The organism is Alcanivorax sp. (genome assembly GCF_002733835.1).
GTDB lineage: Bacteria > Pseudomonadota > Gammaproteobacteria > Pseudomonadales > Alcanivoracaceae > Alcanivorax.
Genome location: NZ_NVWY01000001.1, coordinates 1 through 230,686 on the forward strand (window position 1 = coordinate 1; position 230,686 = coordinate 230,686).

The window sequence follows — 230,686 nt, forward strand, 5'->3', positions numbered from 1 at the left end:
ATCCGCGATCCCCGGGAAATGGTGACCCGTCACCTGCTCGATTCCCTGGCCGTTTTGCCCTACCTGGGGGAGGGCGACACCCTGGACGTGGGCACCGGCGCCGGTATTCCCGGCATTATTCTCGCGGTGGCTCGCCCCCGGCAGGCATTCGTGCTGCTGGATTCCAACGGCAAGAAAACCCGTTTTGTGCGCCAGGCCCGCCGGGAGCTGGGGCTGGATAACGTGGAGGTTGTGCACGGTCGCGTGGAACAGTACCGTAAAGCCCCATCGCAGATTATTTGTCGCGCTTTTGCTTCCTTGTCGGACATGCTGGCGTTGATGACGCCGATAATGACTGACAATACCCGTTTGCTGGCCATGAAAGCAGCCAGCACGGAAGAAGAACTGGCCACCCTGCCGACGCAGTGGCAAGGGCGCCATCACACCCTGACTGTGCCGGGACTGGATGAGCCCCGCACCCTGGTGGTAGTGAACAAGGCCTGATGTGGAGCGGGGTGCTGCGTCAAGCATCCGGTCTCAGGCGTCAGGCGTAAAATCAAGGAGAACGCAGTGACCACCGTATTTGCCGTAGCCAATCAGAAAGGCGGCGTGGGCAAGACCACCAGCAGTGTGAACCTGGCGGCGTCGCTGGCGGCCACCCGCAAGAAGGTCATGCTTGTGGATATTGACCCGCAGGGCAATGCCACCACCGGGTCCGGGGTGGACAAGTTTGACACCGACTACACCATTTACGATGTGCTGTGCGATGACGTGGCCATTGAACATGCGGTGACCGGCACCCCGGAAGATTCCGGTTTTGACCTGATCGCCGCCAACGGGGATCTGACCGCCGCCGAAGTCCAGCTATTGGACATGAGCGCCAAGGAATTCCGCCTGCGCAATGCGCTGGCGCGTATCCGTGACCAATACGATTACATCCTCATCGATTGCCCGCCATCGCTGAACATGCTCACGGTCAATGCGTTGACGGCGGCGGATTCCGTGATTGTGCCGATCCAGTGTGAGTATTACGCGCTGGAAGGTCTCACCGCGCTGATGAACACCATCGAGAAGATCCGCACGGTATTGAACCCGAAGCTGCACATCGGCGGCCTGCTGCGCACCATGTATGATCCACGCAACAGCCTGTCCAACGATGTCTCCAACCAGCTGATCAGCCACTTCGGCGACAAGGTTTACCGCACCATCATCCCGCGCAACGTGCGGCTGGCGGAAGCGCCCAGCCATGGCGCGCCGGTGATTACCTACGATCCGAAATCCCGGGGCGCGGTCAGTTACCTGGCGTTGGCCGGCGAGATCCTGCGCCGCGAGCAGGCGCTCAAGGCCCAGCCTGCAGCGGCATCGTGATCGCCGCAGCCGGTACCGTATTATTCAGCGGGCAGCCTTTGCCCGCAGCGTCCGACGTCCGACGTCCGACCCTCGACGTTTTTAAGGATTAACCATGGCGGCAAAGCGTAAACGCGGTCTCAGCAAGGGCCTTGATGCCCTGCTTAGCAGCAACGAATCCTATCAGCGGCACCAGGAAGAAGTGAGCCTGCAGAGCGAGGGGGAAGCGACGGGTGAGCCCGACCAGCGCCCCCGCGATGGCGAATTGCGTCATCTGCCGGTGGAGTGTATGGAGCGGGGCCGCTACCAGCCGCGCCGTGACATGTCCCCGGATGCTCTGGAAGAGCTGGCCGAGTCCATTCGCGCCCAGGGCGTCATGCAGCCCATCGTGGTGCGCCCGCTCGGCGACAAGCGCTACGAAATCATCGCCGGTGAGCGCCGCTGGCGCGCCGCCCAGATGGCCGAGCTGGACACCATTCCAGCGGTAATCCGCGAAGTGCCCGACGAAGCCGCCATTGCCATGGCGCTGATCGAGAATATCCAGCGGGAAAACCTCAATCCCATGGAAGAAGCCATCGCGCTGGGCCGCCTGAAAGAAGAGTTCGGGCTCACTCACCAGCAGGTTGCCGATGCAGTGGGTAAATCCCGCGCCATGGTCACCAACCTGCTGCGCCTGATGAGCCTGGAAGCCGACGTCAAGAAGCTGCTTGAACACGGCGACCTGGAAATGGGCCATGCCCGCGCCCTGTTGGCGCTGACCGGCAACAAGCAGGTGGAAGCCGCCCGCACCGTGGTGGCCAAGGGCCTGTCGGTGCGCCAGACCGAAGAACTGGTCCGCGACTTCGAGAAGGCGAAACCGGCCAAGCCGGCGGCGCCCAAGGAAGATCCCAATGTGAAGGCATTGATCAGCGACCTGTCGGACCGGCTCGGTGCACCGGTGCAGATCCAGCAGCAGGGCAAGAAGGGCAAGTTGGTGATCAGTTACAACAACCTGGATGAACTGGACGGCATTCTGGCGCACATCAAGTAATCAGGCGGCGCGGCCTGCCGAAGAAATATTGCAACAAGCTGTTTCCCCGGCGGGCAGGTTCGCCATCACCACGAAGCTGTCTGGCAGCCGGTGAGCTTTATGGCGTTGTTCTTTTGCGGCGGCCTGAAGACCCGGGGCCATGGCGCCATTTCGCGGGTATACAAAAAACATCCGTTTGAGCATTATTTTTACTGAATCAGGTTCATTCCTGTTTTGTGCGCATCCCGTTGCGAAAAGTCGTTGTTGATGCGCGAAGTTTGACCAACAATCCGCGCACGGCTGTTGCCACTTGAGTGCCAACTCCATATACTTCGCCGCGCTAAAGATCAGGGGTGCCCGAGACCTTAGTGCCTGATGTGGCATCACTTTGCATCAGCCAAGAGGCTCATGGTGACCAGCAACGAATTTCAGCCCGACAGAGTTTTGTTCTGGGGTTTAATGCGCGCTCAGCTGACCACAATTGTGGCGTTTGGGCTGCTGGTAACCGGGTTGGCTGGCGTATTCGCCGGCTTGGTGGCTGCCTGGGGCGGCACTATCAGCCTGATCGCTTATGCCTGGGGCGGTTTCCAGATATGGATGCACCCGGGCAACCGTGCGCCAAAACGCATGGCCACCGCAGCGATGCGGGCCGAGATGGGCAAGATCGCAATCATGTTGTTGCTGTTCTGGCTCACCTTCTCCAAGGTCCCTGAAGCGCGGGAAATGAAAAGTGCAATGGTTCTGCTGTTAGGCTTCCTGATCGCCCAGGTCGTGGGCTGGATTCAGGTGGCGCGTCTCGACGGACGCACAGCAGGGCAAGACGGGCAAAACGACTGAGACTGTAGGCATTCTATGGCTGGTAGTAACGCGCAAGACTACATCAAGCACCACTTGGGTAATCTGACCTATGGCGAACTGCCGGCCGGCTACGTCCGTGAATGTGACGGCCGCGATACGCAAACCCTGACCGAAAGCACCTGGACCTTTGCCTGTAGCGGTAACGAAGCCAAAGACATGGGCTTCGCGGCATTCCACGTGGATTCTCTTGCCTGGTCTGGCGGCCTCGGCATCATCATGTGCCTGTTGTTCTGGCTGGGTGCCCGCAAGGCCACCGCCGGCGTTCCTTCCGGGTTCCTGAACTTCGTCGAAACCATTATTGAATTTATTGATACTCAGGTTCGTGACTCCTTCCACGGCAAGAGCAAGCTGGTGGCGCCGCTGTCACTGGTGATCTTCTGCTGGGTGTTCCTGATGAACCTGATGGATCTGATCCCGGTTGATTTCATTCCGGGCACCTTTAGCTGGATCATGACCTCCTTCTTCGGCTGGACCGCTCAGGAAGCCTATTTCAAGATCGTGCCCAGCACCGACCCCAACATTACCCTGTCCATGTCCTTCTCTGTGATGCTGCTGGTGATCTTCTTCACCATCAAGGCAAAAGGTGTGGGCGGTTTCGTGGGTACCCTGACACTGCATCCGTTCGAGGCCAGCAATCCGGTCCTGAAGGTTTTGCTGATGCCTGTGAACCTGCTGCTGGAGACTATCGGTCTGCTGGCCAAGCCTGTTTCACTGGGCCTGCGACTGTTCGGCAACATGTATGCCGGTGAGTTCGTATTCATTATGCTGGCTGCCATGATGGGCGCCTGGCAGTTTATTGGTGCCTGGCCCTGGGCGGTATTCCACATTCTGGTTATCACCCTGCAGGCATTTATCTTCATGGTACTCACAATCGTGTACCTGAGCATGGCGGTCGAAGACCACTAAGATTTTTTAAACCGGTTTTTAATTAAACCAACCAAGCACTTAACGGGAGTGTAAAGATGGAAGGCATTCAATTTCTTGCTGCTGCTATCGTAGCTGGCCTCGCGGCCATCGGCGCAGGTCTGGGCTTCGGCATGATGGGTGGTCGTTTCCTCGAGTCTGTGGCTCGTCAACCGGAGCTGGCTCCGATGCTGCAAACCCGCATGTTCATCATCGCTGGTCTGCTGGATGCTGTGCCGATTATCTGTATCGCTATCGCGTTCCTGCTGATTTTCCAGTAAATCGCGCTTTAACGTTTAAGCCCCGATTTAGGGAAATCTAAAGCAACGCGGATTGAGGTGTTGGCATGAATATTAATGCGACACTAATTGGCCAGGCCATTTGGTTTGCCCTGTTTGTGTTCTTCTGCATGAAGTTCGTTTGGCCCCCGATTTCACGGGCGCTGGATGAGCGTAAGCAGAAGATTGCCGAAGGCCTGAGTGCCGCGGATCGGGCAGAGCGTGATCTGGAGCTGGCGCAGGAAAAGGCGACCGCCAATCTCAAAGAATCTAAAGAGAAGGCGGCCGAAATTATTGATCAGGCCAATCGCCGGGCTAATCAGATTGTGGAAGAGGCTAAAGATGCAGCGCGCACCGAAGGTGAGCGCCTGATTGCCAAAGCCCAGTCTGAGATTGACCAACAGGTTAATCAGGCTCGCGAGCAATTGCGTAAAGACGTGGCTGTACTGGCGTTGAACGGTGCCGAAAAGGTACTGGGTAACGAAGTAAACCAGGACGCACACACGCAGTTGCTTGAGCAGCTGGCGGCTGAACTCTGAGAATACGGGTAACCCATGGCTGAACTGACCACCATCGCACGCCCCTACGCCAAAGCCGCATTTGTGTTCGCAAAAGAGCACGATGCCCTGGAGCAGTGGGAGAAGATGCTGGGCCTGGCAGCAGCAGTGGCAGGTGATGCCTCCATGCGTGCCTACCTTGACCAGCCGGAACTGGATGACGCCACCAAGGTTTCTGCTTTTGCAGAAGTCTGTGGTGATGAGCTGGACGAAAGCGCTCGCAACTTTGTTGCACAACTGACGCAGAACAAGCGTCTGCCGCTTTTGCCGATCATCCTGCAACTGTTCCACGAGCTTCTGGCCGAACAGCAGCAGTTCACCGATGTGGAGATGATCTCTGCATTCGAGTTGGACGATGCCGCTACCGACAAGCTGGTAGCAGCGCTTAAGAAACGCCTTGGTACGGAAGTGAATGTCACAACTTCCGTCGACCAATCCCTGATTGGGGGCGTGCTGGTGCGAGCCGGCGATACCGTAATTGATGGCAGTGTGCGCGGCCGACTTAACCGTCTGGCAGAGCAACTGAACTCTTGAGTTTGAGGGATTAGAGATGCAGCAACTCAACCCGTCCGAAATCAGCGAGATTATCAAGTCGCGCATCGCGAAACTTGATACCTCCACCGAAGCACGCAACGAAGGTACGGTGGTTTCCGTATCTGATGGTATTGTGCGCATTCATGGTCTGGCCGACGTGATGTTCGGCGAGATGATCGAGTTTGAGGGCGGCATCTACGGCATGGCCCTTAACCTGGAGCAAGACTCTGTCGGCGCCGTGGTACTGGGTGATTACCTGGGCCTGGCCGAAGGTCAAAAAGTCCGTTGTACCGGTCGTATTCTGGAAGTCCCCACTGGCCCCGAAATGCTGGGCCGTGTGGTTGACGCTCTGGGTAACCCGATCGATGGTAAAGGCCCGGTCGATGCCAAGCAGACCGATGCGGTTGAAAAGGTAGCGCCTGGCGTTATCTGGCGTCGTGAAGTTAACGAGCCAGTGCAAACCGGTTACAAGTCTATCGATGCCATGGTGCCAATCGGCCGTGGTCAGCGTGAGCTGATCATTGGTGACCGCCAGATCGGTAAGACTGCCGTTGCCGTTGATGCGATCATCAACCAGAAAGACTCCGGCATTAAGTGTGTCTACGTTGCCATCGGCCAGAAGCAGTCCACCATTGCCAACGTGGTGCGCAAACTGGAAGAGCACGGTGCGATGGAAAACACCATCATCGTTGCCGCTTCCGCTTCTGATCCGGCTTCCATGCAGTTCCTGGCACCGTTTGCCGGCTGCACCATGGGCGAATATTTCCGTGACCGCGGTGAAGATGCACTGATCGTTTATGATGATCTGACCAAGCAAGCGTGGGCCTATCGCCAGATCTCCCTGCTGCTGCGTCGCCCGCCGGGCCGTGAAGCTTACCCTGGTGACGTGTTCTACCTGCACTCCCGTCTGCTGGAGCGCGCTGCCAAGGTAAACGAAGATTATGTTGAGCAGTTCACCAATGGTGAAGTGAAAGGCAAAACCGGTTCTTTGACCGCGCTGCCTATCATTGAAACCCAGGGTGGTGACGTGTCTGCCTTCGTACCGACCAACGTGATCTCCATTACCGATGGTCAGATCTTCCTGGAAACCGACCTGTTCAACTCCGGCATTCGTCCGGCGATGAACGCCGGTGTGTCTGTATCCCGTGTAGGTGGTTCAGCCCAGACCAAGATCGTCAAGAAGCTGGGTGGTGGTATTCGTCTGGCTCTGGCTCAGTACCGTGAACTGGCCGCATTCGCCCAGTTCGCTTCCGACCTGGACGATTCTACTCGCGAGCAGCTGGAGCATGGTCAGGCCGTTACCGAGCTGATGAAGCAGAAGCAGTACAGCCCGATGAGCGTTGCGGAAATGGGTGTTGTGCTGTACGCAGCGAACGAAGGTTACCTGAAAGGTATTGCTGTCGAGAAAATCGGCCCCTTCGAAGCGGCACTGCTGGACTACATGAACAGCGAAAAGAAAGCGTTGATGGATAAAATCAACGAGAAGGGTGACTACAACGGCGAGATCGAAGCTGAGATCAAAGAATCTCTCGATCAGTTCAAAGCCACCCAGACCTGGTAATTCGCTGATAAAGGAACGTTCCTATGGCCAGCGGTAAAGAGATCAAAGGCAAGATTGCCAGCGTCCAGAGCACGAAGAAAATTACCCGTGCAATGGAAATGGTAGCAGCCTCCAAGATGCGTAAGGCGCAAGAGCGTATGTCGGCAAGCAAGCCGTACGCCAGCCGTATGCGTCAGGTGGTTGCTCACCTGGCTAACGCCGATCTGGAATACCGGCACGTTTACCTGCAAGAGCGGGAAGTCAAGAACGTTGGCTACATCGTAGTGAGCTCCGATCGGGGCCTCTGCGGTGGCCTCAACGTGAACCTGCTCAAGAACGTCGTCAAAAGCGCGAAGGAATGGGAAGGAAAAGGTGTCAAGGCCAGCTACTGCGTAGTGGGCTCCAAGGGCATGTCTTTCTTCAAGAGCGTCGGCGGCAACGTGGAAGCGAATGTCACAGGCCTGGGGGATACCCCACACCTGAATGACCTGATCGGTTCCATCAAGGTGATGCTGGATGCCTACGAAAGCGGTGCGATCGACCGTTTGTACATCGTGTACAACGAATTCGTGAACACCATGACCCAGTCGCCCAAGAATATTCAGTTGCTGCCGCTGGAAGCGGGCAGCGATGAAGAGCTGAAGCGTCACTGGGACTACATTTATGAGCCGGCCCCGAAAGAGCTCCTCGACGAACTGCTGGTGCGGTTCATTGAGTCTCAGGTGTATCAGGGTGTGGTTGAAAACAATGCCTGTGAGCAGGCAGCACGTATGATCGCCATGAAGGCCGCCAGCGATAATGCCGGTGACATCATTCGTGATCTGCAATTGGTGTACAACAAAGCACGCCAGGCTGCTATTACGCAGGAAATCTCCGAAATCGTTGGTGGTGCTGCTGCGGTTTAATCGTCAAGCAGATTAACGCGGCAAAAACGCAAGTTAAGAGGATGCAAGCATGAGTAGCGGTCGTATTGTTCAGATCATCGGTGCTGTGATCGACGTGGAATTCCCACGCGAAGCCGTACCGAAGGTATATGACGCCCTCTCCGTGGACGGTACTGAAACTACCCTGGAAGTTCAGCAGCAGCTGGGCGACGGCGTAGTGCGTACCATCGCCATGGGCTCCACCGAAGGTCTCAAGCGCGGCCTTGGCGTGACTGATAACGGTGAACCGATTCAGGTTCCTGTGGGCACCAAGACTCTGGGCCGTATCATGGACGTGCTGGGTCGCCCGATTGATGAGGCTGGCCCTATCGGTGAAGACGAGCGTATGCCGATTCACCGCGCTGCGCCTACTTATGCGGATCAGGCAGCCACCAACGAACTGCTGGAAACCGGCATCAAGGTAATCGACCTGGTTTGTCCTTTCGCCAAAGGCGGTAAGGTTGGTCTGTTCGGTGGTGCGGGTGTAGGTAAAACCGTAAACATGATGGAGCTGATCCGGAACATCGCGATCGAGCACTCCGGTTTCTCCGTGTTTGCCGGTGTGGGTGAGCGTACTCGTGAGGGTAACGACTTCTACCACGAAATGAAGGACTCCAACGTACTGGATAAAGTATCGCTGGTTTACGGTCAGATGAACGAGCCGCCGGGTAACCGTCTGCGTGTAGCGCTGACCGGTCTGACCATGGCCGAGAAGTTCCGTGACGAAGGTCGCGACGTACTGTTCTTCGTGGATAACATCTACCGTTACACACTGGCCGGTACCGAAGTATCTGCACTGCTGGGCCGTATGCCTTCAGCGGTAGGTTACCAGCCGACCCTGGCGGAAGAGATGGGCGTTCTGCAAGAGCGTATTACTTCCACCAAGACCGGTTCCATTACCTCCGTACAGGCGGTATACGTACCTGCGGATGACTTGACTGACCCGTCTCCGGCCACCACCTTCGCGCACCTGGATTCCACTGTATCCCTGAGCCGTGACATCGCCTCCAAGGGTATCTACCCGGCGATCGACCCGCTGGATTCCACCTCGCGTCAGCTGGATCCGCTGGTTATCGGTCAAGAACACTACGACATCGCTCGTGGCGTTCAAACCGTACTGCAGCGCTTCAAAGAGCTGAAGGACATCATCGCGATCCTGGGTATGGACGAGCTGTCAGAAGACGATAAACTGACCGTATCTCGTGCCCGTAAGATCGAGCGTTACCTGTCCCAGCCGTTCTTCGTGGCCGAAGTATTTACTGGCTCCCCGGGCAAGTATGTTTCCCTGAAAGACACCCTCGCGGGCTTCAAGGGCATTCTTGGCGGTGATTACGATCACATCCCGGAGCAGGACTTCTACATGAAGGGCTCTATCGACGAAGTGATCGAAGCCTACAACAAGCGTAGCAAGTAACCTGCACCCGGGAGACAAGCAAATGGCGATGACCGTGCATTGCGACATTGTAAGTGCAGAACGCCAGCTGTTCTCCGGCCTGGTTGAAATCGTGGTAGCGTCCGGTGTGGAAGGCGACCTCGGTATCATGCCCGGCCACGCCCCGCTGCTGACCCGGCTCAAGCCGGGCCCGGTACGGGTGAAGAAGCAGAATGGTGAGGAAGAAGTGTTCTACGTATCCGGCGGCTTCCTGGAAGTGCAGCCGAAGCTGGTTACCGTACTGGCGGATACCGCGGAGCGCGCTGAAAACATGGACGCCGCTGAAGCCGAGCGTGCCAAGGCCCGCGCCAAAGAGGCGCTGGAAGGCAAGAGTTCCGAAATGGATTATTCCCGTGCCGCCGCCACACTGGCAGAAGCCGTTGCACAGCTGCGTGCTATCGAACAGTTGAAGAAAAAGACGCGGTAAGCATCTTTTGCAAATCTTCAACACAGAAGGGGGTAGCCAGGTGCTACCCTTTTTTGTTTCTGTCAGTCTGGGCGCAATCAGGTACTCAGGGGCCCAGTGCAGAAACTGAAACGATGCGCTGGTATAAAAGCATCGACAGGCAAAAAGACAAGGATAGGGTATGAGTCTAGCAGTAGTGATTCTGGCAGCGGGCAAGGGAACGCGCATGAAAAGCGCCCTGCCCAAGGTGCTCCACTCAGTGGCAGGTAAGCCCATGGTGCAGCACGTGGTTGATGCGGCGTCGTCGCTGGACCCGGCTAACATCGTTATCGTCTATGGCCATGGTGGCGAGCAGGTAAAAGCCACCGTCACCGGTGAACTGGCCTGGGCAGAGCAGGCCGAGCAGCTCGGCACTGGCCATGCAGTCGCGCAGGCCATGCCCCATGTAAAAGAAGACATGGTGTTGGTGCTATACGGTGATGTGCCGCTGATCCGTCCGGAAACCCTGAAAGACTTTGTCGCCTCCGTGGACGACAACACTCTGGCGTTGATGACCCTGACCCTGAACGACCCGAATGGCTATGGCCGTATTGTTCGCGATGGGCAGAATAACGTGCAGCGCATCGTTGAACAGAAAGATGCCAGCGAAGCCGAGTTGGGTATTCAGGAAATCAATACGGGTATTCTGGCCTGCTCTCGCCGTTTTCTGGAAGAAAGCCTGCCAAAACTCTCCAGCAATAATGCCCAGGGCGAATATTATCTCACCGACCTGATTGCCATGGCGTCGCAGTCCGGCCTGAACGTGGAAACCCTGCAGCCCAACGAAGGTTGGGAAGTGGATGGCGTGAATGACCGGGTGCAATTGGCCCGCCTTGAACGCATTTATCAACAGGCCCAGGCAGAAACCCTGATGCGCGATGGCGTCACCCTGCTGGATCCGTCCCGCCTGGATATCCGTGGCAGCGTGCAGATCGCCAGTGATGTCATCATCGACGTCAATGTGATTCTGGAAGGCGACGTGACCATCGACGAAGGCGTGGTCATCGGCCCCAACTGTATTCTGCGCGACGCCAACATTGGCGCCGGCACGGTGATTGAAGCCAACACCCTGATCGACGGTGCCATCGTGGGGGAAAACTGCCAGCTGGGCCCTTATGCTCGTTTGCGTCCGGGTACGGAACTGGCCGACAAAGCCAAGGTTGGCAACTTTGTTGAAACCAAGAAGTCCTATATTGGCGAAGGCTCGAAAGTGAACCACCTGACCTATATTGGCGATAGCCAGATTGGTAAAGGGGTGAACGTGGGCGCGGGGACCATTACCTGTAACTACGATGGCGCCAACAAATTCCAGACAGTGATGAAAGACGGCGCCTTTATTGGTTCCAACTCGTCACTGGTCGCCCCCGTGACAATTGGCGAAAACGCCACCGTCGGGGCGGGCAGCACCATCACCAAGGATGTGGACGACAACGGTCTTGCGGTTGCCCGAGGGCAGCAACGCAACGTGGCCAACTGGCAGCGCCCGAAGAAAGGGTAAGGGAAGGAATAGCGTTTATGTGTGGAATTGTCGGGGCCATTGCCCAGCGTAACGTGACAAATATTTTGATCACCGGGCTCAAGCGGCTTGAGTACCGGGGTTATGACAGTGCCGGTGTGGCACTGTTGAATAACAGCGGCATTAGCCGTGTGCGCCGTCAGGGCAAGGTTGCCGGTTTGGAAGCGGCCGCCACGCAAGAGCATACCGAAGGTTTCACCGGCATTGCCCATACCCGCTGGGCCACCCATGGCAAGCCGTCGGAAGCCAATGCCCATCCGCACATGTCCGGGGGCGATCTGGCGCTGGTGCACAACGGCATTATCGAAAATTTTCAGGAACTGAAAGACGAACTGGAAGCCAGCGGCTACCACTTCGAATCCCAGACCGATACAGAAGTCATCGTCCATCTGGTGCACCAGGCGCTGGACAGTGGCCTGAACCTGTTTGACGCCGTGCAGGCGGTCACCAAAAAGCTGGATGGCGCTTACGCACTGGGCGTCATTCATGCCTCAGAACCTCACAAGCTGGTCACCGTTCGTTCCGGCAGCCCGCTGGTCATTGGCTTGGGCATTGACGAAAACTACATCGCGTCGGACCAGCTGGCCCTGCTGCCGGTGACCAACCGCTTTATCTTCCTGGAAGAAGGCGATCAGGCAGAAATCACCACCGACAGCGTGCGCATCGTCGATGCAGCCGGCAACCCGGCAACCCGTGAAGCCCACGAGTTCGACGGCACCCATGAAGATGCGGAAAAGGGTGAATACCGCCACTACATGCAGAAGGAAATCTTCGAGCAGCCGGCGGCCATCCAGAAAACCCTGGAAGGTCGCATCGACAACCCGGCAAGCCTGATCGAATCCTTTGGCGAAAAAGCCCCAGCGATTTTCGACAAGGTTAAGACCGTGCAGATCGTCGCCTGCGGCACCAGCTACCACGCCGGCATGGTGGCCCGCTATTGGCTGGAAGATATCGCTGGCATTCCCTGCCAGGTGGAAGTGGCCAGCGAGTTCCGCTACCGCAAGCACGTGGTGCCGGAAGGCACCCTGTTCGTCACCATTTCCCAGAGCGGCGAAACCGCCGATACCCTGGCGGCCCTGCGTGACACCCAGTCACCCAACTACGTGGGTCGTCTGGCGGTGTGCAACGTGGACAGCTCCTCCCTGGTGCGCGAATCGGAGCTGGTGTTCCTCACCAAGGCCGGCCCGGAAATCGGTGTGGCGTCCACCAAGGCATTTACTACCCAATTGGTTGGGTTGCTGATGCTGGTGCTGGCACTGGGCCGGCAAAAAGGCCTGGCGGATAACGAGATTGAAAAAGTCCTGGAAGAGTTGCGCCAGCTGCCCAACCTGATTGAACAGGCTGCCGCGCTGGACAAGCCCATCGAAAAACTCTCCGAAGCGTTCGTGGAAAAACACCATGCCCTGTTCCTGGGCCGTGGCGTGCAGTTCCCGGTGGCGCTGGAAGGGGCGCTCAAGCTCAAGGAGATTTCCTACATCCACGCCGAAGCCTATGCCGCCGGCGAGCTGAAGCACGGCCCGCTTGCGCTGGTGGACAGTGAAATGCCTGTGGTCTCCGTGGCCCCCAACGACGAACTGCTGGAAAAGCTCAAATCCAACCTGCAGGAAGTCCGCGCCCGTGGCGGCGAGCTGTACGTGTTCGCCGACAAGAACGCCCACGTAAAAGAAGGCGAAGGTATCCACGTGCTGAACATGCCGGCGATACCGGAAACCATTGCCCCCATTGTCTACACCGTGCCCTTGCAGTTGCTCAGCTATCACGTGGCGGTGTTGCGGGGGACCGATGTGGATCAGCCGCGGAATCTGGCGAAGTCGGTGACGGTTGAATAAAAGCAGTGAATAATTAATAGTGAATAGTTAATAACGAGCCCGGCTATGCCGGGCTTTTTTGTGGGGGCCTGGCGGACATTCTTGTCGGTTATTGCCCTCGGTGATTGTAGGAGGCAGTATGGTTAGACTAAAAAACCAAGGGAAGGGCATAACTACGAAGAAAGTAATCGCTGTAATTGCGCTTGTCATGATGGTTTCTGGTGTTGCCATGATCCACTCAGGTGGCAGGGGGATAGACTAAGAGCTGCCCTAGTTTTTATTTTAATTTTAGCACTTAATAAAATTATTCGGTTTTTTTATGAATGAAAAAGAAATAGTCAACAAGTTTTCAAAATCACAAGATAGCTTGGTTGTTCAGCAGTCCGATTTTTCGCTGGCAACAATCTCAAATATGGTTGTGAACGACTCTATTGATGTTGCTCCGCACTATCAAAGAAGGGATCGGTGGAGTGATGCGAAGCAGTCAGCTTTGATAGAATCATTTCTTCTTAATGTTCCAGTCCCTCCCGTTTATTTATCAGAAGATGATTATGGCAGTTATAGCGTTATTGACGGAAAACAAAGAATCACAGCCATAAATGATTTTTTAACTGGAGGCCTAAGGCTTAAAGAACTTAAAGAGTTTCCTCAGCTAAATGGAAAGACTTTTCAAGATCTCCCTAAGCAGCTTAAAAATGTTCTTTCAGTTCGCCCTTTTATACGGGTTATTACATTGCTTAAGCAGTCAGATCCTGAATTGAAATATGAAGTTTTTTTGAGGCTAAATACTGGTGGTGAGTCTCTTAAGAGGCAAGAGATAAGAAATGTTGCCTATGCGGGCCCTCTAAATGATTTGCTGCTAAGGCTTTCTGAGAATGCAAGATTGCGAGAAAAATTAAAAGTCTATTCAGAAAAATCAACAGCATTTCGAAATATGGATGATGTCGAGCATGTGTTGAGGTTCTTTACCATCAAGAATGGTTGGCAAGGAATGGGTGGGGTTCTTGCTGATGAAATGGATAAGTTTATGTCTGAACATCAGTATGACCACGTTGATGATCTTAGAATAGAATTTGATGTGGCCATAGAGCGCTGTTTTCAGTTTTGGGGTGAAAATGCCTTCTATAAGCCGGTCAATGACAACTAATCGGGGACACCCATGAATTGGGGAATGTCTTACGGGGTTTGTGGTTGTTTTCTGATGTAGTTGGGTTTGAGTAGTCAGTAGTGTTGGGTGATGGATAAGCAAGGAGGCTTGTCATGACCCGAGCGCGTTATAGCCAGGTTTCGCTGGATTCCACGTCTTACTATCACTGTATCTGCCGCTGTGTGCGGCGGGCCTTTCTGTGTGGCCAGGATCATTACTCTGGCCAGGACTATGAGCATCGCCGCCAATGGGTGGTGGACCGCCTTGCTGTGTTGGGTGGGGTGTTTGCCATTGATCTTTGTGCCTATGCGGTGATGTCCAATCACTACCATGTTGTTCTGCGTATTAACCAGAAGAAAGCCTTGAGCTGGTCTGATCAGGAAGTGGCAGACCGGTGGATGCAGTTATTCAGAGGGCCATTGATCGTCACACGTTGGCTCAAGGGAGAGACTGAGTCCGCGGAAACGCTTAAGGCATTGGAGATCGTGCAAACCTGGCGTGAGCGCCTGTATGACCTTGGCTGGTTCATGAAGTGTCTAAATGAGTATCTGGCCCGTAAGGCCAATGAGGAAGATTGTTGTAAGGGCCGGTTCTGGGAAAGCCGCTACAAATGCCAAGCCTTGCTGGATGAGAAGGCGGTGCTGCAGTGTATGGCCTATGTGGATCTCAACCCGGTGCGCGCGGCTATGGCAGAAACACCTGAGGAGTCCGATTACACTTCGATTCAGCAACGCTCAGAAGCCGTTATGTCAGAGTCTGAAGACAACCTAAAGCCCACACTTCTGCCGATGGTTGCTGCAAATACAGCGGAAGCAGAGGATGACGATACGGTATGCCGTTTTCGATTAATGGACTATCTGGAGCTTGTCGATAGCACAGGCCGGGCTGTCCGCGATGACAAGCGTGGCGCAATCTCAGCACATGCGGCAGGTGTGCTGGATCGTCTGGGAATAGATGAGAAGGCGTGGTTAGCCCATATGAAGCCGAAACAGCAGCGGAAGCCCATTGCATTGGGTGCGTTGGATAAGCTGAAAGAGTACGCACAGATGACGGGACGCAAATGGATTGCGGGGCAAAGCCTGGCGGGATGGTAAATTGCTATTTTTGCTGATTAAATTTATGCGTGTCCCGTGTTTCCTCGTGTTTCCGTGTTTCCTTCCCGATTGATCGCACCGCCAATCACAGCGGTGTTGCTCAGCAGCGTGCCCACCCCGTTGACCGGTACCGCCAGCGGGGTGTTCAACACCAGTCGTCAGGTGGGCGGTGCGCTGGCGGTGGCGGTGTTCGGGGCACTGCTGGCTCAGTCGTCCAACTTTATGGTGGGGCTGCGATTTAGCCTGGTGTTGGCCGCTGGCGTTGCGTTACTGACGGCCATGTTCAGCTTGCGTCTGCAGGCGCCGGGAGTGACGCATGAGTAAGTGGCTTTCCTGAAATGCCTTGCGCGTGCAGGCGGGCAGGTTTCGTATCGGGGGTTGCTACCGTCACTGCCATGAAATCTCTACACTGGGCTGATCATTCAATGATCGGGGCGACTCATGAGCGAAGCCAAGACCCAGAACGCCGTCATTCCCCGCGCCTGGCCCCTTCTTCCCTTGCTGTTCTTTCTGGCCGTGTTTCTCGGCAGTGGCTTGTATTACACCTCCCTGGGGAAAGATTTCGCCTTCTACCAGATCAAGGCACCGGTGGTGGCCATGGCAGCTATCGTGTTGTCCATGCTGATGGCGCGGGTGGCCGGTCAGCGGGTCAACGCCAGCGTGGATCGACTGCTGGCGGGGATCGGTCATCCCAACCTGCTGCTTATGTGCCTGGTGTTCCTGCTCGCCGGGGCGTTTGCCAGCGTCAGTGAGAGCATTGGCAGTGTGGAGGCCACCGTGCAGCTGGGGCTGACCATCATTCCTGCCCAGTGGGTATTGCCCGCCCTGTTCCTGATTTCTGCCTTTATCGCCACCGCCATGGGGACCTCCATGGGCACTATTGCGGCCACGGCGCCCATTGCCGTTGGCTTTGCCGGGGCCACGGAACTGTCCGTCCCGCTGGCCTTGGGTGCGGTGGTGGGTGGTGCCATGTTTGGCGACAACCTGTCGATGATTTCCGATACCACCATTGCGTCGACTCGCAGCCAGGGCGTGTCGTTGAAGGACAAGTTCCGGGTCAATATCTGGATTGCCGTGCCGGCGGCAGTGCTGACGGTGCTGTTGTTGATTGTGCTGGGTGGCGGTGAGCACCAGGTAGAAGCCGAGCCCTTCCGGTTTGCGCTGGTGGTGCCCTACCTGCTGGTATTCGGGTTGGCGCTCAGTGGGCTGAACGTGCTGGCGGTACTGATCGTGGGTATTGTCACTGCCGGGATCACCGGCATGGTGATGATGCCGGACTATACGCTCGCCACCATGAACGGGGCTATCTACAAGGGCTTTGAAGGCATGTTCGAAATCATGCTGCTGTCCATGTTGATTGGTGGTCTCTCACAATTGATGACGGATCAGGGCGGCACCCGCTGGGTGATCGAGCGGATTCACGGGCTGACAAGATTGCTGAAGTTGCCACTGCAAAAAGCAGGCGAAGTAGGCATTGCCCTGCTGGTGGTATTCGCCAATATCTTTGTGGCCAACAACACCGTGGCCATCGTGCTCACCGGCGAAATGGCCCGCGACATTGCCAACGATCACGGCGTGGACCTGCGCCGTTCTGCCAGCCTGCTGGATATTTTTTCCTGCGTGGTGCAGGGCCTGATTCCCTACGGTGCCCAGGTACTGCTGGCCTGCTCCATCGCTGAGCTGTCTCCCCTGGCGCTAATCAGTTCCATTCATTATTGCTGGGCCCTGGCCATTGCCGGTATCGCCGCGATCGCCATTAACCGGCCGCGCTTGCCGCTGCCTGATAAAGAGAGTGTGGAGGCGTGATAGGCTTGTCGATACGATTTTTCGGATTGATCCCATTGTTTAAGGATAAATGACGTGGCAGGAACCAGTTTGTTGACGTTGCTGGATGATATTGCAACGGTGCTTGATGACGTGTCAGTGATGACCAAGGTGGCGGCAAAAAAAACCGCAGGGGTGCTGGGGGATGACCTGGCATTGAATGCGGAGCAAACCTCCGGCGTTCGTGCGGAACGTGAGCTGCCGGTGGTGTGGGCGGTGGCGAAAGGCTCCATGCGCAACAAGTTCATTCTGGTGCCTTCGGCGCTGTTGATCAGCGCTTTTCTTCCCTGGTTGATTACGCCGCTATTGATGCTGGGAGGGGCGTACCTGTGTTACGAAGGGGTAGAAAAACTGGCGCATAAATTTCTTCATGGCAAAGAGGATGCTCAGCACCATGAAGAAAAACTTAAAGCCATGGCAGACCCGGATATGGATCTGGTCGCTTTTGAGAAAAATAAAATCAAAGGTGCGGTGCGCACCGATTTTATTCTTTCCGCAGAAATTATCGTGATCGCTCTGGGCACAGTGCAAGACGCGCCTTTCGTTCAGCAGGCGATGGTAGTGAGTGTCATCGCAATCGCCATGACGATTGGCGTTTACGGTCTGGTGGCCGGCATCGTCAAGCTGGATGATGCGGGCTTGCATTTGATTGAGACGGCTAAGCAAAAAGGCGGAAAAGCCCGTGAGGCTTTGGGGAAAATGTTGCTGGGCTTTGCCCCGCGTTTAATGAAGTTTCTTTCTATTGCGGGTACGGCGGCCATGTTTCTGGTAGGTGGTGGAATTTTGCTTCATGGCCTGCCGGGCAGCCACGATGCGCTGCATCATCTGGACGACGCCATGGCGCCATTGCCGTTGTCGGGTTTCCTTAGTGCTGTGGCGCCCATGCTGGCGAATCTGGTGTTGGGTATTATTGCCGGAAGTGTCTTATTGCTGTTGGTCAACGGTGCAGGGAAATTGAAAAAACAGTAAGAGAGAACGAAAAATTGACATGAAAAAAGCGCGAACAGTAAAAACTGCTCGCGCTTTTTTTTGCAAAAGAATTATTCAAATAACGAGAGGTGCTTCTCGTAACCCTGTTCTGCCATTTGATCGACGGGAACAAACCGTAACGCGGCGGAGTTCATGCACCAGCGTTTCCCGGTGGGCGCAGGGCCGTCTCCGAAAACGTGGCCAAGATGAGAGTCCGCATAGCGGCTGCGTACTTCCGTGCGGGTGGTGAACAGGGTGTTGTCCTCGTGCACGGTGATAAAGGATTGATCAATGGGTTGGGTAAAGCTGGGCCAGCCGGTGCCAGACTTGTATTTGTCTTTCGACGAAAAAAGCGGTTCGCCACTGATCACATCCACATAAATACCTTCGGCCTTGTTGTCCCAGTAACGGTTCTGGAAGGCGCGCTCGGTGGCATCTTCGCGGGTGACCTTGTAGACCAGTTCCGGCAGGGATTTTTTCAGTTCCTCGTCGCTGGGGCGCTCAAAATTATCCGGCCCCTGCCATGACTGGGTGACCTTTTTTTCAAGCCAGGGCCGGTGGCTCGGGTCGTCCCAGTGCTCTTCCAGGAACTGGTCCCTGCCGGAGCGATAGCGGTAGTACTTGTACTTGATGGAGTGCGTTTTGTAGTAGTTCTGGTGGTAGTCTTCGGCCGGATAGAAGGTATCCAGTTTAGTGACATCGGTAACGATGGGCTTGTCGAAACGGCCGCTTTTTTCCAGGGCTGCCCGTGACGCTTCGGCGATTTTCTTCTCGTCAGCCGTCTGATAAAAAATTTCGCTACGGTACTGTTTGCCACGGTCCACAAATTGCCCGTTGGCATCGGTAGGATCAATGTGTTGCCATAACCAGGTCACCAGATTGGCATAGCTGACGACCTCGGGGTCGTAGATCACCTTGACCGCTTCGGTGTGCCCGGTTCTGCCGGATGCCACCTGCTCATAGCTGGGGTTCGCCTCGTCACCGCCGGCATAGCCACTAATGGCTTCGCTCACGCCGTCCAGTTGCTCAAAATCGGACTCGGTACACCAGAAGCAGCCACCGGCAAAATAGGCTTCCGCAGCCAGGCTCGGTGTGCTGATCACCAGCAGTCCCATTAGTGTAATAACTCGCATAATTGCTTACCTCCTGCCTGTTGGATGCAGCCGATGGCGATTTGTTGCAAACCGTTATGGCTTACATCACCGGTATGCGCAAACGGACAGGGCGCACGGCCGGAATCTGTCATGGTGCCAGCCTGACATAAACCGGGGAGGATACCGTGAAGAGCAGACAAAGGCTGGCCATTATTGGCCTGTGGTTAATGGCCGGGTGGTGCCTGGCCCAGGGCCCGGCACTGCAGCTGGCGCAGAGCTATGAGAAAGGGATGGCGCTGCAGGGGTATTGGGTCAGCGAAAAGCTGGACGGGGTGCGGGCCTACTGGAATGGGGAGCAGTTGATTAGCAAGGGCGGGCACGTGATCAAGGCGCCGGCCTGGTTTGTGCGCGGCTACCCGGATACGCCCATGGATGGAGAGCTGTGGATGGGGCGCGGGCGATTTGCACAGGTGTCCGCTGCGGTACGCCGGTTGCAGCCCGATGCAAAGGAGTGGCGACAGATTCGATATCAGGTGTTTGATCTGCCCGCCAGTGAGGCGCCTTTCTCGCAGCGTATTCAACAAATGAAGGCGCTGGCGTCAGCCAGTAATGCCTATACGTTTTCCGTAATAGAGCAGCAGCCCGCGTCCAGTCACGCGGCACTGTTGCAGCGGCTGGACAAGGTCATGGCGGCGGGAGGTGAAGGCCTGATGCTGCATCACGGGGACAGCCTGTACCAGGCGGGCCGCAGTGATGCGATTCTGAAAGTGAAGACCTACCAGGATGCGGAAGCCGTGGTGGTTGGCCACACGGAAGGGAAAGGCAAGTACCGGGGCATGCTGGGGGCGTTGGTGGTGCAGCGGGACGATGGCCGGCAGTTCCGCTTGGGCACCGGCTTTACCGATAAACAGCGCAAAACGCCGCCACCATTGGGCACCACCGTGACCTACAAGTATTTCGGCAAAACCGCCACGGGGCTGCCACGCTTTGCCAGTTTTCTGCGGATCAGAAACGACGAACCGTTGGCAGAGCCGTAACGGCAGTTTTGTGGTTTCGGGTGTAGCGATGTCACCCGGCCCACCCTGTGATGGCAGGCCGGGATGAATGCCTCAGGGCTGCAGGTTCAGCTCGTAGATGGCTTCGTTGCCGCTGTCATCCAGCAGGGAGGCCATAAAGCTGCCACCGGCTCCGGCCACCGCGTCGGCCACGAAGTTTTTGGCGCGGTCGGTGTTGGGTACCCGGAAGACGATTTGCAGATCGCTGCTGTAGCCCAGGATCGGTGCGAAGGCCCAGTTGTTATCGGCGGTAGGGGTTACCGGGCTGTTGGCCTGAATGTAGTTGCCGACCACCTGGCGGTTTTCATCGGGCGATTCGATCACCACATGGTCGCCACCGGTGCCGGCGAAGTGGCCGCCGGTGGCACGGTAGTTGTTGCTGGCGATAAGAAATTCCTGGGCCGGGTCGATGGCGGCACCTTCGAACTGCAGATTGACGATACGGCTGCCGTCGCTGATCTTGGCACAGTCCCGGTCGTAGCGGGCCGGTTCGGTCACATCGATCTGGTAGCTGACGCCGTCGATGACATCGAAGTTGTAGGTGGGGAAGCCACTGAAATCCACCAATTCCTGGCGGTCGGCGGTGTCGGTGATCTGGAAGAACTGTGAAGCAGAACATTCCAGCCATTGTTCCAGTTCGGCTCCGGTTACCTTCACTGCCATCAGGGTGTTCGGGTAGAGGTAAAGGTCGGCGATGTTCTTCACTTGCAGCTCGCCAGCGGGGACCACAGTAAAGCTGCTTTCCTCGGCGCAGACCCCGTCACGGTCACAGGCCTTGAACGGGGCGGCGGCGGACAATACAGGTAAGCCATCCAGCTCGGTGCCGACAATGGCGTCTTCCACATAGGCTTTCTGGGCATCGCTGACGATCTGGATGGAAGGATCATCCTTCACCACCGCCAGGAAGCTGAAGATGTCATCGGTGGATTCGCCGATCACCTGGCCCATGTATTCCAGGGTGGCATCGTGGTCGGGTTTGACCAGTGCTGTCAGGGCCGCATCGGCCTCGCCTTCCGGGTCGAGGGCCCGGGCTTCCACCTTGCTGTCCACCACGGTCCAGCTTTCGCCGTCCTCATTGAGTGCCAGGCTCAGGTCGATGATGCCCAGATGGCTGCCCCAGTAGCCGGGCATTACCGATGGCACGCCCTTGATGGTGCCTTTTTGCAGATCTACGTTGGCGGTGTTGGCAAAGCTGTCCGAGGGGAAGGTTAGGTGGCTGTGGCCGAACATGATGGCGTCGATGCCCTCCACGTCCGCCAGGTACCAGCTGCTGTTTTCTGCCTTGGCCTCTTCCGAGTAGGCGGTGGTGTTGATGCCGGAATGGGGAATGGCGACGATGATGTCCGCCCCTTCCGCTTTCATCTGTGGCACCAGTAACTCCGCGGTGGCCTTGATGTCTTTGGCGGTGACCTTGCCCTCCAGGTTCTTCTTGTCCCACTGCATGATTTGCGGTGGCAGGAAGCCGATAAAGCCCAGGGTTATGTCGTGGGGGTTGCCGTTCCGGTCGTAGACCGTCTTGGTGATGAGCTTGTACTGATCGAAGTAGGGGGTGCTGCCGTCGGCGCTGAACACATTGGCGCTGATGTAGGGAAAGGCGGCGTCGTCCACGCTTTCGGCGAGGAAATCCAGGCCATAGTTGAATTCGTGGTTGCCGTAGTTGCCCACGTCGTAGGCCATTTCATTCATCACCTTGTAGACCGGGTGCACTTCGCCGCTGGTGAGCCCTTGCGCCTGGCGCCAGTCGCCCATGGGGCTGCCCTGGATCAGGTCGCCGTTATCGACTAACGCAGAGTTTTCCGGGTGGGTGATTTCGGCACGGGCCTGCTTGACCAGCATGGCGGTACGTACCAGGCCATGGCCGCTGTCTACGCTGTCGCTGTAGTAGTTGTAATCCATCACGTTGGCGTGGATGTCGGTGGTTTCCATCAGACGCAGGTCCACCCGTGTGGTGGTGTCTTGTTGGGCGGGGGTGTTGTCGTCATCGCCGCCGCAGCCGCTGAGCAGGGCGCCGCCGGCCAGGGACAGGGCCAGCAGGGATCGCAGTGAAGCCTTCATGGTGTTTCCTGTGTTTGGGTTCAAGGAAGGGCGGCGCGAACGCCGCCGGGGAATTTTTTAAAACGAATCAGGGGCAGTTGCTGATCACGGTGAGAGCGCTCACCGATTCCAGGCTGGGGTGGTTCATGTAGAGGTCGCGCACGCCGTCCACTTCCAGGGTCTGGCCGATCATGGCCGGGTTGTTGGCGGGGCTGTATTCGGCACGCTGGTCGGATTCCAGCTTCACGTAAACGGTGGTGCTGCTGTTCAGGTCGCCCAGCTCCAGGGCGTAGGGGTCGTTGACGCCGCCGATCACTTCGCCGATCACGGTGAGCGGGGTGCCCTGGCTGCTGGCGTAGGCGTCGCTCACCGACACCGCGCCGCTGCTGCCACAACTGCCGCCGCCGGTACTGCCATCCACCAGCTGCATGTCGGTGACGTACTCGATGCTGGGCTCGCCCATGTAGACGTCACGCTCGCCGCTTACCTGCAGGGTTTCGCCGATCACTGCCGGGTTGTTCTGGGGGCTGAAGTCGTTGCGGTACTGGCTGTCCAGTTTCACGTAGAGGGTGGCGCTGCCGGCGCTGTCCTCAATTTCCAGGGCGTACTCGCCGTTGATGGCCTGGGTGATCACGCCTTCCACGGTGACGGTGGTGCCAGTGGGCTCGGCCAGAGCCTCGCTGACGGACAGCACCTCGTCGCCGCCAGAGCTGCCACCGGGGCCGTTCGGGGCACCGTAGGCGCCATAGTCGAAGGTGCTGGCATCCCAGGGGTTATAGCCGCCGGAGGGGGTGTTCCAGGGCTGGCCGTTATCCGGGTCGTCCAGTTCTTCACTGGCCATGGGCGTTGGTGTGGCGGTGCCGGCCGGGTGGGCGCTGCTGTTGAACTGGGTGTAGCTTTCCGGGGTGGCCAGCCAGTCGATCAGGTTAATGCTGAGCTGGGCGGCGTTACCCGCATCGGTCCAGCCCGGGTAGGTGTTTTTGGTGTTGCCGTTGTCCTGGCGCTTGTACTTGGGTGAGGCATCTTCAATGGGGCTGGAGTCACCGATAAAGGCGGCCTTGCCGGGGCCGGACTTGGCGATGGCCACGTAGGGGCCTTCAGCGGTGCCGCCGAAGTAGAGCCCGGAATCCACCGCATGGCTCCAGCGGCTGGGGCTGTCGCTGGTGGAGAAGTACACCAGGCCCTTGGCCTTGTTCGGGTCGGTGATCGCCAGGGTGGCGCCACCGGCCATCAGCACCGGGCCCACGCCGGTGGTCAGGCCTTCCACTTGGCTGGCGGGTTGGATACCGCTGGCGCCGCTGTGCCAGTCGATGGCATTGAAGCGGAAGCGGATGCCGAACTCCTGGGCCAGCCAGCCGCTGGCGGTACCGGGATTGCGCAGGTCACCGTAGCTGCCGCCCACATTGAACTGGGACAGGGTGGAGCGGTTATAGCCGTTGAACACTTCGGTGCTGTCCCAGGTGTTCAGGTTGCGGTCGGCATTGTAGTGATCGGCCACAAAGAAGATGCCCTTGCCGGCGGCCACAAAATCTTCCAGGGCCTGCAATTCCGCCTGGGTGAAGGGCCGGTTGCTTTCCGCCAATACCAGCACGTCCGCGTGGCTGATGGCGCTGTAGGTAATCACCGCTTCATTGGCGTTGCTGTTGGCGGTGGTGGGGTTGGTGTAGTCATCCACAAACTGGATAACGCCGTCGCTGTTTTTATCCACCCCGCGGTATTCCTGCACGGTGTAACCGGCACTGACCAGCGCATCGGCGAAGTCGGAAAAAGCGCCGTCGATCACCCAGTCCGCATTGCCTTCCGTGCCGCCATGGGAAACATCGAAGAGCACGACCTTGCCATTATCGTTAGCGCCGGGGGATTGAATTGGCGCCGGGTAGTTCCAGTCGTAGGGGGCAGCGTTGACGCTGGCGCAGAGCGTGGCCAACAGGGTAGTGAGAATCCGTTTGTTCATGTGGGATCATCCTTGAACCAGAAGGGGAGAGCCCAAGGCTGATACGGCGACAAGAAAATGCGGTAAAAAGATCGTGATAGTTTGATGAATTCCGGTGAATGTATGGCAGGGTTGGCACTCAGGGCAGGTTTTATATTCCTGTCATCAGGGCATCATGACAGGGAGCCGAGAGGGCGACGCTATGGGCACCGGTTTGCGGATTGACGGGCGATCACAACGGCCAGTGTACGGGCAAAAAGGTAAGGCACAATGAGCCAGACAGCCTCCGATTCGACCCCCACGCCGGTGTCGTCTTTTTCGCTGGTCGCCGACAGCGATCAGGCGTTCACCCTGCGAGTCACCCTGGCCCGGTTGGCGCAGCGCACGCTGGATGTGCAGTACTACATCTGGGATGACGACACCACCGGCAAGCTGCTGATCTATCGTTTGCTGGAAGCGGCGCGGCGGGGTGTGAAGGTGCGCATGTTGCTGGATCATGCCAATCAGTTGGGCCGCGATGTGAAGTGGGCGGCGCTGGATGCGCACCCCAATATCGAGGTGCGGTTATTCAACCCGTTCAAGGGTCGCTATAAATATTTTTTGCAATGGCTCTACCATGCGCCGCTGCTTAATCACCGCATGCATAACAAGGCCTGGATCATGGACGGGGAGCGGGCGCTGGTGGGCGGGCGAAATATTGCCGACCATTATTTTGGGGTGAATGCGTCCACCAATTTCCGGGATCTGGATCTGTACGCCCATGGCGCCATTGTGGCGGATACCCGCACTGCGTTTGATGCCTTCTGGCAGAGCCCGCTGGCGGTGCCCATGAAAAGTTACCGGCGCCGAACCGAGGCCACGGCGGAACGGATCTGGCGTTGGCTGGGGCGCTGGCGCACCTCCCTGAAAGGTTATCCTTACCTGTTTCCCCAACACGAAGCGTTTTTTACCGAGTACCTGCGCAAGCAGGAGCAGCAATGTGTGCAGGCGCCGGCGGCGTTGTTGTTCGATAGCCCGGACAAGGCCAGCGGTGCCAAGCAGACATTGATGGGTGAGCAGCTGGCCCGGTTACTGGGCAGGAAAGACCATCGCGAATTGCTGATGGAAGCCAGTTATTTTATTCCGGGTGACGCCTTTGTTGAGGCGCTGGCGGGCTTTCGGCAGCGGGGTGGGCGAGCGGCCGTGTTGACCAATAGCCTGGCGACCAATGATGTGATTGCAGCTCATGGTGCCTATGCCCGTTATCGGCCGGGGTTGCTGGCGGCGGGGGTGGAATTGCATGAATTGCAGCCCAATGCCCGGGCGCTGCGTCGTCAGGTGCGATTGTTCAAAGGCCGGTCCCAGGCGAGCCTGCATACCAAGGCCATGGTGCTGGACCGGCGTGAAATTTTTGTTGGGTCGTTCAATATTGACCCGCGCTCGGTGCACCTGAATACCGAGATGGGTTACTACGTGGCGTCTGCCGAACTGGGGCAGCAGGTGGCGGCGTTTATTGAAGAAGGGCTGGCGCCGGAAAACAGTTATCGGGTCGACAAAGAGCAGGAAAAACTGACTTGGGCCGGTGATGGCCATGACGGTCGTCCGGTGGTGCGCCACAGCGAACCTGACGTGACGGTGTGGCGACGGCTGCTGGCATGGTTGCTGTCGCTATTGCCCATTGAGCGGATGCTGTAGGCGCGGCAAGCTGGTTGTCTTTAGTCGCCGACTGGTGAGCGCCAACGGGCATAGAGGGAGCTTGCAGGTTGTTGCGATATTTTGGATTTTATGGAGAACATCATGGTCCAGCCTTTTTGCTTTCGATTCCGGGTGCGCTACAACGAATGCGATGCCCAGCATGTGGTGTTTAACGCTCGTTACGGGGACTACGTGGACATCGCCATGACCGAATTCATGCGTGCACTGGGGCGGGATTACAGCCAGTTGCTGGCGGAAGGGCTGGATAACCAGGTGGTGAAGTTGACCACGGAATGGCAGTCATCGGCACGGTTTGATGACGTGCTGGATGTGTTCGTGTCACTCACCCATATGGGCAACACGTCGTTCTCCCTGCAAGCGGATATCCGCCACGCGGATGATGGCCGTGCCATTGCCCGTTCGGAAGCGGTGTACGTGATGATGACCACCGAGCCGTTCGCGAAAACCCCGGTGCCGGATGATCTGCGTGAACGGTTGCAGGCGGGAGCGCCGGGGGTCGTCATCGACCAGAGTGGTCGCGGCTGAACGCCTGGTGCAGGAGCACCGCTGGTGGTACTCCTGCACGGCGTGTGGTTCAGGCTCCGGCCACGTCCAGCACCACCTTGCCCTTGGCGGTACGTGAGGTCAGCGCGGCCAGTGCTTGTTCGTATTCTTCGAACTTGAACACCTGGCTGATGCGCGGTTTGAGCTTGCCCTGGCCGAACAGCTGGAACAGTTCCATGATGTTCTGCATGTTCACTTTCGGTTCCTGCTGGGTGAACGCGCCCCAGAATACCCCGACGATGGAGCAGCCTTTCAGCAGCGCCAGGTTGGCGGGAATTTTGGGGATGTCGCCGGCGGCAAAACCGACCACCAGCAAGCGGCCGTTCCAGGCCATGTTGCGCAGGGCCGCTTCGGTGAACTTGTCACCCACCGGGTCGTAGATCACGTCCACGCCTTTCGGGTAACGCTTCTTGAGCGCCTCTTTCAGGTCTTCGTCAGCGTAGTTGATCAGGTCATCCGCGCCGGCTTCCTTGGCCACTTCCAGTTTCTCATCGCTGCTGGCACAGGCGATCACCTTGGCGCCCATGGCCTTGCCAATTTCCACTGCAGCCAGGCCCACGCCGCCACTGGCGCCCAGCACCAGCAGGGTTTCTCCGGGCTGGATGTTGGCCCGTTGTTTCAGCGCGTGATAACTGGTGCCGTAGACCATGGAAAAGGCGGCGGCGGTGTGGTCATCCATGCCGTCAGGCACTGGGATCAGACGGTTCTCCGGCACCAGAATTTCTTCGGCAAAAGCACCGTAACCGGTGAGGCCCATGATCCGCTGGCCGGGTTTGAAGTTTTTCACGCCGTCGCCCACTTCCAGCACTTCGCCGGCCATTTCGCCGCCCGGTGAAAACGGCAATTCCGGTTTGATCTGGTACTTGCCTTCGATAATCAGGGTGTCGGGGAAGTTCAGCCCGGCGGCTTTTACCCGCACCTTTACTTCGCCTTTGCCCGGCGCAGGGGATGCGATGTCTTCAATGACCAGCGTGTTGGCTGGGCCCAGTTCCTTGCACAGAATGGCGCGCATGTGGTGCTCTCCCGAAAATCAGAATTTTTATGTGTAGGAGACGCTAACGCCGATGGGGGCATTAGACAAATGCATGGGACGCATTGAGAGGGATAAGAGAAATGAATAGTTGAAAGTTCAAAGTGTAAAGTTGAAACGCGGGCCAGGCGGTGATGCCTTGCGATGCCATGCCCGCGATTAACGGTAACGGCGCGGGTGGGGCCTTTCAGCAAACTGTGCCCCGGCCCGCGCTTTTCAACTTTAAACTTTCAACTTGCTCCTGTTGTTACCGGTGCCCGGTGAATTCCACGACCTGCTGGAAGGTGGGGCGGTTTTGCCAGTGGATGGGGGCGACGCCGGACAGGCCGATGGCGCGGTGCTGGATCTGGTCCTGGCTTTCGTCCACGTTCCAGCTGTCCATGCTGGCGATGCCGCCCAGCTGGTCGATGGCCTGGTTGAGGCTGTCGGACAGGGCGTCGCGGCAGGCGTTGCTGTCATTGGTGTCCGCGCAACGCAGGGCCCGGTACGGGTTGGCGCTGGTACCCAGGGCCTGCTCCAGGACCCGCTCCAGATAGCCGTAGTAGCCATTGTTATAGGCGGACCCGCCGGCACCGGGCTTGTTGTCACGGCCCATCAGCGACAGGTTCTGGCCGTCCACGTCTTCCACGGCGGTGATTTGTGGCAGCAGGGTGTCGATCATCAACGGGTACCAGGCATCCATCAGGGCCACGGCGGCTTCTTCATCGTAGTTGCCGCTGCCGTCCCGGTCGCGGCGCATGGCGCCGTTGGTGACCCAGTCCTGCATCAGGCGGATGGCGCTGTCCTGGTCGCCGGTGACCGGTGCACTTTCCAGCAGGGCCAGGGCGTGGGGAATGATTTCCTGGCCACGCAGGTCCACGGTGGCGGCATCGCCCATGGCTTCCACCATGCGTGCCCGGGTGACGCTGCCCTCTTCGACCAGTTGTTGCAGGCGCACATCAAGGATGTCGTTGCGGTGGGCGGAGCCGTAGGGGGCGTGGGCGTCGGCAGCCCACCAGTCACGGGCCGGGCGGTTGTTCCAGCTGGCCAGGTAGCCGCGCTCAGGGTTACTGGCCTGGGGGTGGGCCTGTTGGGGCAGGAAGCCGTTCCAGTCGTACTGGCCGTTACCCCAGCTGGGCAGCTCCGGGTGAATGCCGTTGGCACGCTGCGGATAGTCGCCGGAATGGAAATAGGCGATGTCGCGGTCGTCGATGTAGAACCAGTTGAAGCTGCCGGTGGTGTTGTAGAAAACGTCGTAGAAGCTTTGTACGTCATGGACATCGTTGCGGCTGGCTTGCAGGAACGGCAGGGCCGTATCCAGCTCGGCAAAGTAGGTGCTGCGCTGGCGAGTCACTGCCACGGGCAGGCCGGACACGGTGGCGAAGCCAATCACCGGGCCGTACTCCTCGGTGCGGATCACGCGGCGGTGGACGGCTTCGTTTTGACCGACCGCTTGCGGGTCGGTGGAGGAGGCCAGGTTCCAGCGGGCCACCCATTCTTCGTCGATCACGTCGAAGGGTTTGCACTGGCCGTTAACCTGGTAGCCGCCTTCACCGTGGGCGGGAGCCTCGGCCGGTGAGCAGCGCTGTACCACGCGCACGTCGGTGAGGTCGGAGCTGCCGGAGGTGGCACTCCAGGCGAAGTCCGGGCCGCGGCCGATGACCACGTAGGGCAGGCCGGTGAAGGTCATGCCACGGGTGTTGATATCGCCACCATGGATAGACATTTCCAGCAGCAGTTGCGGTACGAAGTAACTGGTCTGCGGGCCGAACACGGCCAGCGGCTGGCCACTGGCGGAATGCTCGGCATTGAGCAACAGGGCATTGGACATGGTGCTCGGGAAGCCATCACGCAGGCCGTTAAGGCCGGTTTCGATGCCGGCAATGCGTTGCATGACCTGTTCGCGCTGGTGGTCACTAAGGCGGGCGTTGTCTTGCCCGCTGGCGCCTAGCTGCCGGGTCAGTGTGGCCCAGTGTCGGGCCAGGTTGGCGCCATCATCGTCGAGAAATGACAGGGACAGGATGCCGCCGAGCAGGTCGCCCACGGTATCCAGCAAGCCGCCGACCACGCCGGTGCCGGGTAGGGCGGGGACGTTGCCCAGCGCTTCGGGGCACTGGGGCTGGCCGGGTCGGCCACAGGGTTCATGGGTCAACGGTTGGTGGGCCTGGAAGGAGCCGGCGTCGAACATGATGGCACCGGGGAACTGGCCAGCCAGCTCGCCGCGCAGCGGGCACAGGTCGGGCAGGGTTGGCGGTGACTGGGTGGCAAAAGAGCGGGTGGTGGTGACGGAGGATTCTGCATCGACCCCGTTGCGCAAGTCTTTCCACAGGGCACAGGCGGTTTCCGCGCTGCCGGTCTGTTCTTCCAGCGCTTGCAGCAGCAGCACGTTCTTGTGCTCGTTGCCGCCGCCGCCGGCGAAGATGCCCTGAATCAGGGTGGCGATGGCGACCACGTCTTCAATCACGAAGGGTTCCAGCTGCACGCCCAGCGCCACGTATTCCACCGGCACCTGCAACAGGCCGCCACGGGCATCGCTCACGTACTGGTTGAGGCCGGCCACATAGTTGGTGGCATCCTCGAACACCTGGGCGCCGTCGTCACCGAAACGGGCGATGGTCTTGGCGATCATGGTGGTGCGGTCTTCTTCCCGGTAGGGGGCGTCCACCGCAATGTCCTGGTCGAAGGAGAAATCCGCCGGACCCAGGAAGCGGGACAGTTCACCCCGGCCGGCCCGGCGCAGTACGTCGAGCAGGAACAGGCGGTCGGCGGCGGTGACATAGCCGACGCCAAATAAGGCATCGCGGCGGGAGTCGCCGTAAATGTGCGGCACCCCAAAGTTATCCCGTTTGATGTCCACCTGGTAACCGGCGGTGTCGAGGGTCAGCTCACTTTCCCAGTTACCGGCGTCGGGGGCCAGCAAGGGGGCCGCTTTGAAATAGTCGGTTAGCTGATCATCGGTGATCCCGGGTTCGCTACGCACCAGCGCATCGTAGAGGCCCAGCTGATCATCGAAGTGCGGCTCCTTGGTGAGCGCGGGGACCAGGCCGGTTTCCGCCACCAGGTCATCCAGCAGGGTGCCGACCAGGTCGCCCAGACCGGGAATGTCGGCGGTCAGGCTGCTGAGCCCGCCGATATCATCCTGACCGGGGGGCAGGATGTTGAGCACGGTGCCGTAATCCGCATAGGGCGCAGAGACGGTGGCGGGACGATCCGCCGGCGGTGCGGGCGGCGTTTCCGGTTCCGTGGGCAGGTTGGGTGTGGGGGTGTTGGCGGCCGGGGCGGGGCTACTGGAACCGCCTCCCCCGCAGGCACTGATCAGGCTGGCGGCAAGCAGCGCGGTAATGACAACTCCGGGTTTCATGGTGCTCTCCTCGGGACTTTATTGTTTTAAGTGCGATGGTCGTGTGCGCGACACTTTTCGCACGGTAGTCCCAAGATTGGCATTCCCGTGGGTATGAGGGGGAGAGGCGGCAACAAAACAGAAAGAAAAGCCTACTTAACGCAGCATGAAAAGACAGCTACGAGCTTCTAGCCATGAGTTGCTAATGGCAGCCGGGTTTTCTGGTGAGATGCGAAGGGATGAAGTGACGTTTTTGGGTATTAGCAAGTGGGGGCAGCTGCTCACCTCTAGACGCTAGAAGCTCGCAGCTAGGCGCTGTTTTCTTAGCCCTTTTTTTCCATATGCGCCAGCACGTTGGCCAGGCGATCGACGAGAATCTTGTTGATGCTCTTTTCCAGTACCCGGCCCAGTTCATCGCTGACCACGGCATCCGCCAGCGGGCGAATGCGGGTGATGAAGTCGGCCAGCTTGGGCACGTCTTCGCCTTCAGGGAGGGCTTCGTCGCCGTACTTCTCGTCCACCAGGTGGTGGATGATCATGCCGATAAAACGCTCGGCCAGCTTGTCCACTTCCTCGCGGACCAGGCTCACATGGGTGAGTACCGCGTCCAGCGGCACGCCGGCTTCGCTCAGTTCCTTGCCGGCGTTGTAAACGCGCGGGTAGGGCAGGCGCAGGCGCATACCTTCCGGGATGATGTAGCCGAGCTTGACCGCCTTGGTCATCACGTCCGGGGTGATGTCTTCACCGAAGTCATCGAGCAGGTCCTGATAGTCCACGTAGGAGGGGACGCTGGGGTTCTGCCAGGAGGTAACAGCCACTTCCAGGCCGAGAATATCGTTGAGTTCGCGGCCCTGTTCCCAAGCGCTGAGCAGGTCGCGGATATTGTTGAGCGTGTAACCGCGCTCCAGCAAGGCGCCAATGATTTTCAGCCGGGCCAGGTGCACGTCGGTATAAATACCGGTGCGGCCGCGCTTTTCCGGGGGCGGAAGAATGCCGCGATCCTGGTAGGCACGCACGTTACGCACCGTCGAGCTGGCTTCGCGGGCCAGTTCGTCGATGGTGAATTCCTTGTGGTCGCCGGCGTCTGCCGGGGCCTGTTGCTCAGCCGGTTGGGTGTATTTCTTCAGGCTGCGCAAAATAGCTGCGGGATTACGGTCACTGGTTTTCATGTGGCGATGATAGCCCCCTTTTTGCACTGGGGCTAGAAGGGGAGACGCAGCACGCTACATGCATCACGCAACAACGCGGGCGAGCCTGGGCGAGGTGAGAGTTTCGAGTTGCGAGAAGCGAGTTTCGAAAGGCAAAACCCCAAACCCCGTACTTGGCTGGTTTTTTTGATTTTCGAAACTCGTGACTCGTAACCCGCTTCTGGAATCCTTGCCTCGCCCAGGCTCGGATCACCCGCAGGCAGGTTATTCGCTTCGCTCACCCTTCGGGCCGCACTGCGTGCGTTACTCCGCTACGCTACGTTCCTGCGGGTGCTTCGTAGAGGCGTGGTTGCCGGTTCCCGGATGGCTGCTATCTGCTGCGGGCTGCGGGTCGGCATTGACCTGGGCGCGCTTGAGCGCCTCGCTGGCGGGGGCGCCTTCAACATGCTGGATGAACTCACTGATCCAGCCGGCGGTCACGTCCGGATACTGGAGAAGGGGGCTCCAGTGTCCGCAGTCTATTTCCCGGCGCCACAGGCGATCTGTCCACTGGGGCAGGTCTTCGAGCATGGCCGGGCGCACATAGTTGTCTTCGCGGGCAACGATCAGCTGCACCGGGACTTTGGTATGCCGCTCCCGGGGCTTGAGCAGACAAGGCAGCATGTTGGCGCGGTACAGTTCGATACCGTGCACGCCGTCCTGCTGTTGAGTGGCGCTGACTTCGCTGTGCAGGTTTTCGGTGCGGCGCAGTACCTGCGGCCAGACCTTGGCCAGGCCGGCTTTCCACAGGGTCGGGGCCAGCACCGGCAACTGGAAGAGGCCGATGTACCAGGAGTGGGCGAGCTGATTGAGCACGGCGCCGATTTCCTGTTCGCGCAGTCGCGCCTTCATCCACTGCCCCACATGATCCAGGCACGGGCCGGACAGGGTGGTGTAGGAGGCGATGCGTTGCTCGGCGCCGGGATCGGTGACTGATTCCCAGGTCTGGATGGAGCCCCAGTCGTGCCCCACCAGATGCACCTTTTCATCCGGGCTGACGGCGTCCATGACCGCATGCAGGTCGTTGCGCAGTTCCCGCAACTTGTAAGCGGCGCGGCCTTGCGGCACGGAAGAATTGCCGGCGCCGCGTACGTCATAGGCGACGACTTTGAAATGCCGGCTAAGGCGTTCCGCCACTTTTTCCCAGACATGATTGGCGTCCGGGTAGCCGTGTACCAGTATCACCGTGGGGCTTTTGTCCGCACTCCAGGTACGCACCGCCAGGTCCACGCCATTACGGCTTACTTTGCTGTCGCGCCACTGCACCATCAGGCTGCTTCCTCTTGCTTGTCGCCAGTGTTGTTGTCGAGCAGGTGGGCCGGAGCGGGGGTCAGCCAGCGCGGTCCCTGATCGTCCATCAGCAGGAATTCACTGCTGCCGACGCTGTGCGTACCGTCGCTCAACGTCAGTTGCCATTGCCACAGCCCGGGTATCAGCGGTCCTTCGCCGATACGATTACCTTCCGGCAGAGTGCCGGTGAGCGGCGCCAACCGATAGTGCTGGCGCAGGCCGGAGAAACGGCCAGCAAGCTGCTGGGGTGTTTCTCCCCGGGCCAGGGCCAGCGGTAGCTGGTCGCGATAGTCACGCAGGCGGCGGTGTAATGCGGCCAGCGGAGCCACGTCGGGGCCGCTGAGGCAGGCCTTGGCGGCGTAGCCGTTTTGTACCGCATCGCAACGCAGTATATAGCCCATGCCGATCCGGTAACGGCGCTTTCCCGGTCTGTTCAGGCCAAAGCGACGGCGGCTGGGTTGATTGGTAAAGCGCACCTTCGGCGGCCGGGCGGGATCGAACAGTTGGTGCGCACGCAGCCAGTCGCGAATCAGCAGTTCGCAATCCTGCTCGGTCATGCCCGGTTGCAGGGATCCAGCAATGATCTGCAGGCCTTTGTGGGCGTTCTGCCAGGCAGAGAGGTAAGGCGCCAGGGCCTGGGAATCCGGGGTCCAGAATGCGTTCATGAACGCCTCCACCGTGTTGTCGTTGGAATGTAACTCGATCATTACAGCGCTCAATGTCACGGTCAACCGCTATGACTGGCATTCTCACCCCGGGGATGGCTCCCCAGGGTCAATGTCGGGGTGTAACCGGGGGGCAATCCTTCGCGCAATCTTCACATTTTTCGCTGTCTGACTTGTTAGGGTGGGCGCCTGAACAATCTTCAAATTGTGTATTTTGCTCGGCGATGACCGGGATAAGGAGATCAGTTTGCGCCCTCCAGTCCAGACCTTTCGCGGCTTCACAGCCCTGGTGACTTTTTTGCTCGTGTTTTTCACCGCAGCGGCCCACGCTGCGGAGCCCGCGCAGCCGGTTGCGGCGCAACCGGGTGAATACGCGGAGCTGGCGGATTTGCTGGAAAATGACGCCAGCCGCCAAGTGCTGATTGATCAGTTGCGTGGCGTGCACGCGTCTGCCCAGCCTGAGTCGTTGGGGCTGGAAGGCGAAGTGCCAGCCGCGGAGATTGCTGCCCAGGCCCCCAGCGGGCAGACCGCGGAGCAAGTCTCCATGGCGCGCCGCATGGCGGCGGCCACCGGTAACCTGGCCGGTGATATGGGCCGGCAATTTGCAGCGCTGGGCGCCTTGGTGTCGGGCTGGTTTGGCGGCGATGCCGATGCCAGCCAGTCGGTAGCAGCGGCGGCTCCGGTGGACATGAAAACGGTCAGTGCCGCCTTGTTGAATCTGGCGATTCTGGTGGCCGTGACGTTTGTGGTGTTCTGGTCGCTGCGTGCGGTGGGAAGCTCGGTCTTTGCCCGTCTCAGCGGCTGGGCCCGGGCCGGTTCAGAGAAGTTGGCGATCCTGCGCACCATGGTGGCCGTGGCGGTTGCTGCACTACTGGATATTGTCGTGGTGGTGCTGGCCTACTTGGCCGGCACTTTTGTGGCGCCACTGCTCACCGAACAGCTGGGCGCGGATGCCACCCGGTTAGCGCTGTTTCTGAATGCCTTCCTGCTGGTTGAGCTGGCCAAGGTGGGTCTGCGGATGTTCTTTTCCTCCCGCTACGAGGGCCTGCGACTGCTGCCGGTGGCGGCAGAACAGGCGCGCTACTGTAACCGCTTTCTGGCCCGTGAAGCCGGGTTGATTGGCTATGGCATGCTGGTGCTGGTGCCGGTGCTGAACTTCAATGTGTCGCCCTCGCTGGGCAGTGGCGTGGGGACAGTGATCATGCTGGTGGCGCTGGTGTATGCGGCGGTGGTGATCTGGCGCAAGCGCCAGGTGTTGCGTCAGGCGTTGACGCATCGGGCCAATGCCGGGTCCGGGCCAATCCGGCTGTTGCTGCTGTTGTTGGCGCGTACCTGGCACTGGCTGGCGTTGGCGTACGCATTGCTGGTGTTTACCGCCACCGTGCTGAACCCGGAAACGGCGCTGCCCTTTGTGGCCTTGGCAACGTTGGAAACGCTGATTTATGTGGGCCTGGGCCTGCTGGTATCAGTGGCGCTGGGGCAGTTGATTGGCAAGGAAATCCAGCTGTCGGAACGGCTCAACGCCAGCATGCCCCGCCTTCAGGCCCGGGTGAACACTTATGTGCCCACCGGCCTGAAAATCATTCGCGGGCTGATCCTGGCGCTGGTATTGGTGTTGTCGCTGGATGCCTGGCAGCTCTATGACCTGGCGGCCTGGTACGCCACCACCGCCGGTGCGCAAACCGTTTCTGCGCTGATTGATATCTTGCTGATTCTGGCGCTGGCGGCGGCCGTCTGGATTGCCCTGGCCAGCCTGGTCGAGCATAAATTCAGCCCCGGAGAAACCAGTACGCCGGCCCAGGCGGCGCGCGGTGAGACGTTACTGGGGCTGTTCCATACCTCCTTGGCCATCACCATCATCATCATGACGGCGATGATCGTGCTTTCCGAGGTGGGTGTGGATATCGGCCCGCTGATTGCCGGTGCCGGTGTGTTGGGTCTGGCCATTGGTTTCGGTGCCCAGAAGCTGGTGCAGGATGTGATTACCGGGGTGTTTATTCAGCTGGAGAATGCCATGAATACCGGTGATTTTGTCGGGGTTGGCGCCAACTCCGGCACGGTGGAGCGAGTGGGGATCCGTTCGGTGGCATTGCGTGATCTCTATGGCACCTACCACATCGTGCCGTTCTCCTCGGTGGATGCGGTATCCAATTACACCCGCGAATACGGTAACCATGTGGGCGAATACGGCATTGGTTATCGGGAAAGCATTGACGATGCCATCGTTCAGCTTGAGGCGGCCTTCGAGGCGCTCAAGGAAGGTGAGCACAAGGATAATATCCTCGCGCCCATGACCGTGGCCGGGGTGACGGCCCTGGCGGACAGCTCGGTGAATATCCGCGTGGTGATCAAGACCACACCGGGCAATCAGTGGGCGGTGGGCCGTGCCTTCAACCGGCTGGTGAAGATCTACTTCGACAAGGCGGGTATCGAGATTCCCTTCCCGCATACCACCCTGTACTTCGGCGAGGACCGGGACGGCAATGCGCCAGCGGCGAACATTCGCCTGGCAGATCATCGTGTGGTGTCTACTCAAGAGGGCAACGACGGGTAATCCCCGCATTGGACTCATGAAAAAGCGTCTGCAAAAGCAGGCGCTGATCAGGAACTAGATAAATACCACAGGGAAGTGAGATAAATCCGGGAAGAGTCGGGATGAAACGGGAAGTACTGGGGTGGCAACTGAAAGAGTGTTGCAGCCAGTGAAACAGGTGGAATGCTAGAAAAGAGTGTTTTGGTTCGGGTCGCCCATCGCCCGAACCCGCTTAATGATCTTATATATGGCCCTTACGGTCACGCCATGCTCACGAGCCAGGACATCATGGTTCGTTCCGTTGAACTTCTCATAGATAGCGACATCTCGAGCGGCGAGCTTGTAGTGGTGATCCTTCGGGATATTCACCAGCTGACCGCCCCAGTCTCTTGCCAGCATCTCGCTAACGGCACAGCCAGCCTGGTCGGCAACATCGGGATCAACCCCCAGATCGATCAGCTGCTGACGTGTGTTTAGGTGGACCGCTTCCAGCAATTCGTGGCGGCGGTGTTCCATCTGCGAGTCAGATCTGCTCATCGGTACCCCCTTCCTGCTGCTCTATGCGTGCTACCCATTGTTTCAGGGCCTCGATAACTCGCTCGGCCTGCTTGCTGCTCAGCCAGTCCAGGCGGTCAATCCCGGTCTGGCGTTTCACATAGGATGCCAGGGCTTTCTCTGATCGATCGCGGACGGCGCCCGCATTGGCCAGATCAAGCCAAAGCGCCCGGATCTTGCGATCAACGGGCGTCGTGGCGGTGATCTTCTGGCGCGCCTTTCGGGCCTGGGGCTTCGGCTTCCAGCCGAGGTTACTTTCCAGGTGATGAAGCACCTTGGAACGCCCGTGGATGGACAAGTCAGCAGATGATCCAACGCCTGCAATGTTCTGGAGCATGGCCCTGTAATCGTCGTCGTCCATCCCCAGGTCTTTTTTGGCGATGTGGATCTTTGCCAGATCACTTAGCCTACGTTTGGCCGCTGTCACTTGGCCTCCTGTTGCAATAGGCGGCGTAGAATCTGTAAGTCAGAGCGACGAATGAGGGCATACGGCGAGGCTGTGCCCTCGATTACCCGCTCAGTGACTTCCTGGATGGCGTGCTGCATGGTCGCCAGTTGCTGCTCTGGCAGGTGGGCCTGCTGCATCAGCACCCCCTCCGTTTACTGGCGCAGAACATGGCTTTGAAAACGGACTCCAGCATGACTGGCCATTGCCGTTCACCTGCCTTGTGCTGCTTATCCCACTCCGCCATGCCGGCAGAAATCATTTCAGGGGTGACGTCATCCGTGCCCTCTGGACTGCCCCCGGTGGCCACCTGTGCTAGTTCCAACGCTTTGAGATAACGCTCCGTATCGGGGCCTGAGATCAATGCCACCGCCGCCACCGGCTGGCTTTGAGTGCCGTTAAAGGCCATTACGACTTTGCTGTCGCCGTGGCTGGCCATTTCATCAATGATGTGGCGCAGCTCGAGGGCTTCGAGGCGCTTCAGTTCGTATTGCAGTCGTTTGATTCCCATGCTTCCTCCTTAAAGCTTGATTAGACCGCCGCCAGATCCAGCGGGATTGCCTTGTATTGGTCGGTATCACCCACCCGCTCATAAAACCGGACGTACACAGCGGTATCGGCGACCATGATGCTGTCTTTCAGTGCATCCATTGCCCGGAGCCATTCCTCGTCGGCAATCTCCAGGCGCAGCAGTTCCAGAATCGCCTGGGTGCGCAGCTGGCCTTTGTTATTGGTGCGAAAAGCACGATCAACCAGAGCCCGAATGTTTTCGTTGGCGCCTTCGCTCCAGCGGGTGATGCAGCGGTTGATCAGTTCCTTGGCTGCCTCCAGCTCCTCGGTGAATGCCAGGCGTTCAGCGAACGAGCGGACCACCTTGTACTTGCCGTCGTAGCTAATCAGAGAGACATTCCCCTTCTTGCCGCCCAACTTCACGTCGTAGCGATCAGCACTGATCTGAACCACGTCGGCGATATCACTGAGTGCATTCTTTTTGAAGTGCTTCAGGCGGTCATGTATTTCTTTGGCCATATCAATCAGGTCACGGGTCACGCTATCGCGTAGCTTGTCCTGGTCGCGCACCAGGTCTTCGGGTACCAGGTGACCGGCGGCGTTAAGCATGTAGCCTGCCGGCACTTCGGTAATGGCTGTGTTCATGCGGTTTCTCCTTGTTGCTTTCTCTGCCGGCCACGGGCCTTCTGGCCGTTCAGCCTGGCCCGGGCCGCGTCATCGGCGGTGCAATTGAGGCGGCCATAGGCGCCACGCTCCCCCGACATGCCATTGGGGATCTCCCGGATCTTGCCCCCACGCTTCAGGAAGTGATCGATATCGTTACGGAGCTTCTCGGCTCGTTTCTGGTGTGAGAATGTCATCCCTTATCTCCCGTTCGCGTGGTGTTTGAGTTGCTCGTAGGGGTGGCCGTTATCGATCCGGCGCAGCCCTTCGACCTTTCTTTCCACCCGGTTCAGCGTGGCCTCAAGGCCTTCGCTGGCCCGATCAATCCGCTCACGGGCTTCCTTCTGCCTTGCCAGCAGAGGCTGATACTGGCCGTACATGATCTCGTCCCAATGTTTGGCCGGATCCACCATGAAGGCAGCGAAAGTCATATAGCGCTGGAGGTTGTGGCAGGTGAACTTGTTGCCCCAGTACTCCAACTGCTCGGTTTCAATCGCCATGATTCGCTCCTAATGAATGGTCTTGCCGTCTTTCGGGGTCCAGGTCTTCAGGGCTTTCACTAAGCCGAGAAAGCAGGTCATCGCGAACAGCCAGGCATTGGTCTCCTGGTCATGAGGGCCGGTACACTGGGCTGTGACAGAGCCGCTCTCGGTGTCTTCGATCACGATCGTGAACTTCGCCATCTCACACCTCCCTGATCAGGTCTGCGGTCAGCATGGGCACGCCGAGCTTGGCCGCTTCATTCAATGCCGCTGCCACCACGTTGTTGATAGCCAGCGGGTACAACACCGAGTACTCCCCCCGGCCTGATAATTTCTTGCGCAGCGCCTCGACTGCCTCAGCATCCATCACATCCGCCAAGGCGCGGCCCGCTAGCTGGAAGCGGTGGTCCAGGTAACCTTCCACCTCCATATCGATGGGGCGCAGGTTCACCACCTCGCAGCGCTGCACGACCTCACGCACCTGCGGGTTACGTTCGTCCAGCTTCTGCGCCAGCTCGGTCTGGCCGATCAGGATGATGCTGATCAACTTGCTGAAACCGTCCTCCAGCTCGAAAAAGCGCTTGAGGTGCTTCAGGGTGGGGATGGGCAGGCCGTGTGCCTCCTCGATCACCAGCACGTGGCGGTACCCAGCCCGGTGTGATTCACGCAGGGCGTTATGCACCTGCCGGAAACGGGCTTCGGGGCTGCGTCGCAGCGTTTCGCCCGGCGCAATCTTCGCCATAATGGCCTCGGCAATGTGGCCGGCCTTCAGCGTCTTGCCCTTCATATCGTTGTCTTCGAGGCCCAGCACATAGGGCTCTATGATGTTGATGCTGGGCTCGTCATCGTTGGCCCACTGGATCAGATCCCGGCGCAGCGTAGATTTACCCGCCCCGGATTCCCCCACCACCGCCATGAAGCCGCCGTGCTTGGCGATCTGGCGCAGGCTCTCACGCACATAACGAAACTCGGCGTTCACAAACACCTCGCTGGCATTGCGCACCTCATCAAAGGGGTCACGCACCAGGCCAAAGGCACGGCGGGCGTTTGGTGTCAGCACCTGTTTCCGTAGTAACATCTCAATCTCCAGGTCATCGTTATCGTTGCTTTGCTCTGGTTTCGCCTCGCACTCGGTTGCCGCCGGTGCGGGGCTCTCTACTTCTTCCGGCTCGGGTTCGTCTTCTGCCGGGTCGTATTCCTCGAAAATTTCCTCCCCGAGTTCCGGGTCATCCAGGAACGTAAAAATGCGGGCCTTGATTTCCTCCTTAGGCCATTTCTTCGGCCATTTGTGGTAGTTGATCAGCAGCGTCACGGTCGCCGGCGATAGATCCATGCCTGCCGCCAGCGCCATGCGCTTGATGTCCCGTTTATGCAGTAAGGGGCCAAGTTTCATCATTGCTGGTCACCTCCATTGACCACCCGCAGCGGCTGGGCTGCCGGGCGGGAAAGCGCGGTTTCGATATCGTCCAACTGGTCTTCCTGGACACCGTCCGGGTAGCGCTGCTGCAGCCACTGAAAGTGTGTCGGCTCCCAGCGATCGCCCATGCGGTTGGCCAGCCGTTTGGCTGCCTGTACATGGGTCAGGCGCACCGCTTCCACGCGTGGGGTGTCGCCCAGATCCAGCTCGGTGCCGCGCTTGGGGATGTAGTCCGGTACCGGCGTATCGGTGACCGGCTTCATCGGGTCTACCTTGCCGCCAAAGGGCACCGCCTTTGCCTTGCGCTTGGTCGCTGCCTCCTCGTCTGTACCGGACTCGGTAACCAGACGTTCGATGGCCTTGCGCTCGGTATCGGCCTTGGTGTCAGCGTGGGCCTTGTATTCCTCGCCGAGCATGGCGCCCTCCTCAAAGAAGCCATACTCGTCGCGTTTCATCGGCTCCAGCGCCTGCATCACCTCACGGCCTTCATCGTTCAGGTAGATCACCTGAGCCCCGTCGTCATGCCAGGGGCTGCGGGTCACCTCGACTGATTCGCCCACCATCACACCGGGGATATCCGCCACCGAGTAGGTGTGGCTTCGGTAGCTGATCGTCAGATGCGGGCTCACCTTGCGCTTCTCTGGCGCGTGTACGGCCAGTTCACGCATCACCTTTGCGGCGGGCGCTATCTGCAACTGCTGCTCACTGATCGTTAGCCATACCGCATAGCGGGTGCGGTTGGTGCGGGTATGGATTTGGTGGGCGTTGAACCAGCGCATCCAGGCCCAGCCAGCGGAGTTGATATCGTCCAGGCATTGCGGCAGATCCCGCATAAACTTGATGCGGTGTTCAAAGCTGCGCTCGACAATATCGTTGCTCTTTTCTACCTGACCTTTGGCCCACGGCTTGCCCGGTTCATTCACCTGCAGGTGAATGCCCAGCGCCCGGCATAAGTTGCGGAACACCGCCCCGGTGTTAGCGCTGCCCGGATCAACCATCACCATGAACGGCACCCCTTGGAACGGATCGCTGGCGCCTTTCTTCTGGCTGGCGCCGATGAACGCCTCCACCAGGTTCTTGCCGCTTTCCGCACCCAGCACGTAGTGCACGTAGATCACGCCGCTGGTGTGGTCAGTGATCACGTAGCGCCAGACCCGCTCTTTCTCAATCCGGCGGATATTCGCCGGCTTGTTTTTGTAGAAGGCCTTTTCATCCATCACCTGCAGGTACTCACCCTTGGCCGCCGGCATGTAGTAGAGAACGCATAAGCTGGGGTCGATCTGCCAAACATGGTTCGGGTGCTTAGAACGCAAATACTGTTTGGGGCTCGGGCGGCCCAGCTGATCCGGGTGCAGACCGAAGTTGCGCATGGCCTTAGCAATGGCGCTCTCGGTCATGGGCCGGAATTCGCCGGTTTCTTCATCCACGCGGCCCGCCTGGATCATTCCGTTTTGGCGTAGCACCTCCACCGCGTCTTTCAGGCTGGCAAGGCGCTTGCCGTTGTTGCGGCAGGCTTCCAGGATGTACGCGCTGATGATTCGCGCTTCTTCTTGAGTGAGCGCACTCTCGCCGGCATCACAGCGCCGCTTGCGCTGCGGCGCCAGGGTGACGGCCTTGAGCTTGCGCAGCAGGGTGCCACGACTCATGCCCATGTTCGCCGCCGCCGCGTCATAGATGGCGCTCTTGTTGCCATGGCCGGCTGCCTGGGCTTCTGCCGCCACAGCCTGCAGCTGTTCCAGCAGAGCGGGATTCATGCGCCACCCCCGGCTTGTTCCCATTCAGCGCCTTCCTGGGTGCGGAAGATCCCCAGCTGCTCCCGAACGTGATTGAGCGCCTCGTCCATCTGGTTAAGCTGGCCAGCCAGCCACTCCGTTACATCCAGGCTGTGATTCATCCCGTGGAATTGCACCGCCATCAGAGCCTCGGATACTTGTCCGCGAATCAGCGCCTCGCCCTGGAAACACAAGTCGCTGGCTTCCATGCGGATCTGCTTGCTCTCCTCATCGGGCTCAGCCGGCTTGATTTTTTTCTGTTTGGTCGCCAGCTCATCCAGCTTGCTGTTCTTATCCGCGATAACCTGATCCTTCGCGGTAGCATCAGCGCGAGCATCACGTAGGGCCTTACGTAACTCGCGGGTGGACATGCGCTCGATATCGTCCAGCTCCAGCCCGGCCACGGTGCCACCATCAGCCAATGCGGCCAGGTCGTCGTCGTCTTCCACCATCAGCTCATAGAGCTTGGTTTTGCCGAGCGTCAGCAGCTGTTTCCCCTTGCCCTGAAGTTTGGGGGAAAGAAACTTTGCCGCCGCAGTCGCCATCTTGTGGGCAATGCTGTAGTTCATCCCCAGCTGGTTTTCTACGATCTGGATAAACTCCCCATGGCCTTCATGTTCTTTCAGCACGATCAAACGCTTGCCGGCTTCCAGCATCGCTTCTGCGCTCTGTGCCAGGCAGAACCGTGCCTCGTTCACCACGCGCTGGCGGTCGTAGGGTTGGCCATCGAGGTAGAGTTCACAGATCTCTTGGCTGTGGGCCTGAAATTCTGCGAGTTCATTCTTCTTTGTCATGGTGGCTCCTTATTGATGTGCGCCCGCCGAGACCCGGCGTTGCAGTTCGTTGATGCGGTCTTGGTACTTGCTCACCTCCAGCGCGTGAGCCTGGGCGATTTGCAGCGCCTGGATAGAAAGCCGGAAACGGCCATCCTCACCGCGCTCTGCCAGCCCCTCATCGATCAGGGCGGCCATCACGCGGGTGATCCCGCTGGGGGAAAGCCCCGTTGCCTTGGCCAGCTGCTGGTTGCTTAACCCATTCAGGGTGTGGCCCTTCAGTGCCTTGAATACGCGCAGGCCTTTGTGGAGTGCGGTGTCGTTGTTCATAGCCTTTTCTCAATGCGGTTCATGCGTTGCACTTCACGGTGGCAGGCTCGAGCCAGCTCACCCCAAAAGAACTTTTCTTCATGGCCATCCGGCCCCCCACGGGTTGCTCGGTGGCGGTCGTTAGCATCAATTGCGCCCCGCAGTGCGGTGCGGCGCCGACGACGGATTTCCTGCTTGGTAAAAGTGTTCATACGTCTTCCTCCCCGCCCAGCGGCAACTCGGGGTGCGGGTGCTGCTCGACGTTGCGGTGGTGGTACGCCAGGCCCTGCATGGCCGCTTTTAGCTGGGCCAGGGTGTCCTCGGCGGTTTGCTTGCCAGAGTAGAAATCGGTGAGGGATTTGATGGCGCCGCTCAGCTCGCCCTGCAGCTGCATCACGTCTTGTGCATCGCAAACCTTGCCGCGTGGAATCTCCACCACCAGGTGGCCACCGGTCCCGGCCAGAAAGCGGCTCACAAAGTCGATGCCGCAGGCCGCTTCATAGGCAGGGATCAGCACCGCCGGCATGCGGCCATTCTCAATCCACTTATAGATGCTCCAGTGATTGGCCAACGCCATCTTGGTGGCAATGCCTTCCACAGAGAGGTTGTGCACCTCACGGGCATAATCCAGACACCAGGCCATGGCCTGCCGGAGGTTGCTGGGGACGCGGTGTTTCCAGCGGCGGCGAGTCATTGGAAAGCCCCCATAATCGTGTATCCAAACAAAGTTGTTTTTTGCATCTGGTGAAACCGGGTTGCGTTGTGCGTAAATGGCGGCATCATTGGCATACAGGTGAGCTATGAACGACGAAGCCATGTGGCAGCTGAGCGAAGAAACAGCTGAGCTGAGAGACCAAGTTGCCGAGCTACATCGCCAACTTGATGAGCAAGCGATAACAGCTGCCGCCTCAACAGGCGCTTTTGTATTACTTGCGCGCTATCTGGCTGAAGCCGGGCAGGTGCATTTGGATGAACTGGCAGATGATCTCGATGGGCTTTGCAGAGCCCAGGACAATGCAGTTTGGCAGCGCTCACTGATTGCATTGGCCGAGCAACTTCGCGGAATACACGAACGCCAGACAAAAGGCGGTCGCTGATTTCCTTTGCTTCATCAGCTTGCAAGGGGTAACGGCGAGGGCTGATCTGCATGTCGCCTCCTTAAGCAGCAGCATGCTGCTGGTCAGAGGTTTGGGCCTTCAGCCCCAGTTTCACGGCAATTTCATGGGCTTGCCCGTAGCAGGCTTTGTCGTTGCCATTAAGTACGCGGTAAACAGCGTTGCGGCGGTAACCGTGGTCTTCTGCCCACTGGGTGATGGTGATACCGCGCTGCCGGAATGATTGTTTGACCTGTTCAGGGGTCAGAACTTTAGGGGTTGCCATGGCGGTGGCTCTCCTTGGGTTGCTGAATGATGTTGTATTGATTGTGGGACCAATTGGGTACACGGTCAAGTACCTTTGTGGGTATTTTTTGATGGATATCGATCCGATTGCAATTGGACTGAGAATCCGGGAGGTTCGAGGAAACTTGACCCAAGCGAGATTTGCTCAGGAGTTGGGAATCGAAAGAAAAACAGTCGGTAGGTATGAATCCGGAGACCGAATCCCTGACGCTTTGGCCTTGTTGAGATTGCAGGCCGCCTTTGGGGCTGACCCAGCTTGGATTCTCAACGGAACAGGCGGTGGCTTGGATTTATCGGATGATGAGCGTGAGCTGCTGTCGCTTTATCGCTCCGCAGGCCTTTCTGGGAAAATGGCAGCTGTTGGGGCTCTGCAAGGCGCTGTATCTGCCGACAGCAAGGGGATTGGGGGTAACCAGGTTGTGGTAAAGGGCGATGGCAACAAAGTGGCTGGCGGCGGTTACCATCGGCATGGACCAAAAAAGAAATGAGAATTACTTACAAATCTGTAATCGATTACAGATTTGATGTGAGTTTAAGGCCTGTCTTAAAAGCGAAATCGATTTCGCTTTTGGGTGCTTGGCGCAGGTGGCGCTGACACGTCTGTCGCTCCTGCAAATGCAGTAAGAGGCGCCAAGCCTGTTCAGTATGTTCGCTGGGATTATGTGCGTCTGTGAGCGTTTTCGTGCATTGCCGTGAGCCTTTTGCGTGCCTTAGCGGAAGACTTGTCATACGTGAATCAGTTTCATATTGTGAAACTCTTTTTTGTACTGTGACGTAGTTCAAAGTTAAGGACGACAATGAAAATCGAGGGTGAAGGGAATCGGGTTGCTTTGGGGGATTACTACGAGCGCTGCCACATTACCCAATATTTTATTCAGGGCTGCACACCGTGCCTCGTAACAGCGCCTGAGCTGAACCGGCTGCGCACTTCTGAAGAAGCGGTTCTGAGGCGGCTGCGCTGGGCGCTATTGCGTACCCCTGCCTGCAAGTGGATGTTCGCTTCAGTCGGCGCCTATTTGGGGATGCTGCTTTGGGATATCGCCCAGCGAGTTATGGGTGCAGATGCAGCCCTCCCGTTGTTGGCCTACTCCTTGTGCCTCATTACCCTGGGCATTGCCGCGTCCAGGCTGGCGGGGTCGATCAAGGTGGCGGCGGAGATCCGCAAGGAAAGCCAAGCCAGAATTATGGAAATTGATAAAGCGCTGTTTTTGCAGCGAATAAAATAAGGAGGGAAGTATGAAACGGATTTTGGTCCTTGCTATTGCGCTGGTTATGGCGGGCTGCTCGGCCAACATGGCCAACAAATCACCTGATTACATTGCTAGCAAGGTTGAGCGACAGGATTCCGAGTTTGATGCATCTGTCACTTACTTAGGGCCAGTGCATTCAACCAGTCAGCAAAGGGGACTTTTTTCAGACAGCGAGTATGTAAGGCTTCGGGCGTTTGAAAACAAGAATACAGGCAAAATGCAGTATCAAATCTATGTAGTGGTCAGCTATGTAGGCAACTGGCGCTATTACGAATCGGCCAGCTTTGTGGGTGGCGATACCGTTAAGGCCGTAGGGGTTAATCGTAAGGTTAACTTTTGCCAAGCCTCCGGCCTGTGTAGCCACAATGAAGACATCATTATCAGCATCACGCCTCAGCAATTGGTGCAGGCTCAAGGCAAGGGGCTGAAATTCCGCGTGAACAGCCGCCAGGGCATTAATTCAGAGCTATTTGTCCCGGCTGGCTATGTAGATGGCTTTCTCAGCGCTTTGACTGTGGAACACTAGGTTTGATCATGGATATAACAGCATTAGTCAGCAGCCTATCGACCACTTTTGAGCTAGGAAAACTAATCGTCAATGAGCGCGATACCAATAAGCTTTCGGCCCTTCAAAGCGAGCTGTCGGAAAAAATTATCGATGCACAAACTCAGCTTTCGCAGGTGCTCGGCACCGTCATCGATCAGCAGCGGCATATCCCTGTTTTGGAGGAGCGCATTCGCGAGCTTGAGCGTGAAGCTGCGGAGAAAGAGCGTTACGTGCTAGACAGGGTGGGAAATATCGGGGATTTCTTCGTATATCGTTTGCGTGCGACTGCTGGTGAGGAAGGAGTGGACCACTTTCTTTGTCAGCCATGCTTCGATGCAGGCAAAAAAGGGGTGCTTGTACGAAACCACATTCACTACCTGTCCTGCCCGCTCTGCAACCATGGTGCTTACCTGGAGGAGATTGATCCAGATACGCGAACCCCTAGTGGCTTCTGGTCATAGGCTGCCTGAAAAATGGATTTAAGGAGAAATCATGGAATGGACTTTTCTTGCTGCTGCAGTAGCTGACCCTCCCGAGGTTGCACAGGCAGGAGCACTTGTCGAACTGGTTAGGGAGAGAAGCAATTATGGCAACCTGGGATGAAACAGAAATTGGCGAAGAAACATGTGATGAATGCGGTGCTGTCTACTCTGTGAGCATTAAGCAGTTTCCTCTAAGGGATAAAGACCGCTTTGTATGCTCTTGTGGCAACGTTCTCAAGGAGTGGAATAGCACGACTTGCTATTTCTACGAGAGAGTTTCTTAGCTTTTAGTTAGCACGCCAGCGGGCCAAGGGAGGCTGGTAGAGCACATCTTGTCGAGCACGACAATAAAGGGATTAAGGGGATCGATTTGGATAACACCTTCACAGTTCAGACAGAATATAAAATTCATTACACCACCGAAGCGCCGGTTTCCATCGAAGACATCATCGACAGCCTGAGAAGCCTGGAGAAAATACTCAAGCGCACTGGCCCTTTTGTCGAGAAGGCGTTTGACGGTATAAAGGTATATGATACGCAGGTCTACATTTCTGAAATCGTATCCGGCAGCCTTAAAGATCACTTCATCGTCAAATACCTGTGCGGCGGTGAAGAGAACGCTCAGAAACTTGAGGAGTTATTCGAAAAGATGACGAAAGACTCTGGCGGTCTAAAAACGGTTGTTTCTGTCGGTGTTGGCGCGGTTATGATGTACGGCCTCATGCAGGTTCTTCCATCAGGGGAGCCGAGAAAGCATACCGAGGCTTACAACTCTGTTGTGCTCGAAGCCGGTGGCGACATCAACCTGAATGGGGAGTCGATTAAAGAAATTCTCGAGGCGCAACGGGATAAGAAATCTATTGCCAGGGATGCTGTCGATGCCATGCGACCAGCGAAAGGTGACAACTCAGCAATCAAAATTGAGGGGTTCAACTCCTTAACCATCCCCTCAAGTGTCGTTGCTGAAGCCCCTGACGAGTACACCCCTCCAATCCCTGAGGAAAAGGAGGAGAAGTATAAAAATGTGAAAGTACTGATCTCGGCTAGTGATAGAGACAATACTGATAAGGGATGGGCTGGAGTTGTAATCGGCGTTGCAGAAACAAGAACCAAGATGATCCTGGCCGGCAACCTTGACCCGAAAGAACTTCATGGTAGAACGCAGATCACAGCCAATGTGATCGTCACAAGCAGATATAAAAAGGCCAAAAAGGAATACCAGCCTCAGCTTATTGAGATAACGGCCTACCAATAGCGTTTTTGCCCGCGTTCAAAATACATTCTCCGCTGCGCCCCCGATTATGGGGGCGTAGTCGTTTTTGTTCATACGAAACCGGAGAATGTTATGCCCCGCCTTTCCACTTGGTTGTTTATTTCTGTTGGGCTGCTGGCCGTGCTAGCACTGCTCAACCCCGCCCAGTTGCCTGTTGTGCTTTACAAGCTGTCCCTGGTTAGCCTGGGCGCCGTGCTGGGTTACTGGATTGATCGGTCGCTGTTCCCTTATGCACGCCCGCATTGTTTCCTTTTTCCGCATGAACCAAACAGCTGTGGGCCTGAGCACATCAATGTCGCGATTAGCCTGCTGATGCTCAGGCGGGCGGTGGTGATCTTTGCTGTGATCCTTGGCCTGACGCTGGGGCTGTAGCCATGAGCCACGTTCGCGTTATCCAGTGTTTGCTCGTGTTGGCCTTGAGCGCCTTGCTGATCTTTGCGGTCAGCGGTTGCGCACCAGCGTATGCAGATGAGATCCCGCAAGCCGCCAAGAGCTACCAGCGCACGCTGATTCGCACCTCTCATGCCTTCTGGGGGCTAGATGTCCCCGTGGCCACCTTCGCCGCGCAAATCCACCAGGAGAGCCGCTGGCGCGCTGACGCACGTTCCCCTGTGGGCGCAGAGGGCTTGGCGCAATTCATGCCGGCCACTTCTGACTGGTTCGCCGAGCTGTACCCAAGCCACCTGGGGGAACGGCAGCCCTATAACCCCGGCTGGGCCATGCGAGCCATGGTGCTCTACGACAAGTGGCTGCATACACGTATCCAGGCCGCGAGCCCCTGCGAGAAGTGGGCAATGGTGTTATCTGCGTACAACGGTGGCCTTGGTTGGGTGTACCGCGACAAAAGGCTGGCATCGAGTAAGGGGCTTGATCCGCTGGTCTGGTTCGATTCGGTGGAGCGGGTCAATGCGGGCCGCTCCGCCGCCAACTGGAACGAAAACCGGGGGTACCCCCGAAAGATTCTCCTGCGCTGGGAGCCCCTGTATGGGAGAGCCGCGTGGGGCGAAGGGGTATGCCCATGATTGCCCGCTGGATCGTGGCTGTGTTGATGAGTTCGCTGTTCAGCGGTGCCGGCGCCTATTTCTGGGGGTACCACCACGGCGAAACCGCCGTGCAAGCCAAAACCAGCTCCGCGACGGTGACCAAACTGGGCGAAGCCCTTGCCGAGCATGCGGACCTGGTCAGAGATTCCAAAGCGGCGAGCCTGCGTATTTCCCAGCTGCTGGCCGACAAAGGCAAATTCGACCAACAAACCACCCAGGAGCTACGCGATGCACTCGATGAGAACGCTGGCCTGCGTGCTGATCTTCGCTATAGCGAGCGTGTCATGCAGCAGCTGGTCGCCGCCAGAGAGCGTGCCATCAACGCCGCAACCGGAGGCCTCGGCGACGCCCTGCAGCGCCCACCTCCCATACCCGACCAACGACCCGAATGAGATGCCCGTGACGCTGAAGATCATGTACGACCTCTATGGCGAATGCGCCGGGCTGAAGTATGAGCAATACCGGTTCCGAATGAACCAGGGGGAAGAATGAGTGAACTGACGATTGATATCGCCAAGTTCCTTGGCCTGGTGGTGACCTTGGTGTCTCTTTTTTGGGGGATGAGTCGCCGACAACAGGCCCTGTTTGAAAAGCATCTGGACAGCAAGTTCGACACCTTGCAGGCCCGCCTGGAGCACATCGAGATCCGGGAAGGCGAGAACGGCAAGCAGGTCGCCCAGGTTGAACGGGAGCTAATGAAGCTACGTGCCGAGCTGCCAGAGAAGTACGTGCGACGAGAAGACTACATACGCGGCCAGAGCCTCATTGAAAGCAAGCTGGATGGGCTGGCCCTGAAACTGGAAAACCTGCAAATCCGGGAGGCAAAACGTGATTGATCATAACAAGGTGCGCCGCGAAGGCATGCGCTGGACGATCCTGCTCACGCTCAACCACGCCCGCCCGATCGGGGCGCATGAGCAGCTGATCCTTCAGACCATTCAGGGGGTATACCCGGATGCCACTGCAACCGAAGTGCGCCGTGAGCTGGAATACCTGGACGACCGCAAGCTGGTGCAGGTAGAGAAAACCCCGGCTGGCGCCTGGCACGCCAAACTGACCCACTACGGCGTGGATGTGGCCGAGTACACCGTGGAGTGCCACCCCGGCATCGCCCGGCCTGAAAAATACTGGGAGGGCTGAGTATGCCCCAGGTATCCAAGGTGCAGCGTCTGAATGAAGACGACAAAAGCTGGCTTGATCAGGAGCTGGTGAAGCGTGGTTTTTCCGGCTATCAAGAGCTGGAAGAGCTGTGCCAAAACCGGGGCATCGATATTTCCAGCAGTGCCTTGCACCGCTATGGCAGCAGCTTCCGTGAGCGTCTGGACCAGGTGAAGTTGATTACCGAGCAGGCTCGGGCCGTAGTGGCTGAGGCTCCCGATGATGAAGGTGCCGTCAATGAAGCCCTGATGCGTCTGGTTCAGGAGCGGCTTTTTGCCGTTATCCGCGACGCCCAGATACCCACGGAAGGCATTGATCTGCCGAAGTTGGCCAAGGCTATTGCTGATCTTGGGCGGGCCAGCGTCAGCCAGAAACGCCTGGCGGCGGAAGCCCGCAAGGAACTCCTTGAGGAGCAGCGCAAGAAGCTGGACGCCCTGGACAGTAAAGGTGGTGTTACCGCTGAAACTAAACAGGCTATCCGTGATGCACTGGGGATCAGCTAATGGCGATGCGCGTAGGCAATGCAAAGGTTATCCCGGCTAATCCTGATGCCATTTTTCTGCCGTTCCAGAGTCAATGGATCAAGGATGACAGCCGCCTGAAGCTGATGGAAAAAGGCCGTCAGATCGGCCTGAGCTGGTCAACGGCGTATGCATGCAATGAGCGTACAGCGGCTCAGGGTGCACGACACGATCAGTGGGTATCAAGCCGAGATGACCTCCAGGCGCGCCTCTTCATTGAAGATTGCAAGCACTGGGCCAGCATCATGAACCTGGCTGCCAAGGACATGGGGGAAATGGTCATTGATCCCAATGATCGTATTTCTGCTTATGTGCTGCAGTTCGCCAGTGGCAAGCGTATTCACAGTATGTCCAGCAACCCGGATGCCCAGGCAGGTAAACGCGGTGGGCGCGTTCTGGATGAGTTCGCCTTGCACCCGGACCCTCGCAAGCTGTGGTCCATCGCTTATCCGGGTATCACCTGGGGCGGCAATCTTGAAGTGATATCCACCCACCGTGGCAGCCATAACTTTTTCAACCAGCTGGTGCGCGAGGCCCGAGAGGCAGATAACCCCAAGAATATCAGCCTTCACCGCGTGACTCTGCAGGACGCGCTGGATCAAGGGTTTCTGTACAAGCTGCAGCAAATGCTCCCAGAAGGTGATGAACGGCAGGCCATGGATGAAGCGGAGTATTTCGACTTTGTTCGCTCAGGCTGTGCTGATGAGGAATCTTTCCAGCAGGAGTACATGTGCAACCCGGCTGATGACGATGTTGCCTTCCTGGAATATGACCTGATCGCTGCCAGCGAGTACCCCGCCGGATATCCATGGCAGGAAATCGGGACCGGTCGTCTTTATGCCGGCATTGATATCGGACGCAAGAAAGACCTTACCGTGCTGTGGATTGTGGAGAAACTGGGAGACGTGCTCTACACACGCCATATCGAGCGCCTTCAGAACATGCGCAAAAGCGACCAGGAGGCCATTCTCTGGCCGTGGCTGAACCTGTGCGATCGGATCTGCATTGATGCCACCGGTTTGGGTATTGGCTGGGCGGATGATGCCCAGGACAGGTTCGGTTCCAGCAGGGTGGAAGCGGTCACGTTTACCCCCAAGGTGAAAGAAGCATTGGCATACCCGATCCGCAGCCATATGGAAGACCGGAAGCTGCGGATTCCACATGACCCGAAGACCCGCGCTGATCTGCGTCAAGTGACCAAACAAACCACCGCCGCCGGCAATGTGCGATTCACTGCCGAACGTACCCCTGATGGCCATGCTGACCACTTCTGGGCATTGGGCTTGGCGATTGAAGCTGCCGGGCAGCCATCCGCCCCCCTGGAATACCAATCCACCGGCCCGCGTAGCGCATTGGCCAATGGCGACGGGTCGCCCATCGTCACACTCACCGACACCGGCTTCGGCACCGTCGGTGGCGGCAACAATTTTGGAGGCTTCTGATGGCCGATTACGAACAGCTCAATTCCGGGTTACTGGTGCCTGCCAATTTCGCTGCCCAGCCGGCCAGCAACGCACGGCCAGAAATGCGTGAGGTGGCTTCCACCAGCGATGGCCGTGATATTACCCGAGGCTATCTGGACCCCATGTCCATACAGCCCTCCACGGACAGCGTGCTGATGACCCGTGGCAACGGGGATTACACCCTCTACAAGGAAGTGCTGCGCGATGACCAGGTCGGCAGCACCTTCAATCAGCGCCGCTTGGCGGTCTCCAGTAAGGAATGGGGGGTAGACCCTGGCGGCAAGACCCGCAAGGACAAAGCGGCTGCAGACTTCATGGCTGAGCAGATCCAGCACATCGGCTGGGATCGGGTCACCGAGAAAATGCTGTTTGGCATCTTCTATGGCTTTGCCGTTGCTGAACCCATGTGGGGTCGCGATTCCCGATTCATTACCATCGATCGGATGATCGTGCGAAACCGCCAGCGTTTCGGCTTTGATGGCAAAAGCCGGCTGCGCATGCGCACCTGGAACAATCCGGAAGGCGAGTTGATGCCGGATAAGAAGTTCTGGCATTTCACCACGGGTGGCGACCACGACGATGAGCCTTATGGTCTTGGCCTGGGCCATTGGCTTTACTGGCCGGTGTGGTTCAAGCGTAACGGACTCAAGTACTGGCTGGTGTTCCTGGAGAAGTTCGGCCAGCCCACCGCCAAGGGCACTTACCCACCGAATGCGCTCCCCCACGAAAAGCAAAAACTGCTGCAGGCGCTGGGGGCGATCAGTACGGATGCCGGCGTGATAGTGCCGGACGGCATGGCCATAGAGCTGCTGGAGGCCGCCCGCTCCTGTACCGCTGATTATTCCAGCTTGATGGATCGCATGGACCGGGCCATCGCCAAGGTATGCCTCGGCCAGACCGCAAGTTCAGAAGGCACGCCAGGAAAACTGGGCAATGAGGAGCTGCAGGGAGACGTGCGCCAGGATCTGGTGAAGGCAGATGCTGACCTGGTATGCGAAAGCTACAACACCAGCGTTGGCCGCTGGCTCACCGAGTGGAACTTCCCCGGTGCTGCAGCGCCGCGTGTATATCGCAAGGTGGAGCCGGATGAAGACACCAACAAGCGTGCAGAGCGTGACAAGACCATTTACGACATGGGCTTCAAGCCAACGCTGAAACACATCCAGGAGAACTATGGCGGGGAATGGGAAGAGAAAGCCCCTGCCAACGATCCACCTGCAGTGCCAGGCAATGAGGCCAACTTTGCTGCAGGTGACCCATCCGTACCCCAGCAACTGGAGCCGGCTGCCCGCACGAATGTGGAACAAGCGACTGACAGCTGGATCAACCAGATCCGCCAGATCGTTGAGGAAGTGGATTCCCTGGAAGCGCTGCGCGATCGCCTGCTGCAGGTGTACCCGGACCTGACCCTGGACCAGTATGCGGATGCCATGGCTGAAGTCTTGGCCACGGCGCACCTGGCTGGCCGCAACGAGGTGGTGGAGGAAGATCCCGATGCCCTCCGTTAACTATGGATCTGTTCCTTTCCAGGAGCAGATCCTGTTCTTCCGCCGCAAGCTGAATATCCCCACCGAAAGCTGGACGGATATCTACGGCCAGGAACATGACTGGGCCTTCATGGTGGCAGGCGCTAACCGTGATGCCATTGTGGCGGATTTCCGGGAGGCGGTAGAAAAGGCGATTGCTGGCGGCGGCACGCTAGAGGAATTCCGCAAAGACTTTGACAAGATCGTTGCTCGCCATGGCTGGGATTACAACGGCGGACGCGCCTGGCGAAGCCGGACCATCTTTGAGACCAACCTGTTTTCCAGCTACTCAGCAGGCCGCTATGAGCAACTGGAAGCCGCCAAAGACGCCTTGCCCTATCGGCAGTACCACCACAGCGACGCGGTAGAACACCCCCGGCCTGAGCATCTGGCGTGGGATGGTTTGATCTTGCGAGCCGATGACCCGTGGTGGGACACCCACACCCCGATTAACGCCTGGGGCTGCCAATGTTATGTGACAGGCCTGACCGAAGACGACCTGCGTGAGATGGGCAAGGATGGCCCAGATGAAGCCCCTGGCATGGAGTGGGAAGAAAAGATCATTGGCCAGCGTAGCGCTGACGGCCCCCGCACCGTGCGCGTACCTGCAGGCATCGACCCCGGTTTTGAGCATGCACCGGGTCGTAGTCGCCTGAAGAGTGCCGTGCCACCTGAAAAGCCTGAACCGCCGTTACCGGGCTCCCAGGGCGGCCCTGGGCTGCCCAATACCCGTCCCGCTTCGCCACTGCCCTCAGTGCGCCCTTATCCCGCCAGCCGTTTGTTGCCTGAAGGGTTGGATGAAGAGACTTATGCCAATGCCTTCCTGGAAGAGTTCGGTGCCACCCTGGATGAGCCTGCCGTTTTCCGCGATGTGATTGGCGAACGCCTGGCAATTGGGCGTGAGCTTTTTGTGGAGCGCAGGAGTGGCCGGCTAAAAGCCAACAAGCGAGGCCGGGGCCGCTACATGAAGCTGCTGGCCGATGCCTTGCAGTCGCCCGATGAGATATGGGTACGGCTGGAGTGGCAAGCTGCCAGAAAGAAGGCCGTGGTGCGGCGGCGCTATATCGCTCGCTTCCAACTGCCAGATGAGCAGGTGCCGGCGCTAGCTGTGTATGAGTTATCCCACGATGGCTGGTCGGGCATCACGGTATTTCAGCCCGATGCTCACCAGATTGAGGATATGCGCGTGGGTGCGCGGTTGTACTTCAGGGAGGAAGAGGAGTGATCGCGGGCCGGCACCCGCGATCCGGTGATGTTTGGCGGCCCTGTTTGCCGGGGGCGTATCCATCACCGCAGTCTTCAGTTTAGGAGGTTCCATGGCTGGTGCCAAGATCGAGTTCGACCACAAGGACGTCAGCGCCAAGATCGGCGCGGCGATTCAGGGCCTGGATAACCCCGGCCCGTTGTTCCAGATCATCATCGAATACCTGACGCGGGTGCATCGTCAGCGCTTCCGTAACCAGGTGTCGCCGGAGGGCACGCCCTGGGCGCCGTTGTCACCGGCCTACAAGAAGCGCAAGCACCGCAACGCGAATAAGATCCTCACATTGCGTGGGCACTTGGCTGGCACCCTGCGCGGCCAGCATGACCAAACGGGGCTGGAGTTCGGTACCGACCGGGCCTATGGTGCAGCCCAACACTATGGTGCTGAGATCGATCGGGCTGCCAGTACCCGCGAGGTCTACTTCCGCCAAAAGCGTGACGGCAGTGTTGGCAACCAGTTCGTTAAGAAGGGCAAGAGCAACTTCGCCCAGACCGTGAATGTGGGTGGCTACAAGATCCGCATTCCTGCCCGGCGCTGGTTGGGCACCAATGAGCAGCAGAACAACCAGATCGTCAAGAAAGCCCACGATTATCTGCAAAATGCCATGGGCGCCTGAGAGGCCCTACAAGGCCCCTCAGCCCTCTTGCTGCTACCGTTGCCGCACCCAAACCCCGTTTCGATGCCGTAAAAGTTTTATAAAAGCGAATTGAGGCCTTCCCGGCTCGGGTTTCTGCCTGAGTTGTCATTTCCACTCTGAAAACCCCCAATCGGCAAATTTTGCCCGCGTTCAAAAGACTCTGATGCCGCCAATCCCGATAGTGGCTCCATCGACCCACTTCGATAGCAGGCCCACATGAGTAAAGCGCTGGAAATTTTCAAATCAGGCACGCACACCGACATGCACGGGCAGCGGCTGACCTTCACGGATGAGGATCTGGATCAGATCATCGCTGATTACGATCCGGCGGTGTTTGCTGCGCCGTTGGTGGTGGGCCACCCGAAAACCGATGACCCGGCCTACGGCTGGGTGGGCAAGCTGGCGAAGGCCGGCGACATTCTTACTGTCACAGAGACGGACAAGCTGGAAGCCGCTTTTGCTGAAAGCGTGAATCAGGGCCGCTGGAGAAAGATCAGCGCAGCCTTCTTCCCGCCCAAGCACCCGGCCAACCCCAAGCCCGGTGGTTGGTATTTACGCCACGTGGGTTTTCTTGGTGCCGCTGCACCAGCCATCAAAGGCCTTCGACCTGCTGAGTTTTCCGAAGCGGATGATGACCTGGTCATCGTCGAATTCTCCGAAGCCGATTTTGAAAGCCGCTGGGTGCTGGGCCGTTTGGCCCGAAGCCTGCGCGACTGGCTGCTGGAAAAATTCGATGCCGAGACCGCCGACAAAGTCATCCCTGATTACCTTGCACGTGAAGCGGAGCGTGCCGGTGACCGGCGCCACGCATCTGAACCTGACACAGCGTTTGCTGCTGCGCCAGATCCCTCTACGACTCAACCCAACACTCAAACCCCGGAGGACACCACCGTGGACCCCAATAAAGAGCAAGAGCAACAAGCAGCAGCCTTTGCGGAACGCGAAACCGCGTTGCAAACCCGCGAACAGGAGCTGGCTGCCAAGGAACAGAAGCTGGCAGAACAAGCCGCTGCTGCCCGCAAGGAAGACATTGCTGAATTCGCCGAGAAGCTGGTGAAGGAAGGCAAGGTGCTGCCCCGGGAAAAAGAAGGCCTGGTTGCCTTCATGGAAGCCCAGGACGACGAGGCTGTCGTGGAGTTCGCCGAAGGCGATACCACCGTCAAGAAACCGGGTAGCGACTGGCTGAACGCCTTCCTTGAGGGTCTGCCGGCGCGGGTTGATTTTGCTGAGCGCGGCGCGGCCACGGATGACGAAGGCCACCGTGATGCCAGCTTTGCGGCGCCTGCAGGCTATTCCGTCGACGCGGATCAGCTCGCCATCCACAACAAGGCCGTGGCTTACCAGGCCAAACATCAATGTGACTACACCACCGCCATCAACGCGGTGAGCTAAAGGAGAGTTTCATGAGTGCTCAAAAGATCGCGTTGCTGACGCTGACCGCCGCCGCGACTGCGGCCAACACTCAACACCGCTTCGTCGGCTTCGACGGCGCCCCTGCAGCCGCAGCGGGTAATGCCTTAGGTGTTGGCGTTGTCGATGCGGAAATCGGTGACGATTTCGGCGTGGATGTGCTCGGCACCACGGTAGTGGAAGCCGGTGGCGCCATTGCTGATGGCGGAGCCATTGAAGTGGGTGCCGATGCCAAGGCTGTTGCACAGTCTGCCGGTGTCACCGTTGCAAGGGCTCTGCAGGAAGCCGCAGCGGATGGCGATCTCATCGAAGTCCTGCTGATCGCTAACTAGGCCAACCAGGAGAGCCTTCAATGAATAATCGTCAAGTACGAGTTATCGACCCGATTCTGTCCACGCATGCGCAGGGGTATCGCCACCCGGAGCATGTGGGGATGGCGCTGTTTCCCCGGGTACCGGTTGCCGTGTCCGGTGGGCAGATTCTGACCTTCGGAAAAGAAAGCTTCCGTCAGTACAACATCCGTCGTACCCCCGGCTCCGCTACCAAGCGGGTGCAGTTCGGTTATGCCGGCAAACCCTTTGCCCTGGTCCAGGATGCTCTGGAAGGTGTGGTGCCGCGTGAACATCTGCGCGACGCGAGCCAGACACCGGGTATCAATCTCGGCCAACGCGCTACCAACAATGCCATGCGTATTGCCAGCCTGGCGCTGGAAGTCGAACAGGCTGCCCTGGCACGGGATGCCAACAACTACGACAACGACCACAAGGTGGATCTGTCCGCCAGTCGTTGGACCGATGACGCCAATAACCCGGCCAAGGATATCCGCGTGGGGCAGGAAGCGATCCGCCAAACTACCGGCATGGAGGCCAATACTCTGACGCTGTCTGCTAAAGCGTTTTCTGCTATCCGCGAAAACCCCAAGGTGCTGGAGCGATTCAAATACACCAGCCGTGACTCCATCACCGTCGAAATGATCGCCGCGCTGCTGGATCTGGATCAGGTTGTGGTGGGCCGGGCTGTCACTGCTGGTACCGGCGACGCCTTCAGCGATGTCTGGGGTCCTGATGCCGTGCTGGCTTATGTGCCCCAGCAGGCCAGCTCCATGGAAGAGCCGAGCTACGGCTACACCTACACCATGGATGGCCACCCGTTGGTGGAGCAGCCCTATTACGACAACAACGCCAAGAGCTGGCTGTACCCGGCGACCTATGAGCGTGCGCCGGTGATCAGCGGCATGGAAGCGGGTTACCTGTTCCAGAACGTGGGCTAATCCCCCCTGGCGGTGGCGAACTTGCCGGTTCATAGCCACGACTCTACCCGCCAGAACCGGTCCTATTTCAGGAGAATTGGGATGGCACAAAACCACTCTGACGTTGAAGCGATGATGAAAGATCAGCGCTGCGATGGTGATCGCATCACAAGCGAAGGCATTGAAGCCCGAATTTCCGAAGTGGGTTACCAGATCGTTACGCTGGCCGGACAGAAAATGATGTTTTGCGGTATCCGCATGGATAACGGCTTTGTTGTTGTCGGAAAGCCCGCCACCTGTATCGACCCGGCCAATTGGCGCGATGAAATCGGCCAAAAGATCAGCTACGACAATGCGTTCAGTGAGATCTGGAAGTTGGAAGCCTATCGAAAGATGAGCGGCGCGTAGCCAAACCATTATTCAGGAGAATGTCATGGGACGTTACAAGATTGTCACCCCGGTCAAACTGGCAGGTGAAATCCATAAAGGCGATGAGTTGATCTGTGCTTCCGAGCTGGCCGCGCCGTTGGTGAAATCTGGCAGCCTGCTGCCACTGGATACCGAAAGTGGCAGCACGGGCACCGATGACGCCGCCGCTTTTTCTGCCGCAATTGCACAGCTGGACCCGAACAACCCGGATCACTGGATGAAGTCGAACGGTGCGCCGGACTTGAAGGCCCTGGAGAAAGTCGGTGGCCTGAAGCTGAAAGCGGCAGACCGCGACGGCCTGTGGGCGGAGTACAAAAACGCCCAGGAAGTGGAAGGCTACTGGGTACACGCCAAAGAAGGCACCGTCCAGTGGGGCGACATGGTTATCGACGAAGACGGTATCGGTTTCGCCCTGGATGCGCTGACCGAGGAACAGGTCTCTGAACTGAAGGCCCGGGAAGACCTGGTCATTGCACAACGCACCTTTGGCGGAATCGCTAGCGCATGAGCTATATCTCCCACGCCCAATTAGCCGAACGGCCCGGTGCACGTGAACTCGCAGAGGTGGCAACCGCTACCCATGAGCACATCGTGGCTGCCGAGCTGATGGAGGCCTCCCTGCAAGGGGATGATCGCAGCGCTTGGTCAGCAGCTGAAATCGCGGTGGCCGATGACGCCCTGCAGCGCATTGATGATGCGGTTTCGGATGCTCAGGCCACCATCGATGGCTTCCTGGGTAAGCGTGGGTACCTGCCCCTCAATCCGGTGCCAGGTATTGTTACCGCCTGGACCCGTGCGATCGCCCGGTACTTCCTCCACAAGGATCGTATCCGCACGGACGAAAAGAGTGACCCGATCGTGCGGGATTACCGCGATGCCATGAAGCTGCTCCAGCTGACCGCCGAGGGGAAATTCAGCCTGGGCGCAGAAGATGACCTGGTCAGCCAGGGCACCGGCTCGCCGGCATTCACGCCTGGCTCCTCAACGATCCGCGACAGCTTGAAGGATTACTGATGAGCGCCCCCCTGGATACCACGGTCATCGAGCAGCGCCTGCGCGATGCGGTGAAGGATCTGCAACAGGTTAAGGGCGCCGCTGAGTTCGCGGCGGTGACCTCCCTGGGCAGTTACCGGGTGCCGTCGGCCTATGTGGTGCTGGCCCGGGAAGAAGGCACCGACGACCCCAACGGCCAGCCGGGCCGCAGGCCATCGGGTAAGCAGCAGGCAAAAGTCACCTTCGGGGTGATTACGGCCGTGCGTAACTACCGGGACAGCACCGGCGCCCAGGCGGCCCGCGATGCATCACCGCTGATTGGCCAAGTTCGAGAGGCCCTGATGGGTTGGCAGCCTGCCGACCGGTCGATGAGGCCAATCGGCTGGCTGCAGGGCGATGTGTTGGATTACGACGCCAGCGTATTGCTCTGGATCGACGTTTTCACTACCACCCACTTCATTGGAGGCAACGCCCCATGAGCACCAAGAAAAAGACGGTGAAGGTAACTCTCGCCAAGCCCCATACCCATGCCGGCAAACCCCGCAAGGAAGGCGCCGAAATTGAAGTCACTCCACGCCAGGCCCAATGGCTGGCCGAACGCGGCACGATCAAAACCGGCGCCGGTGGCTATCAGCCGGTAAAGACTGACGGCCCCAAAGGCCACTCTTCAACTGAGAATAAGGGAGATCAAAAATGAAAGACTTTTCCCTACAGGGCAAAGTGTACCTGGGCGCATCCCTTGCCGGTGGCAAGCCGGGTGCCATGCATTGGGTGAATGATGCGGGTGTATTGCAGATCTCCCCGACGGTGTCCGAAGAGAAGCGCCAGGAAAGCCACTCTGGCTTACGCCAAACCAGTGCCACGCTGAACACCGGTACCGAGGTGGCGTTCACCCTGACCCTGTATCACGGTACCGCCAAAAATCTTGCTCTTGGGCTGTATGGTACCGAGCGCACTATCGTTGCCGGCACGGTAACCGATGAACCGATTCCGACGGTTGTGGATGGTGACATGGTTGTCCTGGATCGTGGCGGTATCAGCGCGTTGGTAATCGAAGATAGCGATGGTGCGCCGACCACGCTGGTGGAAGACACCCACTATCGGATTGCCAGCGCCACCGGTGGCGTGCTGGAAATGCTCGATGTATCTGCGTTAACCCAGCCGCTGCTTGCAGACTACGAGAATGGTGCGGCCACTGACCTGACCATGTTCACTCAGCAGGCTCCGATTCGTTACCTGATGCTGGATGGCGTGAATACGGTCGATGGTGGCGGTGAGAATGTCCGTGTGCGGCTCTACAAGCTGAAGTTCAACCCGGTATCCCAGCTGGATCTGATTAACAGCAGCTTCGGTGAAATCTCACTCACTGGCACTTGCCTGTTCGAGTCCACAGCGGCCATGGATGAGGCGCTGGGTGGCTTTGGCCGTATCGAGTTGCTGGAGGCCTCCTAATGGCCAAGGTGGTGCCGCAAGAGCAACAGCCTGACGCCCAGGAGGAGAATGACCTGGAAATCCTGCACCCCGAGCAAGAAGTGGTAATTGCCGGGGTGAAGGTAGTCATTCGTGAATATGGCTTTGTTGAGGGGCTGAAGATCCGCACCAAAGCAAAGCCATTCATTCATGGCCTGCAAGAGATCCTCAGTGGTGGCCAGCCATCGCTGGAAGAGATCCTGGACCTGCTGGCAGAGCACCTTGATCTGGCCCTGGAGCTGGTGGCTGATTCTGCCGATATGCCCCTGGATTGGGTTCATTCACTCAGTGAGCATGAGGGGGACGTGCTGCTCTACACCTGGTGGAGTGTGTGCGGCCCTTTTTTTGTTCGGTCTGCTCAAAGACGGGTGGTCAGCAGCAAACTGCAAGACCGGTTCGCAAAGGCAAGCCAGTCCGCTGGCGAGAAATCTACGCCACCCTCATCGGAGCAGGCCACCGAGCTGACCAAATCGGAGGCTACACCGAGCGACAAATAATGCTGTACTTCGATGCAGCGTTACGGCGTGAGCGGCACCAGCGGGTTGCCCGGTTTAATGATGTTCGGATGGCCTTTGGTGCAGATAAGGACAATGCGAAAAGCTATATAAAAGCGCTCACGGATAACTGACTGGCGGCCATGGAGGCCGCTATTTTTTTGCCCGCGTTCAAAAGACGATTCCCGCCATACCCGCCATGATCCCCTCATGGCAGACCAAGACCTCAAACTCGCGCTCCGAATGCAGGCTGACCTTAAACAAGGTCGGCAAGAGCTGGATGCGCTCGATACCGCCCTGGATGACGTTGGGGAAAGCGCTGATCGCACCAGCAAGCGATTGGATGACCTTGATGGCAAAGGCCCTGCCAAGGTAAAGCCGGCGGTGGATGCGCTGGATGCTGCCTTGGATGGCGCTGGGGAAAGCGCTGATCGCACCAGTAAGCGATTGGACGACCTCGATGGCAAAGGCCCGACCAACGCAAAAAAGGCGCTGGATGCTGCCACCAAAGCCGCGCAAAACATGGACGCTGCTGCCAAAAAAGCCCAAAAGAGCGTGGGAGGCATAGGTGCCACTGGCGTGAGAAAGCCTGTCAAAGGGCTGGGCGGCGACGTCGACGAGGCTGCTGCAGCCATGCAGCGTGGCGGGCTGTCTGCCGGTGAATACCGGATGGCCATGCGGCAGCTGCCGGCTCAGATCACTGATATCACCACAAGCCTGGCGTCGGGCATGCCGATCTGGATGGTGGCCATCCAGCAAGGCGGCCAGCTGAAGGATTCTTTTGGTGGGGTGAAGCCCGCCGCGCGCGCCTTGATTTCCTCCATCAAACCCATGCCGCTACTGTTTGGCGGAGTTGCCGCCGCCGTGGGTTTGGCCGTTGTCGCCCAGCAGAAAGGGGCCAATGAAGCGCGCCGGTATAACGAGGCGCTGATTCTTACCGGCAATATTGCAGGCACCAGCTCAGACCAGCTTAGTGACATGGCTCGCCGGATTGATGATGTGGCGGGCACCCAGGGCAATGCTGCTGCAGTCCTGGCAGAAGTGGCTCGCACCGGGAAAGTAGCGGCTGACCAGATCGAGCAGGTTAGCCGTGCCGCGATCGCCATGGAGATCGCTACCGGTAAAGCGATTTCCAGCACGATTGATGAGTTCGTCAAGTTAGCGGAAGACCCCGTCCAGGCCATTGCTGACCTGAATAACGAGTATCACTTCCTGGATGCATCGGTGTACTCGAATATTGTGGCGCTGAGGCAGCAGGGGCGCGAAGTTGAGGCGGTTAAACTGGCGGTCGAAGCCTACGCCGATGTGGTCGAAAGCCGAGCCAAAGAAATATCTGACGATATCGGCCTGCTGGAGCGTGCCTGGAAAGGCGTTAAGGATGCCGCCAGCGAGGCTTGGGATAGCGCGCTGAATATCGGGCGTGACCGGACCAGGCAGCAGCAACTGGATGATATCAATGAACGTATCAAGCTATTCGAGGAGCTGAACGAGAAGAGTTTATTTAAAAGTGACGGGGAAGACTCGGGGATCAAGGCGTTGAAGGTTCAGCGTGATGCCTTGGCTCAGGAGATCGAAGATGAGGAGCGTCTAGCAAAAGAGAAGGCCGAAGCCCGTCAACTAGAAGCTGAAGCTATTAAGGCCATGGCTGAGGTGGACAAACTCACCCGTTCCAATCTAAGCAACGAAGAAAAGCGGGTGGAGGCCATCAAGGCCTATCGCGAACAGCTGGATGCAATTCGGGAAACCAACCCCTCTGATAGCCGCCTGGATGAAGCAACGGTTGCCAAGAATATTGCTGGCATTAATGAGCGCTACGAGACGAAAGACCCGGATGCTGATCGTCGCGAACGGGAGGCCAAGCAGCGCCAGAAAGAGATGGAGTCCTTCGTTTCCCAGCTTGAAAAGCAGGCGGCGGTGGCGGGCAAATCTAAGGATGCGACCCGTGCCTATGAGATCAGCGAGAAAGGCCTGACTGGGGCTCTATTGCAGCGAGCGCAAGCCGCTAACGCCGCCATCACCCAGCAGGAAGAGCTGAACCAGGCGATGGACGATGCGGAAACACTTAATGGCATCGCCGCCCGCTTGCTGTCGCTGGATGGAAACAGCTTTGATGCCAGGGGCAAAGAGCTGGAACAGGAATTCGCCAAGTTGTTAGCACGGCTAGAGGCACGCGGTGATGAAGCCGGTAAAACTCTGGTCAGGGAGCTGATCAATAAAGAACAGCTGCAGGCTGGCCTGGATGACTTCCAGCGCCAAATCGACACCATCACGCGCGGTGCCAGCAGCCAGCGGGATCTACTCTCTTCCCAATTCGAGGCTGGCCTAATCTCCCAGCCGGAGTACCGCGAAGGGCTGGGGGAGATCGACAGCAACGCGGTGTCGCAGCTTGAGCAAATGCGTGACGCGGCGCAGGAGTACGCCCAGGCAATGGGTGACCCGACGATCCTGCAGAACTTCGACGCAATGGTGCTCGGCTATCAGCGCGTGAACGACCAGACCCAACGCTTCCTGGCTGACGGCCAGCAGATGAACGAGATGCTCTCTACGGGCTTATCTGATGCCCTGCTGAACGTAGCGGATGGCACGCAATCTGCCGGGCAGGCATTCCGTCAATTCGCTGCTGATTTCCTGCGCCAGCTCGCCCAGATGATTCTGAAGCAAATGATCTTTAATGCGATTAGCGGCGCGACGGGTGGCGGTGGCATCGGCGGTGCCGTTGCCGGCGCTGCTGCAGGTGCGTTCGCCGAAGGCGGCTATACCGGCGCTGGCGGCAAGTACCAGCCTGCAGGTGTGGTCCACCGTGGTGAGTATGTGCAGCCCCAGGAGGCACTGCGTGAGCCTGGCGCCCTGCAGTTTATGGAAGCCTTCCGTCGCGAGGGCATGCGATCGCTGGCCCGTTTCCAGGGCTATGCCGATGGCGGCCTGGTGGGTGCCTCCGCCGCCACGCTGGCGCGCAGCCCGGCGGAAGCCATGGGGGCAAGTGTTCCTGCGCCGCAAGTGAACCAGCGTCTGCTGCCGATTTTGTCAGACGATGTGGTGGCCGATGCACTGCGCGGCCCGGCCGGTGAGGAAATGCTAGAGCTGCACATCACGCGCAACCCCAGCAAATTCAACCAACTGATTAAGGGAGGTGGGTGAATGCCCGTCGAGATTGGTACAGCCAACGGGCACTTGGACCTGCTGCACCGTTTGCAGCGGTTTGTGTGCGGCCATGGCACCTGGAGCACTGCGCCGCAGTTCACCGGGGCTGGCCCTGGCACCATTAGTGATATCGCCACCGCGCCCGCCACGGTGAGCGAAACCTGGACCTTCACCTGCAGCAACGCGGACACCGCTGGGGAAGAGGTGTGGGCGATCACCGGTTCTGTGACCGGCGCCACTGCTGATGCCACCACGGGTATCGCTTATGCCAACGGGCTAATCGAGTGTCTGATTACGGGCACGGGCTATGAGGTAGGTGACGAATTTTCGTGGGACGTGACCCAGGGCCTCATGAGCGCGGCGGGCGCCGCCTGGACCCTGCTGAGCGAAGGCCTAGACGGTGGTTTTGACCAGGACTATTACTTTCGCGCGCCGGGGCTGACGGGGTCTGAGGAGATATATCTGAATGTCGCGGCGTACCAGAGCAGTGCCGATGACTATTTCAACTGGGAGGCTCGTGGCGCGATCGGCCACGAGCCGACTTTTGCCTTCAATGGGCAGCCGGGCACCAGCCCGAACGCCAACCTGCTGCTGTGGGCCGATGCCATTCCCTACTGGCTGGTGGCCAACGGCCAGCGGCTGATTCTTGTGGCCAAGATCTCAACCACCTATCAGCTGCTGTACCTGGGCAAAATTCTCCCCTATGGCACGCCGGCGCAGTTTCCCTACCCGGTGCTGGTGGCGGCGACCACCGACCGCGCGAGCACGCGGTGGTCCGCCGCTGACGCTGACACCTCCAGCATCCTCAACCCTGGCCGTGGGGCGTTCCTGTACACAACAGACGGCGGCTGGAAGCGGATACAGAACCGATACCGATCTAGCTCAGGCGCTTGGGAAACCGATTTCTTCGATATTTTCCCCACCCATCAATATGGATTCGGCAGCCGCGATGGAGCATCGCATGAGTTCCAAGGGCCGCAGATTCACCCCGCCCCGGATGGCTCCTACACGCTGCTGCCGTTGGTGCCGCTTTGCCGCAACGCCAGCTATGCCTCATTAAATCAGTACGGCGAGCTGGACGGCCTGTTCTGGGTAACAGGAACGGGGAATGCGGCGGAGAACATTCTCTCGATTGAGGGAGAGGACCACCTGGTGGTTCAAAACATTTACCGCACTAACTGGACCGAATACGGCGCAATGAGGCTCACCTGATGGCATATGAAACAGGCGTTGCAACCGACGTGATTGATCTGCTGGCGAAAATTCGGGGCATGGCCGTGGGGCTGGGCTGGACGATTGATCGAAACGAGCCAACGGAGCTGGCGCTGCACCACGCGGATGCGGGGTTTTTCACGCTGCTGGCGCAGCCGGAAGAAGACGATATCCAAACCACTGACTACCCACGCCCTTATATCTATATTTGGGGGCAGACCGGGTTTGATGCGGGGGCGGCGTACAATACGCAACCGGGATCATCGGGTGGGAGATACGGCAGAACCGACGCCCTACGAGGCCCCTTCGCGGCATACCACCTGTTCGGAACGACGCAGTACATTCATTGCGTGGTTGAGATTGTGCCTGGGGAATTCGCGCACTTTCATTTCGGCCGCCTGGATAAGTCTGGCGACTACCCCGGCGGGGAATATGCCACCGGCACCAATTGGCGCTATAACCTCCAATACGCTAATACTCATAATCGCGACTCGTTGAGCCCCTTTCACGCTGTGCCTTTCGATGGCCTCAGCCGTCATGCTACGGGTCAGGGCGTAGTGAGATTAGACGTCCCAGGCTACACGGAGGAATGGGGGGAATTTTATGACGTTAATTCGTCAAGTTTTAGTGTTGCATGGGGACCGGCTCGGCTGGGCGCCAATACATGGCGATCGCCTTACACCTTCTATTGGCTGTCCACGCCCAACACGGTAAACGCGGTTGCACCGTTGGCACCGTGCTTGGTGTCCTTTGTATTGCGTGGAGAAAAAACCTTCTTGGCCGGCGCCCCGGCTGACTTGCGGATTGTCAATCTGCGCAACCTGACGCCCGGCGAGACCATTACCATTGGCCCCGATGAATGGCTGTGCTTCCCACTGAAGAAGCGGGGTTTAGGCCAGTACGGGCCGAATTATCAGGTGAATTCTGGGCTGTTCGGCTTGGCGTACCGGAAGGTGTTGCCATGACGCCGGCGTTGCACGGGATCTGGCCTGCGTCGGCGGGGTTAAACCCCATGCTGAACGCTGCCCGTGCGCTGCCGGGTGAGCTGGGGGTGTCGGTGCTGGCCGGGGAAGTGGCCAACAGCAGCGAGACGCTCAACACTCAGCCCGTTGCCGAAAATCCGCGCACGCCGCCGGCACGGCGGCTGGTTCGGTTCCTGGACGACTATTATTTCCGTATTCATGTGACACCGCCTGCGCTCGATGTGGGCAATGTGGTGTCTGCGCAAACACACCCTGTGCGGATCTGGAATGCATATCTTGAGCCGAGAACGCTCAACGACCTGGCTGCCGATAACGCTGAGGGCATTCAGCTTGCCGGCCCGGATGAGCCGCCGATGGAGTTTGCGCCGCTGCGTGAGCACGTGTGGGAGGTGGCGGTTGGGGTCGATGGCCCGCCGGTGGTGGATGCCTCTTTCACGTGGCAGTTCACCGGTGAGCCGCCTGCGGTACTCCCCATCACGGGTAACCGCATTACGGCTTGGCCCTGGGCGCCGAACTGGCTGGCCAGTGTCCAGGAGCGCCTGGAGTGGTTAACCGACATTTTGCAGAGCCAGTCCGGTGTGGAGCAACGCCGGGCCGGCCGTGATTTGCCACGGCGCTTCTACGGATTTTCTATTCTGGCTGAAGGTGCCGATCGGGCGCTGCTGGACCTCGCCGTTTTCGGTTGGGGGTCGCGGCTGTGGGCGCTACCTATCTGGCAGGACGTGCAGTGGCTACCCGGGGTTGCGGCTGGCAGCCCGGAAATCGTTTGCGATACGCGCCATCGCGATTTTCAAGACGGTGGATTAGTGCTCTTGCTGGGTGAGCGTGCGGCAGATTATGAGGTACTGGAGATCCACACGCTTGAAGAAGACAGGATCGGGCTGCGCAATCCGGTGCAGCGTGAATGGCCCCACTCGGTGCGGCTCTTTCCGGTTCGGACTGCGCGGCTGACCGATCAACCTGCCCTGACGCGGCTGACTAACCGATTGGTGGGTGGTGAGGTGGAGTTCCGGCTGGAGACGCCATCGACCTGGCCACAAACCCACGTCCTGCCAGAGTACCGAGGCTGGCCGGTGTTGGAGATCCGGCCGGAGGAAAGTCGCGATCTGAGTTTGTCTTACCAACGCCTGATAAATGTGCTCGACAACGGCACGGCATCGCCGAATGTACGCGACAGGGCGGGCATTGGTTTCCCGGTGCAGGGGCATGGCTGGCTGCTGGAAGGCGCTGAGGAGCGTGCGAATTGGCGCAGCCTGATGTACGCGCTGCGCGGGCGCCAAGGCGCCCTTTGGTTGCCCACGTGGATGGATGATTTAGAGGTTGTGGCACCAGTGGCTACCACCACGGCATTCATTGATGTGGCTCACGTTCAATACGGGCGGTTCGCGGCGGGGTTCTCTGGGCGCCGCGATATTCGTTTGGAGTTGAGCGACGGAACCGTCCGTTACCGCCGTGTGCTCGGGGCCACCGAGTTAGATGCTTCTACAGAACGGCTTAGCTTGGCCGAGCCCTGGGACGTGGCCTTTGATGCTGACCAGGTGCAACGCGTGAGCTGGATGGCGCTGATGCGCCTGGAGAGCGATACCGTGGAAATTGAGCACCAGACTGACGTAGAGGGTGTTGCCCGTTCACAGCTGGTATTCCGGGGGGTGCGCGATGAGCTATGACGTTCTGGACGCCTCGCTGGCGCAAGCCAGGCCGCTGCGCCTTTATGAGTTCGCACGCGGTGCGCAGCGGTGGCGCTACACGAACGCAGGGTTGGATGTGGTGCACGATAACCAGACTTTCCATAGCGTGTTTATTACCGATGACGGCATTCGCCAGACCGGTGAAGCCAGCGCGGATGCGCTGAATATCGAGGTGCCACTGGATTTGGAGCTGCTCGGCATCTATCGCATTTACCCACCGAGCACGCCCATTGAGTTGACGATCTGGGATAAGGATCTCGGTGATCCTTCGGCCTTGGTTCAGTGGGTTGGCATTCTGAGTGATGTGACGCTCAAGCGCCGGGCCGGTAAGGCGAAGCTGGTGTGCCGCCCATTGTCCTCTGAACAGGACAATACCGGCCTGCGGTTGGTGTGGGGGCGGCAGTGCCCTTATGCGCTCTACGATGCCAACTGCCGTGTGGATAAAGAGCTGTATAGGACGACGGCCGTGCTTGCGGGTGCCGCGGGCATCACCGTGACCGCCGGCCTGTTCGCTGGCCAACCGGATGGCTGGTTCACTGGGGGTTTTATCGAGTGGGAAGCGGTTTCCGGCGCGGTGGAACAGCGCGGCATCGATGAGCATGTGGGCACTACGCTGACCCTGCTGGGCGGCTCTGTGGAGCTGGTTGCTGGGCTGGAAGTGCGAGCCTACCCAGGGTGCGCGCGATCGGTATCTGTTTGCGACAGCAAGTTCAGCAATGTTGAGAACTACGGTGGGGTGCCGGCGCTGCCGGGCAGTTCCCCGTTTGACGGCAACCCGGTGTTCTGAGGAGCCATTATGTGGGTTCAGATTGCGATTATGGTTGTCAGTGCGATCGTCAGTGTCGCGCTGGCACCGAAGCCACCGAAACCGAAGCCTGCGTCTTTCACTGATTTCGATTTCCCGGCGGCGGATGAAGGAACGCCCCAGGCGGTGGCGTTCGGGGACGTCTGGTCCACGGGTTGGACGGTGCTGGGGGTTGGCAATTACCGCACTAGCCCGATCCGGACCAAGGGAGGCAAGAAGTGAGTGAGCCGCTGGTTTACCCCCGTCATATTCACGCCGCTGGGCTTTGCATGTCTGGTGCGCGTGCCTGGTTTAAGCGCCATGGCATAGCCTTCGAGGACTGCCGCCGTGGATTGTTGACGGCACAGCGGGTGGAAGCCACTGGGGATGCGCTGGGCTTACGCGTCGCGACTATAGCGCGGGAGGACGCCGATGGGCAGCAGTAAGCGCGTCACTGTCGGGTTTCGGTATTACTTCGGTATTCACATGGGCATTGGTCGTGGCCCTGTGGATGAGCTGGTGGAAGTTCGGGTGGGCGATCGTCGGGCCTGGAGTGGCTCCGTAACGAGCAGCCAGCGCATTAGCATTAATAAGGGGTATTTGTTTGGCGGTGATGAGGCGGAGGGCGGCATTGTCGGTGGGCTGGATGTGATGATGGGCGAGCCTGACCAGGCGGTGCTGGGTCGCTTGCAGAACATGCTGGGCGGCTTGGTGCCTGCTTTTCGGGGCATGTTTACGCTGTTCTTTGATGGCCAGATCGGGGCCATCAATCCTTACCCGAAACCTTGGAAGTTCCGGTACCGCAGGATCATGCAGGGTTGGGACGGTGCGACCTGGTACCCCTCTAAGGCGCGGATCGAATTAGCGGGTGGTGCAATCCACGCCATGAACCCCGCCCACATCCTGGTTGCTTGCCAGACTGACCGCCGGTGGGGGCGCGGCCTTAGCGATAACCGTATCGACTATCAGTCTTACACGGAGGCGGCGGATCGCCTTTACGATGAAGGCTTTGGCCTTTGCCTGCTCTGGACCCGGAAAGAGTCAGTATCCGCTTTCATGCAAACGGTGATTGATCACATCGGCGCGGTGCAATTCATTAGCCGCCGTACGGGCCTGATGACGCTCCGGCTGATCCGTGATGATTATGTATCTAATGAGCTGCCGCTGTTCGATTACGCCAGCGGTTTGCTGTCGATCGATGAGGATACACTTTCGGCTGGCGAGACGATCCCGAACGAAGTGGTGGTCGACTATCGTGATCCTGTCACGAATGAAGACCGCACCGCTCGGGAACAAAACCTCGCGGCCATCCAATCTGCCGGCACGGTAATCAGTACGAGTGTGGCGTTCCCTGGGCTGCCAACCCACGAGCTGGCGAGCCGGGTGGCACAGCGGGAGATCCGCGTTCAGCGGGGTGTTCGCAAGTTCAAGGTTCGGCTGGACCGGCGCGGTGCCGACCTTGAGCCTGGCGCGGTGTTTCGCATTAGTGCGCCAGACGACGGCATCGACCAAATTGTGCTCCGCGCTGGGCGTATTGAAGCGGGAACGGTCAATGACGCGGCGATTACTGTCACGGCGCTGCTGGACGTTTTTGGCCTGCCGAGCAACGTTTATACCGAGCAGCAACCTTCTACCTGGCAGCCTCCGAACCGCAGTGCGCAGCCAGCGCTCTATGAAAGACTGATGGAGGTTCCATATCGCGACCTGGTGCAAGAGACCACGCAAGTGCAGCGCGATGCCCTGGAGCCTGATTCCAGTTTTCTGAGTGCGCTGGGTGTGCGCCCCAGCGGGCTGTCGTTGAACTACAGCCTCACCACGCGGATCGGTGCGGCCGCGTTCGAGAAGCGCGACGTTGGCGACTGGGTGCCAACCGCTGAGCTGGCTGCGGAGATCGGCCCGGACGATACGGTGATCGCTATCTCCGGAGGCATTGACTTAGACCAGGTCGAGACCGGTTTAGCAGCATTAATCGGCGAGGAAATTGTTCGGGTCGATAATCTGGACACCGAGACGATGGTGGTGACGCTTGCGCGGGGGTGTGTAGACACGGTTCCAGTCCGGCATCCGGCGGGGAGCCGGATCTGGTTCTACGAGACCAGCGCTGCCGCTGACCCGACTGAGTATGTCGACGGCGATACGGTAGAGGCCAAGCTCATCACTCGAACCACTGGCGAGGAGCTGGCCCCTGCGCTGGCGTCTACATTGTCCCTGCAGTTGGATCAACGCCAAGCACGGCCGTATCCGCCAGCGCGTGTCCGGATCAACGACGAATATTGGCCGGTAGAGCTGACAGGAGAGCTGGCCGTTGATTGGGTCCACCGTGACCGCCTGTTGCAGCAGGATGTACTGGTGCCCTGGACCGACGCGGGCATCGGCCCCGAGCCCGGAACCGCTTACCAGGTAACTCTGCTGCAGGGCGCCAGCCAGGTGCAGCAAGAGAATACCTCTGGCACCACCTCAACCCTGACCCCCACCGAGGATGGCCAGTACACCATTACCGTGTTGAGCCAGCGTGATGGCCTGGATAGCTGGCAGGCGTTCGAGCACACCTTTACCTGGTACCGAACTGAACCCATGGCCACGGAGGCAGGAGAAATCATGCTGACCGAGGCCGGCGAAGAGATGATCGTGGAGTAAGACATGGCTAAGCAATGGTCGGAGATACGAACAGAGCGCCCTGCAGGGCCGCTTACCGGTGCGGAGATCACCGTGGCTGCGCAAGGCGGGCAGACGGTGGGGCTGACATACCAGCAGCTGAAGGACTGGGTGAAGTTCAAGAACAACCTCAGCGCAACTACATCCCCGGCGGCCAACGATGACAGCACGGCGGGCTATGAGGCTGGTAGCCGGTGGTTGGACAACACGCCCACGCCAAAGGTGTGGTGGATCTGCACTGATGCGACTGCAGGGGCTGCGGTTTGGGACGTGCTGTCGCTGTCGGTAGATGAGCTGGGCAGCGCGGCCCTCGTGAATACCGGCACTGGGGCCTCTGATGTGCCGTTGAATAGCGATCTGGGCAGCGCAGCGTACTCCAACATGGCGGAACTGCCGTTTTCTAACATCATCGCCCAGGCCGGACGTTTCACTACCCCGGCAGGGCCTTTCGATCTTTACGCCACCGGGCTCTTCGACAGCGACGTCAGTGATTCCCTGTCCCCATACAACGGGGCAACGGTTACTGAAGTAGGTAAATTCATTCACGATAATGCAGATTTCGGGGGCGGAGGGGCATCCCTAACTGCCCCGACTTTGGACCTACTTTCCGCCATGGGTAGAGCGGGGTCCAACGGGCGGTACGGTGTGGAGTTCTATATTGCCGAGTACGCAGCCGGGGGCGGGACCGGTGGAGCTTCCTTGTTCCCCAGTGGGACTCTATACCTGATGTCCATCAATCTTTCTCGGGCGATCTTCGCAGCGTCCGGTAGATGTACTTTTACCGCGTGGGTCAGGGCCGTGGACGGGCCTATCGGGTTTCGGTCCTTGGGTCCGATTGTGACTGAGTTCGACGGAGTGGCGCAGGGAACAAACCCGGAGCTGGTGCCCGCGGATGGTTGGACCTTTGTTAGGGTGGTCTCCCAGATCTCTACAGGCTACGTGGCCGCTTGGCCGGGAATTTCTGGGCAGTCTTCTGTATCGAAGGCCCAGATTGCCATCCCGGCAATTTTCCCGGGCAACGTAGACGCGGGTATTTACTCCGCGCCCATACCCAATGCGGGGACATTCTGATGAGAATCTATCGAGACGGCGAATACTTTGCGACCGGTGCGGATTTGGCACTTATCGCTTCAGTGGCCGACGAGCCCGTGTCCCTCTACAGCTTCCATCCTGACGATTACCGGGCCTACAAGCTGGCCGAGATCAAAGCTGCTTGCGAGGCAGAGCTTTCCGCCCTGCAGAGCGCGTACCCCCAATCGGAGGTGCTGAGCTGGGACAAACAAGAGCGAGAGGCTCGTGCCTTTGTTGAAAACCCGGCCGCTCCGGTGCCGCTGATCTCTGCCCTTGCAGCGGCGAGAGAGGTTGACCCAGCTGACCTGGTTGACTGGATCATCCTGAAAGCGGATGCGTACACCGCAGCCATAGGTGCAGCGCTGGGGAAACGTCAAAAACTGGAAGACCAGCTGGCGGCCCTAGCCGATTGGGAGGATATGGCAGAAGTCCATTGGTGATTTTGTCCTCGTTCAAAAGCCAGCAGGTAAGAGGCCTCCATATAGTGGGGGCCTCTTTGGTATTAATGGCTATCAAATCTGGGAGCAGATCCATGTAATCAAAAGAGGAGCGCCCGCCGCTGGGTGCAGCAACACCCGGCGGCGAGCCCAACCCGCAGCAGTACCTGCGAGCCGGCAAGGCATCCCCACTCCGCGCGGAGCGAGAGAAGCCTAGCAGAATACGAAAAGGCTTTGCAGATGATAAAAAAGGATTTCAGGTGCCAGCGGTGCAACAAGAAGCTGGCCGAAGCGATCTTCACCTGGATCAGTATCAAATGCCCTCGCTGTGGGCATACCAACACGGAGAAGGCCCAAGAGCCTCGATAGAGGAGTTTCTATGCCAGATCCGATCATCCCTTGGCTGGGCGGCAAGCGTCGCCTGGTCGACCGCATCATCCCCTTCATTCCTCCCCACAAGTGCTATGTGGAGCCGTTTGCCGGTGGCGCAGCCATGTTCTTCATGCGGCCTGTGCCGGCAGAGGTGGAGGTGCTCAACGATATCAATGGGGAGCTGGTCAGGCTTTACAGGGTGGTGCAGAACCACTTGGAGGAGTTTGTCAGGCAGTTCAAATGGGCGTTATCCAGCCGGGAGGTCTTCAAGTGGCAACAGATGACCAGGCCCGAGACCCTGACGGATATCCAGCGTGCCGCGCGTTTCTATTACCTGCAGCAACTGGCGTTTGGTGCCAGGGTCGATGGCCAGTCCTTCGGTACCGCGACCACCACACCGCCAGGCCTCAATCTGCTGCGCCTCGAGGAGAGCCTCTCAGCAGCCCACCTGCGGCTTTCCAACGTGTTCATCGAGAACCTGGCTTGGCAAGACGTCATCAAGCGCTACGACCGGCCCCACACCCTGTTCTATATGGACCCGCCGTACTGGGAGACCGAAGGCTATGGGGTAGATTTCGAGTGGGAGCACTACGAGGAGATGGCTGAACTGATCGGCGAGATCAAGGGCAAGGCCATCATTAGCCTCAACGACCACCCAGACATACGCCAGGTGTTCTCCAAATATCACATCGAATCGACGGACATCAGGTACACGGTGGGAGGGGGTAAAGGGGTGCAGCGGAGTGAGGTGCTGATCTTCAGCTGGGATATCCAAGCGGAGCCGGCGGGACTATTCTGACTCGACTGAAAGGGCTTTGCGCTCTGTGAAAGAATCCGGGCCTCTCATTTATCTCGCAAGAGACCCGGATTTTTCGCGCGCGGCTTCAAGGCGCTTTTTTCGTTATGAGGCCCAATCTCGGCAGGTTTGCCAGCGTGTTGCATGCTGCGTGAAGCATGCTGCAGCCGCAGAGCGGCAAAAAAAAGGGCCGGCAAAGTGCCGACCCTGAAAGTCACCGGAAAAGGGAGAGCTCGGTGAATTGGAAAACGGTTAAGCGGCTTCCTCTTTGAGGAGGTTGCCAAGCAGGGCCTCGAAGTTTTGCAGCTGCTCGCTGTTATCGTGATCCCACGGATGAAAACCGGGTTTGAACCAGTCGAACCAGGGCTTGGTGATGTTCAGGAAAATCCCTTTGCGGCCCCAGGTGTGTTTGGCCACGGCGCGCCAGCCTTTCAGGTCGGTCAGGCCGCCCTTGATGCGCACGTTATGCAGGTAGAAGGGAATGAACAGGGCAAAGAAAATGCCAGTGGCCAGCACCAGGGTGCCGCTGCGCAGTGCGTAGGCGCCCAGGTTGCTGTCGTCGCCGATCACCGTGCGGTACACATCGAAGGCCACGGCCTTGTGTTCGGTTTCTTCCAGGGCGTGCCAGTTCCAGATCGCCTTGTAGCCTTCGTCGGCGCCTTCCATGATCTCGGGCAGATCCAGCAGGCCGCCGCCGAGAATGGCGGTCAGGTGTTCCAGTGCTACGGTGGCAGCCAGCTGAAAGGCTTTGGGGCTATATTGCTGGGCGGCCCCAAGCAGCTTGGCAACGAAAGCTTCCTGGGCATGCAGCGGAATCCCTGCCTGGGCCACGAAGTCGTTGTACTCTTCGTGCTCACGGCCGTGCATGGCTTCCTGACCGATAAAGGCAGTGACTGCCTTTTTCAGTTCCGAATCGGTAATCTGGTCGCGATAGTGGCGGACGCTATCGATAAAGAAGCGCTCACCCACCGGGAAGAACAGACTCATGGTATTGAGGAACTGGCTGACATTCAGGCCGTCCCGGTGCCAGGTAAGGGCCTTGGCCGGGTTCAGGTTGAATTTCAGGTTGCGGCGTATGGGCAGAATTGAGATCGCCATCGTGCGTCCCTCCGTAACTGTTACATCATTCAATGATACAATTGCTGTGCGCAGCATCAAGAACTTTTCATCGGGAAATGCAAAAAATGGCGGGTAATAAACAGGAAGTGGCAAATCGTTTACTGGATGGGCTGGTCGATTATCTGCTGGCGCGTCTCTCGCCGGAACAGCTGGATTCACTGGTGGTTGAGGAGCTGGACTACGTGCTTGAGCGGGCGGCGGGTTATTCCCTCAACCAGTGGGTGCAAGCTGAGCAGGTGTTTGCCACGGCGCAGAAATACGCGGTGGAGATGGATATCAGCGGCGCGATTCCTGAGCTGGTGGGCGATATGGTGGAACGGTTTTATGACCACGCCATCCAGAGTGAGCGCACCGTGGAGGATGTGGTCGACGAAGCCGTAGTGATGGCGCTGCTGGACAAGGGGCTGGAAATTCCCCTGTCGCGGCAAGGCATGGCCTGGCTGGGGCGTAACCCGGTGCTGCTGGCCTTGCTGGCAGGCGGTGCGCAACTGGGGCTCAAGACGTTGCTGCATCAGGGGCTGCCCGGCCCCCTGCGCAGCCAGCTGAGCAAGCGCTTGCCGGAACGCTGGCTGGCCAGCCTGGAGGCACGACTGCAGGAATGGTTACTGCGTCGCACGGAGCAATTGTTGAGTGATCCGTACCTGTATCGCGACGAGAACCTGGATGAGTTGCGCGAGTTGGTGAAGGTGGGCTGGCAGGACTTTTCCCAGCGCCCGGTGGCGGACCTGAAGGAGCTGGTGAGCAGCGAGGATATTCAGGAGCTGTTCGTGATCGTGTTCGAGTACTGGCGGGATCTGCGCCACACGGATTACTTCAATGCCATGCTGGAAGCGGGCGTGCAGGCGTTTTTCGATAAATATGGTGATACCAGCCTCACTGGCCTGCTGGATGAGCTGGGCGTCACCCGCGAGCTGATGCTTGATGATGCCCGCCGCTTCCTGCCGCCAGTGATGGCCAAGCTGCAGAGCGAAGGGCTGCTGGAGGCGTGGCTGCGTCGGCACTTGGAAGGGTATTTTCGGGCGGAGGAGACGATAGAGCTGCTGGGATCAGTTGACAGTTGATAGTGGACAGTTGACAGCGTGGAGTGCCCCCGATTTAGTAGACACCTAATGATTAAACGGTCGCAGCATAGGCACTGGGGGAAACTCCTCCCAGTGCCATGTGCCGACGCACATTGGGATAGTACTGGTCCGTATAGTAACGAACTTCGCTCGCCATTTCGTCTCGGCCTATCTCTCCAAGAGGGCGAGTCCACTCCTTTTTTAGCAAGGCAAAGACACTCTCGGCACAAGCATTGTCCCAGCAGTTGCCGCGCCGGGACATGCTGATGGTCACCTTTCTGTCATTGAGCCAACTCAGCACCTCTTCACTACGATATTGGCTGCCTTGGTCTGAGTGGAACAGCAAATCACGCCCCGCAGGTTTCTGGCGCCTCCAGGCCTGTTTCAGCGCCGCTATAACCAATTGTGAGCAGTTAACCGGCCCCATCGCACGGCCCACGATCTGACGAGTCCCCAGATCCAGCACAACGGCAATGTAGAGCCAGCCTTCTTGGCAGCGGATCTGGGTAATATCCGACACCCAGACACGGTTGGCCTTCCCAACCGAGAACTGGCGATTCAGCAGATTGGGCAACACCGGTAGAGACGACTTGGCCTTGCGGTAGCCGGGCTTGGGCGCCGTACGCGAACGGTAGCCCGCCGCCTGCAGCAACCGCTGAACCTGATTTTTCCCACAGCAAAACCCCGCATCCTGGGCATGCAGCCAGAGCTTACGGTAACCCGGTATGCTTTGCTGACGACGAGCCTCTTTCAGAAGGAAGGCCAAGAGGGCGTCATCGCGCCTCTGTTTTGGCCCCGGACAACGCTGACGCTCCCGCCAACGGTAATAGCCTGCTCGTGAGACATCGAGTACTGCGCACATCACCGATACCGGCCAGGCTTGGCTACGGCAGGCATCGATGAAGGCAAATCTTATTTGCCGTGCTTGGCGAAGTACTCGTCCGCCTTTTTTAGGATTTCATTCTCCAGCTCGGCTCGCTTGAGCTGCTTTTTCAGGCGAGAAATCTCTCCTTCCAGGTCTTTGAGGCTTTTATCGGGTCCCGTGTTCTGGACGGATTTAGCAGACGGTTTCTTGGTCACAATCCATTCTCTTCGCCAGCGGCTTAACAATTTTGGGTGTATGCCTAGCTTGCCAGCTAGTGCGGACTGTGTCTGCGTGGTGGATAGCGAGGCCTGCACGGCCTCGCGTTTGAAATCATCGCTGAAGTAGCGCTTGGCTTTGTATTTCATGACACCTTCTCTCCAAATGAAGGTGTCTACTTTTTCCGGGGCATTCCAACCGCGCAACTATTCACTATTCACTGTTAACTATTAACTGCCTTTTACCGCACCAACCAAAGACTGAGCTGCGGGATATAGGTAATCATCAACAAGGCGATGATCAATATCAGCATGAAGGGAATCGTTGCTGCGAACAGCTCGGTGACTTTCTTCTTGAAGCGGTAACTGGCGATAAACAGGTTCATGCCCACCGGCGGAGTGATATAGCCGATCTGCATGTTCGCCACGAAGATGATCCCCAGGTGCACCGGGTCAATGCCGTAACGCAACGCCACCGGCAGGATCAGCGGCACCATAATCACCAGCGCGGCAAAGATATCCAGCAACGCGCCCAGCAACAGCAGCAGGATATTGAGCAGGATAAGGAAGGTAATCTTGCTCTCAACATGTGTCTGGATCAGGGCAAACAATTTCTCCGGCACACCGGCATACACCAGGTAATCCGAGAAAGCCTGCGCCACCGCCAGAATCAGCAAAATACCGCCCACCATGATCATGGAATCGCGCATGATGGTCGGTAGCTTGCGCAGCGAGATTTCCCGATACAGAAACACCTCGGCCACCAACACATACAGCGCCGTCACCGCCGCCGCTTCACTGATCACCAGGAAACCGGAGAAGATCCCACCGAGCACTACCAGCGGCAGCGGCAGCTCCCAGCGTGCTTCCCAGAGCGCATCGACCAGCTCCCGGAAATCAAACGCCTGCCGGGGAACATCGGTGCCCCGCGTGGCCCACACACAGTAACCGTAAAGCAGCACGATCATCAGCAGCGCAGGCAGCAGACCAGCCAGATACAGATCGACAATTTCTACCGTCGGCATATCCAGCTGCTGGGACATTTGCTGGGCGATAATGCCGTAGATCAACAAGGGCACCGACGGCACCAGCAACAACCCCAGACTGCCCGAGGAGGTCACCAGGCCCAGGCTGAATTTTTCCGGGTAATTGCCTTTCACCAGCGCCGGCAGCAACAAGGCGCCCAACGCCACAATGGTGACACCGGAGCCGCCAGTCAGGGCGGTGAAGAACGCACAAGCAATCAGCGCAACAAAGGCCATGCCACCGGGCATCCAGCCGAACGCGGCCTGGCTGAGCCGCAACATGCGGTCGGCGGTTTTCGATTCACTCAGCAAAAAACCGGCGAAGGTAAACAGGGGCAACGCCATCAGCACCACGGAATTACTGAGCTGATAGATGTCGATGTGCAGCACCGCCAACTCGATTTCCAGAGTATAGAAACCCAGTGCGGCTGCGCCGAGAATAATGGCAAACAGGGGCGCGCCCATCAGCGCCAGCACCACCAGCAGGACAATCGCCGCAATGATCATGGCGTCGGCTCCTGCAGTTTCGGCCGCTTGCCAATTAACCCCAGAGCAAACAGCACTACGTAGCGCAGTGCCATGACCGAGAAGCCCACCGGGATAATGGCTTGCAACAACCAGCTCGGCACACTGGCAAATGCCGGCGAAGCGTACTCATACTCTTCGATTACGAAGTGCACGCTATACCAGGCCACCAACAAACAGATAAAGGCGGTGAACAGATCCACGAAGGTGGTCAGGAAGGGATGGTACTTTTCCGGTAACAGTGACGAGGCCACATCAATGCGGATGTGCTCGTCATTACGTGAGGCAATCATCGCGCCCAGCAAGCCAATCCATAGCACCGCGTTCTGCAACAGCGGCTCGATCCATACCAGGCTGGTGCCAAAGAAATTGCGCAGCACAATCTGCGCCACCGCCAGCAGGATCATAAACAAAAGGACGGCCACGATAAGGCCGTCCTCGATATGGTGAAGGGTGCGATGCACCCCACGTAGTAGCGCTGCCATCATTGCCCGTCGCGTTGCTTGGCAAGAATGCCGTTCAGGCGGTCGAGCATGGCCTGGCTAATTTCACCCTCTTCCACCAGCTCCGCCGTAGCGCGCTCGGCGTAGCTGTGCCATTCCTCGCGTTGTTCTCCGCCGGGCTTGATCACTTCCAGGCCCTGCTGCTGAACGGCGGCAAAGGCACTCAGGTTTTCCTTGCGGCTTTGCGCATCCAGTTTGTCGAAGGTGGCTTCCAGTACCGTGCGGACCACCTGCTGGTCTTCCGGGCTCATGCGTTTGAAGTATTTCTCGTGGATACCCAGCATGCCGAAGGTATAAAGCAGAGGCATGTCAGTCAGGTAGTTCACCCGGGAATACCATTGCAACGTCAGGGCCGCCACCGGGGGAGCGGCGAAGGCGTTCACTGCACCGGTCTGCAGAGAGGTCAGAACGGAGCCGATATTGAGCAAAATGGGGGAGAGCTCGAAAGCCTTGGCCGCTTTCGCGGAGGCTTCATCGTTGGCCGGCAACCACAGCTTTTGGTCGCGCAGATCGGACACGCTTTTTACCGGCTGCTCGGACATGACATAAGCGAAGCCACCGTCCAGCAAACCAAAGCTGACCCAGCCACCGTCTTCCAGGCCTTTCTGGATGACCGGGTCCAACTCGCTGCGCACCGCATCCACTTCATCGTAGTTATTAAAGGCTAGCGGCACGTTGAGAATCTGGCTGTCCTTGTAGGCGGAAGCAAACGCACCGCCCTGGGCCACCAGGCCATGGAGCTGGCCGATACGGATTTTGCGCTCTACCGCACGATCATCACCCATCACCCCACCAGGGTAGATTTTCAGCTTTACCCGGCCTTCGGTTTGCGCCGCAATATCTTTGCCGGCTTTTTTCAGGCCGGTGACGATGGTGGTGCCATCCGGGTACAGGGTAGAAATTTTCAGGGTCGTCGCAGCGGTGGCAACCAGCGGCAACAGCGCGATCAGAACAGTGACAAGGCGCAGCATAAACACTCCTAGAAATAATCGTCCGCGCCGGCAAGCAGGACTTCAGCCTGCTGCTGCGCATAAGTATTTTGCAGGGTCAGGCCGTGAACATCAGGGTCCGCCGCCAGCACCTCATTGAGCAAGCGGTCGTGCAACTCCCGATCGAACACCAGGCGCGCGTACTTTTCCGCATACAGCACCTGGGCCATCAGGTTCTTGCCGTCGGACAGTACTACCGCCTCTTCAAAGTGAGCTTTGGCCTGTTCGGGCTTGCCGCCCAGCGACGCCGGCAGGATGCTGTTCAGCACCCCCAGATACATATGTGCCTGACCGTGCTGATAGCCTTCATCCAGCGCCACGATGCGCTCCATGATGGCTTCCACCCGGCCCAGTTCCGCTACCGCATTCCAGTCACTGGTGTTCTGCTGGATATAACCCGCCCAGGCGCTGCCCAGGGAAAACAGCACCGGCACATCGCCTTTGTCGGCCTCGTCCAGCAGGGATTCGAATTCGGGCACCGACAGGCTGCGCAGATCGCAGTAATCCTTGTGGTGGGCACAGGCGGCACGGAAACCGTAACCCAGCGCCTTGTCGCTAAGTTTGCGGGCCCGCTCAGGGTCTTCCACAAACAAGCCGGCGTAGGCGCCATAAAGGTCCGCGCCACTGCTGAGCAGGGATTCGCTTTCCGGCCAGTTCTCAATCAGGCCATCGACCATCAGCAAATAGGTGGGCAGGCCGTCTTCGACCAGCTGCAGGTCATTGTTGTTGAGGACACCATAGGGCAGGTTGTCGTCAACATGGGCCAGGGAACAGCCTTGCAGGGTAACTACCGCTGCGAAGAAGAGAGAAGGTACCCAGTAAGGTACAGAGCGCCACTGCATAGGTCGCTGGCATCCTTTCATTATTGTGACTTCATCGTTTTGGCTGTCTTTATAGCAGCCCCCCTACCCTAACTCAAACCGGCAGGTGGCTCTAAGGCGTTTCTTGCGGGCATTCCCGGCCATTAACGGGCCTGGTTTTCGCCCGATTCCCCGGCCTGCCGACCACGGTGCCAGAAGCCGAAGCCGGCCCCCAGCGCACAGCCGCTGACCAGCCCGGCCAGATGCGCCGCATTGGCCACCACGCCGGACAGGCCCACAAAGCAGATAACCATCCACGCCAGCATGAAAATGACGATTTCCTTGCGCAGGGCCACCCCAGCGCCGGGATTAAGCTTGCCATAGATCCACAGGTAGCCGAGCAGGCCGTACACCACCCCGGACAGCCCGCCAAACTGGGGGCCTGAGTAGTAAAACTGGGCCAGGTTGGACGCCGCAGACGTAATCACGGTCACCAGCACCAGCTGGGTGCCAGACTGCAACCGTTCGATCAGACGCCCCAGGTCAGACCACCACAGCAGGTTGAACAGGATGTGCAGCAGGGAAAAGTGCAGGAACATGGGAGTCAGCAGCCGCCAGGGCTGACTGGCCAGCCCTTCCACCACCCGGGGAAACAGGAAGGCATTATAGATACCGTAGCCGATCACATAGGTCGATAGATACACCACCGCACAGGCAATCAGAATGCCCCGCGTCACCCAGCCCATGCTGGCAAACCAGCCACCGGACAACAGCGGTTGCGGACGCCCGGTTAGCGGCTCCACCGGCTGGCGATGCTGCTGGTGGCGCAGGTCGTTGATCAATTCCTGCAGCAAGGCGTGGGCATGCTCATACTGCGCCGGGTTTTGCAGCTCAATGATGTGCTGCCCGTCGGCTTCCCGGCGGTCGACAGCAAAGCCATTACGCCGCAGGGTTTTCACAAACAGGTCCGCCAGTTCCGGCTGCGGCGTGCGAATCAGTTCCATGCAAGCCCCTCCAGGGCATCGGTACGTTGAGCCGGTGTTAGCGCCACCAAATTGTCCACCTGCTGCCAGAAGCAGCCCCAGTCCCGCTGACACTGATCCAGCAGGCGGGCAAAGGCCGGCACATAATCGTTATAGTCGCTGACCCCGTTAAGACGGGCATTGTTCAATCGCCCATCAAAGAAACCGGCGTAGGCTTTCAGGGCCGGCTGCGCCTGGCTGTCACGGGCAAACCGGTCACGGGCCTGTTGCAGGATACGGGTTTTCTCCCGGGCCAGCGCGTCGGCATCCTGCGCTGACGCATACAGTTCCTTCAGCGCCGCACGCGTCGCCTGCACAATGGCCATAAAGGCATCCTGCACCTGTTCACGCTGCTGCCAGTAAGCGGCGGATAACGGCTCACCACTATGGGCGAAGTAATCCACTGCCCCTTCCCGGCCGACCAGGGTCGCCAGGGACTCATTGAAACGGGTGTCATCCTTGATATACACCTTGCGGTGCACCAGTTCGTGGATCAGCAATTGCGCCAGTGACGGACGAGAGCGCTCGAGCATGGGCGTGGTCAGCGGGTCGGCAAACCAACCCAGTGTGGAATAGGCGATGGCACCGCCCACGAACGTGTCCATGCCGTCTTCAGCCAGCAAATCCGCCTCGCGGATGGCGCGATCCTTGTCAAAATAGCCCCGGTAGCTGACACAGCCGATCATCAGGTAGCACCAGGTTTTTGGCGTCAGGGAATACGCCGGGGCCGCCAGCACATTCCATACCACCGCATCCTGCTCCAGCGCCACATACTGGTGGTAGACATCCTCTGCCGGCAACGACAACGCCTCACCGGCAAACGCGATAACCTGCTGACTGAAGCGCAACTGGTCAGCCAACTCAGGTGAGGTGCTGGCATCGTTCAATACGTCGGCTACCGGTTCACGCTTGCCCATCAACGACCAGTGGCCTTTCACTGCCTGGCCGTAATAGCCCACCTGACAGCCCGGGAGCACCACGCACAGCAACACACCTGCCAGCGTCGACCTGAAGGTCGCCCAGTGTTCACGCAGGAAAAATATCTTCATCCGGTGGCAATCAGGCCCGGGACATGAATTTACGTTCGGCGGTATTCACCCGCACTTTTTCCCCTTCCACGATATATTCCGGCACCTGCACCACCAGGCCAGTGTTCAGGGTGGCGGGCTTGGTGCGGGCGGATGCGGAAGCGGCCTTCATGGCCGGTGTGGTTTCAGTGACCTCCAGCACCACGGACGCCGGCAATTCCAGACCGATAACGGCGTCTTCCACTTTCAGAGCCAACACCCCTTCGGTTTCTTCCGTGATGAACGCCAGCTCATCGCTGATATCTTCCTGCTTGAGCAAGTATTGGGAGAAATCCTCATTATCCATGAAGATGTAGTCATCCCCGTCCACATAGGAAAACTGCACCGCACGGCGCTGCAATTCCACCGTGGCCACGTCATCATCCCCCTTGAAGCGCTCTTCAAACTTGGGGCCACCACCGACGGCACTGGCCTTTACCCGGTACAAGGTGGCCGCACCCCGGGCAGAAGGCGACTGCACCTCAATCTGGCGGATGGCATACAGGGTGCCGTTGACTTCGATAACGTCGGATTTTTTCAGTTCACTGGCGCGGGTCATGGCAGGGCAATGTCCTTGTGAGTAAAAAGACATGGTATCCGAGCTTAAAGGTGTGGCGCCAGATAACAGGGAGGAGGAATACAGTGGACAGCGAAAAGAAGGAAAACCCTTCTCTGTTTGGAAAGCCAGGCAGCCGCACCCAAATGCTGAGCGCCGCCTCAAGCATTGAAAACAAGGACAAAAATCAACCGCGAGCTTTCAACTGTCCACTATCAACTGTCAACTGCTCTGCTACCCGTCCATGCGCCTGCACAGACAGCGCCTTGCGATCCATGCCTTCCCCATCCAGAGGCGTACAAGAATGCAAGCGTATGCGGATTTTTTGGCGGAGCAGCATAGCCCACAAGTGATGGTGGAACTCATCGTCACCAATAAAGGCCAGCCCCGGATCCGGGGCGCCCATGCTATCCAGGTAGCGTACCGCTAACGGTTGCACCGGCACGCCCGCCAGCAAGGGGGCATCGAACAATTGCGGGAAAAAGCGGCGCAGGCTGGAGCCATCGGTGGTGGTGCCTTCCGGGAACACCAGTACCGTGTGCCCCTGCTGCAAGCGGCTGGCGATTTCCTGGGCCTTGCGGACGGACTCACCACTGCCGCGCTTGATAAACAGGGTACCCATGGCCCGGGCCAGGGTGCCGATCAACGGCCAGTCACCCACCTCCGCCTTGGAGAGAAAATACAGATGCCGCTGGCTGGCAATCACAGGAATATCCAGCCACGACACATGGTTACTAACCAGAAACACCGGGGCTTCCACCCGGCTCCCCGTGACCGTCAACTCCACCCCGAGGATACGCAGAAAACGCCGGCACCAGCGTTGCTTGGCGGCCAACACCACAGGCCGATACGGTGACCAGAACGCCCCCAGCAAAAACGCCAGTATAAAGCCCCACAACAGGTAGAGGACAACGCGGATCACCCGCACCATGCGACGCAGTTGCGGCCAGAGGCCGCTTTGCGGATAAGGACTGACGCTGACGCTATCGTTCATTTCACTCATGCCTCTGGGCCGGTTTCCAGGGTTTCGCTGTCAACTGTCCACTATCCACTGTCAACGGGCTTCACACCGCCTGGGCCGGCTGCATGAAGTGCTGCACATAACGGGCGGGCAAGTCCTCCACCGCCATCAGCACAAAGAAATCCAGGCAGTTAAAATCCGGGTCCCAGCACGGCTCACCGCACACTTGAGCTCCCATGCGCAGGTAGGCCTTGAGCAGCGGCGGCATTTTCACACTCTCCGCCTGGGTATCTCCTGGTAGCGCCTGTAACCGCAGATGCGGCTGCACGCGATGCCCTGCCTGGCTCAGGTGCCGCGCCTGGATACGCTGATTAACCGCTGCCACGTTATAGCCTTCACTCAGCGCGATACTGGCGCAGCCCAGCAGGTAGCGCACATCGTTTTCCAGCATGTACTGCGCCAGCCGCGCCCACAGCACACTGATAACGGCCCCGTTGCGGTGTTCCGGGTGAATACAGGTGCGGCCGATTTCTGCCAGCTTGCCCTCCAGCTGGCTCAGCATGGTCAGATCAAATTCACCGCTGGAATAGAAGCCTCCGGTCCGGTGCAAGCGCTCACCCGGCAGCACGCGGGTGTAACCCACGATTTCCCCGTTACGGTTATCGCGGACCACCAGATGCAGGCAGTGGCGATCAAAACGGTCCCGGTCGAGGCCGAACGGGGCACTGAAACTGGCACCATACTCTTGGGAGAAGATGCGATAGCGCAGGCGCTGGATTTTCAGAATTTCCCGGCGCGAGCGGGTGAAATAGGCCGTGAAGCGGCCCGGCGCCGGGGCCTCAAGCGCCCTCTCCGCGGCCATGTCGCGGGGAAAGCGAAGAATCTCGGCGGTGGCCACGAACGGCTTGGTGAAGGCCCCTTTCAATTGCGGGCTTAACGCTTTGATCTTTCCTGCAGCTTGCGCAAGCATAGTGTACTCCACTGGCAGTTTCGGCCAGTGTCGTCAGCCGCCATGGCAAGGCAGTGACATTTGCATGACATTTGCGCGACACACGCAGAATGCGCCTGACGTTAACGAAAGCGCCGCAGGAGAGCACCATGGACGCCCCCCGCATTGCCCACACCGTACCGTTCCCGCTGCCCGTCAAAAAAGGCGATACGGTCTACTGGTGCGCCTGCGGCCTCAGCAAGACCCAGCCCTATTGCGACGGCAGCCACAAGGGCACCGGCTTCTCCCCGGTGCCCTACACCGCCACCCGGGACAAGATTGTGTTTTTCTGCGGCTGCAAACACAGCAGCAAAGGCATGATCTGCGATGGCAGCCACGTGGCACTCAAAGGCCAGGAATCCAGCCCGTGATAGGCAAGCGTCACCCCTTCATTACCCTGATGCTGGGGCTGCTGGCCAGCGGCATTCAGGCCGATCCAGCGCCTGCCCCGAGCCCCCCGCTTCAGGTCGCCGTTCCCGCCGATGTGTACCACGACTATCAATGCTGGTTAAGGCATCGTCAGGTACTGCGTATAACCGACTACCGGGGCGATTGCAGCCGCCGGGACGTCATCGAAGTCGCGCTGCTTCAGCAGGCCCTTGCCCTGGGTAGGGGCGCTGTTGGTGGCACTGCAGGGCAGAGTGGAGAGGTTAGAGGAAACAGCCACGAACTGGAGTGGGTCATCGTAAACAGCTACGAACGGACCCTCACAGAAATGGATCAAGGGCGCCTGGACCTGGCCGCCACCTCACTGTGGCGAGAGGATATCGCGCTGCGCGATAACCTGTGGGCCAGCACGGCACTGCTAGGGCCCGGCAGCAATCTGGCACAACTGTATGGGCGGGCAGAAACCGCGAAGAACACAACCCTGACCGAGACCGGGCAATTGGCCGACTTTCGCCTGGTCAGCTCCCGGCAGTGGCGAGCAGACTGGCAGTTGCTAACGAACCTGCCCCATGGCGAGCTGCTGGATGCGCCCCGCTGGATGACCATGGTTCGCTGGGTAGAAAGCGGGCGGGCGGACCTGCTGCTGGCCCCGCCCCTCACCGCCGGCACGCCCGTGCTGCGCGTCAAGGGCAGCACCCTGCACCCGGTGCCCGGCGGCATCCTGTGCCTGCCGGGCAGCCGCCATTTTGCGGTTTCCCGCCAGCACCCTGAAGCCGACGCCATCCAGCAAGCACTGAATAAGGGCATCAACACACTGCGCCAGCAAGGCCGCCTGCGCCGGGCCTATGAGCAGGCGGGCGCCCTGCAGGCGCCCACTCATACACTCAATCACTGCCAGTGAGGGAGCGCCCTCACCCGGTGTTGCGCAGGCCCGCCGCAATACCGGCAATGGTCACCATCAGTGCGCTTTCCAGGGTCTCATCACCGTCCTGCTGACGTAGCCGCGCCATCAGTTCCGCCTGCAGCAGATGCAACGGGTCGGTGTACGGGTCACGCACGCGGATGGACCAGCGCATCACCGGATTGTTATCCAGCAGATCTTCGCGGCCAGTGAGCGCAGACAAGGCACTGACCGTGGCAGTGAGCCGCTCACGCAGCACCTCCCCCAAACGCATCAGGCCAGCATCATCGCCAGCCAGGCGCTCTTCATACCAGGCCGCCACCCGCAGGTCGGACTTGGCCAGTACCATTTCCAGCATATCCACCACGCCCTGGAAAAACGGCCACTCGCTGGCCATTTCCCGCACCATGCTATTTTGTGCCGCATCGTTCTGGGCATCTTCCAGAGCGGCACCGGTGCCCAGCCAGGCGGGCAGCATCAGGCGGATCTGGGTCCAGGCGAACACCCAGGGAATCGCCCGCAACGAGCTGATGCCCTGGTCCGACTTGCGGCGGGCCGGGCGGCTGCCCAGGGCCAGCCGCGAGAGTTCGGTTTCCGGCGTCACGGTACGCAGGTAACGCACCAGTTCGGGCTCATCGCGCACCACACCCCGATAGCCCGCCACAGAGGTATCGGTCAACGCCTGCATCTGCTGGCGCCACTCCGCCCGCGCCGCCTGGGGCGGCAACAGGGTCGCCTCCAGCGTCGCCGCCACATACTGCTCCAGGTTGAACACCGCCACCGACGGGCGGCCATATTTGAAGCGAATCACCTCACCCTGCTCTGTCACCCGGATGCGACCGGCCACCGAGCCCGGCGGCTGTGACAACAACGCCATGCGGGTGGGCGAGCCGCCGCGGGAAATGGAACCGCCACGGCCATGGAACAGGGTGAGCGGAATGCCGTTGTCGGCAAATAACGCAGTGAGCTTTTCCTGGGCACGGTACTGGGCCCAGGCGGCACCGAGAAACCCGGCGTCCTTGGCGGAATCGGAATAGCCAATCATCACTTCCTGGCCCGCCGCCACCCGCTCCCGGTAGAACGGCAGCGCCAACAGGGCCGACATGGTCTGCTCTGCGCCGTCCAGATCGTCCAGGGTTTCAAACAGCGGCACCACGCGCATGGGCTCGCGGACACCGGCGATTTTCTGCAGCAGCATCACCGCCATCACATCGGACGGCGTGGTCGCCATGGAAATCACGTAGGCCCCCAGCCCTTCACTGCCCTGCTCGGCAATCACCTCACAGGTGGCCAACACCTCGGCCACCTCGGGGGTACAGTGTTCACTATCGCGGAAGGCGGCATCAATGAGCGGCCGGCGCGCCTGCAGTTCCTCTACCAGAAACGCCTGGCGGGCCGCTTCATCCCAGTCGTTGTAACTGCCCAGCTGCAGATAGCGGGTAATCGCATTCAGCACCTCACTGTGGCGGGTGGATTCCTGGCGGATATCCAGCCGCAACAGGGTAATCCCGAAGCAGTTCAGGCGGCGCAGGGTGTTCTTCAAATCACCGTCGGCGATATCGCTCAACCCCACGGCGCGTAACGAGCGATCCAGCATCTGCAGCGGCGCCATCAGTTCTTCGCGGCGCAGGTACGCGTCCCCCTCCGGCACCGGCAAGCCTTCCACCTGCGCTTCCATCTGGCGACGGGTCAGGCGCAGGCGGCTGCGCACATCGCGCAACAACACCCGGTACGGTTCGTGGGTGGGGCCCGTGGCGGCCAGCAGTTCCTCACTGGCGGCTTTCATGGACAAGTCCGCCAGCAAATTCTCCACATCCCGCAGGTACAGATCCGCCGCCATCCAGCGCGCCAGCAGCAACACTTCGCGGGTCACCGGGGCGGTGACGTTGGGGTTGCCGTCCCGGTCACCGCCCATCCATGAGGCCAGCTTCACCGGCGCCCAGTCTGCTGGCGGCGCGGGCAGGCCCTGCTCGGCCAGCTGCGCTTCCAGCCGGCGTAAGACATCCGGTACGGCCTGCCACAGGGATTGCTCAATGGTGGCAAAGCCCCATTTGGCTTCGTCCACCGGGGTGGGCTTTTCACGGCGGATTTCATCGGTGCACCAGGCCGCCAGGATCACCCGGCGCAGCCGTTCACGGCGCAACTGGCGCTCGTCATCATTAAGATCGGAACGGTCCAGCTCACTGAGCAGATCAGCCATCTGGTCATACTTGCGAATCAGGGTGCGACGAGTGACCTCGGTGGGGTGCGCGGTCAGCACCAGCTCCACGGAAAGATCTTCCAGCGTGCCCGAGATCTGCGGTTGTGCAATTTGGTTATCCGCCAGACGCTGCAACACATCCTGCAACCCCTGATCGGTCCCCGCGTCCCCCGGATACCGCTGGTGCTGACGATGCAAGCGCTCCCGGTGATGCTGCTCGGCAATATTACTCAGGTTGAGAAACTGGCTGAACGCCCGGGCCACTTCCAGCAGGGTGGCGTCGTCCAGGGGAGAGAGCAGGTCGCGTAGCGACGCCAGCGACTCGCCTCCCTCGGTGCGCGTCGCCACAGAGGCCTGGCGGATTTTTTCCACCGTCTCATACATGGAATCGCCGGCCTGCTGGCGCAGGCATTCACCCAACAAGTCGCCCAACAAGCGGACATCGTCACGCAATGGTGCATTTACATTGTGATCCACTGTGCCTCCTTACGGTGCAGGAACATTCGCCAACGCCTACCATACCGACTCTTCAGGTCCAGACCATGACCGGTAAACGCCTCTCAACGTACAGTTTTAACAAGATTACACCGCCGGGCATCTTTATTCCGCTGCCAGGGTGCCGCAACATAGGCCCCCTAATGAACCTGGGATCGACTCAATGATGAACACCTCAAGCCGTATCACCTCGGATCAGGGTGTGGTGCTGATGCAGTATCTGGCGCGGGCGCTGTTTGCGGGCCTGGCGGTGATGTATTTCCACCATGCGGACCATTTTTTCTTCACCCTGCCCCAGGCGACACCGTGGCTGCTGTTCAGCGCCTATATCGGCATTCAGCTTTTGCTGTTGATCTGGCGCCCGGCCAATGCTGACGCCTTCGCTTCCGCGCTCGACCTGCTGACCCTGGGTATCGTGCTGCTACTGGATGCTGGCGACCCACCGCCAACCATGGCCCTGCTGTTTATCGCCGTGCTCAGTAACGGCCTGCTGCATGGGCTCAAGCGTTTCCTGATCATGCTCGCCGGGGCCGAAATCGTGCTGGCGTTTGTGTTACCCATCCGCCTGAGCTACACCGATGCCCCCACCGCTTCTGCCAGCCTGTTCCTGGTCGCGGCACTCAGCGCCTGCATGCTCTATTTCGGCTTGATGATCTGGCGTAACCAGCATCTGTCCCGGGCCGCACTGGAAGCCACCTGGCGCGACCCGGATACCGACTTCATCAGCCGCGAAGCCCTGGTCAGTACCGCTGGCTGGCTAGTGCCACTGCATGATCGCATTTCCTCGCCGCTGACCCTGGCGCTGGTGCAACACAACGAACTGCCACTCCTGGCCGACCGGGTCGCCCAACGCATCCGCCGCAGCGATGTGGCCGCCCGCTATGATGAACAACACCTGGCCCTGCTGCTGCCCTGCACCGCCACGGCCGCCGCCGAGCAGCTGCTCAATGATCTGCGCGACCGGCACCCAGGCCTGCGCGCCGCCGTAATGACCCTGACCGATGGCGACGCCGCCCTGGAGCAGGCGTTCTCTCACCTGCAGACGTCCATGGCCCGCACCACGGAAGAAGATAACCACTGGCTGGCCCATGCGCCGCCAATGAACTGAGCCAGCCACGTCGCACGTCTGACGCCACAGGCCTTGACCTAACCCGCGAGGGAAGTCAGGCCTGTCACCGCAAGGCACCTGAAACAAATAAAACACGCTTCGCTCACACAGCCTTGTCGGCCTTTGCGCTAAACTGATCTAAATAATGACAAGGCATCCCTATGCCCCTTCGCACCGTTTTCACCACTTTGCTCGCCGGCCTGCTGACCACCCTCGGCACGCTAGCCCAAGCCGCCGACAGCCCCAGCGCGCGCATTGTCGGTGGTAACCAGGCCCCTGCTGATCGCTGGCCGTGGATGGCACAACTCGCCATCGACGACCCCAATCTTCCCGGCGGCTATCTGCTCTGTGGTGCCAGCCAGCTCAGCCCCCGCTGGGTACTCACCGCTTACCATTGCACCCAGTACCAGAATGATGCCCTGGCCACCGCCAATCGCATGTTTGTTTATATCGGTGAAACCGAACGCAAAGGCACCTCACCTCAACCGGGGCGCATTCCGGTAGAAGCGATTTACCGCCATGCGAACTTCAATAATTTTTCCTTTGCCCATGATCTTGCCCTGTTGCGTATTCCTGCCACCAGCAACAACCAATGGCCGAGCCTGGCGGACAACGGTACCTTTGCGGAACTGGAAGGCCGTTCATTGAATCAACGTGACGAAGCAGTAACCGCCTTGGGGTGGGGCCAGACGGGCAGCGGCGACCTCAGTGTCTTTCTGCGCGAAGTGCAACTGGATTACATCCCCAAAAATACCTGCCAGAGTCTTTCCACCCTGATCATTCCCGATTCAACCATCTGCGCGGCAGAGCTGAATCCGGTCAACAATATCAACCAGGACACCTGCTTCGGCGACAGCGGCGGCCCCCTGTTTATCGGCGAAGAGCCCAACCCCTGGCTGGTCGGCCTGACCAGCTTTGGCCTGGAAAACTGTGCGTCTGGCGCCCCCGCCGGGTACAACCACGTCACCAAAGAAATTGCAGAAATCGAGCGGCTGACCACGCAAGGCGGCGTACCGCTGGTGGATATGACCATCAGCGGTGGTACGAGGCGCCACTATCAACCCCTAAACGGCACCCAGACCCTCACCGCTACCCTGCGCAACAACAGCACCAGCAATACGGCCACCGACGCCACTGTGAGCCGCTCGCTCATCGGCAGTCTGACCACCAGCGCCCGCTTTGACTGGAACGGCTGCAGCACCCTGACCTCTGCCAGCCGCTGTACCGTGGCCAGCAACCTGGCCGCGGGCGCTTCCCGCACAGGTAACGTGGCGGTGACCGACAGCAGTGGCACCGACCAGGTCGTCACCCTCACACTCAGGGCCAGTGCCGATGAAAACGACTACCGCCGCCGCAACGATAGCCTCACGCAGGAAATTGTTTTTTCCGACAATCCCGACCTGGCCCTGTCCGCCGCCCAACAGACCAGCAGCCCCACCCGAGCCACAGTAGCGCTAACCCTGAGCAATCACTCTCCGCTGAATGCCGCCACCAACACCGGCATCAGCTTCCCGCTCCCCGCCAATACTCAACTGGTCAACGGCCCGGCACTGGGCTGCCAACAAAGCAACCCGGTGTACTGCCCTGTCGGCAACCTCAGCCCGGAACAAAGCGAAATCCTGACACTGGAGTTCACCACTGACACCGGCATCAACCAGGCTTTCACCTTCACCGCCAACGCCGACCAAAACGACATCCCCGGCGACACCGATACACAGGCGGATGTCACCGTGCAGTACAACGCCACCGTCAACACCGCTGCAAGTGACAGCAGCGGAAGCGGAGGTGCGTCACTGTGGCTGGGGCTCATGGCATTGCTGCTGGGCGTGCGCCGACAGCGCAACTGACTTGTCTGCCTGTCACCGCACCTTTATTCTTCCCGGTTTACTGATCAGCACACTGGGGAGACGTACGTGAAGGCCAAGCCAAGTTATCGCGCCGACATCGAAGGCCTGCGCGCACTGGCCGTCATCCTGGTGATCCTGTACCACTATCAGGTGCCGGGCATTACGGGCGGTTTTATCGGTGTCGATGTCTTTTTCGTCATCTCCGGTTTCGTCATCACCCAGCTACTGGAGCGGGCCTTCCAGAAAGGAACTTTCCGGTTTCGCGATTTTTATGCCCGCCGTATCCGCCGCCTGGTGCCGGTGTTTCTTCTGGTCTCCACCGCCACCTTTCTGATGATCTCGCCGTTTTATATCGGCGACGCCTACTATATTTTTGCCAAAAGCTGGATCGCCTCACTGATCGGGCTGAGCAACCTCTACTACTTCAACGAGCTCACCCAGTATTTCGCCCCGGAAACCCTGTCGCTTTCCCTGCTGCATACCTGGTCGCTGGCCGTGGAGGAACAGTTCTATCTGCTTTGGCCTGCCTCCCTGTACCTGGCCTATCGCTTCGGCAAAGGCCGCAACGCCCACTGGCCATTCCATATCACCCTGGTGGCCACCTTTGTGTTATCGGTCTATATGGCCAGCGCCCACCCCGCCGCTGCCTACTACCTGCTGCCCGCCCGCCTGTTTGAATTCATGCTCGGTACCGGCGTCGCACTATTCAGCCAGCAGTTACCTCGCCTGAACCGGGGCAGCGCCGAAACCCTGGCGCTGATCGGCCTCACCCTGATTGTGGCCACCGCCCTGCTGATCACCAAGCACGATCACTTCCCCGGCTATAACGCGCTGTGGCCCACCCTCGGCACCGCCATGGTCATCTACGCCGGCCTGCATCAGCCTGGCACCTTCACCGCACGGCTGTTGAGCCTGCCAGTGATGGTTTTTCTGGGCGGCATTTCCTATTCCCTTTACCTGTGGCACTGGCCACCGGTGGCGCTGATGCATTACCAGCTTATCGAGCTGACCTGGTTGAACCGGTTGCTGCTGATGGCTGGCGTCGTCGTCCTGTCCTGGCTCAGCTTTCGCTTTGTGGAAAACCGTTACCGGCACCGGGAGTGGAGCTTCAAGAAATCATTCCTGATCTTCATTCTGGCGCCGCTGATTGGCATCTGGGCAATCCAGTCCACTATCCGCATCGCCGATGACATCAGCTTCCGTATTCCCGAAGAGCGCCGCGAACTGTACAAAATTATCGCCAACAACAATCCAGCAGACCTCTACAAACGCTGCTTCAAAGGCGAGCCAGTGGAATTCAACAGGAGCGACGCCTGCCTGTTCGGCGCCGAACCGGAAAACGGCCAGCCCAACAGCATGTTGATTGGCGACTCCCACGCCATCGCCCAGATCGGCTTTATCGAACAGCTACTCAAGGGCACAGACTATTCCATGCTGATGGTCACCCGGGCCTCAACCCCATTCTTGCCCCCGGCCATAGCGAAAAAAGTCCAGGCCTCAGACCCAACCAAAGTGGCTCGTAACCAAGCCCTCAGCGACTACCTGAGCCAACGCCCCATGACAGTCTTCATCGGTGCCTGGTGGAATTCGTACCTTAAGTCTGAAAGCTATCAACGCCACTTCGTAGACACCATCGGCTGGCTGAAAGATCAGGGGCACACCGTCATCGTGATGGAAGACGTGCCCGAGCTGCCCTCTTCCTCTTACGCAGAATGCCTACTGAAAAACATGGACGATTGCACGATCAGCGCTGCTGGCGTAGAAGACTCACTCGACAATTTTTACCGGTACAAACAAGCCGTCCAGCAGCGCTACCCGGACGTGCAGTGGCTTAACCCCAGAAAAGTGCTGTGCGATGGCGAACGCTGCCAGACCGTCCTGAACGGCATCCCGCTCTACCGCGATGAAAGCCATCTGAATAACGTGGGCGGGATTGAAATTGGCAAGGAATACCTGAAGCGATTCGGCAATCCGCTACCCGGCGCCCAGCACTAACCCCCTGGACCTGCCTCTGTCAGCGGTTCTGTCAGCACAACAGAACCGCGCCCCCTCTCCCTAGTAACCAGTTTTGACTGTCGATGTGCTCGGCGCCCTCCTCTCCTCACTTTTCCCCTGCAAAAAGGGTCGCGAATACGTGACAAGCATCACAATCTCTTTCGCCAAAAAAAAATCACCCTGATTTGTAAGTCTTTGCTGACAGGAAAAAACGCTCAGCACCTTATACTCCCCGCCCGATGAAAAACGCCGAATGCAAGACACAGGGGAATTATAGTGAGAAATCAGTGGTATCGTATTAGTCGCGCTGTTATTTCAATGGTGCTTTTCAGCGCTGCGGCTCCTGGCTTTGCAAGCCTGGAAGCTCAAGGCCCCGAGCACCTCGTTAACACCACCTCATCCGGTTACGAAGCAACACCGCACATAGCCGCAGACGGGAATAATCAAACGCTGATCGTTTGGACCTCTGAAAACCGCCTCTCCGATGTTGGCCCAGCCATTAAAGGGCAATTTTACAACCAATTTGGTGAAACAGTTGGTCCAGAGAGAACCCTGGTCGATGCGGACCAAAATATTGCTCGCATTCCTGAACAGAACGACTACCCACACATTGCAATGACCATGTGGAACGATGGTGCTTTTGCTCTCGCCTGGTCGGAAACCGGCGACCCCATCAGTGACATCGATAACGACTACAATCTGGTGCTTCAATTCTTCAATAACGACGGTTCTCCAAGCGGTGAGCCTCTCACCGTTGCAAATACCAACGGCAAAGAAGCACTACCCGCCCTCGCCCACAACGACACCGGCCTGGTCATCGCCTGGCAAACCTTTCCCACTGCACTGGATAAATCCATTGATGGCAACACACTGACTTTTCGGCGTTATAACAAAAGCGGCAACGCCACAAGTAACGCAGTTACCGTCACGCTGCCCATGCCGCTCAGCAACCTGGGGGCTATTCCAGCCGTTGCTCTGAATACCAATAACGCGGTATTCCTTGTATGGGGAGCAGATATGCAGGGCAAGAAAACCGGAGAAGAAACGTCACCGCATTACGCTATTAGAGGCGCGCTTTTCGCTGCGAATGATAATCCGATAGGCGAAACATCCACCCTCTTTAGCATAACCGATGTGGGTAGCTACCCCAGCGACGTACACGCGGTCACACTAGACGAAAACCACTTCATCGCCGCCTGGGATAGCGGTAATTACGGAAGCCGGGACCCAATGGCACGGACTGTTTCGCTGACCGGGAATCTTGGTAGCGTCATTGGCCAACAAACCCAGGAAGATAATGCCATCTCGGCTATCGCAAGGGCAAAAAACGACAACGCCTTTATCGTCTGGAACCGTAACGACGGATATAACGATAAGACACTTTATACTCAACAAGTCACCATCAACGGCCTTGTAGGCGAACCTCAACAAATCTCCACCTACACCACGCCAGAAGAAAACCATGTGGCTCTTGCCACAGACAGCGATGGCACGCTCATCGTTACCTGGGAAAGCTGGATAGAGAATGATGACGACGCACCGGATATTTATGCCCGCCGTTTTGAGGTCACGCAAAGCAGCAATACAGAAACCGGCGGAGCAAGCAGTGGAGGAGGAAGCAGTAGTGGAGGCGGTAGCCTGCCCCTTGCTTTGCTTACTGCTCTCGTGGCGTTCGGCAGGTTTCGCAGGAACCACTGGCGGATCTCGGACCGTAGGTCAGATTAGCCTGAAAGGCGTAATCCGACATCCAGGTACGCAATGAAAGCGCAGGTGTATTACACCGCCTGAAACTGCTCCAACGCCGCCAGAATATCCAGCGCATGGCGGCGCTTCACCGGGTCATGCAGATCCACCGTCACCATCAGCTCATCCACCTCTACCGAATTCAGCAACTGATCAAGCTGTTCCTGAATAGATTCTGTCGTCCCCAGCAACTGCAACCCCAGAAAGCCCTTCACGCCGGCTTCTTCTTCCGCATTCCACAACCCGGCCATGCCCTGCACCGGGGGCTTCATCCACAACGGCTGGCCCCGGAACAGGGCGAGGATGCGCTGGTAACTGGTGGTGGTCAGGTACTGGGCCTCCTCATCGGAATCCGCCGGCACCGCAGGTACCGTCAACATGGCATAAGGCCTGTCCAGCTGAGCGGAGGGCTGAAACTGATCCCGGTAGATACGCAGCGCTTCACGGTACAAACGCGGCGCAAAATGCCCGGCAAAGGCATAGGGCAAGCCCTTCTGTGCGGCCAGCTGCGCGCTGTACAAACTGGAGCCCAGCAACCAGATCGGCACTTCGGTGCCCGCTCCCGGAATCGCGTTCACAGCCCGTGACGCATCCAACGGCCCCAGCAAACGCTGCAACTCCGCCACGTCCTGGGGAAACTGCTCCGCCCCCAGACCTTCCCGACGCAAAGCACGGCTGGTCATCGGGTCGGTTCCCGGCGCACGGCCCAGGCCCAGATCAATCCGATCAGGATAGAGACTCTCAAGAGTCCCGAACTGCTCGGCAATCACCAGCGGGGGGTGATTCGGCAACATCACCCCCCCGGACCCCACCCGAATGGAATCGGTCGCCCCGGCAATATGCCCGATCAACACCGACGTCGCGGCGCTGCTGATCCCCTGCATATTGTGGTGCTCCGCCAGCCAGAACCGCTGAAACCCCAGCGCTTCCGCATGGCGGGCATAGGCAACGCTGTTGGCCAGCGTCTCACCCACGGTATCTCCTTCGCGGACCGAGGCGAGTTCCAGCAGGGAAAACGGTACAGACTTCGTCACAGTACACTCCAGATCCAGCAAACAACGGGTACCCATGATTTCTGATTAACCCGCAGTTTGTCGAGAACACCATTATCATGCCTGGATCAGCCCGGGGCGCGTCCCGCGATTCAGCAACAGAAAATGGCAACAAGTCGGTATCCCACCCTCCCGAAAGCCCGCCAAAACAAAAAAGCCCCGGATTACCGGGGCTTGACACTCAGCTTGCGTTAATTTTCCTACGGGCAGTATTTGGCAATCAGCGCACTATCATTGGTCGCCCACTGAGTGATCTGCACGCCGTTTGACAGGCTGATATAGTCCACCCTGTCAGTATCGTCATTGATGCGGAACAGCGTATCGTGGGCAAATAAGATCTCTCGCTGTGGGCCGGCTTCAGCGTAACGCATACGCTGTGGCTGAAGAGATTCCTTCTCTGTTTGGTCGTCGAAATGGATCAATCCAACATACTTGGGGTAGCGGGCCTTGTTGTCCGTGCCAATGGTCGCATGCTCACATACACGTTCTGCCACATCACTCGTGACTACCGTCAGGCTTTCACCAATCTTGTCATTAACCTCGTTAAAGAATGCTTCAACGCCCGGCTCCATGAAGTCCAGCGATTCATAAGCCAGAACATGTGCCAGCTTGTCTGGCCCTGATAGATTAGTCTCCATCAGAATCAAATCATCCATATCAAGGCCATCCCTTGAGACAAAAACCATAGATCTCTGGATGAGCGGGTCACCTGTGGGAATTTCGACACGTACGCCATTAACACTCGGGTCATCGAACAGACTTACATACTCAGCGGTTTCCATATCAACAGACCAACCCGGAATAAACTCTCCGCCCTCTGGATCCTGGCCGTTATCACCTGCCGCAACACCAATCATCGTGCCTTCACGGTGGTAACTAATCTCCTCACCTTTGGGGAAAAGCGCCCATTCAGATCCGCCATCCTGAGAATAGGCAATTTCCGCCCCGACACCATATTCCATCTCCAGAATGCGCTGTCTAAGCGGGATATTGGCGCGGTAATTTACTGTCATGTCAGGAAGCGGCATAGCGAAAATCGCATTCTGCGCGTCTTCGTTGCCGTAAGTTTCAACCCAGCTTTCCAGCTCCTCCCTGAATTCGGCACCAAAATCTGAATAAACATAGCCACCATTGAAATCGTTCAGCATCCCGTCAGTCACATCCGTAGAAAGGCTTTCAAGCACAGCCAGCGCCGGCATAGCTTGAGCATCGCCAACTCGTGCCAAGGCGCCCAGCACCGCAGCATGCAGATCCCCAAGCGCAATAGTCTGGCTATTGGTGGCAGGCATCTCCGACAGGATATCGGGAGGAGACGTAATGGAGCGAATGCCTCCATTGACCAACTTCGCAACCGAATCATTCAGCAACTCCACCCTTTCAGCATCAAGCGGGAAATCGCCCTTACTTAACGCAAGTTGCCAGGCGATTTCAGTGAAAGGAGTAACAGCTGTGCTGGCAGGATCTTTAGTGATCGCATGAAATTGGCTACCCTCGGCAAGAGCAATTTCACCCGCCGACTCATCGAAGTAGCTGCTATTTTCACCCGCCGTAACCTCGACAATTGCCGGCTCAAGGCTACTGTAAGTAACCTCGATAGCGGCTTTGCCTGTTTCGTCCAGAGCCCCTTCACCAATAACTTCGCTATAATTGGCTCCATAGATTTTGACTGTGGCATTGGTGATCCGCCCCAGTGAAGCCGAGACAGTTACGGTTTCAGACAGCGTACTACCATTATCTCCGCCGGGGTTACCCCCGCCCGGACCGCCGGTAGTCGCGGAGGAAGATCCCCCGCCACCACCGCCACAGGCAGAAAGCGTTGCACCCAGAAAAAGAACAGCATATTTATTGAACCTCGAACTCATACATCCCCACATATATCTTTGGTTATCGCTTCCATGACAAATCTCCCAGCTGGAGGAGATCAAACCGTGGGAGGGTACAGAAAGGGTAACGCGGGGAAACTGGGAGCATTGAAGATATGTCGACTGGTCTTAATATTTACGACATCTGCCATCTAAGCGTAAGAGATATCTTACGCTTAGATGGCAGATGCCAGAAATCGGAAAAACAGAAAAGGCAGCAAAGGAATACATCAACCAAGGGCGCCAGACGATCCACCACCCACTGCCGGCGATGCTCGTAGTCTTGGCCAGAATAATGATCCTTGCCACACAGAAACGCCCGGCGGACGCAGCGGCAAATGCAGTGATAGTACGGAGTATCGCCCAATGAGACTTGCTGGTAACGCGCTCGAGTCATGGTCGCCTCCTTGCTTATCCATGACTCTAAAATACTGTCCTTATGAACAGACAAACATCAGTGAAGGCCGATGCACCCCGTAGGAAATCCGCCAAGTGATGGATGTCCTTTATTATTTTTTGCTCAATGACTAGTCCGACTTGTGGGCAACAGTGCACGCGGGGGCCAGGTCTCCCATTTCCCATTTACGACCTGTGAAGCAGCTCTCTCATTATCAGCGAACGTACAACAATAATAAGGAGACCATGGCAAATGCATGGCTTGACGGACACTACACTCTTACCCAGATCGGCGAACATTTTGGTTGCGGACGATCCACCGTCAACCGCGCCGCAAAAACCTTTCGTGAGAAATGGGAGACCTGACACCCGGGTCCTGTGAAGGCCTCTATCTCGATGCTAATAAAGCATCGAATATATCATCAGCTAAATACTCCTTGGATAGATCCACATTTAAGACCGCATTCATAAATGGTTCAGGCGGCAAATAACTATGAACCGTAATATAGTGATATACCATTGATGGCGAGGCAAAGTATCCGTCCCCTTCGCTATTTGGTATTAGAATCTCACTCATCCCCAGCAACTCTTCCTCACCATTACTGAAAATCACCACCTCTCTATCCCCACATAAATCACAGGGATGAACGCCTCTAATCCTATTAAAATTCGCATCAAAACCAGCTCCACCAATAATTACCGATGCCAGTTTTTGACAAAATACCGAAGGAGAATCCCCCTTCGTAAACTCCTTACCACCATCAAGCCAACCAACATTCAGAATTTGTTTTACAGGCTTAGACAAGTGGTACTCGTAAAGAGACAAATCATTAAAAAACATATTTTCCTCAGTATTCAAAGAATGCCGTACACGCAGCCCAATCAACGCACCCCATGTTAGGCGACAAAACTTTATCCAACGTAGTGGGAGTCGCCGTTGTAGTTGAACGCGAATATATGTTCAGTTTTGTTGGTTTGGACAATGTGTAATTGGGTATTTCAGCTCCAGGTAGCCAGCTCGCCATTCCCTCGATATCTCGGACAATCCGCTCATTGGTTCGTGCAGCATTGCTTAAACCAAACCAATCACCATTTTCAATATATCTGCCTGTTTTATCCAGAATCGAAATACCGGGCCGAGGCAATGTAATTGCTGTTCCGTCGGGAACAATAATGTTTCCATCAGGCGTGAATAAAGTCCCATGCCCTGCCAAAGAGCGGCCCGTACCTCCCTCGGTAACTGTCCTCGCAAACGAATGACCTGATTCCAAATTGTTTATAACAAGCGGGGTAGGCTCTACCGTTGTCGTTAGCGGACCAAAATCTGATTCAGCCCAATACGAACCATTTACGGTTCTAACTTCGTTACTGTTTGCAACAACAAATTCCGGAGGCATCGTACCCGAATCAACCTCAAAAAACCTAAATTGCCCCGGATTAGAATCCCCCCCCCGCCCAAAGGTACCAAGCCTTGAAGCCTCATCCCACAAAGTGGTGGCATAACGCGCGCCACCCGAAGCAATATCATCAAGCAATAACGCTCCGCCACCACCGAATACGGCGCCAGTCGGAAAGCCCGCCATCCCCGCGATCATTTCGTCCGCCATCAGGGTCAATTTGTGACCCTGACTATAAAAATACGACGCAGGATTACTGGCAAATAGCCCAGCCTCTGCTGAGGCGAGTCCAGTCAAACGCAGAGCCCCAATCGTGCCGACAGCTGAGCCTAAAATCATTAAATTCTGAGATCCAGCTTTGCTTGCAGATTCGGATGAAAGCTTGTCAAAAAGGCCTCTGGACAAATAATAAGCATCGCCATTGCCTTTCAGCATTAGGCCATTTTCCCTATCCGTAAGAATATTGAAGAACATATTGGGGTCTTCTACTCCTCCCGGATAAATACCCTTAGCAACATTCCAGAACTCCCACTCATACGCATCGAATTTCCCAAAATCATAATCTGATGCCTGGAACAATGCCGTTTTATGTCCATCCGTACTCACCAGTGAATTATTCGGGTCTGAATGCGCGATTTGGACCAAAAAAGCAGCCGCCTCGTTGTTCGCCTTAATCCTATCGCTATAAGTAGCATCCACTTGACGCAACCCTTCCAGAAGAAGGTCTGATAAAGCCTCAGCTACAGTCATGCCGGGATGCAGTGCCGCATAGGCCTGAGCCTGCTCCCGTATGGCAATAACTTCATTCTGGTGCAGCTGCCGGTTCCAGGTGGTGCCCTGTTCGGCAATCCAGGCGCCCTGGGCATTACCGGTACTGGCACCACCGACGATGCGAGATAGGGCTCGCAGGCGCTCCGGGCTGTTGCCCGCAAGATCCACCAACAAGGGCATCAGCATTTCATTGGTGCCTGCAGCGCTGGCACCGTCCGCGCCGCCCAGCGCTTCACCCACGGCCTGGTGAAGGGCAATTTTCAGGGCACTACCGTCTTTCACGCCTTGAGCCGTTCCCTGCTCACCGGCTTCGGTAAAGCCGGCAATCGCCTGTTGTAATTGCTCAGGATTATCGGCCGCTACACTGCCGATCTCGGCCAGCAGGGTTAACAGACGATCAGCTGCCTGGTCTTCAGGAACGCCCATTGTGTCCGCAAGAATCTTGCGCAGCGCATCGTATTCCGGGAAGCGCTTGATTTCTTCCGTGAGTTTGCGGGTCAGACCGTGCTCGTGAATCAGCACGCCCAGTTCGGTGATTTTTCTGTCACCGAGGACTTTGATAACAGAAGTGACCACATCCTGTGGAAGACCCAGCGTGGTTGACACATCCCGGGCAATTTCCTTGCGCCCACGCTCCGTCACTAACCGGTGATCCACCGTCAACTCAGCATCCAGGCCACCAGTAATTTCATTCCTGGTGATTTCCTGCACGTTGTCAGTATCACGGTTCAGGCCGGCCAGATTGCTGTTCTTGTCGCTGTCGTCATCGCGAACAATAAGCGTTCCTTCACCCACAGTGGCACGGGTGATTCCTTCCTTGTCATGGCCGTTGCGGTGGGCACTGAGTGTGGTGCTGCCCTGGGGCGCTTTTTGTTGCTCTTTCAGGTCCAGAGGGTTGAAGCTGGTGCTTACCCCCCAGCCGCTGTTGCTGCCACGGTCATAATCCTGGATGTCCGTATAGGCGAAGGTGCCGGTATCCAGAGTGAAGTTGTCCGGATCACCACCACTGATCACGGCACCGTCCACTTGGGCGTGGCCGTCTACGGTCACGTTAAAGGCCTCTTCCCCATGGAAGCTGCTCACCTGGTCCACCCAGGCCCGTTCGCTGGAGCCTGAAGCCGTGTTGTAGCCACCATTCGCGCTGAAGCCCTGGCCGCCGCCCAGGTTGAGACCGCGGTTGCTATGCTCGCTGGTGCTGGTGTTCTGCAGGGAGGTGACGGTCAGGTTGCCAGTATTCCCTGCGACCTCTCTGGCCCAGACATTGCCCCCACGGATCGTGGTTTGATCCTTCACGTCCAGGTTCATCAGGCCGTCAACGTTGACCGCACCATACTGCCAGTATTGGGACTGGCTCTGCTGTTCGCTGGATTGGGTTCCCAGACCACCGGAAAGGGCATCCACTGCCGCCGCACCCGCAAGGTTGCTGCGGCTGCTGCTGGCAACCGTCAGAGTGGAAGTATGGGTTTCTGTGCTGCTCTGGTTGCTATAGGTGTCGGCTACCGCTTCTACCGTGAAGCGATCCACATCCAGATCCAGCCCGCCACCATCGTGAATATCCAGTCGACTGCCCTGCAGGGTCAGGGCCTCACCCTTCAGGTTCATGCCACCCGCGCCCAGCTGCACCTGGCTACCCCGGTGGGTCAGCGCTTCGCTGCTGCTGGTATGCTCCGTGGTTTCCGTGGCCATTTGCACATCGCCGTAGAAACCGAAAGCCGGGGCATTTTCGATAGCACCGGAAACAGAGGTGGCCGCCTGGAGGCCTACCGCCTGCTGCTGAAGCAGAGCCAATGTCAGATTGGCTTCGTAATCGCCAATGTCGGTGATACGGGGATCATCCTTGGCGGCCTGCAACGCATCATAGGCTCGCTTCACATCCTCGGAGGCTTTTACGAAATCATCCGCTGCATAGGCGGCATCCACGTAACTATTGCCGACGCCGGCCGTCAGGCTGGTGTCTTCGCTGGTGGACTTATAGGTGGTTCGCTCGTATCCCTGCGCGGCGCCAAAGCGCATTTCTCCGCCGATGTCGGCATCCAGGCCGCCAGCAATAAAATCACTGCCGATAACGTTGACGTTACCGTCCACCTGCATGTTGATCAGACCACTCACCTGCAGCAGGCTACCTAGCGCCTTGCCTTGCTCAAACAGGGTTTCTTCGCGATAACGTTCACCCTCGATGCCCGCGTAGAGGCGCCCACGGTCATAACCGCCAGTGAAATTATCGAACGAGTTGCCGTAGCTGGCCTGGTAATCGCTGAGGGTTTCCAGCCCGGCAGCCAGATTCACATCCCCACCGGCGGTCATGGCCATATTACCACCACTGAGAATCTGGGAGGCCACCGCCGTCATATCATTACCGGCGGACAGCGTAAGGTGTTGGCTATCCTGAACGACAGACTGGGTCAGGGTGACACTCTCAATACGCCGCTCTTCGCCTTCCCGTTTGATGCTGACATCGTCAGGCAGATCATCGGGGCCGGAAAAATCACCGGTGAAGACACCGGTCGCCGCACCCGCCATCTGGGTAAGAGCACCACCTGCAGCACCCAGATAATCCACGCCGAATTTTTCTTTCTTATAGTAAGACGAGTGATGCTTTTCACCGGCGATGATGGAAAGGTTGGCCTCATCATTTTCCAGTACTGTCTGGCCATCCAGCGGGTTGATCAAGGTGCCCGCCAGTAGAGCCGTACTTCCCTGAATCTGAACTTCTCCTTCACCCTCGTCACGCAATCCCGAAACGGTAGAGCCCTGAATATGCATGTCACCGGCGGATTGCAGGAGCAGGCTTCCCTGGGCATCGAGATTCGAGCCTTGGGAGGTGGCACTGTAATTACCGGATGCTTGTGTGTAGCCCTTTTCTCCATTCAGAGCATTGGCCACTGTGGCCTTGGTCACATCAGCAAAATCCAGAGGATTAAAGGTAGCAAGGCCACCACCCAGGCCGAGGGTTGCCATGCTGGCAACCATGCCGCCAATATCCGCCTTGGAGCTTTCCTTATAACTGTCGTACTGGTAGATATCGTGGACATCTCGAATCAGCAAACCCGCCTGATCGTTGGTCAACGTTTCTTTCTCGGTGCTGTAGAGGCCCGCGCTGGCTATCAAATCTCCGCTTGCGGAAACATCCGTGTTTTCAAGCGCAATGCCATTAAGCCCCATTATCTGCACATCCCCACCGGATTGCAGATTGGTTCCCTGGTGGGTTATCGACAGGGTGCTTTGCCCGCTCTGACGAGCGCTGATAGTGCCTTTTTTGCTCTTGTGCTGCTCGTAGCTATAAACGTTTGCGGCGCTGCTCAGATTGAGCTCACCACCACTGGCGATCATGGTATCGCCACCAGACTCAAGGTTTGCTGCTGTCAGATTTATATCCCCTTCAGCACCGGAGTGACCTAACAAGTTACCAAGTTCATTCTTGTTCGCATTAATGAGCAAATCACCCAAAGCCACCAGGTTGCTGCCAACCACCCGCTGAGAGTGACTTTCTGTCGTTTGCTTTGCGCTTTTACCAAAACTCCCATCATCCTTGCGGTAGCTATAAAGAGAATCGCTTTCCAGCGCATAACCTACGGTGATATCGCCCTGTGCCTTCAGCTGAATATCGCCTTCACTATCCAGGTCACTGGCCATGATGGACAAATCATTTTCTGCCTCCAGCAACATATCCAGGTTGCTATGGAGGTTACTACCGAGTTGTCGGACCTTGCTTTGGGTGAACTTCACATCCCCCTGATCCATGTGACTACCTTGGCTAACGGCAACGCTTTCCACGGAAAGGTCTCCATCGGCCACCAGCGTCAGCAACCCGGCATCTACCTTGGCCCCCTGCAAACGGATATCTCCACCGCTGGTTACAGACAGGTTATCCGCCCTCAACTGTGCCTGTTCAGTTAACCGTGTCATCCAGTTAAGGGAATCCCCTACAGCGTCGGCCAAGGTGGCCACCTCAACATTACCGCCGGCATCCAACGCCAGAGTTTGGGCCACCAGCTCACCACCAAGGTTTTGAATATCCTGCGCACTTTTCAAATCCAGCGTATTACCCGCAACCATCGAGCCTGCGTTAGTGATGCCTCCCTGCTCTGCGACCACCGCTGTGCTGTTTTCCGCAACAATATCGCCATGATTAGTCACGTTATCCCCGCTGATGGCTACATCTTCACCACGCAATTGCGGGCCATCCATGACGGCACTACCCTGGGCTAGATACAGCACCGGCACCAGAACCTGATATCCCGCCACATCTTGTTCCTCGAGCCACACCATATCCTGCTGCAATGCGTTAACCTGATCTGCTGTCAAGGCCACACCCACACTCAGTTGTAGAGATTCAGCCGCAGCAAAGGCGTTATCCATTAACCAGCGAAATTGCTCTTCGTCACTCTTGAAATCAGGATCAAGAAACCGGGTACCGGTTGCGGCTAATACCGCATCACGGACAAGGGTCGTTTCATAATAGCTGTCACCGAGTCTTTGAACGCTCTGATCCGGCTCCATGCCAAGGCGATTGATCAGATATTCGCTACCCAGAAAACCATCCAATGTTGCAAACAGGGGGTTGGTTTCAATCAGATAAAGGTGACCGGGATCATCATTAAAGATAAAAAGGCCGTGGGCTCCGGGAAGATTAAACCCCAGCGAGAGAGGATCAAACCGAAACAAAGTGTCCGAGCTGTGTTCACCTGTGTCGCCATAAATGGCATCCATGGCAGAGCCAAAGCTAAACGCGACGCCTTCTCTCTCAGCACCATTACTCACTTTCTCAGCATCGATAGTGAGCTTACCACCTGCACTAACCAGCGCGTTGATTACGGTTTCTGTCAGAATATTCGTATGACTGGTTGCTCCACCACGGTTGCAGCTTACCCGACTACTATCACATAAATACCAATTTTCTGAGGTCGGAATGGTCGTGTAGGTGTAATATTTTTTCTTGGTACCTCCTCCGGAGCTCTTCTTTCTTAGCCAAGATTTATCGACACGAGCCACCTCCTTTAAACCAACCATATACGCTGTATTTTCGAAACGACTTGCCTTAATAGCTATGTCGTTACTCGCCGCAATTACGCTGGCATTATTAAACAGATAATCCCCCACAAGCCAAAGATCACTACCAGCCAAGAGTTTTGATTGTCGAGGCGAGGAATAAGACTGTACGATTTGTCTTTGATATTTATGACGGTAGGTCGTGTTATGACAGGCACTGTTTCTATTTCGATTAAAACAACGACGGTCATACTCTCTGTCATAGCTATAAACAGGATCATCCCAAACGATTTCAACTTCTGGTTCACTGGCCAGCCTTTGCTCGAACTCTGCTGCCACAATGCGGATTTTTCCTTCACTGGCAATTAGTCCGGATTCATTGTTCACTCGCCGTGCCCAGCTGGACTTATCTTCCCAAATAGCATCCATAATCTCCGAGAGATAACTACCTGCAACATCCAAATTTCCTACAGCATAAATATCCCCGTAGTTATCCAGATCATCCAGGTATAGCGCCATCTCACCGGCGGACAATAATAGAGAGTGCGTTCCATTTCGTAACCTTTCACCGCTAAAGGTCAGACTTTGAAGCCCCGCCATGTCTCCATGATTTTCCAGGTCACTTACTGCCAGGCTCATATCACCTGCAGAGCTAAACACACCCTCATTACGCAATTCGTTGGCAGTAACTGACACATCACCATGCACCTGCCAATCAGCTTCAGGGCCAATGGATACTGTTTCCGCGTTCAAATTAAACGCATCATCAGCACTTACTTCACCTCTATGTACATAGTTTTGGGTCGTTAGCGATATCGCCTGGCCTGCCTGTAACGCTCCCGCCTCGTTGTTCAATTCTCCCGTTGTAATTTCCAGATACCCAACAGCATCAATTTCCCCGCTATTGACGAGGCCGTTAGTGGCGCTGACTTTCACTTCACCCTGACCCGCCACTTTGCCTGTATTGGTAAAACTCTCAGTTGCTATCTCTGCTGCACCCCCAGCCAGAACGTCGCCATTATTGGTTACATGTTCTTCCGCCAGAATGGTTACCTGATCTTCACCGGTTACGGAAACATCGCTCTCGACACGGGTCTGGTCAGAAATGATCGTTATTGCATCAGCATTAACATCATTACCTTGAAGATGGATGTTCCCAGCATTCATCGATAAATGCCCTTCAGCGGCGATACTTCCCACTGCGCTCACAGCGCCTAACGACGCAACCTGCATATCTCCTTTCGCACTGGCGTCAGCAAAAACCACATCTCCCTGCGCCGACAACACCAAGTCCCCATTCTGCGCCGCCACCGGCGCATCCAGTTTCACCCCCACACCATCTTCATTGGCGATAAGCCGAATGCGGTTGGCATACATGCCGCCCAGTGCACTGGAATCGATGGCAAAGCCCGGCTTGTTGGTGCCGGTGGTTTCATTCGAGATGGCCAGGGTGTCGCGGTCTACCCGTTGCTGGCCGGTGACGATGTTCAGTGAGTCTGCGTGCAGCTCGCCGGCCACCTTGACGGAGCGGGCGATGAGATCGAAGCGGTCGGTATTCGACCCGTTCAATCCGTTCTCGCCAATGCCAATACGGCCACCCTGCACATCAAACCCCTGCAGCTCCCCCCCTTCCATGATCGATTTACCGGTGGTCAGGGTGGCGTGGTTGGTATTGATAAAGCCACAACCGTTACAGCTGATACCATTGGGGTTGGCCACTACCACATCGGCGCGGGCGCCGCCGACTTCGATATAGCCCCCCAGATTGGACGGGTTCTGGCCGATGACTTCATTGAGAATCAGGCTGGCGGAGCCATTGTGCAGGTTCGGATTGCCTTCGATATAGCCACCCAGTTGGGTTTGCGTTACCTGCTGGCTGTTATTGAGAACAACGCCTTTGCTGCCGACGTTGAAATCGTTATAGAAATTTTGCGATACCCCTTTGCTGTTGGGGTTTTGAATATTGACCACGGGCACGCCATTGGCGGCTTCATCCATCGTCGGCCGCCCATTGGTGCCATGGGTGGGTGTGATGGGCTGTGCGGACAGCAGCATGGGCTGCCAGATCAGCAACAACGACAACGTGTACACCAGACCACGACGGACCGGCTTGGCGGATGTCTCAGAATTCGGCATAAAGTGAGGCATGGAGTGTGTACTCGCTGTCTGTCAGTTCCGTTGAATGCTGATCCATGGGCCAGGAAATCTCGGTGGTCAGTTGCACCGAGCGGTAGCCCAACCGCAATCCCGCGGTGGTTGAATCTATGCGTGAAAAACCCAACTCGTTCTGATTGCCCGGCACCACTCCGGAGTCATACGCGGCAAAAGGAATTACCGAGACAGGCCCGGTGATCGGCGGGTAGCCATCGAACTGCACGCTGCCCGCCACGGCTGAGTTGCCATTCAGGGTAATATCCCGATACCCCCGAACCACTGAACTGGATGCCACCGATAACCGTTCCGAGGGAAACAAGACATCGTTGGCATACTGTGCATTCAACCGTAACGACAGCGCGCCATATAACGGCTTTATAAAGCGATTGGCTGTAAGATATGTCTGATAGCGAGTGTGCGTTTTCTCTGCAATTGAGACGTCACCCGGAAGGTGTGTTGCCGGCCCCGTGCCCCAGCCTTCTTCCACGGTAACGGTGCCCGCCAGCTGGGTGCGCCCCCAAAGGTGTTTGGCATTGATGCGCCCACCCAAGGCTTTCAGCTGGTAGGAACTCACCCGGATGACCGCATCGTCCAACAGGTTCTCGGTATCGGAGTAGGCGCCTAACAGTGAGAACGACAACCGGGAACGGTTGCTACGATACAAAGTACGGGTCAGTTCAATTCGGGATGTATCCGTGGCACCAGTGGTTTCAAAACGCTGGAAGATCCCCTGGATTTCGTTTTCATACTGTTGGCGGTTATAGCTCAACGCCAGGTTCCAGTAGCCCAGGCTAATGTCATAACTGAGCCCGGCACCCCAGGCACGATCCGAAAACTCCGTATCCAGATCGCTGTTCAGCGATAGAGAGATCCTGTCGGTGAGTCCGAAGGGGCTGCCCCAGTCCAGCCCCGCCTGGGCGGTGCCATGGGTAACATCCCCATAGTGCTCTTCATCCAGCACCAGGGTGCCCCGGTAGCGCCGTGGCCAGTCCGCCTGGCCCAGCACCACCGTGCCACCCTGCTCTTCACCTGGCGCCAGATCCATCTTGGCGTCCAGGTGCGGCAATCGCGCCAGGGTTTCCACCGCGTGCTCCAGATCACGCAGGTTGACCAAATCACCGGGCGACGCAGGCACCGCCCACTCCAGCACGCGCACGGGCATGCCCACGGCCTCGAAGGATTCCACACGACCGGCCACCACCAGAAGTACCAGGGTGCCGGAGGCGATATCCTGTTCGGGAATCAATACGCGGCTAGTGACATAGCCCTTGTCGATCAACGCATTGGAAAGCACCGCCTGCAGGGCGCGAATGTCTTTCATGCCAATGCAGGTGCCTTCTACCGCATCAGCGGGCCGCCGAAACCAGCGACCAAAAGGAAGCGGAGCATCCCCCAGCGTTTTGAGTTGAACCGATTCAATCTCAAAACAGCGGTCGGATGCACCAGAGCCTTCCGGCACCGGCATGCGCAGGTCCGGCCCTTCGCCGGGCACCCGCATGTCTTCTAGCTGCTGCTGCTGACGCTGGCGCTCCTGCTCCTGCAGGCGGTCGAACATGCGTTGCTGGGAATTCGGGGCAGGCGCGGCCGTTACCGCCCCTGCGCCTCCAATACCCATACAGAGACAGGCGGCGATAACGCCGTAACGAAACAATGGGTTTTCCCCCAACATGGCTATCCTTGCCGATTATGATCACACTGCCGCAGCAGGAAGGTTCATTGCCTTCTCGTAGTTGTGTATTGTGCTGCGGCGAATTAACAGGCGGCGATTCTACACATTCGGTTACGCAAACGGACTTGAGAGACAGCACGGACGTGAACTTCATCACACGGATCTCGGCACAAACTGCCCAACGGTTTTTTCTGGCCCTTTTTCTGGCTTTTTTTAGTACGGCAGTGCATTGCAACGTGCGCCAAGCCATGGCCCCACTGACGGATGCCTCCGCCAATTCTGACCATGCGGTTGAAGAGGCTCTCAAGGCCAGCAAGGCTCTGAAGCCAGCTGAAAAACTGGTTTTACAGAACCGCCTGCGCCTGCGGCAAGCCGCCATGATGATGGTTAACAGCCAGTTCACTCAGGCCCGGGAAATCTTGAGCACAATAGAAACTGCCAGCCCCTCCGGTGCTCAGGCAGGCCTGTTGATGGCCGAAAGTTTTCGCCTGGAAAACAACACCGAGCAGGCAAAAAACTGGTTTCTACGCACCGCTCGGCACTTCCCTTACCGCCCGCAAACCCTTTCTGGCTTGATGAGCGCCGCCCACGACCAACGGACCACAAACCCCGGCCTCTCCCTTGCCCTTTACCAGGAAGTGGAAGCACAAAGTCAATTTGCCGAAGACCAACTGAGCACCCTGAGGGCCAGCGGTCACATCGATCCGCTGGCCGTTATTTTTCCTTCCGAAATAAATGATGATGTGCGCAAGACGTTATTAAAAAACTGCTTGCACCACCCGGATCTCGACCTGCTGCACGCGTCGTCCAGACTCCAGGAAGCTGTAACCACTCTTCTGCAACTGCAGGCACAAAACAGACAATTAACCGAGCAGCTCAATGCACTAACGCAAAAACTGGCCACATATCAAAAGCAACGCAGTGACATAGAATCCACCCTCAGCAGCAATGCCAGCCAACTCACTTCGCTTAAAGGACAGCTGGTCCCCAATGAATTCAGCCCTGACCAGACACGAATCCGCCAGCAACTCACCCAGCTGACCAACCAGCAAACCCGACTGCGCGCCCAAATCGCCTTCATCGACCAGGCAAGTGAGTCTCTGCCCGGCATTATTGACAAGATCGACCGCCAAACCCGCCAGCTGCACAGTGCCGCCATGACTCAACTCAAGGGAAGTCAGGTCGACGTGGAGACGGTGTTGAATAAAAGTTATCAGGCGTATTTAAGTGACCTGCGCAACCTGACCGCAGAAGCCAAGCTGCAACGTGCAGAAATACAAATATCGGCTTCGCCATAATACGAGGGCGGCTGCCCTCGCCCTCTTCTTCCATTGCTCTGCATGCTGCTGTCGCCCTGCCTTCTGCCCTACCTTTTCCCGGCATCCTGTGGTTCACTGCCGGCATCACGCCCCGGAACACGGTTTGCCATGCCCACACTCAAATGCCCCAGTTGCGAACAGGTCCTGCGCCTTGCCGGCAATAGCTGGCACTGCGATAACGGCCACCAGTTCGATCGTGCCAAGCGAGGTTACACCAATCTGTTGTTGGCGCAGCAGCGCCGCTCCCGATCACCGGGGGACGACAAGGCCATGGTGCAGGCGCGCACGGCTTTTCTTGAACTGGGCCGTTATCAACCATTGGCAGATGCCCTGCTCGCCCACCTGCCGGATGAAGAACCCGCCTGGCTGGATATCGGCTGTGGCGAAGGCTGGTACACCGAGCAGTTTGCCCAGCGTTTGGGCGGCGTGAATGGTGTGGGCGTGGATATTTCCAAGTTCGCGGTGGATGCAGCTGCCAAGCGTAACAAGCGCATCACCTGGCTGGTGGCCAGCGGCGCCCGGCTACCGCTGTTTGATGCCAGCCAGCAAACCGTATTTGTGCTGTTCACCCGCTTGTTCGTGGATGATATCGCCCGGGTGCTGCAACCCGGTGGGGAATTGATTGTTGTCGGTACCGGGGAAACGCACCTGCTGCCGTTGCGCGAAGCCCTGTACGACGATGTGCGGCAAAGCAGTTTTGATGCGGGCAAGTTTCTGGATGATCGCTTCGAGCTGATCTCCAGCGAGACCCTGCATTGCCAATGGGTTCCGGACTCAGAAGAAGAGCTCCGTAACCTGCTGGCCATGACCCCCCATCACTGGCGGGCACGGCCGGATGCGAAAGCCGGCATTGGCGCCCTGGCCGGCCAGCCCATGAACGGACATTTTGTGATTCAGCGTTGGCAGCGGGTGGCGTAGATTGCGTTTATCAAACGTGATGTCGGGTTCGTGTCGGATTACGGCTACGCCTAATTCGACCTACCTGGAAAGGGTTTCGTAGGTCGAATTAGCCTGAAAGGCGTAACCCGACAACATGTCGCACAGCCCTCCCATCACCCCTCTCTCTTCCCAAGCACTCGCTCCAGATACGACAGCAAGTCATCCGCATTGCTCACCGGCGCCCGGTAAGCCAGATGCCCGTCCGGGCGCATCAACCAGAGCCGGCCCTGATCGCCGAATGCGCTGGCAAACTCCCCTTCATGGTCACGCCAGATACGGGTGGTACCTTCCCGGGGCACATCTTCATCTGCGGTGGCCTGCGCCGCAATCACGGTCAGGTGCACGCGCTCACGGTATTCCTGCCCCAAACGATCACTCAAGGCATACATCACCAGCCGCTCGTTATGCTCGGGGGATTCGCTCAGCTGCAGCAACAAATGATGTACCGGTTTGCGCAACAAACCGTGCAACTGATGCAGATGCCCGGTGCGCACGGATTTCAGCGCCGCATCCGGCAGCCGATCGCCCGGCAGCGGCCCCTGATGCCGCCAGCCCACGTCGGCCTCCGGCCCACAGGTGACCAGCGGCGAATTGCGATAATGCACATCCAGCTGGCTGGCCGTACGCAGCAGTCGACTGGAAATATTGCGGCGGCTGCCCGCCAGCTTCAGCAGGGAATCCCGGCTGCGCCGCAACATCGGCAGTTTCACCAATGAGGCCCGCGACAGCATATCCACCCCGTAAAGCATTTTCTCCGCCACCGGCCGCCGTTCCTGCTCATAGCTATCCAGCAAGGCGCCCTGCCCAAACCCCTTGAGGTAAAACGCCAACTTCCAGCTCAGGTTGAACGCATCCGCGAGGCCGGTATTCATGCCCTGGGCGCCCAGTGGACTTTGCACATGGGCCGCGTCGCCGGCCAGGAAAACCCGGTTACGCCGGTAATGCTGAGCCAGCCGGCGCTGTACGGAGAACTGGCTCAGCCAACGGGGTTCACCCAAATCAGGCACGTCCCCAAGAATCGACGTTAGCCGTTCGCTAAAGGGCGCCAGACTTAATGGTGTTTCCGGCGTCTCACGGCTGGCCATAATCAGCCGCCAGCCCTTCGGCAGAGGCAAGGCCAGCAACAGCCCTTCTTCCCGCAGGAAACCATGGGAGCGGTCGTTGCTCCAGGGCGCGTCCCAGGGCACATCCGCCAGCAGGAAATGCTCGCTGTAATCCACGCCCTTGAAACCGATGCCAAGCTGCTCACGCACCGTGGAACCCACGCCATCGGCTCCCACCAGCAGCTCGGCATTGAATGTCTGCACCTCCGCCCCCTGGCGAATACGCGCTTGCACGCCGCTGCCGTCCTGACGGAAATCCAGCAGCTCGGCACTGCGAATCAACTCGCCGCCCAGCATCCGATATCGGTCGATCAACACCGCCTCCACCTCGGATTGCGGACAACTGAGCACCCACGGGTACGGCGCTTTCAGAGCAGTGAGGTCCAGTTCGAAGAGAAACCCTTTATCCCCGTATACCGATACAGCCTTGAGGCGCCGCGACGCCTTGCGGATCGGCGCCAGCACATCCAGCGCCTCAAAGATTTCCAGCGAACGGGCATGCAGGCCCAGCGCTCGGGAATACGGCGATGGCGCCGCAAGACGATCGATGATGCAACAGTGGATACCGTGGCGGCGCAAGCCGATACCCAGTGCCAGCCCGGTGGGGCCCGCACCGACAATCAGCACCTGCGGTGTGCGGTTCTCGCTAATGGCGATGGTACACTCTCCTTATGGCACCCTATTGGCGCCCCTGCCTGGCACTATGCCCACGGGGGTAGCCCGGTCTGCCTGCTGCCCACCGGACACGTCTCTGTGCCTGTGGCCTGCAACAGCCGCGCCAACACGTGAACGCTTACCCGAGCCCATCATGGCACATTCCACCACACCCTCCATGACGCCTGCATCGCGCAAAATTATCCACGTGGACTGCGACTGCTTTTACGCCGCCGTGGAAATGCGGGACGACCCTAGCCTGCGCGGCCGCCCGGTGGCGGTGGGCGGCGACCCGCACCGGCGTGGCGTGATTGCCACCTGCAATTACCCGGCGCGGCAATTTGGCGTGCATTCAGCCATGGCATCTTCCCAAGCCCTGCGGCGCTGCCCGGAACTGGTTATTGTGCCTCCGAACTTTGACAAATACCGCAAAGTTTCCGCCCAGATCCATGACATTTTTCGTCGTTATACAAGCCTGATCGAGCCGTTGTCACTGGACGAGGCCTTTCTGGACGTGAGCGCCAGCGAACAATTCGATAATAGCGCCACCCGCATTGCCCAGGCATTGCGCCAGGACGTTCGCCGGGAGGTGGCTATTACCGTGTCCGCAGGCGTCGCCCCCAACAAATTTCTGGCCAAGGTCGCCAGCGACTGGCGCAAGCCCGACGGGCTATTTGTGATTCCCCCGGCCCGGGTCGAGGAATTTGTGGCCGCCCTGCCGGTGAACAAGATTTCCGGGGTGGGCCGGGTCACTGGCGAGCGCATGGCCGGCCTGAACCTGAAAACCTGTGGCGACCTGCAACAGCTAAGCCGGCTGGAGCTGGGCCAGCACTTCGGCAGTTTTGGCGAGCGGCTTTATCACCTGTGCCGCGGTGAAGACAGCCGCCCAATCCAGACCGGCCGGCGGCGCAAATCGGTATCGGTGGAGCGCACCTACGACAAGGACCAGCTCACCCTGACGGACTGGCTCCGGGAGCTGGAGGGGCTGATTGAAAAGCTGAAGGAGCGGTTTGCCAAACTGGATCAGCATTACCTGATCAGCGGGCTCACCGCCAAGGTGAAGTATCAGGATTTTGTCAGCATGAGTTGTGACAAGGCCGGCAACGACCTGGATGCCGCCCACTTCGAGGCCCTGTTCCGCCAGCTTTGGGAGCGACGCGAAGGCCCGGCCCGCCTGCTGGGCATCGGCGCCCGGCTGCGCGATTTGAAAGCGCCCCAGCAACCGGACCTGTTCCCGGAAGAAAGGGACAAGGCCCTGCATAGCCAGCGAAACCGGATGTGACAGGAGGCGTGGCATGCTGCACGCTTCAACGCGGTGACAGGCCGGGGCAACCGGCAAGCAGTTTGTCTCGCACTGAAGCCTTATGGACGCGTAGCACGCAGGTCAGATTAGCCTGAAAGGCGTAATCCGACATTTCGCTGGTGGCCCACGGCGATTCGCGTTCTTTGTTAACGCCAAAGAGAGAGCCCAGTTGGCGCCTGTTGCGTGCAGCGTGTGGCGTTCCTAGTGCACCCTCTGACAAACCCGGTCGTGCAGATGCGCCGGAATCAGCCCATCCATCAATTCCCGGCCACGGCGCTGTACCGGCTCCATTTGCGCATCCAGGTAGGCATCCAGCGTGGCCACACAATCGGCGCAACGGGTGACGGTGGCCGAATCCGGGTGCTCGGACGCCGCTTTCACGGCCTGTTCCAGTTGGTTCAAATATTTGAGCAACATGCTTTGCTCCTGAGTCTCACTCTCTGGGAAGACCTGTTCAGCGGCCCTCTAAACTGATCAAGCTTGGCCGATAATGACGACAACCTCATGACAATGCGTTGCCCCATATCAACATAACAGGCGACCAAGCCTGTATCGGGAAGTCCTGCACGAAGAGTGCCTGTGAACATACCCGCCTTGATGTTAAATCGGACGCACGTGCCGGCCCGTCGTTCCCCGATGAAATGTAAAAACACCTGTCCGCCGACGGGCGGGCTTCCGGCTTGAAAGCAGCCCCCTCACCCCCCAACACTCCTTTCTCACCCGGACTACGGTACTCTCTTTCATTCTAGCTCTGGTACTTTCTCTGAAAGCGATGACAGAACAAGCTCAATACCGGTATTAAACCGACCTGCTTATTTGCGACGGACCGACCTTATGACCGAAACGGTATCGACCATTGTGGCGCCGGAAGGCAGCCTGGAAATACTCAGCCAGCATGAAGTGGAGCGCCTGCGCGACACCTCCGGCAGCGGGCTGCATGATCTCTTGCGCCGCTGTGCCCTGGCGGTGCTGAACTGCGGCACGCCCACCGATGACAGCCGCGAGGTACTGGAAACCTACCACGACTTCGAGATCGAAGTGATCCAGGAAGACCGCGGGCTGCGCCTGAAGCTGGACAACGCCCCGGCCGGCGCCTTTGTGGACGGACGCATGATTCGCGGTATCCGCGAGCACCTGTCTGCGGTGCTGCGCGATATCGTCTACGTGGCCAACGAGATCCAGAACAACGACCGTTTCGACCTGAATAACAGCGAAGGCATTACCAACGCGGTATTCCATATTTTGCGCAATGCCGGGGTACTCAAAGCCGGAGCGTCACCAAATATGGTGGTTTGCTGGGGCGGGCACAGCATCTCCCGACACGAATACGACTACAGTAAAAGCGTGGGCTACCAGCTGGGCCTGCGGCACAAGGATATCTGCACCGGTTGTGGTCCTGGCGCCATGAAAGGCCCCATGAAAGGGGCCCATGTGGCCCATGCCAAACAACGGGAGAAAGAAGGCCGTTATCTGGGGATTTCCGAGCCCGGCATCATTGCCGCCGAAGCGCCCAACCCCATCGTCAACGAACTGGTGATCATGCCGGATATCGAAAAGCGCCTGGAAGCGTTTCTGCGCCTGGCCCACGGCATCATCGTGTTTCCCGGCGGGGTCGGCACCACCGAAGAGATTCTCTATTTACTGGGCGTACTGCTGCACCCGGACAACGCGGACATTCCCCTGCCCATGGTGCTCACCGGCCCGGCCAGCAGCGCCGATTACTTCCGCCAGGTAGATGCATTCATTCGCTATACCCTGGGTGACAAGGCGGCCGAGCGCTATCAGATCATTATCGATGACCCGGAAGCCGTGGCCCTGGCCATGTGCCACGGCATTGACCGGTTGACCCTGTTCCGCCGGGATAACGACGATGCCTTTTACTTCAACTGGCGCCTCAACGTGCCGCTGGCATTCCAGCACCCGTTCCTGCCCACCCACGAAGCCATGGCCGCCCTGAACCTGGACACAAATCAACCGGTCCACGAACTGGCCGCCAACCTGCGCCGCGCCTTCTCTGGCATCGTCGCCGGCAACGTAAAGGAACATGGCATCCACGCCATCGAACAGCACGGTCCCTACAAACTGCACGCCCCCAACGCGCTGATGACGCATCTGGACGAGCTGCTCAAGGCATTTGTGGACCAGCAACGCATGAAACTGCCAGGCAGCCATTACGAGCCCTGTTATGAGCTGGTGGGGTAACAGATAACGGCTAATAACGAGCCACACTGTAGGAGTTCCCTTCCAGGGGACGAACCGGCCCGTAAACATGGAAAGATCGAGATCACGGGTTGCTCAACCGTCGATTGCAGCAGACGGTTATCTCTGTCGCCTCGCTGCGCTCGGTTCGTCCCCTGGAAGGAAACTCCTGCAGCGGCTTCGTAGACAGCAAAAAGCCCCGGAAAACCGGGGCTTTTTCGTGTTGCATGTAGCGTGACGCGTGCTGCGTCTCCTGTGCTACCGCGGCTGCATACGGATACCGCCATCGATACGGATGGTTTCGCCGTTGAGGAATTTGTTCTCGATCATGTGGCACACCAGCTGACCATATTCCTGCGGATGCCCCAGGCGTTTCGGGAACTGGGTCATTTCGATCAGCGGCTGCTTCACCTTGTCCGGTGCCGCATTCATCAGCGGGGTGTTGAAAATCCCCGGGGCGATGGTATTGCAACGGATACCCAGTGGCGCCAGATCACGGGCGATGGGCAGCGTCATGCCGACCACGCCGCCTTTGGTTGCCGCGTAAGCAACCTGACCAACCTGGCCATCAAAGGCTGCTACCGAGGCGGTATTCACAATCAGGCCGCGCTCGTTATCTTCACCCGGCTCATTCTCGGCCATGGCTGCCGCCGCCAGGCGCGCCACATTGAAAGTACCGATCAGGTTGATCTGCACCACCATGTTGAATACGCCCAGATCGTGCGGCTTGTTCTCGCGGCCCACGGTTTTCATGGCAGAACCCACACCGGCGCAGTTAACACACACATGAATGGCACCAAACTTGGCCACGGTGGCCTCCACCGCGGCTTTAACCGAGGCTTCGTCTGTCACGTCAGTCTGGGTGAAGGCTGCATTATCACCAAGCTGGGCCGCCACTTCCGGGCCTTTCTTGTCGTCACGATCAAAAATCATGACCTTGCCGCCCTTGGCAATAATCGCTTCTGCAGTCGCCTGGCCCAGGCCTGAGGCACCACCCGTAATCACGGCCACTTTATCGGTAATATTCATATGCTCTCCTTCTTGTGAAAGGTAGAAAGGTAAAGAGGGTCCATAAAAGGTTATCGCAGAGTATACCCAGCTCGGCGCAGAGGCTCATTGTTGCTTTCGCTCAAACCGGGACTGCTTTAAGGTGAGATTGCGTCATTGCAGTCATTATCAAACAAACCGCTTTGACCCACGGCATGGGAGGGAAAGCCTTGCCCGACACCGTCAGACAGGACGATACCACCTGGCTCGCCGATGCATACCGACGAACCCGGCGATTCAGCGAGCAGCTGTGTGAACCTCTGCTCGCCGAAGACATGGGCCTGCAAGCCTGCCCGGAAACCAGCCCGCCCCGCTGGCACCTGGCCCACACCACCTGGTTCTTCGAAACCTTTCTGCTAAAGCCTCACCTGCCCGGTTATCAGCCCGCCAATCCCGCATTCGAATACCTGTTCAACAGCTACTACAACGGCATCGGCGAGCAATATCCGCGCCCTCAACGCCATCTGCTATCGCGCCCCACTAACGATGAAGTGATGGCCTGGCGCCACCAGGTGGATGCCGCCATGAACGCTTTGCTGGCGCGGGCCGATAACCTCACGCCGCTGGTACAGCTGGGCATCAATCACGAACAGCAACATCAGGAACTGTTGCTCACCGACCTGAAATACAGCCTCTCCTTCAACCCCCTGTCACCGGCCATCACCCAGCCCGTGAACATTCCAGGCGACACCCCACCGCTGACTTTTCAGGGCTTCGAGGGCGGACTGGTGGAGATTGGCGCTTGCGGCGGCTTCGCGTTCGATAATGAAACACCTCGCCACAAGGTCTGGCTGGAACCGTTCCAGCTGGCCAACCGTCCCGTGACTCAGGGGGAGTTTCGCGCCTTTATTCTGGATGGCGGTTACCGCAAACCGGACCTGTGGCTTTCCGATGGCTGGAGCTGGGTGCAACAGCAACAAATCGAACGCCCGCTGTACTGGAACGCGGCACTGACCGAACACTTCACCCTGGCCGGACAGCAACCGCTCCACGACAACCAGATCCTGGCCCATGTGAATTACTACGAAGCTGACGCCTACGCACGCTGGGCGGGCAAACGCCTGCCCACAGAACAGGAATGGGAACACGCGGCCTACAGCCAGCCGATCACCGGCACCTTCGCGGATTCCCCGTCCGATAATCGCTCGTTTCAACCCGGTGCTGCCCGCGACGCCCGCCTTGCCCATCTGTTCGGTGATGTCTGGGAATGGACCGCCAGCGCCTACCTGCCTTACCCGGGCTTCCAGACGGCCCATGGCGCAGTGGGCGAATACAACGGCAAGTTCATGTGCAACCAGATGGTACTGCGCGGCGGCTCCTGCGCCAGCAGCGCCAACCATCTGCGCGCCAGTTACCGCAATTTTTTCTATCCCCAGTTGCGCTGGCAATTCAGCGGCATCCGGCTCGCCTGCGACAAGAAGCCCAATGATGGCTGACAGGCGCACCACTCCGACTTCTTGCAGAGGCTAAGATGAAGCATCAACAGACTCCGTTGAACCACCAGCAGCTTTGCCCGAACCTGACGTTTTACGATCTGTACCCACCAGCCACCGATATGCTTGCGGAGGTCAGCCAGTCCCTTTCAGCTCCCGGCCCGTCCCTGCACCCCAAGTATTTTTACGATGAAGCCGGCTCCGCCCTGTTTGACCGCATCACCCGCACCCCGGAGTACTACCCCACCCGTACCGAAACCTCACTGCTGACCGGCTATGCTGAAGAAATCCAGGCACGGCTCAACCAACCGCAAACCATTGCCGAACCCGGTGCCGGTAGCTGTGAAAAAGTGCGCCTGCTGCTGGATGCCTGGCAGCCCCGTCACTACATGCCACTGGAAATTTCCCGTGAGTGCCTGCTTGGCGCCTCTCGCCAACTGGCCCAGGATTTTCCCGACGTGCACATCAGCGCCGTGTGCGCCGATTACTGCCAGGCGATGGCCATGCCACAAGCCTTGGCACAACCGGGGCGGGTGGTGTTTTTTCCCGGCTCCACCATTGGCAATTTTGAACCGGCCGCCCGCAGCGAATTTCTCAAGGGGCTACGCAAACTGGCCGGCCCCGGCGGCGCCCTGCTGATCGGCGCGGATTTACAAAAGGCCGATACACAGCTGAATGCTGCCTACAACGATGCCCAGGGGCTTACTGCGGCCTTCAACCTGAACGCCCTGCATCACCTGAACCGGGAACTGAACTGCCAGTTCGACACGGACAACATGCGCCATGTGGCGTTCTATAACCGCGCACAGCAACGCATTGAGATGCACCTGGAGTGCCTGTGCGATCAGGACATCCAGCTGGGAGAACGCAGCCTGACCCTGAAAAGCGGTACCCGTATCCATACCGAGAATTCCTACAAATTCACCGTAGAAAGCTTCAGTGCCGAACTGGTCGCCGCCGGTTTCACCCCGCTAAGCTGCTGGACGGACCCACAAAGCCTGTTCAGCCTGCACCTGGCCCAGGCATAACGGGAACGTAAAAGCTGTGCCCCCCGATTGCGCAAATAGTGTGAACCGGTTCCAGTGCCGTTATACTGAGCGGCGTTTTTCTGTCCATACTTGCCAACGATAATAAATGGGGCTGCGGTGATAACCGTGGCATAGGGAGATCGGATGCTTGAACTGATCAGCGCAGCGCGCCGGCGTAAACGCCCGCCTACGCACCAGTTGTTTGATGTGGTCACCATGGAATTCCGGGTGGGCCTGCTGGATATCGACCTGAACATGCATCTGAACAACGCCAAATACCTTAAGTTCATGGACCGTAGCCGGCTGGAACATGCCGTGGTCACCGGCTTGCTCAACCGCATGCTCGAAGCCCGCTGCAACGGTGTCGTGGCCAATACCGAAATTGCCTATATCCGTGAACTGCGCCCCTATCAGCAATTTCAGGTGCATACCCGGATCCTCGGCTGGGACGACAAATACGTGTACTACGACCAGCGTTTTGAATCCCAGCGCAAACTGCACACCCACGCCCTGCTGCGCGTTGCCAATGTCTACGGTGGCAAATCGGTGAGCCCACAGACGGTGCAGGAAATGACCGGCATGAACCTGACCTCCCCCGCCTTGCCGGAATATGTGGAGCAATGGAAGCGTTTGCTGCAGACCAAGCGGCGGTTGACGGAAAGCGACTAGCGACCTGGCTACGAGCTACGAGCTACGAGCTACGAGCTACGAGCAGCAAGATAGCCCAAGATACGAATAAAACAACCGCCCAACAGTAAAAAGCCCCGAACGTTCGGGGCTTTTTACTGTTCACCTAGCCACTAGAAGCTCGCAGCTCATAGCTGCTTATTCCGTCGAATAGGTATAAAACGGCGCCCAGCGCTTCTCTTTCACGCCACTGCCACCGTAATACACCCCCGGCTCATCCAGCCGCAGATCGGCGATTTCCCGCAGCGCCAGCGCGCGGGGCACCTGTTGCAGTGGCCCGGCCTGCTGGTAGTCTTCCGGGTTGGCAACCAGCTCTTCCATATCCAACGGACGGGTTTCCGAATAGCGGAAGAAGTATTCCTGCCCACCATCCACCTTCAATGGCATCTCAAACACCATCTTCAGATACAACACACTGAGCGGGCGGCGAGCATAGAAATCGTGGGTGCCCGCGGGCAGTTCCAGCCATTCATAGGCACCGGCCTTCAGGCCGAACAATTGGGAGGAATCCATGAAAAATACCGGCGCCTGGACTTCTTCGTAGCCCCAGCGGGTAATCGGACGGTAGATATAGACCATGGCATTACGTGGATCGAGCGTATCCATGGGGGCAAAGGTTTTCCCCTTCGGCGCATCCAGGAACGCCCCGGGGGTGGAAGGAATCCCCATTCCCACTCCAGAACAACCCGAAATAACCCAAAGGCAAGCCGCCAGCAGCACAGCCAATCGCATTATTATTCTCCAGCGTTGCCATATCCGGTGCTCCCGGATCGGCCCTGTTTATTATTGCGTGCAATATAAAAGCATTTTGATGGCCCAACTATGGCCGATTTACCCGCATTGCTCAAGCGCGAGAGGCCCGGCATGCCGGCTCTGGGGCCCGCCCCATACGGCGTGGCGGGCAAGCGCTCAATTTACCGGCAACCGACCAGCGCCGCTCTCCCAGAGCCGGGGTTTTCTGTTAGGATTTCGCCATGGCAGTAAATCGAATCCACACCCCCTGTATTGGCGTCTGTTCCACCGTTTTCGGTGACACGGTTTGCCGTGGCTGTCGCCGTTTCAGCCACGAGGTGGTGCACTGGAATGGCTATACCAACGAGGAAAAGACCATCGTCTGGCGGCGCTTGAACCTGCTGCTGTGTCAGGTGGTGGACAACTACTTTGTGGTAGCGGACGCCGACCGCCTGGCCGCCGAGCTCGATTTCCAGAACCTGCGCTATCAGACCCAGCTGTCCCCCCAGGGCTGGGTACCAGAGTTGCTCAAGGCTGCGGGTTCCAAGATGATTCCCTACGACCACTTTGGTCTGCACGCCCTCCCCCCCACCGAAGCCATGACCCCGCGCCAGCTGTACGACCAGATCAGCGCCGAATGCCACGCCCTGTCCCAGGCGCACTACGACCGTTCCTACGCCCGCCCGGTGACTCTGGTAGCAGAACTCACCGAGCACGCCGCCCGGGAGAAGGGGTTGATCTAGCTTCTAGCTTCTAGCTTCTAGCTTCTAGCTTCTAGCTTCTAGTACATGATCGCCAAGGCATTCGTTGGAGCAACAACGAAACGCAAAAAAGCGCCAACACCTGAAGGATCATTGTTTTAACTCGCCGCTAGAAGCTCGCCACTTGCTCCTGTCATTTGTCCCCATCTGACCGAAACAGCCCTTCACCAATACACCATTCACTGGCACAGTTGCGGAATGATCATTCATTCACTTTCTGTGCGAGCTTGATATGGCCAACGCTTCCCCCACCAGCGCCCCTGCCAAAGAGTCCCGTAAGCGGGAACAGATTATCCGTGCGGCACTGAGCGTGTTTGCCAAGCACGGCCTGCACGGCACGCCGGTGCCCCCCATCGCCACGGAGGCCGAGGTGGGCGTCGGCACGCTATATCGCTACTTCGACAACAAAGAATCCCTGATCAATGCGGTATTCCAGGACAGCAAACAGCGGCTGCAGGACCGTCTGCTCACGGATCTGGACTTGATGCATCCCTCCCGCGCCCTGTTCGACACCCTCTGGGCACGGCTCACCGCCTTTGCCCGGGATGAACCGGACGCCTTCCAGTTTCTGGAAATGCAGGATCACCACAGCTACCTCACCGAAGAAAGCCGCCGCCGCGAACAGGCCTTGCTCATCCCGCTGGGAATGATGGTGATCATAGGCCAGCGCACCGGCCTGCTCGGCAATCACATGAAACCCGACCTGGCCATCGCCCTGTTCTGGGGCGCCTTTGTTGGCATATTCAAAGCCGAACGGCTGGGCTACCTGACACTCAGCGATGATGACCTTAAACAGGCAAGAGACGCCTGCTGGCTCGCCATTGCCAATCACGATCACTAGGAAACGATAGCCATGACCCCAACCCATATCCTGATTACCGGCGGTGCCGGCGCTATTGGCGGCCAGCTTGCCGGCCAGTTTCGACAACACCACCCCGAGGCCCGCATCACCCTGGTCGATTTGAATGCAGAGGCACTGGCTGCAGCTGCCGAGCAACACGGAGCCCAGGCAGAAACCTGTGATCTGACAGATATCGACGCCCTGCCCGCCTGGTGGCAGTCGTTGGAGGACCGTCGCGGGCCGGTGGATGTGCTGGTCAACTGCGCCGGCATCATGGACATCATCAGCATTACCGGCACCGGCTGGGAGAAGGGCAAGCGTCTGCTGGATATCAACTTCACCGCACCCATGCGGCTGATGGACCTGGCGCTGCCCGCCATGGTGGAGGCCCGTCACGGTTGCGTGATCAATGTGGCCAGCATGGCCGGGCGCGTACCGATTCGTGGCTGCAGTTATTACGGCGGCGCCAAGGCGGGAATCGGCCTGGCATCGGAAATTGCCCGTCTGGATCTGAAGAAACAGGGCGTCAATGTGATCACCGTCTACCCAGGCCCGATCCAATCAGGACTGGAAAGCCATGCCCGCAGCCAGGTGAAAAAAGGCCCGGTGTCCCGCTATATCCCCACCGGCAAGCCGGATGTACTGGCTGAGCGGATTTACAAGACCTTCCGCAAGAGCGGCGCCCGGGTGATCTACCCGGATATCTACAGCCTCGCCAAGCAAGTCGCCAACCTGAATCTGACCAACCGGGCGATGGATTTCTTCAGCCCGCAACCGAACCAGTAACCACGGACCGACCATGACACAGCAAGCCAACACTCCGATTTATGACACCCTGATTGTCGGTGCCGGCATCAGCGGCATCGGCCTGGGCATTCGCCTCAAGGAAGCCGGGTTCGCGAACTTTGTGATTCTGGAAAAAGCCGCCGACCTGGGCGGCACCTGGCGAGACAATACCTACCCGGGCTGCGCCTGCGATGTGCCCTCGGCATTGTATTCCTATTCCTTCGCACAGAAACCTGACTGGACCCGGGCCTTTGCCGGCCAGGCGGAAATTCTCGATTACGTCCGCGATACCGCTGAGCGTTACGATATTCCTGCATCGATTCGTTTCAACCAGGCAGTAGAACGGGCGCAATGGCGCGAGAGCCAGAACCTGTGGGAAGTGCAAACCGCTGATCAGCTGTATCGGGCCCGCACCGTGGTGGCCTGTTCCGGCTATCTGCACGAACCGATTATTCCGGCAATTCCCGGCCTGGAAAACTTCGCGGGCAAGCTGTTTCATTCCTCGCGCTGGGACCACGAGCACGACCTGACCGGCGAGCGCGTGGCGGTGGTGGGCACCGGCGCCTCCGCCATTCAGTTCGTCCCGGAAATACAACCGAAAACCCAACACCTGACCTTGTTCCAGCGCACCCCGCAATGGGTGCTGCCCAAGCCGGATCACAGCATTCCCAAGATCGAAGAAAACTTCTTCCGCCTGCCGTTCACCCTGAGCGCCTGGCGCAAGATGCTCTACGGCGGTTTTGAAACCTTCGGCATCGGCTTTCGCCGCCCGGCCATCCTGCGGCAGATCCAGAAGCTGGGCCTGGCGCACCTGAAAGTGGCCATCAAGGACGCAACGCTGCGCGCCAAGCTCACCCCGGATTACACCCTTGGCTGCAAGCGCGTATTGATGAGCAACAACTACTACCCGACCCTGAACCAGCCCAATGTGGATGTCTTTCACACCGGCCTGAAAGAAGTCCGTGGCAACACGCTGATCGGCCAGGATGGCAGCGAATGCGAGGTGGATACCGTGATTCTCGGCACCGGTTTTTTTGTCACCGAGCCGCCCATCGCCAACCATATTTTCAATGATGCCGGCGAGTCGCTCAGCCAGATGTGGGAAGACGGCATGCAGGCCTACCGGGGCACCACCATCAATGGCCTGCCCAATGCCTTCATGGTGCTCGGCCCCAATCTGGGCATCGGCCACAACTCCGCCTTTATCGTTATCGAAGCGCAGATCAACTACATCGTCAGCACCCTGACCACCATGCGCGAACAGCAGCTGGGCCGCATTGAAGTGAAGGCCGAGGTGCAGCAGCAGTACAATCGCAAGGTCCAGAAAGACCTGCAGGGCACGGTCTGGAACACCGGCGGTTGCTCCAGTTACTACCTGGACAAGAACGGCTTGAACAGTGTCGGCTTCCCCTGGAGCACACTGGAAATGCAACGGTTGCTGAAAACCTTCGACGCGGACAACTACACCCTGACACCCGCTACCCAAAAGGTATTCTGATCATGAGCAAAACGGCTTCTTCTTCCTCACCCCGCCGCGCCCTAGTCATCGGCTGTGGAGGCGTCGCCGGCGGCGCCTGGTCCATTGCCGCCCTCCATCAGCTGGAGCAGCAACTAAACTGGGACGCCCGCGATGCGGACATTCTGGTGGGGACTTCCGCCGGCGCCGTGCTCGCCACCCTGCTGGGCAGCGGCGTGTCCGTGGCCCAACTGCGCGACTGCCAGCAAGGCACCAGCGATCGCTGCCAATGGGACCACGACACCGATACCGGCGGCGCACTTCCGCCCTTGCCCGGGGCCCGGTTTACCGGCGCCAAACTGGCACTGAAAGGATTGCGCGGCGAGATTTCACCACTGACCGCGATCTGCGGGCTGCTGCCACGGGGGCAGTTCGACATGACGCCCTTCCGTCAGCTGGTCAATACCGTCACCGTCGGCAAAGACTGGGTCAGCCATCCGGCCACCTGGATCATGGCGGTGGATACTGACAGCGGCAAACGGATTCCTTTCGGCAAGGGCGGCGCGCCCAGCGCCACCATTGCCGATGCGGTGTGCGCATCCTATGGGGTGCCGTTCTGGTGCCCGCCGGTCACCGTGGCCGACCGCACCTACATTGATGGCGGCGTCGCCTCCCCCACTTCCGCAGACCTGCTGGCCGACAGTGCAGTGGATGAAGTGATCGTGCTGGCCCCCATGGCCTCACGCCAGCCGGACCAGCCCCGCTCCCCCCTGATGAAGATAGAACGGCGGGTACGCCGTTACATGACCGCAATCGTGGACCGGGAAGTCGCCTTGTTGGAAAAAAGCGGCAAACGCGTCATCCGCATCGAGCCCAATGCGCAGGATCTGACCGCGTTCGGTTACAACATGATGGACCCGAAACGACGCCGACAGGTCTACGACACCGCGCAAATCACCACCGCAGACACGGTGCGCATGGCTATTGGCTGATGGACTAACGAAAGCAGGCCGGGTCATCCCCAATGCTGTTCACTTAAGAGAAGCAGCGCTGCGCCAACACCTTCGTCATGCGAGCATGACTTCCCACCAATCCCGAAGTTAGAGGGGGGGTTGTGGGAAACGATGTTTATAGCGCGAAAGCTTCAGGTCTGGCACAGAACCTTAAGTGAACGGTATTACGGGAACACCCTGGCTTTGTTGCTTTCCCGGGCAAGCGCAGCCTTGCCATCGGGACGGGAGTCGCAGCCAAACCGCTAAAGGGAATCGGCCGCCTGAGTCAGGGTTAGCTGGATATTTTTTAACGCCGAGCGAGCTTCGATTCCCTCAGAATGGGCAAAGAAGCCCAGCATCAGCGCGCCCGCGACCAACATCACCAACGCCAGCAGCATCAACTTTTCTTTTTCCAGCACGCGCCGTAGCGGCGAGCGAGGTGTCTCTTCGCGGCGATTGTGACTGTTATTGTGATCATGGCGGTCTTCTATCGTATCTCGCACCGTGCCTCCCATACTGTCTATGTATGGTTGTACCCACCCAGCCGGGCAAGCACAAGACACGGGCAGACCGCTGGTCTGACAAGCGCCGCGCCCTGCCGGCTACGGCGTGATGCGGCGAACCCGGATCACCAGCTCCCGGCCAACGACCTCATAGCCGTGGGCCTGGGCAATCTGCTCCTGCCGCGCCTCGATGACCGGATCACGGAATTCAATCACCCGCTCCGTTTCCACGCACACCATATGATCATGGCGTTCACCGAATGACAGCTCGTACACACAGCGGCTCACCGCGCCCTGGGAAAACTGATGACGGGTGACCAGCCCCACCTGCTCCAGATTCAGCAACACCCGGTAAATGGTTGAGATACCGATTCTTTCCCCCGCCTGATACAGGCGGGCATAGATTTCTTCAGCGCCCAGATGGCGCTGCTCATCGTGGGCGGTTTTCAGGTGCTGTAGAATCCGCACCCGCGGCAACGTGGCTTTCAGCCCCGCCCCGGTCAACCATTGCTCATGACTCTTGGCCGCCCCGCCACGTTCTTTTCCCTCACTCACCTGAACGGTCAGCCCCGGGGCCTCATCCATGCCTTTATCTGCCATCTTCAGCTCCTTCTGCATCGCGCATTTTTTCCTTGTCTCTATAGAAGACGAATGACGCCCACCGATGGTGACATTTTTTCTCGGATAAAAACGCAAACCAGGGCAGGCGTCACACTATGCGTTTCATTCTCATTATTGTAATGATATCCATTCTCAAATAGTATTCAGCATTCATTCTTTACAGAACAACGCTGGGGGGCGGGATCATGTCCGGGGTGACGCAGGAATCCCTGTCGGTGGACACGCTGTATACCGACTACCACAGTTGGCTGCATGGCATATTGCAGCGGCGTCTCGGCAGCCGCGATGATGCCGCCGACCTGGCCCACGACGCCTTTATTCGCCTGCTCAGCAAACCTCGCCACCTGCACCATCATACCGCCCGTGCCTACTTGAGCCGCATGGCCCGGGGGCTGTGCGTAGACCTGTGGCGGCGCCGGGAAATTGAGCAGGCCTGGCTGGATACCTTGCTCCACCTGCCCGAACCGGAAAGCCCGTCCGCAGAACAGCAAACCGCCGCACTGGAAGCCCTGGTGGAAGTCGACACCATGCTCCGCCGCTTACCTGAGGCGGTAGCTCATGCCTTTATCCAGTCCATGGTGCATGGCCTCACCGGCAAGGAAATCGCCACACAGCTGGGCGTATCCGAACGGACCGTGCGCAATTACCTCTCCAGAGCCATGCTTGCCTGCCTGCGCCTGCAGGCCCGACTGGAAGGCACCCAGCCATGAACGGCGCAGCACACATTGATCACCAGATTCTCAGTGACGCCGCCGACTGGTTTGCCCTGCTGCGCTCCGGGCAGGCCGGCGAAAGCGACCAGCTTCGCTGGCAGCAATGGCTCCGCCAGCACCCGGACCACCTGCGCGGCTGGCAAATGGTGGAGCACATTGAACAACAGTTCAGCACCGCCAGTGCCAACCACCCGGCGCATACCGAAGCCACCCTGAAACAGGCCCGCCACAACCGTATACAGCGCCGCAGCGTCATTACCGGCCTGGCCCTGGTCATCAGTACCGGCGGCCTGGGTTGGGTGAGTTGGCGACAGACGCCACTGCCCACCCTGGTGGCAGGCTGGAACGCACAGTATCGCACCGGCATGGGCGAAATCCGCGCCCTGGAACTGGCCGACGGCAGCCGCCTGTGGCTGAACACCAACAGCGCCATCAATACCGTACTGGACGGCCCCCAGCGACACATCCAGGTGATACAGGGCGAAGTGCTGATTGAAACCGGCAAGGCGGACCCGCGCCCACTGGTGGTGTTCACACCGCAAGGTCAGCTCCAGCCACTGGGCACCCGTTTCACGGTACGCCGGGAAACAGACACAACCTTCCTCGCGGTCTACGACGGCGCGGTGGAAATCACCAACCAGGCACGGCAGAAAATCGTACTGCACCCTCAGCAACAAACCCGTTTTTCCGCCAACGCCCTGCAACCGATTCAGCCCGCCGACCCCGCACGGGAAACCTGGCACAAGGGGATTCTGGCGGCAGACGATATCCGCCTGGGCGATCTGGTCGATGAACTCCGGCGCTACCAACATGGCTACATCAATCTGTCCCCGGCGGCCGCCGACCTGCGCGTGTTCGGGGGCTTCCCGCTGACCGATCCACAGCAGGCTCTGGACATGCTCGCATCCGCGCTGCCCATCCGGGTCACCCGGCCCCTGCCCGGCTGGACCAATATCGCCCCCGCCACCCCCTGAGCAAAAAAACCGAAAAAACTTTTCCGCTTTCCTGGGCGCTATTCGATATGTCAGTAAGCCCCACCAAAAAGGGGCACCACAATCCTGACAACACTGGAGTGACCGTGAGCCGTTACCAACCTGCCCGACCCGTATTGCGGGCAATGACATTGCGCCTTGCCATGGGCCTGACCTTTCCCCTCACCCTGACCCTGGCTCTTCCTGCCCAGGCAGAAACCGGCCAGCAGCAATACAATATCGCGGCGGGGCCGCTCAATACTGTGCTGGCCCGCTTTGCCACTGCCTCCGGCACTCTGATTGCCGGTGACATCCAGCTTGCCGCAGGCCAGCAGAGCCAGGGCCTGCAAGGCAGCTACACCCCCGCACAGGGCCTGAGCCGGATCCTCGCCGGCACCGGCCTGGTGGCAAAAGCACAGCCGGATGGATCGTTTGCCCTGGCCAAAGCCAACACCCGAGCATCCACCCTGGAACCTGTCAAAGTCAGCGCCGCCCGCGGCGACAATCTGCAGAACATCGTCAGCTATGACTACAGTGATATTTCACGGGCACAACCCCAGGACACCAAGGACCTGTTCAAGAACGAGGCCTCCGTTTCTGTGGGCGGCTCCATACCGGTCAACGAAAAGGTCTATGTACGCGGTGTGGAAGAAACTGCCATGCTGGTCACCGTGGATGGCGCCCGGCAGAACAACAAGGTGTTCCACCACAACGCCACCAACCTGATCGACCCTTCTCTTCTGAAGTCCGCCAGTGCCGCCGCCGGCGTCGCCTCTGCCGACGACGGCCCCGGTGCACTGGGCGGTGCGCTAAAATATGAAACCGTGGATGTGGCCGATATGCTCGCCCCTGGTGATAACCTGGGTGGCTTCCTGAACGGCCGCTATGCCTCCAATGGCGATGCCGTCACCACGGCCGGCTCCTTGTTCGGTCGCAGTAACGGTTTCGAAGCGCTGGGTTATGTGAAGCAGGTAGAGGGCAATCACTACGAAGATGCCAACGGCGATAACGTGCCCTACACCGAGCCCGGGCTGCTCAGCGGCCTGGCCAAGCTGGCCTACGAGAATGCCAACGTCGGGCGAATCGAACTGAGCCACGAAGTGGTCAACGACGATTCCGAGCGCCCCTATCGAGCCAATTTTTCCGGCCTCACCGCCGGGCGGCCAGTACCGGCATCACGCAACTATGACCTGACCCGCCAAAACACCGTGCTCGGTTACAGCCGCTTGAAAGGCAGTGGCCTGTGGAACCCGGAAGTGACTGTCGCCAATAACGAAACCGAACTGGTGACCAGTGAAAATCCACTGGCCGCCCCCAACACCACCGTGGAATACACCGGCATCACCGAAAGCGTCTCGGCCACCGCCAAAAACACTTTCCACACCGGCTTCGTTGATATCACTGCCGGCATGGACTACTACGATGATAGCGCTGTATTCCAGTACGCGGGAGACCCGGACCTGGAAGAACAGGCCGAAAATACCGGCGCCTTCGTGCAGTTCCGCCAAACGCTGTTCCAGCGCCTGGACCTGTCCTACGGCCTGCGCCATGACCAGCAGGATTTCACCGGCACCGATGATTCCAGCCATGAAGACGAAGGCACCAGCAGCAACGTCTTCGCCGAATTTCATTTCAACGAACACTTTGCCATCAATGCCGGTTACGCCGATGTCTGGGGTGGCACGGCGCTGGCCGAGAACTTTATTCTCAACGGCGCCTGGGTCTACAACGACATGAAGCCGGTGCAGTCCCACAACCACACCGTGGGGTTCAAAGCCAACTGGAACGGTTTTTTCCTCGAAGCGAATCAATTTGAAACCGGCCTGCGCGATGCCCGCGTTCCCACTTATCGTGGCGGCCCGGATCTGTTCTCGGACTTTGATATCAACGGCTTCGACACCACCGTTGGTTACCGTGCCGATCTTGGCCGACTTTCTGTTACCTATGCCGATATCGAATCGAAAATGGATGACGAATTCGCCACCTCCTACGACGGTAACTATTTCACCGTACCGCTGGGTGAACAGGTGGCCATCAGCGGCGAGCTCTACTGGCCGAACGCACAGTGGGCCCTGGGCCTGACCACGGAAATCGCCCTGGAGAATGATGACCTGGAGTCACGTGGGCTTGGGGAAAAACAGGACAGCTACACCGTAGTCGACGTGTACGTGAACTACACCCCGATCGATGCCCTGTCACTGCGCCTGTCCGTGGACAACCTGAATAACGAGGAATACACCGAGCGCGCCAGCTATGGCCAGGAGTTCCCCACGGTGGCGCCACTGCTGGAACCGGGCCGCTCCATCAACATGGATGTTCGCTACAACTTCTAATGATTGAGCACCAGAAGACCAGCGGCTCTCCCAGCCCGATGGCGGAGCCGCTGGCAGCGTTGCTGCAAGTGATCGCATTTTTTCAGGGGCAAAAACGCAAAAGGCCGCAACAGGAAACTGTTGCGGCCTTTCTTTGTGATGGTGCGCCAGGAAGGACTTGAACCTTCACACCTCTCGGCACCAGAACCTAAATCTGGCGTGTCTACCAATTCCACCACTGGCGCAGTGGGCGGCTATTCTAGCAGGCTATCGGCTAATTACCAGCCCCCCGCCAACCGGTTAACCGCCTTGCAGAATACGGTAGAGCGCCTGCAGATCCTGATCGATTTTGCTGACCCGGTTTTGCAGAGTGTTCAGCCGGGAATCATCCGATTGTGGTGCGGATTGTGTTGCAGTTTGTGGTGCGGATTGCGCCACCGGCTGCGCCCGGGGCCGGCTATCCAGTGAGGCAACGCGAGAAGACAGCGCCTTGACGCTGGCACTCAAACCGTTGAGGCGCTTTTCCAGCGCCACCGTCGTCTCCCCGTTATCCGTGCTATTCAGCTTGGCCACCGCCACAGTAAGCCCGCGCACCTTTGCGCTCAGCTGACGCAAATCATCACGCACTGACGCTGCCACATCCGCGGCTCCCCCCGCAGGCTGAACAGCCACCGGACGAGCCGATTTCTGTTCTGCCAGATCAGCGGCCAGTTGATAATACTGTTGACGTAATTCACTCAACTCACGGCTGCTGGACCGCTGCTCCAACCACAACACCACCGCCAGCGATGTGGCCACCAGGGCGAGCCCCAGTGACAGCCAAAGCAGCCTGGAGCGCCCGCCTTCTGACATGCCGACTGGCCTCTGCCGTGGTGCAGAAATAAACGGTGCAGATTCGGTATCCGGTAACGGGGCCGGCGGCGCAACCGCCAACACGTCCTGATTAAGGCCCTGTAAACGGTTTGCTTTACTTTCCGACAACGGGGTATGCGGCATCTTTGCCATGGCAAAACGCTCTTTTTGATTATTGTTTATTTCACTCAATCTGCCAGTGAGCCGGCCTCTCCCCCCGGAGAACGCCAGCTACTGCCGGTCATACAATCAACGGCCTTCCAGTGAATCCAGACGGCTATTGACCTGCAGACGATAAGCATCAAACGCTGCCACTGCGGCTTCAACGTCGTCAACCCGGGCGTCCAGTGTCGAAATCTTGCCCTGGGCTTTTTCCACCTTGTCCAGACCGCTTTTCAGGCTGGCTTGCTGACGCTCAAGCTGCTTGATGCTGTCCACCAGCACTTCCACCCGTGTCTGCATTTGCCCGATCTGGCTCTGCCATTGGTCGCTGCTTTTGTTCACCGCTGCCACCGCGCTTTCCACCTGTTTTTTGAGCGCCGCGGCATCGCTGCTGATATTTTTTAATTTACCGTCCACACCCGCCTGGCCTTTTTTGACCTCGGTGACCGAGGAGGACAGGGCGCTCAGAGCCTTTTTCTGCTCGGCGATGGCAGCTTTATTGCGCTTGTTGCTCAGATCCCACAATTTGCGGATTTCATCTTCATTCGCTTCCAGCTTCTTGCCGTGGGTCTGAACCGTATCCAGCAGTCTGCCGGAGGATTGGTTGAGGCTTTCATCGGTCGCCGACAAACGGGATTGAAGGTTGCCCATTTTTTCACTGGATTCCGTCAACCGGTTATCCAGCTGCGCCTGCAACCCGGAGACCTGCTTGCTGAACCAGACACCCAGAACAGCGATCAGCACGACCAACACCAGGCACGCGGCCATCCAGCCACCATTGCCACCACCAGAGGGCGCCGGCTTGTGCGGTTTCGGCGTCGGTTTTCCGCCACTGGGGGGCGTTTTTTTGCCATTGCCACCCGACGCCGCACCGGATGTGTTGGCTCGGGGTTCATCAACAGCAACGTCATTCAGGTCACCAAGATTGACTTCACGATCTCGCGTCATGCTTTACTTCCCGGGGGACACCCCGTTTGGTTGATTATTGATCTCAACGTTGGCTGTCAACGTTACTCTGAATGATCGAACAGCGATTGGTCGGTCGGGTAGTAGACTGGCTCGCCCGGTTCGTATTTTCCGTTATCTTTCTCAAGAAATGGCAGGAAAATAACCCACGGCCGCACATCCCGATGATCGACGAGGGCCCAAACACCGATTACCTGGTTCCCTTCATCATCGCTGATTTCATGCAGTCGGAATAAAGCCAGCATGTCCACATCCGGCTTTTTCTTCCCTTCTTCTTGAAGCTTTCTGTACAGAACCTCCACCCATTGCTCTGGCGCTGGAGCATCCTCTTTTTCACCTGTATAAGTCATTGCCTGCGCAGAATCCCCCTTCTGGACCAATCCGAAAGGGTAAAAACTGCCAAATTTCTTGATCGCCTTTATCGCTTCACCAATTCCCGCAGCGGCCAGTTTATCCATGGCCTGCTGCTCCGGGCTTTTTTCTGCTTCGTCAGCGCTCTTTGTTTGCGCTGTTTTTGTGTCACTCGCCTGTTCGGCTGCCATGGCCGGAGTCACCCACAAGCCGGCCAGCAACATCACCAATCCAATAAAACGCATACAACACCTGTTATTGTCATCATTATCCCGGAATTTGACCGTCATCCGGCCAACAAGATCCCGAGCCTGTCGGACGCTACCAAACTTACCCTTCTATCGCCATAAAGACACAAAAAAGGCCGCAAAAGCGGCCCTTTTCATTGCCTGAACGGTATCTGCAAAGACCCCTTCAGGCTTACCCAACCGGGTTTATGCAGCAAAGTTGCTGGCGGCGAAATCCCAGTTGATCAGGTTCCAGATGGACTCCAGATACTTGGGACGGGCGTTGCGGTAGTCCACGTAGTAGGCGTGCTCCCACACGTCCACGGTGAACAGCGGGGCCTGACCCTTGCCGTGGGCAATCGGGGTGTCCGCATCGTCGGTGTTGACGATTTCCAGGCTGCCATCGCTGTTTTTCACCAGCCAGGTCCAGCCGGAACCGAAGTTACCGGTTGCCTTGGCATTGAACTGGTTCTTGAACTCGTCGAAAGAACCGAACGCCTTGTCGATGGCTGCGCCCAGATCACCACTGGGAGCACCGCCGCCATTGGGGCTGAGGCTGTTCCAGTAGAAGGTGTGGTTCCATACCTGGGCTGCCTGGTTGAACAGACCGCCTTCGGCGCTCTTGATGATTTCTTCCAGGGATTTGCCTTCGTTGTCGGTGCCGGCAACCATATCGTTCAGCTTGGTCACGTAGGCGTTGTGGTGCTTGCCGTGGTGATACTCCAGCGTTTCGGCAGAAATATGCGGTTCCAGTGCATTTTTCTCGAACGGAAGCGGCGGTAATTCAAAAGCCATAATTTGTCCCCTGACATCATGTTGTCCCATTGCTCATTGCAACGGGCCGAAATTCCCCGCAGACAACCTGCCGGTGGCCTGCGGCCGAACGATAATAACAAGCTACCGGTCGTGTTCTCTACTCTGGCAAGGCTTTGCCTTTCGGTATCATAGACAAAACCTATCATTTGCCAGCAATACGTGACCGGCAGGTCCTTGTCAGATGGGGCGCAACGCCCTTGTTTCAAGTACAATGCGCCCCAATTTTTACGTTCCGGGACGTTTCTTTTGCGTTCTGTTAACGCCTTCAACTGTTTGGCAGGAGAAAAACATGTCTGATGATGCAGTCGTCATTGTAAACGGTGCCCGCACCGCCATGGGCGGTTTCCAGGGTTCCCTGTCCGCTGTCAGCGCCCCGGAACTGGGTGCCGCGTCCATCCGCGAAGCGGTCGCTCGCGCCGGCCTGCAAGCCGAGGACGTACAGGAAGTCATCATGGGCTGTGTACTGCCCGCCGGCCTGAAACAGGGCCCGGCCCGTCAGGCCATGCGTCTGGCCGGCCTGCCGGACAGCACCGGCGCCACCACCATCAACAAGCTGTGTGGTTCCGGCATGAAGGCCACCATGTTTGCCTACGATTCCATCAAGGCTGGCACCAACGACATCGTGGTATCCGGCGGCATGGAATCCATGACCAACGCCCCCTACGTGCTGGACAAAGCCCGCGCCGGCATGCGCATGGGCCACGGCCAGATCTTTGATCACATGTTTCTGGATGGCCTGGAAGATGCAGAAACTGGCCGCCTGATGGGCTCTTTCGCCCAGGAAGTGGCCGACAAGCGCAACATCACCCGCGAAGACATGGACAACTACGCCATCGAATCCCTGAACCGCGCCAATGCGGCCGTCGATAACGGCTGGTTCAAGGACGAAATCGTGCCGGTGACCGTGAAGACCCGTAAGGGTGAAGTGGTTGTCGACACTGACGAACAACCGGGCAACGCCAAGATCGACAAGATCCCCACCCTGCGCCCGGCCTTCGCCAAAGACGGCACCGTCACCGCCGCCAACGCCAGCTCCATCTCCGATGGTGGCTCAGCGCTGGTACTGGCCCGTGAATCCGTGGCCAACGAGCGCGGCCTGCAGCCGCTGGCCCGCATCCTCGCCCACGCCACCAACAGCAAGCACCCCAGCGAGTTCACCATTGCCCCCATCGGTGCCACCGAAGCGGTAATGAAGAAGGTCGGCTGGAGCGTGGACGATGTAGACCTGTTCGAGATCAACGAAGCCTTCGCCATGGTGGCGATGATGCCGATGATCGATCTGGGCATTCCCCACGAGAAAGTGAACATCCACGGCGGCGCCTGTGCCCTGGGTCACCCGGTGGGCTCCACCGGCTCACGCATCATCCTGACCCTGATCCACGCGCTCAAGCGCACCGGCGGCAAACGCGGTGTGGCCAGCCTGTGTATCGGCGGCGGCGAAGCCACCGCAGTGGCTATCGAGCTGGTGTGAGACGCCTGACGCTGGACGCTTGATGCCAGACAAAAACGGGGCCTTCGGGCCCCGTTTTTTGTTGGAAAATGACCAAGTACCGAGTTACGAGAAGCGAGTGACGAAACCCGTAAAAGCTTTTCGCTACTCGAAACTCGTACCTCGCGATGCCCCTTGATTCCTCACCACCGACCGCCGCAACCGCGTTCGCCATCGACTATCAACCGTGCCCACCCCGAAACATCCGCTTTCACTTTCAAATTCTGTTGCACTTTCCTGACCGGATTCGCCCTCTGTCGTATACGCAAACCCGGATTTCACCTGTACCCTGACCGGCTAGTCACCGTTTTGGGTTGAGCATAAGCCCGGGAGCACCATGTCAGCATTACCCGTTATTACCGCCATGGGCGGCATCAATGCCGCCGGCCGCAGTGCCCAGCATTTCGCTTTCCAGCGGCTTGTTTTCGATGCCCTGAATGAGGCCCAGCAAAACGACACGCGAACCGCGCTGGCCCGACTCACCGGCAATGACAGCGAGACCGTGCTGGCCCGCACCCTGATCCGCGCACTCCCCGACAGCCACCAGCTCCACGCCGCCCTCGCCGGCACCAGCGACGCCCCCATCACGCTGGAAATGCGCAATATGGACCTGCCCGACACCTTGCCTCCGGGCTGGCAGGTCAGCGCCGTGGACAAGCGCCGCAGCCGCGTCACCCTGCCCGCCGGGCTGGGCCTGCGGGTGCCCCACGACACGCCTCGCCGGGTCAGCGCCGCCGGCCAATTGCCGGACGGTTTCGATCCCGGCGCGCTCTACGCCTCCCGCAATCATCCCCGCGCACTGCAAATGGCCATTTTCGGCATCAGCGACGCACTGGGTGATCTGGGCATGGACTGGGCGCAGGTGGCTGATCGGGTACGCCCGGATCAAGTCGCCGTATACGCCAGCAATGCCATGTCACAGATGGATGACAACGGCCTGGGCGGCGTCATGCGCTTCCCGCCCAACGGCCAGCGCATCACCTCCAAACAGGTGCCGCTGGGGCTGGGCGAAATGACCGCCGACTTTCTCAATGCCTATGTGCTGCACTCCGTCGGCACCACCGGAGGCATGCTCGGCGCCTGCGCCACCTTCCTCTATAACCTGGAAAAAGGCGTCCATGCCATTCGCAGTGGCCGGGTGCGGGTGGCCATTGTGGGCACCAGCGAAGCACCGCTGGTGCCAGAGATCATGGAGGGATACCGGGCCATGGGAGCACTGGCGGAGGATCAGGCGTTGGCCGCCCTGGACGGCGCCGCCAGCGCCGACCTGAACCGGGCCTGCCGCCCGTTCTCGGAGAACTGCGGTTTCACAATGGCGGAATCCGCCCAGTTCACGGTGCTGATGGACGATGCCCTGGCGCTGGAGCTGGGGGCCGATATTCTCGGCGCCGTGCCGGATGTGTTCATCCATGCCGATGGCGGCAAAAAATCCATCTCAGCCCCCGGTGTGGGCAACTACCTGACTGTGGGCAAGGCCGCAGCCCTCACCCGCCAGCTGATCGGCGAACAAGGGCTACGCCAGCACAGTTTTGTACACGCCCACGGCACCGGCACGCCGCAGAACCGGATCACCGAATCCGTGATTCTGGAGCGTACCGCCAAGGCCTTCGGGATTGAGCACTGGCCGGTGGTCGCCATCAAGGCCTATGTGGGGCATTCCCTGGGCAGTGCCGGCGGCGACCAGCTGTCTGCCACCCTGGGCAGTTTTGCCCAGGGCTGGCTGCCGGGCATTCGCACCGTGGACCACATTGCCGACGATGTGCACCGCGATCACCTGAATTTCTGCCTGGAGCATCAACCCCACGATGCATTGCAGGCCTCGCTGATCAATTCCAAGGGCTTCGGCGGTAACAACGCCACCGCCGTGGCGCTATCACCGACGGTCACGGAAAGCCTGTTGCGGCAACGGCATGGCCAACAGGCCATAACACACTGGCAGACGGCACGGGACCCGGTGCTGCAGGCCAAGGCCCGTTTCCGCGACCACTGCCTGACCGAGGCACCGAAACCGGTTTACCGCTTTAACGAGGGGGTACTGGGAGATGAGCACGTCACCCTGAGTGATAAGGCGGTGCAGTTAAATAACGGCCCAGTCATGACCTTTGATGACGATATGGCCTTCAAGGATTTCCAGCTTAACGACCAGTAACCCCATCGCCATTCAGCAGGCAACGGATAACGAAGCGACGATCGCAGGCCGGCGGCCAAGGGATGGGTAGCAAATAACAGGCTTACCAACGGGCCCGCCAACCCCGTAATACCGTTCACTTGAGATGCTGTGCCAGACCTTGGGCCTTCGCGATGTAAACATCGCTTCCCACAACCCGCTCAAACGTCGGGATTGGTGGGAAGTCATGCTCGCATGACGAAGATGTTGGCACGGCGCTGCTTTTCCTAAGTGAACAGCATTACGCCAGACCCGGGTCCTGGCAATATGCTGAGAGCCACTGAAGATCAACGAATCTCCACCTCAAACGCGGGCGACGCCCAGCCCTGCCCTGACGAAGGAGCATCGCCAGGCAGCGCTTCACCACCATAAATCACCTGTTCCGCATCGCCGTACTGCAGCCAGGTTTCGGTGGGTGCAACGCCTTCCCCCGGTTTGCTGTAATCACACACCCCCTGCGGGAAAACCTCGGCCACCTGCTCGGCAAACCCTTGCGGATCCAGTGCCAGAGGGTAGTCCGCCGGGTCCACCGGTTTGAGCTGGCACTTGTTGGTCAGGGTTTCAATGCTGTCACCAGCCACCGTGCGGGGGGTGCCAAAACGGGTCTGCACTACGGTTTGCTGCAGGCCCACCAAGGGATCGGTAATCGGCGATAACAAATCCGCCACAGTGCCCAGCAGATCGCCCACCACGGGGATATCGGACACCACCGGCAGTTCACTCAGGTCCAACCCGCAGACCTGGCCGGTCAGCGCATCCACCACCACGCCCGCCTCTGCCGGCGCCGCCGGCAACAACGACAGGTCCAGCCCCGGCAGAATCGGGGTTGGGTACAGCAGGTTACCGCTGAGCGGCACGATAGGGCCTTCCGGGCCCACCAGCGAAGACACCGACAGACAACGGTCACGGGCGTAGACCGGTTTATGCTCCCGGACTTTTTCTTCAATGCTCAATGCCGAGGTGTCCGCTTCAATTTGCGACAGCCACAAATCCATCACCAATAGCGCCTCGGTGGTATAAACCGTATCACCAAACAATGGCGCCGGGCCGTACCAGATCACCTGGTTATCCGCGTGCCCCTGGGTCTTTTCCAGGCGGGCGCGCATCTGCCAGGAGTGATAGGCATCGTGGGCAATACCCGGATCCGGGCCGCGCAGATCAATAATCGGCACATTGGCCAGGTGCTCGGCAGTATTAATGGCACCGGTGCGGTAAGCATTGTGCAGCGCCTGGCTATCGGCCACGGTGCGCTCCGGCTGGTAGTCGATATCCACATTGAAGCCGCCAATTTCCCGATTCACTTTCAGGAACTGGTCACCGGTGATCACACCACTCTGCAACGCCCTCAGGCCATATTGAACGCCCACGTTATCCAGCGGAATGCCCCCGAATCCCCGCGATAGCAGTTGTTCGTTCGCAGACCACACTTCTGGCGAACGCAGCCCGAACTGGGACTTCATGTAATCCAGCAAGCCACAACGCAATCCATCCGGGGCATCCTGGGCGTCATAGACGGTCACCCCGTCTTCCAGGCCCGGGCAGCTTTGCTGGTCAGGGTAGGCTGCCGGGAAAAAGGCCAGATCCGAGACCAGCGGATTCAACGGCAGATGGCCATAGAACGCGGACCATTGCGCAGCGGGAATCACCCCGGAACTCAACAACCGGGTGACCACATCCTGAAAGCCTTGCGGGTCGGAAGGCAGCTGATTGCCGAAATACTGGCTAAGTAAGTTGTAATCGGCGAACTGGGTGGCCGTGGTCCACACATCCGGGTAGGAGCACTGCACGATCATGCCTTGATAAATGCCCGGATACGCATTGGCCACATGCTGCTGGGTGATGGAACCACCGGAACATCCCGTGCCAATGGTGTAACGAATTTCACCGTACTGCTCGACGATGCGCTCCTTGCCCATCATCAGTGATTCCGCCGCCGTCACCAGATTGCCGTTATGTCCCAGGTTCCCCTGGGCGGTGGAGAGGGTCATGAAACCGCGCCCCAGCGCCGTGGTGATACTGTCACCCAGCAACAGCTCTGCACCTTCCGGGGCCGTACCGGCGATATCACCTCGGGGAGGGTTACCCATGCCATAGCTCACGCCCACGTTACCGCCGTGGTGAATCAGCAATTTACCGTTCCACTGGGACTGCGGGTTCAGCGCGGTCCAGGGTTGATCCGGTTGGTACAGGGTCATGATCAGGTAGCGATCCCGGTTCTGCACGCCCTCTTCCATGCGCACGATAAAGGGCACCTCCACACCCGCATCCGTGGTGATCCGGGCAATGGCAGCCTGGGCCGGTGGATTGGCGGGGTCGTAAGGTTGAAAGGCGCCGGGAATCCCTGGATTTTCCGGATCAAAATTGGTCAGCAAATTCTGCAACTTGTCGGCGGGCACATACTTGAAGCTGTACTCAGCCGGCTGGTTGCACTGGGCATCCACCGCCGCCGCATTGGTGCATTGCCAGGGCTGAATCTGCGGCCCGGAAATCACCGGCCCCCCATTGGGATGATTAATGATCGTCTGCTCCAGCACCGAGTCATCCGCCAGCACCACAGTCAGCACGTTCTCACCCAGTGCCAGGCCATCAATCAGGCCTTTCCATGTACCGTCTTCCATACGGGTTAACTGGTCGGTGATCTCGGTGTCGCCCAGCCGCACCACTGCGCCATCCAACAAGGCCGTATCCGCGGGAACCACTTCCACCAGCGCGTCGCCGTCGCTGATCAGGTCCGCCCGGTTGGACAGCACCCTGATCTCCCCTTCCCCGGCTCGCGGGGGCTCGGGAATGTCCGGATCGGGAGTGTTCGCAACCGGATTACTGGCGGCGGGGGACGATGAAGAACCGCCACCACCGCACGCCGCCAACAGGACTACCAGGGCAGCAGCCAGCAAACGAGAAAGGGCTTTCATGGGACACTCCAAGCCGACGCGCGGGCCAGCTCACTGTTGTTAACATTATTGTTAACCCATTCTCATGGACAGCGATCCGACTTACTGTTGCGGTGCGGTAGTGCCATGGTTACCGGTTTGGCGGCATTCTTTTCAGAATGTTGCACGAATGTGCCACTTAAAAAGAAAGGAAAACAGGTCCGAATGGCGTACACCCCATTAACTGATAAGGTAGCCCCATCCACTGCACAGGACTGCCTATGACCCGCCTGAAACTCGCCCTGTTGATGCTGGTTGCCCTGACCGCCAGCACCGCCCTTTGGCACCGCTACAAGCCGCTTCCTGCGGGGTTGAACGTGCAAGGGGAAACCCATGCAGTGCACGGGCTCAAATTGCTGGTGGACGATACCTGGGAAAGTGGTGAAGGCGAGAGCAGCAAACGGCTCAGCCGACAACATATTTTCGACGAATTCTTCCGCTTAATCGGTCAGGCGGAAAAACTCATCGTGGTCGACATGTTCCTGTTCAACGATTTTCAGGGCACTGCCAACGAGAGCGACCGGGCCTTGTCAAGCGAGCTCACCGACGCCTTGCTGGCCCGGCGCGCCAGCCACCCGACAATGCCAATCGTGGTCATCACCGACCCCATCAATACGCTTTATGGCGGGTTCCACAGCAAGCACCTTACGCGCCTGAAGAAAGCCAACATCACCGTCGTCACCACACCTTTGCCGGCACTGCGTGACTCCAACCCCAGCTGGTCCGGCCTGTGGCGGGTATGCTGCCAGTGGCTGGGCAACAACCCGGACAAGGGCTGGCTGCCCAATCCCATGGGGCCGGGACAGGTCTCCCTGCGCAGCTACCTGACACTGCTGAACTTCAAGGCCAATCACCGCAAGACCCTGGTGGTGGACGAAGGTGAACACTGGACCGGCCTGGTCACCTCCGCCAATGCACACGATGGCAGCAGCGCCCACAGCAATATCGGCTTACGCTTTCAGGGCAATGCGGTCAAAGACCTGCTGGCCAGTGAACTGGCTGTCGCAGAGCTGACCGCCACCCGACTGCCCACACTCCCCACCTTGCCAACACAACCGACTGACCCGGCCGCCGACGCCCGCCTGCAACTACTCACCGAAGGCGCCATTCGTGATGCCTTGCTGGCAACCCTCAACCACAGCCAGACCGGCGACCAGGTTGATGTGTCCGTGTTCTATCTGTCCCATCGCCCGCTGATGGAGGCCCTGCTCGCGGCACAGCAACGGGGCGTACAATTGCGCGTCCTGCTGGATCCCAACAAGGATGCCTTCGGGCGTGAGAAGAACGGGATACCCAACCGCCAGGTGGGGAGTGAATTGCACAACGCCGGCATCCCGGTGCGCTGGTGCAACACCCAGGGTGAACAATGCCATACCAAGATGCTGCTGCGGCGCAGCGCCAACAGCGCCGAACTGATCCTCGGCTCCGCCAACTACACCCGGCGTAATCTGGACAACCTGAATCTGGAAAGTAGCGTGCGTCTGATCGCTGCCCCCGACCACGCCATCATGCAACAGGCCAGCGACACCTTTGAACGGCGCTGGGAAAACCGTTACGACGAAAAGCACAGCACCGACTATGCGGTGTATGCGGATGACTCGGTGTGGAAGTACTGGTTGTATCGGGGAATGGAATTCACTGGCTGGAGCAGTTTTTAGGGGTAGACGCCGTAGGAGCGCCACTTGAGGCGCGAACGCTCAGGTCCGGGTTGCGAGAAACGAGGCACGAGGGGAAAAACTTTTCGAAACTCGAACCTGGTCCCTCGCTGCTAATGCAATTCGGGTGCAAGCACGTTCTACAGTGGCAATAAAACGCTGGGGGTTATTCTGTCGCCGGAGATTCTTTCACCGGCCGATTGCGATGCCAGTCCAGGCCGGCGACGGCGCCGTTGATGAGCCAGGCCGCGGCCACCAGACCACCCGCCATGGGCCAGCCCCAGCTTGGCGGCAACAACGCCGTGCCGGGAACAAACAACAAGAACAGCACTGTTTCCAGCACCGCCAGCAACACCGGTGCAGCCAGACGGGCCGGGTAATGCAGCTCCACAGCCAACCAGCGCAAGCCTGCCGCGCCCATGGTCAGGCCCAGCCAGATAATGATAACGCCACCGATGACTACCGCCATTGCTGTCTCCCTGCCTGTTCAGTTCTGTCCGCCATAGAGTGCTTCACGGCCGTGGCGCACTTCCATGCCTTCACGCACTTTTCTCGACAAGCCTTTGATCACCAACGCGAAGGAATGGTCAATCATGCGCTGAATCTCCCCCTCGGGAATGGAGCCATCCAGTTTGATCGTATTCCAGTGTTTCTTGTTCATGTGATAGCCGGGCAGCACGGAGGAAAAGATGTCCCGCAGCGCTAGCAGGCTGTTGGAAAGCCCCTTGCGTACTCAGCGTGGTCAGAAGGGTGCAGCTGTTGTGTTTTGTCGCGACGGGCAGGGTGGTTCCCTTTCCTAGCGACAAAGCGCAGCAGATGTGCCCTTCTGGCCTCGCCCTCCGGGTCTTCCAGGCTGGCCCGCACTCGTTGTTGCAATGTCTCGATGGGTGGACACACACCTTCAACATTGCGCCTAGATTGCGAGCCAGCCTGGAAGACTGAGTATGTAAGGGGCTTTCCAACAGCCTGCATGAGCCTGATCCGGATCGCACTTCAGATTCATGCGCCCTTCGCCACTCTCCTGCCCCAGCGTCGCGAACATCTTGTCGCGTACTTTCATCACCGCCACATCCGGGCCAAAAGGAAAGTCTTCTATTGCCTCTGGCTTACCAAGGAGATAGCGCCGCGCTGCTTCAACATCCATGTTTTTCTCCGGGTTTTATGCAGGAACCGGTGACGCACCTACCGCGACCCTCATATTTCCCGGGTTTCACGGAAACGGATATCCGGGTGTCGCTCCTGGGCCAGTTGCAGGTTCACCCGCGTGGGCGCCAGGTAGGTCAGGTGCCCGGCACCGTCCCGGGACAGATTATCGTAGGCTTTGCGTTCAAAGGCAGACATGTCTTTTTCACTATCGGCTTCCACCCAGCGAGCCGTGGCCACACTCACCGGCTCATAACGGCAATCTACCCCGTATTCGCCTTTCAAACGCGCAGCCACCACGTCGAACTGCAGGGTACCCACTGCACCGAGAATCACATCGTTGTTACGCAGCGGGAAGAACACCTGGGTAGCGCCCTCTTCTGCCAGCTGGGTCAGGCCCTTGTGCAGCTGCTTGCTTTTGAGCGGGTCGTTGAGCACCACCCGCTGGAACAGTTCCGGTGCAAAGTGCGGAATGCCGGTGAAGGCCAGCTCTTCGCCTTCGGTGAAAGTATCGCCGATCTGAATGGTGCCATGGTTATGCAGCCCGATAATGTCACCGGAAAAAGCCTCGTCCACATTATCACGCTCACCGGCCAGGAAAGTCAGCGCATCGGGAATACGCACGTCCTTACCGGTACGCACCTGCTTTAGCTTGATGCCCTTCTGGTACTTGCCAGAACAAATGCGCATAAAGGCAATACGGTCACGGTGGCGGGGGTCCATGTTGGCCTGAATCTTGAACACAAAGCCGGTCATCTTGGGCTCATCGGCCGCCACGGTGCGAGCCGTCGCATCGCGAGGCTGCGGTGGCGGCGCCCACTGCACCAGGCCATCGAGCATATGGTCAACGCCGAAATTGCCCAGCGCGGTGCCGAAGAAAACCGGGGTCAGTTTGCCGGCCAGGAAACGCTCCAGATCGAACTCGTGGCTGGCGCCCTGGACCAGCTCCAGAGTGTCGCGCAGCTCCTCGGCGTAGTCAGCGCCCACGGCCTCATCCAGCTCGGGATTATTGAGCCCTTTCACCTCGCGCACGTCCTGCACAGTGTGACCCTGACCGGTCTTGTACAGCACGGTGGTGTCAGTGAGCAGGTTGTAGACCCCCTTGAAGCTCTTGCCCATACCAATGGGCCAGGTGATCGGCGCGCACTCGATATTCAGCACGTCCTCGATTTCGTCGAGCACGTCGATGCCATCGCGCACATCCCGATCCAGCTTGTTGATGAAGGTGAGAATCGGCGTATCACGCAAGCGACACACTTCCATCAGCTTGACGGTCCGTTGCTCCACCCCCTTGGCGGCGTCGATCACCATCAGCGCCGAGTCCACCGCCGTGAGGGTGCGGTAGGTATCTTCGGAGAAGTCCGCGTGGCCAGGGGTGTCCAGCAGGTTAACCGTGGCATCCTTGTAGGGAAACTGCATCACCGAGGTAGTCACGGAAATGCCCCGCTCCTTCTCCATCTCCATCCAGTCAGAGGTGGCATGCTTGCCGGACTTTTTGCCCTTTACGGTACCCGCGCTCTGGATCAGGTTTCCGTACAACAGCAGTTTTTCGGTAATGGTGGTTTTACCGGCGTCCGGGTGACTAATAATCGCGAAGGTGCGGCGCTTGGCCACCTGGTCTTGCAGGCTCATGGGGCTCAATCTCTGACTGGGTATTTCGAGGGCGCGAGTATAACAGCCTTCACCGCCTCATTTCCCACCCCTCAAACCAATCCAGAGCCTTTCAACTGGCGCTGGCGCATCAGCAGGTACAAGGCAAAACCCACCGCCACACCGGGCACCACGCCCAGCAACAGGGCCAGCCAGCCACCACGCACCTGGTAACGCTGGCGCTCGAACAGCACCCAGATCGCCAGAATCACCCAGCACAGAATCACATCCGTAGCGTAGCCAGCCGCATAGGGATTGACGAAACCGCTTGCAGCGGCGCCCAGCACATCCGGGTTAGCCATGAGCGGTGGAACCACCAGCACGGCAAAAGCACCACAGAAAATCAACGCGACCAGGATCAACAGACGACGAAACAGGCTTTCTGACATGAGCAACCACTCCTTGGTAGGTATCCAGTTACGTCTATCCTTGGCATTCGTTGCCCCGGTGTCCAGTTTTTGCCTGGCAAGCCGATGAAACACTCAGCCATTGGGTTGACGAAGGAAGCGATGCTAGAGTGACGATTCCCTTTTCCTGATCAGGACACCGCCATGTCTGCCACCGTTCGTTGCGTCCACATCGTGACCGCCCTGCTCGCCCTTACCCTGTTGAGCGCCTGCAGCCGCAGCCCCGATGCCAGTGATGCCCAGAAGGCCCTGGAAGCCGAGATGCGCAACGCCCACCTGGATGGTCTGCTTGAAATTACCGATGTGGAAAAGCAAAACGGTTACGAAGATGGCGATGGCCGCTACACCGTGGAAGTCAGTTACAACCTGGAGGCCCAGGAAGATCTGAGTACCTATACCAACCAGGTAAAAGGGAACGAGGATCTCTCCGGCCTGGACCGATTCGCCATGATCATGGCGTTAAGCGCGCTGCGGGTGGAGCATGGTAATTTCAAGAAAGGCGACACCTTCCAGCGTCAGCGGGTGATCCAATTCCGGGATACGGAAAAGGGCTGGATGCCGCTGGAATAATAAGCCGCTGCAGGCTTCACGTTACACGCGGCAACGCGGTTGCGGATGGTGCCACCTGGCAACCGCCCTACCCGCGAAATCAAAGATGGGTTTTACTGTAGGAATTCCCTTCCAGGGGACGAACAGAGCGAAGCGACAGGAGTTCGAGTCTACCCGCAATATCTTTTGCAACCCATCCCTCCTGACCGCCCTGGCCGCTGGCCTCGCTGCGCGAGGTTCGCACCCTAAACGGTGCTCCTACTGCGGCTTCGTAGAAAGACCGATGCTTGGCGAGTTTTCCGCTTCTCTCTATCTGCTTTCCTATCTGCTTTCTCGCAGCTCGTAGCTATTTATGCCCCGAGGCCAGCAGGCACTGCATCAGCACTGCATCTTCGTGGCCGTCACCCCGGCGGTAATAATTCTTGCGTGTCCCCGATACCGTGAAGCCCAGTGACTCATACAACGCCCGGGCACGGTGATTGCTTTCCCGCACTTCCAGGTAGATCACACTCATTGCATCGCGGCGGGCCGCGTCTATGGCCTGTTTCAGCAGTTGACGGGCCACCCCCTGGCGCTGCCGGGCAGGCGCCACGGCGATATTGAGCACATGGGTTTCATCAAGAATGCGTGACAGGATAAGAAAGGCCGCAGGCTGCCCTGCCAGCTCCACCGTCTGGCACAGATAATGGGCATTACCGAGACAATCAAGAAAATGGTTGCGGGTCCAGGGGGTCAGCTGGGCGGCGTTTTCGATCTCCAGCACCGCCTCCAGATCCGATTCCTGCATGGCCCGGATCGGGCCGACGGGATCAAACGCCATCGTAGCCATGGGCCTGCATGGCTTGCCAGCTGGCTGACTTGTGCTGCACCGGATCAGCCAGCATTTCCGCCAGGCTACTGATCACCAGCGCCGGCAGCCGTCCCAGCTCGAAGGGCTGATAACGGGGTTGTTCAAACAGGGCTTCAGCCAGCGCTTCCGGCAAACATAACAACACACGCTCGCCCCCACTTTGCTCACTGAGCCCGGCCACAAAGGCGGACAACGCCTGGGCGGCTTCGTCCGCCGGCATGGGCTGCTCCGTCAGCGGGCAGAAGAAACGGCGCGGCCGTTGCGGGCGCCCCTGGAACAGCGCCAGCAGGTTGGCCATCAACGGGGCTTCGAAACGCCCCAGCCCGGGTGCCTGACTGTCTTCCTGGGCACACAGTAGCCAGGTGGTGCCGCCGAGATGGGCTTCCAGGGTAAAGGTCAGCCCTTTCACCTTCGCCTTGGCGGGCGCAGGGGCCTCCTCCTTCGTCGGCTCTTGAGCAGGTGCCACGGAACGGGCAGACGGCGCTTTCGCCAATGCAGCGGCGGCCGATCCCTCAGGCTCGGGATCGGCCGCCGCTGCCGGGCCGAGTTCGGGGGTGCCCGAGGGAGCATCGACAGTTGCACGGGACGGCACCGCCACATCAACAGCAGGCCCTGGCGATGCAGGAGCATTAGCCTGCTCTTCCTCTGGCCAGTCCAATGCCGGTGACGGCGCCGCCCCGGGCAAAGCCACACGAGCCACCCAGGGCGTCAGCCCCATGGCTTTCAGGTAACTCTGGCGCTGCGCTTCGTTCATGAAGCACCTCCGGTGCCGCCAGACGCCGGACACACCACGCACCACTTAAAAAGAACTCCACGGCGCGAGTGACCGTCAGGCATCCGGCATTCGGCGTCAGGCAAGCACATCATACATCCGCTGCCTGCGGGTGGGCCCGTTCCACGCCAGCTGCGAAGTGATTCAGGGCATTCAGATAGGCCTTGGCCGAGGCGGTAATGATGTCCACATCCGCACCATGACCGTTAACGATACGGCCGCCCTTCTCCAGGCGTACGGTCACCTCCCCCTGGCTGTCGGTGCCTGCGGTAATCGCATTAACCGAATACAGTTGCAGGGTGCTGTGGCTGTCCGCCAGTTTTTCAATCGCCTTGAAGGCGGCATCGACTGGGCCGGCACCCGTGGCGGTAGCGTCCTGTTCAACACCATCAATGGCCATGACAATACGGGCCTGCGGGGTTTCCCCGGTGCGCGCGGTCGCTTCCAGCAGAACCAGCTTGAAACGTTCCTGTTCAACGGCCCGCTTGGTGTCGCTAACCAGCGCCTGCAGGTCCTCGTCGAACACTTCGTGCTTCTTGTCCGCCAAATCCTTGAAGCGCAGGAAGGCTTCGTTCATGGCCGCTTCCGAGGCAAACACGATGCCCAGCTCGTCCAGGCGGGCACGGAAGGCGGCGCGGCCGGAGTGTTTGCCCAGCACCATGCGGTTGGTGTGCCAGCCCACATCCTCGGCGGACATGATCTCGTAGGTCTCGCGGTGTTTAAGCACCCCGTCCTGGTGGATGCCCGACTCATGGGCAAAGGCGTTGGCGCCGACAATGGCCTTGTTGGGCTGCACCGGGAAGCCGGTGATCTGTGACACCATTTTCGAGGTAGGCACGATCTCTTTGGCATTGATGCCGGTGTCCACATTGAACAGGTCCTGACGGGTTTTCACCGCCATGACGATCTCTTCCAGGGAAGCGTTGCCTGCCCGTTCGCCCAACCCGTTGATGGTACATTCCACCTGCCGCGCACCGGCCTGCACCGCCGCCAGGGAATTGGCCACCGCCAGGCCCAGGTCGTTATGGCAATGGACGGAAAAGATCGCCTTGTCCGCATTGGGAATGCGGGTGAGCAGCTGGCTGATGGTATCGCCAAACTGCTCAGGAATGGCATAACCCACGGTGTCCGGAATATTGATCGTGCGTGCACCGGCATCAATCACTGCTTCGATAATCCGGCACAGGAAGTCGATCTCGGAGCGGCCCGCATCTTCACAGGAAAACTCCACGTCGCCCATATGGTTGCGCGCATGCTTGACCGCCGCCACCGCGTGTTCGATGACCTGATCCGGCTCCAGTCGCAGCTTGTGCTGCATATGAATCGGGCTGGTGGCGATAAAGGTATGAATCCGCCCGGATTCCGCCCCGGCCAGCGCTTCTGCCGCCCGGTCGATATCCGAGGCCTTGGCGCGGGCCAGCGAGCAAATGGTGGATTCGCGCACGGTGTCGGCGATGGCCTTCACCGACAGGAAATCCCCCTGGCTGGCGATGGCAAAACCGGCCTCGATCACATCCACCTGCATGCGCTCCAGAGCCTTGGCGATACGCAGCTTCTCATCCTGATCCATGGTAGCACCGGGGCTCTGCTCGCCGTCACGCAGGGTGGTATCGAAAATAATCAGGCGTTCTTTGCTCATGGGATCTCTCGCACATTGTCGGGGCACTGGATCGCCCCTTTGGCTGCAGGAGCGTGCTTGCACGCGAACCAGGCTGGGCAAGGGTTCGCGTGCAAGCACGCTCCTACATCAAGGATTCAGATTTGCGGACAGTTTACACCAGTCGCAGGGTGCGCAGCACGGCTTCACGTAAGGCGTCACCCGCTTCGCGCCCGGCGATGCCCTCAGCCAAACGAATCTTTTTGCCATCGATCTCGGCGATCAACGCCATGTACTCGGTCTGGCGGCCATTGCTGGTGCTGCTCATGCCCGTCTTCAGCACCACTTGCTCTGCCCGCAGCAACTGGCCCTTGCGGGTAAACACGGGGATTCCCAGCCAGCGACGCAGGCTGCGCACTTCGCCACCGCGAATCCACACATCCAGCCCCCTGCCCAGGGTGAACACGGTGATCCCCACAATGAGATAGCCGATCAGCCCGAAAATGCTGCCCATGAAGTACAACATAAAGCCTTCGCTGGCGGCGGCGATAAACAGCCCGGTGCCCACGGCGGCGAAAATGCCACCAAACACCAGCAGCGCCAGTTTCATCCCCAGGTGGCGGCCCGGACGGCTTTGCAGATGCAGGCCCTGGCTGGTCTGCTCCACCCGTATCTGCTCATTGGCGGATTCCAGTGCCTCCACCTGCCGCTCGCGCTGGTCGGCCATGACGTGGGACTCCGGCAGCCGGAAACGGCTCTCGCCCTCTCCTGCCACTACCGGGATATCCCAGCTGCGTTTCAGCTTACGATCTTCAACCATGCCCTCCAGCTCGACTCGCCAGCAGATATAATTGCGACCGCTACCGGATGACGGCGGCTGTTCCGCCGGCACATCGAAACAGAACAGGATATCGCTGCCCTGCTGGGTGGGCTGGCACAGGGCGCGCTGGTCGGTCTGCCAGAGGATGTCTTCCACGGTCTTGCGGTCCTTGCCGCTGCCGCTCTCCCTGCCACGGATGCAGCTCAGCCACACATCCATATCTGTGTCACGGGACAACGCCTTGCCCAAGTGGATGGCGCCCCCTACCTGACCACCGGCATGGCCGGGTTCCGGGTCCAGTTCCAGCGGGGTGGGACCGAAAAACCGATAGTTGCTGCGCATCTTCCAGCCCGCCCAGGCAATGCCTGCGCCCACGGCAGGAAACAGCAGCACCATCAGAATCGCATAGTCCCCCCCGCTGACCTTGTCCCAGACCGCCAGATAGGCCGGCGATGGCAGCAGGATGAAAATGGCGCCGAAGCCCACCAGGAACCAGTGCCCGGATTTCTCATTACTGTGGTACGCCCCCCCTTCTGCCAGATCCGCCTTGCCCTTACTGCCCCGGTTAAACAGGAACATCAGGCCGCCCCCCACCAAGGCAAAGACGCCGCCAAAAGCCAGACCAAACACCAATGAGCCCCAGCGTAGAGTGCGATCCAGAAAGGCCTCGGACGGATTCGCCGGATTGACCCAGGCCATGACCGTGTTGCCACGGGAACGCGCGCGTTCCAGCCGCCCGGCCAGACGCTGCCAGTAATCGTCGAAATTATCGCTGCCGCCGTACTGGCTCACGGTGCTGCTGGAATAACTGCGCCCCTGATAGTCATAACGGTAGCGGGCGCTGACGCTGTAGGTGGTGGAGCCGTCGGAATAACTGCGATTGAGCGTACTGCTAAGCACGGTGGCCGGCACCCGGTCCCAGCTTCCGGCTTGCCAGTATTGAAAGGCGGGTTTGAGCCCCACAAAGAACATCACCGCCAGGCCTGCCACCAGGAAAACCCCGGGAAACAGGATGGTCATGCACCCTGATGCTTTATTATCTTTCTGTGTTTCCTGTTCTGCGTTTTCTGCCGTATTCGACACCCGTGATTCCCCCAAACAACAACACTCCGGCCAGGGCACCGTACAGGTGGGCATTCACATAAACCCGCCCGTCGATCCAGCTACGGAGATACTCCACGTCATAGCCTGCCTGCTGCTCACCGACAATGCGCCCGGCAATCACCAGCAACACCAGTGAATGCAACCAGGGATTCCCCCGCCAGCCCTGAAGCAGGCAATAGACCAACAAGCCATGGAGGATACCGGACAGCCCCACATAATGCTGCAACCCGGTATCCAGAAAATACAACGCCAGGCCGGTGACCAATCCACAAAACAGCAGCCAGCTCCAGAAACGGACCCGATCAAGCAGATCCGTGAAAAAATAGCCGCACAGCACCAGACCCGCCAAATTGAGCAGCATGTGCCAGTGGTTGAGATGCACCAGATGGCAGGTAAAAAGTCGCCACACCTGCCCTTGCTCAATCGCTGCCCGATCAAACGCCAGCCAAGGGTTCACCCAGGCATGCGCCAGCCCCAACACCACCATGGTGGCGACCACCAGGGCAAAGTGCGGGCGGAGTTTGTTGTCTCTGGCTTGCATGTAGTTGCCTGTCAGGTGTGAAAGGGGATTATGGGAAGGGGGAGTTGAAAGTTCAAAGTGTAAAGTTCAAACGCGGTTAAAACTCGTGCCAATCGGCAAGCGCTTGAGCCGCGACGAGGGCGCCTTGGTATGGCGCTGCTTTGGCACAGGAATCGCGGCGGCCATCGGTTTGCGGGTGGCACTTCCCGACCCCGCGCTTCAACTTCACACTTTGAACTTTCAACTCGCTTCTGCCCCAAAAAAGAAAACCCCGCACAAGGCGGGGGTCTCTTTAAGGCTTTCAATGGTCGAATGACCGGCTGATTTACATCATGCCGCCCATACCGCCCATTCCACCCATGCCGCCCATGTCCGGAGCGCCGCCACCGGCATTTTCTTCCGGCTTGTCCGCCACCATGGCTTCGGTGGTAATCATCAGGCCGGCGATGGAAGCCGCTGCCTGCAGCGCGGAACGGGTTACCTTGGCAGGATCCAGGATACCCATTTCCAGCATGTCACCGTATTCACCGGTGGCCGCGTTGTAGCCGTAGTTGCCTTTGCCATTACGCACTTCCTGCACAATCACAGACGCTTCAGCGCCGGCGTTGTAGGCGATCTGACGCAGGGGCATTTCCAGCGCACGGAAGGTCAGGGCAATACCGGCGTTCTGCTCGTCGTTGTCACCTTTGATGGTGCCAACGTTGGCCAGAGCGCGTACCAGCGCCACACCGCCGCCCGGTACCACACCTTCTTCTACCGCAGCGCGGGTCGCATGCAGGGCATCGTCCACACGGGCTTTCTTTTCTTTCATTTCAATTTCGGTAGCAGCACCGATCTTGATTACCGCAACACCGCCGGCCAGCTTGGCCACGCGCTCTTGCAGTTTTTCCTTGTCGTAGTCAGAAGAAGAATTCTCGATTTCCTTGCGGATCTGTTCCACACGGCCATCGATATCTGCCTGCTGGCCAGCGCCATCAACAATGGTGGTATTTTCCTTGTCGATGTTCACTTTCTTGGCAGTACCCAGATCTTCCAGGGACGCATTCTCCAGGCTCAGGCCCACTTCTTCGCTGATCACGGTACCGCCGGTGAGGATGGCGATGTCCTGCAGCATGGCCTTGCGACGGTCACCGAAGCCCGGCGCTTTCACGGCGGCGCACTTGATGATGCCGCGCATGTTGTTCACAACCAGGGTCGCCAGCGCTTCGCCTTCGATATCTTCGGCGATGATCAGCAGCGGCTTGCCTGCCTTGGCCACATTTTCCAGGGCCGGCAGCAGTTCGCGGATGTTGGAGATCTTCTTGTCTACCAGCAGGATGTACGGGTCTTCCAGCTCGACCTGCATCTTCTCCTGGTTGTTGATGAAGTAGGGGCTCAGGTAACCACGGTCAAACTGCATGCCCTCAACCACGTCCAGCTCGTTCTGCAGGGACTGGCCTTCTTCAACGGTGATAACACCTTCCTGGCCCACTTTTTCCATGGCCTGGGCAATGATCTCGCCCACGGATTTGTCGGCGTTGGCGGAGATGGTGCCCACCTGCTCGATGCTCTTGGTGTTGTCACACGGGGTGGACAGCTTCTTCAGCTCTTCCACCACGGCGGCCACGGCCTGGTCGATGCCGCGCTTCAGGTCCATGGGGTTCATGCCAGCGGTAACAGACTTGAGGCCTTCGTTAACGAATGCCTGAGCCAGCACGGTGGCAGTGGTAGTGCCGTCACCGGCCTCGTCGTTGGCCTTGGATGCCACTTCCTTCACCATCTGAGCACCCATGTTTTCGAACTTGTCTTCCAGTTCGATTTCGCGGGCAACGGAGACGCCATCCTTGGTGATGGACGGAGCGCCGAAGGATTTTTCCAGCACCACGTTGCGGCCTTTCGGGCCCAGGGTGACCTTGACGGCGTCAGCCAGGATGTTGACGCCTTTGGCCATACGTTGACGCGCTTCGTCACGGAACAAAATTTCTTTAGCCATGTTTTATATACCTCTGCGATTCTTTACCCAGTGATGGGCTGAATGCCCTTGCGGGCGTTCGATGTCTGTCTTGACCGGAAGAGTTACCCGGGCCGTATTCAGCGTTTAGCCTTCAACGACGGCCAGAATTTCGGCTTCGCTCATGATCAGCAGCTCTTCGCCTTCCACCTTCACGGTGGACCCTGCGTATTGGCCAAAGATCACCTTGTCGCCGGCTTTCACGTCCAGCGGGCGTACATCACCGTTTTCGGTGATCTTGCCATTGCCTACGGCGATCACTTCGCCACGAGACGGCTTCTCGGCAGCGGAACCGGGCAGCACAATACCGCCAGCGGATTTGGTTTCTTCCTCTTCACGGCGAACCAGCACGCGATCATGCAAAGGACGGATGCTCATTTTTCCTTAAACTCCCAGTTAGTTCAGTTGACACCCGAGCCGCTTCCCCGATGGGTAGAGCTCGACAGTCGCAATTAGCACTCTAACGAGTCGAGTGCTAATCATAGTAAGGACGCCAGAACAGTCAACAGGAAATACCGGCCTTAGCCGGTGGCCTCTTGCCTGCCTGCTGGGCGTGGGATGGGGTCGTAACGGCGGGATTCAAGGGCGGGCGAGGAAAAAATCCTCCGGCCGGGTCCGCGCCAACATCACTAATGTCTCGCGCACCTGCCCGGCGTCTTCCGCCCGGGCCGGGAACGGTAGCCGACGCAACCGCGCCTCGTGCCAGAGCCACGCACCCCAGGGGTCCACGGCCAACATCTGCGCCCCCTGCCCCGGCGCCCCCAGCAAGGCCAGGTAGTGATCGATGGCCTCGGCGTGGTCGTCGTTCATGTGGCCAACCATGGCCTGTTCACGGGCCAGGTCCCAGCCCCACGGCTGCACCAGCGCTTCGGCATTCAACCAGGTCGCCCGGGCAAAACCTGGTATCCAGCGCGCCGTCTTCGGGCGCAACGCGAGAAAATGAAAATCCAGCTGGAGGTACTCGCGGGCGTGAGGAAACACCTGAAAGTAACGCTCCCCCTCGGTCGGGGGCACAGCCACCACCTCGCCGGACACGGTCAACCGCATGGCCGCCTGCCAGTCGCTGTGCTGTTGCTCCACCCACACCAGTGATGCCGCCGGGTTGGCCGCCAGGTTCACACTATGCGCCGCCAGCGCACTGACCAGCATCAACAGGCGCCCTTCATGGTCCGGGACCACATTGACAGCAGACGCAAACGGCGCGCCCTCATCGTCCACGGTGGCCAGTGCCGCATGGCTGTGCTGATAGATAAACGACTGGGCTTCTGCTTCCTGATGCATATGGGGTCCTGCTCTCCTTTTCCAGCTTCCCGTTTTACGGCGGGCCTGAGCAATCCGGTCATTGGCCTGCCCGCTGCACCTCACCATAATCCGTTGCAACGTGAACCGACAGTGTAAGGAATCACCATGGAACTGAACCAGAAAGTGATTGTTGTGACCGGCGCCGGCCGTGGCCTGGGTCGTGGCATCGCCACCTTTTTTGCCGGCAAAGGCGCCAGAGTGGCCTGTGTGGACCTGAGTCAGGAAGACCTGGACGCCACCGTGACCGCCTGTGAAGCCGCTGGCGGCGAAGCCCGTGCCTACCTGGCCAATGTGGCCAAAGAAGAAGAGGTGGAAGCCCTGTTCAACAATGTGGTTGCCGATTTCGGCGCCCTGCACGGCCTGGTCAACAACGCAGGCATCACCCGTGATGGCTTGCTGATCAAGGCCAAAGACGGAGAGCTGGTCAGCAAGATGAGCCTGCAACAGTGGCAGGCCGTGATCGACGTAAACCTGACCGGGGTGTTCCTGTGTGGCCGTGAGGCCGCCGCCAAGATGGTCGAAACCGGCGCCGAGGAAGGCGTGATCGTCAACATTTCCTCCCTGGCCCGCCAGGGCAGCTTCGGCCAGAGCAACTACTCCGCCGCCAAATCCGGCGTGGCCGCCATGGCCGAGGTATGGGCGAAAGAACTGGCCCGCTACAACATTCGCACCGGGGCGGTGGCGCCGGGCACCATCAACACCGACATGTTGGCCGCCATGAAACCGGAAGCCCGCGAGCGCCTGGTACAGGCGGTGCCCCTCAAACGTCTGGGCGAAGCCGAGCACATTGCCCGCAGCGTGGCCTTTATTTTCGAGACCGACTATTTCACCGGTCGCTGCATCGATATGGACGGCGGGCTGCGATAACAACGCCGGACGCATGATGCTACAACCCAAAAGAGGAAATCGACTGACACCGATTTCCTCTTTTTATTGCGCTCTGCATTTTTACTTGCAGCTCAAAGCTAGTCGCTAGAAGCTGCCCTTATGAATCCTGAATTCCGAGATGCCGTTTACCAGATCGTCGCCGCTATTCCCCCCGGGCACGTCAGCAGTTATGGCGCCGTGGCAAAACAGGCGGGCTTTCCCCGTCATGCCCGTTTTGTTGGCCGTCTGATGAGCCAGCTCCCCAAGGACACCCGCCTGCCCTGGCACCGGGTGTTGCGCGCCGATGGCTGTATTGCCCTGGCTGGCACCCCCTCGGGGGAGATTCAGACACAACGGCTACTCGATGAAAATATTCCGGTGCTGGGCGACCGCGTGCCCAGACAGTATTTCCTGTAGCAGGCTGTTGAACCCACATCGCCCCCTGCGAACAAAGTGTCTATGATGAGCCTTTCGCCAATCGGCAATACCCGTTAAGAGTCCTATGCCCCCACAATCAACCAGCTGGCAGCAATCCCTGAAAGCCTTCCTGCACCCCCGTGTGGCCACCATGTTCTTTTACGGGTTTTCGGCGGGCATTCCGTTGCTGCTGATTTTCTCGTCGTTATCGCTATGGTTGCGCGAAGCAGGCATAGACCGCTCCACGGTGACCTACTTCAGCTGGGCGGCACTGGCCTACTCATTCAAGTTCCTCTGGGCGCCACTGATTGACCGCTTGCCGGTGCCAGCGCTGACCCGCTGGCTGGGCCGGCGGCGAGCCTGGTTACTGGTGGCACAACTGGCCGTCGCCGCCGCCATTTTCAGCATCTCCCTGGTCGACCCGACCCAGCCCGGCGCGCTAAACCTAATGGCCTTTGCGGTGGTGTTGCTCGGTTTCACCGCCGCCACTCAGGATATCGTTATCGATGCCTACCGGATTGAATCCGCCGGGGCAAAATTACAGGCGATGATGTCCTCGTCCTATATCGCCGGCTACCGAATCGGCATGCTCACCTCCGGAGCCGGCTCACTGGTACTGGCCAGCTGGCTGGGCTCCACCAGCGAGTCCTACAGCTACGCCGCCTGGCAAAGCACCTATGCCATCATGGCGCTAACCATGCTGGTCGGGGCCATCACCACCCTGATCATTCGCGAACCGGAAAACCACCGGCCCTCCAACGCGCAGTACACCAGCCGCCAGTACCTCAAGTTCCTGACCCTGTTTGTGGCCGGTATCGCCGCCTTTGTGAGCATCTACGTATTCACTGCCGAGTCCGCCGCCACGCTCCGTCAGACACTCACTGACGCGGTGAATAACGGTGCATTGTCCGGTCTGGTGGTGGAAAGCCTGCGTCTGGCCCTGGCGATCACGCTGGTGGCCGCCCTGATCAAGCTACTCTCCCTGACCCCGCTATATGACAAGCAGCTGGTACAGGAAAGTTATCTCGACCCGGTAAAAGATTTTTTCCAGCGCTATGGCAAACGCCTGGCATTGTTGCTGCTGGTTTTCGTGGGGTTTTATCGCGTTTCCGATATTGTGCTGGGGGTCATCTCCAACGTCTTCTTTGAAGACATGGGCTTCACCAAAAACGAAATTGCCGGGGTGGTAAAAACCTTTGGGCTATTCATGACCATTGCCGGCGGCTTTCTGGGCGGGCTTCTGGCCATGCGTCACGGCGTGATCCGGGTGCTTTACCTGGGGGCGTTCCTGACCGTGGCCACCAACCTGTTGTTCCTGTGGCTGGCCTATGCGGGCCACGACATCCGCATCCTCTATGCGGTGATCTCCGCCGACAATCTCACCGCCGGGCTAGCCAGTGCCGCCTTTGTGGCGTTCCTGTCGCAGCTTACCAATGTCTCCTTCACCGCCGTGCAATACGCCATCTTCAGCTCGCTGATGACGCTGTTACCCAAAACCATCGGCGGCTACTCCGGCAGCATGGTGGACAACCTGGGCTACCCGGGCTTTTTCCTGCTCGCCAGCCTGATGGGCGTACCGGTGCTGGGCCTGATCTACCTGATCCAGCGCCACAGCGCTTTCCGGGACTGAGGTCCAGGCCCGGAACCACGAAAGATCGACCCGTTCACAGTATACTTTTCAATCAATTCACAAACCGGCTATAGTCGAGACTTACAAAAAACAACAAGAAAGCCAATGAACGTCTCCGAACTCGACATACTGGTTGTGGACGATGCCCGTTTTTCCGCCGCCGTGGTCAACCGCACTCTGGCCACCGCCGGCTATACCCGCATCCGTCATGCCCACAGCGCTCACGATGCCCTTGGCCAGCTGGCCGAGAAACCCGCCGACCTGGTCGTGGCAGACTGGTTGATGCCCGGCATGGACGGCCTGGAGCTGACCCGCCGCATCCGCCAGAACGACGAAGCCAACAACCGCTATACCTATGTGCTGCTACTCACCGCCCGCGAAGGGGTGGACGCCCTGCAACAGGCCTTTGATCAGGGCGTGGACGATTTTGTCTCCAAATCTGCCATGACCGAACAGCTGCAACACCGGGTGATGGCCGCAGACCGCATTATCCAGCGCCATAACCGGGTGCAGACCGACTACCAGCGCATGCTGACGGTAAACCGCCAGCTCAAACGCCAGGCCCTGATCGACCCGCTCACCGGGTTTGGTAATCGCCAGGATGCCCTGCGCGCACTGGACAGCACACTTAAACACGCCCAGAAACGCGGCGGCGCCGCCTGCATGCTGCTGATGCGCCTGGAAGACTTCGAGCTACAACAACGCCAGCGCGGCAACAAGGTCATGCAACAAGGCGTCCTCGCCTTCAGTCGGCGCCTGCGCCAATCGGTCCGCCCCATGGATCACCTGTGCCGCCTGCAGCAGGATCACTTCGCACTGATCACCTATCAGCCACAGCTGAGCCACTGCGACCCCACCAGCTTCCGGCGCCTGTACGACAACCTGAACCACCGCGCCTACCAGACCGCAGCGGGCTTTCTCAGCCTGCAAGTCAGCATTGCGCTGGCCGCATCCGCCGGCAACAACAGCGCGGACGGCATGCTGGAGCAAGCAACGCTGGAACTGGAGCAGGCCCTGGCGGAAAAACGGATCGTCTCCTCTGCAGCGAGCTCCTGCGCCTGACATACCAGGCGACCGGAGACGCACACGCAGAGAAAAACGCTCCATTTAATGATCGTCAGGGCTTACCATTCGCCCCATGACTGAATCCCTTCCACACTGGTACCTGCTCGGTGCCGGCAACATGGGCACGCTGGCTGCCTGGTATCTGACCCGTGCGGGCCATACCGTCAGCATCGTTACCGACAACCCGGCCCCCCCCAGCCACAAGCAACTGATCTTTGCTGACCGAAGCGCATCCCTTACCCTGCCCTGCGTCAGCCCGGCACAATTGTCCGGCTCCATCGCGCACTTACTGGTGGCCAGCAAAACGCCCTACACAGAGGCGGCCTTACGCCGGGTGGACGGCCACCTGAACAGCACCACCCAGGTACTGCGTTTCCAGAATGGCATGGGCGCGCTGGATGGCCTGCTTCCCCCTGGCACCCCTGTGCTGGAGGCCATCACCACCAGCGCCGTGAAAGGGCAGTCACCACAGCACACCATCGTGGCGGAAAACACCACCTGGCTGGGCGGTACCCAACAACCACCGGCATGGCTGGCAAGCCTGCAGCGCCACTGGCCCGACCTGCACTGGGAAACAGACATCCGCTTCGTGCAATGGAAAAAACTGGTGGCCAATGCGGTGATCAACCCGCTCACCGCCCTGCACGATGTGCCCAACGGCGCCCTCGTTGACGATCCGGCATTACAGCAATCAGCCCGCGCGCTATGCGCCGAGGCCGACACACTACTGACCGCACTGGATTCCCGCTGGCCCGGCCATTCGTTTTCCGCCGTACTGCAGGTGGCCCGCGCTACCGCTGGCAACACCTCTTCCATGCGCGCCGACCGGCAGCGCGGCGCCACCACGGAAATCGAGGCCATCAACGGCTGGCTGCTACGCCAGGCGCAACGCCACGGCCTGGACCTGCCCACCCACCGCCGTCTGGTTAAAGCCCTGACGCCTACATAAACGCACAGGCCCTCAGCGGCCGGCTCTGGTAAGCTCCCCTGCGTGCAGACCCCATTGTTCGGAGGATGAATGTCCACTCGCCACGCCACTCGCTATCCCGCGCTTTTTTTACCTGCTGCTGTCAGCCTGTTACTCGCCGCCCCGTTGCAAGGGATCGCCGGCGAACCCACTGACACAACAGACACAACAGACACAACGGACGCGGCCAGCGACCGTCACGCCCTCGGCACGGTCAAAGTCAGTGGCGCCCGCAACACCAGCCTGGCCGGCGAGCTGCCCACCGGCACCGTGGTGATCGACCGGGAAGCCATCGACAGCCTGCCAGCGACCAATCTGGCGGATCTACTCGACACCGTGGGCGGCCTGCAAAGCAGTCGCCTGTATGGCATCAACGGCAGTAACGCCAGCGTGGATCTGCTCGGCTTCGGCGCCACCGGCAACCAGAACACCCTGATTCTGCTGAACGGCCGCCGACTCTCCAACATCGACCTGACCACCCCGGAGCTGGCCGGCATTCCTCTGGCCGCCATTGAGCGCATCGAAGTATTGCCCGGTGCCGGCGCCGCCCTGTACGGCAACGGCGCCGTGGGCGGCGTGGTCAACATCGTCACCCGCCGCAGCTACCGCAACAGCGCCGGGCTGGAAATCAACAGCGGCAGTTACAACAGTCTCGGGGGCAACGGCTACGCCACCGGCAACCACGGCAACCTGAGCGGTGCGGTGGCGCTGAGCACCCTGGACAGCGATGGCTATCGCGACAACAACGCCCTGCGTAACGACAGCGCCTTCGCTGACCTACGCTACCAGCAGGACCGTGTTGAAGCCTATTTCACCGCCAATGGCACCCGGCAGTCCCAGGGCCTGCCGGGAGGCCGCGACCCCATGGAATTCAACAATGATCCGCAAGGCGCCGACACCCCCGACGACGACGCGGAGCAGGAAAGTTACTGGTTGATGCCCGGCCTGCGCATCGCCATGGCCGGCAACACCGCGCTCACCCTGGACGCCAGCCGCCGCCGCCAAACCCAGGAATACCGCTACCCCTCCAGCGGTTTCAACGGCGAGTCAGTGGTGGACAGCTACAGCTTCACTCCCAAGCTGGAAGGTCAGACCGCCACCGGCAGTGCCGTGCATAACTGGACGCTGGGCATGGATCTGCACGAATACGATTACACCAGCCGGACCAATTTCGGCGACCGGGAACTGGAACAAAGCCAACGCGCCTGGTATCTGCACAACCTGGTCAGCCTGACCCCGAAACTGTCTGTCAGCGCCGGCGCCCGCCAGCTGGAAAGCACGCTCAGTGGAGAAGGCGCCGACAAAGAGCAGGACGGCGAAATGTACGAGGGCGGCATCCGCTACACCTTCACCGGCAACCTGGCGCTGTTTGCCGGGGCGCAGCGCAGCGTACGCATCGCCAATGTGGATGAACTGTCCCCGTTCAACCCGCCCGTCGACCCGCAAACCGGCCACAGCTATACCACCGGGGCCAGCTGGTCGCAGGGGCGCCAGCACTCCACGCTGACCTTCTGGCGCGCCGAGATTGATAACGAAATCGTTTACGACCCCATCGCCTTCGCCAATCGCAACCTGGACGACCGCACCGTGCACAAGGGCGTCAGCATCAACTCCCGCTGGCGGCTGGACAAGGACATCACCTTCACCGCCAACGCCAGCGCCCAGCAAGCCCGTTTTGATGGCGGCCCCTTCAACGGCAACGACGTGCCCCTGGTGCCCGAACACACCATGGAACTGATTGCCGACTGGCAGGCGCTATCCTGGCTGTCCGCCCAGATCAGCCACCGTTACGTGGGCGACCGTCATTACGACGGCGACGTGGACAATGAATACCGCAAACTGGATCACTACCGCACCACCGACCTGCAACTGACGGCCCGCTATCGCAAACTCTATCTCAAAGCCGGTGTCTACAACCTGGAAGACAACGTCAATGCGGACTACGGTAACTACAACCCGGGCAGCAGCAACGCGGTACTCTACCCGTTGCCGGAACGCCATTACCGGGTCGCACTGGGCATGGAGCTGTAATGAGTGATACCAACGGAACCGGAAACCACGACAAGACCCGCATCAACCGGGTCATCACTCGCACCGGGGATGCCGGCGAAACCGGCCTGGCAGACGGCTCACGGGTGAGCAAGTTTCACCCACGCATCGTGGTACTGGGCGAACTGGACGAACTGAACAGTGCTCTGGGCGTACTGCGCGCCCGCCCGCTGGATACCGATCTGGACACGGTACTGGGCCTGGTCCAGCAGATGCTGTTCGACATCGGCGGTGAGCTGGCCATTCCCGGCCACCGCGTCATTGATGATCACGACCTGGTGGAAGTGGAATCCCAGGCCGACACCATCAACGCCGAACTACCCCCGCTGAAAGAATTTGTGCTCCCCGGCGGCCACCCGGATGCCGCCTGGTGCCACCACTGCCGCACCGTGGCGCGGCGCCTGGAACGCCACGTTATCGCCCTGCATGACGCCGACGAAGACGCCGTCAACCCGGTGAGCCAGGCGTTGATCAACCGGCTTTCCGACCTGCTGTTCGTCATGGCCCGCCTGATCAACCTGCGCCACGAAGCTCCGGAGACCTTGTGGGTACCAAAGGCGGACCGGTAAATGAGTGCCGGACGCCCCATGCTCGACGCCTGACGTAAAAAACACGCGCCAACGGCCTCATGTCCTGCGTAGCCGCATTATGGAAAGATTGTGCAAACCAGCCCACCTCTAGCGCTCGCGCGCTACACTGACTGTCCTGACTGACGATGTAGCGCCATGGGCATTCGCAATAAACTGTTTCTGATCTTCCTGGGTACCTTCCTGGTCCTGATTGTGGCGGCCAGCGGGTTCTATTATCTGTCCTTCGTGCGCAGCCTGGACACCTATCTCGACGAGCGCCAGCAATCCCAGGTAGAACGGCTGGCCGATCACCTGGGCACTCTCTACCAACAGCAGGGATCCTGGCAGTTTCTGCGCGACGACCCTCGCCGACTGAAACGGCTCTACTGGCTGGCCGGTGATCGCGAGGAAGACAAGGACGACCGCGGCAACCACCGCCACTTGCAACTGCTCGATGCCCATAAACGCGTGCTGATCGGTCCACCTGCTCCGGCAAAATACCGCATCGATGTGCCCATTCAGGATGGCCGACACACGGTGGGCTACCTGACCTACCCGGACCAGGAAGCCATTCGTGACAAACTGGACCGCCGCTTCATTGGCCGCCAACTGCGCTTCGCCCTGTGGATGCTGAGCGTGGGCCTGGGGCTGTCTCTGCTGGTGTCCTGGCTGCTGGCCCGCCACCTGGTCGCGCCGATTCTGGCGCTTTCCCACCACACCCGGGAGCTACAGGAAGGCGACTACAGTTCACGCCTGGCCAGTAACCGCCGCGACGAACTCGGCACCCTCACCCGCCAGGTCGACCAGCTTGCCGAGCGGCTGGACCAGGGCCAGCAGGCACGCCAACGCTGGTTCTCGGATATCGCCCATGAACTGCGCACCCCGGTGGCGATCCTCCAGGGCGAACTGGAAGCCCTTTGCGATGGCATCCGCCCGCTGAATCAGGAAAACCTGAAAGGGCTGGAGAGTGAAGTGGCTCAGCTCACTCACCTGATCAACGACCTGCATGACCTGGCGCTGGCTGACGGCGGAAACCTGCGCTACCAGTTCCGTCAGGAAGATCTGAGCAGCCTTATCGAGGACGTGCTCGACAGCTACCGGGGCGCTTTTGCGCAACGCGAGATAACCTGCCGCACGACTTTGCCCGATCAGGCCCTGCTCCAGCAGGACCCGGTACGCCTGCGCCAGCTACTGGATAACCTGTTCCAGAACAGCCTCAAGTACACCGCCGACGGCGGCGAGCTGGCCGTTTCCCTGACCCGGCAAAAAGATGACACCTGGTTACTGACGGTGGATGACAGCGCCCCCGGCGTCCCCGACGACGCCCTGCCCAAACTGTTTGATCACCTGTATCGGGTGGAAAGCTCCCGTAACCGCCGCACCGGGGGAGCCGGGCTGGGGCTCGCTATTTGCCAGCGCATTGTCGAAGCCCACGGCGGCACCCTTCATGCGCAGCACAGTCCGCTGGGCGGTGTGCACATCCAGATCTCGCTACCGGGAGACGCGCCATGAGCCGCATCCTGATCGTGGAAGATGAACCGCGCCTGTCACAGCTGGTGGCGGATTACCTGCAACATGCCCACTACCAGACCGAACAGACCGACAGCGCCAAAACCGCCATTACCCTGGCCCGGGAGCAATCCTTTCAGGCGATATTGCTGGATCTGATGCTGCCCGACGGCGATGGCATGGAAGTGTGCAAGGCCATCCGTCAGCACAGCAACGTGCCGATTCTCATGGTCACCGCCCGCGTGGATGAAGTAGACCGCCTGCTGGGCCTGGAACTGGGCGCTGACGATTACATCTGCAAACCGTTCAGTCCTCGTGAACTGGTAGCCCGAGTGAAAGCCGTTCTGCGCCGAGCGAATCCCGAACCCAGCGAGCAAGACGATGGACTGCGACTCGATGAGGAACGCTACGAAGTCGTCCTCACCCAGCCCCAGGGCCAGCAACGCATCGCACTCACCGCCATCGAATTTGCCCTGCTCGCCACCCTGTCCCGCCAGCCGGGCCGAATCTGGTCACGGGACCAGCTGATGGACGAAATCTACAAGGACCACCGCGTGGTGTCCGACCGCACCATCGACAGCCACATCCGTAAGCTTCGCCGCAAACTCAGCGATGGCGACGCACAATCCCATGACTGGATAGGCAGCGTGTATGGGGTGGGGTATCGGCTGGAAACGCCGTAACACCTCCGCCTACTTGTAGGAGTCGAACCTCGCGAAGCGAGGCGCTAGACGAGCGTTCCGCACGATTGATCGCCTTTCGGGGATTCCGTGCTGCGCACGGTTCGGCCCCTGGAAGGGAATCTCCTACAGCACAAATCAGGCGCCGTTGCGGTTTTGATTTTCCTTGCAGCTCGTTGCTCGCAGCTAGTAACTGCTTCTTCCACATTTCCTGCATATTCCTTGCACCCTTTGCCGCAATACTCTCCCCATCACATTCAGGGACTCAATGGAGTCACAAGGAGAAAGCCCCATGAAAAAGATCGCCATCGTTATTCTTGCTGTTTTTACCACATCCGCTTTTGCCATGGGCCCCGGTCATCGGGGCGGCGAAAAAATAGTCGAACACATGACAAAAAAACTGGAACTGACGGAGACGCAAAGCGCACAAATGACCAGCGTCTTTGAGGAGCAGGGTGAGAAAATGAAAGCCTTGCACGATGAAACCCAGGCGAAAATCAACGCCATTCTGACACCGGAACAGCAGGAGAAAATGGCGGAGCTTAAAGAAGACCGCAAAGAGCGCTGGGAAGAACGCAAAGAAAAACGGAAACAGAAAAAAGGGGAGCGCGGAGAGTAACGTCCGGGCAATTCTTATCTCGAAACGCTAAAACCGGCATGAAAGCCGCTCTGTTCGCGATGCGGGTATGGCTTCCCACAAGACAAGCGCGTTACTGTGGGAAGCCATGCTTGCATGGCGAATTGCCTTTTCCAGACCGTCGACGCGAAGCCCTACAACAACGCCTGACGCATATCCGTCAATAGTTGGCTCAGGTACGTCGTGAACCGCGCCGCAGCCGCCCCATCAATAACCCGGTGATCGTAAGACAAACTCATCGGCAGCATCAGCCGCGGCTGAAACTGATTGCCATCCCATACCGGTTGCATGTCCGAACGGCTCACGCCGAGAATCGCCACTTCCGGCCAGTTCACAATCGGGGTAAATGCGGTGCCGCCAATACCGCCCAGGGACGAAATGCTGAAGGTTCCGCCTTTCATATCCGCAGGTGTCAACTTACGGTTACGGGCTTTCTCGGCCAGCTCGCCCATTTCCAGGGCGATTTCCTTCAGCCCTTTCTTGTCCGCATCCTTGATCACCGGCACGACCAGACCGTTGGGGGTGTCTACCGCTATACCAATATTGATATAGCGTTTTTCAATCAACGCCTCGCCACTGTTTTCCAGCGAACTGTTGAAACGCGGGTACTCCTTCAGCGCCCGCGCACAGGCTGTCACCAAAAACGCCAGCATGGTGAGCTTTACGCCCTCGCGTTCAAGGCGTTTGTTCTGACTTTTGCGGAACGCTTCCAGGTCGGTGATATCCGCATTGTCATGCTGGGTCACATGGGGAATCGTCAACCAGGAACGCGTCAAATTCTGGGCGGATACCTTGCGTAGCTTGTTTAACTCAACTCGCTCAATGTCGCCGAACTGGCTGAAATCAATCTCCGGCAGTTCTACTGCCAGGCCACCGCCTGCGCCCCCGGCCGGCTGCCCTTCCAGGCGCTGCTTCACATAGGCATGCACGTCATCTTTGAGAATACGACCTTTCGGGCCTGTGGCGCTGACCTGTGACAAATCCACCCCGGTTTCCCGAGCCAGCTTGCGCACCGCAGGGCCAGCATGGACAGGTTTGGACGGAGACGCCCCACTGTCGGCGACTTGCCCCCGGGATGAAGAGGGAGGCTCGCTTTTCTGTGCCGGCTTGCCTTGTGCGCCTGTGTCACTGTCTTTGCCGGTTTCCTTCTCCTCCTTATTGGCGTTTTCGGCATCAGCCTCTTTTTCACTCTCCGGTTCTCGCTCGCTTGCTTCTGCTGATACAGAACCACCCGCAACCGCCAATGTAATCAGGGCATCACCGGTGCCGACCTTGTCACCCACGCTGACGCTAACCGACTCCACCTTGCCGGCGTTCGGCGACGGAATTTCCAGCGACGCCTTGTCGGATTCCACCACCACGATGACCTGCTCTTCGTCGAGTTCATCCCCCACAACCACATTCACTTCAATAATTTCTGCCGCATCGATATCACCAAGATCCGGCACCTTTACGGTTTCCGTGCGGCTTCCTGCCTGCTCTTTCGGCTTGTCCACCTTGGCACTGTCGCCCGACGCGTTTTCCTTTTTCGGCTCATCCTGCGGCTGCGATTGGGCACCGCTACCCTGCGCCGTGTCGCCCTTGTCATCTGCTGCTACGGATTCATCGTTGCCATCGCCCTCTTCGGCCTCAAGCTCCATGACCGCATCGCCTTCCTTGACGCGGTCACCCACCTTGACACTGATTGCAGCAACTTTTCCGCCCTGGGGCGCTGGCACTTCCACTGTTGCCTTGTCGGATTCCAGCACAATAATGGTGTCTTCGGCGTTAATGGTATCGCCGACTTTCACGCTGATCTCGATGACATCAACAGGATCACTGCTGCCCACATCGGGAACATGAATTTGCGTTTTACTCACACCTGAACTCCTTATAGTGAGATCACTGATCGATAATCAGTGATGGGTGCGATCAATGCATCACCGGATAGGGTTTATCCGTATTGATGCCATATTTCTCAATGGCCTGTTTCACCACCGCAGCCTCAACCTTGCCCTCTTTGCGCAAGGCATTCAGTGCCGCCAGCACCACGAAGTAACGATCCACTTCAAAGAAATGGCGTAACTTCTGGCGTGAGTCGCTGCGCCCGAAACCATCGGTACCCAGCACCGAATACGGGGCTTTCACCCAGGGGCGAATCTGGTCGGCAAAGGCGCGCATGTAATCAGTGGATGCGATCACTGGCCCGGCGCGACCCTCCAGGCATTTCTCTACCCAGTTAGGCCCTCGCTCTTTTTCCGGGTTGAGCATATCGTCGCGGTCCAGCTGAAGCCCTTCACGACGCAGCTCGTTGAAGCTGGTGACGCTCCACACATCCGCCGCCACACCAAAATCCTCTCGCAGCAAGTCCGCCGCCGCTTCCACTTCACGCAATATCGTACCGCTGCCGAGTAGCTGAACCCGCAGGGTTTTCCTGGTTTTCGGTTTGCCTTCACGCAGCAGATACATGCCTTTGCGGATGCCTTCTTCCGCCCCTTCAGGCATGGCACCGTGCATGTAGTTCTCATTCATCAGGGTCAGGTAATAGAACACCTTTTCGTTGTCCTCATACATGCGTCTGAGGCCATCCTGAAGAATCACGGCCAGCTCGTAACTGTAGGTGGGATCGTAGCTGACACAGTTGGGCACGGTGCTGGCCAGCAGATGACTGTGGCCATCCTGATGCTGAAGCCCCTCACCATTAAGCGTGGTGCGCCCGGCGGTGGCGCCCAGCAGGAAACCGCGGGCCTGGCTGTCGCCGGCGGCCCAGCACAGATCTCCCACGCGCTGGAAGCCGAACATGGAGTAATAGATGTAGAACGGAATCAGGGTGAAGTCATGGACGCTGTAACTGGTGGCTGCCGCCAGCCAGCCGGACATGGCACCGGCTTCGTTGATGCCTTCTTCGAGAATGCGCCCCTTCTTGTCTTCCCGGTAATACATCACCTGGCCAGCATCTTCCGGTTCATACTTCTGGCCGCCGGATGAATAAATGCCTAACTGGCGGAACAGCCCTTCCATGCCAAAGGTACGGGCTTCATCGGGCACAATCGGCACCACGCGCTCACCAATCTGCTTGTCCTTGATCAGCGTGCTCATCATGCGCACGAAGGCCATGGTGGTGGATATTTCCCGATCACCACTGCCTTCAAGAAAGTTGGCAAACACATCCAGCCCGGGGATGGTCAATTGCTGGCTGGCTTTCTGGCGGCGCACGGGCATATAGCCGCCCAGTTTGTCGCGTTGTTCCTTCATGTAACGCAGCTCGGCGGAGTCCTCTGCCGGGCGGTAATAGGGCACCTCTTCCAGCTGCTCATCGGTGAACGGCATATCGAAGCGGTCGCGGAAATCTTTCAGGCTTTCCAGATCCAGTTTCTTCATCTGATGCGTTTTATTGACGGCTTCACCGGCACCGGTGGCATAGCCCTTGACCGTCTTGGCCAAAATTACCGTGGGCCGCCCGGTGTGATTCACCGCAGCGTGATACGCCGCGTACACCTTGAACGGATCGTGGCCACCCCGGTTCAGGCGATACACATCTTCATCGCTCATGTGCTCGACCAGTTTCTTCAGTTCCGGGTTCTCACCAAAGAAATGTTCGCGGGTGTAGGCGCCACCGTTTTTCTTGTAGGCCTGATATTCCCCATCCACACATTCTTCCATGCGGCGACGCAGCAGACCTTCGCTGTCTTTTTCCAGCAACGGGTCCCACAGGCGCCCCCACACTACCTTGATCACGTTCCAGCCGGCGCCACGGAACACGCCTTCCAGCTCCTGGATAATTTTACCGTTACCGCGCACCGGGCCATCCAGTCGCTGCAGGTTGCAGTTCACCACAAACACCAGGTTATCCAGCTTTTCACGCCCCGCCAGAGCGAGGGCGCCAAGGGATTCCGGCTCGTCCATTTCACCGTCACCCAGGAATGCCCAGACCTTGCGGTTATCCTGCTGGATCAACTCCCGGTTCTGCAGGTACTTCATGATGTGGGCCTGGTAGATGGCCTGAATCGGCCCCAGCCCCATGGAGACAGTAGGAAATTGCCAGAAGTCCGGCATCAGCCAGGGGTGGGGATAGGACGACAGTCCCTTGCCATCCACTTCCCGGCGGAAGTTATCCAGCTGCTCTTCGCTGATGCGCCCTTCCAGGTAAGCCCGCGCGTACACGCCCGGTGCTGAGTGCCCCTGGAAAAACACCAGGTCGCCCTCGTTCTCATCGCTGGGGGCGCGGAAGAAATGATTAAAGCCCACATCGTAAAGGGTGGCGGAGGAAGCAAATGAGGCAATGTGCCCCCCCAGCTCATCATCGTTATCCATGTTGGCCCGCATAACGGTGGCCAGCGCATTCCAGCGCACCAGTGAGCGAATACGGCGCTCCATGAACATGTCACCGGGGATGGCGGCTTCGTCCTTGGGGGCAATGGTATTGAGATAGGGGGTGTTGAGGTGGGTGCGATAAACGCCCTGCTCCTGGGCTTCGTTGGTAATGGCATCGAGTAGCCAGGCGGCCCGCTCGGGACCTTCCCGCTCGACCACGGATTCCAGGGCTTCGAGCCATTCCCGGGTTTCTGCGGGATCAACGTCGTCAAAAAAACTGCGTTTTTGCATGGGCTTGCGTCCTTTTTCGCGTTGCCATGCGCCGCCGCAGGATCACTGCAGCGGCGCTGAAAGAGGCCCAAGGGTGACTGGGCTTGAGACCTGAAGTCTCACGACACCGGTGGCTGGAGCATATCTGCCGATACCCCGGTGTTCGTTAATACTAGCGCCGTAGACCGGTTGGCGGTCAAGCTGGCCAGTGACGAAAAGAATCAGCCAGCACAGTATGTTGGCCATTTTTTCGGTTATTTCGCTATCGTGAACCCGATGCAGGAAAACCGGAATGCGACCAAGGTCGGTTCTATAGAAACGCTACTCACTCCAGCACGTTCACAGCAACATGATCCACAACGCGGCCATAATCAGCCAGATGGCCACACAGCGAAGCAGCAGGCCCTGCAATTCTTCCAGATGATCCATGGCGGTGTGCAAGGTTCCGGGGCTGGCGCCATGATTTTCTTCCTGTGCCACATTGGCCACGGACACTATCAGCGAGGGGGGCGGCTGCAGCTGCCACCAGGCGCCGCGCATTCTTTCCATTACCGCGGTAAAGTCCCCGGCCAGCGACATACTGACAATAAGCAGTTGCCGGGCAGGCAAGCTCAACCAGTCATCCAGTGCTTGCTGCCAACCCAAAGTCTCTGATTCGCTACAGTGACGCCGCTGACGCTGCAGCCAGGCATGGTTCATGACCACCAGAAACGCCGCCCCGAACCCCAGCAGCACCAGCCAGAAAATCGCCACGAACAAGCGTTCTTCCCGCACCAGAATCTGCTCACTCAGTTGCTGATGGTAGGCCGGGTCGCCGGGCACGCCGTTAACGGCAAATTCGTCCGTGGCCAGGGCCTCAAACCCATCCGGGTCATTCATGCGGCCGCGTACCAGCAACTCATCCACATGGCGAAACTCGCTGTGACTGCCCAGCAACCACAAGAGCAGCAATGTGCCCAGACCCAGCACCAATAACTGGCCCCAGAAACCGGACAACCAGCACGCCCCCCAGGCGATCAACACCGCAGGCAGCAGCACCGCGACCCACCACACCCGGTTCGGATGCCCAATGCGGCTACCGCAGCGTTGCAGCCAGCGCTGGTGACGTTCCTCGCCTGCCAGCAGCGGCGACCAGCCTGCATCCATCCTGCGCAGCCCCATGACCACGATCAACACAATAAACTTCATGCCTTTTCCTTCCTGAACTCGGCCAGTTGTTCACGGTAACGCCGCCAGTCGAACGCCGGGCCGGGATCCGTTTTTCTGCCCGGTGCAATATGTTCATGGCCGGTAATGCGGGCATCGGTAATCGCAGGATAGTGATGCTGCAAAAGCTGCGTCAGCGCAGCCAACGTAGCGTACTGGGCGTTTTCGTAGGGGATGTTGTCGGCCCCTTCCAGTTCGATACCGAGGGAGAAATCGTTGCAGTTTTCCCGCCCCTGAAACGTGGAGACGCCGGCATGCCAGGCGCGTTTATCGCACGGCACAAACTGTAGCAGGCCCCCGTCACGACGAATCAGAAAGTGGGACGACACCGTCAATTGGTGGATGGTTTCAAAATAGGGGTGATCCGCCAGGTTCAGGCAGTTTTGAAAAAACGCTTCGATATGGCCGCCGCCAAACTGGCCCGGCGGCAAACTGATGTTATGGATCACCAGCAACGAGATATCTGCCGGATCAGGGCGTTCGTTAAAATTGGGGGATGGGCACCATTGCGCCTGATCGACACGATGTCCGGAAAAGGTAAGCACCCGCGCAAGCTCCCTAGAACCTGTTCATGATCTATACGCAACCGCGCCGGAGTCAATTTTTTCGCCAGGTCGTGATTGCGATTGTGTCGTGTAGTCATTCTACATAAATAAGCGCAATCGCGGGCTGGCGGCCTCTTTTCCTTAAAGAAAGGGGCCCGGCCCTTCGGGTTACCGCTAAAAATGGTGCCATGCTGTGTTGCGGACCTTGAACTTGACCCGTCAGGCCCTGCGGTCCGCGCCTTGCCTGCCACCATTTTTAGCAGCGACGCGGCTGCGTATAGATCATCAACAGGTTCTTATGCCTGCGCCGGGGCAGCGGCTAGTGTTGCACGTTACCCTGCATGCGACGCAGATCGCCAATAACTGCTTCCAGAGCCCGGTCAAACAGGGCTCCCTCCTCAATGAGTTTAACAGTCCCGTTATGCAGGGCAACGGCCAGGGTGTAAGCAGAAAACTCCTGCACCTTGATACCGCGGCGGTTGGTGAACACCATTTTCACCCCGGCGCGGATGTTGGCCGCCAGCTTGGCGCGGCGAGGTTCGCCGTCATCCTGAATTTCAATCCACTGCCCGGGCGGCAGCTGGCTGCATTTCTTCACCAGGAAATGATTTTCCGGCAATTCCGGCACCGTTTCCGGCTGGGCCGGCTCGGCGGGCTGCTCTGGCTCCACCGCCACCCGCTCCGTCTGTAGCCCCTTGAGCAGCTGCTGATGCACATCACGGAATTTAACCAGCAGCTGCTTGGTTTCCACCGCATCGTAGTTGATCTGGCTGAGGCCGCTGTGCAGGGTCTTGAGCAGCTTCGGACTCAGATCCTTCAGTTTTTCCAGGGCCGCCTGCTCCCGGTGCTCCAGCACACTCCAGACCACCGCATCGACTACCTTCACCTGCTGCTGCCACAATCCGCTATCTTCGCCTTCGCGCAGCCAGGTCAAGTACAACACCTGTTGCCAGCCCTGGCGCAGCAGGCGCACCACCACATCCGGCAGCTGCCGCCCGGCCATGCGCTTATCCAGCACCGCCACCACTTCGCTGCGGGCCTGCTCGGCACGGGCCTTGCCCTCTTCTGCTTCGCGAACCCGCTGTTCAACACGATCGGAACGGCTTTTCTGGTTATCGAAGAACTGCTGGAACTCCTGCAACAGCGAGGAGAACAGGCTGGCATCATCTTCGTAATCATCAATGATGCGGTGCACCGCCTGATTAATCCTCTGGTAGAGGTCGTCCTGGATACCTTGCTGCGGATCCCATTGGCTACCGGCCCGGGCCAGCATGTTCAGCAATAGGCGGGCTTCATGATTATCATTGCTAAAAAAGGTTTTATCGATGATCGCTACTTTCAGCAGCGGGATCTGCAGGCGTCCAATCAGCGCCTTGATTTCCGAGGGCAGGCCCTCGTCATCCAGAATGAAATCGAACAGCAGGGCCACCAGATTGATGACATCATCATCGGCCTGATCCAGGGCATGGATGGCCTCGCCGTGCTCATTGTCGAGCAGCTCGGACAGGTCCGTTTTCAGGTCGGCACGGTCTTCGCCTTCATCCTCACCGAGGCTACGCTCTACCCGCTGCAGGCGGTTCAAGACGCCGAGCAGATCATCGGAGCTGACCTGATGCACAGACGCCGCGTTAGCCACCGGCGCGCCATTCATATAGGGCACCCCGTTCTGCATAACGGCCATGGCCGCCTCACTGGCTACGCCCGGCGCTCCGCCTGCCCCACCATTACCCGGGCCTCCCTGCATGCCGCGCATGGTCACCAGCAATTCCTGCAATAAACCAAACATCTGATCATTGCTGGGGCCGCCGACATTCCCAGACATCGGTATCCCACTGTCAGAACCCTGGCCTTGGCTCGCCAGTGAGCGGGAGCCGGGCTTGCGTGCCGGGGCGATAGGCGCAGACTTCATTTCCGGCAACACCCCGGCATCGATCAGCACCTTGTTGGCCTCACTGACCAGATAGCCGGTTTCCGCCATCACTTCCCGCTCGAACAGCTTGAGGATGATCAGGCGGGCCTTGATATCCAGCGACAGCTTTTCCAGCCCTTCACTGAAACAGGCGACCAGCTGGCGGGGCTCCAGAGGATTATTGTGCTCGTTCACTTCCCGCTTGCTTTCAAACAGGTATTCGATGCGGTGACAGAGGACCTTCAGCTGCTCGTTACAGCCATTACGGGCCCGGCGGGCCATGTTATCCAGCGCCACCGAGGTTTCCAGCTCATCCTCATTGACCAGCGTCAGGGAATCCAGATCCACCGGCGTTTTTTCCAGTCTCTCGGTTTCCAGGGGCCGCGCCAGGGTCAGAAATTGATGATTAATGGCCTGCTTGAAGCTGCCCACCAGGCCAGCACGCTGAATGCGCAGCTCGCGCATGGCCTCGAAATAGCGCTCACGTTCGCTATCGGTTTCTTTCTCGGCCAAGTCAAAGAGCTTGTCATCGGCACCATCCAGCATATCGCCAAGATAGGCGGCACTGAGAGACAGGTAACGCGCACACACCTTCTCAAGCGGCCGCGGCATGCTACCTGGCGTTGCTTTTCCGGAAACCGGCTTTAGCTGTGTGACCTTGGACATTGCTCCCCCGGCAGGCGAACCCGCGACAGGCTGGGTGAAATACATCAAAAACAGGGTGTATATGGCACCAACGTTTTAATACTTTAATACGCTACCACGCATCAAGAGTAAGAATTTTGAACTAGTTGGCACTGACAGAATAGTGTGCGAACACTCACAAACAAAACGCCCCACTTTCCCTACCCCGGAAATTCCCCTAGCCTAAGGCCTTTCGGGGCATTGGACGATAGCCATGGAACAGACGGTAACCATACTCAAACAGATTAGTGGTCTTCTGTGGGGATGGCCGGCGCTGATTCTCATCGCTGGCACAGGCATTTATCTCACCCTTATTCTCGGCTTCCTGCCCTTGCGCCAGCTGGGTTTCGGTTTCCGGCAAATGCTGGGGCCGCAGCGCGGGGTGGGCACCATCGGTGCCGGCGCCGCCCTCGCCACCTCGCTGTCTGCCACCATTGGTACCGGTAATATTGTCGGCGTAGCCACCGCCATTCACTCCGGTGGCCCTGGTGCCCTGGTCTGGATGTGGCTAATCGCCCTGGTAGGCATGGCCACCAAATACGCAGAAGCGGTGCTCGCCGTTCATTTCCGGGAAAAAGATGCCGCCGGGCAATACGTGGGCGGCCCCATGTATTACATCAAGAACGGCTTGGGCAAAAACTGGCACTGGCTGGCCATCGCCTTTGCTGTCTTCGGCATGATTGCCGGCTTCGGGATCGGCAATAGCGTCCAGGCCAACTCTGTGGCCCACGGCCTCAGTGACAGCTTTGGTCTGCCACCGTGGATCACCGGCGTCACTCTGGCGGTCCTGGTGGGCATGGTGGTGCTGGGCGGCATGAAACGAATCGCCACCGTGGCGACCTTTATTGTGCCCTTTATGGCGCTGGCCTATCTGCTGGCAGGCCTGGTGGTTCTGGCGGATCACGCCAGCGCCATTCCTGATGCCTTGGCCCTGTGTTTTGAAAGCGCTTTCACCGGCACCGCCGCCGCCGGTGGTTTTGCCGGGGCGCTGGTGAAAGAAGCCATCCGCTTCGGTATGGCCCGGGGGATCTTTTCCAACGAAGCCGGCCTGGGCAGCGCCCCCATCGCCCACGCTTCTGCGAACACGGATCACCCGGCCCGACAGGGCTCCATCGCCATGCTCGGCACCTTTATCGACACCATCATTGTCTGCTCCGTTACCGGCTTGGCGATTGTATCCACCGGCGTGTGGGACAGTGGCGTCAAAGGCGCCCCCCTTTCCGCCATGGCGTTTTCATCCACCTTCGGCGGTGTCGGCAACATCATTGTGGCCTGCAGCCTGGCCGTGTTTGCCTTTACCACCTTGCTGGGCTGGAGCCTGTACAGCGAACGCTGCACCCAGTTCCTGTTCGGCAACAAGGCGATCATGCCCTTCCGGGTCGTCTGGGTACTGGCCGTGCCGTTAGGCGCCATAGTCAGCCTGAACTTCGTCTGGGCGCTGGCCGACATCATGAATATCCTGATGGCCGTGCCAAACCTGATCGCTCTGTTATTATTGTCCCCCATTGTGGTTCGGCTAAGCCGAGAGTTCTTCGCCAACCGCCGCCCGGACTGAATATTTGTAGGAGCTTGCTTGCAAGCGAACCCAGGGTATCGTCAATTGCCCAGCTTCGCTTGCAAGCAAGCTCCTACAGTGCACAAACACACCTTGTAGGACCCATCCCAGCATGACCATCTCCCTCCCTGACTACGTCCGCGACGACATTCAGCGCAATGTGACCTTTGCTCTGGAAGAAGATATCCGCGATGGCGATATCACCGCCCAGCTCATCGACGCGGACAGTCGCAGCACGGCCACCATCATTACCCGCGAAGACACCGTCATGTGTGGCACGCCCTGGGCCGACGAAGTCTTCCGGCAGTTGGGCGACGTGGACGTTGAATGGCATGTCCAGGATGGCGACCGCCTCTCAGCCGATACCACTTTGTGCACCCTGCGCGGCAACACCCGCAAGATTCTCACTGGCGAGCGCACTGCCCTCAATTTCCTGCAAACCCTGATGGGCACCGCCACCACCGCCCGCCGCTACGCGGATGCCGTGGCCGGCAGCCAGGTCACCATCCTCGACACCCGGAAAACCCTGCCCGGCCTGCGCGCCGGCCAGAAGTACGCCGTGTTGTGCGGCGGTTGCCAAAACCACCGCATCGGCCTCTACGACGCCTTCCTGATCAAGGAAAACCACGTCACCGCCTGCGGCGGCATCACCGCCGCTATTGAACGGGCGCGGGCACTGGCACCGGACAAGAAGATTATTGTGGAAGTGGAAAACCTGGCGGAGCTGGAGGAAGCCGCCGGGCTTAAACCGGACCAGATCATGCTGGATAACTTTAGTGTGAAGATGCTGGAAGAGGCGACTGGAATGGCGATTGAATCGGCGCTGGAAGTGTCGGGGAATTTGACTGTGGATAATGCGGGTGGACTACCGAAGAGTCGGCACTGGTTTTTGTCTTCTGGGGCGTTGACGAAGCATCTTCAGGCCACAGATTTGTCGCTGCGATTACTGCCAGTAAATCCTCGCCAAGCCGAACCTAGAAAAAGCTCCAAATGATGCAGTGTCAAAGCCCTTTATCAGTCATTCCAGGGAATCCAGCCAACCCCCCAAAAGCGGGGAGCCCACATCTTGCCGTTCTCTGTCAGCTGCTGATACGTATTTTCCTGCAAATGAGGCACATCAAAAAACAGCACATATCCCAATATCACCAATACCGGCAATGTCATTAAACGTAGAGAGACCACTTGAAAATTTGAATCTGGGCCGCACCCAGGCCAACGAGCCAACGCTAAACCAAGAAAAATTGCTAGCCACGTCTCTACATAAGGCATTACAAAGATCCCGTCAACCTGAGCCAGCACCAGCGCCCCCAGAATAGAAAGCCATAAAGAAGCATCCATATCTTGCGCATCCTGCTGACGCAGAAAAGATAGTGCATGCCACACTCCCACCCCTCCTAATAGTAATGCAATTAACGTTGCCCCCACTCCCCATTCTGAAAGCCATTGCAAAACTACCTGATGTGGATGAGCGGCCACTGAATTTACTATAGCGGAAAAATGCATGGGCCCAACTCCCAACCAAGGATTCGCGGTTGCCATATCCCAAGCCAGGCGCCAAATCACATCTCTGTTGGACAGCCCCATGCGCAGGCTATCCTGCACAAGAACTTCCGCCCCAAGCCAATCAGGCACCACCCTGAACAAGAGATAAAAGCTCAACGCTCCAGCCAAAGCCGCCACAACCTGGACAACCAGCAAGCGCCAGAAGCGGGGAAAAACAACCACCAACAAAAGACTGGAAACCATAAGACCAAGCCAAAGGCCTCGACCGGCCAAACTTAACGCCAAACACCACTGCACAACAAGACCACAAAAAAAGAGTACCGCAAACCCACTATTCAACCGCCCGCAAAAGCGAAAATGATACAGGGTCAACCATGCCAGAGCAGGCATCGCCAACACTTGAAACTGAGCCAGAAAGCGAGGATTAGAAAACCCGCCGAACAACATTTCTGCCGTAAAAAAATGCATTCCGGAAAAAACAACCGTCAGGTATGAAACCAAGAACTGAAACACAGAAAGAACCGCGCAGGCTCCAACCAAATGCACAACATATTGTTGCCATCGAAATTCTCTGGCGAGCTGCCCAACAAGGAGCGCCAAAAGGAACAGACCTAAATATCTAGCCCACTCAATAAAAGCCCATGCAGGGTGTTTTGCACAAAGGGAAGACATGGCGCCCAATAAAAAGAGAAGAGACACGCCACTAAATGCGCATAAGTTCAGATTACGTAAGGGCACTTTCCACGCAACCAGAGCAACAACCCACAGCAAAGCAATCTGGAAAATTCTCTGTTGATCGTGCCAGCCAACATCGTCATACCAAACGATCAACATAGACGAAGCAAAAATCGCTAGTGCACAATATAAAAGAACATTCAGTAAAGGCCGCTTTACCACCATATCCATTCCATATGCTTGTATCAGTAATAGTCTAAAACGAAAAACGGGGCCCGAGGGCCCCGCACAATTCAGCTATCTAGGTAGCTAAATAGATTAAACAACCAAATTGATCAGGTACCGCGGCAAGCGGAAGGACGGTATTTCTGTTCAATCGTACCGCCGAGGCAAGACCAAGAGGCACCTCCGTTTGCAGTAACCAACGTTAAGGTTTTACCGGAAGCACGACCAGTAGACATCTGTGCCGTTACGGTACCCGCAGGGTACGTACCAGTAACACCGCCAGTAATGGCTGCATACTGGCCACTGAGGTTCGCGATCAACTCAGTCCCACCAGATGTCTGATCCGGAGCACCCGTTGTTTGAACCAGAGCAGTCGGCCACGCGCCCTTATCTGAACCATATTCGGCCAAGGGAGCCTTAAGACCCGAAGTCAAGGAAACGGCTTCCGCAACCTGAGCACGGGTGATGTAGTCCTGGTAGGCAGGGATAGCTACCGCCGCCAAGATCCCGATGATCGCAACCACGATCATCAGTTCGATAAGGGTGAAACCCTGTTGCATTTGCTTCTTCATTTTGTTTTCTCCAATCATTGGCAAACTTTTTTGAGCCCACCCTTGGCGAGCATCTACATTAGGTCAAAGCACGGAGCGTGCCAACTTGTCCCTGCTGGGCAGAAATTCTCAGGAGGCGGGTATTTCCTGTGGCCCGGAGGGGCTCGACTGGCAAGACCTCTCCAGCAAGAAAACCTCATCTTCGTCACACTGAATGTCACCAGGTGACCCTCAGCGTCACCACTCAACCAAGGGCTGACATTATTTGTCGGCCATTACCGGCCTTGCATGCTGCACCATACTTTTACTTAATACTGCCGCCCACTGCCCCACCACCGACATCTATCCTCCAATGCGTAGCAAGAGACTGCGAAGGAACCTCTGAAAAACGTCATGCCGGACTCGATCCGGCATCTCCAACTACGAAGTAATGCGGTCTCCAGCAGGAAGCCCCCGCATCACAAGCGAAGCTCAGAATAGACCAAGTCTGGCCCCGAAGGGGTAAGCGCAGTGAATAACTGCGGGATGACGGGAGTTTTTCAGAGGCTCCCTAAAACCAAACCTCTGCATCAAGCTGCCTTGCTCAGGACTCTTAGTTAAGAACACCCTCGTCATGCGAGCATGACTTCCCACAGCCCCAAATCCAAAGCTTGCAGGGCTATAAGCGGGAAGCGATGCCTGCATCGCGAAGGCCCAGGGCTGAATATTACCCCTTGGTGAACGGCATTATGTCCTGCACCCCACCTCTTGACTGGGGAGCCCTAAAAACTGCAGAACAGGTCGAGAAATCAGTGGCAAGGTACTGATTTTGCGACATCTGGCCTTCCCAGCCATGAATACACACGGTATGTTAGGAAAAAAGTGTTGGGCACACCAACCATACTAAGCATAAACAAGCAGGTTGCCATGACTAGCCAAACCGCCTCATTCAGCGGCTTACCGCACCGATTGATACAGCAGGGCCTGTTGGACGCCGAGAGCGCCCAGCAAATCCTGCAGCAGGCACGCCAAGAGAAAACCAGTTTGGTTCGACAGATTGTTGCCAGCGGCAAACTCACCGCTCAACAAGTAGCCGGCGCCGTAGCAGAAGAGTTTGGCGACCCCATTCTTGACCTGAGCAGCTTTCAGCGCGATAGCCTGATCAAGGACCTTGTCGACCCCAAACTGATCAACAAGCATCATGTACTCCCGCTGTACCGGCGAGGCAGCCGCCTTTTTGTGGCGGTATCAGACCCCACCAACCTACCCGCCCTGGAAGAGATCCGTTTTAACACCGGTCTAAACGTTGAGACGGTGATTGTCGAAGAAGACAAGCTGACCCAATGGATCGATGCGCTAGAGTCTGAAAACGAAGAGGATGCCTTTGGCGATCTGGATGACGGACTGGATAACCTGGACATCGACGGGGGCGAAGAAAAGAAGGACGAAACCCAGTCCGGAGCAGATGATGCCCCCATTGTTCGCTTCGTCAACAAGCTCCTTCTTGATGCCATTAAGGGGGGTGCGTCGGATTTGCACTTCGAGCCCTATGAGAAGACTTACCGGATCCGTTTTCGACAGGACGGTATTCTGCAAACCGTATCGAAGCCGCCGATCAATATTGCCAGCAAACTCTCCGCCCGCCTGAAAGTGATGTCACGGCTGGATATCTCCGAGCGCCGGGTGCCTCAGGACGGTCGTATCAAGCTGAAAATTTCCAAGACCCGGGCCATCGATTTCCGGGTTAACACCTGTCCTACCCTGTTTGGCGAAAAAATTGTACTTCGTATCCTGGACCCCGAATCCGCAAAAATGGGCATCGAGGCGCTGGGCTACGAAGACGAACAAAAACAGATGTACCTGGATGCCCTGCACAAACCCCAAGGCATGATTCTGGTCACCGGCCCCACCGGCTCCGGCAAGACCGTATCGCTCTATACTGGCGTGAACATCCTCAATACGCCGGAACTCAATATTTCCACGGCGGAAGACCCAGTAGAAATTAACCTGGAAGGGGTAAATCAGGTCAACGTGAACCCGAAGCAGGGCATGAACTTTTCATCCGCACTGCGCGCTTTCCTCCGTCAAGATCCTGACGTAATTCTGGTGGGGGAAATTCGGGATCTGGAAACCGCTGAAATTGCGGTGAAAGCCGCACAGACCGGGCACCTGGTGCTTTCCACTCTGCATACTAACAGTGCCCCGGAAACGCTCACCCGCCTGCGCAACATGGGGGTGCCCTCCTTCAATATTGCCACCTCTGTATTGTTGATTATTGCCCAGCGCCTGGCGCGCCGCCTGTGTGAAAGCTGCAAAGCGCCAGTGGATGTCCCCAAACAATCCTTGCTTGAGATGGGTTTCACAGAAGAAGACATCACCAGCGGGTTTACTGTGTACGGCCCACAAGGGTGCGACAAATGCAAGAACGGCTACAAGGGCCGCGTGGGGGTTTACGAAGTGGTCAAAATCACGGACGGCATCGCGCGTATCATTATGGAAGAAGGCAACTCCATTGAAATTGCCGACCAGTGCCGAAAAGAAGGCTTTAACGACCTTCACCGTTCCGGCCTGGTTAAAGCAATGCAAGGTGTGACCAGCCTGGAAGAAATTAACCGTGTCACCAGCGGACATTAATTATGGCAACTAAAGCAGCACAACAAAAATCAGCCACTTTCACCTATGAAGGTTTGGACCGTCAAGGCAAGAAAGTTAAGGGGGAAACCTCCGGGAAAGGCGCCGCTCTTGTACGCGCAGAATTGCGCAAGCAGGGTATCAATGCTAAAAAGGTAGTGAAAAAGCGGGAAATCAATCTGGGCGGCAAGAAAAAAATCACCCCCATGGATATCGCTATTTTTACCCGCCAGATGGCGACCATGATGAAAGCCGGCGTACCGCTGGTACAAGCTTTCGAGATTGTTGCGGACGGTCTGGACAACCCGTCAATGAAAGACGTAGTACTAAAAATCAAAGCAGACGTGGAGGGTGGTAATAATTTTGCCGGCGCCTTGCAAAAACACCCTCTACTTTTTGATGATCTTTATTGCAGCTTGGTCGACGCTGGGGAACAATCCGGCGCCCTAGAAACCATGCTGGATCGAGTAGCGCTATACAAAGAGAAAAGTGAAGCACTAAAGCAAAAAATCAAGAAAGCGATGAAGTACCCCATCGCAGTTATCTGTGTTGCAGTCATTGTTACCGCTATTCTATTAATTAAAGTTGTCCCCACCTTTCAAGAACTTTTTGAAGGATTTGGTGCCGAACTGCCTGCATTCACTCAGTTTGTAATTGGTTTATCTGAATCACTTCAAGCTAATTTTATTTTGATTCTGGCATCGCTAGTCGGCTTCGCCATCGCTTTCAGCCAAGCACGGAAGCGGTCCGAGGGGGTTAGAAACTGGATTGATCGCACCTTATTAAGGCTACCTATCATTGGTGATATCACCTTTAAAAGCACAATCGCCCGTTACGCTCGAACTCTTGCAACTACCTTTGCAGCTGGCGTACCACTTATCGACGCCCTTGACGCTTGTGCAGGCGCCACTGGCAATGTGGTGTACCGCAATGCTGTACTGCAAGTAAAGGAAGACGTCTCTACTGGTCAGCAACTCCAGTTCGCCATGCGCAGCACCGGTGTTTTCCCTGCAATGGCGCTGCAAATGACTGCCATTGGTGAAGAATCCGGTGCCCTGGATGCCATGCTGGAAAAAGTCGCCATTTACTACGAAGATGAAGTAGACAACGCGGTCGACGGCCTGACCAGCATGATGGAGCCTCTGATCATGGCAGTGCTGGGCGTACTGATTGGCGGCTTGATTATCGCCATGTACCTTCCCATCTTCCAGCTGGGGGCAGTGGTATAACGTGTCCGAAACACTCAACCTTCTCTTTTCCAGCCCGACCCTTTTGGTCGGGCTTTGTGTTGTTATGGGGCTGCTGGTAGGCAGTTTTTTGAATGTTGTCATTCATCGTTTGCCGTTGATGATGGAGCGGAGCTGGAAGCAGGAAGCCCGCGAGATCCTGGAGCTGCCAGCGGAAGACAGTGGCGGCATTTTCAACCTGGTGACACCGCGCTCGCGCTGCCCGAAATGCAGCCATGCGATCAGTTGGTATGAAAACATCCCCGTGTTTAGCTGGCTGGCCCTGCGCGGCAAGTGCAGGGGCTGCAAAACCCCGATCAGCAAGCGCTACCCCATTATCGAACTTGTCAGCGGTGTGCTCGCCGGGCTGTGTGCCTGGCACTTTGGTTACGGCCCTTGGCTGGTGTTTACCCTTTTTGCCACCTGGGTATTGCTGGCCGCCGCCATGATTGACGCAGACACCACCCTGCTGCCGGATAGCCTGAACTACTGGTTGCTTTGGGCAGGCTTGTTGGCGGCCGTTATGGGCGTATCGCCGGTTTCATTGAGCGATGCGGTAATCGGCGCCATGGCCGGGTATCTTTCGCTTTGGAGTGTGTACTGGCTGTTCAAGCTGATCACCGGGAAAGAAGGCATGGGCTACGGCGATTTCAAGCTGCTGGCCGCGCTGGGAGCCTGGGTCGGCTGGCAATACCTGCCCGTGATTATTCTGCTGTCATCAGTGGTCGGGCTGGTCTTCGCTATCGCCATGATGATGTTCAGCGGCGAAAAACGCACGCAAATCCCTTTCGGTCCCTATCTGGCCACCGCCGGGTGGATTGCCCTGCTCTGGGGCGATACTATCGTCAGCTCGTATCTGGGGATGTTTAAGGTCGGTTGACCTGCCGCACTGTAGAAGTCTGCTTGCAGGCGAACCGGGTTGGCAGATCAATGTCGTGGTTCGCTTGCAAGCAAGCTCCTACAGCGCTTTTTCATTCGGTAAGGAGTCAAATTCCATGTTTGTTGTCGGTCTTACCGGTGGCATTGGTAGCGGCAAGACCGCTGCCACGGATTATCTTGCACAACAGGGCATCACCATTGTGGATGCGGATCTTGCATCACGGGTGGTGGTTGAGCCCGGGCAACCCGCCTTACTCGCCATTGCCGAGCATTTTGGCCAGCATGTCATCGCCGACGACGGCGCGCTGGATCGGCGGGCACTCCGCGAGATCGTGTTTGCTGACCCGGACGCACTAAAAACCCTCGAAGGTATTACCCACCCCGCCATAGGTGATGAACTGCGCCGGCAGATCGGGGCGAGCCAATCGCCCTATACAGTGCTGGTCTCCCCTCTTCTGCTGGAAACATCGCAAAAAGCCTTGGTCGATCGTATTCTGGTCATTGATGCCTCTGCAGAATTGCAGGTAGAGCGCACCATGGCACGAGATCAGGTGCCAGAAGCTCAGGTCACGGCGATCATGAAAGCACAGCTGGCGCGAACCAAGCGACTGGATCAGGCCGATGATGTAGTGGAAAATCACGGTTCTTTGGATGCGCTCCACGAGCAACTGAGAATGCTTCATCGGCACTATCTGGCATTGGCAAAATGAATGTCGGGTTACGCCGCTCCGCGGCTAACACGACCTACGGCAGTTCGCGTGCATACTCCTACAGCCATTTATTTCTGTAGGTCAGATTAGCCTAAAGGCGTAATCCGACATGAAACATTTGCCGCGAACAACAGGCTTGTTGCCAAAGCCTAACACCGCATAGACGATTCGCAGTGGACAGGAGAGTATTCCTGCCCACACAACACCCCCGTAAATGGATGAACACGCGCGCCTAACCATGACTGACAAAGCCCCGGCGAAAAAAGCCACCCAAACCTACCCCTGCCCGCAGTGCAAAAGCCTCACTCGCTGGGACAACAATCCCTGGCGGCCGTTTTGTAGTGAACGCTGCAAGTTAATTGATCTCGGGGACTGGGCGACAGAACGCCACGCTATTCCAGGTGATGATGATGCCCCTGGGGATTTTGACGAGTTTTAGCCCCCCCCCCTCAAAAGCGCCCTAACACGTCTGCAGAACACTAATCACGGCCAGAAGGCGCGGATACCCGCCACGCCCACCGCGCCGTGGTCACGGGCACTGACCAGATCGCCCGGTGTCACGCCTCCCAGTGCATAACAGGCAAGCGGCGCCCCCTTCATTAGCAACGCCGCTTGCGGCCAGCCCAATGCAGGCTTACCCGGATGTGTCGGCGTGGGCAGGACAGGTGAAACCAGCGCCATATCCAGGCCCAGATTGCTTGCCTTATCCCGGGCCACCTGATCATGCACCGCAGCACTGATGATCCCATCAAATGCGGGTCGCTCATCCAGCCGGGCCAATGTTCTGCCTGGAAAATGCAGGGCGAATACACCCAACGCCTTTGCTGTCGCCACACTCTGCGTGTCCACAGCACGCAACCAGACTTTTACGCCGCGTTGCTGACATTGCGTCACAACCGCTGCCACCTCGGCATGGTCACTCCACTGCCGCAAATACAGCCCCTGCTGCTCCCCATTCAATCGATCAATCCCGGCCAACAACTCGTGCAGAGTGATATCTTCCGGCGCGACCACTAACTGCTCAGGCAGCTGTATGGCATTCACCACCGGCTGATTGGCCGCCGGGAAGCGCAAATCCGACAGTGCATCCGGAAGAAACCACTGCACCCGCTGCCCTTCCCGTCCTTGCGGCTCACCCTGCCAGGCGCAAACATCACGAAAATGCAGGGTCACGTGGAGATCATCGTACTGGTGGGCAATCGTCATAAAAGGGCTGGACGTCGCCCCTGTCATGCCAAGCTCTTCTTCCAGCTCGCGAGCCAACGCTTCGTCCAACGCTTCGCCTTGCTCCACCTTGCCACCGGGAAATTCCCAGCGCCCACCCTGATGCTTATTGTCAGGGCGCTTGCTAATACAAATCCGGCCATCTTCGCCACGGATGATGGCGGCGACGACGGTAATGGCGGGAGTAGGTTCGGTGGTCATTTATTTGGGGCCATTCGCTCTGGCAGCAGCCGGATTAATGTGGGAGCGTGCTTGCACGCGAAGCAATGAACTGCAGCAGGGCCCGAGTAAAAGCCTTTCGCTTACAAGCAAGCTCCTACGGGGCGATGAAGCCACAGCCTCTAGGTCCGATACTCCGCATTGATCTTCACGTAGTCATAGCTAAAGTCACAGGTCCACACGGTGCACTGTGCATCACCAGACGCCAGATCCGCCCGAATGGTGATTTCCGGCTTCGCCATCACGGCGGCACCTTGTGCTTCCTCGTAGCTATCCGCCACGCCGCCCTGTTCTACCAGCGGCAAATCACCCAGCCAAACACTGACTTTGTCCACATCCAGCGCCGCAATCGGCGCCCGGCCAATGGCAGCCAAAATACGGCCCCAATTAGGGTCCGAGGCAAACAGCGCCGTTTTCACCAGAGGGGAATGGGCAATGGTTTCAGCCACCGCTCGTGCGTCGCTTTCGCTGGCGGCTCCGGTTACGGTAATTTCCACAAACTTGGTCGCGCCTTCACCGTCACGAACCAGTGCCTGAGCCAGGTCAGTGAAGACCTCTTCCAGCGCCTGGTACAGCAACTGACTGTGATCATCCAGCGCGGTAATTTCATCCATGGCAGCCTGGCCGGTGCTGATCAGCATGCAGGCATCATTGGTAGAGGTATCCCCGTCCACCGTCACCCGGTTGAAGGATTTGTCCGCCAGGGCTTTCACCCACTCATCCAACAGTGGCTTGGCTATCGGCGCATCGGTGGCGATAAAACCCAGCATGGTGGCCATGTTTGGCTTGATCATGCCGGAGCCCTTGGACATCCCTGTAATCGTCACTGGCACGCCATCCATCTCCACCCGCCGACTGGTGAGCTTGGGGTAGGTATCGGTGGTCATTATGCCTTCCGACGCCCGCCCCCAATGATGGACATCCAGTGTATCCAGCGCTTTGGGCAAGCCGGAGGCAAAGGCATCCAGCGGAAACTGTTCCCCGATAACGCCGGTTGAATACGGCAGGATTTCATCGGCATCGCAACCTGCGGCTTTCGCCAGCAATTCACAGCTGGCCAGGCAGTTTTCCAGGCCTTTTTTGCCGGTACCGGCATTGGCGTAGCCGGTGTTGATCATCAGGTAGCGTGGCGTAGTGGCAGCCAGACGGGACTTGGCTACCTGTACTGGCGCAGCACAGAACCGATTAAGGGTAAACACACCACTGACACGACTCCCCTGGGCCAGCTCCAGCACCACCAAATCCTTGCGATTGGCTTTTTTGATGCCGGCTTCCACGGCGGCAAGCCGCACGCCGGGGACTGGCAACCACTCAGACTGTGTCATCACGTTTTCCTTAACATTCAGCGACTAGCTTCTAGCTGCGAGCAACTAGTCATCATAAAGAAAAGCACCGACTTTCACCGGTGCCTTTGTTTTTCTCGTAGCTGGAAGCTCGTCGCTAGCAGCTGCTTTATTCAATCTTACCGTGACACTGCTTGTACTTCTTGCCGGAACCACAAGGGCACGGCTCATTACGCCCGACTTTACGGCCCTCCCGGACCACCGTCTTGGGCTGCTCGCCCTGTTGACGGGGCTGGGCATCGCCGTCGGTGCCCGGCTCGGCCACCGCCTGCATTTTCATTTTTTCCGCCTGCAGACGCGCCTCTTCCTCGCGCTGCTGCTCCAGACGTTCCACTTCGTCATCACGACGCACCTGGAAGCTGTGCAGCACACGAATCAGTTCATGCTGGATCTGGTTAAGCAAGCCCTGGAACAACTCGAAAGCTTCTTTCTTGTATTCCTGCTTGGGGTTTTTCTGGGCGTAGCCGCGCAGGTGGATGCCCTGGCGCAGGTGATCCATGCTCGCCAGGTGCTCTTTCCAGTGGCGATCCAGAATTTGCAGCATCAGGTGCTTCTCGATCTTGCGCAAATCCTCGGTACCGATCTCGCCTTCCTTACGCTGGTAATCCTCGTCCATGCGCTCGACCAGCTTTTCGATTAGGCCCTCGATATGCAGCTGATTGTCTTCGTTGAGCCACTGGCCAATCGGTGCATGGCACTGGAACTCCGCATCCAGGGTTTTCTCCAGGCCCGGGATATCCCACTGATCTTCCACAGAGCCCGGCGCCATGTAATCGTGGACCACTTCGGTCACCACATCGCGACGAATCCCTTTCACGGAATTTACCAGATCATCGGCTTCCAGAATCTGGTCACGCTGGCCGTAGATGACCTGACGCTGGTCGTTGGCAACGTCATCGTATTCCAGCAGGTTCTTGCGGATATCAAAGTTGCGCCCTTCCACCTTGCGCTGGGCATTTTCGATGGCGCGAGTTACCCAGCGGTGCTCAATGGCTTCGCCGTTTTCCAGGCCCAGAGAGCGCATCAGGTTGCGAATCTTGTCTGATGCGAAGATGCGCATCAGGTCATCTTCCATGGACAGGAAGAAACGGGTGTAGCCCGGATCACCCTGACGACCCGCACGACCGCGCAGCTGATTATCGATACGGCGGGACTCATGGCGCTCGGTACCGATAATGTGCAAACCGCCGGCTTCCATGACGGTATCGTGGTTCGCCTGCCACTCGGCCCGGATTTTCTCCGCTTCTGCCTCGGACGGGGTATCCATATGCTTGATCTGCTCTTCGGGATTACCGCCGAGCACAATATCCGTCCCCCGACCCGCCATATTGGTGGCAATGGTGACCGCTCTCGGCCGGCCGGCCTGGGCAATAATCTGGGCTTCGCGCTGATGGAACTTGGCGTTCAGTACCTCGTGGGCGATCTTGTCCTGCTTCAAACGCTTGGACAGATACTCCGACGCTTCAATGGTGGCAGTACCCACCAGCACCGGCGCACCTTTAGCCACCGCCTCGGTCACTTCCTTGACGATAGCGTCGAATTTTTCTTGCAGGCTCAGGTACACCAGATCATTGGCGTCAATCCGCACCATGGGTTTGTTGGTGGGGACCACGACCACATCCATGCCATAAATCTGGCGGAATTCCAGCGCCTCGGTGTCCGCGGTACCGGTCATGCCGGACAGCTTGTTATACAGGCGGAAATAGTTCTGGAAGGTGGTGGACGCCAGGGTCTGGTTTTCCTGCTGGATATTCAGCCCTTCTTTCGCCTCGATGGCCTGATGAATACCTTCGGACCAGCGACGCCCCGGCATGGTACGGCCGGTGTGTTCATCCACGATCACGATCTGGTCGTTCTGAACAATGTAATCCCGGTCGATGTGGAACAGGGCATGGGCTTTCAGCGCCGCATGCACATGATGCAGCAGCGCCAGGTTATGGGCCGCGTACAGGCTTTCGCCCTGTTCCAGCAACTGGTTGCTGACCAGTAGCGCTTCAATCTTCTGATGACCCGCCTCGGTCAGCTCAACCTGACGCTGCTTTTCGTCAACGAAGTAATCGCCTTCGCTCTCTTCTGTCTCTTTCTCCAGTTGCGGCATCAACTGATTCACCGCCTGGTACAGCTCGGAGGAATCTGCCGCCGGGCCGGAAATAATCAGTGGCGTTCTCGCCTCATCAATCAGGATGGAATCCACCTCATCGACGATGGCGTAATTCAACCCACGCTGCACCCGGTCTTCCAGGCGGAAGGCCATGTTGTCGCGCAGGTAATCGAAGCCGTATTCGTTGTTGGTTCCGTAGGTAATATCCGACGCGTACGCGGCGCGCTTCTGCTCGGTGGGCTGCTGGGACAGAATGATGCCCACGGATAACCCGAGGAATTCGTACAGGGGACGCATCCAATTGGCGTCACGCTCGGCCAGGTAATCATTTACCGTAACCACATGCACGCCTTCACCGGAGAGCGCATTCAGGTAGGCCGGCAGGGTCGCCGTCAGGGTTTTACCTTCACCGGTACGCATCTCGGAAATGCGCCCTTCGTGCAGGGCGATCCCGCCCATCATCTGCACATCAAAATGGCGCATCCCCATGACCCGGGTAGAGGCTTCGCGGACTACCGCAAAGGCTTCGGGCAACAATTCATCCAGGGTTTTGCCATCTTTAAAGGCCTGCCGGAAAGCGATCGTCTTGTGCTGCAGGTCGCCATCGGTAAGCTGCCCCAACGCCTCTGCGTGGCTATTAATGGCATCGACCAGCTTTGCCATTCGCTTGATTTCACGATCATTCTTGGTGCCGATGATTTTTTTTACGATGGTACCCAGCATAAAACTTCCGGTTCAGTAAAAGTCAGGACAAACAGCCCGGTGGCGGCAAGGTGATTCCCCCGCAAGGTGAGCCATTCTAAACACAATAGGATTGAGAGATAAGGTGGTATTCGCCGTAATCAAGGCCCGATAACGAAAAACGGCCCCATTGGGCCGTTTCCGATTTTCAGTTTTAGCGGCGAGCGCGGTAAATATAGGGCTGTGGGTTCACCTGAGCGCCGTTTTTCAGCACTTCGTAGTGCACATGCGGCCCAGTGGAACGGCCGGAATTGCCCACCTTGGCCACCGTATCACCGGTGCGAACAATGTCCCCCGGCTCCACCAGCAGCTCCATCGCGTGCCCGTAGCGGGTGGACAGGCCGTTACCGTGGTTGATCTCCACCATTTTGCCGTAACCGGAACGCTCACCGGAATAGGTCACAACGCCAGCACCGGTGGCCACGATGGGCGTGCCTTCCTTACCCGCGAAATCCACCCCTTTATGCCAGGCCACCCGGCCGGAAAAGGGATCGGAACGCCGGCCAAAACGGCTAGACATCCAGCCTTTGGTCAGCGGGCGGCCAGACAGATAAGTCTGGTCTTCCAACTGTTTATCCGCCAGCAGGTCTTCCAGGATATCCAGCTGACGCTCACGGCGTTCCAGGGTGGCCGTCATTTGATCCAGCGCCCCCATAAAGGAAGGCAACTCATAACTGGCCCCCTCATCCGGCGATTCCGGTCCACCGACACCGGGCACACTACTGAAATCGAATTCGTCACCGCCGATATCAGCCACTTCCACCAGTCTCTCACCCAGTGCATCCAGGCGAACCAGCCGAGCCTGAGCCTGGGCCAGCTTGAGCGTCAGGGCACGAAACTGCTCCTGGCTTTGCTGATCCAGCTCGGAAAGAGCTTGTTGCTGCTGCTCCAGCTGCCCCGCAAAACGCTCCGTCATTACCGGGGTAAATTCAGGCTGACCACCCACTCGATAGGCCAGAAGATAGGCGCTAACGCCAATAATCGCGGGAAACACCACCAACGCCGCAGCCAATAACCAGGGCCAATGGCGAGGAACGGGCAGTGTGCGCGAATGGCCGCGCTTGCTGTTAAGGACTATGATGTTCATAAGATTTCGTAACGCACTAGCTAAAAATCATTCAATTCAATATGTTACGCTGTTTTTTATAAATTCTTTTACAATCTTCAGGCTAGTCTAAGTAAAACTCATGAGCAAGACAACGTCGCCTAAAGCCCTGCTCGCCCTGCTAAGCGGTCATCCCGCTCTATCAGCTCTGGCGAAAGAAGCCAGGAAGAGCCCCGCCCAGGAGCAAAGTGACCCTATACATTGCCTGCCTCCGGCGTTGCGTGAGCGTGTCACCCTGGTAGAAGACCAGCATCGCTGGCTGGCCATCGCGGAAACCAGTGCCACCGCGCAACTACTACGTTTTCATCTGCCGAAATTGCAACAGGCCATGCCCGGGCAACAAATCAAGATCGTGGTAGGCGGCAAACGCCAACCCATGTCGAGCAATAACCATGCCAGCAAGCCGGCGGGGCCGCATTTGGCCCGAGAAAGCGCTCGACACATCGAAGCTGTGGCCGAAGCCATTGAGGATGACGCGCTAAAAGCGTCATTGCAGCGGCTGGCAAGCCGCGGTGAGCCCGATTGAGGAACACTAACCGTCCATCTCTCCGCCCTTGAAACGAAAAACCACCTGACTGCGGGAGACAGCCAGGTGGCCAACAGGGCTTCGACGTACAGCCGAATCGCTTCGGCCAGAGTCAGCCACCTTCCGGATCATACTGACCCGAAGCGGCCAACCTCTTTCTTTACTACTTTGCCGCCACTTATTCTGCTGCCAGAACAGGACGCATATAGGACACAGGCGCATTGGTGGCATCTTCGAACGTCACCACCTCGTAGGAGTCCTCCTGACGGAGAATTTCCCGCAACAGCGCATTGTTGAGTGCATGGCCGGATTTGTGGCCGATGAACTCGCCAATCAGACTGTGACCCAGCAGATACAGGTCGCCAATGGCGTCCAACATCTTGTGTTTGACGAACTCGTCGTCATAACGCAGGCCGTCTTCGTTGAGGATACGATACTCGTCCACCACGATGGCGTTATCCACGCTGCCACCCAGGGCCAGGTTCTGGCTGCGCAGGAACTCGATATCGCGCATAAAGCCAAAGGTCCGGGCACGGGCTACTTCTTTCACGAACGAGGTCGTGGAGAAGTCGATACTGGCCAGCTGGTTGCGATCTTCAAACACCGGGTGATCGAACTCGATGGAAAAAGTCACCTTGAAGCCGTCAAAAGGCACGAACGTCGCCGTTTTGTCGCCTTCACGCACCGTCACTTCTTTCTTGATGCGGATGAACTTCTTGGCGGCTTCCTGCTCTTTGATACCGGCAGATTGCAACAGGAAGACGAACGGACCGGCACTGCCATCCATGATCGGCATTTCCGGGGCGGACAACTCCACAAAGGCGTTATCAATGCCCAGGCCTGCCATGGCGGACAGGAAGTGCTCTACCGTACCCACTTTCACGCCATCCTGAACCAGCGTGGAAGAGAGGGTGGTTTCGCCCACCGCGTCCGCGGCAGCCTTGATCTCCACCACCGGGTCCAGGTCCACACGCCGGAACACGATACCGGTATTTACCGGTGCCGGGCGCACGGTCATGTAGACCTTTTCGCCGGTGTGAAGCCCTACGCCAGTGGCGCGGATCACGTTTTTTAGCGTTCGTTGTCTGATCATCAGTCTGTCACACAGCTGCGGGTACCCTTGAGGATACCGCTTTCCTCAACACAAAATTAGGGCGCGATTATACTGGAACACCCCGATTTTGCACCAATCTCGCCAGACCGTTAGTCGGCCTGGCGGCGCAGGAAGGTCGGAATATCAATGAAATCCAGATCTTCTGCGGTGCTCACTGCCTGCTGGCCACGGCCACCGGCAGCCTGCTGGGCGGCGCGTTTACGCTCCACAGCCGGGCGATCCAGGTCGCTGTAGTCCACCCGACCGTCTGCCGCGACAGGGGTCTGACGGCCACGTACCACTTTTAGTTCCTGCTGAGCGGCACCCAAGCCGGTCGCTACCACGGTAACGCTGATGCTCTCGCCCATATCCGGGTCGATAGCGGTACCGATGATCACGTTGGCATCGTCACTGGCCAGCTCGCTGACGATATCACCCACTTCAGAGAACTCATCCAGAGCGATGGACTCGTTGGCAGTGATATTGATCAGGATACCCCGCGCGCCGCGCAGATCCACATCTTCCAGCAGCGGGCTGGAGATAGCCGCCTGCGCCGCTTCTGCCGCCCGGCCTTCACCGCTGGCAGTACCGGTACCCATCATGGCAGTACCCATTTCGCTCATCACCGTGCGCACGTCAGCGAAATCCACGTTGATCATGCCGGGTCGAACGATCAGGTCCGCAATCCCTTTCACTGCGCCCTGCAGCACTTCGTTGGCCGCCTTGAAGGCGTCCAGCAGGCTGGTGGAGCCACCGAGAACCGCTTGCAGCTTCTCGTTGGGGATGGTGATCAGGGAGTGAACGTGCTCTTTCAGCTCTTCGATCCCCTGCTGGGCAGAGCGCATGCGCTTTTTGCCTTCGAAGGGGAACGGCTTGGTGACCACAGCCACGGTCAGGATGCCCAGTTCCTTGGCAATTTCAGCCACAACCGGGGCCGCACCGGTACCCGTGCCACCGCCCATGCCGGCGGTCACGAAGACCATATCTGCACCATCCAGCAGCTCGGCGATGCGATCGCGATCTTCCTGAGCGGACTGACGGCCGATTTCCGGGTTTGCGCCGGCGCCCAGCCCTTTAGTCACCTGGCTACCCAGCTGAATCACGGTCTTGGATGAGGCATTACGCAGGGCCTGGGCGTCAGTGTTGGCGCAGATGAAATCCACCCCTTCCACACCGGAACGCACCATGTGATCCACGGCGTTACCGCCGCCACCACCGACACCTACCACTTTGATTACCGCACCATGCGGTACGCTGTCTTCCAGTTTGAATTGCATGGTTGATCTCCCGTTGTTGCTTCCCTGTTTACTACTCATTACGTCGAAGTGTTCCGGTCATCTTGCCGCGGCCCGGAACCACCGCTTGCGCTCAGTAAACGCTGGATGCCTGATGCTTGAGGCCTGACGCTTTGGCGGCTTTGCCGCCTGTTTTACGTCCGGCTTCGGGCGTCCGGCATCCGGCGCCCCTTAAAAGTTGCCTTTGAACCAGCTCTTGATACGTTCCAGCCAGTCCAGCTCACCCCCGCCGGCCTGGGCCTTGGCGCTGGTGCCTTCCTTCTCCATGCGCTGGCCGTACAAGAGCAAGCCCACGGAGGTGGAATAAATCGGGTTCTTCACCACGTCGATCAGCCCGGAAATTCCCTGCGGCGCCCCCAGGCGCACCGGCATATGGAAGATTTCCTCGGCCAGATCCACAGCCCCTTCGATCTTCGAGGAACCACCGGTGAGCACGATGCCACCGGGAATCAGGTCTTCGAATCCGGAGCGGCGAATTTCTGCCTGCACCAGGGTGAACAGCTCGTCGTAGCGCGGCTCCACCACCTCGGCCAGGTTCTGGCGGCTGAGGGTGCGCGGCGGACGGTCGCCCACGCTGGGCACCTTGATGGTCTCGTCAGCGCCGGCCAGCTGCGTCAACGCGCAGGCGTACTTGATCTTGATTTCATCCGCATGCTGCTTGGGCGTGCGCAGGGCCATGGCGATATCGTTGGTCACCTGATCCCCGGCGATGGGAATGTTGGCCGTGTGACGAATGGCGCCTTCGGTGAAGATGGCGATATCCGTGGTGCCACCGCCGATATCGACGATGCAGACGCCCAGTTCACGCTCGTCTTCGGTGAGCACGGCGTGAGCACTCGCTAACTGCTCAAGGATGACGTCATCGACCTCCAGGTTGCAGCGCCGCACGCATTTCTCGATGTTCTGCACCGCATTCACCGCACAGGTCACCAGATGCACCTTGGCTTCCAGGCGCACACCGCTCATGCCGATGGGCTCGCGCACCCCTTCCTGGTTGTCCACCACATATTCCTGCGGCAGTACGTGCAGGGTTTTCTGGTCTGCCGGAATCGCCACCGCCTGCGCCGCGTCGATCACCCGGTCGATATCCGCCTGTGCCACTTCCCGGTCGCGAATAGCGACAATGCCGTGGGAGTTGAGGCTGCGCACATGGGAGCCGGCGATGCCGGCGTACACCGTGTGGATATGGCAGCCCGCCATCAGCTCGGCTTCTTCCACAGCGCGCTGAATGGAGCGCACGGTGGCTTCGATATCCACCACCACGCCCTTTTTCATGCCCCGTGACGGTTGCGAGCCCAGCCCGACGATTTCCAAGGTGCCATCGGCTGCTGTCTGGCCGACGATGGCAACCACCTTGGAGGTGCCAATATCGAGTCCGACAATCATGTTTTCTGTTGCTGTCGCCATGTCACCCTTTCTCCTAACTCTGCTGCTCGCGCCAGGTCACTGCCATGCCGTCCGCATAACGCAGATCAACACGAGCTACCTGGCGGCTATCCGTGCTCAGCACGCCACGATAAAGCCGCACAAAACGGCGTAATTTGGTGGTGTAATGCTCACGGTCTACCACCAGTTCCATGTCGTTATTCAGCGTCAGGCGCGCGGTCAGGCGCGCGTTGACGTCCATGCTGCGAATGCTCAGGTCCACATCCGCCAGCGTCTTGCCCATGCTGTGGTAGAAGCCCATGACTTCCTCCAGCCGTTGCTCCGGGCCGCTCAGGTGGGGCAGATCCGTCAGGTCATACTGCTTGAGCGCCTTGAACGGCTGCCCGCTGTCCGACACCAGCACTGCCTCGTTCCACACGGCCACCGGGCGACGCTCTTCCACTGTCAGCACCACGGTATCGGGCCACTGACGACGGACGGAGACCTCCTCCACCCAACTCAATCCCTGTGACTGCTGGTAAATATCTTCCAACGGCACAGAGAAATAATTCTCTTCGCGCACCAGCGCCGCCAAGGCGGTCTCGATCTGTTGCTGACGGCGTACATCGGTGACACCGTCCACGCCCACCTTGCGGATCGGGTAGCCATCCAGTGCTGACGGCAGGTAGATCACCGCCAGCAGGATGACCAGCGCCACCGAGCTCACCAGCATCCACGGCACCGCCGCTGCAATGCGCTCGCGCAGCGGTACGCCGGCCTTTTTCACCGGCTTGCGGCGGGCGCCACGCGGCGCGGGGGCGTTTCTAGCCACGACCCCGTTCCAGTGCGTCCAGCAGGATTTCACCCACCAGCACGTCAAAATCGCGGCCGGTGGCCTTTGCCGCCATGGGCACCAGCGAGTGATCAGTCATGCCGGGCACCGTGTTCACTTCCAGCAGCTGCCACTGGCCCTGCGCATCGCGCATCACATCGACCCGGCCCCAGCCACGGCAACCGGCAACCCGGAATGCGGTCAGCGCCAGCTGCCGCAGCGCCTGCTCATCAGCATCATCCAGCCCCGCCGGGCACAGGTACTCGGTGCTGTCGGACTGGTACTTGGCTGCAAAGTCATAGAACGCATGGGGCGTTTGCAGGCGGATGGCCGGCAAGGCTTCATCGCCCAGCACCGCCACGGTGTATTCCGGCCCGTTGACCCAGGCTTCCACCAGCACGTCCTGATCAAATTTTTCTGCGGCAACCAGCGCCTCGGCCAGCTCTTCAGCGTTATCCGCCTTGGCCATACCGATGGAGGAGCCTTCGTGGGCCGGTTTCACGATGACCGGGAAGCCCAGGTCTACCTCATCGCGGCCGGACACATAAAACGCCGGGGTCGGCAAACCCGCCCCTTTCCACAGTTGCTTGGTGCGCACCTTGTCCATGCCAATGGCCGATGCCATCACTCCGGACCCGGTGTAGGGAATCTCCAGATGTTCCAGTACACCCTGGATCACGCCGTCTTCGCCGCCGCGACCGTGCAGGGCAATAAAGGCGGCATCAAAGCCTTTCAGGGTGTCCACGCTCTTGTCCGCCGGATCCACCAATTCTGCGATCAAGCCCAGATTGCGCAGGCCCTGATGCACCGCCGCACCGCTCTTCAGCGACACCGGGCGCTCTGCGGATTTGCCGCCGGCCAGCACCGCCACGCGGCCCACCCGGCTCAATCGCTGTTTCAATGCACGCTTATCCATGGCTGCCTCCCTGAGCGGCCAACTGCTTGGCAATGGTGCCGACGTTACCGGCGCCCTGCGTGACGAGCAGATCTCCGTCCTGAAGCTGGCTGGCCAGCAAGGCCGGCAGCTTGTCCGGGTCATCCACAAACACCGGTTCCAGACCACGCTTGCGCAAGCTGCGGCACAGTGCCCGGGCATCGGCACCGGGAATCGGGTCTTCGCCGGCGGCATACACTTCCAGCATCAGCAACACATCCACCCCGGAGAGCACTTCCACAAAGTCCTCGTACAGGTCCTGGGTACGGGTATAACGGTGCGGCTGAAACAACATGGCCAGGCGACGGTTTGGCCAGCCATCGCGAATGGCAGCAATGGTGGCGGCCACTTCACGGGGATGGTGACCGTAGTCGTCCACCAGGGTCGCACTGCCGCCCTCGAAGTGGTATTCGCCCTGCACATCAAAGCGACGCCCCACCCCGGTAAAATTATTCAGGCCACGGATAATGGCGTCATCATCAGCCCCTTCGTCCGCCGACACGGCGATGGCCGCCAGCGCATTCAGGACGTTATGGCGGCCCGGCATGTTCAGGGACACCTCCAGTGGCTCGCCTTCGGCGCGCACTACCCGGAAATGGGTAACCATGCCGTCCTGGCGTACGTTCTCGGCACGCAGGTCTGCATCCTCGCTGAAGCCATAGCGAATCACTTGACGGTTGACCCTGGGCAGCAACTTGCGCACCACCGGATCATCCACACACATCACTGCCACGCCGTAGAACGGCAGGTTGTGGAGGAACTCGATAAAAGTGTTCTCCAGCTGGGCGAAATCGCCGCCGTAGGTGTGCATGTGGTCCGCATCGATATTGGTGACGATGGCGCTCATGGGCTGCAGGTGCAGGAAACTGGCATCGGACTCATCAGCCTCTGCCACCAGATAACGGCTCTGCCCCAGACGGGCATTGGTGCCAGCGCTATTCAGCCGCCCGCCAATAACAAACGTCGGATCCAGTCCGGCCTCAGCCATGATCGCTGCGGTCAGTGACGTGGTGGTGGTCTTGCCATGGGTGCCGGCCACGGCAATGCCATGACGGAAGCGCATCAGCTCCGCCAGCATCTGGGCGCGTGGCACCACCGGAATACGACGCTCATGGGCCGCCGCCACTTCCAGGTTTTCGGTATTCACCGCCGTGGAGGTCACCACTACATCCGCGCCATCGATATTCTCGGCACGGTGGCCGATGTCCACCCGCACACCAAGACTGCGCAGGCGCTCTACCACCGGTGATTCCTTGATGTCGCTGCCGCTGATGGCATAGCCCTGATTGGCCAGCACTTCGGCAATGCCGCACATGCCCACACCGCCGATCCCCACAAAGTGGATCCCGCGAATGCGGCGCATCTCCGGCACCGTATGAATCATGTCGTTATCGGCCATTGGCCACCTCCTCACACAGCGTGGCGGCGCGCTCAGCACTATCCGCCATCGCCTGCTCACGGGCCCGCTCGGCGATTTGCGCCAGCAGGCCACGCTCAGCAACCGGTTTCAGGGTGCCGGCAAGGCTTGCCGCACCCAGGTCCCGCTGGGGCAACAGCAACGCGGCTCCGCGCTCTGACAACCAACGGGCATTCAATGTCTGGTGGTCATCCACTGCGCTGGGCAGGGGAACAAACATGGCGGCCACGCCCGCCGCCGCCACTTCCGCCACGGTCAGCGCGCCGGCCCGACAAATCACCAGATCCGCCCAGCCGTAGGCTTCTGCCATGTCATCAATAAACTCGCTGACCTGAGCCTGCAGACCCAGCGCCTGGTAAATCGGCGCCGCTTCCGCAGTACGTCCGGCGCCGCACTGGTGGCGCACCTGTATGTCGCGCCCCAGTACCGCCAACAGCAGCTCGGGCAAATCCTGGTTCAGTACCAGCGCGCCCTGGCTACCACCCAGCACCAGCACCCGCAAGCCGCCCTGATGTTGGGCATAGCGGCGAGCAGGCTCATCCAGAGCGGTAATTTCCGGACGCACCGGGTTGCCCACCCAGCAGGCCTGCGGATTGCCAAAGGCACCCTGAAAGCCTTCCAGGGTTACCGTGGCCAGACGGGACAACAGGCGATTGGTCAGCCCGGGAACCGCATTCTGCTCATGGACCACCACCGGCACCTTGCACAGCTTGGCCGCCAGTCCGCCTGGGCCACTGGCAAAGCCGCCAAAGCCCACCGCCAGCACCGGCTGACGGGCACGAATCAACTGGCGCGCCTGTAATACAGCCCGCAGCAAATTGAAGGGGGCCGTCAGCTTGCGCTTGATGCCACCACCGCGCAGACGGGACACGGACAGCTCAGCAATCTCGTAGCCATACTGGCGCACCAGCTTGCCTTCCATGCCGTTTTCCGCGCCCAGCCAGAGGATTTCGAAGCCCCGCGCACGCAGTTGGTCGGCCACGGCCAAGGCCGGGAACACATGCCCGCCGGTACCACCCGCCATAATCAGGACGGTGCGACTCATCGTGCTGCCCTCCCCCTGGCTTTCAGGTGATCGGCTTCCGCCCCGGCGCGAAGAATAAGCCCTACCATTGCGGCTGAGATCAGCAGCGAAGAGCCCCCGTAACTGATAAACGGCAGCGTCAGGCCCTTGGTGGGCAACAGGCCCATATTCACGCCCAGGTTGATAAACGCCTGAGAGCAAAAGACGAAGGCACAGCCATAAACCACATAGGCGTGGTACAGCAGCCCGCGCTCTTCCAGACGATGCCCCACACGAAACACCCGCCAGCCCAGCAGAATAAAACCGCTGATCAGTGCCACATTGCCCAACAAGCCCAGCTCTTCAGACATCACCGCGTAAACAAAATCCGTATGCGCTTCCGGCAGATAAAACAGTTTCTGCACGCTGTTACCCAGCCCCACGCCCAACCAGTGGCCGCGCCCGAAGGCAATCAGGCTCTGGGTCAGCTGATAACCGGAACCGAACTGGTCTGCCCAGGGATCGGTAAAAGTCATCAGGCGCGCCACCCGGTAGGGTTCGGCAAAGGCCACCAGCCCGCCCAAAGCCACCGCGATCAGACCAATCAGCAGGAAGCGCAGGGTCGGCACGCCGGACAGGAACAACATGCCCATGGCGGTAATGCCCAGCACCACCACCGCGCCGAAATCCGGTTCCAGCAGCAGCAGCAGCATCAGCACACCCAGCAAGCCCAGTGGTAACAGGAAAGCTTTCCATTCGGTTTCCAGCGCGGCTTTGCGTTGCGCCACGTAGCCGGCCAGATACAGCACGAAGCACAGCTTGACGATTTCCGAGGCCTGAATGGTCAGGCCGGGCAACGCAATCCAGCGGGTAGAGCCATTCACGGTGCGGCCCAGCCCGGGAATAAAGACCATCACCAATACCACCAGGGCCACGGGCAACATCACAAAGCGCAGGCGCTCCAGCAGCGCCAACGGCACCGCGTAGTACACAAAGGTGCCGACACCCAGCCCCAGCGCCAGATAAATGCCGTGGCGTATGGCGTAATAGAAGGGGTCGCCCAGGCGTGTTTCCGCAATCTGCAAACTGGCGGAGGACACCATCACCAGCCCCGCCAGCGCCAGCAAAATAGCAGTCCACAACAACGGCTGGTCGATACCCGTGCGGTCCACTTTCAGGATCATGCGCTCAGTCATGGCACACCTCCCGGGCCCGGGCGGTGAAATCATCACCACGAGCGGCAAAACCCCTGAACATGTCAAAAGAGGCGCATGCTGGCGACAACAACACCGCGTCACCCGGCTGCGCCAGCGCATGGGCGCGGGCAACGGCAGCGGCCATATCAGCTACCAGTTCGCAGGGGGCAGCCGACATGCCCTGAGCCACGGTATTGCGGTCTTCGCCCATCAACAGGGCGGCACGCAAATATTGCCGCGCCGGCTCGGCCAGCGGGGAAAAGTCCTGCCCTTTGCCCTGACCGCCCGCCACCAGAATCACCTTGCCTTCAATGCTTTCACCGATACCGGTGAGCGCGGCCAGGGTGGCGCCCACATTGGTCGCCTTGGAGTCGTTGAACCAGCGCACGCCACCGGCCTCCGCTACCAACTGACAACGGTGCGGCAGGCCGGTAAAGGCTTTTACGGTGGCCAGGGCCTTGTCCCGGTTCAGGGACAGCGCGTCACTGATCGCCAGTACCGAGAGAATATTCATGGCATTGTGGTGGCCGGTCAGCGCCAGCTCGGACAGCGACAATAACGGCTCACCCCGACACAGCAGCTGACCGTTTTCGCTATCCAGCCGGTAATCCGCTTCCGGATGGGCACCAAAACTGATCTGGCGCGCCACGGTGGCCGGCGGACGGGTAGCCAGGTCATCACGGTTCCAGACTGCCACTTGGCAACCGTCATACACGCGCTGCTTGGCCGCCAGGTAATCGGCGAAACTGGCGTAACGGTCCAGATGGTCCTGGGACACGTTGAGAACCGTGGCCACTTCTGCGCTCAGGCTGTAAGTGGTTTCCAGCTGAAAGCTGGACAGCTCCAGCACGTACAGGCGCGCCTTGTCGTCCAGCAATTCCAGCGCCGGCACACCCAGGTTGCCGCCGATGCCCGGGTTCATCCCACAAGCATCCGCCACCTGCCCCAGCAACGTGGTCACTGTGCTCTTGGCGTTGGAGCCGGTGATCGCCACCAGCGGTTCGCTGGCCGCGCGGGCGAACAGCTCAATGTCGCCAATCACTTCCTTGCCATCCACCACCTGCTCGGCAATGGCCGGCGTGGATACCGCCACGCCCGGGCTCACGATCAGGCGACGGGCCTTGCCCATCCAGCCTTTCTTGAAGCCACCGGTGTGCACTTTCAGGTTCGGAAATTCAGCGCACAGGGCATCCAGCCCGGCCGGCTCAGCACGGGTGTCAATGGCGCGTACGGGCATCCCCTGATCCGTCAGATAACGGATCACGGAGCGGCCTGTTACACCCAGACCAATGACCAGATCAAACCCGTCTTTCGCCATAAATTGACTCAATCCCCTATCGGATTTTCAGGGTCGCCAGACCCACCAGTACGAGAATCACGGTGATAATCCAGAACCGCACAATGATTTTCGGCTCCGGCCACCCCTTCAGTTCAAAATGGTGATGAATGGGGGCCATGCGGAAAATCCGCCGACCGGTGAGCTTGTACGAACCCACCTGCAACATCACCGATACCGTTTCCATCACGAACACACCACCCATGATGAAAAGCACAATTTCCTGGCGCACGATGACTGCCATCACACCCAGCACCGCCCCCAGGGACAGCGCGCCAACATCGCCCATAAACACCTGGGCGGGATACGCGTTGAACCACAGAAAACCCAGGCCCGCACCACACAGGGCAGCAGAGATAATCACCAGCTCACCGGCACCGGCCACGTAGGGAATCTGCAAGTAAGTCGCAAATTCCGTATGCCCTCCGGCGTAGGCGAAGATGCCCAGGGCGCCACCCACCAGCACGGTGGGCATGATGGCCAGGCCATCCAGACCGTCAGTCAGGTTCACCGCGTTGCTGGTGCCGTTAATCACAAAATAGGTGAGCACGATGTAGAACCAGCCCATGTTGATGGCTACGTTTTTGAAGAAGGGCACGATCAACTGGGTTTCCACCGGGCTTTGCGCGGTGAAGAACAAGGCACAGCCGGCACCAAGCGCCCCCACTGACAACCACAAATATTTCCAGCGGGCGGGCAAGCCGCGCGGGTTCTTTTCCACCACCTTGCGCCAGTCATCCACCCAGCCCACGGCGCCGAAAATGAACAGCACCCCCAGGGTGATCCAGACGAAGCGGTTTTCCAGGTCGCCCCACAGCAGGGTAGAGATAATAATGGCCACCAGGATCAGCGCGCCGCCCATGGTGGGGGTGCCCGCCTTGCTCAGATGACTTTTCGGACCATCGTCACGAATGGCCTGGCCCACCTGCTTTTCCTGCAGTTTGCGGATCATGATCGGGCCGACCCAGAACGCGATGAACAACGCCGTCAGCACACTCAAGATCCCGCGCAGGGTGATGTATTGCACCACCAGAAAACCGCTGTGGTATTGCGCCAGATATTCCGCCAGCCAAAGCAGCATCAGCGTGCCCCCTCTGTGTGTGTGCGTTCCTGTGTAAGCCGCTGCACCACCGCTTCCATACCGGCGCTACGGGATCCTTTCACCAACACCGTGCCGCCTTGCGCCAGCACCGGGGCACTCCAGTCCGCCGCCTGTTGATAGTCCTCGGCAATTTTTGCCGCTTCGCCATAGCCCCGTGCAGCTGCGGCCGCACCGGTCATGGCAACCAAACCGGAAAGCCCGGCCTGACGAGCGTATTCACCCAGTTCCTCTACCAGCGAATCAGCCTGCGGGCCCAACTCGCCCATGGCGCCCAGCACCAGCATTTGTGGTGCCGGCTGCGCGGCCAGCCAATCGATGGCGGCACGCACTGAACCCGGGTTGGCGTTGTAGGTGTCATCCACCACGGCGCCGGCACCGGCGGCCTGGATATGCATTCGTCCGGGGACCGGTTTCAGTGCTGCCAGACGCGGCAACACCTGAGGTAAATTTACGCCCAAGGCACGCACCGCCGCGCAGGCCATCAGAGCATTGCTCACCTGATGTGCACCGGGCAGCGGTACCGTCACCGCTTCGCCCAGCGGCTGAAGCACAAACTCCGCGCGATCACGGTGCAAAACAATGTTGTCGGCATACAGATCGGCACCGGTGCGCGTGCTCTCATCCATGCTGACCCGCACCACGGTCAACCCGGCGGCACGGGCTTTTTCGGCGAAGAAATCCGCGAAGCTGTCATCGTTGTTGATGATCGCCTGGCCACCCGGCGTGCAGCCGGCAAAGATTTCCGCCTTGGCATCGGCAATACCCTGCATGGAACCGAAGCCTTCCAGGTGCGCGCCGGTCACGTTAGTAACCAGCACCACCTGCGGGCGCGTCAGCGAACTGGTCCAGGCGATTTCGCCCGGCGCATTGGCGCCCAGTTCGATTACCGCGAAACGATGCTCTGCGCGCAGGCGCAACAGGGTCAGCGGCACGCCCACGTCATTATTGAAGTTACCTGCCGTGGCCAAAGTGCCGTCACCCAGCATGGCCGCCGCCATTTCCTTCACCGTGGTCTTGCCGGCATTGCCGGTGACCGCCAGGCGGGGCAAATCGAACTGGGCGGCATAACCGCCGGCAAGTCGACCCAGACCTTCACGGCTGTCGGCTACGCGCACAGCGCTTTCGAAACTGTCCTGTTCGCGGTCCACCAGTGCCGCAATGGCGCCACCGCTTTTGGCCGAGGCCAGAAAATCATGGGCATCAAACCGGTCACCACGTAACGCCGCAAACAGGCAACCCGGCTCGATGGCGCGGGTATCGGTGGCCACCGCATTCACTTTCAGGTCGACACCCTGCAGGCTGCCGCCGGTCCACTGGGCGATTTGTGACAGCCACATCATTGCGCACCTCCCCGGGCGATCAACGCCTTGCGGGCCAGGTCGCGGTCATCACTGGGGTAACGCACGCCATCCACTTCCTGATAATCCTCGTGGCCCTTGCCGGCGAGCAGAATCACATCGCCGTCACTGGCCGCTTGCACGGTATCCAACACCGCCTGGGCACGCTCAACAATGGCCTGCACCGAGGCTGCATTGGTAAGGCCAGCTCGCATGTCATCGATAATCTGTTGCGGGTCTTCGCTGCGCGGGTTGTCGCTGGTGAGCACCACACGATCCGCGCCACGCTCGGCCACAGCGGCCATTTGCGGGCGCTTGCCGGTGTCACGGTCTCCGCCACACCCCACAATGCAGAACAGCCGACCGTGGAAATGGGCGCGGCACGCCTGCAAGGCTTTTTCCAGCCCGTCCGGAGTATGGGCGTAATCAACGATCACGGTGGGACAACCCGGTTGCTGTACCGGTTCCATGCGACCGGGCACCGGTGTCACCGCCGCCAGTGCACCGCCCAGTGAAGCAGTGTTGACGCCCTGACCATGCAGAATGCCGGCAACGGCCATCACATTGCTGAGATTGAAACGACCGAACAGTGGCAACGTCACCGCGAGGGACTCACCGCCGACCGTCAGCTCTGCCTCCATCCCATCAGCAGTAAAGTCAACCGAGGCGCAGCGGACCGTGGCACCCTGCTGATCGCCGAAGGTCACGCAACGCACGCCATCAGCCAGGCATCCGATCAACGAACACGCCGCCGGGTCATCGCAATTGATGACTGCAAGCTTCACTCCATCGCGGGTGAACAGCACGGATTTGGCCGCCAGATAGGCTTCCATGTCCCCGTGGTAGTCCAGATGATCCCGGCTCAGATTGCTGAACACCGCCACGGGTACTGGCGTTGACCCCAGCCTATGCTGATCCAGCGCATGGGAAGACACTTCCATGGCCACACAATCCGCGCCCGCATCACGCACCCGGGCCAGACCGGCCTGCAGGGTAATCGGATCCGGCGTGGTATGACCGGTTGTCTGCTCATCGCCTTTCAGGCCCAGCCCCAGGGTGCCAACCAGCGCACAACGGTGCCCCAGTGCATTAAGGGCATCGCGCAGGAACCAGGTGATGCTGGTCTTGCCGTTGGTGCCCGTCACGCCCACCACATTCATGGCCGCACCGGGCTCGCCATACCAGCGCGCCGCCAGCGTACCCACGCGACGCCCCAGCCCCGGCAGCGCCACACAGGGCACCGCCTGATCCTGTTGAATCGCAAAGGTTTCTGCGTCCGCCAGCACCGCCACCGCACCGGCGGCGATCGCCTGGCTGACAAACTGGCGGCCATCGCTGGCCACGCCCGGCACGGCCAAAAAGACATCACCGGGCACAACCTTGCGGCTATCGAGCTGTAACCCGGAAAGCACAACACCCGCCGCAGAAGCTGGCAGGGTGACATCGGGTAGCAATTGCTGGAGGGTCATCATGAGCGATCCTCCGCATCCGGGCCGCCGGCCAGCAGCCCGTCGGGCTTGTCCGGTGGCACATGCAGCGAACGCAACACGCCACTCATGATGTTGGAAAACGCCGGCGCCGCGACCAGCCCCCCGTAGTAGGCTTTTCCGCCTGGATCATCGATTACCACCACGGTGACAATGCGCGGATCCGTTGCCGGGGCCAGCCCGGCAAACAAACCAATATAGTTGTCATCGGCATAACCGCCGGCCATCACCTTGTGCACCGTGCCGGTCTTGCCGGCCACCTGATAGCCCGGCACCTGCGCACGGCGCGCGGTACCCACACGGCTGACCACGGTTTCCAGCATCTGCACCAACTGCCGGGCCGTTGCCTTGCCAATCACCTGCTCGCCCTGCGGCACGCCATCCACCTTTTTCAGGGTCAACGGCACTTTGACACCATCGTTGGCGATCACCGCGTAGGCCTGGGCCAGCTGCACCGCAGACACGCTCAGGCCGTACCCATAGGACAGCGCCGCGCGCTCCACATCGCGCCACTTGCTGCGCAGCGGCAACAGACCGTTACTCTCACCGGGAAAGGCAATGTGGGTGGATTGACCAAAACCAAAACGCTCCAGATAGCCCGGCAAGGCCAGCGGCTCCATGGCCAGCGCCAGCTTGCTGGTGCCCACGTTAGAGCTTTTGGTCAGCACCGTGGTGATGTCGATGACACCATAATCCCGGTGATCACGAATCGTTTTGCTGCCCACCCGCAAGGTACCCGGGTGGGTATTGATGGTGGTGGACGGTGTCACCATGCCCATCTCCAGGGCCGCCGCCACGGTAAACGGCTTCATGGTGGAACCCGGCTCGAACAGGTCCGTGACCGCCCGATTGCGCAGCGCGCCGGTATCCAGGTTGCCGCGATTGTTGGGGTTATAGGCCGGCTGATTGACCATGGCCAGCACTTCCCCGGTGCGCACATCCAACACCACTGCGCTGCCACCCTTGGCCTTGAATTTCTGCACCGCGCCGAGCAATTCCCGGTAGGCCAGGTATTGCAGCCGCAGATCGATGCTCAGGGTGACATCTTCACCGGGCTCTGCCGGCTCCAGCACTTCGATATCCTGAATCACCCGACCCAGCAGATCGCGCACCACTTTCTTGCGACCGGAATGACCGGACAGATGATCTTCCATGGACAGCTCAATGCCTTCCTGGCCCTGATCATCAATATTGGTAAAGCCCACCACATGGCTGGCCACTTCGCCGGCCGGGTAATAGCGGCGGTATTCCGTCAGCGAATAGACGCCGGGCACATTCAGATTCAACACCGCCTTGGCCGCTTCCGGTGCCAGGCCACGCTCCAGATAGATAAACTCGCGGGATTCGTGTCGGCGCACTTTCCGGGCAAACGCTTTCTGGTCGATCACCGGGTTGCCGGCCAGGCGCCCCCATTGGTCCTGGTGCTCCATGGCTTCGCGGGGATTTACCCACAATGTCACCACCGGCGTGCTCACCGCCAGCGGCTTGCCGGCGCGATCACGAATCACCCCACGATGCGCTGCCAGCGGCTCCACACGCAGGTTGCGGATATCGCCCTGATGGGCCAGAAAATCGTGCTGAATCACTTGCAGATCCACGGCCCGAACCAGCAACAGACAGGCACACACCGCCCAGAAGCCCAGCACAAAGCGCCAGCGCATCAGGTGATTCGGTTGCCGTGTCTTGCGGGCCTGTTTCTTCATGGCCGGATCAGCACTCTCTCATCGGTCTTGGGTAATTTCATGCCCAGCTTTTCCCGGGCCAGGCTTTCCACCCGGGCGTAACTGCCCCAGGTGCTGTGCTCCAGCAACAACTGACTCCACTGGCTCTCCAGTCGGGTCTGACGCTGCTGCAAGCGCTGACTTTCATCCGTGAAACGACGCGCCTGATGCACGCTGTAGCTCACTGCCAGCGCAGACATCACCACCAGCACCACCAGGGCACGGATCATCCACGGGGCCGCCATCAGGCCACCTTCTCCGCGACGCGCAACACTGCACTGCGCGAACGCACATTCACTTTCAGCTCCGCCTTGCCTGCACGCATGGCTTTGCCCACCGGCTCCAGCCGCTGGGGCATTTCATCGCCCAACGGCAAACCACCACGCCCTTTCGGCGCCCGGCCGGAATGATCGCGAATAAACAGCTTCACGATGCGGTCTTCCAGAGAATGGAAGCTGATAATGGCGAGACGCCCGCCGATGGCGAGCGTCTCGAGGGACTGTTCGAGCACTTGATTCAGCGCATCCAGTTCCCCGTTTATATGTATTCGCAGCGCCTGAAAACTGCGCGTGGCCGGATGCTTACCCTGCTCGTTACGCCCCAGCACCGACTCAATCAAATCGGCCAGCTGCAGGGTGCGGGTAATCGGCTGCTCTTTGCGGGTTTCGCAAATACGCTTGGCTATCCAGCGCGATTTGCGCTCTTCACCATAGCGATACAGCACATTGGCAATGTCTTTTTCCGCCGCATGGGACAACCACTCCGCCACGCTTTCGCCCTGGGTCGGATCCATGCGCATGTCCAACGGGCCATCGCGCAAAAAGCTGAAACCGCGGGAAGCATCGTCCAGTTGCGGTGAGGACACACCCAGATCCAGCAACAGGCCGTCGATCGGCCGGCCCGCCTGTTCCACCACTTGCGGCAGGCAATCAAAACGGCTGGCCATCATGTGAAAGCGGCTATCACTGGCTGCCAGCTCCTGCCCGGCGGCAATGGCTTGCGGATCACGATCAATGCCGGTCAGGCGGCCGCTGTCGTCCAGGCGCGCGAGCAAGGCACGGCTGTGGCCACCACGACCAAAAGTGCCGTCCACATAAAAGCCTTCGCTCTGGCTGAACCACATATCCAGCACCTCTTCCAGCATGACCGGCTGGTGTGCGTACTGCGTGTTTTCGGTCGTCATCAGAACGACAGCTCCTGCACACTTTCCGGCAAGGCCGCCGGATCCAGGGTGCCATCCACGTCGGACCAGCTTTCCTCTTTCCAGATCTCGAACCGGTGCATCTGCCCGATCAGCATGGCGCGTTTTTCCAGGCTTATTGCCGCTCGCAACTCCGGCGGCACAAGCAACCGGCCATTGCTGTCCATCTCGATTTCGGCAGCCTGCCCCAGGAAGCGCCTCTTCAGCTGACGCACCTGCGGGTTGGAATCACGCTGCTCGGACAGCTTCTTGGCGGTATCCATAAATTCGGCACGCGGGTAGAGCGCCAGACAGTCATCGAACGGGTGCAGCGTGAGCACAAGCTGGCCGCCGCACGTGTCGATTAACGACGCACGGTACCGGGTCGGCATGGTTAGCCGCCCTTTGGCATCCAGATTGAGTGCTGCGCTCCCAGTAAACACTGGCCGTCCTCTTGCTCTTGGTTATGCGGTTCCTTCCCGGGGCTTTTACCCCACTTTGTGACACCGGCCACTAAGAAATTCCCACTTTTTCCCACTTTTCACCACATTGAGACACTCTAGGGCCACTGCAAAGCCCAAGTCAAGCGTGACGGCACAGGGAAACGTAAAAGAATTTCCAGATAAATCAGCCTGTTAGCGGCTCATTTGGGCAAAAGGAAGGGTGCAGAGAAGCGATGGGCGGAAGGAGTTCCGTGACGAATCAGAGCGCTGGGACGCGCAGGTGAGAAAGCACTTTAAGTGTTAGACGGATTAGTTATTACTAACTTTATTTATATACCACTATTCACATAACGCATTACCAATCCGCTGAAGGAATCCGATAGTTACCACTATCCAGCAAGTCCACGCCGCACTCCAGCTGCGCCAGCCAGTCCAGAAAGTGGCCCACCTTATCTCCCTCAAAGTAGCCACCATGCTGAGGCACAATCATCCGCGGCGAGAGCTTGCGCACCATCGCCACCCACAGCCGGCAGGCCCGATTGCTGGCCATGTAACGCCGGTGAAAGCCCAGCATGCTGTGGCAATGATCTGCAAAATTATCCACCCGCCCCTCTTCGCCCCCCAGGCTGGCGCCCACGTCGCCGGAAAAGAGAATGCCACTGAGCGGATCATAGAAGCTGAAATTTCCCACCGAATGCAGAAAATGCGCCGGCAACACCCACAACTCGGTACCGGCAAAAGGCAACACCTTGCCTTCATCGGCAACCCCCAGAATACGTGCCTGTAGCTGCTCGCCCATCTTTCCGGTGACGTAGGACGACGCCAGGTGCGGCAAAAAGCGGGACCAAAGACGACTGACCACCACCTGACAACGGGTATGCATTAACCAGCGCGGCAGCGATGCGATGATGTCCGGATCCTGGTGCGATGCAAGAATGTAGTCCAGCCCATCCAGATTAACGCGACGACTGAGCGCAATAGTCAGCGGGGTATAGGTGAGATCACCACCGGGGTCGATCAGCGCCGCCCGGTCGTTATGGCGAATACAGAACTGGTTGGCCTGCACGCCCTCGCCCACCACCAGGTCGGCAAAGCGCAGCACTTCATGGCCATTTTCACTAAAAAGAGTATCCACCTGTGCCATGCCGAGCTCCGAACTGCGTGAGCGGGCAAGCCTAGCGGCACATCATTTTTGCATCATGACCCAGATCAAGAAGGGAAAGGATTGCGAATAACAAGCAACGAGACACGAAAACCTTGCTGGCCTTCGCTTCTCGTCACTTGCAACGCACAGGGAATAAGGTGGACCGGTCGATAAGCCGGGTTCTGTCGTGGACAGTCATTCATCTCGGGTTTGCGTCGCCACAAACCTCTAGCAACCTACCCGGATCCAGCGCGGGCCACGCCAACGGATCCCTATTTGGTCTTGCTCCGGGTGGGGTTTACCCTGCCACCGCTGTTGCCAGCGGCGCGGTGCGCTCTTACCGCACCTTTTCACCCTTACCGGTTCCGACACGAGGAAGGAACAGGCGGTATCTTCTCTGTGGCACTAGCCGTAGCCACACCGTTCCCAGTGTGGCCCCCAGGCGTTACCTGGCACCCTGCCCTGTGGAGCCCGGACTTTCCTCCAGCGGCCATCCTTCAAAAGAATCGCCGCCAGCGACTGCCTAACCGGTCCGGGGCGGATTCTAGTTGAAGCCGTTGATAGTTGACAGTGAAGAGTTGATCGCCAAGAGAAAAATCGCCCCCAAACCGCTCCCGGCAAGCGGTTTCCGGTTTTTCGCTATCCACTGCCAATCATCAACTCTCGATTGATTGCAGCAGCGCATACAGCTCCTGGCGCTTCAAGCCAGTGTGAGCCGCCATGATTTTGGCCACCCTCGACACCGGCAACTCAGCCAACAAGGTTTTTGCCAGCGCTTCGTCCTTTTCTGTCCACGCTGACGATTGCGCCAGCGGCGACAGCACCAGCACCAGCTCGCCGCGTCGCTGGTTACTGTCCGACGCCACCCAATCGCAGATTTCAGCCACCGGACCACGCCGAATCGTTTCAAATTGCTTGGTCAGCTCACGGCACAGGGTAATTTCACGATCTTTTTCAACCAGCTCTTTCAGGGTTTCCAAAAAGGACAACACCCGGTGAGGCGCCTCATAGATAATACTTGTGACTGACAAGGCCGCCAGGCGCGCAATGGCTTGCTGACGCGGCGCGCCCTTGGCTGGCACAAAGCCTTCGAACAGGAAACGATCGGAAGGCTGTCCCGCTGCCGCCAATGCAGCCAACAACGCTGACGCGCCCGGAATAGGCACCACGCTTACCTGTGCCTCCTGGCAGGCTCGAACCAGCCTGTAGCCGGGATCACTAATCAACGGCGTCCCCGCATCACTGATCAGCGCCCCCTGCTCGCCACCCTGCAACCGCGCCACCAACTCATCGCTGCGCTGGCTTTCATTATGGTCATGGCAACTGATCATGCGGTTGCGGATACCCAACTGATCAAGCATCCGCTGGCTATGCCGGGTGTCCTCCGCCGCAATCCAGTCCACCTCCGCCAGTACGTCAATCGCCCGACGGGTAATGTCATCCAAATGACCGATCGGTGTACTGACAATAAACAAAGTCCCGCTCATATTCGTGCACTACTCAAGTGTTAAGACGCCCGGAAAGCGCCTACAATAGCCGCTTCATTCTGGTAATACGAACCTCGCCATGGAATTTAGAAAGGCTTATCTGGCAGCACTTCTGGCTGCCGCTGTAGTGGCCGGCTGCTCCACCACTCCTTCATCAAAGACCAAGGTCTATGAAACCCCCGCCGTTGCCACGCCCCGCGCACCGACAGACGCGCCCGCTGCGCTCTCTGCCGCCCGCAACCAACTTGCCGGCATGGATGCCGACGAACGCATTACCTCTACGCTATCCTGGGCCTCCACCTATCTGGGCGAAAAACGGGCTGCCGATGCAAGCCAATTGCTCGCCGACCTGAACCCCGGACAACTCAGCAGTGAGCAGCGTTTTACCTGGTTGCTACTCAGCGGCCGCGCCCAGCTCGGCCAACAGCAAGCGGACAAGACCCTGACACTGCTACAGCAGTACCAGGACGAAATACTGCAATATCCCGCCGAGCATCAAGCCCAGCTGGATCTGTTGCGCGCCGACGCCCTGGCCATGCAAGGCAAGCTGCTGGACAGCCTGCAGCAACGCGTCGCCGCCCACCCGCTCCTCAGCGAGGATGACCAGGGCTACAACCACAACATGATCTGGCAGCTGCTGATGCAACTGCCCAACACCGATCTGGCCGACGCCATCGATGGCAGCAGTGGCGACTTGCGTGGCTGGCTTACCCTGGCCCAGCTGTACCGCGACCCCATTGCCGACCTGGACGCCCAGGTCACCCGGCTGAATCAGTGGAGCGCCCAGTGGCGTACCCACCCGGCCATCGACGATGTGCCGCAAATGCTGGACGCCCTGGAAAAAGCCGCCAGCCAGCGCCCCAGCCAGGTCGCCATCCTGCTGCCGACCACCGGCCCACTGCAAACCGCCGGCAAGGCCCTGCAGGAAGGCATCATGACCGCCTTTTACCAGCAGCAGAAAAACGGCCAACCGCCCACGTTGCGCTTCTACGATTCCGGTGGCGACGATGTGCTTGCGGTGTATCAACAAGCCGTCACGGATGGCGCTGATTTCGTTCTCGGCCCTCTGGCCAAAGACAAAGCTGCAACCATCGCGGCCCAGGGCACGCTGCCAGTCACCACACTGGCATTGAACTACATCGACACCGACAACCGCCCCGATAATTTTTTCCAGTTTGGCCTGGCGCCGGAAGATGAAGCCCGCCAGATTGCTAACCATGGCGCCCGCAAAGGCGCCCTGCAGGCCGGCATTCTCTATCCGGAAGGAGAATGGGGTGCCCGGGTTGCCCAGGCCTTCGTTGATCGCTGGCAGGAGCTGGGCGGCTCAGTCACCATCACTCGCACCTACCAGGAAGGGCCCAGCATCGGCGAAACCGTCAAGGAAATGCTGCTGGTGGCACAAAGCCAGAAACGCGGCAATGCTGTCAGCCGTTTCACCAGCCTGAAGATGGATAACCAGCCTCGCCGTCGCCAGGACATGGATTTCCTGTTCCTGCTTGCTGACCCCAATCAGGGGCGCCAGGTGAAACCCGCACTGAACTTCCACTACGCCAAAGACCTGCCGGTCTACTCCACCGCCCTGATTTACAGCGGTGAAGACAACCCTCGTCGTGACCAGGATCTTAACGGCATCCGCTTTGTCGACATGCCCTGGATTCTCACTGACGACAACCAGGCCCTGCATGACGCCGCCAACGAGCAATGGCCAGACGGCCATGGCCGCTACGAACGCCTGTTTGCCATGGGCATCGATGCCTACCGGCTGCAAGGGCGGCTGTATCTGCTGAACGCCCTGCCCTCCAGCGAGCTCCCCGGTGTCACCGGCCGCCTGCACATGGAAAACCAGCGCATTGTTCGCGAACTGAACTGGGCGGTTTTTGTGGGCGGCAAGGCAAAAACGCTGCCACAAGTGACCGAGACAGGCCAAAACAACCTTCCCCATGCCGCTACTACGCAGTAAGAAAGACACCGGCCGGGACGCGGAAAAGCTTGCCGCGAAGTGGCTGGTCGACCAGGGACTGACCGTTGTGGAGCGCAACTTCCATTGCCGTCAGGGAGAAATTGATCTGATCCTGCTGGATCAGGACACTCTGGTCTTCACCGAAGTACGCTGGCGCAAACACCAGAGCCATGGTGGCGCGCTTGCCTCGGTGGATCAGAATAAACAACGGCGACTGATCAGCGCGGCCCAGCACTTTCTGGCCCGCCACCCGGAACATCATCACCGGCCCTGCCGATTCGATGTGCTGGGCATGGAACCGGACAACCAGCAGACTGTCCTTTACCAATGGATACAAAACGCCTTTTATAGCGAATAAGCTACACAGCAGAATGTGAAAGATTGAGCGACCCTGAACTCAGCGAACAGGACATTGAAGGGACAATTTATGAGCGTGGACCGTATCCGGCAACTGTTTGCCGAAAGCATCGAAACCAAAGCCAAAGCCGGCGAAGTACTGCCTACCGTGATTGAAGCCGCAGGTCAGGCCATGGTCGAATGCCTGCTCAACGGCGGCAAGATCCTCACCTGCGGCAACGGCGGCTCCGCTGGCGACGCCCAGCACTTCTCTTCCGAGCTGCTAAACCGTTTTGAAATGGAGCGCCCGGCCCTGCCCGCCATCGCACTAACCACGGACTCGTCCACGCTGACCTCAATCGCCAACGATTACAGCTACAACGAGATCTTCTCCAAGCAGGTCCGCGCCTTGGGCGGCAGTGGCGATATCCTGCTGGCCATTTCCACCAGCGGCAATTCCGCCAACGTGATCCAGGCTATTCAGGCTGCCCACGACCGGGAAATGCGGGTGGTCGCCATGACCGGCAAGGAAGGCGGTGAAATGGTCAACTTGTATGGCCCCAACGATATCGAAATCCGGGTGCCCGCCACCTCCACAGCCCGCATTCAGGAAGTCCACCTCCTGGTCATTCATTCGCTGTGCGATTACATCGACCAGCAGTTGTTCGGAGGCCAGTAATGGTCGCACGCTTCATCCGCTTATCGACTCTTGCAACCCTGGCTCTGTTGTTCAGCCTGACCACCGGGTGCGCCTCCCTGTCCAAGGGCATGTCCGACCAGCCCACGGACCAGGATCATGGCTCACGGACTCTTGGCGCCTTTGTGGAAGATGGCAACATCGAGCGAAAAGTCGCCGTCAACCTGTCGCGGGCCAGCGCCGAGCTGGACGAGTCCCGTATCGTGGTAGTCAGCTACAACGGCAACGTCTTGCTTGCAGGCCAGGTAGCCAATGAAGACCTGAGCACCCAGGCGGAAAATATCGCCAGCCAGGTACGCCATGTGCGCAACGTGCACAACGAACTGCAGATAGTGGGCTCAGGCTCCTTCCTGGCTCGCACCAATGACACCTGGCTCACCAGCAAGGTAAAAAGCCGCCTGCTGATCAACGGCGATGCGCCGGGCTGGCGCACCAAGGTGGTGACGGAAAACGGCGTGGTCTACCTGATGGGCCTGCTCACCCATGCCGAAGCCGACGCCGTGGTCGCCCAGGTACAGAAGGTGTATGGCGTACAGAAGATCGTAAAGATCATCGAGTATATCGACTAGGCGCTGCGCGCCGGCAACCCACCTCCGCGTCACGGCCCACGGAAAACAAAAAGCCCGCTCAGTGAGCGGGCTTTTGCGTGTTGCATGCAGCGTGAGGCGTGCTGCGTCTCACTTTCTTATTTTACCACTTTCAGGTGGCTGACCTTGCCTTTGCCTTCCTCTTTCTTCTCAGGCTCCGGGGTCGTCGGTGGCTCCGGTGGGTCCACCGGGTCAAACGCCATACCCTGGCCGTTTTCACGGGCAAAGATCGCTACCACCGCATTCACTGGCACCCGGATCGTCATGGGCATGCCACCAAAGCGGGCAGAAAAGGCAATTTCATCATTATCCGCCACAAACTGGGTTACCGCGCGCGGCGCAATGTTCAGCACGATCTGGCCGTCCTGCACAAAGTCCTGCGGCACTTCCACACCCGGGAAACTGGCATTCACTGCCAGGTGGGTAGTCAGGCCGTTATCGCAGATCCATTCGTGGATCGCCCGTATCAGATACGGGCGATTGGAGGTCATTTCGGACATGGTTACAGCGGGTTACGCAGTTCGCGCTCGGCGTCGGTCAGGCTGGCCTGGAACGCATCACGATCAAACAGACGCTCGGCGTAGTCCAGCAACGGCTTGACCTGCTTGGCAGGCAGCTCAATACCCAACGCCGGCAACCGCCACAAGATCGGCGCCACCACGCAGTCCACCAAGGTGAACTCTTCGCTCATGAAGTACGGCAGCTCGCTGAAGATCGGCGCGGTGGCAATAATCGCCTCACGCAGTTCCTTGCGACGCTTGTTCAGGCTGGCGTCTTTCTCTTCACCGGCCAGGATCGCATCCACATGACCACACCAGTCACGCTCCACGCGGTGAATCAACAGGCGGCTCTGGGCACGCGCCACCGGGTAAACCGGCAACAACGGCGGATGCGGGAAACGCTCGTCCAGATACTCCATGATCACCGTGGACTGAAACAGGGTCAGCTCACGATCAACCAGCGTGGGCACTTCATTGTACGGGTTCAGCGAGGCCAGATCTTCCGGCTTGTTGCTGCTGTCCACATCAACGATATCGACTGTGACCCCTTTTTCTGCCAGCACGATACGCACGCGATGGCTGTAATGATCTTCCGGGGAAGAAAAGAAAGTCATTGAAGAACGCTTGGTCACCACACCCATTGTCGAGTCATCTCCACACTAGTGATCTATAACAGAAACAGGGTAACCGCTTACGCGGATACCCTGTTCAACGCTGGAATCCTACACTGAAGTATCAGTGTACGTCTTTCCAGTATTCCTTTTTGAGCAGGTAAGCCGGGATCAACAGGATGCCCAGGAAGACCAGCACATAAACACCCAGACGTTCACGCTGCGGGCGAACCGGCTCCGCAGTGTAGGTCAGGAAGTTAGTGATATCGCCCATGGCCTGCTTGAACTCGTCTTCGCCCAACTCTTCTTCCAGACCCGCCATCACGTGGGGCATACCCACGCTCGGGAACACATGGTTGTTGTAACCGAACGGACGGGACTCATCTTCGTAGAAGTTGATCAGGTACGAATACACCCAGTCGGAAGAACGGTACCGGGTCACCATGGTGAGATCCGGCGGTGCATTACCAAACCACTTCTTCGCGTCGTCCTGGTCCATGGCGTTATGCATCTGGTCACCGAACTTGTCACTGACGAAGTTCAGGTTCTCCATCACCAGCTCTTCCGGCATGTCCAGATCTTCCGCCATGCGGCTGTAGCGCTGGTACTGCAGGGTATGGCAACCCAGGCAGTAGTTGACGAACAGCTTGGCACCGTTTTGCAGGCTGACCTTGTCTTGCAGGTTTACCGGCGCTTTAACCACGTACTCGTTGTGGCCACCGCCAGCCGCGAATGCGACCAACGGCAGGCAGCTGAAAAGAATAACCGCTAGTTTCTTCATCAGTGTCCCCCCGTTACCCGTTCCGGAACCGGCTTGGATTTCTCGAATTTATGCACGAACGGCATGATCAGCAGGAAGTAGCTGAAATAATAGATCGTGCCGAACTGCGCCATCATCGTCTTGCCTGGAGTTGCCGGCTGAGTACCGAAATAGCCCAGCATCAGGAAGTCCAGCACGAAGAGCGTCATGAAGATCTTGCTCCAGATACCGCGATAGCGAATGGACTTCACCGGGTGACGATCCAGCCACGGGATCACGAACAGGATCACGATCGCGCCGCCCATGGCCACCAGACCCCATGCCTTGGAAGACATGATGAAGTCGATGGTTGTGGCACGCAGCATGGCGTAATACGGGCCGTAGTACCAAACCGGCGCAATGTGGTCAGGAGTTTTCAGCGGGTTGGCCGGCTCGAAGTTCGGCTTCTCCAACAGGTAACCACCACCATCCGGGAAGAAGAAGATCACCACGGAGAAGATCATCAGGAAGACAATCACGCCGGGCAGGTCCTTCACGGTGTAGTAAGGGTGGAACGGAATGCCGTCAACCGGAACGCCGTTTTCATCCTTGTTCTGCTTGATTTCCACGCCGTCCGGGTTGTTGGAACCCACTTCGTGCAGCGCCAGAATGTGCAGCACCACCAGAGCAAGCAACACAATCGGAATAGCGACAACGTGCAGCGCGAAGAACTTGTTCACCGTGGCAGTGGACAGCAGGTAATCGCCGCGCACCCAGGTAGTCAGGCCTTCACCAATTTCCTTGGCGTCTGCCGCACTAATGAACGGCAGCAGATCAAACGGGATCGCGCCCGCCAGGGAGATAATTACCTGGGCACCCCAGTAGGACATGTTGCCCCAGGGCAGTACGTAACCGAGGAAACCTTCGGCCATCAGCGCCAGGTAGATCAGCATACCGAAGATCCACACCAGCTCCCGCGGCGGCTTGTAGGAGCCGTACATCAGGCCACGGAACATGTGCAGGTACACCACAGCAAAGAACGCAGACGCGCCCACTGCGTGCATGTAGCGGATCAGCCAGCCCCACTCCACATCACGCATGATGTATTCAACGGAGGCAAAGCCTTCGTTGGGGGAGAAGAACATGGTCAGCCAGATGCCGGTGAGCAGCTGGTTTACAAGCACCACGATGGAAAGCACACCAAAGTAGTACCAGAAGTTGAAGTTCTTCGGCGCATAGTATTCGGACATGTGACGCTTGTAGGCGTCTACCACGGGCAGACGGGCATCTACCCAATCGACAACGCGATTCACCATTCCCATCATGCCTTGGTCTCCCCTTCCTCAGAGCCGACGATAACGACAGCTTCGCTCAGGTAAGAATGCGGCGGAACCACCAGATTGGTGGGTGCCGGAACGCTCTTGTACACCCGGCCGGCCAGATCGAACTTGGAGCCATGACAGGGGCAGAAGAAGCCACCATGCTCCAGTTCTACCGTCGGCTGATCCTCAAAGAGCGGGGAGCAGCCCAGGTGAGTACAAGTACCAATCAGGACCAGATATTCCTTCTTGATAGAGCGCCACTCGTTTCTGGCATATTCCGGCTGCTGATCCGCTTCGGAAGCAGGGTCACGAAGCTTCTCGTCCAGCTTCGGCAAGGTATCCAGCATATCGTCCGTGCGACGCACCACCCAGATGGGCTGGCCTCGCCATTCTTCTACTACGCGCTGCCCCGCTTCCAACCGGCCAATATCCACTTTTACCGGCGCACCGGCATTTTTGGCTTTGGCACTAGGTTGCCAGGACTTAACGAAAGGTACAGCCACGCCAACGGCTCCTGCGGCACCAATCGCCGAAGTCAAGCCAATCAGGAAAGTGCGGCGGCTGCTATTAACGCCGTCGTTGCTCATTGAGTTATTCTCCCCTTAGATCCCACGCTCGGGGTTAATCCGGGACGCGAAGTTTATCCTCGTGTCACGGACGGAGTAAGGCGGCGCAAATGGTAAAGAAAAAGCCCACACCTGACAACCGGTTATTACCCCGCCAGAATCGCTAAACACCTGATTTGAACACAAAAAAGCCCAGCATTGCTGGGCTTTTTTGTGTAGCTGTAGTGCTTGAAGCTTAACGCTTGGAGAACTGCGGACGACGACGCGCCTTGCGCAGACCCACTTTCTTACGCTCAACTTCACGGGCATCACGTGTCACGTAACCGGCACGACGCAGCTGACCACGCAGCTCACCGTCATACTCCATCAGCGCACGGGTAATACCGTGACGGATGGCGCCAGCCTGACCGTTGTTACCGCCACCGCTAACGGTAACCAGCACATCAAACTTGTCCGTCGCTTCCACCAGCTCCAGCGGTTGACGAACAACCATCTGGTTGGTTTTACGGCCGAAATACACATCCAGCGGGCGACCATTAACGCTGATCTTGCCACTACCCGGACGCAGAAAAACGCGAGCGGAAGAGGTCTTGCGGCGACCGGTTCCGTAGTTGGTTTCTACAGTTGCCATCGACAAACCCCTTAAATTTCCAGCTGCTGCGGCTGCTGAGCGGTATGCGGATGCTCAGTGCCTGCGTAAACTTTCAGTTTGCGGAACATGGCGCGGCCCAGCGGGTTACGCGGCAACATGCCCTTGATCGCCTTCTCGATGATCATCTCAGGCTTTTCCGCCTGCAGAGTCGCAAAGTTGGCTTCTTTCAGGCCACCCGGGTAACCGGTGTGACGGTAATACATTTTGTCTGACGCCTTGTTACCGGTAACGGCCACTTTATCGGCATTGATCACAACAATGTAATCACCGGTATCGACATGTGGAGTAAACTCCGGCTTGTGCTTACCGCGCAGACGGCTGGCGACTTCAGTAGCCAACCGACCCAACGTTTTGCCGGAGGCGTCTACCACATACCAGTCGCGCTTTACGCTTTCCGGTTTTGCGCTGTAGGTCTTCATGGAATTCTGCCCTAAATTCAATATGTTACGGGTAGTAAACACCCGCCGGCGACGGTTACGCCGGGCAAGAGAGCGCGAATTCTACCCAAGCCCCCAAAAGAACACAAGCAGTTCGGGGGCATTTGTTGTCACGGCACCGGATGGCCACAGATAAAGCCATGCCCCTCTGTACAAGCGGGTCATTGTGAAGCCGGCGGCACCATGTTGAGATTGAGCGCGATTCTACACCCTTGCAGCCCCCTCTTTAAAGGAGCAGACAATGCAGTACCGCCGTCTCGGACGCACCGACCTTGAGGTTAGCGCCCTGTGCCTGGGCACCATGACCTGGGGAAGCCAGAATACCGCCGAACAAGGCCATGCACAGATGGACATGGCCCTGGAACATGGCATCAATTTTTTTGATACCGCCGAAATGTATGCGGTGCCCGCCAGCCCGGAAACGTCTTTTCGCACCGAAACCATTATTGGTGAGTGGTTTGCCCGCAGCGGGAATCGCGACAAGGTTGTGCTGGCCACCAAGGCTGCCGGCCCCGGCGAGTACGTGAAACATATCCGTGGCGGCCCGCGCTTTAGCGCTGACAGCCTGCAAAACGCCGTGGAAGGCAGCCTGAAGCGCCTGCAGACCGATGTGATCGACGTTTACCAGCTGCACTGGCCCGAGCGCACCACCAATTTCTTTGGTCGTCTGGGCTACAAACACCGGGATGGCGAGGACGGCATTGCCATCAGCGAAACCGTTGCCGGGCTTAAAGCACTGGTGGATGCAGGGAAAATTCGCCACTGGGGCCTGTCCAATGAAACCCCCTGGGGCACCATGCGCTTTATCCATGAAGCAGAGAAAATCGGCCTGGCGCCACCGGTCAGCATCCAGAACCCCTATTCACTGCTCAATCGCAGCTTCGAGGTGGGCCTGGCGGAAGTGGCACACCGGGAACAGGTGGGCCTGCTGGCCTATTCGCCACTGGCCTTTGGCATGCTCAGCGGCAAGTACCGCAACGATCAGTGGCCGGAAGGCGCTCGCCTCACCCTGTTCAAGCAGTTCGCCCGCTACACCAACCCCCAGGCCATCGCAGCCACCGAAGCCTACTGTGAACTGGCCAGTGAGCGCGGCATCACCCCGACCCAACTGGCGCTGCAGTTCGTCACCACACGCCCTTTCGTGACCAGCAACATTATTGGCGCTACCAACCTGGCGCAGCTGGAAGAAAACCTGAAAAGCATCGATGTGCCCTGGGACAAGGATCTGGAAAAGGCCCTGGAGGTCATCCATACCCGCTTCCCGTATCCGGCGCCCTGAGAACGCCTGACGCAACACGCCCGATGCATGACGCTAAAAGCGCAGGCTCCTCGCTGCAGGAGCCTGCGGCCAGCCTTGATGGCATGCCTGCAGCCAGGCGTCTACAGAACCCAAAGCGCAGCCGAGACCACAATCCATCCCGACAGACCTTGACGATAGCACTCGTGCCGTGCCAATGTTAACGCCGTTAACTTATCACAACGGATCAGTATGGCACGCACCGCATATCACCACGGCGATCTCCACCAGCAGGCCCACGATCAGGCCCTGGCCGTGCTTCGCCTTGAAGGCGACAGCGCTATCAGTTTGCGCGGCATTGCCAAGCAGATTGGCGTCAGCGCCCCTGCGCTTTATCGCCACTATGCGGACCGGGAAAGCCTGCTGGCTGAGCTGGCCATCAGTGGCTTCGCCGCCCTGCGTCAGCAACTACTCAGTGTGGAGCAGCATGCTCCTCGCGCAGCGCTGATCGGCATCGGCCTGGCTTATGTGGCGTTTGCCCAATCCGAGCCCAACCTGTACCGGCTGATGTTTGGCGGCCGGGTACTTCCCAAAGGCGCCCATCCACGGCTCGATCAGGCCGGACTTGGCGCCTTCAATGTACTGCAGGACACGATTGCCCGGGGCCAACGGGCGGGCTATCTGAAGCCCGCACCGCTATCGCTGATGACCGCCACCGCCTGGTCGCTGGTGCACGGCCTTTCACAGCTGACCATCGACGGCCATCTGCCCAATGCAGATGCCGAACCCCAACTCGCCGAAGGCATCACCAGCCTGTTGCTGGAGGGCGCCATCGCCCATACCGACGCCCATACCGATAACAACGAGGACACCCCATGAGCAGCCCAACCCCCAGCACCCTTCGCGTCGGCCGCCGCTACCGCGCCAAACGTCTCGACGGGCCCTATGACGCCATCGTCATCGGTTCCGGCATTGGCGGTCTCACCGCCGCCGCCTGCCTGAGCAAAATGGGCAAGAAAGTGGTGGTGTTCGAGCAGCACTACACCGCCGGGGGCTTTACCCACAGCTATGACCGCAATGGCTACGAATGGGATGTGGGCGTGCACTACATCGGCGACATGGGCGCCGACCACACCATGGCCAAACGTCTGTTCGACCATGTCACCGACGGCGAGCTGAAATGGGCACCCATGGACGCCAACTACGACCGGCTGTTTATTGGCGACCGCCAGATCGACCTGATGGCCGGCCCCAAGGCCTTCGTGGACAGCCTAAAAAACGACTTCCCGGATGAGCATCAGGCCATCGATACCTACATGGGCTACCTTAACCAGGTCGCCAAGGCCCTTCCCGGCGTCACCCTGGCAAAGGTGCTGCCGAACCTGCTGGCCGGCCCCTTCCGCCGTCTGGCCAACCGCAAGGCGCCGGCCTTCCTCAACCGCCCCACCCAGGAGGTACTCGAAGGCCTTACCAGTAATCAGGAACTGATCGCCGCCCTTACCGGCCAGTGGGGCGATAACGGCCTGGTCCCCACCGAGTCCAGCTTTATCATCCACTCGCTGATTGCCCGCCACTATCTTTATGGCGGCTATTACCCGGTCGGTGGCGCCTCGGAAATGGCCAAGACCATCATCCCCGTCATTCAGCAAAGCGGCGGCGAGGTGTTTACCTACGCGGACGTGAAAGAAATCCTTGTCGAGAAAGGCCGCGCTGTCGGCGTGCTGATGGCCGACGGAGAAACCGTCCGCGCCCCGGCCGTGATCAGCAACGCCGGGGTATACAACACCTTCGGCCCGCTGTTGGCCGATAAGGCGCCACACAAGGCCTTCTACCAGATGAAACTGGGCAACGTGCAGCGCTCCATGGCCAGCGTCTGCCTGTACATCGGTATTCAGGACACCGCAGAAAACCTGCAACTGCCGAAGACCAACTTCTGGATTTATCCGGGCACCGACCACGCCACACAAGTGGACAATTTCCTCAAGGCACCGGACGAGCACGACATTCCGCTCACCTATATTTCCTTCCCCTCTGCCAAGGATCCCAGCTTTGCGGCACGCTATCCCGGCCGCGCCACCGTGGAAATTGTCGCGCCCGGCCCGTTCGAGTGGTATGCCGACTGGGCCGACAAGCCCTGGGGCAAACGCGGTGATGATTACGAAGCCAAAAAAGAAGCGTACTCGCAGCGTCTGCTGGAAAAGCTATACGAGAAGATGCCGCAGCTGCGCGGCAAGGTGGATTACTATGAATTGTCCACACCACTCTCCACCGACTACTTCTGCCGTTACAGCACCGGTGAGATTTATGGCCTGGATCACAATCCCGAACGATTCGAACAGGACTGGCTGAAACCGAAGACACGCATCCCCGGCCTGTACCTTACCGGGCAAGACGTGATGACCTGCGGCGTGGTCGGTGCCATGGTCGGCGGCCTGCTTACCACCGTGGCGATCAGCGGCCTGAAAGGCCTGCCGCTGGCCAAGAAAATGTTTGTGGGCTAAGCCATGCATTTGCCGTTCTGGTTCAGCGTTGGCGCGCTCAGCCCCGTGGTGATACCACTGGCACTCTACACCCGCCGCACCACCGTGCGGCTCCCGGAGGCCAGTGGCGAACCCCGGGGGCAATGGGGTAAAGGCGCGCCGGCAACACGCCTGCTGGTCATCGGCGAGTCTACGGCTGCCGGTGTTGGCACCGCGCATCATCGCCAGGGGCTGGCCAGCCAGTTGGCCCTGCAGCTGCACCAGCACTCCGGGCACGCCGTCGCCTGGCACACTCTCGGGGTTAACGGCATTCGCCTGGAGGCACTGCTCGCCAACCTTGCCAACATCGCTCTGCCAGAGGTGGATGAGATTTTCATCAGTATGGGCGTCAATGACACCACCGGGCTGACCTCCCGGCGGCGCTACCGCGCAGGGCTGCTCCGCCTGGTTCAGGCACTGCGCAAGCAGCACCCCGCTATTCGGGTCACCCTGCTGGCCGTGCCCCCCATGCACCGCTTTACCGCCCTGCCCATCCCGTTAAGACAACTGCTCGGGTGGCGCGCCAGGCAACTGGACCAGCAACACCGCCATGTGGTCGCCGACGATAACACCCTGCTCTATCTCGGCTACCCCGCCCTGCAGGATCCCACCCTGCTCGCCGAAGACGGCTACCACCCCAGCGCCAGCGGTTACCGGGCCATGGCTGGCGCCCTGGTGGAACAGCTCCTCAGTGACCAGGAAACGCGACCCCCATCACAAATGTCATGACCTGCCCACCGCCGCGACGGCAAATTTCGTAAGCTTCTCGTCGGGGAAAGCCACACCTTCACATTATCAAAAATCCATTACACCGCTTGCTACAAGGGAATGACTATGAACGCATGGAGCCATGCGGCTGGCTGCGTATTGCTGATTGCCAGCACCGCCATCCACGCCAATACCACCGAACATACCCAACAAGAAGAGCCGAGAACCCTGACCGAAGCAGAGATGCTTCAGCAGTACCAGGAATATGTGGAACACCTCTGGCAAGGCATGAGCCCTCAACAGGGTCGCATAACCCTGGACGGTGCCGGCGCCGTACTGGAGGTGCCAGACGATTTTTACTATCTGGACAGCGAAGACGCCCGGGTTGTGCTTGAGGACATGTGGGGCAATCCACCAGACCAGAACACACTGGGCATGCTTTTTCCTGCCAACTACCAGCCCTTTGATGAACAGGCGTGGGGCGTGGATATCGCCTACGTGGAAGAAGGGCATGTTGACGACGAGGATGCTTCCAGCATCCTTTCCCAGCTTCTGCCTGAAAACCGGAACCAAAAAAAAGCGAACCCGAAGGTTCGCTTTTTCTGCTTTCATCATTGCGCCTGATTTAGAAGCGGTAGCTCATTTGGGCACCAATAATATCGGCATCCAGTTCATAGGTACCCTTCAACTGAGCACCTTTATCTGTCCGGTTAATATCCGCATCATCAACAAACACATGGGCATAACCCACATCAATGGTCATATTTTCCATCGGTGTAAAGCCTGCACCCAAGGTCGCCCAGACACGGTCAGAGTCTGGAGAAATTGCGGAACGGTTATTGGTTCCCTGAGTAGATTCCTCTTGGGCCACACCGAAACGCAATACCGTGCTTTCATTCAGTGAATGACGGACACCCAATGAATAACGGACCGCATTTTCCCAGTCAAAACTCTCCGTTGGCTCGAATGCCAAGTCCGGGCTTTCAACTACCAGAGCATCCAGGCTACTCCACTCCATCCACTCTACACCCAAGAGGATTTGGGTTTGATCGGATAAATCACCCGCATAGGAAAGCTGTAATGAAGCAGGCAAATCAATGTCGGCCGTACCGGAATATTGCCCGGCGGCAACCGGATTACCTGAGGCAGTAGAGAGTGCGGACCCCAACGGACTAAAAGTAATATCGCCTTCGACTTCATACGAAATCTCTGAACGATACCCAACACCAAAATGGTTATTATCATCGGGACTGTAGGTCATGCCCACATTCCAACCATAAGCGTCATCGTCACCTTCAAGGCGCGTCAAGGAGTTGCGAATATCGGCGTCCAGCTTTTGGTAGCTAACGCCAACACCAACACTCAATGAGTCGCTCAATTCAATACCGATGGATGGATTAATATTATACGTTTTGAGATCAGACTCCGTAGAGTAAGCATCACCTGCCGTCACCGGACCCAAGCCAAGGGCTGTCAGATCATAACCATTACCCCAGCCATCCTCGTACTCAATTTCAGTACCAAAAGGCGCTGTTACAGACAGACCAAATGTCATGGAATCGCTGATAGGAACAGCAAGAAAACCACTTCCTACAAAAGGCTCCACATCTTCAAAGTCACCGGATCCAACGCCACTCTGTGCAGCAATAGGTGGAGGTAATGGAAGGCCCTGAATGGCACCATCATTATCAGCTTCAAAATGTGTATCAACCCACACCTGGTGCACAGCCACTGAAAGCTCAGTCTTTTTCAGGCCGGCCAGTGTTGCCGGGTTGTACCATTGATTTGAAGCATTTTCGCTGAGTACTGCCGAACCCGCATACGCGGTACCCATCGCAGAGACGGATTGATACGACACACCAAAACCACTGGCCATGGTCTGGCCGGCAACCAGTCCTAAAGCGGAACCAATAAGTAACGCACCTGTTTTTTTCATTGCTGCTCTCCCTCTTCCTAAAATTATTAGCGTACACGCAAGATCATTCCTCGATCTGACTTCACTTATACACAACTTAGGCGAATAACAGCAAGACCCGTAAAATCCTCATACTTTCACACTAGAAACTGTCACTTTGTAAAATTACGCCCACAAAAAAAGGGCTGCCGAAGCAGCCCTTTTGTTTACCGTCCGGGTGGCATCAATCCGCCAGCACCGCCTTGGCAACAATGGTTTTCATAATCTCGTTGGTGCCACCGTAAATCCGCTGTACACGGGAGTCGGCGAACATACGGGCGATCGGGTATTCCCACATGTAGCCATAACCACCGTGCAGCTGCAGGCACTCGTCGATCACTTCGCACTGCAGGTCGGTAATGTAGTATTTGCCCGCCGCTGCGGTAGGAATATCCAGTTCTTT

215 protein-coding genes, 1 tRNA gene, 1 other RNA gene and 2 pseudogenes (1 of these 219 cut by a window edge) are annotated in these 230,686 nt (G+C 58.6%); 113 read left to right on the top strand and 106 right to left on the bottom strand.

What is annotated here, in order from left to right; genetic code table 11:
- The 3 genes from rsmG to COA55_RS00015 all read left to right on the top strand — a co-directional run.
- Positions 1 to 483: 16S rRNA (guanine(527)-N(7))-methyltransferase RsmG (rsmG, locus tag COA55_RS00005; RefSeq protein ID WP_290499949.1), on the top strand; the 483-nt coding region annotated here is incomplete at its 5' end.
- A 66-nt stretch (positions 484 to 549) separates the two neighbouring features.
- On the top strand, positions 550 to 1,347 hold the full coding sequence (locus COA55_RS00010; RefSeq protein WP_290499951.1) for a ParA family protein: 798 nt from the start codon (positions 550 to 552) through the stop codon (positions 1,345 to 1,347).
- 94 nt (positions 1,348 to 1,441) lie between these two features.
- Positions 1,442 to 2,356 carry a ParB/RepB/Spo0J family partition protein gene (locus COA55_RS00015; protein WP_290499953.1) on the top strand — a complete coding sequence of 305 codons (915 nt, stop codon included), beginning with the start codon at positions 1,442 to 1,444 and terminating at the stop codon, positions 2,354 to 2,356.
- Here the strand turns inward: COA55_RS00015 and COA55_RS00020 are convergent, their stop codons facing one another.
- The gene (locus tag COA55_RS00020; protein ID WP_290499954.1) at positions 2,357 to 2,662 is read right to left on the bottom strand and encodes a hypothetical protein; all 306 of its coding nucleotides are present in this window, start codon (positions 2,660 to 2,662) and stop codon (positions 2,357 to 2,359) included.
- Positions 2,663 to 2,794: 132 nt separating this feature from the next.
- Between COA55_RS00020 and COA55_RS00025 the strand changes: the two genes are divergently transcribed.
- From COA55_RS00025 to COA55_RS00100, 16 genes are all read left to right on the top strand, one after another.
- Positions 2,795 to 3,172, top strand: coding sequence for an ATP synthase subunit I (locus COA55_RS00025; RefSeq protein WP_007149221.1), 378 nt, complete (start codon positions 2,795 to 2,797; stop codon positions 3,170 to 3,172).
- A gap of 15 nt (positions 3,173 to 3,187) precedes the next feature.
- The gene (gene atpB, locus COA55_RS00030) at positions 3,188 to 4,099 is read left to right on the top strand and encodes a F0F1 ATP synthase subunit A (protein WP_290499955.1); all 912 of its coding nucleotides are present in this window, start codon (positions 3,188 to 3,190) and stop codon (positions 4,097 to 4,099) included.
- A gap of 56 nt (positions 4,100 to 4,155) precedes the next feature.
- Positions 4,156 to 4,377, top strand: a complete 222-nt coding sequence (gene atpE / locus COA55_RS00035) for a F0F1 ATP synthase subunit C (RefSeq protein WP_007151035.1) — start codon at positions 4,156 to 4,158, stop codon at positions 4,375 to 4,377.
- Between the two features lie 65 nt (positions 4,378 to 4,442).
- The gene (locus COA55_RS00040; RefSeq protein WP_063519300.1) at positions 4,443 to 4,913 is read left to right on the top strand and encodes a F0F1 ATP synthase subunit B; all 471 of its coding nucleotides are present in this window, start codon (positions 4,443 to 4,445) and stop codon (positions 4,911 to 4,913) included.
- A 15-nt stretch (positions 4,914 to 4,928) separates the two neighbouring features.
- Positions 4,929 to 5,465: a F0F1 ATP synthase subunit delta gene (locus COA55_RS00045; RefSeq protein WP_063519299.1), complete on the top strand. Its 537-nt coding sequence runs from the start codon at positions 4,929 to 4,931 to the stop codon at positions 5,463 to 5,465.
- A gap of 16 nt (positions 5,466 to 5,481) precedes the next feature.
- Positions 5,482 to 7,026: a F0F1 ATP synthase subunit alpha gene (atpA, locus tag COA55_RS00050; RefSeq protein WP_063519298.1), complete on the top strand. Its 1,545-nt coding sequence runs from the start codon at positions 5,482 to 5,484 to the stop codon at positions 7,024 to 7,026.
- 23 nt (positions 7,027 to 7,049) lie between these two features.
- Entirely contained in the window at positions 7,050 to 7,910 is an 861-nt protein-coding gene (gene atpG, locus COA55_RS00055; RefSeq protein ID WP_063519297.1) for a F0F1 ATP synthase subunit gamma, read from the top strand.
- 49 nt (positions 7,911 to 7,959) lie between these two features.
- Complete coding sequence (gene atpD / locus COA55_RS00060) at positions 7,960 to 9,342, top strand: F0F1 ATP synthase subunit beta (RefSeq protein ID WP_063519296.1); 1,383 nt, start codon at positions 7,960 to 7,962, stop codon at positions 9,340 to 9,342.
- Between the two features lie 22 nt (positions 9,343 to 9,364).
- Positions 9,365 to 9,787, top strand: a complete 423-nt coding sequence (locus COA55_RS00065) for a F0F1 ATP synthase subunit epsilon (RefSeq protein WP_007150605.1) — start codon at positions 9,365 to 9,367, stop codon at positions 9,785 to 9,787.
- A 160-nt stretch (positions 9,788 to 9,947) separates the two neighbouring features.
- A complete protein-coding gene (gene glmU, locus COA55_RS00070; RefSeq protein WP_290499956.1) occupies positions 9,948 to 11,303 on the top strand; it encodes a bifunctional UDP-N-acetylglucosamine diphosphorylase/glucosamine-1-phosphate N-acetyltransferase GlmU in 1,356 nt (451 codons plus the stop codon).
- 17 nt (positions 11,304 to 11,320) lie between these two features.
- A complete protein-coding gene (gene glmS / locus COA55_RS00075) occupies positions 11,321 to 13,150 on the top strand; it encodes a glutamine--fructose-6-phosphate transaminase (isomerizing) (protein WP_290499958.1) in 1,830 nt (609 codons plus the stop codon).
- Positions 13,151 to 13,448: 298 nt separating this feature from the next.
- Positions 13,449 to 14,276, top strand: a complete 828-nt coding sequence (locus COA55_RS00080; protein ID WP_290499960.1) for a DUF262 domain-containing protein — start codon at positions 13,449 to 13,451, stop codon at positions 14,274 to 14,276.
- Between the two features lie 113 nt (positions 14,277 to 14,389).
- Positions 14,390 to 15,370, top strand: coding sequence for a transposase (locus COA55_RS00085; protein WP_290499962.1), 981 nt, complete (start codon positions 14,390 to 14,392; stop codon positions 15,368 to 15,370).
- A gap of 36 nt (positions 15,371 to 15,406) precedes the next feature.
- Complete coding sequence (locus COA55_RS00090; RefSeq protein ID WP_197468626.1) at positions 15,407 to 15,694, top strand: hypothetical protein; 288 nt, start codon at positions 15,407 to 15,409, stop codon at positions 15,692 to 15,694.
- A gap of 117 nt (positions 15,695 to 15,811) precedes the next feature.
- On the top strand, positions 15,812 to 17,176 hold the full coding sequence (locus COA55_RS00095; protein ID WP_063519722.1) for a Na+/H+ antiporter NhaC family protein: 1,365 nt from the start codon (positions 15,812 to 15,814) through the stop codon (positions 17,174 to 17,176).
- A 54-nt stretch (positions 17,177 to 17,230) separates the two neighbouring features.
- Complete coding sequence (locus COA55_RS00100) at positions 17,231 to 18,163, top strand: DUF808 domain-containing protein (RefSeq protein ID WP_063519721.1); 933 nt, start codon at positions 17,231 to 17,233, stop codon at positions 18,161 to 18,163.
- Between the two features lie 71 nt (positions 18,164 to 18,234).
- Here COA55_RS00100 and msrB read toward each other — a convergent pair whose 3' ends face one another.
- The gene (gene msrB, locus COA55_RS00105) at positions 18,235 to 19,296 is read right to left on the bottom strand and encodes a peptide-methionine (R)-S-oxide reductase MsrB (RefSeq protein ID WP_290499966.1); all 1,062 of its coding nucleotides are present in this window, start codon (positions 19,294 to 19,296) and stop codon (positions 18,235 to 18,237) included.
- A gap of 146 nt (positions 19,297 to 19,442) precedes the next feature.
- Here msrB and COA55_RS00110 point away from each other — a divergent pair, with 146 nt between their 5' ends.
- A complete protein-coding gene (locus COA55_RS00110) occupies positions 19,443 to 20,294 on the top strand; it encodes a DNA ligase (protein ID WP_063519719.1) in 852 nt (283 codons plus the stop codon).
- A gap of 72 nt (positions 20,295 to 20,366) precedes the next feature.
- Here the strand turns inward: COA55_RS00110 and COA55_RS00115 are convergent, their stop codons facing one another.
- Positions 20,367 to 22,367 carry a bifunctional 2',3'-cyclic-nucleotide 2'-phosphodiesterase/3'-nucleotidase gene (locus COA55_RS00115; protein WP_290499968.1) on the bottom strand — a complete coding sequence of 667 codons (2,001 nt, stop codon included), beginning with the start codon at positions 22,365 to 22,367 and terminating at the stop codon, positions 20,367 to 20,369.
- A 67-nt stretch (positions 22,368 to 22,434) separates the two neighbouring features.
- A complete protein-coding gene (locus COA55_RS00120; RefSeq protein WP_290499969.1) occupies positions 22,435 to 24,300 on the bottom strand; it encodes a hypothetical protein in 1,866 nt (621 codons plus the stop codon).
- Positions 24,301 to 24,549: 249 nt separating this feature from the next.
- Between COA55_RS00120 and COA55_RS00125 the strand changes: the two genes are divergently transcribed.
- Positions 24,550 to 25,953, top strand: a complete 1,404-nt coding sequence (locus COA55_RS00125; RefSeq protein WP_290499970.1) for a phospholipase D family protein — start codon at positions 24,550 to 24,552, stop codon at positions 25,951 to 25,953.
- A gap of 102 nt (positions 25,954 to 26,055) precedes the next feature.
- A complete protein-coding gene (locus COA55_RS00130; RefSeq protein WP_063520363.1) occupies positions 26,056 to 26,499 on the top strand; it encodes a thioesterase family protein in 444 nt (147 codons plus the stop codon).
- 49 nt (positions 26,500 to 26,548) lie between these two features.
- Here the strand turns inward: COA55_RS00130 and COA55_RS00135 are convergent, their stop codons facing one another.
- The 5 genes from COA55_RS00135 to COA55_RS00155 form a co-directional block, all read right to left on the bottom strand.
- Positions 26,549 to 27,529, bottom strand: a complete 981-nt coding sequence (locus tag COA55_RS00135; protein ID WP_290499972.1) for an NADPH:quinone oxidoreductase family protein — start codon at positions 27,527 to 27,529, stop codon at positions 26,549 to 26,551.
- Positions 27,530 to 27,794: 265 nt separating this feature from the next.
- Positions 27,795 to 30,887, bottom strand: coding sequence for a penicillin acylase family protein (locus COA55_RS00140; RefSeq protein ID WP_290499973.1), 3,093 nt, complete (start codon positions 30,885 to 30,887; stop codon positions 27,795 to 27,797).
- 302 nt (positions 30,888 to 31,189) lie between these two features.
- Positions 31,190 to 32,035 (bottom strand): MerR family transcriptional regulator, encoded by an 846-nt coding sequence (locus COA55_RS00145; RefSeq protein ID WP_290499974.1) that lies wholly within the window; start codon positions 32,033 to 32,035, stop codon positions 31,190 to 31,192.
- Positions 32,036 to 32,317: 282 nt separating this feature from the next.
- Positions 32,318 to 33,322 (bottom strand): alpha/beta fold hydrolase, encoded by a 1,005-nt coding sequence (locus COA55_RS00150; protein ID WP_082872393.1) that lies wholly within the window; start codon positions 33,320 to 33,322, stop codon positions 32,318 to 32,320.
- Positions 33,322 to 34,050: a hypothetical protein gene (locus COA55_RS00155; protein WP_063520903.1), complete on the bottom strand. Its 729-nt coding sequence runs from the start codon at positions 34,048 to 34,050 to the stop codon at positions 33,322 to 33,324. The genes COA55_RS00150 and COA55_RS00155 overlap by 1 nt, the downstream gene beginning before the upstream one ends.
- 205 nt (positions 34,051 to 34,255) lie before the next feature.
- Between COA55_RS00155 and COA55_RS00160 the strand changes: the two genes are divergently transcribed.
- Positions 34,256 to 36,562 carry a mechanosensitive ion channel domain-containing protein gene (locus COA55_RS00160; RefSeq protein WP_290499977.1) on the top strand — a complete coding sequence of 769 codons (2,307 nt, stop codon included), beginning with the start codon at positions 34,256 to 34,258 and terminating at the stop codon, positions 36,560 to 36,562.
- Positions 36,563 to 36,727: 165 nt separating this feature from the next.
- Here COA55_RS00160 and COA55_RS00165 read toward each other — a convergent pair whose 3' ends face one another.
- From COA55_RS00165 to COA55_RS00230, 14 genes are read right to left on the bottom strand one after another with little or no spacing between them, the layout of a single operon-like run.
- Complete coding sequence (locus COA55_RS00165; RefSeq protein WP_290499979.1) at positions 36,728 to 37,078, bottom strand: Mor transcription activator family protein; 351 nt, start codon at positions 37,076 to 37,078, stop codon at positions 36,728 to 36,730.
- Positions 37,065 to 37,523 (bottom strand): regulatory protein GemA, encoded by a 459-nt coding sequence (locus COA55_RS00170; RefSeq protein ID WP_290499981.1) that lies wholly within the window; start codon positions 37,521 to 37,523, stop codon positions 37,065 to 37,067. The genes COA55_RS00165 and COA55_RS00170 overlap by 14 nt, the downstream gene beginning before the upstream one ends.
- Positions 37,520 to 37,681: a hypothetical protein gene (locus COA55_RS00175; protein WP_290499982.1), complete on the bottom strand. Its 162-nt coding sequence runs from the start codon at positions 37,679 to 37,681 to the stop codon at positions 37,520 to 37,522. Before COA55_RS00175 ends, COA55_RS00170 begins: the two co-directional genes overlap by 4 nt.
- Positions 37,681 to 38,052: a hypothetical protein gene (locus COA55_RS00180; RefSeq protein WP_290499984.1), complete on the bottom strand. Its 372-nt coding sequence runs from the start codon at positions 38,050 to 38,052 to the stop codon at positions 37,681 to 37,683. Before COA55_RS00180 ends, COA55_RS00175 begins: the two co-directional genes overlap by 1 nt.
- A 20-nt stretch (positions 38,053 to 38,072) precedes the next feature.
- Complete coding sequence (locus COA55_RS00185; protein ID WP_290499986.1) at positions 38,073 to 38,696, bottom strand: DUF3164 family protein; 624 nt, start codon at positions 38,694 to 38,696, stop codon at positions 38,073 to 38,075.
- Entirely contained in the window at positions 38,693 to 38,911 is a 219-nt protein-coding gene (locus COA55_RS00190) for a hypothetical protein (protein ID WP_290499987.1), read from the bottom strand. The genes COA55_RS00185 and COA55_RS00190 overlap by 4 nt, the downstream gene beginning before the upstream one ends.
- Before the next feature lie 3 nt (positions 38,912 to 38,914).
- Positions 38,915 to 39,214 (bottom strand): hypothetical protein, encoded by a 300-nt coding sequence (locus tag COA55_RS00195; RefSeq protein ID WP_290499988.1) that lies wholly within the window; start codon positions 39,212 to 39,214, stop codon positions 38,915 to 38,917.
- A 9-nt stretch (positions 39,215 to 39,223) separates the two neighbouring features.
- Positions 39,224 to 39,397 (bottom strand): hypothetical protein, encoded by a 174-nt coding sequence (locus COA55_RS00200; RefSeq protein WP_290499989.1) that lies wholly within the window; start codon positions 39,395 to 39,397, stop codon positions 39,224 to 39,226.
- Between the two features lies 1 nt (position 39,398).
- The gene (locus COA55_RS00205) at positions 39,399 to 40,592 is read right to left on the bottom strand and encodes an AAA family ATPase (protein ID WP_290499991.1); all 1,194 of its coding nucleotides are present in this window, start codon (positions 40,590 to 40,592) and stop codon (positions 39,399 to 39,401) included.
- Entirely contained in the window at positions 40,589 to 42,367 is a 1,779-nt protein-coding gene (locus COA55_RS00210; RefSeq protein WP_290499993.1) for a hypothetical protein, read from the bottom strand. The genes COA55_RS00205 and COA55_RS00210 overlap by 4 nt, the downstream gene beginning before the upstream one ends.
- On the bottom strand, positions 42,364 to 43,179 hold the full coding sequence (locus COA55_RS00215) for a hypothetical protein (protein ID WP_290499994.1): 816 nt from the start codon (positions 43,177 to 43,179) through the stop codon (positions 42,364 to 42,366). Before COA55_RS00215 ends, COA55_RS00210 begins: the two co-directional genes overlap by 4 nt.
- Before the next feature lie 9 nt (positions 43,180 to 43,188).
- Positions 43,189 to 43,488, bottom strand: a complete 300-nt coding sequence (locus tag COA55_RS00220) for a helix-turn-helix domain-containing protein (protein WP_290499995.1) — start codon at positions 43,486 to 43,488, stop codon at positions 43,189 to 43,191.
- Positions 43,485 to 43,679 (bottom strand): hypothetical protein, encoded by a 195-nt coding sequence (locus COA55_RS00225; RefSeq protein WP_290499997.1) that lies wholly within the window; start codon positions 43,677 to 43,679, stop codon positions 43,485 to 43,487. Before COA55_RS00225 ends, COA55_RS00220 begins: the two co-directional genes overlap by 4 nt.
- Positions 43,676 to 44,161, bottom strand: coding sequence for a hypothetical protein (locus tag COA55_RS00230; RefSeq protein WP_290499998.1), 486 nt, complete (start codon positions 44,159 to 44,161; stop codon positions 43,676 to 43,678). Before COA55_RS00230 ends, COA55_RS00225 begins: the two co-directional genes overlap by 4 nt.
- A gap of 106 nt (positions 44,162 to 44,267) precedes the next feature.
- On the opposite strand from COA55_RS00230, the gene COA55_RS00235 reads away from it, so the two are divergent.
- Entirely contained in the window at positions 44,268 to 44,564 is a 297-nt protein-coding gene (locus tag COA55_RS00235; protein ID WP_290499999.1) for a hypothetical protein, read from the top strand.
- 61 nt (positions 44,565 to 44,625) lie between these two features.
- On the opposite strand, the gene COA55_RS00240 is transcribed toward COA55_RS00235, so the two are convergent.
- Positions 44,626 to 44,847, bottom strand: a complete 222-nt coding sequence (locus COA55_RS00240; RefSeq protein ID WP_290500000.1) for a DNA-binding protein — start codon at positions 44,845 to 44,847, stop codon at positions 44,626 to 44,628.
- On the opposite strand from COA55_RS00240, the gene COA55_RS00245 reads away from it, so the two are divergent.
- From COA55_RS00245 to COA55_RS00415, 36 genes are all read left to right on the top strand, one after another.
- On the top strand, positions 44,846 to 45,355 hold the full coding sequence (locus COA55_RS00245) for a helix-turn-helix domain-containing protein (RefSeq protein ID WP_290500001.1): 510 nt from the start codon (positions 44,846 to 44,848) through the stop codon (positions 45,353 to 45,355). The two genes, COA55_RS00240 and COA55_RS00245, sit on opposite strands and share 2 nt — an antisense overlap.
- Before the next feature lie 309 nt (positions 45,356 to 45,664).
- Positions 45,665 to 46,093 (top strand): hypothetical protein, encoded by a 429-nt coding sequence (locus COA55_RS00250; protein WP_290500003.1) that lies wholly within the window; start codon positions 45,665 to 45,667, stop codon positions 46,091 to 46,093.
- Between the two features lie 10 nt (positions 46,094 to 46,103).
- Entirely contained in the window at positions 46,104 to 46,643 is a 540-nt protein-coding gene (locus COA55_RS00255; RefSeq protein WP_290500005.1) for a hypothetical protein, read from the top strand.
- A gap of 8 nt (positions 46,644 to 46,651) precedes the next feature.
- Positions 46,652 to 47,125, top strand: a complete 474-nt coding sequence (locus COA55_RS00260) for a hypothetical protein (RefSeq protein WP_290500007.1) — start codon at positions 46,652 to 46,654, stop codon at positions 47,123 to 47,125.
- Between the two features lie 391 nt (positions 47,126 to 47,516).
- On the top strand, positions 47,517 to 48,401 hold the full coding sequence (locus COA55_RS00265) for a hypothetical protein (protein WP_290500008.1): 885 nt from the start codon (positions 47,517 to 47,519) through the stop codon (positions 48,399 to 48,401).
- A gap of 90 nt (positions 48,402 to 48,491) precedes the next feature.
- Entirely contained in the window at positions 48,492 to 48,791 is a 300-nt protein-coding gene (locus tag COA55_RS00270) for a putative holin (protein ID WP_290500010.1), read from the top strand.
- Positions 48,792 to 48,793: 2 nt separating this feature from the next.
- On the top strand, positions 48,794 to 49,441 hold the full coding sequence (locus COA55_RS00275) for a transglycosylase SLT domain-containing protein (RefSeq protein ID WP_290500012.1): 648 nt from the start codon (positions 48,794 to 48,796) through the stop codon (positions 49,439 to 49,441).
- Positions 49,438 to 49,854 (top strand): hypothetical protein, encoded by a 417-nt coding sequence (locus tag COA55_RS00280; protein ID WP_290500014.1) that lies wholly within the window; start codon positions 49,438 to 49,440, stop codon positions 49,852 to 49,854. Before COA55_RS00275 ends, COA55_RS00280 begins: the two co-directional genes overlap by 4 nt.
- 96 nt (positions 49,855 to 49,950) lie before the next feature.
- Complete coding sequence (locus COA55_RS00285) at positions 49,951 to 50,298, top strand: hypothetical protein (RefSeq protein ID WP_290500015.1); 348 nt, start codon at positions 49,951 to 49,953, stop codon at positions 50,296 to 50,298.
- Positions 50,291 to 50,602 (top strand): hypothetical protein, encoded by a 312-nt coding sequence (locus tag COA55_RS00290; RefSeq protein WP_290500017.1) that lies wholly within the window; start codon positions 50,291 to 50,293, stop codon positions 50,600 to 50,602. The genes COA55_RS00285 and COA55_RS00290 overlap by 8 nt, the downstream gene beginning before the upstream one ends.
- A gap of 2 nt (positions 50,603 to 50,604) precedes the next feature.
- Positions 50,605 to 51,123, top strand: a complete 519-nt coding sequence (locus COA55_RS00295; protein ID WP_290500018.1) for a DUF3486 family protein — start codon at positions 50,605 to 50,607, stop codon at positions 51,121 to 51,123.
- Positions 51,123 to 52,583 (top strand): terminase family protein, encoded by a 1,461-nt coding sequence (locus COA55_RS00300; protein WP_290500020.1) that lies wholly within the window; start codon positions 51,123 to 51,125, stop codon positions 52,581 to 52,583. Before COA55_RS00295 ends, COA55_RS00300 begins: the two co-directional genes overlap by 1 nt.
- Positions 52,583 to 54,112, top strand: coding sequence for a DUF935 family protein (locus COA55_RS00305; protein ID WP_290500021.1), 1,530 nt, complete (start codon positions 52,583 to 52,585; stop codon positions 54,110 to 54,112). The genes COA55_RS00300 and COA55_RS00305 overlap by 1 nt, the downstream gene beginning before the upstream one ends.
- Positions 54,099 to 55,355 (top strand): PBECR2 nuclease fold domain-containing protein, encoded by a 1,257-nt coding sequence (locus tag COA55_RS00310; RefSeq protein ID WP_290500022.1) that lies wholly within the window; start codon positions 54,099 to 54,101, stop codon positions 55,353 to 55,355. Before COA55_RS00305 ends, COA55_RS00310 begins: the two co-directional genes overlap by 14 nt.
- Before the next feature lie 91 nt (positions 55,356 to 55,446).
- A complete protein-coding gene (locus tag COA55_RS00315) occupies positions 55,447 to 56,010 on the top strand; it encodes a phage virion morphogenesis protein (RefSeq protein ID WP_290500023.1) in 564 nt (187 codons plus the stop codon).
- Positions 56,011 to 56,247: 237 nt separating this feature from the next.
- Positions 56,248 to 57,423 (top strand): hypothetical protein, encoded by a 1,176-nt coding sequence (locus COA55_RS00320; protein WP_290500025.1) that lies wholly within the window; start codon positions 56,248 to 56,250, stop codon positions 57,421 to 57,423.
- 11 nt (positions 57,424 to 57,434) lie between these two features.
- Positions 57,435 to 57,773 (top strand): capsid cement protein, encoded by a 339-nt coding sequence (locus COA55_RS00325; RefSeq protein WP_290500026.1) that lies wholly within the window; start codon positions 57,435 to 57,437, stop codon positions 57,771 to 57,773.
- 20 nt (positions 57,774 to 57,793) lie between these two features.
- Positions 57,794 to 58,711 carry a major capsid protein gene (locus COA55_RS00330; protein WP_290500028.1) on the top strand — a complete coding sequence of 306 codons (918 nt, stop codon included), beginning with the start codon at positions 57,794 to 57,796 and terminating at the stop codon, positions 58,709 to 58,711.
- A gap of 81 nt (positions 58,712 to 58,792) precedes the next feature.
- Entirely contained in the window at positions 58,793 to 59,098 is a 306-nt protein-coding gene (locus tag COA55_RS00335) for a Gp49 family protein (protein WP_290500029.1), read from the top strand.
- Between the two features lie 25 nt (positions 59,099 to 59,123).
- Complete coding sequence (locus COA55_RS00340; RefSeq protein ID WP_290500030.1) at positions 59,124 to 59,627, top strand: hypothetical protein; 504 nt, start codon at positions 59,124 to 59,126, stop codon at positions 59,625 to 59,627.
- Positions 59,624 to 60,133: a DUF1320 domain-containing protein gene (locus COA55_RS00345; RefSeq protein ID WP_290500031.1), complete on the top strand. Its 510-nt coding sequence runs from the start codon at positions 59,624 to 59,626 to the stop codon at positions 60,131 to 60,133. Before COA55_RS00340 ends, COA55_RS00345 begins: the two co-directional genes overlap by 4 nt.
- Entirely contained in the window at positions 60,133 to 60,591 is a 459-nt protein-coding gene (locus COA55_RS00350; protein ID WP_290500033.1) for a hypothetical protein, read from the top strand. Before COA55_RS00345 ends, COA55_RS00350 begins: the two co-directional genes overlap by 1 nt.
- Positions 60,588 to 60,809 carry a hypothetical protein gene (locus tag COA55_RS00355; RefSeq protein ID WP_290500034.1) on the top strand — a complete coding sequence of 74 codons (222 nt, stop codon included), beginning with the start codon at positions 60,588 to 60,590 and terminating at the stop codon, positions 60,807 to 60,809. Before COA55_RS00350 ends, COA55_RS00355 begins: the two co-directional genes overlap by 4 nt.
- Complete coding sequence (locus tag COA55_RS00360; protein WP_290500036.1) at positions 60,806 to 61,564, top strand: hypothetical protein; 759 nt, start codon at positions 60,806 to 60,808, stop codon at positions 61,562 to 61,564. Before COA55_RS00355 ends, COA55_RS00360 begins: the two co-directional genes overlap by 4 nt.
- Complete coding sequence (locus COA55_RS00365; RefSeq protein ID WP_290500037.1) at positions 61,564 to 62,079, top strand: DUF6631 family protein; 516 nt, start codon at positions 61,564 to 61,566, stop codon at positions 62,077 to 62,079. Before COA55_RS00360 ends, COA55_RS00365 begins: the two co-directional genes overlap by 1 nt.
- Before the next feature lie 207 nt (positions 62,080 to 62,286).
- Complete coding sequence (locus tag COA55_RS00370) at positions 62,287 to 65,214, top strand: phage tail length tape measure family protein (protein ID WP_290500039.1); 2,928 nt, start codon at positions 62,287 to 62,289, stop codon at positions 65,212 to 65,214.
- Positions 65,215 to 66,429, top strand: coding sequence for a hypothetical protein (locus tag COA55_RS00375; RefSeq protein WP_290500041.1), 1,215 nt, complete (start codon positions 65,215 to 65,217; stop codon positions 66,427 to 66,429).
- Positions 66,429 to 67,394 (top strand): hypothetical protein, encoded by a 966-nt coding sequence (locus tag COA55_RS00380; RefSeq protein ID WP_290500043.1) that lies wholly within the window; start codon positions 66,429 to 66,431, stop codon positions 67,392 to 67,394. Before COA55_RS00375 ends, COA55_RS00380 begins: the two co-directional genes overlap by 1 nt.
- Positions 67,391 to 69,079, top strand: a complete 1,689-nt coding sequence (locus COA55_RS00385) for a hypothetical protein (RefSeq protein WP_290500044.1) — start codon at positions 67,391 to 67,393, stop codon at positions 69,077 to 69,079. Before COA55_RS00380 ends, COA55_RS00385 begins: the two co-directional genes overlap by 4 nt.
- Positions 69,069 to 69,887: a phage BR0599 family protein gene (locus tag COA55_RS00390; protein WP_290500045.1), complete on the top strand. Its 819-nt coding sequence runs from the start codon at positions 69,069 to 69,071 to the stop codon at positions 69,885 to 69,887. Before COA55_RS00385 ends, COA55_RS00390 begins: the two co-directional genes overlap by 11 nt.
- Before the next feature lie 9 nt (positions 69,888 to 69,896).
- Positions 69,897 to 70,127, top strand: a complete 231-nt coding sequence (locus tag COA55_RS00395) for a hypothetical protein (RefSeq protein WP_290500046.1) — start codon at positions 69,897 to 69,899, stop codon at positions 70,125 to 70,127.
- A gap of 189 nt (positions 70,128 to 70,316) precedes the next feature.
- Positions 70,317 to 72,521 (top strand): phage tail protein, encoded by a 2,205-nt coding sequence (locus COA55_RS00400; protein ID WP_290500047.1) that lies wholly within the window; start codon positions 70,317 to 70,319, stop codon positions 72,519 to 72,521.
- 3 nt (positions 72,522 to 72,524) lie between these two features.
- On the top strand, positions 72,525 to 73,610 hold the full coding sequence (locus tag COA55_RS00405) for a hypothetical protein (RefSeq protein ID WP_290500048.1): 1,086 nt from the start codon (positions 72,525 to 72,527) through the stop codon (positions 73,608 to 73,610).
- Positions 73,610 to 74,050 (top strand): hypothetical protein, encoded by a 441-nt coding sequence (locus COA55_RS00410; protein ID WP_290500050.1) that lies wholly within the window; start codon positions 73,610 to 73,612, stop codon positions 74,048 to 74,050. The genes COA55_RS00405 and COA55_RS00410 overlap by 1 nt, the downstream gene beginning before the upstream one ends.
- 237 nt (positions 74,051 to 74,287) lie before the next feature.
- Positions 74,288 to 74,416 carry a Com family DNA-binding transcriptional regulator gene (locus tag COA55_RS16920; RefSeq protein ID WP_363969040.1) on the top strand — a complete coding sequence of 43 codons (129 nt, stop codon included), beginning with the start codon at positions 74,288 to 74,290 and terminating at the stop codon, positions 74,414 to 74,416.
- 10 nt (positions 74,417 to 74,426) lie between these two features.
- Complete coding sequence (locus tag COA55_RS00415) at positions 74,427 to 75,218, top strand: DNA adenine methylase (RefSeq protein WP_290500051.1); 792 nt, start codon at positions 74,427 to 74,429, stop codon at positions 75,216 to 75,218.
- Between the two features lie 249 nt (positions 75,219 to 75,467).
- On the opposite strand, the gene COA55_RS00420 is transcribed toward COA55_RS00415, so the two are convergent.
- Positions 75,468 to 76,313, bottom strand: coding sequence for a metal-dependent hydrolase (locus COA55_RS00420; RefSeq protein WP_063520904.1), 846 nt, complete (start codon positions 76,311 to 76,313; stop codon positions 75,468 to 75,470).
- An 86-nt stretch (positions 76,314 to 76,399) separates the two neighbouring features.
- On the opposite strand from COA55_RS00420, the gene COA55_RS00425 reads away from it, so the two are divergent.
- Complete coding sequence (locus COA55_RS00425) at positions 76,400 to 77,395, top strand: hypothetical protein (protein ID WP_290500053.1); 996 nt, start codon at positions 76,400 to 76,402, stop codon at positions 77,393 to 77,395.
- Positions 77,396 to 77,447: 52 nt separating this feature from the next.
- Here the strand turns inward: COA55_RS00425 and COA55_RS00430 are convergent.
- The 10 genes from COA55_RS00430 to COA55_RS00475 all read right to left on the bottom strand — a co-directional run bounded on the left by COA55_RS00430 (position 77,448) and on the right by COA55_RS00475 (position 86,893).
- A protein-coding gene (locus COA55_RS00430) for an IS3 family transposase (RefSeq protein ID WP_156496823.1) occupies positions 77,448 to 78,625 on the bottom strand; the annotation gives its coding sequence in 2 pieces (ribosomal slippage) (positions 77,448 to 78,334 and positions 78,334 to 78,625; 1,179 coding nt in all).
- Between the two features lie 92 nt (positions 78,626 to 78,717).
- Positions 78,718 to 80,007, bottom strand: a complete 1,290-nt coding sequence (locus tag COA55_RS00435) for a TRAP transporter large permease subunit (RefSeq protein ID WP_063537644.1) — start codon at positions 80,005 to 80,007, stop codon at positions 78,718 to 78,720.
- Positions 80,004 to 80,513, bottom strand: a complete 510-nt coding sequence (locus COA55_RS00440; RefSeq protein ID WP_290500055.1) for a TRAP transporter small permease — start codon at positions 80,511 to 80,513, stop codon at positions 80,004 to 80,006. The genes COA55_RS00435 and COA55_RS00440 overlap by 4 nt, the downstream gene beginning before the upstream one ends.
- Positions 80,510 to 81,499, bottom strand: coding sequence for a TRAP transporter substrate-binding protein DctP (dctP, locus tag COA55_RS00445; protein WP_290500056.1), 990 nt, complete (start codon positions 81,497 to 81,499; stop codon positions 80,510 to 80,512). The genes COA55_RS00440 and dctP overlap by 4 nt, the downstream gene beginning before the upstream one ends.
- Positions 81,500 to 81,507: 8 nt before the next feature.
- A complete protein-coding gene (locus COA55_RS00450; RefSeq protein ID WP_290500057.1) occupies positions 81,508 to 82,359 on the bottom strand; it encodes a TRAP transporter TatT component family protein in 852 nt (283 codons plus the stop codon).
- Positions 82,360 to 82,481: 122 nt separating this feature from the next.
- Positions 82,482 to 83,321, bottom strand: coding sequence for a rhomboid family intramembrane serine protease (locus tag COA55_RS00455; protein WP_290500058.1), 840 nt, complete (start codon positions 83,319 to 83,321; stop codon positions 82,482 to 82,484).
- The gene (locus COA55_RS00460; RefSeq protein ID WP_290500059.1) at positions 83,312 to 84,388 is read right to left on the bottom strand and encodes an aminopeptidase; all 1,077 of its coding nucleotides are present in this window, start codon (positions 84,386 to 84,388) and stop codon (positions 83,312 to 83,314) included. The genes COA55_RS00455 and COA55_RS00460 overlap by 10 nt, the downstream gene beginning before the upstream one ends.
- 10 nt (positions 84,389 to 84,398) lie before the next feature.
- The gene (gene yeiP / locus COA55_RS00465) at positions 84,399 to 84,965 is read right to left on the bottom strand and encodes an elongation factor P-like protein YeiP (RefSeq protein WP_063520308.1); all 567 of its coding nucleotides are present in this window, start codon (positions 84,963 to 84,965) and stop codon (positions 84,399 to 84,401) included.
- Between the two features lie 184 nt (positions 84,966 to 85,149).
- A complete protein-coding gene (locus tag COA55_RS00470) occupies positions 85,150 to 85,965 on the bottom strand; it encodes a lysophospholipid acyltransferase family protein (RefSeq protein ID WP_290500060.1) in 816 nt (271 codons plus the stop codon).
- A 61-nt stretch (positions 85,966 to 86,026) separates the two neighbouring features.
- On the bottom strand, positions 86,027 to 86,893 hold the full coding sequence (locus COA55_RS00475) for a GNAT family N-acetyltransferase (protein ID WP_290500061.1): 867 nt from the start codon (positions 86,891 to 86,893) through the stop codon (positions 86,027 to 86,029).
- Between the two features lie 128 nt (positions 86,894 to 87,021).
- On the opposite strand from COA55_RS00475, the gene COA55_RS00480 reads away from it, so the two are divergent.
- A complete protein-coding gene (locus COA55_RS00480; protein WP_290500062.1) occupies positions 87,022 to 87,282 on the top strand; it encodes a CDGSH iron-sulfur domain-containing protein in 261 nt (86 codons plus the stop codon).
- Entirely contained in the window at positions 87,279 to 88,199 is a 921-nt protein-coding gene (locus COA55_RS00485; RefSeq protein WP_290500063.1) for a hypothetical protein, read from the top strand. Before COA55_RS00480 ends, COA55_RS00485 begins: the two co-directional genes overlap by 4 nt.
- A 10-nt stretch (positions 88,200 to 88,209) precedes the next feature.
- Here COA55_RS00485 and ppc read toward each other — a convergent pair whose 3' ends face one another.
- The gene (gene ppc / locus COA55_RS00490) at positions 88,210 to 90,876 is read right to left on the bottom strand and encodes a phosphoenolpyruvate carboxylase (protein WP_063537646.1); all 2,667 of its coding nucleotides are present in this window, start codon (positions 90,874 to 90,876) and stop codon (positions 88,210 to 88,212) included.
- Between the two features lie 181 nt (positions 90,877 to 91,057).
- Here ppc and COA55_RS00495 point away from each other — a divergent pair, with 181 nt between their 5' ends.
- From COA55_RS00495 to COA55_RS00510, 4 genes are all read left to right on the top strand, one after another.
- The gene (locus tag COA55_RS00495; protein WP_063537648.1) at positions 91,058 to 92,002 is read left to right on the top strand and encodes a hypothetical protein; all 945 of its coding nucleotides are present in this window, start codon (positions 91,058 to 91,060) and stop codon (positions 92,000 to 92,002) included.
- Positions 92,003 to 92,163: 161 nt separating this feature from the next.
- Entirely contained in the window at positions 92,164 to 93,849 is a 1,686-nt protein-coding gene (locus COA55_RS00500) for a trypsin-like serine protease (protein WP_290500066.1), read from the top strand.
- A 66-nt stretch (positions 93,850 to 93,915) separates the two neighbouring features.
- Positions 93,916 to 95,844 (top strand): acyltransferase family protein, encoded by a 1,929-nt coding sequence (locus COA55_RS00505; protein ID WP_290500067.1) that lies wholly within the window; start codon positions 93,916 to 93,918, stop codon positions 95,842 to 95,844.
- A 276-nt stretch (positions 95,845 to 96,120) separates the two neighbouring features.
- On the top strand, positions 96,121 to 97,569 hold the full coding sequence (locus tag COA55_RS00510; RefSeq protein WP_290500069.1) for a hypothetical protein: 1,449 nt from the start codon (positions 96,121 to 96,123) through the stop codon (positions 97,567 to 97,569).
- Between the two features lie 50 nt (positions 97,570 to 97,619).
- On the opposite strand, the gene COA55_RS00515 is transcribed toward COA55_RS00510, so the two are convergent.
- The 6 genes and pseudogenes from COA55_RS00515 to COA55_RS00540 all read right to left on the bottom strand — a co-directional run bounded on the left by COA55_RS00515 (position 97,620) and on the right by COA55_RS00540 (position 111,877).
- Positions 97,620 to 98,657: an LLM class flavin-dependent oxidoreductase gene (locus COA55_RS00515; RefSeq protein ID WP_290500071.1), complete on the bottom strand. Its 1,038-nt coding sequence runs from the start codon at positions 98,655 to 98,657 to the stop codon at positions 97,620 to 97,622.
- Positions 98,658 to 98,839: 182 nt separating this feature from the next.
- Positions 98,840 to 100,501: a hypothetical protein gene (locus tag COA55_RS00520; protein WP_290500073.1), complete on the bottom strand. Its 1,662-nt coding sequence runs from the start codon at positions 100,499 to 100,501 to the stop codon at positions 98,840 to 98,842.
- Positions 100,502 to 100,724: 223 nt separating this feature from the next.
- Positions 100,725 to 100,898: pseudogene (locus tag COA55_RS00525) on the bottom strand (transposase); the annotation flags it as partial.
- A 387-nt stretch (positions 100,899 to 101,285) separates the two neighbouring features.
- Positions 101,286 to 101,738 carry a hypothetical protein gene (locus COA55_RS00530; RefSeq protein WP_290500075.1) on the bottom strand — a complete coding sequence of 151 codons (453 nt, stop codon included), beginning with the start codon at positions 101,736 to 101,738 and terminating at the stop codon, positions 101,286 to 101,288.
- A 7-nt stretch (positions 101,739 to 101,745) separates the two neighbouring features.
- Positions 101,746 to 110,202 carry a hemagglutinin repeat-containing protein gene (locus tag COA55_RS00535; protein ID WP_290500076.1) on the bottom strand — a complete coding sequence of 2,819 codons (8,457 nt, stop codon included), beginning with the start codon at positions 110,200 to 110,202 and terminating at the stop codon, positions 101,746 to 101,748.
- Positions 110,177 to 111,877, bottom strand: a complete 1,701-nt coding sequence (locus COA55_RS00540) for a ShlB/FhaC/HecB family hemolysin secretion/activation protein (protein WP_290500077.1) — start codon at positions 111,875 to 111,877, stop codon at positions 110,177 to 110,179. The genes COA55_RS00535 and COA55_RS00540 overlap by 26 nt, the downstream gene beginning before the upstream one ends.
- A gap of 143 nt (positions 111,878 to 112,020) precedes the next feature.
- Here COA55_RS00540 and COA55_RS00545 point away from each other — a divergent pair, with 143 nt between their 5' ends.
- Together COA55_RS00545 and COA55_RS00550 are read left to right on the top strand one after the other, a co-directional pair.
- Positions 112,021 to 113,175, top strand: coding sequence for a hypothetical protein (locus COA55_RS00545; protein ID WP_290500079.1), 1,155 nt, complete (start codon positions 112,021 to 112,023; stop codon positions 113,173 to 113,175).
- A 129-nt stretch (positions 113,176 to 113,304) separates the two neighbouring features.
- The gene (locus COA55_RS00550; RefSeq protein ID WP_290500081.1) at positions 113,305 to 114,114 is read left to right on the top strand and encodes a putative RNA methyltransferase; all 810 of its coding nucleotides are present in this window, start codon (positions 113,305 to 113,307) and stop codon (positions 114,112 to 114,114) included.
- A 134-nt stretch (positions 114,115 to 114,248) separates the two neighbouring features.
- On the opposite strand, the gene COA55_RS00555 is transcribed toward COA55_RS00550, so the two are convergent.
- Complete coding sequence (locus COA55_RS00555) at positions 114,249 to 115,865, bottom strand: FAD-dependent monooxygenase (RefSeq protein ID WP_290500083.1); 1,617 nt, start codon at positions 115,863 to 115,865, stop codon at positions 114,249 to 114,251.
- Between the two features lie 181 nt (positions 115,866 to 116,046).
- Between COA55_RS00555 and dinB the strand changes: the two genes are divergently transcribed.
- On the top strand, positions 116,047 to 117,174 hold the full coding sequence (gene dinB, locus COA55_RS00560) for a DNA polymerase IV (protein WP_290500085.1): 1,128 nt from the start codon (positions 116,047 to 116,049) through the stop codon (positions 117,172 to 117,174).
- A 222-nt stretch (positions 117,175 to 117,396) separates the two neighbouring features.
- Here the strand turns inward: dinB and COA55_RS00565 are convergent, their stop codons facing one another.
- A complete protein-coding gene (locus COA55_RS00565; protein WP_290500094.1) occupies positions 117,397 to 117,612 on the bottom strand; it encodes a hypothetical protein in 216 nt (71 codons plus the stop codon).
- 417 nt (positions 117,613 to 118,029) lie between these two features.
- On the opposite strand from COA55_RS00565, the gene ppnN reads away from it, so the two are divergent.
- Positions 118,030 to 119,397 (top strand): nucleotide 5'-monophosphate nucleosidase PpnN, encoded by a 1,368-nt coding sequence (gene ppnN, locus COA55_RS00570; protein WP_290500095.1) that lies wholly within the window; start codon positions 118,030 to 118,032, stop codon positions 119,395 to 119,397.
- Between the two features lie 255 nt (positions 119,398 to 119,652).
- Here the strand turns inward: ppnN and COA55_RS00575 are convergent, their stop codons facing one another.
- Positions 119,653 to 120,423 (bottom strand): 3-hydroxyacyl-CoA dehydrogenase, encoded by a 771-nt coding sequence (locus COA55_RS00575; RefSeq protein WP_063520968.1) that lies wholly within the window; start codon positions 120,421 to 120,423, stop codon positions 119,653 to 119,655.
- 173 nt (positions 120,424 to 120,596) lie between these two features.
- Between COA55_RS00575 and egtB the strand changes: the two genes are divergently transcribed.
- From egtB to COA55_RS00590, 3 genes are all read left to right on the top strand, one after another.
- The gene (gene egtB, locus COA55_RS00580) at positions 120,597 to 121,877 is read left to right on the top strand and encodes an ergothioneine biosynthesis protein EgtB (protein WP_290500097.1); all 1,281 of its coding nucleotides are present in this window, start codon (positions 120,597 to 120,599) and stop codon (positions 121,875 to 121,877) included.
- Positions 121,878 to 121,912: 35 nt separating this feature from the next.
- Complete coding sequence (egtD, locus tag COA55_RS00585) at positions 121,913 to 122,902, top strand: L-histidine N(alpha)-methyltransferase (protein WP_063520970.1); 990 nt, start codon at positions 121,913 to 121,915, stop codon at positions 122,900 to 122,902.
- Between the two features lie 144 nt (positions 122,903 to 123,046).
- The gene (locus tag COA55_RS00590) at positions 123,047 to 123,571 is read left to right on the top strand and encodes an acyl-CoA thioesterase (protein ID WP_063520971.1); all 525 of its coding nucleotides are present in this window, start codon (positions 123,047 to 123,049) and stop codon (positions 123,569 to 123,571) included.
- Between the two features lie 156 nt (positions 123,572 to 123,727).
- On the opposite strand, the gene COA55_RS00595 is transcribed toward COA55_RS00590, so the two are convergent.
- On the bottom strand, positions 123,728 to 124,258 hold the full coding sequence (locus COA55_RS00595) for a DUF2846 domain-containing protein (RefSeq protein ID WP_063520972.1): 531 nt from the start codon (positions 124,256 to 124,258) through the stop codon (positions 123,728 to 123,730).
- A 305-nt stretch (positions 124,259 to 124,563) separates the two neighbouring features.
- Here COA55_RS00595 and COA55_RS00600 point away from each other — a divergent pair, with 305 nt between their 5' ends.
- From COA55_RS00600 to COA55_RS00620, 5 genes are all read left to right on the top strand, one after another.
- Positions 124,564 to 125,064, top strand: coding sequence for a DUF1289 domain-containing protein (locus COA55_RS00600; protein ID WP_063520973.1), 501 nt, complete (start codon positions 124,564 to 124,566; stop codon positions 125,062 to 125,064).
- Between the two features lie 250 nt (positions 125,065 to 125,314).
- A complete protein-coding gene (locus COA55_RS00605) occupies positions 125,315 to 125,923 on the top strand; it encodes a TetR/AcrR family transcriptional regulator (RefSeq protein WP_290500100.1) in 609 nt (202 codons plus the stop codon).
- Between the two features lie 12 nt (positions 125,924 to 125,935).
- A complete protein-coding gene (locus tag COA55_RS00610; protein ID WP_063538371.1) occupies positions 125,936 to 126,709 on the top strand; it encodes an SDR family NAD(P)-dependent oxidoreductase in 774 nt (257 codons plus the stop codon).
- Positions 126,710 to 126,722: 13 nt separating this feature from the next.
- Complete coding sequence (locus COA55_RS00615; RefSeq protein ID WP_063520976.1) at positions 126,723 to 128,207, top strand: NAD(P)/FAD-dependent oxidoreductase; 1,485 nt, start codon at positions 126,723 to 126,725, stop codon at positions 128,205 to 128,207.
- Positions 128,208 to 128,209: 2 nt separating this feature from the next.
- Positions 128,210 to 129,157 carry a patatin-like phospholipase family protein gene (locus COA55_RS00620; RefSeq protein ID WP_290500102.1) on the top strand — a complete coding sequence of 316 codons (948 nt, stop codon included), beginning with the start codon at positions 128,210 to 128,212 and terminating at the stop codon, positions 129,155 to 129,157.
- Positions 129,158 to 129,420: 263 nt separating this feature from the next.
- Here the strand turns inward: COA55_RS00620 and COA55_RS00625 are convergent, their stop codons facing one another.
- Both COA55_RS00625 and COA55_RS00630 read right to left on the bottom strand, forming a co-directional pair.
- Entirely contained in the window at positions 129,421 to 129,660 is a 240-nt protein-coding gene (locus COA55_RS00625) for a hypothetical protein (protein ID WP_290500103.1), read from the bottom strand.
- A gap of 99 nt (positions 129,661 to 129,759) precedes the next feature.
- Positions 129,760 to 130,260, bottom strand: a complete 501-nt coding sequence (locus tag COA55_RS00630) for a transcriptional repressor (protein WP_290500104.1) — start codon at positions 130,258 to 130,260, stop codon at positions 129,760 to 129,762.
- A gap of 206 nt (positions 130,261 to 130,466) precedes the next feature.
- On the opposite strand from COA55_RS00630, the gene COA55_RS00635 reads away from it, so the two are divergent.
- From COA55_RS00635 to COA55_RS00645, 3 genes are all read left to right on the top strand, one after another.
- A complete protein-coding gene (locus COA55_RS00635; protein ID WP_290500105.1) occupies positions 130,467 to 130,991 on the top strand; it encodes a sigma-70 family RNA polymerase sigma factor in 525 nt (174 codons plus the stop codon).
- Positions 130,988 to 131,968, top strand: coding sequence for a FecR domain-containing protein (locus COA55_RS00640; RefSeq protein WP_290500106.1), 981 nt, complete (start codon positions 130,988 to 130,990; stop codon positions 131,966 to 131,968). The genes COA55_RS00635 and COA55_RS00640 overlap by 4 nt, the downstream gene beginning before the upstream one ends.
- Before the next feature lie 104 nt (positions 131,969 to 132,072).
- Positions 132,073 to 134,298 (top strand): TonB-dependent receptor, encoded by a 2,226-nt coding sequence (locus COA55_RS00645; RefSeq protein WP_290500108.1) that lies wholly within the window; start codon positions 132,073 to 132,075, stop codon positions 134,296 to 134,298.
- 139 nt (positions 134,299 to 134,437) lie between these two features.
- On the opposite strand, the gene COA55_RS00650 is transcribed toward COA55_RS00645, so the two are convergent.
- From COA55_RS00650 to COA55_RS00670, 5 genes are all read right to left on the bottom strand, one after another.
- Positions 134,438 to 134,522 (bottom strand) — tRNA-Leu (locus COA55_RS00650).
- A gap of 55 nt (positions 134,523 to 134,577) precedes the next feature.
- Positions 134,578 to 135,282, bottom strand: coding sequence for a hypothetical protein (locus COA55_RS00655; protein WP_290500109.1), 705 nt, complete (start codon positions 135,280 to 135,282; stop codon positions 134,578 to 134,580).
- Positions 135,283 to 135,378: 96 nt separating this feature from the next.
- Complete coding sequence (locus COA55_RS00660) at positions 135,379 to 136,239, bottom strand: hypothetical protein (RefSeq protein WP_290500111.1); 861 nt, start codon at positions 136,237 to 136,239, stop codon at positions 135,379 to 135,381.
- A 62-nt stretch (positions 136,240 to 136,301) separates the two neighbouring features.
- Positions 136,302 to 136,853, bottom strand: coding sequence for a hypothetical protein (locus COA55_RS00665; protein ID WP_290500113.1), 552 nt, complete (start codon positions 136,851 to 136,853; stop codon positions 136,302 to 136,304).
- A gap of 189 nt (positions 136,854 to 137,042) precedes the next feature.
- Positions 137,043 to 137,630, bottom strand: coding sequence for a Fe-Mn family superoxide dismutase (locus tag COA55_RS00670; RefSeq protein WP_007151159.1), 588 nt, complete (start codon positions 137,628 to 137,630; stop codon positions 137,043 to 137,045).
- A gap of 310 nt (positions 137,631 to 137,940) precedes the next feature.
- Here COA55_RS00670 and COA55_RS00675 point away from each other — a divergent pair, with 310 nt between their 5' ends.
- Positions 137,941 to 139,122, top strand: coding sequence for an acetyl-CoA C-acyltransferase (locus COA55_RS00675; protein WP_290500115.1), 1,182 nt, complete (start codon positions 137,941 to 137,943; stop codon positions 139,120 to 139,122).
- Between the two features lie 355 nt (positions 139,123 to 139,477).
- Positions 139,478 to 141,289 carry a beta-ketoacyl synthase gene (locus COA55_RS00680; protein WP_290500116.1) on the top strand — a complete coding sequence of 604 codons (1,812 nt, stop codon included), beginning with the start codon at positions 139,478 to 139,480 and terminating at the stop codon, positions 141,287 to 141,289.
- Between the two features lie 305 nt (positions 141,290 to 141,594).
- Here COA55_RS00680 and COA55_RS00685 read toward each other — a convergent pair whose 3' ends face one another.
- Positions 141,595 to 144,219, bottom strand: a complete 2,625-nt coding sequence (locus COA55_RS00685; RefSeq protein WP_290500118.1) for a DUF6351 family protein — start codon at positions 144,217 to 144,219, stop codon at positions 141,595 to 141,597.
- 239 nt (positions 144,220 to 144,458) lie between these two features.
- Between COA55_RS00685 and COA55_RS00690 the strand changes: the two genes are divergently transcribed.
- Positions 144,459 to 145,895 carry a phospholipase D family protein gene (locus COA55_RS00690; RefSeq protein ID WP_290500120.1) on the top strand — a complete coding sequence of 479 codons (1,437 nt, stop codon included), beginning with the start codon at positions 144,459 to 144,461 and terminating at the stop codon, positions 145,893 to 145,895.
- Between the two features lie 163 nt (positions 145,896 to 146,058).
- Here the strand turns inward: COA55_RS00690 and COA55_RS00695 are convergent, their stop codons facing one another.
- The 5 genes and pseudogenes from COA55_RS00695 to COA55_RS00715 form a co-directional block, all read right to left on the bottom strand.
- Positions 146,059 to 146,361 (bottom strand): hypothetical protein, encoded by a 303-nt coding sequence (locus tag COA55_RS00695; protein ID WP_290500122.1) that lies wholly within the window; start codon positions 146,359 to 146,361, stop codon positions 146,059 to 146,061.
- A gap of 18 nt (positions 146,362 to 146,379) precedes the next feature.
- Positions 146,380 to 146,598: pseudogene (locus COA55_RS00700) on the bottom strand (MmcQ/YjbR family DNA-binding protein); the annotation flags it as partial.
- Positions 146,599 to 146,805: 207 nt separating this feature from the next.
- A complete protein-coding gene (locus tag COA55_RS00705) occupies positions 146,806 to 147,036 on the bottom strand; it encodes an MmcQ/YjbR family DNA-binding protein (RefSeq protein WP_363969067.1) in 231 nt (76 codons plus the stop codon).
- 50 nt (positions 147,037 to 147,086) lie between these two features.
- Positions 147,087 to 148,667 carry a peptide chain release factor 3 gene (gene prfC / locus COA55_RS00710; protein WP_063519578.1) on the bottom strand — a complete coding sequence of 527 codons (1,581 nt, stop codon included), beginning with the start codon at positions 148,665 to 148,667 and terminating at the stop codon, positions 147,087 to 147,089.
- Positions 148,668 to 148,738: 71 nt separating this feature from the next.
- Positions 148,739 to 149,074, bottom strand: a complete 336-nt coding sequence (locus COA55_RS00715; protein ID WP_063519579.1) for a DUF2834 domain-containing protein — start codon at positions 149,072 to 149,074, stop codon at positions 148,739 to 148,741.
- Positions 149,075 to 149,236: 162 nt separating this feature from the next.
- On the opposite strand from COA55_RS00715, the gene COA55_RS00720 reads away from it, so the two are divergent.
- Positions 149,237 to 149,662: a hypothetical protein gene (locus tag COA55_RS00720; protein ID WP_063519580.1), complete on the top strand. Its 426-nt coding sequence runs from the start codon at positions 149,237 to 149,239 to the stop codon at positions 149,660 to 149,662.
- Between the two features lie 325 nt (positions 149,663 to 149,987).
- Here the strand turns inward: COA55_RS00720 and rimI are convergent, their stop codons facing one another.
- The 8 genes from rimI to COA55_RS00760 all read right to left on the bottom strand — a co-directional run bounded on the left by rimI (position 149,988) and on the right by COA55_RS00760 (position 158,575).
- Positions 149,988 to 150,470 carry a ribosomal protein S18-alanine N-acetyltransferase gene (gene rimI / locus COA55_RS00725; RefSeq protein WP_290500125.1) on the bottom strand — a complete coding sequence of 161 codons (483 nt, stop codon included), beginning with the start codon at positions 150,468 to 150,470 and terminating at the stop codon, positions 149,988 to 149,990.
- Positions 150,451 to 151,245, bottom strand: a complete 795-nt coding sequence (locus COA55_RS00730; RefSeq protein ID WP_290500126.1) for a hypothetical protein — start codon at positions 151,243 to 151,245, stop codon at positions 150,451 to 150,453. The genes rimI and COA55_RS00730 overlap by 20 nt, the downstream gene beginning before the upstream one ends.
- Before the next feature lie 109 nt (positions 151,246 to 151,354).
- The gene (locus COA55_RS00735) at positions 151,355 to 152,902 is read right to left on the bottom strand and encodes a 2-isopropylmalate synthase (RefSeq protein WP_290500128.1); all 1,548 of its coding nucleotides are present in this window, start codon (positions 152,900 to 152,902) and stop codon (positions 151,355 to 151,357) included.
- A gap of 133 nt (positions 152,903 to 153,035) precedes the next feature.
- Positions 153,036 to 154,700 carry a DUF3592 domain-containing protein gene (locus tag COA55_RS00740; protein WP_290500129.1) on the bottom strand — a complete coding sequence of 555 codons (1,665 nt, stop codon included), beginning with the start codon at positions 154,698 to 154,700 and terminating at the stop codon, positions 153,036 to 153,038.
- 16 nt (positions 154,701 to 154,716) lie between these two features.
- Complete coding sequence (gene rrtA, locus COA55_RS00745; RefSeq protein WP_290500130.1) at positions 154,717 to 155,325, bottom strand: rhombosortase; 609 nt, start codon at positions 155,323 to 155,325, stop codon at positions 154,717 to 154,719.
- 304 nt (positions 155,326 to 155,629) lie between these two features.
- Positions 155,630 to 157,276, bottom strand: a complete 1,647-nt coding sequence (groL, locus tag COA55_RS00750; RefSeq protein ID WP_063537897.1) for a chaperonin GroEL — start codon at positions 157,274 to 157,276, stop codon at positions 155,630 to 155,632.
- Positions 157,277 to 157,381: 105 nt separating this feature from the next.
- Positions 157,382 to 157,672 carry a co-chaperone GroES gene (groES, locus tag COA55_RS00755; protein ID WP_063521059.1) on the bottom strand — a complete coding sequence of 97 codons (291 nt, stop codon included), beginning with the start codon at positions 157,670 to 157,672 and terminating at the stop codon, positions 157,382 to 157,384.
- A gap of 201 nt (positions 157,673 to 157,873) precedes the next feature.
- A complete protein-coding gene (locus tag COA55_RS00760) occupies positions 157,874 to 158,575 on the bottom strand; it encodes a DUF2470 domain-containing protein (RefSeq protein ID WP_063537899.1) in 702 nt (233 codons plus the stop codon).
- Positions 158,576 to 158,701: 126 nt separating this feature from the next.
- Here COA55_RS00760 and COA55_RS00765 point away from each other — a divergent pair, with 126 nt between their 5' ends.
- From COA55_RS00765 to COA55_RS00810, 10 genes are all read left to right on the top strand, one after another.
- On the top strand, positions 158,702 to 159,463 hold the full coding sequence (locus COA55_RS00765; protein ID WP_063520608.1) for an SDR family oxidoreductase: 762 nt from the start codon (positions 158,702 to 158,704) through the stop codon (positions 159,461 to 159,463).
- A 120-nt stretch (positions 159,464 to 159,583) separates the two neighbouring features.
- On the top strand, positions 159,584 to 159,880 hold the full coding sequence (locus COA55_RS00770; RefSeq protein WP_290500131.1) for an MGMT family protein: 297 nt from the start codon (positions 159,584 to 159,586) through the stop codon (positions 159,878 to 159,880).
- 85 nt (positions 159,881 to 159,965) lie between these two features.
- A complete protein-coding gene (locus COA55_RS00775; RefSeq protein ID WP_290500132.1) occupies positions 159,966 to 161,510 on the top strand; it encodes an MFS transporter in 1,545 nt (514 codons plus the stop codon).
- Positions 161,511 to 161,615: 105 nt separating this feature from the next.
- The gene (locus COA55_RS00780) at positions 161,616 to 162,572 is read left to right on the top strand and encodes a response regulator (protein WP_290500134.1); all 957 of its coding nucleotides are present in this window, start codon (positions 161,616 to 161,618) and stop codon (positions 162,570 to 162,572) included.
- Positions 162,573 to 162,648: 76 nt separating this feature from the next.
- Positions 162,649 to 163,524: a 2-dehydropantoate 2-reductase gene (locus tag COA55_RS00785; RefSeq protein WP_290500135.1), complete on the top strand. Its 876-nt coding sequence runs from the start codon at positions 162,649 to 162,651 to the stop codon at positions 163,522 to 163,524.
- A gap of 69 nt (positions 163,525 to 163,593) precedes the next feature.
- Positions 163,594 to 165,573 (top strand): TonB-dependent receptor, encoded by a 1,980-nt coding sequence (locus COA55_RS00790; protein ID WP_290500136.1) that lies wholly within the window; start codon positions 163,594 to 163,596, stop codon positions 165,571 to 165,573.
- Positions 165,573 to 166,160: a cob(I)yrinic acid a,c-diamide adenosyltransferase gene (locus tag COA55_RS00795; protein ID WP_290500137.1), complete on the top strand. Its 588-nt coding sequence runs from the start codon at positions 165,573 to 165,575 to the stop codon at positions 166,158 to 166,160. The genes COA55_RS00790 and COA55_RS00795 overlap by 1 nt, the downstream gene beginning before the upstream one ends.
- Before the next feature lie 156 nt (positions 166,161 to 166,316).
- The gene (locus COA55_RS00800; RefSeq protein ID WP_063539091.1) at positions 166,317 to 167,672 is read left to right on the top strand and encodes an ATP-binding protein; all 1,356 of its coding nucleotides are present in this window, start codon (positions 166,317 to 166,319) and stop codon (positions 167,670 to 167,672) included.
- A complete protein-coding gene (locus COA55_RS00805; RefSeq protein WP_290500138.1) occupies positions 167,669 to 168,352 on the top strand; it encodes a response regulator in 684 nt (227 codons plus the stop codon). Before COA55_RS00800 ends, COA55_RS00805 begins: the two co-directional genes overlap by 4 nt.
- Positions 168,353 to 168,641: 289 nt before the next feature.
- Positions 168,642 to 168,968, top strand: coding sequence for a hypothetical protein (locus tag COA55_RS00810; protein WP_290500139.1), 327 nt, complete (start codon positions 168,642 to 168,644; stop codon positions 168,966 to 168,968).
- Positions 168,969 to 169,120: 152 nt separating this feature from the next.
- Here the strand turns inward: COA55_RS00810 and aceF are convergent, their stop codons facing one another.
- The 5 genes from aceF to COA55_RS00835 all read right to left on the bottom strand — a co-directional run bounded on the left by aceF (position 169,121) and on the right by COA55_RS00835 (position 177,875).
- A complete protein-coding gene (gene aceF / locus COA55_RS00815) occupies positions 169,121 to 170,845 on the bottom strand; it encodes a dihydrolipoyllysine-residue acetyltransferase (RefSeq protein WP_290500140.1) in 1,725 nt (574 codons plus the stop codon).
- A gap of 52 nt (positions 170,846 to 170,897) precedes the next feature.
- Entirely contained in the window at positions 170,898 to 173,570 is a 2,673-nt protein-coding gene (aceE, locus tag COA55_RS00820; protein ID WP_290500141.1) for a pyruvate dehydrogenase (acetyl-transferring), homodimeric type, read from the bottom strand.
- Between the two features lie 318 nt (positions 173,571 to 173,888).
- A complete protein-coding gene (locus tag COA55_RS00825) occupies positions 173,889 to 174,737 on the bottom strand; it encodes a hypothetical protein (protein WP_290500142.1) in 849 nt (282 codons plus the stop codon).
- Positions 174,734 to 175,300, bottom strand: coding sequence for a 1,6-anhydro-N-acetylmuramyl-L-alanine amidase AmpD (ampD, locus tag COA55_RS00830; protein ID WP_290500143.1), 567 nt, complete (start codon positions 175,298 to 175,300; stop codon positions 174,734 to 174,736). The genes COA55_RS00825 and ampD overlap by 4 nt, the downstream gene beginning before the upstream one ends.
- A 319-nt stretch (positions 175,301 to 175,619) precedes the next feature.
- Positions 175,620 to 177,875 carry a DUF1631 domain-containing protein gene (locus COA55_RS00835; RefSeq protein WP_290500144.1) on the bottom strand — a complete coding sequence of 752 codons (2,256 nt, stop codon included), beginning with the start codon at positions 177,873 to 177,875 and terminating at the stop codon, positions 175,620 to 175,622.
- 232 nt (positions 177,876 to 178,107) lie between these two features.
- Between COA55_RS00835 and COA55_RS00840 the strand changes: the two genes are divergently transcribed.
- Both COA55_RS00840 and nadC read left to right on the top strand, forming a co-directional pair.
- On the top strand, positions 178,108 to 179,448 hold the full coding sequence (locus tag COA55_RS00840) for a sodium:alanine symporter family protein (protein WP_290500145.1): 1,341 nt from the start codon (positions 178,108 to 178,110) through the stop codon (positions 179,446 to 179,448).
- Between the two features lie 112 nt (positions 179,449 to 179,560).
- Positions 179,561 to 180,442, top strand: a complete 882-nt coding sequence (gene nadC, locus COA55_RS00845) for a carboxylating nicotinate-nucleotide diphosphorylase (protein ID WP_290500146.1) — start codon at positions 179,561 to 179,563, stop codon at positions 180,440 to 180,442.
- A 20-nt stretch (positions 180,443 to 180,462) separates the two neighbouring features.
- Here the strand turns inward: nadC and COA55_RS00850 are convergent, their stop codons facing one another.
- Entirely contained in the window at positions 180,463 to 181,857 is a 1,395-nt protein-coding gene (locus COA55_RS00850) for an O-antigen ligase family protein (RefSeq protein WP_290500148.1), read from the bottom strand.
- A gap of 104 nt (positions 181,858 to 181,961) precedes the next feature.
- A complete protein-coding gene (locus COA55_RS00855) occupies positions 181,962 to 182,423 on the bottom strand; it encodes a pilin (protein WP_290500149.1) in 462 nt (153 codons plus the stop codon).
- Between the two features lie 885 nt (positions 182,424 to 183,308).
- On the opposite strand from COA55_RS00855, the gene pilB reads away from it, so the two are divergent.
- The 5 genes from pilB (at position 183,309) to COA55_RS00880 (ending at position 188,266) form a co-directional block, all read left to right on the top strand.
- Positions 183,309 to 185,015, top strand: a complete 1,707-nt coding sequence (gene pilB / locus COA55_RS00860; RefSeq protein WP_290500150.1) for a type IV-A pilus assembly ATPase PilB — start codon at positions 183,309 to 183,311, stop codon at positions 185,013 to 185,015.
- A gap of 2 nt (positions 185,016 to 185,017) precedes the next feature.
- Positions 185,018 to 186,241 carry a type II secretion system F family protein gene (locus COA55_RS00865; protein WP_290500152.1) on the top strand — a complete coding sequence of 408 codons (1,224 nt, stop codon included), beginning with the start codon at positions 185,018 to 185,020 and terminating at the stop codon, positions 186,239 to 186,241.
- 64 nt (positions 186,242 to 186,305) lie between these two features.
- Complete coding sequence (locus COA55_RS00870; RefSeq protein ID WP_290500153.1) at positions 186,306 to 187,118, top strand: A24 family peptidase; 813 nt, start codon at positions 186,306 to 186,308, stop codon at positions 187,116 to 187,118.
- A 115-nt stretch (positions 187,119 to 187,233) separates the two neighbouring features.
- A complete protein-coding gene (gene coaE / locus COA55_RS00875; RefSeq protein ID WP_290500154.1) occupies positions 187,234 to 187,827 on the top strand; it encodes a dephospho-CoA kinase in 594 nt (197 codons plus the stop codon).
- A 238-nt stretch (positions 187,828 to 188,065) separates the two neighbouring features.
- Positions 188,066 to 188,266, top strand: a complete 201-nt coding sequence (locus tag COA55_RS00880; protein ID WP_063520129.1) for a DNA gyrase inhibitor YacG — start codon at positions 188,066 to 188,068, stop codon at positions 188,264 to 188,266.
- 44 nt (positions 188,267 to 188,310) lie between these two features.
- On the opposite strand, the gene COA55_RS00885 is transcribed toward COA55_RS00880, so the two are convergent.
- The 4 genes from COA55_RS00885 to COA55_RS00900 all read right to left on the bottom strand — a co-directional run bounded on the left by COA55_RS00885 (position 188,311) and on the right by COA55_RS00900 (position 194,542).
- The gene (locus tag COA55_RS00885) at positions 188,311 to 189,252 is read right to left on the bottom strand and encodes a Nudix family hydrolase (RefSeq protein WP_290500155.1); all 942 of its coding nucleotides are present in this window, start codon (positions 189,250 to 189,252) and stop codon (positions 188,311 to 188,313) included.
- Between the two features lie 140 nt (positions 189,253 to 189,392).
- Positions 189,393 to 190,595: a bifunctional glutamate N-acetyltransferase/amino-acid acetyltransferase ArgJ gene (gene argJ, locus COA55_RS00890; RefSeq protein WP_290500156.1), complete on the bottom strand. Its 1,203-nt coding sequence runs from the start codon at positions 190,593 to 190,595 to the stop codon at positions 189,393 to 189,395.
- 127 nt (positions 190,596 to 190,722) lie between these two features.
- Positions 190,723 to 193,437 (bottom strand): preprotein translocase subunit SecA, encoded by a 2,715-nt coding sequence (secA, locus tag COA55_RS00895; protein WP_290500157.1) that lies wholly within the window; start codon positions 193,435 to 193,437, stop codon positions 190,723 to 190,725.
- Between the two features lie 172 nt (positions 193,438 to 193,609).
- On the bottom strand, positions 193,610 to 194,542 hold the full coding sequence (locus COA55_RS00900) for a M23 family metallopeptidase (protein WP_063519867.1): 933 nt from the start codon (positions 194,540 to 194,542) through the stop codon (positions 193,610 to 193,612).
- A gap of 100 nt (positions 194,543 to 194,642) precedes the next feature.
- Between COA55_RS00900 and COA55_RS00905 the strand changes: the two genes are divergently transcribed.
- The gene (locus COA55_RS00905; RefSeq protein WP_290500160.1) at positions 194,643 to 195,086 is read left to right on the top strand and encodes a hypothetical protein; all 444 of its coding nucleotides are present in this window, start codon (positions 194,643 to 194,645) and stop codon (positions 195,084 to 195,086) included.
- Between the two features lie 178 nt (positions 195,087 to 195,264).
- Here COA55_RS00905 and lpxC read toward each other — a convergent pair whose 3' ends face one another.
- The 19 genes from lpxC to rsmI form a co-directional block, all read right to left on the bottom strand.
- Complete coding sequence (lpxC, locus tag COA55_RS00910; protein ID WP_063519865.1) at positions 195,265 to 196,179, bottom strand: UDP-3-O-acyl-N-acetylglucosamine deacetylase; 915 nt, start codon at positions 196,177 to 196,179, stop codon at positions 195,265 to 195,267.
- A 110-nt stretch (positions 196,180 to 196,289) separates the two neighbouring features.
- Positions 196,290 to 197,456 (bottom strand): cell division protein FtsZ, encoded by a 1,167-nt coding sequence (ftsZ, locus tag COA55_RS00915; protein ID WP_063537881.1) that lies wholly within the window; start codon positions 197,454 to 197,456, stop codon positions 196,290 to 196,292.
- A gap of 189 nt (positions 197,457 to 197,645) precedes the next feature.
- Complete coding sequence (gene ftsA, locus COA55_RS00920) at positions 197,646 to 198,881, bottom strand: cell division protein FtsA (RefSeq protein WP_007151175.1); 1,236 nt, start codon at positions 198,879 to 198,881, stop codon at positions 197,646 to 197,648.
- Positions 198,882 to 198,894: 13 nt separating this feature from the next.
- Positions 198,895 to 199,671 (bottom strand): cell division protein FtsQ/DivIB, encoded by a 777-nt coding sequence (locus COA55_RS00925; protein ID WP_063521397.1) that lies wholly within the window; start codon positions 199,669 to 199,671, stop codon positions 198,895 to 198,897.
- On the bottom strand, positions 199,664 to 200,587 hold the full coding sequence (locus COA55_RS00930) for a D-alanine--D-alanine ligase (protein ID WP_290500164.1): 924 nt from the start codon (positions 200,585 to 200,587) through the stop codon (positions 199,664 to 199,666). Before COA55_RS00930 ends, COA55_RS00925 begins: the two co-directional genes overlap by 8 nt.
- Positions 200,580 to 202,004, bottom strand: a complete 1,425-nt coding sequence (gene murC, locus COA55_RS00935) for a UDP-N-acetylmuramate--L-alanine ligase (RefSeq protein WP_063521395.1) — start codon at positions 202,002 to 202,004, stop codon at positions 200,580 to 200,582. The genes COA55_RS00930 and murC overlap by 8 nt, the downstream gene beginning before the upstream one ends.
- Entirely contained in the window at positions 201,994 to 203,067 is a 1,074-nt protein-coding gene (gene murG, locus COA55_RS00940; protein ID WP_063537879.1) for an undecaprenyldiphospho-muramoylpentapeptide beta-N-acetylglucosaminyltransferase, read from the bottom strand. The genes murC and murG overlap by 11 nt, the downstream gene beginning before the upstream one ends.
- Entirely contained in the window at positions 203,064 to 204,221 is a 1,158-nt protein-coding gene (gene ftsW / locus COA55_RS00945; protein ID WP_290500167.1) for a putative lipid II flippase FtsW, read from the bottom strand. Before ftsW ends, murG begins: the two co-directional genes overlap by 4 nt.
- A complete protein-coding gene (gene murD, locus COA55_RS00950; RefSeq protein ID WP_290500168.1) occupies positions 204,214 to 205,539 on the bottom strand; it encodes a UDP-N-acetylmuramoyl-L-alanine--D-glutamate ligase in 1,326 nt (441 codons plus the stop codon). The genes ftsW and murD overlap by 8 nt, the downstream gene beginning before the upstream one ends.
- Positions 205,540 to 205,555: 16 nt before the next feature.
- Positions 205,556 to 206,638: a phospho-N-acetylmuramoyl-pentapeptide-transferase gene (gene mraY, locus COA55_RS00955; protein WP_290500169.1), complete on the bottom strand. Its 1,083-nt coding sequence runs from the start codon at positions 206,636 to 206,638 to the stop codon at positions 205,556 to 205,558.
- The gene (gene murF, locus COA55_RS00960; protein ID WP_290500171.1) at positions 206,638 to 207,999 is read right to left on the bottom strand and encodes a UDP-N-acetylmuramoyl-tripeptide--D-alanyl-D-alanine ligase; all 1,362 of its coding nucleotides are present in this window, start codon (positions 207,997 to 207,999) and stop codon (positions 206,638 to 206,640) included. The genes mraY and murF overlap by 1 nt, the downstream gene beginning before the upstream one ends.
- Positions 207,996 to 209,468, bottom strand: a complete 1,473-nt coding sequence (locus COA55_RS00965; protein WP_290500173.1) for a UDP-N-acetylmuramoyl-L-alanyl-D-glutamate--2,6-diaminopimelate ligase — start codon at positions 209,466 to 209,468, stop codon at positions 207,996 to 207,998. Before COA55_RS00965 ends, murF begins: the two co-directional genes overlap by 4 nt.
- Complete coding sequence (locus tag COA55_RS00970) at positions 209,465 to 211,186, bottom strand: penicillin-binding transpeptidase domain-containing protein (RefSeq protein WP_063520525.1); 1,722 nt, start codon at positions 211,184 to 211,186, stop codon at positions 209,465 to 209,467. Before COA55_RS00970 ends, COA55_RS00965 begins: the two co-directional genes overlap by 4 nt.
- Positions 211,183 to 211,449, bottom strand: a complete 267-nt coding sequence (ftsL, locus tag COA55_RS00975; RefSeq protein ID WP_063520526.1) for a cell division protein FtsL — start codon at positions 211,447 to 211,449, stop codon at positions 211,183 to 211,185. The genes COA55_RS00970 and ftsL overlap by 4 nt, the downstream gene beginning before the upstream one ends.
- Positions 211,449 to 212,387 carry a 16S rRNA (cytosine(1402)-N(4))-methyltransferase RsmH gene (gene rsmH / locus COA55_RS00980; protein ID WP_290500176.1) on the bottom strand — a complete coding sequence of 313 codons (939 nt, stop codon included), beginning with the start codon at positions 212,385 to 212,387 and terminating at the stop codon, positions 211,449 to 211,451. The genes ftsL and rsmH overlap by 1 nt, the downstream gene beginning before the upstream one ends.
- The gene (gene mraZ / locus COA55_RS00985; protein ID WP_039926899.1) at positions 212,387 to 212,827 is read right to left on the bottom strand and encodes a division/cell wall cluster transcriptional repressor MraZ; all 441 of its coding nucleotides are present in this window, start codon (positions 212,825 to 212,827) and stop codon (positions 212,387 to 212,389) included. Before mraZ ends, rsmH begins: the two co-directional genes overlap by 1 nt.
- A 355-nt stretch (positions 212,828 to 213,182) precedes the next feature.
- Complete coding sequence (locus COA55_RS00990; RefSeq protein ID WP_290500177.1) at positions 213,183 to 213,971, bottom strand: MBL fold metallo-hydrolase; 789 nt, start codon at positions 213,969 to 213,971, stop codon at positions 213,183 to 213,185.
- A gap of 155 nt (positions 213,972 to 214,126) precedes the next feature.
- Positions 214,127 to 214,506: RNase P RNA component class A (rnpB, locus tag COA55_RS00995), an RNA gene on the bottom strand.
- A gap of 121 nt (positions 214,507 to 214,627) precedes the next feature.
- Positions 214,628 to 215,458: a 16S rRNA (cytidine(1402)-2'-O)-methyltransferase gene (rsmI, locus tag COA55_RS01000; RefSeq protein ID WP_290500178.1), complete on the bottom strand. Its 831-nt coding sequence runs from the start codon at positions 215,456 to 215,458 to the stop codon at positions 214,628 to 214,630.
- 79 nt (positions 215,459 to 215,537) lie between these two features.
- Between rsmI and COA55_RS01005 the strand changes: the two genes are divergently transcribed.
- The 4 genes from COA55_RS01005 (at position 215,538) to COA55_RS01020 (ending at position 219,020) form a co-directional block, all read left to right on the top strand.
- On the top strand, positions 215,538 to 217,418 hold the full coding sequence (locus COA55_RS01005) for a penicillin-binding protein activator (RefSeq protein ID WP_290500179.1): 1,881 nt from the start codon (positions 215,538 to 215,540) through the stop codon (positions 217,416 to 217,418).
- A complete protein-coding gene (locus tag COA55_RS01010; protein WP_082872471.1) occupies positions 217,399 to 217,776 on the top strand; it encodes a YraN family protein in 378 nt (125 codons plus the stop codon). Before COA55_RS01005 ends, COA55_RS01010 begins: the two co-directional genes overlap by 20 nt.
- A 69-nt stretch (positions 217,777 to 217,845) precedes the next feature.
- Positions 217,846 to 218,433, top strand: coding sequence for a phosphoheptose isomerase (locus COA55_RS01015; RefSeq protein ID WP_007150375.1), 588 nt, complete (start codon positions 217,846 to 217,848; stop codon positions 218,431 to 218,433).
- The gene (locus COA55_RS01020) at positions 218,433 to 219,020 is read left to right on the top strand and encodes a BON domain-containing protein (protein WP_290500180.1); all 588 of its coding nucleotides are present in this window, start codon (positions 218,433 to 218,435) and stop codon (positions 219,018 to 219,020) included. The genes COA55_RS01015 and COA55_RS01020 overlap by 1 nt, the downstream gene beginning before the upstream one ends.
- Before the next feature lie 116 nt (positions 219,021 to 219,136).
- Here the strand turns inward: COA55_RS01020 and COA55_RS01025 are convergent, their stop codons facing one another.
- The 7 genes from COA55_RS01025 to rplM form a co-directional block, all read right to left on the bottom strand.
- Positions 219,137 to 219,538 (bottom strand): ClpXP protease specificity-enhancing factor, encoded by a 402-nt coding sequence (locus tag COA55_RS01025; protein WP_007148786.1) that lies wholly within the window; start codon positions 219,536 to 219,538, stop codon positions 219,137 to 219,139.
- Positions 219,539 to 219,540: 2 nt separating this feature from the next.
- The gene (gene sspA, locus COA55_RS01030; protein WP_063519642.1) at positions 219,541 to 220,179 is read right to left on the bottom strand and encodes a stringent starvation protein SspA; all 639 of its coding nucleotides are present in this window, start codon (positions 220,177 to 220,179) and stop codon (positions 219,541 to 219,543) included.
- 94 nt (positions 220,180 to 220,273) lie between these two features.
- On the bottom strand, positions 220,274 to 220,930 hold the full coding sequence (locus tag COA55_RS01035) for a cytochrome c1 (protein ID WP_063519641.1): 657 nt from the start codon (positions 220,928 to 220,930) through the stop codon (positions 220,274 to 220,276).
- Positions 220,930 to 222,204, bottom strand: a complete 1,275-nt coding sequence (locus COA55_RS01040; RefSeq protein ID WP_231880585.1) for a cytochrome bc complex cytochrome b subunit — start codon at positions 222,202 to 222,204, stop codon at positions 220,930 to 220,932. The genes COA55_RS01035 and COA55_RS01040 overlap by 1 nt, the downstream gene beginning before the upstream one ends.
- A 5-nt stretch (positions 222,205 to 222,209) precedes the next feature.
- Positions 222,210 to 222,797, bottom strand: coding sequence for a ubiquinol-cytochrome c reductase iron-sulfur subunit (gene petA / locus COA55_RS01045; protein ID WP_063519640.1), 588 nt, complete (start codon positions 222,795 to 222,797; stop codon positions 222,210 to 222,212).
- Between the two features lie 214 nt (positions 222,798 to 223,011).
- Positions 223,012 to 223,407: a 30S ribosomal protein S9 gene (gene rpsI, locus COA55_RS01050; RefSeq protein ID WP_011587863.1), complete on the bottom strand. Its 396-nt coding sequence runs from the start codon at positions 223,405 to 223,407 to the stop codon at positions 223,012 to 223,014.
- An 11-nt stretch (positions 223,408 to 223,418) separates the two neighbouring features.
- Positions 223,419 to 223,847 (bottom strand): 50S ribosomal protein L13, encoded by a 429-nt coding sequence (rplM, locus tag COA55_RS01055; protein ID WP_063518946.1) that lies wholly within the window; start codon positions 223,845 to 223,847, stop codon positions 223,419 to 223,421.
- A 259-nt stretch (positions 223,848 to 224,106) separates the two neighbouring features.
- Here rplM and COA55_RS01060 point away from each other — a divergent pair, with 259 nt between their 5' ends.
- The 5 genes from COA55_RS01060 (at position 224,107) to COA55_RS01080 (ending at position 228,953) form a co-directional block, all read left to right on the top strand.
- The gene (locus tag COA55_RS01060) at positions 224,107 to 225,144 is read left to right on the top strand and encodes an aldo/keto reductase (protein WP_063518947.1); all 1,038 of its coding nucleotides are present in this window, start codon (positions 224,107 to 224,109) and stop codon (positions 225,142 to 225,144) included.
- A gap of 210 nt (positions 225,145 to 225,354) precedes the next feature.
- A complete protein-coding gene (locus COA55_RS01065) occupies positions 225,355 to 225,981 on the top strand; it encodes a TetR/AcrR family transcriptional regulator (protein WP_290500181.1) in 627 nt (208 codons plus the stop codon).
- Entirely contained in the window at positions 225,978 to 227,603 is a 1,626-nt protein-coding gene (locus COA55_RS01070) for an NAD(P)/FAD-dependent oxidoreductase (protein WP_290500182.1), read from the top strand. The genes COA55_RS01065 and COA55_RS01070 overlap by 4 nt, the downstream gene beginning before the upstream one ends.
- 3 nt (positions 227,604 to 227,606) lie before the next feature.
- On the top strand, positions 227,607 to 228,350 hold the full coding sequence (locus tag COA55_RS01075; protein WP_290500183.1) for an SGNH/GDSL hydrolase family protein: 744 nt from the start codon (positions 227,607 to 227,609) through the stop codon (positions 228,348 to 228,350).
- Between the two features lie 105 nt (positions 228,351 to 228,455).
- Positions 228,456 to 228,953: a DUF2167 domain-containing protein gene (locus COA55_RS01080; protein WP_290500184.1), complete on the top strand. Its 498-nt coding sequence runs from the start codon at positions 228,456 to 228,458 to the stop codon at positions 228,951 to 228,953.
- Position 228,954: 1 nt separating this feature from the next.
- Here COA55_RS01080 and COA55_RS01085 read toward each other — a convergent pair whose 3' ends face one another.
- A complete protein-coding gene (locus tag COA55_RS01085; protein WP_290500185.1) occupies positions 228,955 to 230,265 on the bottom strand; it encodes an OmpP1/FadL family transporter in 1,311 nt (436 codons plus the stop codon).
- 202 nt (positions 230,266 to 230,467) lie between these two features.
- Positions 230,468 to 230,686 carry the 3' portion of an acyl-CoA dehydrogenase family protein gene (locus tag COA55_RS01090; protein WP_290500225.1) on the bottom strand. It continues 927 nt past the right edge of the window, so the window shows 219 of its 1,146 coding nt (coding positions 928-1,146); its start codon lies beyond the right edge, outside the window — the gene reads right to left on this strand; it ends in the stop codon at positions 230,468 to 230,470.

Bases quoted from the DNA above. Each gene is read 5' to 3' on its own strand.
- COA55_RS00240 (WP_290500000.1), bottom strand. From the start codon at position 44,847: ATGGCAACCCCTAAAGTTCTGACCCCTGAACAGGTCAAACAATCATTC.
- COA55_RS00765 (WP_063520608.1), top strand. From the start codon at position 158,702: ATGGAACTGAACCAGAAAGTGATTGTTGTGACCGGCGCCGGCCGTGGC.
- secA (WP_290500157.1), bottom strand. From the start codon at position 193,437: ATGCTGGGTACCATCGTAAAAAAAATCATCGGCACCAAGAATGATCGT.
- petA (WP_063519640.1), bottom strand. From the start codon at position 222,797: ATGAGCAACGACGGCGTTAATAGCAGCCGCCGCACTTTCCTGATTGGC.
- COA55_RS01075 (WP_290500183.1), top strand. From the start codon at position 227,607: ATGCATTTGCCGTTCTGGTTCAGCGTTGGCGCGCTCAGCCCCGTGGTG.
- COA55_RS00260 (WP_290500007.1), top strand. From the start codon at position 46,652: ATGGATATAACAGCATTAGTCAGCAGCCTATCGACCACTTTTGAGCTA.
- COA55_RS00870 (WP_290500153.1), top strand. From the start codon at position 186,306: ATGGGGCTGCTGGTAGGCAGTTTTTTGAATGTTGTCATTCATCGTTTG.
- COA55_RS00120 (WP_290499969.1), bottom strand. From the start codon at position 24,300: ATGAACAAACGGATTCTCACTACCCTGTTGGCCACGCTCTGCGCCAGC.
- COA55_RS00760 (WP_063537899.1), bottom strand. From the start codon at position 158,575: ATGCATCAGGAAGCAGAAGCCCAGTCGTTTATCTATCAGCACAGCCAT.
- COA55_RS00245 (WP_290500001.1), top strand. From the start codon at position 44,846: ATGGCGGTGGCTCTCCTTGGGTTGCTGAATGATGTTGTATTGATTGTG.
- COA55_RS00470 (WP_290500060.1), bottom strand. From the start codon at position 85,965: ATGAGTGAAATGAACGATAGCGTCAGCGTCAGTCCTTATCCGCAAAGC.
- COA55_RS00660 (WP_290500111.1), bottom strand. From the start codon at position 136,239: ATGACGCGAGATCGTGAAGTCAATCTTGGTGACCTGAATGACGTTGCT.
- aceE (WP_290500141.1), bottom strand. From the start codon at position 173,570: ATGCAAAAACGCAGTTTTTTTGACGACGTTGATCCCGCAGAAACCCGG.
- COA55_RS00200 (WP_290499989.1), bottom strand. From the start codon at position 39,397: ATGGCGAAGTTCACGATCGTGATCGAAGACACCGAGAGCGGCTCTGTC.
- murD (WP_290500168.1), bottom strand. From the start codon at position 205,539: ATGGCGAAAGACGGGTTTGATCTGGTCATTGGTCTGGGTGTAACAGGC.
- COA55_RS00670 (WP_007151159.1), bottom strand. From the start codon at position 137,630: ATGGCTTTTGAATTACCGCCGCTTCCGTTCGAGAAAAATGCACTGGAA.
- dctP (WP_290500056.1), bottom strand. From the start codon at position 81,499: ATGCTGCGCCTTGTCACTGTTCTGATCGCGCTGTTGCCGCTGGTTGCC.
- COA55_RS00180 (WP_290499984.1), bottom strand. From the start codon at position 38,052: ATGGGAATCAAACGACTGCAATACGAACTGAAGCGCCTCGAAGCCCTC.
- COA55_RS00210 (WP_290499993.1), bottom strand. From the start codon at position 42,367: ATGAATCCCGCTCTGCTGGAACAGCTGCAGGCTGTGGCGGCAGAAGCC.
- COA55_RS00900 (WP_063519867.1), bottom strand. From the start codon at position 194,542: ATGAACATCATAGTCCTTAACAGCAAGCGCGGCCATTCGCGCACACTG.
- COA55_RS00045 (WP_063519299.1), top strand. From the start codon at position 4,929: ATGGCTGAACTGACCACCATCGCACGCCCCTACGCCAAAGCCGCATTT.
- atpG (WP_063519297.1), top strand. From the start codon at position 7,050: ATGGCCAGCGGTAAAGAGATCAAAGGCAAGATTGCCAGCGTCCAGAGC.
- COA55_RS00610 (WP_063538371.1), top strand. From the start codon at position 125,936: ATGACCCCAACCCATATCCTGATTACCGGCGGTGCCGGCGCTATTGGC.
- rrtA (WP_290500130.1), bottom strand. From the start codon at position 155,325: ATGCAAGCCAGAGACAACAAACTCCGCCCGCACTTTGCCCTGGTGGTC.
- COA55_RS00665 (WP_290500113.1), bottom strand. From the start codon at position 136,853: ATGCGTTTTATTGGATTGGTGATGTTGCTGGCCGGCTTGTGGGTGACT.
- murC (WP_063521395.1), bottom strand. From the start codon at position 202,004: ATGGCCGATAACGACATGATTCATACGGTGCCGGAGATGCGCCGCATT.
- COA55_RS00415 (WP_290500051.1), top strand. From the start codon at position 74,427: ATGCCAGATCCGATCATCCCTTGGCTGGGCGGCAAGCGTCGCCTGGTC.
- COA55_RS00080 (WP_290499960.1), top strand. From the start codon at position 13,449: ATGAATGAAAAAGAAATAGTCAACAAGTTTTCAAAATCACAAGATAGC.
- COA55_RS00965 (WP_290500173.1), bottom strand. From the start codon at position 209,468: ATGATGACCCTCCAGCAATTGCTACCCGATGTCACCCTGCCAGCTTCT.
- COA55_RS00740 (WP_290500129.1), bottom strand. From the start codon at position 154,700: ATGACCATCCTGTTTCCCGGGGTTTTCCTGGTGGCAGGCCTGGCGGTG.
- COA55_RS00825 (WP_290500142.1), bottom strand. From the start codon at position 174,737: ATGAAGTTTATTGTGTTGATCGTGGTCATGGGGCTGCGCAGGATGGAT.
- atpA (WP_063519298.1), top strand. From the start codon at position 5,482: ATGCAGCAACTCAACCCGTCCGAAATCAGCGAGATTATCAAGTCGCGC.
- COA55_RS00885 (WP_290500155.1), bottom strand. From the start codon at position 189,252: ATGACCACCGAACCTACTCCCGCCATTACCGTCGTCGCCGCCATCATC.
- COA55_RS00395 (WP_290500046.1), top strand. From the start codon at position 69,897: ATGTGGGTTCAGATTGCGATTATGGTTGTCAGTGCGATCGTCAGTGTC.
- COA55_RS00730 (WP_290500126.1), bottom strand. From the start codon at position 151,245: ATGAACGAAGCGCAGCGCCAGAGTTACCTGAAAGCCATGGGGCTGACG.
- COA55_RS00250 (WP_290500003.1), top strand. From the start codon at position 45,665: ATGAAAATCGAGGGTGAAGGGAATCGGGTTGCTTTGGGGGATTACTAC.
- COA55_RS00095 (WP_063519722.1), top strand. From the start codon at position 15,812: ATGAGCGAAGCCAAGACCCAGAACGCCGTCATTCCCCGCGCCTGGCCC.
- ftsW (WP_290500167.1), bottom strand. From the start codon at position 204,221: ATGACTGAGCGCATGATCCTGAAAGTGGACCGCACGGGTATCGACCAG.
- glmS (WP_290499958.1), top strand. From the start codon at position 11,321: ATGTGTGGAATTGTCGGGGCCATTGCCCAGCGTAACGTGACAAATATT.
- rplM (WP_063518946.1), bottom strand. From the start codon at position 223,847: ATGAAGACCTACAGCGCAAAACCGGAAAGCGTAAAGCGCGACTGGTAT.
- COA55_RS00480 (WP_290500062.1), top strand. From the start codon at position 87,022: ATGGACGCCCCCCGCATTGCCCACACCGTACCGTTCCCGCTGCCCGTC.
- COA55_RS00420 (WP_063520904.1), bottom strand. From the start codon at position 76,313: ATGGCGATCTCAATTCTGCCCATACGCCGCAACCTGAAATTCAACCTG.
- COA55_RS00775 (WP_290500132.1), top strand. From the start codon at position 159,966: ATGCCCCCACAATCAACCAGCTGGCAGCAATCCCTGAAAGCCTTCCTG.
- COA55_RS00015 (WP_290499953.1), top strand. From the start codon at position 1,442: ATGGCGGCAAAGCGTAAACGCGGTCTCAGCAAGGGCCTTGATGCCCTG.
- COA55_RS00325 (WP_290500026.1), top strand. From the start codon at position 57,435: ATGAGTGCTCAAAAGATCGCGTTGCTGACGCTGACCGCCGCCGCGACT.
- COA55_RS00705 (WP_363969067.1), bottom strand. From the start codon at position 147,036: ATGGATGTTGAAGCAGCGCGGCGCTATCTCCTTGGTAAGCCAGAGGCA.
- COA55_RS01010 (WP_082872471.1), top strand. From the start codon at position 217,399: ATGCCGCTACTACGCAGTAAGAAAGACACCGGCCGGGACGCGGAAAAG.
- COA55_RS00620 (WP_290500102.1), top strand. From the start codon at position 128,210: ATGAGCAAAACGGCTTCTTCTTCCTCACCCCGCCGCGCCCTAGTCATC.
- COA55_RS00350 (WP_290500033.1), top strand. From the start codon at position 60,133: ATGAGCGCCCCCCTGGATACCACGGTCATCGAGCAGCGCCTGCGCGAT.
- COA55_RS00220 (WP_290499995.1), bottom strand. From the start codon at position 43,488: ATGAACAACGACACCGCACTCCACAAAGGCCTGCGCGTATTCAAGGCA.
- COA55_RS01005 (WP_290500179.1), top strand. From the start codon at position 215,538: ATGGAATTTAGAAAGGCTTATCTGGCAGCACTTCTGGCTGCCGCTGTA.
- COA55_RS00720 (WP_063519580.1), top strand. From the start codon at position 149,237: ATGTCTGCCACCGTTCGTTGCGTCCACATCGTGACCGCCCTGCTCGCC.
- COA55_RS00145 (WP_290499974.1), bottom strand. From the start codon at position 32,035: ATGAAAACCAGTGACCGTAATCCCGCAGCTATTTTGCGCAGCCTGAAG.
- yeiP (WP_063520308.1), bottom strand. From the start codon at position 84,965: ATGACCCGCGCCAGTGAACTGAAAAAATCCGACGTTATCGAAGTCAAC.
- COA55_RS00655 (WP_290500109.1), bottom strand. From the start codon at position 135,282: ATGGCAAAGATGCCGCATACCCCGTTGTCGGAAAGTAAAGCAAACCGT.
- COA55_RS00425 (WP_290500053.1), top strand. From the start codon at position 76,400: ATGGCGGGTAATAAACAGGAAGTGGCAAATCGTTTACTGGATGGGCTG.
- COA55_RS00130 (WP_063520363.1), top strand. From the start codon at position 26,056: ATGGTCCAGCCTTTTTGCTTTCGATTCCGGGTGCGCTACAACGAATGC.
- COA55_RS00970 (WP_063520525.1), bottom strand. From the start codon at position 211,186: ATGAAGAAACAGGCCCGCAAGACACGGCAACCGAATCACCTGATGCGC.
- COA55_RS00715 (WP_063519579.1), bottom strand. From the start codon at position 149,074: ATGTCAGAAAGCCTGTTTCGTCGTCTGTTGATCCTGGTCGCGTTGATT.
- COA55_RS00635 (WP_290500105.1), top strand. From the start codon at position 130,467: ATGTCCGGGGTGACGCAGGAATCCCTGTCGGTGGACACGCTGTATACC.
- COA55_RS00400 (WP_290500047.1), top strand. From the start codon at position 70,317: ATGGGCAGCAGTAAGCGCGTCACTGTCGGGTTTCGGTATTACTTCGGT.
- COA55_RS00835 (WP_290500144.1), bottom strand. From the start codon at position 177,875: ATGTCCAAGGTCACACAGCTAAAGCCGGTTTCCGGAAAAGCAACGCCA.
- egtB (WP_290500097.1), top strand. From the start codon at position 120,597: ATGGGAGGGAAAGCCTTGCCCGACACCGTCAGACAGGACGATACCACC.
- pilB (WP_290500150.1), top strand. From the start codon at position 183,309: ATGACTAGCCAAACCGCCTCATTCAGCGGCTTACCGCACCGATTGATA.
- COA55_RS00320 (WP_290500025.1), top strand. From the start codon at position 56,248: ATGAGTAAAGCGCTGGAAATTTTCAAATCAGGCACGCACACCGACATG.
- COA55_RS01060 (WP_063518947.1), top strand. From the start codon at position 224,107: ATGCAGTACCGCCGTCTCGGACGCACCGACCTTGAGGTTAGCGCCCTG.
- COA55_RS00185 (WP_290499986.1), bottom strand. From the start codon at position 38,696: ATGAACACAGCCATTACCGAAGTGCCGGCAGGCTACATGCTTAACGCC.
- COA55_RS00770 (WP_290500131.1), top strand. From the start codon at position 159,584: ATGAATCCTGAATTCCGAGATGCCGTTTACCAGATCGTCGCCGCTATT.
- COA55_RS00190 (WP_290499987.1), bottom strand. From the start codon at position 38,911: ATGACATTCTCACACCAGAAACGAGCCGAGAAGCTCCGTAACGATATC.
- COA55_RS00435 (WP_063537644.1), bottom strand. From the start codon at position 80,007: ATGATCATTGCGGCGATTGTCCTGCTGGTGGTGCTGGCGCTGATGGGC.
- COA55_RS00285 (WP_290500015.1), top strand. From the start codon at position 49,951: ATGAGTGAACTGACGATTGATATCGCCAAGTTCCTTGGCCTGGTGGTG.
- COA55_RS00785 (WP_290500135.1), top strand. From the start codon at position 162,649: ATGACTGAATCCCTTCCACACTGGTACCTGCTCGGTGCCGGCAACATG.
- murF (WP_290500171.1), bottom strand. From the start codon at position 207,999: ATGATGTGGCTGTCACAAATCGCCCAGTGGACCGGCGGCAGCCTGCAG.
- COA55_RS00230 (WP_290499998.1), bottom strand. From the start codon at position 44,161: ATGACTCGCCGCCGCTGGAAACACCGCGTCCCCAGCAACCTCCGGCAG.
- COA55_RS00280 (WP_290500014.1), top strand. From the start codon at position 49,438: ATGATTGCCCGCTGGATCGTGGCTGTGTTGATGAGTTCGCTGTTCAGC.
- COA55_RS00695 (WP_290500122.1), bottom strand. From the start codon at position 146,361: ATGGCGGTAGTCATCGGTGGCGTTATCATTATCTGGCTGGGCCTGACC.
- COA55_RS01015 (WP_007150375.1), top strand. From the start codon at position 217,846: ATGAGCGTGGACCGTATCCGGCAACTGTTTGCCGAAAGCATCGAAACC.
- COA55_RS00520 (WP_290500073.1), bottom strand. From the start codon at position 100,501: ATGAGTTCGAGGTTCAATAAATATGCTGTTCTTTTTCTGGGTGCAACG.
- COA55_RS00215 (WP_290499994.1), bottom strand. From the start codon at position 43,179: ATGACAAAGAAGAATGAACTCGCAGAATTTCAGGCCCACAGCCAAGAG.
- COA55_RS00255 (WP_290500005.1), top strand. From the start codon at position 46,104: ATGAAACGGATTTTGGTCCTTGCTATTGCGCTGGTTATGGCGGGCTGC.
- COA55_RS00685 (WP_290500118.1), bottom strand. From the start codon at position 144,219: ATGAAAGCCCTTTCTCGTTTGCTGGCTGCTGCCCTGGTAGTCCTGTTG.
- COA55_RS00805 (WP_290500138.1), top strand. From the start codon at position 167,669: ATGAGCCGCATCCTGATCGTGGAAGATGAACCGCGCCTGTCACAGCTG.
- COA55_RS00380 (WP_290500043.1), top strand. From the start codon at position 66,429: ATGGCATATGAAACAGGCGTTGCAACCGACGTGATTGATCTGCTGGCG.
- COA55_RS00495 (WP_063537648.1), top strand. From the start codon at position 91,058: ATGATGAACACCTCAAGCCGTATCACCTCGGATCAGGGTGTGGTGCTG.
- COA55_RS00605 (WP_290500100.1), top strand. From the start codon at position 125,315: ATGGCCAACGCTTCCCCCACCAGCGCCCCTGCCAAAGAGTCCCGTAAG.
- atpD (WP_063519296.1), top strand. From the start codon at position 7,960: ATGAGTAGCGGTCGTATTGTTCAGATCATCGGTGCTGTGATCGACGTG.
- COA55_RS00530 (WP_290500075.1), bottom strand. From the start codon at position 101,738: ATGTTTTTTAATGATTTGTCTCTTTACGAGTACCACTTGTCTAAGCCT.
- COA55_RS00305 (WP_290500021.1), top strand. From the start codon at position 52,583: ATGGCCGATTACGAACAGCTCAATTCCGGGTTACTGGTGCCTGCCAAT.
- COA55_RS00615 (WP_063520976.1), top strand. From the start codon at position 126,723: ATGACACAGCAAGCCAACACTCCGATTTATGACACCCTGATTGTCGGT.
- COA55_RS00330 (WP_290500028.1), top strand. From the start codon at position 57,794: ATGAATAATCGTCAAGTACGAGTTATCGACCCGATTCTGTCCACGCAT.
- rsmH (WP_290500176.1), bottom strand. From the start codon at position 212,387: ATGACGACCGAAAACACGCAGTACGCACACCAGCCGGTCATGCTGGAA.
- COA55_RS00315 (WP_290500023.1), top strand. From the start codon at position 55,447: ATGGCTGGTGCCAAGATCGAGTTCGACCACAAGGACGTCAGCGCCAAG.
- dinB (WP_290500085.1), top strand. From the start codon at position 116,047: ATGGCACATTCCACCACACCCTCCATGACGCCTGCATCGCGCAAAATT.
- COA55_RS00295 (WP_290500018.1), top strand. From the start codon at position 50,605: ATGCCCCAGGTATCCAAGGTGCAGCGTCTGAATGAAGACGACAAAAGC.
- COA55_RS00595 (WP_063520972.1), bottom strand. From the start codon at position 124,258: ATGGGGATTCCTTCCACCCCCGGGGCGTTCCTGGATGCGCCGAAGGGG.
- COA55_RS00155 (WP_063520903.1), bottom strand. From the start codon at position 34,050: ATGATCGAGTTACATTCCAACGACAACACGGTGGAGGCGTTCATGAAC.
- COA55_RS01040 (WP_231880585.1), bottom strand. From the start codon at position 222,204: ATGGTGAATCGCGTTGTCGATTGGGTAGATGCCCGTCTGCCCGTGGTA.
- COA55_RS00500 (WP_290500066.1), top strand. From the start codon at position 92,164: ATGCCCCTTCGCACCGTTTTCACCACTTTGCTCGCCGGCCTGCTGACC.
- COA55_RS00575 (WP_063520968.1), bottom strand. From the start codon at position 120,423: ATGAATATTACCGATAAAGTGGCCGTGATTACGGGTGGTGCCTCAGGC.
- murG (WP_063537879.1), bottom strand. From the start codon at position 203,067: ATGAGTCGCACCGTCCTGATTATGGCGGGTGGTACCGGCGGGCATGTG.
- COA55_RS00540 (WP_290500077.1), bottom strand. From the start codon at position 111,877: ATGTTGGGGGAAAACCCATTGTTTCGTTACGGCGTTATCGCCGCCTGT.
- COA55_RS00410 (WP_290500050.1), top strand. From the start codon at position 73,610: ATGAGAATCTATCGAGACGGCGAATACTTTGCGACCGGTGCGGATTTG.
- COA55_RS00300 (WP_290500020.1), top strand. From the start codon at position 51,123: ATGGCGATGCGCGTAGGCAATGCAAAGGTTATCCCGGCTAATCCTGAT.
- COA55_RS00335 (WP_290500029.1), top strand. From the start codon at position 58,793: ATGGCACAAAACCACTCTGACGTTGAAGCGATGATGAAAGATCAGCGC.
- COA55_RS00390 (WP_290500045.1), top strand. From the start codon at position 69,069: ATGAGCTATGACGTTCTGGACGCCTCGCTGGCGCAAGCCAGGCCGCTG.
- COA55_RS00360 (WP_290500036.1), top strand. From the start codon at position 60,806: ATGAAAGACTTTTCCCTACAGGGCAAAGTGTACCTGGGCGCATCCCTT.
- COA55_RS00905 (WP_290500160.1), top strand. From the start codon at position 194,643: ATGAGCAAGACAACGTCGCCTAAAGCCCTGCTCGCCCTGCTAAGCGGT.
- COA55_RS00205 (WP_290499991.1), bottom strand. From the start codon at position 40,592: ATGATGAAACTTGGCCCCTTACTGCATAAACGGGACATCAAGCGCATG.
- COA55_RS01035 (WP_063519641.1), bottom strand. From the start codon at position 220,930: ATGAAGAAACTAGCGGTTATTCTTTTCAGCTGCCTGCCGTTGGTCGCA.
- COA55_RS00440 (WP_290500055.1), bottom strand. From the start codon at position 80,513: ATGATGGCAGCGCTACTACGTGGGGTGCATCGCACCCTTCACCATATC.
- COA55_RS00355 (WP_290500034.1), top strand. From the start codon at position 60,588: ATGAGCACCAAGAAAAAGACGGTGAAGGTAACTCTCGCCAAGCCCCAT.
- COA55_RS00515 (WP_290500071.1), bottom strand. From the start codon at position 98,657: ATGGGTACCCGTTGTTTGCTGGATCTGGAGTGTACTGTGACGAAGTCT.
- COA55_RS00800 (WP_063539091.1), top strand. From the start codon at position 166,317: ATGGGCATTCGCAATAAACTGTTTCTGATCTTCCTGGGTACCTTCCTG.
- COA55_RS00310 (WP_290500022.1), top strand. From the start codon at position 54,099: ATGCCCTCCGTTAACTATGGATCTGTTCCTTTCCAGGAGCAGATCCTG.
- COA55_RS00840 (WP_290500145.1), top strand. From the start codon at position 178,108: ATGGAACAGACGGTAACCATACTCAAACAGATTAGTGGTCTTCTGTGG.
- COA55_RS00735 (WP_290500128.1), bottom strand. From the start codon at position 152,902: ATGAGCAAAGAACGCCTGATTATTTTCGATACCACCCTGCGTGACGGC.
- COA55_RS01070 (WP_290500182.1), top strand. From the start codon at position 225,978: ATGAGCAGCCCAACCCCCAGCACCCTTCGCGTCGGCCGCCGCTACCGC.
- COA55_RS00990 (WP_290500177.1), bottom strand. From the start codon at position 213,971: ATGGCACAGGTGGATACTCTTTTTAGTGAAAATGGCCATGAAGTGCTG.
- groL (WP_063537897.1), bottom strand. From the start codon at position 157,276: ATGGCTAAAGAAATTTTGTTCCGTGACGAAGCGCGTCAACGTATGGCC.
- atpB (WP_290499955.1), top strand. From the start codon at position 3,188: ATGGCTGGTAGTAACGCGCAAGACTACATCAAGCACCACTTGGGTAAT.
- COA55_RS00370 (WP_290500039.1), top strand. From the start codon at position 62,287: ATGGCAGACCAAGACCTCAAACTCGCGCTCCGAATGCAGGCTGACCTT.
- COA55_RS00930 (WP_290500164.1), bottom strand. From the start codon at position 200,587: ATGGATAAGCGTGCATTGAAACAGCGATTGAGCCGGGTGGGCCGCGTG.
- ftsZ (WP_063537881.1), bottom strand. From the start codon at position 197,456: ATGCAATTCAAACTGGAAGACAGCGTACCGCATGGTGCGGTAATCAAA.
- COA55_RS00025 (WP_007149221.1), top strand. From the start codon at position 2,795: ATGCGCGCTCAGCTGACCACAATTGTGGCGTTTGGGCTGCTGGTAACC.
- COA55_RS00385 (WP_290500044.1), top strand. From the start codon at position 67,391: ATGACGCCGGCGTTGCACGGGATCTGGCCTGCGTCGGCGGGGTTAAAC.
- COA55_RS00850 (WP_290500148.1), bottom strand. From the start codon at position 181,857: ATGGATATGGTGGTAAAGCGGCCTTTACTGAATGTTCTTTTATATTGT.
- COA55_RS00365 (WP_290500037.1), top strand. From the start codon at position 61,564: ATGGCCAAGGTGGTGCCGCAAGAGCAACAGCCTGACGCCCAGGAGGAG.
- COA55_RS00460 (WP_290500059.1), bottom strand. From the start codon at position 84,388: ATGAAGATATTTTTCCTGCGTGAACACTGGGCGACCTTCAGGTCGACG.
- COA55_RS00690 (WP_290500120.1), top strand. From the start codon at position 144,459: ATGACCCGCCTGAAACTCGCCCTGTTGATGCTGGTTGCCCTGACCGCC.
- COA55_RS16920 (WP_363969040.1), top strand. From the start codon at position 74,288: ATGATAAAAAAGGATTTCAGGTGCCAGCGGTGCAACAAGAAGCTGGCC.
- COA55_RS00405 (WP_290500048.1), top strand. From the start codon at position 72,525: ATGGCTAAGCAATGGTCGGAGATACGAACAGAGCGCCCTGCAGGGCCG.
- COA55_RS00040 (WP_063519300.1), top strand. From the start codon at position 4,443: ATGAATATTAATGCGACACTAATTGGCCAGGCCATTTGGTTTGCCCTG.
- ftsA (WP_007151175.1), bottom strand. From the start codon at position 198,881: ATGGCGACAGCAACAGAAAACATGATTGTCGGACTCGATATTGGCACC.
- coaE (WP_290500154.1), top strand. From the start codon at position 187,234: ATGTTTGTTGTCGGTCTTACCGGTGGCATTGGTAGCGGCAAGACCGCT.
- mraY (WP_290500169.1), bottom strand. From the start codon at position 206,638: ATGCTGCTTTGGCTGGCGGAATATCTGGCGCAATACCACAGCGGTTTT.
- COA55_RS00175 (WP_290499982.1), bottom strand. From the start codon at position 37,681: ATGCAGCAGGCCCACCTGCCAGAGCAGCAACTGGCGACCATGCAGCAC.
- glmU (WP_290499956.1), top strand. From the start codon at position 9,948: ATGAGTCTAGCAGTAGTGATTCTGGCAGCGGGCAAGGGAACGCGCATG.
- COA55_RS00340 (WP_290500030.1), top strand. From the start codon at position 59,124: ATGGGACGTTACAAGATTGTCACCCCGGTCAAACTGGCAGGTGAAATC.
- COA55_RS00195 (WP_290499988.1), bottom strand. From the start codon at position 39,214: ATGGCGATTGAAACCGAGCAGTTGGAGTACTGGGGCAACAAGTTCACC.
- COA55_RS01020 (WP_290500180.1), top strand. From the start codon at position 218,433: ATGGTCGCACGCTTCATCCGCTTATCGACTCTTGCAACCCTGGCTCTG.
- prfC (WP_063519578.1), bottom strand. From the start codon at position 148,667: ATGAGCCTGCAAGACCAGGTGGCCAAGCGCCGCACCTTCGCGATTATT.
- ppnN (WP_290500095.1), top strand. From the start codon at position 118,030: ATGACCGAAACGGTATCGACCATTGTGGCGCCGGAAGGCAGCCTGGAA.
- COA55_RS00085 (WP_290499962.1), top strand. From the start codon at position 14,390: ATGACCCGAGCGCGTTATAGCCAGGTTTCGCTGGATTCCACGTCTTAC.
- COA55_RS00135 (WP_290499972.1), bottom strand. From the start codon at position 27,529: ATGCGCGCCATTCTGTGCAAGGAACTGGGCCCAGCCAACACGCTGGTC.
- groES (WP_063521059.1), bottom strand. From the start codon at position 157,672: ATGAGCATCCGTCCTTTGCATGATCGCGTGCTGGTTCGCCGTGAAGAG.
- egtD (WP_063520970.1), top strand. From the start codon at position 121,913: ATGAAGCATCAACAGACTCCGTTGAACCACCAGCAGCTTTGCCCGAAC.
- atpE (WP_007151035.1), top strand. From the start codon at position 4,156: ATGGAAGGCATTCAATTTCTTGCTGCTGCTATCGTAGCTGGCCTCGCG.
- COA55_RS00795 (WP_290500137.1), top strand. From the start codon at position 165,573: ATGAGTGATACCAACGGAACCGGAAACCACGACAAGACCCGCATCAAC.
- COA55_RS00630 (WP_290500104.1), bottom strand. From the start codon at position 130,260: ATGGCAGATAAAGGCATGGATGAGGCCCCGGGGCTGACCGTTCAGGTG.
- COA55_RS00455 (WP_290500058.1), bottom strand. From the start codon at position 83,321: ATGGAACTGATTCGCACGCCGCAGCCGGAACTGGCGGACCTGTTTGTG.
- COA55_RS00020 (WP_290499954.1), bottom strand. From the start codon at position 2,662: ATGGAGTTGGCACTCAAGTGGCAACAGCCGTGCGCGGATTGTTGGTCA.
- COA55_RS01065 (WP_290500181.1), top strand. From the start codon at position 225,355: ATGGCACGCACCGCATATCACCACGGCGATCTCCACCAGCAGGCCCAC.
- COA55_RS00590 (WP_063520971.1), top strand. From the start codon at position 123,047: ATGCTTGAACTGATCAGCGCAGCGCGCCGGCGTAAACGCCCGCCTACG.
- argJ (WP_290500156.1), bottom strand. From the start codon at position 190,595: ATGACACAGTCTGAGTGGTTGCCAGTCCCCGGCGTGCGGCTTGCCGCC.
- msrB (WP_290499966.1), bottom strand. From the start codon at position 19,296: ATGCGAGTTATTACACTAATGGGACTGCTGGTGATCAGCACACCGAGC.
- COA55_RS00140 (WP_290499973.1), bottom strand. From the start codon at position 30,887: ATGAAACCCGGAGTTGTCATTACCGCGCTGCTTGCCGCCAGCCTGATC.
- COA55_RS00780 (WP_290500134.1), top strand. From the start codon at position 161,616: ATGAACGTCTCCGAACTCGACATACTGGTTGTGGACGATGCCCGTTTT.
- COA55_RS00345 (WP_290500031.1), top strand. From the start codon at position 59,624: ATGAGCTATATCTCCCACGCCCAATTAGCCGAACGGCCCGGTGCACGT.
- COA55_RS00790 (WP_290500136.1), top strand. From the start codon at position 163,594: ATGTCCACTCGCCACGCCACTCGCTATCCCGCGCTTTTTTTACCTGCT.
- COA55_RS00225 (WP_290499997.1), bottom strand. From the start codon at position 43,679: ATGAACACTTTTACCAAGCAGGAAATCCGTCGTCGGCGCCGCACCGCA.
- COA55_RS00165 (WP_290499979.1), bottom strand. From the start codon at position 37,078: ATGAGCAGATCTGACTCGCAGATGGAACACCGCCGCCACGAATTGCTG.
- COA55_RS00235 (WP_290499999.1), top strand. From the start codon at position 44,268: ATGAACGACGAAGCCATGTGGCAGCTGAGCGAAGAAACAGCTGAGCTG.
- rsmI (WP_290500178.1), bottom strand. From the start codon at position 215,458: ATGAGCGGGACTTTGTTTATTGTCAGTACACCGATCGGTCATTTGGAT.
- COA55_RS00680 (WP_290500116.1), top strand. From the start codon at position 139,478: ATGTCAGCATTACCCGTTATTACCGCCATGGGCGGCATCAATGCCGCC.
- COA55_RS00375 (WP_290500041.1), top strand. From the start codon at position 65,215: ATGCCCGTCGAGATTGGTACAGCCAACGGGCACTTGGACCTGCTGCAC.
- COA55_RS00855 (WP_290500149.1), bottom strand. From the start codon at position 182,423: ATGAAGAAGCAAATGCAACAGGGTTTCACCCTTATCGAACTGATGATC.
- COA55_RS00675 (WP_290500115.1), top strand. From the start codon at position 137,941: ATGTCTGATGATGCAGTCGTCATTGTAAACGGTGCCCGCACCGCCATG.
- nadC (WP_290500146.1), top strand. From the start codon at position 179,561: ATGACCATCTCCCTCCCTGACTACGTCCGCGACGACATTCAGCGCAAT.
- COA55_RS01080 (WP_290500184.1), top strand. From the start codon at position 228,456: ATGAACGCATGGAGCCATGCGGCTGGCTGCGTATTGCTGATTGCCAGC.
- rimI (WP_290500125.1), bottom strand. From the start codon at position 150,470: ATGGCTACGATGGCGTTTGATCCCGTCGGCCCGATCCGGGCCATGCAG.
- COA55_RS01085 (WP_290500185.1), bottom strand. From the start codon at position 230,265: ATGAAAAAAACAGGTGCGTTACTTATTGGTTCCGCTTTAGGACTGGTT.
- COA55_RS00640 (WP_290500106.1), top strand. From the start codon at position 130,988: ATGAACGGCGCAGCACACATTGATCACCAGATTCTCAGTGACGCCGCC.
- COA55_RS00115 (WP_290499968.1), bottom strand. From the start codon at position 22,367: ATGAAGGCTTCACTGCGATCCCTGCTGGCCCTGTCCCTGGCCGGCGGC.
- COA55_RS00065 (WP_007150605.1), top strand. From the start codon at position 9,365: ATGGCGATGACCGTGCATTGCGACATTGTAAGTGCAGAACGCCAGCTG.
- COA55_RS00810 (WP_290500139.1), top strand. From the start codon at position 168,642: ATGAAAAAGATCGCCATCGTTATTCTTGCTGTTTTTACCACATCCGCT.
- COA55_RS00535 (WP_290500076.1), bottom strand. From the start codon at position 110,202: ATGCCTCACTTTATGCCGAATTCTGAGACATCCGCCAAGCCGGTCCGT.
- ftsL (WP_063520526.1), bottom strand. From the start codon at position 211,449: ATGGCGGCCCCGTGGATGATCCGTGCCCTGGTGGTGCTGGTGGTGATG.
- sspA (WP_063519642.1), bottom strand. From the start codon at position 220,179: ATGGGTGTGGTGACCAAGCGTTCTTCAATGACTTTCTTTTCTTCCCCG.
- lpxC (WP_063519865.1), bottom strand. From the start codon at position 196,179: ATGATCAGACAACGAACGCTAAAAAACGTGATCCGCGCCACTGGCGTA.
- COA55_RS00270 (WP_290500010.1), top strand. From the start codon at position 48,492: ATGCCCCGCCTTTCCACTTGGTTGTTTATTTCTGTTGGGCTGCTGGCC.
- COA55_RS00565 (WP_290500094.1), bottom strand. From the start codon at position 117,612: ATGTTGCTCAAATATTTGAACCAACTGGAACAGGCCGTGAAAGCGGCG.
- COA55_RS01025 (WP_007148786.1), bottom strand. From the start codon at position 219,538: ATGTCCGAAATGACCTCCAATCGCCCGTATCTGATACGGGCGATCCAC.
- COA55_RS00600 (WP_063520973.1), top strand. From the start codon at position 124,564: ATGGCAGTAAATCGAATCCACACCCCCTGTATTGGCGTCTGTTCCACC.
- COA55_RS00450 (WP_290500057.1), bottom strand. From the start codon at position 82,359: ATGCAGTGGCGCTCTGTACCTTACTGGGTACCTTCTCTCTTCTTCGCA.
- COA55_RS00150 (WP_082872393.1), bottom strand. From the start codon at position 33,322: ATGGTGCAGTGGCGCGACAGCAAAGTAAGCCGTAATGGCGTGGACCTG.
- COA55_RS00865 (WP_290500152.1), top strand. From the start codon at position 185,018: ATGGCAACTAAAGCAGCACAACAAAAATCAGCCACTTTCACCTATGAA.
- COA55_RS00275 (WP_290500012.1), top strand. From the start codon at position 48,794: ATGAGCCACGTTCGCGTTATCCAGTGTTTGCTCGTGTTGGCCTTGAGC.
- COA55_RS00475 (WP_290500061.1), bottom strand. From the start codon at position 86,893: ATGCTTGCGCAAGCTGCAGGAAAGATCAAAGCGTTAAGCCCGCAATTG.
- rpsI (WP_011587863.1), bottom strand. From the start codon at position 223,407: ATGGCAACTGTAGAAACCAACTACGGAACCGGTCGCCGCAAGACCTCT.
- COA55_RS00550 (WP_290500081.1), top strand. From the start codon at position 113,305: ATGCCCACACTCAAATGCCCCAGTTGCGAACAGGTCCTGCGCCTTGCC.
- COA55_RS00880 (WP_063520129.1), top strand. From the start codon at position 188,066: ATGACTGACAAAGCCCCGGCGAAAAAAGCCACCCAAACCTACCCCTGC.
- COA55_RS00125 (WP_290499970.1), top strand. From the start codon at position 24,550: ATGAGCCAGACAGCCTCCGATTCGACCCCCACGCCGGTGTCGTCTTTT.